Here is a 222,146-nt window from a genome sequence, read left to right as displayed (position 1 = left end):
CCGAGGGACGCCGAGAGCGGTCTGCCCTCGAGGCGTGCCTGCAGATCCGCGAAGGCAGCCTCGTACCCACCGAGGACGGTGGACCACAGGAACGCGTCCTCGCCGGAGGTCCTCAGCTTCTCCAGCTGCCGACGCAGCGTCGTCCGGGCCACGTTCAGCGGAAGGCCGATCACCACCGAGTTGACCGAGCGCGCGGCGTTCACCAAGGCGTCCAGCGGCGCTCCGTCGGAGAGCTCGCCGACACCTCGGGTGCCATCGGCAACCACCTCGACCATCACCCACGTACTGCGCCGCGAAGCCCGGTACGACCAGACTTCCGCCGAGTCGACGTCACCCATAGCGCAGCTCGAGCAGTCCGGGGACGAACTCCGCCGGTGCCGCGTAGATCCGATCGAGGATCACGCTGGCCGCGGAAACCGCTACGCCATCTGTGCCGAACGCGCTCAGTCGCACCACTGAATCGACATCGACCGGCCGCTTGTCCAGCAGGTACGCGCGGGCTCCCCGCTGGACGGACCGAAGGTACTCCGGCGCATCAACCACGCCGCCGCTGACGACGACCACCTCGGGGTCGAGCATGTCGATCAACGTGCCGGCCGCGACACCCACCAGCTCCGCCCTCGCGACCAACAGAGCGTCCGCACGAGCATCGCCGTCCCTGGCGGCCTGGACGAGACGCTCCAGCGTCCCTCGCATCCCGATCAGACCTTCCTTGCGGGCCCGTGCGAGTACGGCGAGATCACTGGCCGCCACGTGCAGACAGTCTCGCCGCCCGCAGGAACAGACCTCGTCGGCCGTCACGCCCACCGAGAGGTGATCGACGGTTCCCGCGGCCGCGCAGTAGCCCGGGAACACCCGGCCCCCGAGCATGAAACCGGCACCGACGACGTTCCCCACGAACAAACCGATCAGATCGTCCACACCCTGCGCGCCACCGAACCAGCGCTCGGCCATGGCCAACGCCCGGAAGCTGGAGTCGATCTCCGTAGGCATCCCCAGACCGCCCGCCAGCGCATCCCGCAGCGGGGCGTCCCGCCACCGCAGTACTCGATGGTCACGCACCACACCGGCTTCACGATCGACCCAGCCGCCGGTGCTCGCCCCGACACCCAGAATCCTGCCCGGGGTCCGCGACGTCAGCTCCTGGATCCCTTCGACCGCCTGGGCGACAAGCGGTTCGAAGCCGCGCCGACGATGCGGGAGACGCACCTCGGCCAGCAACGCACCGCGCAGATCCAGCAGGCACACGGTGGTGCGGCGCAGTCCGAAATGTACGCCGACCACGCGATAGGCCCGGTCGTCGACGACCATCGGGGTTCGCGGCCGGCCGAGCGCGCCCTGACCGGATTCGGCCGGCAACTCACGCAGCAGACCTGCCTCGGACAGGAGCCCGGTGAGCTTCGTCATCGTGCCCGTCGCCATGCCGGTGAGCCCGGACAGCTCCGACCGCGCGATCGGACCGTGCTGCATCACCGCACGCAGGATCGCCGAGTAGTTCTGCTGCCGGACGTCGAACGGCTGCGCCGACCGCAGCCGCCGGCCCTGGCAGGCAGTGCTCACTTGAGGCTCACTTGAGCGCGGCCTGAGCGTCCGCGAAGAACTTGGTCACCGCCTGAGCCACCGTGCTCTTGCCGAAGCCGACGACCTGGTTCGCGTTCGGCAGCGAGGTCTGCAGCAGCTTGCTCGCACCGGGCGGGTACATCTGCAGGGCAGCCGGGCCCTTCGACGCGACCAGCGCATAGTTCTCGAGCACCAGCTTGTTCAGGCCCGTCGCGGACTTCGCGATCGTGGCGCGAATGTCCTCGGGGATCGGGACACCACGAGCCAGTCCCATCGCGGTGGCCGCCTCCGGCTTGCTGGTGAGGAACTTGAGCATCGACACGGCGCCCTCGATGTTCTTCGACTTGGGCGAGATCGCGAACCAGCCGGCCGGAATGATGTTCGTGCCGGGCTGGGAGCCCGCACCACCGGACGGGAACGTGCCGAGACTCAACGTGTCCTTCGTCAGACTCTGCATCGACGGCAGGCCCCGCGACGTCGCCGTACCGGTGTACGCCGCCTTGCCGACTGTCACCGGGTCGTTCTGGAACCCGGTCGCAGCAGCTGTCAAGGCCATCGGTACGGCGGCTCCGTTGCCCCGCAGGTCCTGCCAGAGCTGCAGCCAGGCCGCCATGTCGTCCTGACTGAACCCGAGCGAGCCGGCGTCACCGAACAGCGTCTTGCCGCGACCGCGCAGGAAGGATTCGAGGGCGATCGGGCTGCCGCCCTGATCCGCCGTACCGGCCAGCTTGTGACCGCTCTTGCCCCAGACCTCCGCCATCGTGGCCTTGTACTCGTCGAGCGTCCAGTCGGGGCTGGGCGCTGCCAGACCGAGGCCCTTGAGCTTCGTCGTGTTGACGATGACGGCCGGCTGGGTCGCGGCGCCGAGCAGGGCGAAGTAGTACTTGCCGTCCGCCTTGATCGTTGTCGACACGTAGTCCGGCATCGAGTCGAGACCGAGATCGTCCTTGTACTGGTCCAACGGCTGCACCGCACCGCGCTTGACGTACTCCATCAGATACGGCAGGTGGATCTGGAACACGTCCGGTGGGTTGCCGCCGGCAACTCGGGTGGCGAGCTTGTCGTAGTACCCCGAGAACCCGGAGTACTGCGGGTTGACCTTCGCCGCACCCTCGCTCTTCTGGTAGACGTCGAGGGCCTCGATGAGCTTCTTGTTCTGGTCGCCCTCGCCCCAGAACATCACCTCCAGCGCCGCGCTGGAACCGCCGCCGCTCGACGAGGAGCCACCGAGGCCGCGGGAGCAGGAGGAGACGGCGGCGACTCCGGCCGCCGCGGCGCCCAGCTGCAGGAAGGTGCGCCGGGACAGGTGTGTGCGGGTCATGATGTGGCCTTCGCTTTCGATGAGCCGGCGCGGACCAGGGCCGCGGCGTCGGGAAGTACGTCGGCCACCTCGTCCGCGAGGAGCTTGGCCAGCGACGCCGCCGTCGGTGCTCCCTCGGCCGTGGCCGCGATGTTGTGCTGCTCCCAGGGGTCGGCAGCCAGGTCGTACAGCTCGGCCTCGTCGTGAGACCGGAAGATGTAGCGATGATCCGCGGTGCGGACGGACAGGTTCAGACTGTCTCTCGGGTACTGCCAATCTCTTGCATGGAACGGATCACCGTTCCCACCGGGACGACCGTCGTGCAGCATCGTCTCAGCGGTCACATAGTCGCGCGTCGGTGCGGCAGAGTCGGTGCCGAGCATCGCCGCGAACGAACGCCCGTCATGTGATTCGTGCCAGGGCACCCCGGCGACCTCGGTCAAGGTCGGTCCGATGTCGCACAGCGACACGAAGTTGGCGTTGCGGCTCTGCCGGCCGTCCGGGTGACGGACGATCAACGGCACCCGGAGGTCTTCCTCGTAGTGCAGCCAGTGGCCCTTCTCCATCAGCCGGTGGGCGCCCATGAGGTCGCCGTGGTCGGACGTGAAGACGACGACCGTCCGGTCCCATTCGCCTGCGTCCTCCAGGTACTGGCGGATCCGGCCGAACTGGCTGTCGACGAGTGCGCACAGCCCGAGGTAGTGGCTGGTGACCTCGATCCAGTCCTGCTCGGTGAGGCCCTCGAAGTCGCGGGCGAAGTGCGACTCCCGCACCTCGCGCGGCTTGGTCGCCGTACCCGTCGACCAGCTCTCGGGGAGCCGGACTTGGTTGCGATCGATGAGTTTGTCGTACGGGCTCGGGACGAGCATCGGGAAGTGCGGGGCGTTGAACGAGCACACGGCCAGCCACGGCTTGTCCGCGGGACGCTGATCGAGCCCGGCCAGGAAGCGGTCGCACTGCCAGTTCTCGAGGAACGACTCCAGTGGGACGCTCGATGTCGCGTACGGCCGCTCGGCCAGCGCCTCGAGGTCGGGTGCGGTGAGGTTCTCGATGTGGTCCGGGTCGAACGCGTACCCCCGTTCGCCCGCCCAGGAGCGGTACTCCTCGATGTACCGGCCACGATCCTGACCACGCAGTACGGCGGGAATCGCACTGCTGTCCGCCCACCCCATCCGGTCCGGCGTCGTACCGGGAACGTGCCACTTGCCGTTGTAGTGCGTGTGATAGCCCGCGGTGGCGAACGCCTGCGCGACCCCCGCCGTACGCAACTGCGGTTCGATCGGCCGCCAGTTCCCCAGTACGCCGTGGTGCCGCGGCATCAGGCCGGTCCACAGACTCGTCCGCGCCGGGCAGCACAACGGGAACGGCGTGTAGCACGCGTCGAAGACGGTCGACTCCCCCGCCAGCTCGTCCAGGTACGGCGTCCGCGCCGCGGGGTTGCCGGTCCAGCCCATCGTGTTCCAGCTCTGCTCGTCAGCCATGACGACCAGCACATTCAGACGGTCGGTCACACGTCTCACCTTGTCGGGGGTCAGCGGCTTTACTTCCAGCTGAAGTTAATTCCCCGCACCGCCCCTGTCAACCACTCGGCCGAGGGGTTGACAGGGGCGCGAGAGCCCATTAACTTCAACCGGAAGGAAAGCGCTGCCACCTCCTGTTTGTTGCCCCGAACAACAAGATGGTCAGCGTGAGAGCAGCTTGGCGACCCTTGGCAAGACCTGGTCGACCGGGCCGCTGAGGCCGCATTCCATGGCCAGCCAGCCGGTGTAGCCGACGGCTTCCAGGGCTTGCAGAGTTTCTGGCCAGTCGTAGTGGCCGGCACCGGGCTCCAGGCGGTTGCTGTCGCCGAGCTGGACGTGGCCGATCAGCGAACCGGCCTGCCTGATCGACTCGCCGACGCGGGCTTCCTCGATGGACATGTGGAAGGTGTCCGCCGTGATCATGACACCGGGCGATCCGACCTCCTCTACCACCGAGACCGCATCGGCCAGCTGGTTGATCACGAAGTCCTCGAACCGGTTCAACGGTTCCAGGTAGACCTTCGCATCCACGGACTCGGCATGCTCACCCACTTCACGCAGAGCCTCGACCAGCGCCGCCCGGGAGTCCTCCACCGAGCGCGGCGGGACGAACGGCGGCAACCGTCGAGAGAACAGACCGAAGGCGTGCGGCGAGACGATGCCGGTGCCGCCCGCCGCCACGATCGTGCTCAACTGGAGCTTGAGCTGCTCGATCGCATCGCGGCGACGGTCGGCATCGAAGTCTCCGATGAAGTGGTCCATGTGGACGACCGCGGTCGGCATCAGTACGCCGGCGTCGCGGGCCCGTCGCAGTTCGTCGATCCGCGCTCCGAAGATCCCGTCGCCACGGGCGGACAGTTCGATCCCGTCGAAGCCGACCGTCCGCACGAAGGCGAACTTCTCCTCCAACGTTTCGCCGGGCAGCGTCAGCTCCGCGGCCGCGAGTCGGAAGCTCATGCGGTCACCTCCTGGTCGAAGCTGAGCACGACCTGCAGCGCATCCTGCGGACGTTCATCGAGCATCTGGAAGGCCTCCGCGGCTTGAGCAATCGGCACGGTGTGGGTGATCAGGTCGGTCACGTTCAGCCGCTTGTCCGAGGCGAGCTGGATCGCGGTCCTCGCCAGTCGGTCGTAGTTCCAGCGATGCTGCAAGGCCGGCGCGACACCCGAGATCTGCGAGCCGATCAGCGACACGCGGTTGTGATGGAACTCCTCCCCCAGCCGCAAGCCCGCACCCTCGCCTTGCATGAAGCCGGCGACGCAGACCCGGGAGCTGTACGCGACCGACCGCACCGCCTCGTGCAGGGCGTGGTAGCTGCCCGACACCTCCAGGCACACATCGGCGCCGCGGCCTTCGGTCAGGTCACGGATCCGTTCGGCGATCCCGCCGTCAGCGGGATCGAGCACACCATCGGCGCCGAGGTCCAGCGCCAGTTGACGGCGGGCAGGGAGCCCGTCGACCGCGATCACCCGGCCGCCGTTCAGCCGGGCCAGCTGAGCGGCCAGTTGCCCGGGTACGCCGAGGCCGAAGACCGCGACCGTCTCGCCGATGTGGATGTCGGCGTCCAGCACCAGGTTCAGCGCGATCCCACCGATCTGGCTGAAGATTCCGACCCGCGGATCAACGCCGGCGGCCAGGATCCGCTGCGCTGCCCAGTCCGCCTTCTTGACCGTCTGACTGCGATGTCCCCAGGTCCCCCAGACCACGTCTCCGACGTTGACGCCGTCAGCCGCGGCGCCGAGCGAGACGACCTCGCCGACCTCCTCGTACCCCCAACCGTCGACGGGGTAGCTGATCGATGTGTCGCCCTCGACGAAGAGCCGGGAGTCGTCGTTCCACCGCTTGTTCAGATACGGGTTGCTGCCGCGGTACGCCGTCAGTTCGGTGCCCGCGGAGATGCCGGAGTACAACGTACGAATCAGGACCTCGTCCGGTTGCGGGGTGCGCTCGATATCGGGCACGACCTCCGCGACGCGAGGTGAGCTGAATCTGACCAGGGATGGCATAGGTCTCCTTCGGAACTGCGTTGTGCGGTGAGTCAGCCCTTGACGGCGCCGGACATGAATCCCTGCGTGACTTGGCGTTGGAGGACGACGAAGATCACGATCACCGGGACGATGGTGATCAAGGTGCCGGCCGCCAGTGGCCCGATGTCCATCGAGCGGCCGCCGGTGAAGTTGTACAGACCGGCCGTGAGGGGCCGGTACTTCCCGCTGGGCAGGTAGAGCAACGGCACCAGGAAGTTGTTCCAGTTGCTCAGGAACGTGAAGACCGCCAGCGCGGCGGCACCCGAGCTCACCATCGGCACCATCACCTGCGCGAAGATGCGGCTCTCGGAGGCGCCGTCGATGCGCGCCGCCTGCTCCGGTTCTTCGGGCAGATCGGAGAAGAAGGCCCGCATGAAGAACGTTCCGAACGACAGGTTGGTCGAGATCAGCACGAGGTTGGCGCCGACCAGGCTGTCCAGCAGACCCATCGACCGGAGCTGGAAGTACAGCGGGATCATGTAGGTGAAGAAGGGCACCAGCAGCCCGAGTACGACGAGATAGAAGACGACCGTCCGTCCCGGGAAAGGCAATCGGGCGAAGGCGTAGCCGGCCATCGTCGAGATCACGATCACCACCGCCGTACTGGGCACAGTCAGCAGCACGCTGTCCAGCAGATAGCTGCTGAACCGCCCGACGGTCCAGGCCGAGCGCAGATTCTCCAGCGAGAACGTGGAGAACAATCCGAACGGATCGCTACGCACGTCCTGCGGTGTCTTGAGTGCCGTGGAGACGATCAACAGCACCGGGAACAGGGTCAGCGCCGCCATCGCGATCAGGGCCAGGTGGCGGACGGCGAGATCCGTGGACCGGCGGACCGCGTGCCGGCGGAACTCCAACTGCTCGCTGGATCGAGTGCGGCGGGAGACGGCGACAGGCAGATCGGCCATCAGGCCCCCAGCCCTTGCAGCGAGAGCCGTCGCTGAAGACGGTTCAGCATGATGGTGAACGGCACCGCCAGGACCGTGATCAGCAGCGCCAGCACAGTGCCGTAGCTGATCCGGTTGAGCTGGAACGCGCTCGAGTACGCGTATGTCCCGAGCACCTCGGTGGCATCGGCCGGTCCACCGCCGGTCATGATGAAGATGATGTCGAAGACGCTGAACCCACCGACCAGCGTCAAGGTCAGAACCATCAGGAAGACCGGCATGATCTGCGGCAACAGGATGTGCCACAGCCGCTGGCCGGCGTTCGCGCCGTCGATCCGGGCGGCGTCGACGAGTTCCACGTCGACGTTGCGCAGCGCGGACAGGATGATCATGATGACGAAGCCGCAGGTCGCCCAGATCGCAGTGGCGAGCACGGCGAAGATCGCGGTGTCCGGATCCCCGAGCCAGCCGCGGCTCCAGCCTCCGAGACCGACGGCCCCGAGCACCCGGTTGATCCAGCCGTTGACCGGGTCGTAGATCCAGCCCCAAACGATGCCGATCGCCACCCCAGGCAGCATGAACGGCAGGAAGAACAGCAGCCGGTACGCCGCTCCACCGCCGCGACTGGACCAGATCAGGACGGCCACCAGCAGCCCGATGACCATCGGCACGGCGGTGCCGATCCCGATCCAGATCGCGTTGTTCCCCAGCGCGTGCCAGGTCGCGGAGTCGGTGAACATCTCGGTGAAGTTGCTCAGCCCGACGAACGGCGGTGTCGGATCGAGGCCGTCGAAGTCGACCACCGAGTAGTAGAGCGCGTTGACCATCGGGAACACGAAGAACACCGCCGTGATCACCGCCACCGGCAGCGCGAGCAGGATGCCGAGTCGCGCCTGGGCCCTGCGGGTGACCGCAGGAACGTTGCTGACGGCACCCATCCTATTTCGCCGACTTCTCGTACGCCGTCTGCAGCTGGGCGGCGACCTTCGCCGGATCGGACTGGTCGCTGAGGATGCCCTGGATGCCTTTCCACATGGCGTTGTTGAAGACGTCAGTGGTCAGAACGTCGATGTTGTACCCGAAGTCACCGGTGCCGTCGGCGATCTTGGCCGAGTCGTCCAGGACCTGCTTGAACAACGGCGACGCCTTCATGCCGGCGGTGTCGATGGGATAGGCAGGGATGTCCTGCAGCTTCTCGGCGGCCCAGCGGCCGTGTTCGGCGGTGAGCAGATAGTCCAGGAACTTGATCGACGCGTCCGCCTTCTTGGTCGACGCGGAGACGAACGTGCCCGCTCCGAGACCGCCGCTGAAGATGCCCGGTCCGTCCTGGGCCGGGAACGGAATGAAGCCGACGTCGAACTTGGCGTTCCGCTCGATGTCCAGGGCCAGCCAGCTGCCGGTCGGGTCCATGGCAGCCTTGCCGGAGTAGAACAGGGCGTTCGCGTTGTCGTAGCTGACCGCGGCCGGTGACGGAGTCAGCAGACCTTTGTCGTTCCACTGCTTCCAGACCGCCAGCGAGTCCACCACCGGCTGGGTGTTCCACGACGTACGGCCGTTGAGCAGGTCGTCCATGCCCTTCGATCCGACCGCGCTGGACAGCGACATGCTGAGCAAATGGCCGCCCTGCCAGCCTTCCTTGTCGCTGACGGCGAAGGGGACGACGTTGTTCTGCTTGAGCTTCTCGGCCGCGGCGGTCAGGTCGGCGAGGTTCTGCGGTTGGGCGATCCCGTGCTTCGCGAACAGCGTCTTGTTGTAGAAGATGCCGACTTCCTCGATCTGGCTCGGCACCCCGACGATCTTGCCGTCGAAGGTGACGCGCTTCTTGGCGAAGTCGTAGATCGGCCACTTGTGCTCGGCGTAGGCACTGGTCAGGTCGTACACCAGTCCTGCCTTGGCCAGTGCGCCGGCGAAGCCCGGTCCGGTGTCGTATCCGAAGACGTCGGGACCCTCGCCGGAGCGCAGCTGGGTCTGCAGGACGGTCCGGACGTTCTCGCTCGGAATGACGTCGAGCTTCACCGTGATGCCCTGGTTCTTCGACTCGAACGTCTTCAGGTCGGACTTGATCAACTCCAGATCCGCCGGATCCTCCGGCTGCCCGATCATGTACCGGATCTCCTGCTGGCTGCCGGTCTCCTGCTCGACGGTTCCGGACCCGGCGCCCCCAGCGCCGCCGGTGCAGGCCGCGCTGGCGAAGAGTGCTCCGGTGGTCAGCATGATCGAGGCGACGTACGCGATCTTCTTCACGAGCCCACTTCCCTGTTGGCGGCTGCACTGCATCGGAAGCGTTTCTAACGTTAGAAGTTCTAACGTTAGAAGTATGCTGACCGGGCTCGTGGGCTCTGTCAAGATGTGGCTGAGGTAGTCGAAGGGACAACGATGACGCCTGAGAACGGCCTACCGGGTCGTCCGGCCCGGCTGAAGGACGTCGCGGAGCTGGCCGGGGTGTCGTTGAAGACCGTGACCAACGTGGTCCACGAGCGGCGGCACGTGAAGGCCGAGACCCGGGCCCGGGTCAAGGCCGCCATCGCCGAACTGGGCTACACCCCGTCACTGGTCGGCCGGCAACTGCAGAGCGGCCGCAGCAACATCGTCGCCCTCGCCGTACCGCGGATCGACGAGCCGTACCTGGGCGCGTTGGCGCACGCCTTGATCATGGCTGGGGAACGGCACGGGTACGCCGTCTTCACCGACGAGACCGGGCGCAGCGACGAGCACGAACTGCGCGCCGCCGGCGGATATCCCGGCCACAGCATCGACGGGGTGATCTACAGCCCGCTGGCGGTGGATCCGCGGCGGATGGCGGACATGAGCCGGTTCACTCCGATGGTGCTGCTCGGTGAGCACCTCAGTGAGGGCACCGCGGACTACGTCGCTATCGACAACGAGCAGTCCGCCCGGGATGTCGTCCGGCATCTGGCCGACGGCGGCCGGCGGCGGATCGCCTACGTCGGTGGCAATCCGTCCCGGCCGTCGAGCGTCGGCCAGTTACGACTCGAGGGCTACCGCGCCGCGGTGCGGGAGCTGGACCTGGAGAGCCGCGACGACTGGTTGCTCCGCTGCGACCGCTACAGCCGGGAGTCGGGTTCGGCGGTGGCCGAGCAGCTACTGCCCCGGATCGGCGAGATCGACGCGTTGGTCTGCGCCAGCGACCTGCTGGCGATCGGCGCCATCCGGACCTTCATCGAGCACCAGGTCCGGGTGCCCGAGGACGTGGCCGTGATCGGCTGGGACAACATCATCGACGGACGCTACCTGTCCCCCAGTCTGAGCAGTGTTGCCACCGACCTGGATCTCCTTGCGGACAAGACATTCGAGGCCTTGATCAGCAGGATCGAGGGCAACCGGGACCCGGCCCGCGTCTACACCGTCCCGCACGACATCATCGTCCGCGAGTCGAGCCGGCCAACGAGTGCAACAACCGAACCGGCCTGAGGATGTTGGTGTTATCTGCTGTAGTTCTTGCCGATGGGTCTGCCGGGGATGGGCTTGGCGATGAGGGCGACCGGGACGAACATGCCGAAGTGGCCGATGGCCATGGTGAGGATCCAGAGCTCCTCGTCGTCGTACAGGGCGGATGCTTTGGCGAACAGTTCGTCGGGGACGCGTTCGCCGAACGGGTTCGGGGTGAGAACGGCCTCGATGAGCTCCAGTGCGACCCGTTCCGCGTCGGTGAAGAAGGGGGCGTCCTGCCAGGTCGCGACGGCGGTGATGCGCTGGTCGGTTTCCCCGGCCTTGCGCAGGTTGTCGGTCATCGCGACGGAGTGGTAGGTGCTGCCAACGATCTGCGCGCCGCGGAGCAGCATCAGGTTGATGGTGGCCTGCGGAACCGGCCCGTTCCGTACGGCGCTGCGCGCTGCCCCGGAGAGTTTTGCCAGCTCGGGGAACAGCTTGGTGAGGTCGGGCAGGCGCGACTGGATGCTGTCCTGCTCCGTCGTGACGGCGGTGGTGATCGGCGTGGACATGTGAGGTCTTCCTTCCGGTGTTCGGGATGGTGTCTCACCCGGTCCGACAAGGCACGCGCCGGGAATGTGAGGCGACGTCACATTCGGGGGCGCTGATTTGTCGGAGTGGTGAGGACAGACGCAACCGAAGGAGCCGGCGACACCATGACCATCGACCGACCCGATCAGAGTCTGAGCGCGATCATGAGCGAACGGCGTCAGCTGATCAACGTCGCGTACAGGCTCCTCGGCTCGCTCGCCGAAGCCGAGGACGCCGTGCAGGAGACCTACGCCCGCTGGTACGCCTTGTCCCCCCAGCAGCAACAGGCCATCGACTCGCCCGGCGCCTGGCTGACCAAGGTCGCGAGCCGCATCTGCCTCAACGTGCTCAACTCGGCACGAGCCCGTCGGGAGAACTACGTCGGCGAGTGGATCCCCGAGCCCCTGCCCGCACCTGCGGAAGGCACCACCACCGACCCGGCCGACCGCATCACCCTCGACGAGTCGATCGGCATGGCCTTCCTCGTCGTACTCGAAGCGATGACGCCGGCCGAGCGCGTCGCCTTCATCCTGCACGACGTCTTCCGCTACCCGTTCGCCGAAGTCGCCGACATCGTCGGCCGTACGCCGGTGGCCTGCCGGCAACTGGCCTCGTCGGCCCGTCGGCGGATCCGGACCTCGCAGGCACCGCCACCCCCGACCGCCGAGCAGGCCGCGATCGTCAGGAACTTCAAGCAGGCCTGGGAAGCCAAGGACATCAACGCCCTCGTCGGCCTCCTCGACCCCGATGTCACCGCAACCGGCGACGGCGGCGGACTCGCCACCACCGTGCGCCGCCCGTTCGAAGGCGCCGGGCAGCTCGCGCGCGGCCTTGTCGAGCTCGCCGACAGGCACGGCGGCCTCACGATCCTGGAGCGTACGGTCAACGGCCAGCCCGGCCTGGTCGCCGAGCAGGACGGCGTGATCGTGACCGTGTACGCGTTTGACATCGCAGCCGACCGGATCACGCACATCTGGGCCGTGCGCAACCCCGAGAAGCTCCGGCCGTGGACGCTGCGGTAGCGGAGTCGGTCAGGAGCGGCGGTTCTTCAGTGGGACTGAGTCGACAGTGACCGGAGCGTGCACCGGGCCGCCGAGCCGGGCGGTCAGCGCGTGCGCCATCCGGAGCAGCGACTCGGCGGCCTGCTTGCCTCGGTGCTGGTCCACCGCCGCTTTGACCCAGACATGCCGGAGCCGGGCTGCCCTCGCGGGCAGCCCGGCTCCGGTGGTGGGGATCAGCCGATCCGGACCGGCTCTCGGTCCTCGGTTTGCTGTGGCTTCTGCTGGGTGTCGCCGTGACCCGGCCACCAGGCGCGGTGACCGATCAGCGCGGTCAGCGCCGGGGTGAAGAACATCGCCATGACGAACGCCGCGATCGCGATGCCGACCGAGATGGCGAAGCCCATCTGCGCCAGCGTCGAGTTGCCTGCCAGCATCATCGAGGCGAAGGTGCCCGCCAGGATGACGCCCGCCGCGGCGATGGTCGGCCCGGTGTGGTGCAGGGCCAGGGCGGCGGCTTCCCTCGGATTGCGGCCCTCACGCGCCTCTTCCCGCAATCGGGCCACCATCAGGATGTTGTAGTCGGTGCCTAGGGCAACCACGAAGAGGTACATGATCACCGGCAGGGTGAAGATGAGCCCGCTCTCGCCCCGCAGATGCTGGAACACCATGACGGTCGCACCCAACGTGGCCCCGAAGCCCAGGAACACCGACGCCATCAGGTACCACGGCGCCACCAGACTGCGCAGCAGGAGCGCCAGCACGATCATGATCAGGACTGCCGCCAACGGGAACACGACCTTGTAGTCGTGATTCATCGCATCCTGGAAGTCGACGAACACCGAGGTCAGACCGCCGACCACCGCGGTGGTCCCGGGTGGTGCGGCCTCGTGGACCGCCGTACGGAGCGGTCCCCGGACAGTCTCGATCGCCTGGTCCGATTCGGGCGCGGTCTGCAGCGTGACCTGGAAGTGGGCGACCGATTTGTCCTGCGACAGCGTGGGTTCCGAGACCTCGCCGACTCCGTCGACTCGGGTCAGCTCGCTGCGATAGGTGTCGAGCTGGGTCTTGCTGAGCGGGTTCGGTGACTGCAGCAGCACGTCCGACGGCTGGGTGACGCCGGCGGGCAGGCCCTTGAGCAGTTCCTTGCTGTACGTCGTGGACTCGGAGGTGTCGGAGGTCGAGCCCGAGGTGAGATCGAACGTCGGGTTGAAACCGATGGCGAACACACCCAGCACGATCAACAGACCACCGGAGGCCGCGGCGAACACCGCCGGACGACGACCGAGCCCGCGACCGAGCCTGGCGAACGAGGCTCCCTTCGGCTCGACGCGCCAGGCCTTCGACGGCCAGAACACCTTCGTGCCCAGCAGCGAGACGATCGCCGGCACCAAGGTGAGCCCGGCCAGCAGTGCCACCGCCACCGCGATCGCCAGCGCCGGTCCGAGCGAGCGAAACAGGCCGAGGGTCGACAGCGTGAGTGCCATGAAGGCGATGATCACCGCGCCGGCGGCAGAGGTGATCGCCTCACCGACCCGGGTGACGGCGCTGACCATCGCGGTCTTCGGATCCTCCCCGGCCCGCAGCCGTTCGCGGTAGCGGAACATCAGGAACAGGATGTAGTCGGTACCAACCCCGAACAGCACCACCAGCAGGATCGGACTGACCGAGGGGTCGATCTTCAGATCGAACGCCGTGCTCACCATGGCGATCAGGCCGTTGACGACCGAGGAGATCGCCCCGATGACCACGACCGGCAGCAGCGCGATCACCGGACTGCGGAAGATCACCAGCAACAGCAACAGAATCAGCGCCACGGTGGCGATCCCGACGATGGCCAGGCCCTTGGTCGAGGACTCCTGCGCGTCGAGGGCCTGCGCGGCCGAACCGGTGACGCCGGCCTTCAGGTCGGTGCCGTTGACCTTGTCCTGCAACGCCGTACGCAGCGCCTTGACCGCGTCGCTCTGCCTGGTGTCGCTGGGGTTCGTGACCTTCGTCATCTGCACCGCGGCGATCTGGATGAGCCGGTTGTCCGGCGGTGGGACCGCTTGGATCCCGGTGACGTCCTTCAGCTGTGCCTGGTTCAGCTGCCCGGTGACGGATTCGACCGTTGCCGCGTCGGCCGCGGTCAGCGGCGCGCCGTCGGATCGTTCGAACACCACGATCGCGGCGGGCGCGGCGGCGTTGGGGAAGGCCTTCTCCTGCAGCTTGGCTGCCTGGATCGACTCGTAGTGCGACGGCAGGAAGGCGGATTGGTCCGTGGTCGAGTTCAGTGCCGGGGCCGTCGCGACGACCCCGATGATGATCACCACCCAGGCGCCGATCGTCCGCCAGGGATGGCGAACGACCAGCGAGCCCAGTCGTGCGAACATGACAGATCCTTTCAGGAATTTGTTGCGTGCAAGGGCGCATGGTTTGTTGCCACGACGATCGCCGACCGTCCTGACACGCGGCTGACACGCCGCAGACACCGTCCGGGGCGGTGCGAGTCAGCTGATCTTGCGCCGGTACAGCGCGACCGCGAAGGCGTAGGCGGCGACCAGGAGGCCGACGCACCAAGCAAGGGCGATCCAGATGTCGGAGCCGACCGGTTGCTCGGCGAACAGCGCGCGGATCGTGTTGACGATGGACGTCACCGGCTGGTTCTCGGCGAAGGCGCGCACCGGGCCGGGCATGGTCTCGGTGGGCACGAACGCCGAACTGAGGAACGGCAGGAAGATGAGCGGGTACGAGAACGCGCTCGCGCCGTCCACCGACTTGGCGGACAGGCCCGCGACCACGGCGAGCCAGGTCACCGCGAGGGTGAAGAGGATCAGGATCCCGGCCACCGCAAGCCAGGCCGCGACTCCCGCTCCGGTGCGGAAGCCCATGATGAGGGCGACGCCCACAACGATCACGAGTGAGATCAGGTTGGCGACCACCGAGGTCAGCACATGGCCCCACAACACGCCCGACCGCGCGATCGGCAGGGACTGGAAACGCTCGAAGATCCCGCCCTGCAGATCCGTGAAGAGCCGGAATGCGGTGTAGGCAACGCCGGACGCGATCGTGATGAGCAGGATGCCGGGCAGGAGGTGGTTCACGTACGACGTCGACCCGGTGTCGATCGCGCCGCCGAACACGTAGACGAACAGCAGCATCATCGCGATCGGCATGAGTGCGGTGGTGATGATGGTGTCCGGGCTGCGGGTGATGTGACGAAGGGATCGCCCGGTGAGTACGGCGGTGTCGCCGAAGAGATGCGTGGCCATGGTTGTCCTTACTTGTCCGTGCCGACCAGGGTGAGGAAAACGTCCTCGAGGGTCGGCTGCTTCTCGACGTACTCGACCTTGGCCGGCGGGAGGAGTCGCCTCAGTTCGGCGAGGGTGCCGTTGACGATGATGTGCCCCTGGTGGAGGATCGCGATCCGGTCGGCGAGCTTCTCGGCCTCGTCCAGGTACTGGGTGGTGAGCAGCACTGTCGTTCCGTGCTCGGCGAGTTCCTTGACGCTGTTCCACACCTCGATCCGCGCCTGCGGGTCGAGCCCGGTGGTCGGCTCGTCGAGGAAGATGACCTGCGGATTCCCGATCAGGCTCATCGCGATGTCGAGGCGGCGACGCATGCCGCCCGAGTACGTCGCAACCCGCCGCCCGCCCGCCTCGGTCAGCGAGAACCGGGCGAGCAGATCGTCCGCGATCGCGCCCGGGTCGTCGAGGTGCCGCAACCTGGCGATCAGCACGAGATTCTCCCGCCCGCTGAGGATCTCGTCGACGGCGGCGAACTGACCCGTCAGGCTGAACGACTCCCGCACCTTGTCCGGTTGGGTCGCGACGTCGAAGCCGTTCACCGTGGCCGTCCCCGCGTCGGCCTTGAGCAGCGTGGACAGGATCCGCACGACCGTCGTCTTGCCCGCCCCGTTCGAGCCGAGCAGGGCGAAGATGCTGCCCCGCTGCACGTCGAAGTCCACGCCGCGCAATACCTTCAGTTCCTTGTACGACTTCTCCAGGCCCTGCACCTGGATGACGGACCGGGTCGTCATCAAACGGGCCTCTCGTCTTCTCCGGCAGCGTCTGCGATGGCTTTGTTCAGCCGGTTCTGCTCGCGGATTCGCCACTGCCCGTCCGGGTAGTTCTGGACGAAGGTCTCGACGAACTCCACCGGGTCCTCCCCGACAATGTCGCGGATCGGTGTCCCGGCCGCCGCGCTCTGCTCGAACAGGTCGATGAGGTCCTCGTACATCGTGGTCAAACCGGCCTCGCCGCGCCCGAAGTACATCAAGTACCGCTCGATGGCCTCGACCGCCGTGCGATAGTTCGCGGGAAGCCGGCGCTTGCGCGCCTTGTACTGCCGCCATCGCTTCTTCTCGTCGAGAGGTCCGGTGACCTTCTCGATCCATCGTGCAGCCATTTCCTACCGACCTCCTTCGCGGAGCTGTTCGAGCCGTTCGGAGAGGAAGCTCCATGTCCTCCAGAACTCGTCGAGATATTCCTGACCCTGAGCGTTGAGGGAATACACCTTGCGCGGCGGGCCCTTTTCCGACGGGACCTTCTCCACGTCGACGAGACCCCGTCGCTCGAACCTGACCAGCAGGGCGTAGATGGTGCCCTCGGCGATGTCGGTGAAGCCCTGCTCCCGCAACCACGCGGTGATCTCGTAGCCGTACGCGGGCCGCCCGAGCAGCATCGCGAGCACGATCCCCTCCAGCGTGCCCTTCAGCATCTCCGTCATCTGTTTGACCACGGCTCACCTCCTCGTACTACTCAGTGCTGCTGACTACCAGTAGATAGTAGCACTGAATAGTGCGGACACAACTGTGCCCCCGGAGTCACCCGGGGGCACAGAGTCAGCTGTCGCGGGAGACCATCAGCCAGCTGACTTGAATGTCTGGGGCGCGAGTCGGCGCGATGGAGACGGTGATGTTGCCGTCGGCACCGACCGCGATCCCGCTGTACGACGCCGCCGTACCGGTGCCTGTGAAGAGACGCTGCTGGTCGACGACCGAACCGTTGACCGTGACCTCGGCGGCGCGGTTCGCCCACGGCCACGGATCGAAGTACCCGGCGTGGACCGTGTACGTCCCCGGCTCCAGGCCACCGAAGGTGTAGACGAGCGCCTCGTGATCCTTGGCGTAGCGCAACGTGCTGTACAGGTCCCCACTCCCCGCGGGTGCGCTCGACCCGGTGTAACCCCAGGTCGTCCCGGTGACGGGATCGACTCCCAATGGTTGCTCGGGGCCCGAATTCAGCAGGGCACCTTCACTGGCGGCGGTCTGCATCAGCGTCTGCCAGTCCGCCGTCGCGGCACCGCCCGCGTTGACGGCGTACCGAACGTTGTGCGGGACGACCATGACGGACCGCGTGAACGTACGCCCGTCCGACAGAGCTCCGCGGAGGCTCGCCGGCCCCGGCTGCGCGATGGTCGACGCATCCCACGTGACCGCGACCTGCTGTGAGCCCGCCGCCGTCTTCACACTGACCGCGGCCGGCAACGTGCTCGTGTCGTTCAGCCAGACGTGATCCGGCAGCGCCGTCTCGACAGTCCAGCGCTGGTACGGCGCCAGGTCGTGCAATGTCCACTCCTGGTCGGGGCCGATCGACAGGCTGCCGCCCTCGCCGAAGCTCATCGGCATCCAGATGTACGGCGCGTTGGCCAGGTCATCCGGAGTCCACCGGTCACCCATGAAGGCGTACTTGTTCCGCGCCGGATCGACCGGGATCACCGACGTACTCTGCGACCGATACGTATCCGCCGCGCCTGCCCCACTGATCGGGCTGCCCTTGTCGGTCCACTGGCCGAGAACGCTCGTCGCGGTGGCATAGCGCGCCGGGTTCGGATCCCATCCCGTAGCACCGGAGGTGATCAGGTAATAGGTGCCCTCGGACTTGAACATCGCCGGCGCCTCCCGCTGGTTGCACGCGAGCGTCCGCACGAAGTCCTTCCCCTGCACGGCCTTCTCGGGCGGCGCGGACAGGTACGTGTACGACTTGTTCAGCTTCGAGATGTACATCGTCCGGTTCTCCTCGGAGGAGTAGACGATGTACGCCGTCCCGTCGTCGTCGACGAACAGGTTCATGTCCCGGGCCATGCCGCCGGCCGGGTCGAAGGCGGACCCGGTCCCACACCACGGCACCGAGTCGCTCGGCACGCGGTTCAGCCGGTACGAGTCGATCCACCGGAACGGCCCGGTCGGCGAATCCGCGATCGCCACCCCAGCCTCGGCCCGCGCGTACGTCGACGTACCGGTCGGGGACGACGGTCCGTCGGAGTGCACCCACATGATCCACTGGCCGGTCGCCTTGTTGTGGATCACCTTCGGCCGCTCGAGGATCGACGGTCTGGCCCAGCCGTCGGTGCGGACGCTGTTGGTGGACAGGTCGCGCCAGACGATCTCCTTCTGGGCGGCGGTGTAGTGCTTGTACAGCTTCGCGAAGTACTTGTCGTTCGTGAACTGGTCCGGTGAACTCATCGCCCGCAGAGCGAGGCCCTCGTCCTTCCAGTTGTACAAGTCGTACGACGCGTAGACGTGGACTCCGGGTGAGTCGAAGTACCCGTTGCTGCGATCCTCGCCGTACCAGTACCAGATCCGCCGGCCCTGGTCGTCGGTCGACGGCACCACCTGGCCGCCATGTGCCTGGATCACCTGGCCCGTCGTGTCGAGCCATTCGGCGCCGGGGCGGAACGAGTTGTAGGTCGTGGGTGCGGGTGGGGCCGGGGCGGCGATCGCGGCCGGGGCCAGCAGGGTGAGCGTTGCGCTCAGGACGGCGAGTCTGATCAGTCTCATCCGGGGTCCTTACGTCGGGGCGGACGGGCAGTAAGGATGTTTACGTCAACACGGCTGGAGACATCGATTACAGCCCCGCCGGGAGGGTGCCGTCAAGGGCTGCCGAGCTGGCTTGTGGTGCGTTCCACGATGATCGCTGCCGCGTACCGCGTCGTACCCGGCGGTTCGACGTCTGCCCAGTCGCCGGTGTACTTCCGGGCGATCGCCTGCTCCAGCGCGAGATCCGGGTCGGCGATCAACTCCTCGACCCGCCCCCGCAGTTCCAGGTAGTACGTCGGCCGGGCCGGGTCCACGATCACGACCGAGATCCGCGGGTCACGTTGCAGGTTGCGCAACTTCTGGCGGCCCTCCACCAGGCTGATCCGCACGCGCTCGCCGTCCCAGAGGAACCACAGCGGCGTCACCTGCGGCTCACCCCGCTTACCGATCGTCCCAACGAACGCGACTGTTGCCGATGACAACAGTTCCTCGAACTCGGCCGGAATCTCCACTCTCGCCTCCTGATGTACGTCGATCCGTGGTCCGACAAGACTGGCATCGCGTTGTCACGTGCGTCGAGCCTGTCCGTGGTCTGGACGAGCATGGTCGCATGACACCTTCGTGCACTTCCTCGGCAACGACCTCAAGCCCTTGCTGCACGCCTGAGGCGCCCGATCAAAGCGGCGGCGCCGAGCAATGCCGGTACGGCGATCGCCACCGGCACAACACCACCGGTGTCGAGGGTCTGGCGTGGTGAGACGGTGACGTGGACCGGCGGTCCGGCGACGAGAGCTCCGTTTTGCGGGATCAGTACGACGTACACCGCGAAGTGACCGGGATTGACGGCCTGGAACTCCCAGTCCAGCTGGGTCTCCCGGCCGGCCGGGACCGGCTGGGTGACGTCCTGCGTCCAGTCCTCCAGATCGACGTACACGCCGTCGAGGCTGACCACGTTGAGATGCGCGATGGCCGGACCGGACTCGCTGACGACCGACTCCACAGTGAGGGTCTGGCCGATCTGCGTGGTCAGTTGGTCCTGATTCATCGTGATCGTCGGGTTGGCCATCACCACGGTGGCGATCAGGCTGAGCAGGTTCATCGCAGCCCCGCAGTCAGCCGGACGAGTCGAGGGCCGGCCGCGATCAGGACCGCGACAACGACCAGTGCGACCACGACCGGCGCGACCAGGTAGCTGAGGTCGTTGGTCCAGCCACGGCGGCCGACAAGGATCTGGGAGATGTAGTGCAGGGCGGACCCGATCGGGTTGATCCGGGTCAGCACCTCGCCGAATCCGGTCCTCGGCAGCGCGGGCAGTTGGGTCGGCGCGAACAGCACGAGCAACAGGAGCAGGCCGCACGCCAGGCTCGTCTTGTTGGAGTTCGTCAAGCCGCTGAAGAGCATTCCGATGCCGCCGAGCCCGATCGCGACCAGCGTCCCGACGACCAGGGCGAGGAGCGCTGCCTGGCCTGCGCCTGCCACCCCGCGGCCGAGCACCCACAGATAAGGGAGCGTGACGGCCAGGCAGGCCAGCCACATCGTCGATGCGGCCGCGAGCTTGCCGACGACGATCGCACGCCGGGACACGGGCGTGAGCAGGAGTGCCTCGAACGTGCCGCGTTCGCGCTCGCCGCTGATCGCATCCGCACTGACCACGACCGTGAGCAGGACCCCGACCGCCAGCCCGACCTGGACCGTGAGGTTGACCGCCTCGCGTTGCTCGAGGAAGTTCATGGCCCGATTGGTCGCGGCCAGGTAGGTCATCGCGCTGAGCAGGATGCTGAACCCGAACACCAGCACCGGTCCGCGGCCGCCGATCCAGAGGTCTCGGCCCTCCTGCTCGGCAACCACTGTCCACCTAGTCATGACCGCTCTCCCCGGTCAGGTCGAGGAACGCGGCACTCAGGCTGCCCGCTCCTGCGACGATTCCGGCGATCGGTCCCGCCGCCCGAAGCCTGCCGTGGTCGAGAATGAGCACGCTGCCGCAGACCTGCTCGACCTCGGTGAGCGTGTGTGTCGACAGCACCACCGTCACACCGCGTCGATCGGCGATGTCCGCGATGGTGCTCAGAATCTCGCGCTGACCGGCCGGGTCCAGCCCGAGCGTCGGCTCGTCCAGGAACACGACCGCAGGGTCGTTGACCAACGCGCGGGCGATCCCGAGCCGTTGCTTCATACCCCGGCTGTACGTCGAGATCGGTGCACCCGCTCGATCGCCGAGACCGACGTCGGTCAGCAATCGGCCGGCCACCTCGCGTGCATCGTGGCGACTCGATCCGAACAGCCGCGCTGCGTAGCGGAGGTACTCCGCGCCGGTCTGCCGCGCCGGATAGCCGGCGCTCTCCGGCAGAACGCCGATGCGCTGCCTGATCCGGTGCGGCTGATCGCTGGGTACGCCGGCGACGCTGAAGGTCCCGCCGGTCGGCTCGAGGATCGTTGTGAGCAGGCGGATCGTGGTCGTCTTCCCGGCGCCGTTGGGGCCGAGCAGTCCGATCACCTCGCCCGCGTCCGCGGCGAAGGTGAGTCCGTCGAGGGCGTTGCGCGCGCCGTACCGCTTGCTGAGGCCGATCGCCTCGATGGTCGCCATGGGCCGACGGTAGGTCCGCACGGCTGAATCCCCGCTGAACGGTGCATTCAGCCGGGATTCAGCCAGAATGGAGGAGGATCGCCTGGAGGTGGGTGATGCGCGCGCTGGTGGTGGAGGACGAACTCCGGCTGGCCACGGGTCTGCGGGCCGGCCTGGAGGCAGAGGGGTACGCCGTCGACGTCGCGCTGACCGGGACCGACGGACTGTGGCTCGCCCGCGAGTACGGGTACGACGTCGTCCTGCTGGATCTGATGCTGCCGGAGCTCGACGGGTTCGAGATCTGTGCGACGCTGCGGGCCGAGCAGGTGTGGACGCCGATCCTGATGCTGACGGCACGGGATGCGGACACCGACCAGATCCGTGCCCTGGACACCGGCGCGGACGACTATCTCACCAAGCCCTTCTCGTACGCCGTCCTGATCGCCAGGCTCCGTGCCCTGGTACGGCGAGGTGCGGCGGAACGACCGTGCGTGCTGGAAGCCGGTCACCTGCGGCTGGATCCCGCAGCCCGGAGAGCTTGGGCCGGTGGGGCCGAGCTGGTGCTGACCGCGCGGGAGCTGTCGTTGCTGGAGTTCCTTGTTCGGCGGCATGGTCAGGTGGTGTCGAAGCGAACGATCCTCGACCACGTCTGGGACTACGACTTCGACGGCGACCCGAACATCATCGAGGTCTACATCCGGCGACTCCGCACCAAGCTCGGGCAGGACTCGATCACGACCCTGCGCGGAGCCGGCTACCGACTTGCCGATTGACGATGGGGAGGTCACGCCATGCGGCTGCGGGTGACAATCACAGCGGTGTTGGTGCTCGGCCTCGCGCTCGTCGCAGGCGCCCTGGTGCTCGTCGCCTTGCTCGGCTCGGTGCTCACCGACCAGGTGTGCCAGGACGCGCGGGATCGAGTTGCGCAGCTGAGCTCGGCGACCGGCACAGACCGGCCACAGTCGACGAACAGCGAACTGATCCAGTGGACCGTAGTACAGGGCGGTGGCGAGACGATCGCTTCTCCGCCTGCCGACGGCTGCGTCTCGGTCGAACCTCCCGGTTATCCCGAGGACTTCGTCTTCGCCGCGGCACCGCTCGCCACCGGTGGTGACGTGATCGTGGGTAAGCCCCTGGTGGATGTGCTGGACTCGACCCGGTTCGTACGTCGCGTCCTCCTGGTCGGTGTGCCGTTGATGATGCTGATCGTCGGCGGTGTGACCTGGGTGGTGACAGGGCGGATCCTGGCGCCGGTCACGGCGATCCGGCGTGAGGTCGACGAGATCACCGCGACCGAGCTCCACCGCCGGGTCCCCGCCACACGCACCGACGAGATCGGCCGACTGGCCAGGACGATGAACCGGATGCTCGATCGCCTGCAGCGGTCGCAGGAGAGCCGGCTGCGGTTCGTCTCCGATGCCTCGCACGAGTTGCGGTCCCCGATCGCGGCGATCCGCCAGCACGCCGAGGTCGCCCGGGCGCACCCCGGGCGCACGACCGTCACCGAGCTGGCGACGACAGTCCTCGACGAAGACGTGCGGATGCAAGGCCTGGTCGACGATCTGCTGTTACTGGCCCGCTCCGACGAGGACCACACGGAACCTCCGAACACCCCGGTCGATCTCGACGACCTCGTCCTCGCCGAGGCGCAGCGGTTGCGATCGGCAACAAGCCTGGCGATCGACACAGCCGGCGTGTCCGGCGGTCAGGTCCGCGGCGACGAGGTGGCGCTGGCCCGGATGATCCACAACCTCGCCGACAACGCCGCGCGGCACGCCCGGAGCAGGATCGCGTTCACCCTCACGGAGTCCGCCACCACCGTCGTCCTCGCCATCAGCGACGACGGTCCCGGCGTCCCCACAGCCGACCGAACCCGCGTCTTCGACCGGTTCGTCCGGCTGAACCCAGCCCGCTCCCGCGACGCCGGCGGCACCGGCCTCGGTCTGGCGATCGTTGCCACCATCATCGAACGCCACCACGGCACGATCACGATCCGCACCGCCGACACCGGAGGCGCCACCCTCGAAGCCAAGCTTCCACAGGCCGACCACACCTGAGGCCGCTCAACGGTCGCGTGGGGCACCGGGGACGACCAGGCCTGACTCGTAGGCGGCGATCACGGCCTGGGTGCGATCGCGTGCGCCGAGCTTGCTGAGCAACCGGCTGACGTGGGTCTTGACGGTCTCGTCGCTGACCACCAGCCGGGTCGCGATCTCAGGGTTGGACAGACCCCCGGCGATGAGTTGGAGCACCTCGATCTCGCGCGGTGTGAGGTGGCCGAGAGACACCGCCGGGTCGCCGGCCGGACGACGCCGGGCGAACTCCGCGATCAACCGGCGTGTCACGGTGGGCGCGAGCAGACCACCGCCGGACGCGATCACCCGGACCGCGTCGAAGAGGCGTTCCGCGGTCACGTCCTTGAGCAGGAAGCCGCTGGCTCCGGCGGCCAGAGCGTCGTACACGTGCTCGTCCAGGTCGAACGTGGTCAGCATCAGGATCCGCGGACCTGCCGTGGGACCGGAGTCGGTGACGATGCGACGGGTCGCCTCGATACCGTCCAGGACCGGCATCCGGACATCCATCAGCACGACGTCCAACGCCTGGTCGCGACACAACCGGACCGCCTCGGAGCCGTCGGCAGCGGTGCCCGCGACGACGAAGTCCGGCTGGGTACCGAGGAGCGTGCCGAATCCGGCGCGGATGACCTCCTGATCGTCGACGACGGCGATCCGTGTCGGTGTCGTCATGGCGCGTCCAGCGGGATCGGAAGGACAGCCTCGACCACGAAACCGCCGCCCACGGACCGGCCGAAGGTCAGGGAACCGCCCATCATCGCGGCGCGCTCGCGCATGCCCACCAGCCCGTGCCCACCGGTGCCGTCGGGGTCGAGGGCCGGGCCTGGACCGCTGTCGCGGATCCGCACCCGCAGTGCCTCGTCGGTGTAGTCCAACTCCACGTCCGCGGCCGCGCCCGGTGCGTGCCGGCGTGCGTTGGTCAGCGCCTCCTGGACGATGCGGAACGCCGTCAGCTGGACCCCCGGATCGAGCGGGACGACACCGCCGCGCACGATCAGGCGAGTGCTGGCGCCGGACGACGCGCGCGCTTCGTCGACGAGTGCGTTCAGCTGTTCCAGACCGGGCTGCGGTGCCCGCACGGCCCGAGTGCCGGTGTCAGCGTCTTCGCGCAGTACGCCGAGCAGCCGGCGCATCTCGGTGAGAGCGGACCGCGCGGTGTCGCCGATCGCGATCAGCCGTTGCGCGCCCTCCGGCGGCAAGCCCGGTGTGGACAGCCGGGCGGTCTCGGCCTGGACTGCGATGATCGAGATGTGGTGCGCGACGACGTCGTGCAGTTCGCGGGCGATCCGGGCTCGCTCACCCCTTGCGGCGTAGTCATGCAGGGTCTCCGCGGTCTCGCGCTCGGCCGCCGCTGCGGCCACCGCCGTACCGCGTTCCCGTACGGCGGTGCCGAGCAGGACCGCGGCCGTCATCAGGACCAACACCACAGTCGAGTCCACCCGCGGCTCACCGAGCGCGAGCACCACGAACGGCAGCAGCAGCGGGAACGCCACCAGACGCGATCTGCTCCGCGCCAGCCGGTACGCAGCGATCATCCCGGCCAGCACCGCCGCGACGTACGGCGTCTCGGGGCTGGCGAGCAACACGCTGTTCGCCAGCGTGACTGCCAGCGCTGCGGGAATCGGGTGGGCCGGCAGGAATGCGAGCGGCACCGTCGCACAGAGCCCGAGGAGCAGCGCCGTCCCTTGGTCCATGCCGCTCCGGTCGCCGCGGCCCGCAGACTCCATGACCGCGAGCAGTGCGAGCAGGACCGCCACGACGACGTACGCATCGCGGGTGTCGGCGATCCTGCGGACGGCAACGAACGCCCGGTCGCCCAGCTCACGGACCTGGCTCACAGACTCATTGTCCGCCCGGTCCGTCACCCCGGTCGTCCCCCACGCGAGGGACGACCAGAGCGCTCAGGAGCGTGACGAAATCTGCCGGGCCGAGCCGTAGCGTCTCAGCCATGGAGTCCACCACGATCGAGGTTCGCGAGCTGTCCAAGACGTACGGCGCCACCGTCGCCGTGGACGGTCTGTCGTTCACTGTCCGGCCCGGGCAGGTGACCGGGTTCGTCGGACCGAACGGAGCCGGAAAGTCGACCACGATGCGGGTGATTCTCGGGCTCGACGCGCCGGACGACGGCGACGCACTGGTCGGCGGTCGCCGCTACCGGGATCTCGCATCGCCGCTGCGCGAGGTCGGCGCGCTGCTCGACGCGGCTGCGATCCATCCGGGCCGGAAGGCACGCGATCACCTGCTCTGGATGGCGCAGTACAACGGCCTGCCGGCGCGGCGCGTCGACGAGGTCCTCGAGCAGGTGGGCCTCACGCAAGCGGCACGGCGCCGAGCCGGCGGGTTCTCGCTGGGCATGCGGCAGCGGCTCGGGATCGCCGGGGCACTGCTCGGGGATCCGCCGGTGCTGTTGTTCGACGAGCCCGTGAACGGGCTGGACCCCGAGGGCATCGTCTGGATCCGCGGTCTGCTGCGGTCGCTGGCGGCCGAGGGCCGGGCGGTGCTGGTGTCCAGCCACCTGATGGGTGAGCTCGAAGACAGCGCGGACCATCTGATCGTGATCGGCCGCGGCCGGCTGATCGCAGATACCACCGTGGCGGAGCTGGTCTCCGCAGCATCGGCGGACAGAGTCGTACTCCGCACTTCGCACCGGACCCAGGCGATGACGGTGCTGGCGACGGCCGGCGCCACGGTCGCCGCGACCGACCACGATCGAGTGACCGTGACCGGGCTCACGTCAGAGCACGTCATCCAGCTGCTGAACCAGCACGGGCTGACGTTCACCGAGGTCGCCGCGCATCGGGCGTCGCTGGAAGAGGCCTACATGGACCTCACCCGCGACGTGGTCGAGTTCGCCGCGCACGGCCGGCCACGGGAGGCGTGAACGATGACAAGCTTCCTGCGCGTGCTGCGCGGAGAGTGGACGAAGTTCCGCTCTGTGCGCAGCACCGCGCTGTGCCTGCTCGCGGCGGTCGCAGTCACCGTGCTGCTGGAACTCCTGGGCACGTCGGCCGGCTCGACCGACGCCAACGAGCAGCCGCGGTACTCCGACCAGGCCTACTTCGTGCACAAGCCCTTGGCCGGCGACGGATCGGTGGTCGCCAGGGTCGTCAGCCAGCAGAGCAGCCACGAATGGGCCAAGGCCGGCCTCCTGGTGAAGGCTGGGATCACACCGGGATCGCCGTACGCCGCTGTGCTTGTCACACCTGACCATGGCGTGCGGATGCAGGCGATGTTCGACACAGATCTGGCCGGTCCGCCCGACCGGGCGCCGCAGTGGCTCAAGCTGACCCGGGTCGGCAGTTCGATCACCGGGTACGCATCTGCCAACGGCCAGGACTGGCACGAGGTCGGGACGCTGACCGTGGCGCTGCCGCGCGACGTCGAGATCGGCCTGTTCGTCGCGTCGCCGCCGGTGTACGTGTCCACCCGAACGGGCAGCGGAATGTCGATCGGGATCAGGAACACCGTGGGCGCGGCGATCTTCGACGATGTCAGGGTGACCGGTGCACTGGCAGGGGGCCGGGACTGGATCGGTCAGAACATCTCGACGTTGCCGTCGAAGGAGACCGGTGGAGTTCCGATCGGTGACCTGAGCCGGTCCGGCGACACGTTCAACGTCACCGGGTCCGGCGACATCTCCGGGTACGGCATCGCGAGCTGGCATTCGCCGGGCGACGACGATGTGGTGCTGCTCAGCCTCTTCGGCGTACGCGTCGGAGTGATCGCGGTGATCGCCCTCGGCGTGCTGTTCATGACAGCGGAGTACCGGACCGGGCTGATCCGCACCACGTTCATCGCCGGACCCCGGCGCGGCCAGGTTCTCGCTGCGAAGGCCATCGTGCTCGGCGGCACGGTGTTCGTGGCCGGACTGATCGCCAGTGTCGCGTCGTTCCTGATCGCGCAACCTGGGCTGCACTCGGGTGGCTACAACCCACCGGCATACCCGCATGTGTCGCTGCTGGACGGCGAGAGTCTGCGTGCGGTCGTCGGAACCGCCGTCTTCCTCACCCTGATCGCGCTCTTCAGCCTCGGCATCGCCGTACTCCGGCGACGTACTGTCGGCGCGATCGTGTTCGTCGTCGCACTCGTGGTGGTGCCGCAACTCGTCGTACCGGTGATCTCACCCGATGCCGACATCTGGGCCACCCGGCTGACCCCGATCGCCGGCCTGGCCGTGCAGCAGACGGTCGACGCGGGCCAGGTGATCGGTCCATGGGCGGGTCTGGGCGTACTCTGCGGGTACGCCGTCATTGCACTCGGCCTGGCCCGCTGGCAACTCGGCCGCCGGGACGCCTGATGGCCACCGGACGGGGGCTGCTTGCCGGACGGGCGCTGCGGGCAGAGTGGACGAAGCTGCGCACGATGCCGGCCACCGGCTGGACGCTTGCCGCGATGATGTTGTCGACGGCAGCCATCGGGGCCTTGGTGACCTGGGACCTCACACCGCCGGACTGCGCGCGCTCCGACCCCAGTTGCGACTTCGATCTCACCAAGCTGAGCCTGTCCGGGGTCTACCTCGGACAGGCGGCCGTGATCGTGATGGCAGCGCTCGCGGTCACCACCGAGTACGAGACTGCGATGATCCGGACCACGCTTGCGTCCTGCCCGCGCCGGTTCGTCGTCCTCGCCGCGAAGGCCGTGGTCGTCACCTCCGCGGTCGTCGGGGCCGCCACGATCAGTGTGCTGATATCGCTGCTGGCCGGCCGCGAATTCCTGGCCGGCAACGGGTTCACCACGACCGCGGGCTACCGGCCCCTCTCGCTCGGAGATGGACCGACCCTGCGCGCGTACGGCGGAACCGTGCTGTATCTCGGCCTTGTCGCGCTGCTCAGCCTCGGCGTCGCCTTCGTCGTCCGCCATACCGGCGGCACGGTGTCGATTCTCTTCGTCCTGCTCTACGTCGCGCCGATCATGTCGATCGCCGTTACCGACCCCCGCTGGAAGGAATGGATCGAGAAGGCGTCACCGATGACCGCGGGCCTGTCGATCCAGGCCACGCTGCGGCTGGACGCCCAATCGATCGCTCCCTGGGCAGGTCTCGGTGTCCTCACGTTGTACGCCGTCGGCGCGCTCGCCACCGCCCTGGTGCTCTTCCGCCTCCGCGACGCCTAGCCCCGGACTATCCCCGAGCGGCGGCGATGACGGAAGTGGATCATCGCCCGGTGCAGTGTGCGGTTGATCGGTCCAGGAAGCGGCCGCTCCCATTCGCCAACTGTCTCGACCACCTCTCCGCCGGTGCCCAGCTTCCACCGCAGCAGCCCGTACGCGGCGTCATCTGGATCCAGCGAAGCCGACACACCGCGCATGTCGTACCGCTCGGCGCCGAGCTTCTGGGCGTCGGTCATCATTTTCCACTGCAGGATGTGGCTCGGCCTGACGTCGCGGCGGTGATCGGCCGATCCGCCGGCCTGGTACCAGACGCGCCTGCCGACGACGTTCATGGTGTGGGCGGCAAGTACTTCGTCCCGCCAGGTCGACAGATACAACCGCATCTGACCTGGCACCTCGCCGTTCATCACCCGGTACTGGCGTTGGTAGTACGCCAACGACCGGCCCGAACGGAACCCGTTGCGTCGTTCCGTGGTGCTCAAGAGCTCATAGAACGTGGGCAGGTCGCGCTCGGCCCCGAGTCGTACGTCGACGCCCGACCTCATCGCCTTGCGGATGTTGCGCTGCCACTCCTTGCTGAAGCCGGCCACGAGATCGCGACCCGCGATCGGGACCTGGAACAGATACCGGGGCTGTGCATCGCCGGCCGACTCCTGCTCGCCGCATCGGCGCCATCCCAGGGTTCTCAGGCGATCGGCGATCGCCGACCCGACCGGCTCCACCACATCAGGCAGGACATGGTCGACCCGGCGGCCAGGTGCGACCGCCGACCTCAAGGTGGCCGCCTGCCAACGCCGCAAGGCCTTCGGCGGCCCCAACCTGACCGCAAAAGCCTCCCGTCGCTCGAGATAGTCGAGCAGGGGATCGAGCCATCGTTCCAGCCAAGGATCCGCCCAATCGATATCCGGGCCCTCAGGCAGGTACGCATACCACCGGGACAGGCCCGGCACCTGGCGAAACAGCACCAGCGTCGTACCGACGACCCGTCCGTCGCCGTCCCGCCAAGCCAGTAGCTCTGATGCCCAACCGGTCTTCACCTGAGCCCAGGACGGGATCTGCAGAAAGCTTCTGTCGTCGTGGAGACCGGATACCGCTTGATAGTGCAGCGGCTCGATCTCACCGACCGTCAGTTGGTCCTGACGAATCGCAACATCGGTGCGCACACGTCTCACCCCGCCCGCAATCGGCTGTCATGTCGTCGCGTCACCCTGTAAGACGCCTCGACAGCCGCGAAAGGTCACACCGCCAACGCCGGTGACCCGACCTCACCTGCAGGCGTCGGTGACCTGAATCCCTTGGCGATCAGCCAGATCGGCATGGCCACGAACTCGAACAACCCGCCCGGAATCAGGAGCACAAGCCCTGCTCCGTCGTTCATGTCGAGAACACCGAGAAGGTCGAGGGGTACTCCGAGCAGGAGACAGGAGTAGCCGACGATCCCGAGCACCGCGATCGCCCGAGGGACGATCCTGGAGACGAACAGCAGGTAGGTAAGGATCAGACCGCCGATACCCGTTGGGATGTACACCCAGAGCAGGTGATTGGGAACAACCTCCAGTTGTGTCAACAGATAGATCCCGCACACAGCGGAAACGGTGAACTCGATGACCCTCATCACCGGGTACCAGATCGCAAGCCTCTGATTGACGTCCTTCAGAACCTGGTACATCAGCAGGCCGATCCCCACGACGGCGATCCCGGAACACATCATCAGTACGACGCTGACCGTCAGTGGCGCGCGGTCGGTGTCGCCGTTCTCGAACGCGTCGATCAACGACGTACCGACCATGGCGGTGACCATCTGGACCAGGAACAAAATGCCGACGGCGACCGCGATTCCCCTTCTTGACATGACTCTCCCTCGATCGAGCATGAGCAAGGAGATGCGATATCGCCCCCGATTACGGTCTCCCCCGGATATGACGTCCGCTCCCCAGCCCCTCCCCCGGCAGACGTCCTCCCTCACAGTGCGCCTCCACAGATCGGTTGTCCACCTCCACTACCGGACCCACGGCTGACCAATCATCATGCGACGCCGATTGAGCGTTTTGATCATTATTGTGCGCGAATAGATTGTTGCCTTGACGGAATGTGTTCGCCAGATTACGTTTCAGACCTCATCGCGCATATTTGCGCTGCGTCGGCTTTCACTCCTGAGGGGTTTTGGCATGACCGATATGAAGCGGCGAACCGTGCTGAAAATCGCATTGGGAGGCGCAGGTCTGGCCGCTCTCCCGGCGGCGACTGCGGCTGCGGCAGAGGCGAAGCGCGACCCCAGAGTCGTGGGCGTCGGCGACACTTCTATCACTGTTGAGTTCGATGACCAGTTGCACAGCAGAGTCGCACTGAACGGCTCGCAGCTGACGCAGTTCGACGCCGGCGAGGCGTTGCTCCTCGGCGAAACAGCCATCGACACCTTCGCCTACCGCGAACACCGGACGCGAAAGACCTGGCATTCCCGCCATGGCGCAGGTGTGCAGGTGACCATCGAGGGTGACTCCAAGGAAGGTGTACGGAAGACCGTCGAGCTCACCTGCTATCAGCGATTGAGCGGTATGGCCGTGATGCAGGTGACCTACACGAACCTGTCCGGCACGTCGTTCGACATCACCGGCTGGCGGAACGGAGCCCACGAACTTCTGCAATCGCCAGGCGGCTTCTACACCTTCTCCGGCTCCACTCACGAGGACCGGCGCGACTGGGTGCAACCGGTGTCCGACGACTTCTCCCAGCAGAACTCCCTCGGCATGGATGCCTCCGACTACGGCGGTGGCACCCCGATGGCGACAATCTGGCGTCGCAGCGGCGGCCTCTCGGTAGGGCACGTCGAGCCGGAGGCCCGGATTCTGCGGATGCCCGTCCGCAAGTCCGAGCACGGAGCAAGCATCGCCATCGAGGGCGACACCCCGCGCACCCTGAAGCCCGGACAACGGCTGACCACCGACACCACCTTCGTGACGGTCCATCCCAGCGATCACTTCGTTCCGCTGCAGCGGTATCGCGACTACATGGGCGACCTCGGTCTGCGGGCGCCGAAGGTCGCAAAGTCGGCGTACGCTCCGGTCTGGTGTGCCTGGGGATACGAGCGGAACTTCACGGTCGAGCAGGTGCTCGGGACGTTGCCGAAGGTCCGCGACGTCGGGTTCAAGTGGGCCGGGCTGGACGACGGTTGGCAGACCAACGAGGGCGACTGGGACATCAACCTGGCGAAGTTCGCCGGCGGCGACGCGGACATGCGGGCGTTCACCCGGGACATCCGTGACGCCGGCCTGCTGCCCCGGCTGTGGTGGGCGCCGCTGGCTGCGGATCCCGAGAGCAACCTGTTCAAGGAACACCCCGACATGCTGCTGCTCGACCGCGAGGGCAACAAACAACAGGTGACCTGGTGGGACGCCTGGACCCTGTGCCCGGCGTACCAGCCGGTGGTCGACTACTTCGCCGGGCAGGCGCGGAAGTTCATCGGTGACTGGGGTTACGAAGGACTCAAGATCGACGGGCAGCATCTGAACGGCGTCACGCCCTGCTACAACCCCGCTCACGGGCACGCCCGGCCGGAGGAGTCGACCGAGGGACTGGCGCAGTTCTGGAAGGCGATCCACGACGCCGCCCACGCCGAGAATCGCAACGCGGTCGTCGAACTCTGCCCGTGCGGTACGGCGTTCGCCTTCCACAACCTGCCGTACGTCGACCAGTACCCGGGCTCGGACCCGACGTCGTCGTACCAGGTCCGGACCAAGGGCAAGTCGATGAAGGCGCTGATGGGGCAGGGCAGCAGCTACGCCGGTGACCACGTCGAACTGAGTGACGGAGGCAACGACTTCGCCTCCAGCTACGGCGTCGGCGCAGTCCTGTCGACGAAGTTCACGTACCCGAGCGACCCGCCGGGGACGAAGCCGGGGCGGGAGAAGGTGCTGACCCCGGAGAAGGAGGCGCTCTGGCGCAAGTGGGTCGACCTGTACGAGAAGAACATGCTGCCCACCGGCGAGTACCGTGGTGAGCTGTACGACGTCGGGTTCGACCTGCCGGAGTCGCACGTCATCGCCAAGAACTCCACGCTGCACTACGCCTTCTACACGGACCAATGGGATGGAGACGTGGAGCTGCGAGGTCTGGGCAAGGGCGAGTACACAGTGACCGATCCCTTCAACGGAACGTCCCTGGGCACCGTCGACTCACGGCACAACACTGTCAGGCTGACGTTCGAGAAGTTCCAGCTCGTCGTTGCCGAGCGCCACTGATCCCGGTCAGACCGCGGTCACCTGTACGCCGGCTCGTTGCAGAGCTTCGAGCTGGCCGGGCTGAGCGCCGCGATCGGTGACGACATCGTTGACGCCGGACAGCATGCTGATCCGGGCGAAGGTGACGCGACCGAGCTTGGAGCTGTCCGCGATCACAACACTGCGGTAGGCCCGCCGCAGGAACGCGAGGTCGGTCTGCGCTTCCATCTCGTCGTACGTCGTACAGCCTTCCTCCGGCGTGAGGCCGTCCACGCCGATGAACGCGATGTCGAGGTGGTAGTTCGCGAGCATCGCCTCGGCGGCCGGGCCGACCAGCTCGTAGGACGAGCGCGCGATCCCACCGATCAGCACGAGCCGGACGCCCGCGTGACCGACGAGCTCGGAGGCGATGTTGATCGCGTTCGTCACCACGGTGATTCCGCGCCGTTGCGCCAGGGCGCGGGACAACTCGAGGGCGGTAGTGCCGCCGGTCATGCCGACCACAGCGCCCTCCTCCACGAATGAGGCAGCGGCTCGGCCGATGGCTCGCTTCTCCGCCTGCCGCAGCGCCGCCTTGACCCGGGTCGGTACTTCGTCACCGGACTCGTTGGACATCGCTCCGCCGTGCGTCCGCACCAGCAACTGGTCGCGGCTCAGCGTCTGCAGGTCCCGGCGGATGGTCGCGCCCGAGACTCCGAGCGCCCTGGCCAGCGCGGCGACGTCCACGCTGCCGTGCTCGCCGACCTGATCGAGGATCGCACTCAACCGCTCTGACTTCCGCACAACGGGCACTGTACAAGATGCACACCTTTTGAGCACTTGCGCATTATTCTGCGCAAGTAATCGAATGCCTTGACCGGTTGTTTTCTTTTCAGCTACGTTCGCATCAAATTCGCGCGATCGGATGCGCGAGTGCGCAGTGTCTCTCACTCGTACGCCGGCCGCTTCGGCCAGGGCCGAGATCACAACGGAGAATCCATGCTGAGGAGCAGACGTCGGATGGGTACAGCGCGGTGGAGCGCAGGACTGATGGCAGGCGTCACGAGCCTCGCCCTCGTGCTTGCGGGCTGCGGCGGGTCGGGGTCGACGGACAAGCAGAGCAGTGGCGGTTCGACCCAGACCAGCGGAGTGACGATCACCGTCGCGCTCGCCTCGGACCCGCCGCCGAAGGCCGCCCTGGCCGCGTTCACCAAGGACACCGGCATCACGGTCAACTGGGTGAACATCGACTGGGACAGCCTGCAGAGCAAGATCTCGGCCGCCGCGACCGCGAAGACCTACTTCGCCGACGCCACCAACGTGGATTGGTCCCGGGTCGGTCAGCTCGGCAAGCTCAAGTGGTTCTACCCGATGGACACCTACGTCGACACCAAGGCGATGGAGGCCGACGTACCGCAACTCGCGTCGTTCACCGTCGACGGTCATGTGGTCGGCGTCCCGTACGACGCCTCCTTCATGGTGACGACCGTGAACACGGAGATGTTCCAGAAGGCGGGCGCGAATCCGGCGCCGAAGACGATGGACGAGTACACCGACGCGCTCAAGACGATCAAGGCCAAGGGTGTCGCCGAGCATCCGCTGAACATCCCGTTCGCGGCCGCCGAGGGGTTGTCGACGTACTGGTACGAGACCACCGGTGCCTTCGGTGGGACGGTGCTCGACAAGGACGGCAAGCCGCAGTTCACCAGCCCCGACTCGCCCGGCTACAAGGCGGCTCAGTGGATGGTGGACGCGCTGAAGACCGGTCTCGTCCCGCCCGGCAACATCAACGTCACCGACTCGCAGGGACAGCAGAACCTGATGGCCAAGGGGCAGGTGGCCAGCACCTTCTCCGACTACTCCGGCAACGTCGGCACGCTGTACAACATCAAGGCGTCCTCGTCGGTCGTCGGCAAGGTGAAGTACCTGCCGACCCCAGGCGCCTCGGGTCCCGCGGCGAACCTCAGCAACCCGGACGGTGTCGGCATCCCCAAGGAGGCCAAGTACCCGAACGCCGCGGCCAAGTTCATCGAGTGGTTCACGGCCACCGAGCAGCAGGCCGACTTCGCCGGCGTGAACGGTCCGGAGAAGACCTTCGCGACGTACCCGATCCCGTCGCACCTGTCCGCGGTCCAGCAGATGGTTGCCAAGGGCAATCTGGTCGGCGGTAAGGATCTCGAGCCGATGCTGAAGGGCTCCAAGCCGGTCTTCGAGGGTGGCGCACCCTCGTGGTACCCGAAGTTCTCGAACGCGGTCTACACCAACCTGCACGCCGCCGCGACCGGCTCGATGTCGGTCGAGCAGGCGATGAAGACGATCGGTGACACGGCGAACCAGTTGGCATCCGGGTCGTGACGGTGAGCTCTTCGACCACCGAACCGCTGGCGGCCGAGGGGACAGCACCGCGTCCCCCGGCCGGGCCGACCAGCGTGGCACCGGTACGCCGTTCCCGGATCGACCTGCTCCCATACCTGCTGGTCGCGCCGGTGATGATCTTCATCGCCTGCCTGGCCCTCGTGCCGGCCGTGTTCACCGTGGTGCAGTCGTTCTTCAAGGTCGACGCACTCGATCCACCCACGCGGTTCGACGGATTCGGCAACTTCACCCGGCTCTGGCACGCCCCTGCCGTCATCGGCAGCATCGGCAACACCGCGCTCTACGTCGTGATCGGCGTGACCCTGTCCACCCTGATCGGCATCGGCGCCGCTGTCGTCCTGCAGAAGCCGTTCCGTGGCCGCAGCCTGGTGATCGCCATCTTGATCCTGCCGTGGGCCATGCCCGGGGTGGTCGAGGGCATCCTCTGGACCGGGATCTTCGATCCCAACGCGGGTTTGATCAACAGCGTGCTGTCCTCACTCCATCTCAGCGACGGCAACGCCGTACTGCTCGGTCAGAACCGGTTGCTCACGATCGCCCTGATCGAACTGGTCCAGGTCTGGCAGATCGCGCCACTCTCGGTCCTGCTGATCCTGGCCGTCCTGCAACTCATCCCGGGCGAGCTGTACGAGGCAGCCCAGATCGACGGCTGTACGTCGTGGTCGGCGTTCCGGCGGATCACGCTGCCACTGGCCCGGCCGGGCATCGCGGTCACCATGGTGCAGGCGGTGATTGCCACGCTCAACGTCTTCGATCAGCCGTACGTCCTGAACGGTGCGGCGAACACCGCGGCCTCGGTCACCATGCAGACGTACTTCATCAGCTTCCAGGATCTCGACTTCGGTCAGGGGTACGCATTGTCCCTGCTCATCACCATCGTCACGCTGCTGATCTCGCTGGTCGTGGTCCGCCTGGTCTACCGGAGGGTCGAGCTGTGAAACGACGGACCGGCGCCCGCGGTCTCGGGGTCGCGGCGATTCTGATCTGGTCCCTGGTGCCGATCTACTGGGCGATCAAGACCAGCCTGCAGACCGAGGCAGACGCACGGGCCAAGCCCGCGCACTACCTGCCGACGAACGCCACTTTGGACAACTATGCGACGCTGCTGACCGGTGACAGCGACGTCCCGGCGCAGATCCGGCGGTCCGCGGTGAACATCGTCGTCGAGTGCGGCGCGGCAACCATCGTGACCGTGCTGCTCGCGACGCTTGCCGGGTACGCGTTCGCGCGGATGCGGTTCCGCGGCCGGAACGTCTTGTTCTACGCGGTTCTGGCGACGATGGCGTTCCCGGCGTACACGACGTTGATCCCGCTGTACCGGATCATGAGCACGTTCGGGCTGGTGAACACCTACACCGGCATCGTGCTGGTCTACGTCTCCGGCTTCCTGCCGCTGGCGACCTGGATCCTGCACAACTACTTCGCCAGTCTGCCGGTCGGGATCGAGGAGGCCGGGCTGGTCGACGGTGCCCGCCGGCTCCAAGTGCTGTGGCACCTGTTGCTGCCGCTGGCGCGACCGGGCATCATCTCCACCGCTCTGATCACCTTCCTGTTCGCCTGGGGGCAGTTCCTCTTCCCACTGGTGCTGTCGAGTGATCTGTCCACTCAGCCGCTGACCGTCGTCATCGCTTCTCTCCAGGGCCGGCACGTGGTGCCGTCGACGCTGCTGAACGCGGCCGGCGTACTGGCGATCATCGTCCCCGCACTACTGGCGCTGGCCTTCAACCGCTACATCGTCAACGGCCTGCTGGCCGGGAGCACCAAGTGACATCCGGCGTGATCGATCCATGTTCCTGAAGGAGAAGTCCTTGACCGAGAAGTCCTTCGTCCTGATCGGCGCGGGCAGCACCGTGTTCACCCCCGGCCTGATGACCGATCTCGCCTCGTCCCGGACGTTCGATGGCTGGACGGTCCACCTGGTCGACCTGAACGGCGAAGCCGCCGAAACCATGGCCAGAGTGGGTCGCCGGATCGCCGCCGAACGGGGCGCCGAGCTCGAGTTCGTCCCACACGTCGATCGCCGGGAAGCCTTGCCGGGCGCGCGATTCGTCACCACGACGATCGCGGTCGGAGCCGCCGCCGGCTGGCGCGCCGACATCGAGGTGCCGGCCCGCTACGGCATCGCTCAGACCGTGGGCGACAGCGTCGGGCCTGGCGGCGTACTGCGGGCGCTCCGGCACGTGCCCGAATTGGTGGCCATAGCAACCGACGTTGCAGACCTGGCGCCCGAGGCCCAGCTGATCAACTACTCGAATCCGCTGACCGCCAACGTCCGGGCAGTCACCCTCCAGACCGGCGTCAAGGCCGTCGGCCTGTGCCACGGGACCATGCACACGCTGTCCAAGCTGGCCGCCGATCTCGACATCCCGCGTGACGAGGTGAACGCCGTTTTCGCGGGGCTCAACCATCTGTGCTGGCTGCTCGACGTACGCAGGGGCACCGAGGATCTGTACCCGCTGCTGCGCCGGCGTGTGGCGGAGCGCGCCGGCGGCGTGGACGCGCCCTCCACTCGGGAGGAAGGTGTCCATCTGCCGGTCTCGGCGGATCTGCTGCGGACGTTCGGGCTCTATCCGGCACCAGGTGATCGGCACGTCTCCGAGTTCTTCGGTTGGTACCTGCGGGCCGAGGACGGTCGCCCGGCCGACGAGACTCGGCTGCCTTGGGGATTGCAGGGTGGCCGGGACGCGACGATGGAGTACATCGGCGAGAAGGACGACCTCTGGGAACTCTTGCATGCCCAAGCCGACGGGAAGGCGCCCTTGCCGCGGACCGACAACCAGGAGGCCGAGCGGCTGGTGGCGATCGCCGAGGCCATTGTCAGCGGCAACGAACACGTCGAGCTGGCGGTGAACCTTCCGAACGAGGGCAAGATCCCCAACCTGCCGCCGACCGCCGTCGTCGAGGTGCCGGCCGTGGTCGGCGCCGCGGGGATCACCGGGCTTGGCGTCGGAGCATTGCCGGAAGGGATCGCCGCCGTACTCACCGCACGGGCTCAGCAGCAGGAGATCACCGTTCGTGCCGCCCTGACCGGCGACCGAGCGCTCGCGCTGCAGGCGCTGGCACTCGATCCGCTCGTCGGCCGGCTCGACGTCGCGACCGGAATCCTGGACGACGCGATCAAGGCACATGGGCCGCTGCTGGATCGATTCGCGGAGACGGAGCCGGCCAGATGACCGGGGCACCGATCACCGCGGACGGGCTGGCCTCCCTCACCACCTATCGCGAAGTCGTTCAGCAGCCAGCGGTTTGGCGCGAGGCCGCCGAGACTCTGGCCGCCAGGTCGGACGAGGTCGCCGCGTTTCTCGAGCCACTGTTTGCGCTGCCCGACCTGCGCATCGTGCTGACTGGCGCTGGGACGTCGGCGTTCGCCGGGGAGGTGCTGGCCCCCGCGCTGGCGCGAACCCTTCGACGCCGGGTCGATGCGGTGGCGACGACCGATATCGTCTCGAATCCGCGGGAGATGTTCGCCGAGGACGTGCCCACGCTCCTGGTCTCGTTCGCTCGCTCCGGCGACAGCCCGGAGAGTGTCGCGGCCACCCAGTTGGCCACGACGTGCCTGACATCTGTGCATCAGCTGGTCATCACCTGCAACCCTCAGGGCCAGCTGGCCCGCGAGCACAGCGGCTCCAAGTCCTCGCTGGTCCTGTTGATGCCATCGGCAACCAACGATCGCGGCTTCGCGATGACATCGAGTTTCACTTCGATGCTGTTGACCGCCTGGCTCGCGTTGGCGCCGGACCAGGATCCGCGGCTCGCCGAGCGGCTGGCCGCAGCGGCCGAGCAGGTTCTCGGCCGCCCGGACGAGCTGGCTCGGTTGACCGGTCGCCCCTACGACCGGGTCGTCTACCTCGGCAGCGGTTCGCTGGGCGGATTGGCCAGGGAATCGGCGTTGAAGCTGCTCGAACTCACCGCGGGCAAGGTGATCAGCTACTACGACACACCACTCGGGTTCCGGCACGGGCCGAAGGCAGTCCTCAAGGACGGGACCCTTGCTGTCGTCTACCTGTCCAACGATGCCTACACCCAGCAGTACGACCACGACATCGTCGAGGAACTCCGTGCGGCCATCGGAGCCGAGAACGTGCTGGCCGTCAGCGCGCAGGCCGATGATGCAGAGTGTTGGCAGATCGACGGGGTGGCCGACGTGGACGACGCGGTACTGGCGCTGCCGTTCGTGGTCATCGCTCAATTGCTCGCGTTGCGATTCTCCGTGGCGCTCGGTCGAACGCCGGACAATCCGTTCCCCGACGGCGAGGTCAATCGCGTCGTTCAGGGCGTGACCATCCACCCACTGCAGCCGTGACGATCTTCCTGGGCGTCGACGGCGGTGGTTCGGGTACGGCGCTGTGCCTGGTGACCGGTGATGGCGAAGTCCTGGCCACCGCCGACGCGCCGAGTTGCTACTACCTCGACTCGGCCGAAGGCGAAGACGTCTCGCTGGTGGAGCGCGTACTGACCGAGGCGGTTGCCGGAATCTGCGCGAGTGCCGGGATCCAGCCGGCCGCAATCACGTCGGCGTTCTTCGGACTGCCGGCGTACGGCGAGGTGAGCGGCGACGTACCGCTGCTGGACGCGGCCCCGCGGACCGCTCTCGGACATGATCGCTACAGCTGTGGCAACGACATGGTCTGCGCCTGGGCCGGTTCGCTCGGGCTTGCCGACGGCATCAACGTGATCAGTGGTACCGGGTCGATGACCTACGGCCGGTACGGCGACAGCGGAGTCCGCGTCGGTGGTTGGGGCGAACTGTTCGGCGACGAGGGCTCGGGCTACTGGATCGGTGTCCAAGGTCTGCGCGCGTTCTCGCAGATGAGTGACGGCAGGCTGCCGCCCGGACCGCTGCTCGGCGTACTGCGGGAGGAGCTCGACCTGGCGTCCGATCTCGATCTGCTCGACATCGTGCTCAATCGCTGGCGCGGAAGCCGGCGGGCCGTGGCGGCACTGTCCCGACCGATCGTCCAGGCTGCCCGGCTGGGTGATGCGGCGGCCGGACGAATCGTTGGTGACGCAGCGGCTGAACTCGTGCGGCTGGTGGACACCACGCGCTCGCGCCTGGGCTTCGCCCCGGCGGAGACGGTCTCGGTTTCCTACTCAGGCGGCGTACTCACGGCGCCCGAGGTGCTCCAGCCGTTCACGACCGCACTGGCCGCGCGGAGCGAGACCTACGACCTGCGTACGCCGCTGTTCTCCCCCGTGGTCGGCGCGGCACTCTACGCGGCAGCCCAAGCCGGAGAGTCGTTGAACGAGCACGCGCTGAACCTGCTCAGTTGACTGCCGGTACGACGAATCCTCCCGGGCGGATCGGGTACCAGGAGGTCAGAGGTGCCTGGGCTTCTCGGGGGTCTGGTTGCTTCGAGGTCTGGGACCGTTCAGCCACGCAGCGGGCCCGGACCGTTCCAATTCACGCCGCGAACAGCCTTCAAACGCTCGAATATGTATGTTTTCGATACGATGTAGTCCACAATCGGAGCTAAGGGACGGTCGACTTCGTTTGCACGGTTGAGCCCCCCACACAGCTCCCGTTTTCCCGGGGCCGGCCGTCTCGTGAATCTCTCGTCAGCCGAGAACGACGGCGGCGAGGTCGCGCGCGGCGCGGCCAGGATGGTGACCGTCCTGGGTGGCCCCCACCACCAGGGTCCCCTCGATCAGCAGATGTAGTTGCTCTGCAGCGCTTTCTGGGCGGGCATGACCCAGGGCCTCGAGTTCCCGCACGAGGAGTGCGCGAAGGCTCCGCCGGAAGGCGTCGGTCTCCGCATGGGCCGGATGACCGGGGTCCGCGAACGAAAGGTCGGTCGCGAAGTACCGGCAGCCTCGGAAATCCGGGGTCGCGACGAGTTCGTCGAGCCGATCGAAGAGCCCGAGCAGCCGGGCTCGCGGTTCGGTGGCGCCGGCCAACGCGTCCTCGTACCAGGCAAGGTCCTCCTCGGCGGCGCGACCAAGAACCGCCGCGATCAAGCCGTCCTTGTCGCCGAAGTGTTCGTAGAGCGACCTGCGGGCGACGTTCGCCTCCTTGAGCAGCGCATCCACTCCGACCGAGGCGCCTTGTGAGTAGAAGAGTTGCTGCCCTGCCGCGAGAAGTCGTTCCCGGGGTCCTGGCGAGGTCCTGGGAGTCATCTGCCGATCCTGACCCTCTCCTTGACGATAGACCATTCAGTCTACTACGGTCAGAAGTAGACCAACTGTTCTACTTTCCAGGAGGATGAGATGACCGACACCGCTGAGACCGTTGACCGCTTCAACGCCGCGTTTCGGCAGCGCGACAAGGACGCACTCGCCACCCTCGTCCATGACGACTGCGTGATGGTCGCGGCCCAGCCCGCTCCCGACGGCGCCGCGTTTGTCGGGAAGGACGCGTGCGTGGCGTTCTGGGCCGAGCTGATGGACGACGAGTCGACCACTTTCGAAGTCCAGCACGTGTTCTCGGCCGGAGACTGGGCGGCAGTGCGGTGGCGCTACCGCTTCGGGCCCACCGACACGGAATCCGTTCTCGGCGTGAACGTGACGCGGGTGAGCGACGGCCGCGTCATCGAGCAACTCGGGTACACCAAGACGCCAGGTGGGCTCCCACTTCCGGACTGAGACCTCGACCTCGACAGCCTGCCGAGTCCACGCAGCTCGACTCGGCGGGCTCAGCCCACTTCGTGCCCCCATCAACCATCGAACCGCCACTGTGATGGTTGCTCGGTGCTCAAGGTCGAAGGCTCAAGGTCGAAAGGCGAGGCGTCGCCCGCCGGGCCGACATCGCACAGCGCACCGATCATCGGAAACTGTTCGTCGCTGGGTGGACTTTTGTTTCCGAAGATCGCGATGGTCGGGTTGGTAGCGGTCGGCGCAGGCGGGCTGCCGGCCCGCCGAGATCTGCGGGCCATCACAATGAGCGGCAACGAGGTCGCTTCAGTCGCCAGATGTCCTGGGCCGAGCCATTGTGATGTCCTGGCGATCCGCGACCAGCCGTGGCCACGCCGCGCCGTACGACGCAACTCCACCACCCGCCCCCCGACCTCGGGACTGGTACGCCGAGGCGTCGTGTGCGGCCGCGATGACCGATCCCGCAGGCCCATCTCACCCTCAGCCGCGCCCGTCAAGGGACGGTGCCGTCGGTGGGCCTTGGATACTGTCCTCGACGGGCCCCGACCGAGGAGATCAGATGAACACCCGACCACCACTGCCGCCGTTCACCGAGGAGACCGCGATCCAGAAGGTCCGGGCCGCGGAGAACGCCTGGAATCTGCGCAATCCCGAGGCCGTGTCGCTCGCCTACACGACCGATACGAGGTGGCGAAACCGGGACGTCTTCGTCAACGGACGTGACGAAGTGGTCGGGTTCCTGACGCAGAAGTGGGAGCGCGAGCTCGACTACCGCCTGATCAAGGAACTCTGGGCGTATACCGGCAACCGGATCGCGGTTCGCTTCGTGTACGAGTGCCACAACGCCGACGGGCAGTGGTTCCGCAGCCACGGCAACGAGAACTGGGAGTTCGACGAGTTCGGGCTGATGCGAATACGCCGGGCCAGCATCAACGACCAGTCCATCAACGAGTCCGACCGGCTCTTCCACTGGGACGCTCCCGGACCTCGTCCCGACGACCACCCCGGCCTGACCGAGCTGGGACTCTAGCCCCGATCATCGCCGCAGGCGCCGCCGGCGATGGGCGGTGATGATCCAGGCGCGGGAGTCGAACCAGACGCCGTCTGGGGTCTGGTGGGCGGCGAGGTCGGCGAGGAGGCGTTGGCGGGCGTGTTCGGCCTGGGTTGGGTCCAGGCCCGCAACGAGATCCTGGGTCATCCGGAGACTGCTCGCGGCTTCGTAGGCGGTCTCGGCGTCTCTGCCGTAGTACACAGGTTCGCGTACGTCGGTGACTTGAATGCCGGTGAATCCCGCGCCGGTCAGGATGCGTTGCGCGGTCCCCGGGTCGGCGAGGGAGAACGCGCCACCGGCGACGGGCTCGTTGCGTTGCTCACCGCGGAACACGGCGTACCACTCCTGGTGTTTGCTGTCCTGCCAGACCAGCTGCACGAGCCGCGAGCCCGGACGCAGTGCGCGGGCGATATTGGTGAACGCGACCTCGAGGTCGGCGAAGAACATCGTGCCGAACCGGCTAATCCCTAACGAGAAACGATCCGATGAAAAGGCGTGGTCCTGGACGTCGGCCTGCTCGAAGGAGACGTTCTGCAGGCCTTCCTGTTCGGCCAGCTCGCGAGCAGTCGCCACCATCTGGGCGGAGATGTCCACGCCGACCGCGGAGGCCGCCCGCCTGGCGGCGTCCCGGGTCGTCAGCCCAGTACCGCAGCCGATGTCGAGCACGTGATCATCGGGGCCGACGTTCGCGGCCGCCTGCAATCGCTCGTGATAGCGACGGAGCTCGGCGTCGTAGTCGAACGGTTGATCCATGCGTACGACGCTAGGCCGCCTACCTGCATGGTGAAAAGCGATAGTTCTCGATCGATTTCATCGCGAAGCCCGATCCACGCGGGTATCTTCAGGTCATGGCCGAGGTTGAGTTGCGGCATCTGGCCACCATGGCCGCCGTCGCGGATGAGGGATCGTTCGGGCGTGCGGCGGTGCGACTCGGGTACACGCAATCGACGGTGAGCCAGCACATCGCGACGCTGGAGAAGGCCGTCGGCGGTTCGGTGTTCGACCGGCCCGGCGGGCCGAAGCCGGTGCGGATCACGCCGCTCGGCACCGTCGTGTTGTCCCACGGTCGGGACCTGTTGGAGCGGACCGACGACCTGGCCGCCGCGGTCGACCGGTTCAAGGCCGGCGAAGGCCGTATCGACATCGGCACCTTCCAGAGCGTCTCGAACGTGCTCCTGCCGCACGTCATCCGCCGGTTGCGCGAGGAGCTCCCCCGCTGTGACATCCGGTTGATCGAGGACGAGTCCGATCCACCACCCGTCGGCACGGTGGACCTGATGTTCCACGACCGCCGAGTCCCCGGCGAGATCGAACATCTCAAGCTGCTCGACGATCCCTATGTCCTGGTGGCTCCACGCGGAGCGTTCCCCGACGGACCGGTCCGAGTCACCAGTCTCGACCGTGCACCGATGGTGGCGTGGCCACCCACCTGCGACCAGCGCGAGGTCGAGGCGATGTTCGCCCGCAACGACGTCCGGCCGCAGATCGTGTTCCGTGCCGTCGGCAACGAAGCCGTACTGGCGATGGTCCGGTCCGGACTGGGCTCCGCCGTACTCCCCTGGCTGGTCCTGACCGGCGCCGAGGTCGCCGACCCGGAACTCTCCATCCACGACCTGCACCCCGCGCCCTCACCCCGCGAGATCTACCTCCTCTGGCAAACCGGCCGCACCCAATCCCCCCTCACCAAACGAGCCATCGACATCACAGTCGAAGTCGCAGCCCAATGGAAGGCCCACGACCGCGGATCGGCCACCGCCGGTCGGTAGCTGGAAGGCTGCGACCAGAGTGGCGGCGCCGGGATCGCGGCGCCGCCGTTGCCTAGGGCTACTTTCCGGTGGTGTAGCGGATGACGTCGTTGCGCAGTACGTCGCCTGAGACCTTGACGATGCGCAGCGTGTGGTCACCGTTCTTCAGGCCGGTTTGGGTGAAGGCCGGGCGGGCGGTGACGCGTGCATCGTTGGCGAGGTTCACTCGGCGTACGAGCTTGCCGTCGAGGTAGACGTCGGCATCGCCCTGGTCCGGGGCGAGTGCGGTGAGCCATTCGACGCCGGTGCCGCGGAACGCGAAGTCGATCGCCGCGCCGTTCGCGGTGGCGTAGTGCACGTCGTCGTGGTGGTCGCCGCGGAACCGGAAGTCGAGCACCGTACTGCCGACGGGCTGGGCCGCGAGGTACTGCTTGCTGATCGTCACGGCCGTTCCGTCGGCGGTGTAATCGGTCCCCCTGACGAGGTCCTTGCCGCCCTTCGCGATCCCGTCCAGTTCGGCGGAGTCGCGCCCGATCTGGACACTGACATCGGCCTGCGCGGACGGGTTCTTGTCGAACGCCGCCGTGTCCGGGTTCAGCAGGCTCTCCTGCCGCACGTTCAGCTTGTCGAGCAGCATGAACTGTCCGGACTTCTTCACACCACGGATCGTGTGCGTTCCGTTCGGCAGATCCGAGATGCTGTACACGACCTGCTGCGCACCGCGCCCGTCGGCCGGATCGCGATGAGTGTCGACCGTCGCCTCGAGCGCACCGTCGATGTAGATCTCGACATCGCCCTGCGACTCGTGCGTCTCCGTCACGTAGTCCACCCCGGTGCCGACGAAGCTGTATGTGAACGCGTCGCCGTTGGCCTCGGTGTACTGCACGTCGTCCTGATAGTCACCGAGCCCGCGACCCGTACTCCGGCTCCACGAACCCGTGTAGACGATCTCCGGGTTGTCGTTGTTCACCGAGATCGTCCGCACGCCGGCATCGGTTGACGTCGCGGCCGCGCCGGCCTTCGCCGCCGACGAGTCGGTCACCGCGACCGTGAGCGGCTCGGAGACCGCCGGTACCTCGAAGTTGCCGTTGCGCTGCCAGGTTCCGTCGTACGACACCCGCAGATCGTCGTCGTTGACGCTGACCTTCGAGTTCTTCTGCGGCGTGACGGTGAACAACCGGGTCCCATGCGGCGGCACGGTCGCAGCGGTGTAGCCGGACGCGAACTGGCCCAGGTCCTTCTTCGCCCACAGGTCACGCACCTGCGCGGACCCGTCCAGTCCGAGGTCCGCCCAGTTCACCGTCATGTCGGCCTCGGTGGTCCCAAGGTTGAACAGGGCAACGGTGTACGAGCCGTCCGCGTTGAGCGAGTACCACGTCTGCCGGTTGGTCTTGGTGGACACCGGTTGGGCCGGCCGCCCGGCCTGGTTGACCGCGATCACCTCGTGGTTGGTCAGCAGTTCGAGGCCGTACGAATCGAGCTTGGTCATGTCGTTGCCGATGTAGAACGGGGCCGCAGACACTGCCCACAGCGTCGCCGCCGTACGCCGCTCGTCTTTCGTCAGCCCGTCCATCGTGCCGTTGCCCACGTCCAGGGAGTCAAGGTCGTTCCACCCACCCGGTCCGCCATGGCGCCACCAGTCGGCGAGCTTCGGGAACAGTCGCGCGATGTTCTGCCACGTCGTGAGTGCCTCACCAGGGCAGTAGCACTCGACGTCCCAGTCGATCCGCCACCCGTTCGCGTACTGCTTCCAGTAGTCCGCGTAGTTGATGTCGAGAGCCCAGGACAGCTCGAGCCAGATGCCGTGGCGGGCGAGGGCCTGCGACCAGGCCTTGACCTCGTCGCGTGCGTCCATGGACAGATCGCTGACCCCTGAGCCCGGCGTCACGCTGTCGAACTTCAGGAAGTTGACGCCCCAACTGGCGTAGAGATCGGCGATGGAGTTGATGTAGGCCTGCGCGCACGGCTTCGCGACGTCGATCCGGTAGCCGAAGCCCCAGTAGTCGCCCTTCTGCAGCGGTTGGACCGCCAGGTCTCCCGTCGTACATCCGGGGGCGCCATACACCGGAAGGTTGGCGTCCAGCATCGCCTTCGAGATGCCGGGGATGCCGTAGAGCCCGATCTTCTGGCCGTTCGCGTGGACGTGGTCGATCACTGCCTGCAGGCCGTCGGGGTACAGCGTCTTGCTCGGCACCGGCCGGCCGTAGTCGTCGATGCCGCCGTTCCAGCCCGCGTCGATGTTGATGTACTCGTACCCGTACGGCTGCAGCTTCTGGTGCATCGCATCCGACTGCGCCTCGATCTGGTCGGCGGTGATCCAGCTGCCGCCTTTCGGCGAGTACACCTGCATGCTGTAACTGCTCCAGCCCATGTAGGGCTTCCGCGCCTGCTCACCCGCCGGCGGGTACGTCGTACTGGCCGCGGTGACCGTCTGCAGCGGAGTTGCGCCGGCGGAAGACGCCGCGGTCAGGCCGACCGGGAGGAGAGCGGCGACGGCGAGCGCCACGAGTGGTCCTCGGATCGCCTTGTTTCGAAGGAATCTGGTCATGAGCGGCTGACCTCTCTGCGGGTCCCCGAAGAAGCGATCGGATAGGATATCTGAACCCTGATGCCTTTTACTTACTCTTGTCAAGTATGTGAGCGCGGGGAAATGCTCCCGCCATCGGTCAGGTCGCTGCGACGGTGATCAGGACCTTGCCGACTGCTCCACTCTCGACGGCTGCGTGGGCGGCGGCGGTGTCTTCGAGGTGGTAGCGGTGCAGCGGGAGGCCGGCCTGCTCTCCGGCGCGGTAGGCCCCGTCCTCGATGGCGTGGTTGATGTCTTCCGCGGCGGCAGTGATCCGGTCCCAGCCGAGCGTGTAGAGCAGGACGAACTGGTAGCGGGTGTTGAGGCCCATGTTCCGCCGTACGTCGAGCTCGAACGGCGCACCGCCGTCGTTGGCGTAGATCGAGATCGTCCCGCGCGGACGCAGTACTGCGAGGTCGAGCTCGGCGTTGGCGCCCGCCGCGACCTCGACGACGAGGTCGACACCGTCGGGAGCGATCCGCCTGACCACCTCGGCCGCGTCCGCCTTCGTGTAGTCGACGACGTGGTGTGCCCCGGCCGCCGTCGCGAGCGTGGCCTTCGACTCCCGGCTGACTGTCGAGATCACGGTCGCGCCGGACCAGCGGGCGAGCTGGATCGCGGCGTTGCCCACCGCACCGGCTCCCCCGGCGACCAGGATGGTCCGGCCGGACAGCGCGTCTGGCCGGAGCCGGCCCGCGCCGCCATCGCCGACCGTCAGCGCACGGTGTGCGGTGATGGCCGGGATGCCGGTACTCGCGCCGAGCTCGAAGTCCGCGTTCGCAGGCAGGGGGAAGACGCGGCCGGCGGGCACGACAGTGAACTCCTGGGCCGTGCCGCTGCCTGGACGGCCGTCGCCGGCCAGAGTGACCCAGACACGGTCGCCCACGCTGAGACCGTCCACACCACCGCCCACCGCGTCGATCACGCCCGCGCCGTCGTGGTTGGGCACCGTGGCCTCGTCCGGTCCACCGCCGTACGAGCCGCTCCGCGACTTCCAGTCCGTCGGATTCACGCCCGACACCACCACCCGGATCCGCACCTCACCGTCACCCGGCTCGGCGACCGGCCTCTCCCCGAGCTCGAGAACCGACGGATCTCCGGAACGCGCGTACGTGATAGCTCTCATGCCTTGCATCCTCCTCCCGTACGACGGCAGCAGCTAACCGCCCGCCAGATCCAGGAGGTGATGGCCGGTCCCTGCTCGTCTTCGCCGTCGCCTAGGACATCGTGTGGAACGTGATCGGTGTGTCGTCAGTGCCGATCAGCGTGAGGAGCCGAGCGCCTTCGAGCTCGACCGCCTCCTGCTCATCGGTGGTCAGTGAGCGGTGCGGCGTGATCCGCAGGCTCGGTTCCTTGCCACGGTGGTGACGCCAGTCGGCCTGGTAGTCGCCGTCGATGAGGAGCGTGCCCATCGCAGCGCCGTTGCCCGGCGGCAGCGGGATCGACCGTCCGGACGGATTGACCCGCCGGCGATCCGCGTGCGAGAGCAGCAGATTGTCGTACTCCGGCAGGAACCGCACCGGCGCCGGCGTTTCCGGATCAGGCAGCGTCCCGTCCGGTACGTCGTACAGCTCCCGCCCGTCGTCGTCGGCGTACACACGCAGCTCGAGCCGATCCACGACCTCCCGCAGCTTGGTCAGCCCGGACCAGGTCTGTACGTCGGCCACACTCGCGGGACCGAACGCCGCCAGATACCGCAGTACGAGCGAGTCGATCGGACCACCGGTCACCGGCGACCGGCCGAGCCAGCTCTCGATCGTCTGCAGGGCAGCGGGGCCGCTCTCGCTCCAGATCCCGCGGGGAGTGACGTGGACCGTGCCGGTCAGGTAGCTGACGGCGTACGCCATCGCCGTGGCGTCCCAGTCCGGCCAGCGCTCACCGAGCACCTCGCGCAGCCGGCTGCGGGTGTACGGCTCCCGGCTCAGCAGCTCAGTGCCGTAGGCAACAACCGCGTCGACATCGGCCCCGGCCAGTTGCTTGCCGAAGGCACCCCGCAGCCCTCGATCCGCGACCGGATGCACGAGCCGCCACAGCGACAGGCAGTCCTCGGCGGTGACGAGATGAATCGTTGCTCGCATCAACGAGGAACGCACGAGCCGGCGCGACCTCAGCAGCGCGGACAGCTCCTCCGGGTCGAAGCTCTCGAGCCTCGACCACAGCGCGACGTACGGCGCCAACGGCGCCTGGGCCTGGAGCCCCACCAACCGCTCGATCAGCTCGGTCGCCGGCCCGCTCCCCCGGTCCAGCAACTGCTGACGCTGGAGCAACGCCCGATTCAGGGCACGACGGCTGAGCACCGAACGCGGCACTGTTGCACTCATCGCCCCAGCGTACGGAAGAACGACTCAGTAGCCGGCGTTGCCGCCCGACGAGGACGCCTGGGTGGTGATCTTCTGGCCGTTCGTGGCGTCCACCCACCAGGTGCCGTCCACGCCCTGGCCGTTCACATCGCCGGCCTTGGAGTCGTTGGCGAAGTGGTAGAGCGGCCATCCGGCCAGCGTCACCTGCTTGGTGCCGTCGGTACGGGCCACCGTGCCCACCAGCGAGGGGTCGACCCCGCTGACCTGCGGCTTACCGGTGCCTGCGAGGAACGGCGGCCACAGCGCGGCGCAGCCGGTGTAGCAGTTGGACTTGGACGGCTTGGCGGTGTCCAGGTCGTACACGTACAGCGTGCGGCCGGTGCCGTCGACAACGATCTTCCCGAAGTTCCCGGCGGTGGCCGTGGACACCTTGGCCGGAGCGTTGGAGGCCGGCGCCGACGCGGCGGGCGTGCTCTGCGGTGCGGGCGAGCCGGCACTCGAGCCATTGCTGCAGGCTGTCAGGGCGGACAGCCCGAGCACCGCCGTACCGGCGAAGAGGGCAATGCGCTTCATTTCAGGTTTCTCCTTGCGCTGTTGATCATTCGACACTCCTCACACGGTCGGATCGAACGGACGGGTTCAGAGCGCGGAGCAGGTCTGCGGCTGGCACCCAGCACGCCTTCCTGCTAGCCGGTAGAGGGGATGCCCGCAGGCCCTGACGACTCGGACGCCGGTTTCCCAGCAGGCTGGAACGGTCGGAACACCGCCAGATCCGAAGGGTCAGCCCATGAACGCCGTCGCGGACCTCGCCGAAGTCGTCACGGAGTCCGTGACCGCACCGTCGGGACGGCTCGTCGCAGGGCGGTACCGGCTTCGGTCGCTGCTGGGACGCGGGGCCATGGGACGGGTCTGGCTGGCCGAGGACGAGCTGTTGTGCCGGCCGGTCGCACTCAAGCAGCACCTGGCGAACGACACCGGTTCGGTGGAAGCGGCCAGGGCAGCGCGGGCCAGGTCGCTCAACGAGGCGCGGACCGCGGCCCGGGTCAGTCATGACGGGGTGGTCAGGATCCTCGATCTCGTCCGCGAAGGCAGCCTCCCCTGGATCGTGATGGAGCCGCTGTCCGGGCAGACTCTGGCCCAGGTGATCGCGACCGAAGGACCCCTGCCGATCGACCGGGTGATCCGCCTCGCCCTGCGCCTGCTCGACGTACTGCGGAGTGTCCATGCGGCCGGCATCGTTCACCGCGACGTCAAACCGGGGAACGTGCAGCTGTGTGCCGACGGCCGGGTGGTGCTGACCGACTTCGGCGTCGCCTGCATGCGCGACGAGGACTTCGACTGCCCGCAGGGTTTGGTCGCCGGCAGTCCGGCGTTCATGTCCCCGGAGCAGCTCCGGGGCGACGAGCCCGCACCCCCGTCCGACCTGTTCTCACTCGGCGCGACGCTGTACGCCGCCGTCGAGGGCAGAACGCCGTTCGACCAGGGCGGCCTGTTGGCGACGCTGACCGCGGTCGCGGAGAATCCGCCCGGCCCCTGGCTGCGGGCCGGCCGGCTGCACCCCGTCATCGCCGGCATGCTGGCCAAGGACCCGGCCGAACGTCTCACGACCGGCGCTGCCCGGGCTGCCCTCCTCGACCTCGCGCTAATCTGAGTCCAGGCGGCGTAGGGAGTGGAGATGAGCCGGACCCGAGTGGCGATCGCGGATGACGACGTCCTGCTCCGGGAAGGGCTCGCGAGCCTGCTGGAGCGCTCGGGATTCGAGGTCGTCGGCCAGGCCGGCAACGGCCCGGGACTGCTGGCGCTCGTCCGGCAACACCTCCCGGAGCTGGTCATCATCGACATCCGGATGCCACCTGGCCACTCGACCGAGGGTCTGGAGGTGGCGCAGGCCATCCGGCAGGAGCGCCCTCAGACCGCCATCCTGCTGCTCTCGGCCCACGTCGAGGTCGAGCACGCGATGCAGATCCTCGGCAGTGGACAAGGAGTCGGCTACCTCCTCAAGAGCCGCGTCACGGACGTGGACGAGTTCGTCGAGACCCTGGAAAGGGTCGCCCGGGGTGGCTCCGTGGTGGACCCGGCGCTGGTGAAGGAGCTCGTCGACTCTCGCCACCGGCAGGACCCGCTCGCGGTGCTCACCGAGCGCGAACGCGAAGTACTGGCGCTGGTGGCCGAGGGCCGGTCGAACGCCGGTGTCGCCCGGCAGCTGTGGGTCACTGAAGGCACCGTGGAGAAGCACGTCCGCAGCATCCTCACCAAGCTCCAGCTGCCCGAGGCCGATGACGACCACCGCCGTGTCCTGGCGGTGCTCACGTACCTCGAGGGCCGCTGACCCCAGACAGCGCCCGGCGCAAGATTGCAGGCAGCCGGTAGGTGGGTCGGCCGCTGGCGCTGAGGTCCGATCCTCGCTCGCCCGGAAGGGTTGAAGTACGGCCAGAACGCGCGTGCCCAGCGCGGACGCCGTCACCCCCGAGGAGCGTCATGTCGAACGTCCGCCTGGCCACTACGACCGCGGCCGCCGAAGCCGGACAGCGGTTCCGTGTTCTCGTCCTGCTGGCCCTGGTCGTCCTGCTCGACCAGACGACCAAGCGCTGGGCCTGGCAGCACGTCGACGGCTCGATCATCAATCGGGGCAGCGACATGCTCGCCGGCCCGCGGATCGGCCACTGGTACGCCGACCCGTCCACGGGCGCGCTCCTGGACCTCGCCGGTCTCGGCTTGCTGATCACGGCGTACGTCGTACTGGTACGGCGCCGGCGCCCGACGATCATCCTCGTTTCCGCGGCCCTGGCGATCGGCGGATGGGGCAGCAACCAGCTCGACCGGGTCGGCCTGCACTCCTGGACCGCTCCGGGCAGCGTCCGCGGCGCGGTCGACTTCATTGCTCTCAGCCACTACCGCATCAACCTCGCGGACGTCCTCATCGCCGCCGCGACACTCGTCCTGGGAGCCTCGCTAAGCTACCGATCCGGTACCGCGATCTACCGTCGCCTCCGGAGGCGCCGCAAGACGTCGGTCCAGCCACGGACCGTGACCGGATCGATGTCCAGAGGTGCAGCTAGCCGGAATGCCACCGGTCCCCTTCGCTGAAATGGTGGAACCATGGTTCGCTGCATCATCGTCGACGACAGCGCGCGCTTCCTCGAGGCCGCGCGGGCGGTGCTGGAGTACGACGGCATCCAGGTGGTGGGGACCGCCTCGACCAGCGCGGACGCACTCGAGCTGGTGGCGCGGCTGCGGCCCGACGTGACGCTGGTCGACATCGACCTCGGTGCCGAGAGCGGACTGCGACTGGCCGCCCGGTTGGCCGAGCAGGCCAACGGGTCGCCGGGACCGTTGATCATGATCTCGGCGCATTCCGAGGAGGACTACGCTGACCTGATCGCGGCGAGCCCGGCGATCGGGTTCCTGTCGAAGACCGCATTGTCCGGTGCCGCCGTCCGCGCGACGCTCGGCGATGCCGGAGGGCCCTCGACACGGTGAGCACCGCGAGGCCCCGGGAGCACGGCGACCAGCCGGAGGGACTGATGAGGGGTCTCGGCCTGAGCGTCCGGATCATCACCGCCAGCGTTCTGCTCGCCGTGATCATCGCCGCAGCCTTCGCCGTACTGCTCTCCTCGGTCACCGAACTGCGCAGCCTGGAGCGACGGGCGCAACAGTCCGAGGACGTGCTGGTCGCCGCGAACCGGCTGGAGCGGCTCATCGTCGAGATGGAGGACGGCCAGCGCGGGTTCCTGCTGACCGGATCCGAGCAGTTCCTGCAGCCGTGGGTGGAAGGCCGCGCGCAGTTCGCGCAGCAGGCCGCCGACCTGGAGAACCTCGTCGCCGACAACGCCGAACAGCACGAGCGGGCCGAGGCCCTCACCCGAGCCGGGACGTCGTACCTGAACGACTACTCCGTACCGCTCGTCGCCGCCGCCAGGCGGGATCGGGCGTCGATCGACGTCCTGCCGGCGACCACAGAGGGCAGGCAACGGGTCGACGCGATGCGGGCGCAGTTCGATCAACTGCTGGACGCCGAGAAGCAACTGGCGATGACGCGCCAGGACAGTGCGCGCGACGCGGCCGGCCGCGCGATGTTCGCCGCAGCCGCGGGCCTGACCGGATCGGTCCTGCTGGTGGCGCTGTTCACCTGGTATCTGAACCGGAGCATCCTTCACCCGGTACGCCGTACCGCCGCCATGGCCGAGCGACTCGCGGCCGGCGATCTCGGAGCCAGAGTGTCCGACCACGGTGTCGGCGAGATGGGCGTGCTGCAGCGGACCTTCAACGCCATGGCCGCGGCCGTGGAGCAGGCACAGCGGGATCTGGCCGGTTCGCGCGCACGCATCGTCGCGGCTGCCGATCGCGCCCGTCAGCGGATCGAACGCGACCTGCACGACGGCACGCAGCAGCGCCTGGTGGCGCTGGCGCTCCAGCTCCGGGCGGGCGAGGCGGCGGTGCCGCCCGACCACCCGGAAGTCCGCGCCCAGCTCGCCAACGCCGCCCGCGAGCTCACCAACGCGACTGACGAACTGCGGGAGCTGTCCCGGGGAATTCACCCGGCGATCCTGACCGAGGGCGGCCTCGGTCCTGCTCTCAAGGCGCTCGCTCGCCGCAGCCCCGTGCCGTCTGAGCTCACAGTGGACATCCCTGCCCGGCTCCCCGAGGCGGTGGAGGTCTGCGCGTACTACGTGGCGTCGGAAGCGCTGGCCAACACGGTCAAACACGCCGACGCATCGGCGCTGTGGATCGACGCCCGGGTCAGCGAGGGTCGCCTGCACCTGTCGGTCCGCGACGACGGCATCGGTGGTGCGATGCCTGATCAAGGAACGGGGCTGATCGGGCTGGCCGACCGGGTCGAGGCGCTAGGTGGCACGATCTCGGTGGACAGCCCGGCCGGTGTGGGTACCACGCTGCTGGTGGACCTTCCGCTCGAATCCGGCACCGAGACTCAGCCGACCTGGTCGCGTCCCGACAACCGGATCCGTCCATGATTCCGTCCCTGCTCAGCTAGCCCGCGTCCGGCGTACGACCGCGTCGAATCCGGCGGCCAGCAGCAGTACGGCGCCCGTGACGATCCACTCGTAGCCGGCCGAGTTCGCGCCCTGGATCAGGTCGCTCATGCCGTTGATGATGACCGCGACGACCAGTCCGCCGAGGACCGCGTCGATGACCCGGCCGTGCCCACCGAACAGCGACGTACCGCCGATGACCGCGGCACCGACGGCCAGCAACAGGGTGTTGCCGGCTCCGGCGTTCGACTGGACCGACTGCAGCAGCGAGGCCGCGACGACCCCGGAGACGGCCGCCATGCCGGAACAGATGGCGAACACCGAGATCCGGATCCGGGACACCACGATGCCCGCGCGCCGCGACGCCTCCTCATTGCCGCCGACGGCGTACAGATGCCGGCCGTACGGCGTACGACTGAGGATGAAGTGCCAGCCGGCGAACAGGATCACCAGCAGCACGACGACCCACGGCATGCCCTGCGCCTTGTTGCTGAAGAACGCGTTGGCGGACAGGTTGCGGTTGATCCCCATCTCGTACGTGAACGCCGCACCGAGCGCGGCCAGGACGACCACCTTCGCCGCGATCACGGTGAACGGCGGCCGGGACAGCCCCGAGCGTTGGCGTCCGAGTGCGTCGTTGACCTTGACAGCGGCGTACCCGATCACGAAGAACGCCCAGAGGACCCAGCCCAGCCACAACGGCACGAAGCTGTTCTCCAGCTTGATGATCGGCGAGTCGGCGGGCAGCGTCACCGCCCCCTGGCCGCCGATCAGAATCAGCGTGACGCCCTGGAACGCGAGGAACGTCGCCAGCGTGATGACGAACGACGGTACGCCGACCCGGGCGCGCAGCCAGCCGATCCCGAGACCGATGAGGACGCCCACACCCAGCCCGATCAGGAGTCCGAGCCACCAGGGCGCACCGTGCCGGATCATCAGCACGGCCATGATCGCCGAACACAGTCCGCCGGTCGTGCCGGCGGACAGGTCGATCTCGCCGAGCAGCAGGACGAAGACCAGGCCCATCGCCATCACGATGATCGGCGCCGCCTGGATCACGAGTGCTTCGATGTTGTAGGCACTCAGGAAGCCCTGGTGCACCACGGCGAACACGACGGTGATCACGATCAGGCCGACCATCGCGGGGATGGAGCCCAGCTCGCCGCCGCGGACGCGGCCGAGATAGTCGCGGATGTACGCACTCAATGCGCCGAATCCCTCGACCGGCTCCGCGCTGTCCGGCTTGACGAGGTGATCTGTCTGGGCGCTCATATCGCCGCTCCGGTCGACTCTTCGCGGGACAGTCCCAGGTCGCCCGAACGGCCGGCGGTGATCAGCTCGACCACCTGCGTCTGGGTCACGTCCTCGCGCCTGACCTGCGCCGCCATCCGGCCCAGGAAGAGGACGCCGATCGAGTCGGCGACCTCCATCACGTCGTTCATGTTGTGCGACACCAGAATCACTGCCACGCCCTGCTCGGCGAGCCGGCGGACCAGGCCGAGCACCTGCTCGGTCTGCGCGACGCCGAGCGCCGCCGTCGGCTCGTCCAGGATGACGATCTTCGACTGCCAGAGCACCGACTTGGCGATCGCCACCGTCTGCCGTTGGCCGCCGGACAGGCTCGCCACCCGCTGCCGTACCGACCGGACGGTCCGTACCGACAACGAGTTCAACGCCTGTCGCGCCAGCTTCTCCATCGAGTTCTCGTCGAGCGTGTGCAGGCCGGTGACCTTCTCGCGGCCGAGGAACATGTTCTGGACGATGTCGAGGTTGTCGGCCAGCGCCAGGTCCTGGTACACGATCTCGACGCCGAACTGCGCGGCGTCCCGCGGGCCGGTGACGACCTGCGGCGTACCGTCGAAGACCAGTTCTCCCGCGTCGATGCGATGGATGCCACCGATGCACTTGATCAGGGTCGACTTGCCCGCGCCGTTGTCGCCGACAAGGGCGGTCACCTCACCGCTGAGCGCGGTGAGGTTGACCGATGACAACACGTGGACCGGTCCGAAGGACTTGTCGACGCCACGCAGTTCCAAGGTGGGTACGCCGGCCATTACGGGGTCTTGATGCCGTTGGCCGCGCACAGCTGGACCAGCGCGGGGGTGGGGCAGACGGCCGCGGCCGTCACGTAGCCGTCGGTCACCGGCTTGGCCACGTTCGCCTTGGTGATGACGGTCGGGTCGGCCAGGTATGCCGGGACGGCGCGACCGCTCGTCGGGTCCTTGACCGTGGTCGGCGCGGTCGGCTTCTGGCCGGCCAGGATCTGACCCGCCAGCTTGATCGCCACGTCCGCCTCACCGGCGACGGGCTTGTAGATGGTGAAGGCCTGCGTTCCCGCCATCACGTTGTCGAGACCGCCGGCGGTGGAGTCCTGCCCGGACACCGCGACCTTGCCGGCGAGACCTTGGGACTTCAGCACGTTGATGACCGACTGCGCCATGGTGTCGTTGGCAACCATGACCGCGTTGATGTCGGGGTGCTGGCCGAGCATCGTGGTGAACACGGTCTGCGCAGTGGCGGCATCCCAGTTACCAGTCTGGTCGGCGAGCTTCTTCCAGCCCGGCTGCTTCGACAGGACCGAGTTGTAGCCCTGCGCGAACTGCGTGGCGTTGTTGTCGGTCGGCGCACCGTCGATCTCGACGTAGTTGACCGCGCTCTTGTCCTTGACCTGCGGGGCCTGGGTCAGCGCCGTGCCCTGGTCCTCGCCGACCTTCACATTGTCGTAGGAAACGTAGTACGACGCTGTGCCACCGGCGGTGAGCCGGTCGTAGTCGATCGTGACGACGTTGTGCTGCTGGGCGAGAGCCTCGATCGCCTTGCCGGAGCCCGAGTCCAGGTTCACGACCAGGAGCACGCCGACGCCGGCGTTGATCAGAGCCTGCGCCTGCGACTGCTGCGTGGTCGCGCTGCCGTTGGCGTTGTCGATGAAACAGGTGAGCTTGTTGGCCGCACACTGCGACTTCAGCTCGTTCGGGTCCGCCGAGACCCAGCGCGGCGAGGACGCCGTGTCGGGCAGCAGGATGCCGACCTTCGTGTTCGCGGGCGGGGCACCGCCGGTCGAGGAGGTCTTGTTGTTTCCACAGGCGACCAGCCCGGCCGTCATCGCGGTTGCGACTCCGGTCACGGCCACGACGGTGCGGAGTGTTCTACGCATGTCCCAGGGAGCCTTCATACTGGCAACACTCCGCCCGGGCGCCCGACACATCATCCCGGCAAGCGCCCTACCTACCTTCCAGCTAGCCGCACTCCCCGCGCTCCCGCTAACTGCAACAAGACCAGTCCCTGGGGTGGTCACCAGGGACTACCACAGGGGCGACGGGACGGCAGCCGCGCGATGTTCTTGTCATGACTACTTCGCAGCTCACCGCAGCACCCTTGGCGAACACGCACCGTGTGCAACTCCGTGACCTGGCGGACGCCGCTCGGCTGACTGCCGCCGTACCGACCGACCTCATCAGCCGGCTCGCGGCCGCGCCCGGCCTGGTCCGCCCGGGCATCGCGCACTGGGACATGAAGACCCGGCTCCCCCTGCACCCGCTCTCCATCGAGAACGCGTACGGCGACGCGCGGTTGCTGCGCGATCTCGCCGTGCCCGGTGCGACGTACGCCCACCAGCTGAACGTGGACGTCGTCGTCGGCGCCGAGACCGGCGGCATCCCGCTTGCGGCCGCCGTCGCGCTCGCCGCCGATCTGCCGTTCGCGTTCGTCCGCAAGCCCGGCTACGTCGGGCACGAAGACAACGAGCCACGCGTCCGCGGCGCCTCCGTCGCCGGCAAGCGCGTCCTGCTCGTCGACGACGCCATCTCCCAGGGCACCGCCCTGGAAGCCTTCGCCAACCAGCTACGACTCGAGGGCGCGATCCTCGTCGGCGCCTTCACCCTGGTCGACATGCGCGACGTCGCCGACTCCGTGACACCGACCGCGCTGACCCTGCCGATCGCGTCCGTCGCGACGTACCTCCAGGTCCTCGACAGCACGACCGACCTCGGCATCCTCCAGCCGGCCATCCACGACCTCGCCGTCGACGCCCTCATCAACCACTGGCCCGACCAAGATCCCCGCTGGTCCCTCCTCGCCGCCTGACTCCGGCCGCACTTGCCGGCAGCAACAGTCAGAGTCGGTACGGTATGGGGATGTTCGAGCTCGGCACCGATGGTCCTCGGTCGATCCTGGTCGGAGTCGACGGGACGGAGACGTCTCTGCGGGCCGGGTCGTACGCCGCCGGGCTGGCCAGGCGCCAAGGCGCGCAGGTGATCGTCCTATTCGTCCACGTCCCGGCCGGAGGCGGCCTGCTGAACCCGCAGCTGATGGAACTGCAGCGCCAATCCCAGGTCAGCGTCGTCGACGAACTGCGGGAAGAGGCGCACCGCAACGCGGCAGCCCTCGGTCTGCACGTCACCTTCCACGAACGCCACGGCAACCCCTACCTCGAACTCGTCCGCCTCGCCGACGAACTCCGCGTCGACGCAGTAGTCGTTGGCGCCTCCATGCAAGCCGGCCACCGCCTCATCGGATCCCTGGCCACCCGTCTCGTCCGAGACGCCCGCTGGCCCGTAACCGTCGTCCCGTAAAGCCGAGCCGCCCGCGAGTCTTAGGGTGGGGGCATGGTGCAAGAGGCTGACGGGTATCGGCTCCGGCCGGCGACCGGCGAAGACGACGCCTTTGTGTATGAGTTGCATCGGGCGGCCATGGGTGAGGTCGTCGAGGCTACGTGGGGGCCTTGGGACGAGACGGTGCAGCGCGGGTTGCATGAGCGGTCGTTCGCGCCTGATCGGCTGCGGATCGTACTGGTCGACGAGGTGGAGGCCGGTGTCGTCGACGCCGGGTTTGACGCGCCGACCGTCTTCTCCATCGGGCGGATCGAGATTCTGCCGCGGTTCCAGGGGGCCGGGCTCGGGTCGCGGATTCTGCGGGACCTGCTCGCGGCGGCTCGGGGGCGCGGAGCCGCCGCGGCAGAACTCCATGTTCTGAAGGCGAATCGGGCCAGAGCTCTCTACGAGCGGCTCGGATTCGTCGTCATCGCGGATGAGGATCCGAAGGTCCGGATGCGACTGGAGTTGTCAGACGCTGGTGACGCGGCAGCAGGGCGCTGACCACCGCGATGGCCGCGCCGAGCGCGGCGGCGACGAGGAAGACCAGGTCATAACCGTCAGCGAGGGACGCCGGCCGGCCGGCGGCGGTCGTGAGCGCCGCAAGACCAATCGATCCACCCACCTGACTGGCGGTGTTCGCGAGGCCGCCGACGATCCCGGCGTCGCTCTCGGGCACGTCAGCGGTCACCGCGGCCATCAGCGTCGGGAAGGTCAGCCCGATGCCGGCCGCGACGAGCAGCGTCGGCCACAGGATGCCCGTGAGATAGCCGGTGTCGGCACCCGCCTGCGCAAGCCACCCGAACCCGGCCAGGAAGAACGCGCTGCCGGCCAGGATCAAGCGGCGTACGCCGGTCCGCGGTAACAGAGCCGAAGCCAGTCGCGCGACCACGACGAACGTGACGGCCGCCGGCGTTTGGCCGAGCCCGGACCGCAGTGCGCTGTAGCCGAGGACGTTCTGCAGGAACAGCGATGTGAAGTACCACATCGCGATCGCGATCCCACCGAACAGCAACAGCATGCCGTTGCCGACAGCAACCTTCCGGAGACGGAACAACCGGAGCGGCATCATCGGCCGGGTGGCGACGCGTGCCTCCACCAGCGTGAAGACGGCGAGCAGCAACAGACCTGCCACGATCGGTACGACGACCGGCACCGACGTCCAGCCATGATCGGCGCTCTGCATGACGCCGTAGATGAGAGCGGCCAGCCCCGCCGTGCCAGTGACGGCGCCGGTGAGGTCGAGCGATTCCCGTCGGCCGCTGCGTACGCCGGCGAGCGACGTCATCGCCACGACGATCAGCACCACGCCGATCGGGACGTTGATCAGGAAGACCCATCGCCACGACAGGCCGGTCGTCAGCGCGCCGCCCGCGACCGCGCCCGCCATCCCACCCACACCACCAGACGCGGACCATGCGCCGAACGCTCGCGCACGTGCGTGTTCCTCGGTGAAGTGAGTGTTGATCACGGCCAGCGTCGCCGGCGCGAGCATGGCGGCTCCCATGCCCTGCACAATGCGGGCCGCGACGAGGACCGCGGGGTCTGCGGCCAGACCGCCGACCAGGCTTGCTGCGGAGAACAGCAACAACCCGGCTGCCAGCATCCGCCGGTGGCCGAACAGGTCGGCGGCGCGGCCGCCGAGCAGCATGAAGCCGGCGAACGTCAGCAGGTAGCCGTTCACGACCCAGGCCAGGCCGGTGGAGCTGAAGCCGAGGTCTCGCTGGATCGAGGGCAGGGCGACGTTCACGATGGACGCGTCGAGGATCACCATGAACTGGCTGGCACACGCCAGCGCCAGGATCATCCACGCGGATCTCCTGACTGCGGGCTGCATTTCTACTGCGGGTTGCATATCGAGACCTTCCCGGGTGTTGGTATCAGTCAGGCGAGCGTTGGGTAGTCGGGGTGGTCGCCGCCGTAGAACGTGGTGTGGTCCGGCGTGTTGTAGGGGCCGCCGGCCACGAGGCGGTCGGGCAGATCGGGGTTGGCCAGGAACAGCGCCCCGAAGGCGATCAGGTCGGCGGTGCCGTCCTCGATCAGGTCAAGGGCATCCGGACCGGTGAGCTCGGGAAAGGTCTGCGGGTTGAGGATGAACGTGCCGGCCCACTCCTTGCGCAGCCGGTAGGTCAGGTCGCGGTCCGGGCCTTCCATCAGATGCAGGTAGCTCAGCCCGAGCGGGGCCAGCCGTCCGAGCAGAGCGCCGTACGTCTCGTAGGGATCGACCTCGACGATGTCGTTGTTCGGCACACCGGGTGAGATCCGAAGCCCGACGTTCTCGGCGCCGACCGCGTCCGCCACGGCGGATGCCAGTTCCACAGGGAAGCGGATCCGTCGCTCGGCCACGCCACCCCAGCCATCGGTACGGCGGTTCGCGTTGGGCGCGAGGAACTGGTGGATCAGGTATCCGTTGCCGCCGTGCAGTTCCACACCGTCGAATCCGGCGGCCATCGCACTGCGGGCCGCAGCAACGAAATCGCCGATGGTGCGGGAGATGTCGGTCTCGGTCAGCTCCTTCGGCGTGACGAAGTCCTGGGGCCCTTCGTGGGTGAAGACCTGTCCGCGCGGGGCCGTTGCGGACGGGGCGACCGGGCGCAGGCCGTCCGGAAGCAGACTGGGGTGGCCGATGCGGCCGGTGTGCAGGAGTTGCGCGTAGATCACGCCGCCCGCGCGGTGCACGGCGTCTGTCACTGTTCGCCACGCTGCGACCTGCTCAGCGCTGTGCAGTCCCGGCGTATTCGGGTACCCCTGGCCGACCGGCGAAGGCTGGGTGCCCTCGGTGACGATCAGGCCGGCTCCCGCGCGTTGCGCGTAGTACTCCGCGGTCAGCGCTGTTGGACTCGCTCCGGGCCCGTACGCGCGACTGCGGGTCATCGGGGACATCACGATGCGATTCGCCAGGCGCTTGCCACCCAGGTCGTACGGGTCGAAGGCCATCGACATGGTCGGACTCCCGTTCTCGAGGGAGGTCGCCGCCCTCCGCGGCAACCAATACCTGTTCGAACAGGTAATCTTCTCAAGGCATTTCCGTCAACCATGTGACCTGCATCACTTGACCGCCTGACTTCGCAGGCCAGACACCCCGACGGTCGCTTGAACCACGTCCGGTACAGTGACAACTGATTGAACAGCTAAATGACCCGGTGAGAGGCCGATGAATCCTTCAGAGCAGACACCGCTGCCGTCGATGCCGGCCCAGCCGCTGACCAACGCGATCGTCCGAGTGGCACGGTTGCACCGGATGATCGCCGGGCACCTGCTGCGCCCGCTCGGCCTGCGCCTCGGTCAGGAACTGGTCATGATGCAACTGTGGGAGCGCGGCCCGCAGAGCCAGACGGAACTGGTCCGCGTCCTCGGTTCCGACTCCGCGACCATGACCCGCACCGTGCGGCGGCTGGAGAACGCCGGCTTCGTGCGTATCCGGCCCAGCACCACCGACAAGCGCGCCACGATCGTCGAGGCCACCCCCGCCAGCCAGTCCGTACGGCGCGAGGTCGAACGCATCTGGGCCCACCTGGAAGAGAGCGCCACCGGCGACCTCACCTCCGCCGAGCAAGCCGATGCGCTGGCAATCCTCCAACGCATCGAAGACAGCCTCACCCGCGCCGCCGCCCCACCCGCCTAGTGCCCCGCCAGACCAGGGACTCGGCCCGTGTCTTCCCCTGGTGTGACCGGACGGCGGCGGCGCGACCTTGGAGGAGTACAGAGGCACGGTCTAGGAGGCAACCTCATGAAGCTCTTCCGCGGATGGCAAGGCGCCGAGGCGGCGGCTGACCGCGCCTCTGCGCCGTCCGGACCGGACAACGGCCCGGTCATCGTGCTGGTCGACGAGCACACCACCGACGTGGAGGCGCTGGAATGGGCCGCGGCCGAGGCGGCGGCACGGGGATCAGGGTTGCGGATCGTGTACGCGTTCCGCTTTCCCTGTCTGCTCGACCCGGTCGGCAATCCGACCGTGGACCTGCAGGCTCGTGAATCGGCCGAGGACGTCGTCACAGTGGCCGTCCGCCGCGCCCGCCGGATCGCACCGGACCTGCGCATCAGGACCCACGTCTTCCCGGGCAGGCAAGTCACCGCCTTGGTCACCGAGGCCCGCGAGGGCGACAGAGCACTCGTTGTTCTCGGGCACGGTCGCCGGTCCAGGCTCGAAAGGACGCTGACGCGCCGGTTGACCCGCGGTACGACGGCCTCCCTCGCGGTGATCGGACTCTCGAAGCACGGCGCGGTCGGGCCGTCCGCGGGCCGGGTCGTCGTCGGTGTCGACGACAACGGTGGTCCACCGGCTGTGCTCGGGTTCGCGTTCCGCGCCGCGCGGCGCCGGGGCACCGGCCTGACGGTCGTGCACGCCGCCGCATCGAGCCGGCGCAGGTCAGTCGAAGACGCGGTGCAGATCTGGCGAATGGCCTATCCGGAGGTCGACGTCCAGTGGGACTTCACCCGTGGACCGATCGACAGTGCCGTCCTGGCCGAGTCGCCGGCGGCCGCGCTGACAGTGCTCGGTGCGGACCGTCACGGTTGGCTCCGCCGGGTGGTGCGCGGCTCCGCGTCGTACAACGTCCTGCGGCTCGCCCGCGGTCCGGTCGTGATGGTCGGAACCGTCTGAGCGCCACCGTTGCGCCGGATCGGTCCCGGGTGCGAGCCTGACCTCTCGCGTGCTCGGCACCGAGACCGTGTTCTCGGCCGGGGCCGACACCGGTCGGCTCGTCATCGTCGCCCGCCCCGGCGTGATGATCGCGCTGCGGGACCATCCCGAAGGCGCGGGCGAGAGCTTCGATCCGGTTCACGTCGGGCTGGATCACCTCGCGTTCCAGGTTCCGTCGCAGGCGGAGCTGGAGTCCTGGCACCGCAGCCTCGAGGCCCAGGGGGTGACCTGCTCGACCATCGAGGCCAGTCCGTTCGGCCTGCATCTGAACCTCAAGGATCCCGACAAGATCGCCATCGAGCTGTTCGTCTCGCAGCCGTCCTGAGCCCCGGCGTCATGCCCGGGCGTCGTGCGGGATGCCTGCCGCGGCGTACGCGTCGGCCTCGTCGAGGGTCTCGTGCCGGAGCAGTTGCTCGGCGATGCCCTCAAGCCGATCGCGGTTGTCGCGCAGCAGCCGCCTGGCCTCCTGATAGCACTCGTCGATCAGGCGTCGTACCTCTTCGTCGACGGTGTTCAGCAGCGACTCGGACGCGACGGCCCGCGGGTCGCCATCGACCGGGAGCACCGACACCGGTCCGACGGCCGCCGACATACCCCACCGGCCGACCATCGAACGGGCGATCTGGGTGGCGCTCTCCAGATCGCTCTCGGCACCAGTGGTGACAACGCCGAGGATCTCCTGCTCGGCCGCCATCCCGCCGAGGGCTCCGATGATGCGACCGCGCAGGTACTCCGCGTCGTAGCCGTACCGATCCATGTCCGGGGTCGACAGCGTCACCCCGAGCGCGCGGCCGCGGGGAATGATCGACACCTTGCGGACCGGGTCCGCGCCCACCTGAATCATGCCGAGCAGCGCATGTCCGCCCTCGTGGTACGCCGTACGGCGTCGCTCCTCCTCCGGCATCACGACGTTGCGAGCGGTACCCAGCTGGATCTTCTCCAGCGCGTCGGTCAGGTCGCGGCGGCTGATCTCCGACCGGCCATCGCGGGCAGTAGCCAGAGCGGCCTCGTTCAACAGGTTGGCCAGGTCGGCCCCGGTCATTCCCGGCGTCGACTTGGACACCGCGGTGAAGTCGACGTCCGCGGCGAACGGCTTGCCCCGTGCGTGCACCCGCAGAATCGCCTCGCGGCCCTTCCGATCCGGGGCATGGACGGTGATCGTCCGGTCGAACCGCCCCGCTCGCAGCAGCGCCGCATCCAGTACGTCGGCCCGGTTCGTGGCCGCCAGCACGACCACACCCTCGGTCCCGGAGAAGCCGTCCATCTCGGTGAGGATCTGGTTCAGCGTCTGCTCACCCTCATCGTGACCACCGAACGAGCGCGCGCCGCCCCGGGCCCGGCCGATCGTGTCGATCTCGTCGATGAAGATGATCGCCGGCGCGACCTTCCGGGCCTCGCTGAACAACTGGCGGACCCGGCTCGCCCCGACCCCGACGATCGCCTCGATGAACTCCGAGGCGGCGGCCGAGAAGAACGGCACCCCGGCCTCGCCCGCGGTGGCCCGAGCGAGCAGTGTCTTCCCCGTCCCCGGTGCGCCCGAGAGCAGCACGCCCTTGGGCGCCCGGGCACCGAGCCGGCGGTACTTGTCCGGGTCCTTCAGGTAGTCGACGATCTCGGAGATCTCGTCCTCGACCTCGTCGATCCCGGCGACGTCGGCGAAGGTGGTCCGCACGGTCTGCGGGTCGACCGGCTTCTTCTGCCCGCCACCGAGCAGACCGCTCAACCCTCCCCCGGCCGCGCGTTGCTGACGCCGGAACAGCCAGATGTAGAACCCGACCAGCAGCAGGATCGGAGCGAACGAGATCAGGAGGTTCCACAGTGCCCCGCGCTGCTGGACCACCGGTGTGGCCTTCACCGTGGTGCCGGCCTTCTGCAAGGCACCGTACAGATCGTCGTTGGCGAACGTCGGCCGCTCGGTGGTGAACTTCGTGTACTTCGAGTCGCTCTTGCCCGGCACCGGGGCCTCGTTCTTGAGTTGACCTTGGATGGTGTCACCCCGGGCGAAGATCTCGGAGACGTTGCCCTTCTGCACCTGCGCCGAGAACTCCGTGTAGGAGACCGTCTCCGCGCTGCCCGACATCTGGTCCTGCATCGTGGTCAGCAGGAACAGCACCAGGTAGCCGCCGACGATCCACGCCACCCAGCGCAGCCAGCGCGGCCGTCGCGGCTTGTCCCCCCGCTTGCCCGGCGGGAGCCCCTCCGTGCGCCAGGGCTGGTCCGCGGGCCGCTGCGAACCGTTGGATCGCTCATCCTGATCCGACGGGGGCTGCTCACGCGGTCGCTTGTCCTGGTCGCTCATGGTCGGCTCCGTTGTCTCGGCTTGCCTCCATCATCGGGCCGGGCAACCCCCATCGCGCTAGTGCAGGTCCAGGGACTCTCCCTGGTGCGACCCGGTCGTCCGGTGAGCGAGCGTGGAGGACAGCACCTGTCGAGGGAGGGAACCGAAACTATGACAACCGAGTACGACGTGATCGTCGTGGGCGGCGGATCACCTGGCGAACACACCGCGGGCGCCCTGGCCGAGGGCGGCCTGCGGGTCGCCGTCGTCGAACGTGAACTGGTCGGCGGTGAGTGCTCCTACTACGCCTGCATCCCGTCCAAGTCGTTGCTCCGTCCGGGCGAGGCCGTGCAGGGCGCGCGGGACGCCGGTGCCACCGCGGAGGTGGATGTCGAGGCGGTGTTCGCCTGGCGCGACTTCATGGTGTCGGACTACTCCGACGCCGGTCAGGAGCAGTGGCTGGCCAAGAACGGTATCGACCTGCTCCGCGGCTCCGGCCGCCTTGCGGGACCGGGTGTCGTCGAGGTTGACGGCGTACGCCACACGGCCGGCAACGTCGTACTCGCCAACGGCGCGGATGCGGTGATCCCACCGATCCCAGGACTTCGTGAACTCGACGGTGTCTGGACGAGCCGCGAGGCAACCAGCATGAAGGCAATCCCCCGCCACCTGCTCATCATCGGTGGCGGCCCGGTCGGCACTGAGATGGGTCAGATCGTACGACGCCTCGGCGGTGGGGTGACGCTGATCGACCAGAGCCGGCACCTGCTGTACCGGGAGCCCGCGGCGCTGGGCGAAGCGCTCGGCGAGTCACTCCGCCGCGAGGGGATCGACCTCGCCCTCGGGGTCGAGATCACCGGTGCCCGGCGCGACGGCGACGACTACGTGCTGAGTCTCAGTGACGGCCGGGAGTTGCGCGGCGACAAGCTCCTTGTGGCCACAGGCCGTCGCCCGCGCGTGGAAGGGATCGGACTGGAGACCTTCGGCATCACACCCGACCGTCGCGGTGTTCCGGTCGACTCCCGGCTTCGCGCCGGTGAGCGGCTGTGGGCTGTCGGCGACATCACCGGCCTGTGGCCGCTGACCCACGTCGGCAAGTACCAGGGTGAGGTCGTTGCCGCCAACATCCTCGGCGAGCCACGCGAGGCGAACTACGACGCGGTCCCCCGGGTCGTCTACACCGACCCACAGGCCGCATCGGTCGGAGCGATCGAGGCGCCGTACAGCGGGACGGCCGCACTCTCCGGCGTCGCCAAGACAGCCACGTACACCCACGCGTACGCCGAGTCGAACGGCTTCCTCACCTTGCTCAGCGATGGGGAGAAACTGACCGGCGCGTACGCCCTCGGGCCCGAGGCTGGCGAATGGCTGCAACAGGCCTCTCTCGCGATCCGGGCCGCCGTACCCCTCGACGTACTGCGCGACGTGATCCAGCCCTTCCCGACCTTCTCCGAGATCTACGTCGAAGCCCTCAAGGCCTTGCGCGTATAACTCACCGGTCGTTGGCTGCGCCTACTGTCGCCTCGGTGGTGACGGCGAGGGCGCAGCCGTGGTGCGGGGCCGGCGGAGCGAGGCGGGGAGCCGTGGCCCGGTCGTTCGACACGAAGACAGCGACCAGTACGGCGGCGAACGCGCAGACACCGGCAAGGACGAGCATCGCCGGGCGGTAGCCATCGGTGAGCGAGTCGGCGAGGCTGCTGCCCGCCGTCGCACCGATCAGGAGTGGCACGAGGGCGATCATGGCCAGTGCGCCGACCCGGGCGGCCGCGTCGTTGATCGCGGAGGCTTCGCCGAGATCGGCATCGCTGACGGCCGCGAGAACCGCCGCCGTCAGAGGCGCGACCATCACGCCCTGGCCGACGCCCAGCACCAGCGCGGCAGGGAGGATCGTGCCGGCATAGCTGGAACCGGGAGCCGCTTGGGCCAGCAGGACGTTCGCGCCCGCAATGATGAGGATCCCCGCGAACATCAGCCACCGCGGCCCGAGACGAGACACGAGCGCACCGCTGAACGGCGACAGGAGCAGGAACACGATCGACGCCGGGATCAGCGCCGCCCCCGCCTGCGCGGCCGTGTATCCGAGACTGAGTTGGCAGTTCACCACGAACAGGTAGCCGCCCGCGGCCAGAGCGCCGTACACGAGGACGGTGACGACGTTGATCGCGTCGAACTGACGCGACTCGAACAGCGAGAGCCGCAGCAGCGGCGCGCGCCGGCGGTTCTCGACCGGCAGCAACGCGATCAGCGCCACGGCGCCGATCAGACCCGGGACCAGCACGCGCGCGCTCGACCAACCTGCACTGGGCCCCTCCGTCAACGCGTAGATCACGCCGCCCAGCCCGATGACTCCGAGCACCGCACCGATCACGTCGACCGACAGCGCCGGCCGCTCACGGGTCGTCTCGGGCACATGCCGCAGTACGACGAACACGGCCACGAACAACGGCAGTGGGAGCAGGAACACCCAGCGCCATGAGGCGTTGTCGATCAGCCAACCGCCGCCGTACGGACCGATGGTGCTCAGGGCTGTAGACAGGCCCGCCCAGATCCCGATGCCTTTCGCGCGATCCGCGACGCGCAGTGTGCCGTTCAGCAAGGCCAGGCTGATCGGTACGACGAGAGCGGCGCCGATGCCCTGGACAGCCCGGGCACCGATCAGCCACCCGATCGATTGAGCAGCGGCGCAGAGGAACGACGCCCCGAGCATGACGAGCAGGCCGACCACGAGCACGCGTCGCCGGCCGAACCGATCGGCCAGTGCACCGGCGAGGAGCAGCAGCGACGCGACAGCCAGGAGATAGGCCGTCAGTGTCCACTGCACCGATGCGACACCGGCGCCGAAGTGCTTGCCGATCGCCGGCACTGCGACGTTCACGACGTACGCGTCGTACCACGCGATCCCCGACGCGAGCACGGTCGCCGCGACGATCGCGACCCCGGCCCGGCTGCGCAGTGGGACGAGGAGATCGGATTTAGGCATGGTCGGCTCCCGGGGTGGCGGCGGTGTTCACGTCCGACCTTCCTCCACGTCGCACGTAGGTCGCACCAGTGAGTCACCCTGGTGCGACGGAATCGTCGCGGCGCGAGGATCGTTTGTACACGCAGACACACATCCAGGAGGCACAGATGAGCACCACCCAGGACTCGACCGGAGTTGCGAGCGCCAACGGGCGCCCCGGGAAGGTTCCTTTCAAGTTCGAGGCCACCGTCATCCCGGTGACCGACGTCGACGCCGCGAAGGCCTTCTATGCGAACCTCGGCTGGCGCGAAGACGCGGACTTCGCGTTCGACAACGGCTTCCGGGTCGTCCAGTTCACCCCGCCTGGGTCACCGGCCTCGGTCCAGTTCGGCGCCGGCATCACCTCGGCCACACCGGGCTCGGCCCAGGGTCTGTACCTGATCGTGTCCGACATCCAGGCGGCGCGTGACGAGCTCGCCGGCCACGGTGTCGAGGTGAGCGAGGTGTTCCACCCCGGCGCGCCGGGCGCCCAGTTCCACACCGACGGCAGCGATCGCGTCGGCGGGCGGGCGGAGGAGGGCGCCAGCTACAGCTCATTCGCGACGTTCAGCGACCCGGACGGCAACGGCTGGCTGCTGCAGGAGATCACCAGCCGGCTCCCCGGCCGGATCGAGTCCGACGAGACCTCGTTCGCATCCGTCGACGACCTGCGCGACGCGCTGGTCCGGGCGGCGACGGCCCACGGCGAGCACGAGAAGCGCAACGGCGGCGAGTTCGATGTGAACTGGCCGGCCTGGTACGCCGAGTACATGGTCGCCGAACAGTCCGGCGCCGAGCTCCCGGAATGAAGCAAACGGGACGACAGAGCACGCTGGTGTCCTGAGTCGGAGGTTCGACTCAGGAGACCAGGTCGTCTCCTGTGTGTTCGCCCCGCGGTTATGCTCCCGGCATGACTGGCGAGGTCCAGCAGTTGTGCGCGGTGCTCGATGGGTTGCGGGCCGGCGTACTGAAGAAGCTGGCCGGGCTCAGTGAGGCGGACGCGCGGCGCAGTACGGTCGATTCCGGCACCAACATCGCGGGCCTGATCCAGCACCTGACCTTCGTCGAGTCGCTGTGGTTCGAGGAGGTCGTGGCCGGGCGTAAGCCGACCCGCGGGAAGCGGTCGATGCAGGTCGACCCCACGGTCTCGCTGAAGGACCTTCGCGCCGACTATCGCGCTGCCTGCCAGACCAGCAACGAGATCATCGCCGCGATCGGCGACGCGGACGCACCGGTCACCCGCAACGGCAAGACCCACGACCTGCGCTGGGCGATCCTGTCCGTCATCGGCGAGACCTCACGGCACGCCGGCCACGCCGACATCATCCGCGAACAGATCGACGGCACCACCGGCCGCTGACTCCCGGTCCGTGGTCTGAATCCGAGGTCCGGCGTTCGGTAATCGGGGCGCCGTTGCTTTCCGTGGCCGGCGACCACACAGTTGAAAAATGGACAGGTCCGAAGAGGATCGCGCGATCGCCGAGGCGGTCGCGCGCCTGCGCAAGCAGTTCCCTGATGTCCCGGCGGACGATGTCGCGGCCGCGGTCGAGGCCGTCCGGCCCGAGTTCGAACCCAACCCGATCCGGGATTTCGTGCCGCTGTTCGTGGAGCGTGGCGCGAAGGACAGACTCCGGGGCCGGGTGCCCAGCTGACGCCGCCCACTCCATCACGATTCGGACCGACCGCTTGCACGGCCGGTCCACCTCTGGTGCCCTGATCACTCGACCACCCCGCCGATGAGGAGGCAGCGGTGAGTGACGACAGGCCAGACGGAGTGATCGTGGCCCTGGACCAGGCGAACACGGCCTTGCGTCACGCCGTGGACGCGGGACGCACCCGAGGCGCCGACCGGCGATCACCACAGGTGTGGAACGACGAACTCCACGAACTCCGGACGCTTCTCGCCACTGCGGCGCTGATGATCCGCACCGTCGACCTGACCGAACTGATCGGCCACGTGAGTTCGACGGACGACGACCTGAAGCCCGGCCAGGTCCTGCTCGAGGCCGACTCGCAGCTCCAGGCAGCGCAGGACGACCTGAGCCGCGCCGCCGCTGCCCTGACGACGGCCCGCCAGAAAATCGCCGGCCTCCGCTGAGGTCGGTCGATGGTTAACTGTGGCGATGGATGACGCTCAGTACGGCCCGCATCGGTTCTCGGGTGGTGGCGAGGAGACGGATGCCTTCCGCGGTGCGACGTTCCGGGTCGCGGATCTTCGCGAGGCCCGCTTCACCGACTGCGATCTGTCCGGGGTGAAGATCGTCGACGGCTGCCTGGTCGACGTCGACATCTCCGGGTACGTCGAGCGGCTGCTCGTCAACGGAGTCGACGTGACCGAGTACGTCGACGCCGAACTCGACCGCCGGCATCCCGAGCGCGTCCAGCTCCGCGAGATCCAGGACGCCGACGGCTTCCGGGCGATGTGGGACACGATCGAGAAGCTCTGGTCCGACGCCATCGCGCGCGCCGGGCGCCTGCCCGAAGCCGCCCGGAACGAACGCGTCGACGGCGAATGGTCCTTCGCCGAAACCCTGCGCCACCTCGTCTTCATCGTCGACGCCTGGCTCAGTCGCACGGTCCTCGACCAGGAACGCCCGTACCACCCGCTCGGCGTCGTCCAGTCGTGGTACGCCGATCAGGATGCGGTTGCCCTAGGCATCGACCTCCGGGCGGCTCCGGCGTACGACGAGGTCCTCCGGGTCCTCGCCGACCGGATGGCCCTGGTACGCCGTACCGTCGACGCCCTCACCAACGCCGACCTCGGCCGGACCAGCAACCGCAACCCGGCTCCCGGCTACCCCGACGAACCCTTCGCGGTCGCCGAATGCCTCGCCGTACTGATGGAAGAAGCCTGCGAACACTACCGCTTCGCAACCCGCGACCTCACGACACTCGAAGCCCGGTCGGGTCGTAGCGGCGGCGGAGGGTGAAGGCTTTGGGGGATGGCCCCCAGCGGCGCAGGTAGTCGAGGCGGGCCAGGGCGTCCTCGACGGTCGGGTGCTCGCCGGCCGGCAGCCACCAGAGTGCCGTCGACGGCTGCTGGACCTTCTCGAACCAGCGGCTCCGCTTCAGCACGAGGCGGCCGTGCGCGCTGCGATAGACGAACGCATGCAGGTCCTCGTACGACGACCACACCGACAGGTTCACCACATCCCGCACGCCACCGGGGCCGTGGGTCAGCACATGCCCCTCGGCCGCCGGGAGTCGCCAGACGAAGCCCGGGCTCTGGTCCGCCAACCGGTTGACCGGATCCAGCGCCGCGACGAATTCACCGACGAGAGGCGAGCCGGCCTCCGCACGCATCCTCGCGACATTCACCTGAGCAAGGTCGAACTCCACCAGATCCCTTCCGCCGACCGGTTCACCGATCATGCCAGCGGAAGTCGCAGATCACCGCTCGGTGGTCAGACGGGAAGATGATCAACCACCGAGGACCGTTGACTTGTGCGGCCGGTTGTGGGGTTCGGGCGGCTTCTGGGCGCCGGTCGGCTCGTGGTGTTCCGGGGACTTCGGGGCCGGGCACACCGGTCCGCGACGAATCGGTCCCCCGCCGAGTCTTCGGCTCTTCCACTGCTTCTCGTCGTAGTCGTAGTACGTGTCGACACCACCGACGGTCATCATTCCTCCAGCCACAACCCGAATCCCACTTCGGCTGCTGACTGCTCAACAGGCCCACCCGGGGGCAAGCTTGCCACCATGCCGGCATACCGCACTAGTCCCCTGTGGCACTCAACCGGATTACGGACTCCGCTCGGTCGTCGGAGTCTTACTTCGGCAACGTGCGGGTGTCGACCAGGCGCTGGGCCACGTCGCGGAGCTTGGTGTTGGTGTCCTGGGAGTAGCGCTTGAGGATCGCGAACGCGCGATCACCGTCCACGCCGTACCGCTCCATCAGGATGCCCATCGCCTGCCCGACCAGCTTGCGCGCGTCGACCGCCTGAGCCAGGCTCGCCTCCTTGCGCGCGGTCGCCACCGCTACCGACGCGTGCCTGGCCAGGATGTGCGCGACCGCCTCGTCGTCAGCGTCGAACGCATCCGGGGTCGTGCTGTACAACCCCAGTACGCCGACTGTGCCGGCCGCTGTGGTCAGGGGAACGTCCAGAACGCTCCGGACACCCAGCGACAGCACCTTCGCCGCCCAGTCCGGCCATCGCCCGTCCGTCGCGGTGTCTCGCACCAGCAGAGTGCTGTGCTCACGCATCGACACCACCAGCGGACCTTCGCGACTCGCCATCTGCCACTGGTAGATCTCCCCGACCACCGGGTCCGTCACCGCCGGAACCTCAGGCTGACCGCGGGCGGCCAGCGCAACGCCGGCGTGCGAACAGCCCAGCGCCTGCAGCGCAAACTCCACGACCGCCTGCACCGTCTCCTCGACCCCCGCCGAGTCATGCAGTTCCAGCGCCAGGCGGGCGAACACATCGGCCACCGCGTCCGTGTCCGGGGCGATCCCCGATCGGGCAGGTCCCCGGTCGAGGACGCCGGCTTCCGCCGCGTCTTCCACCTCACCGCGTTCCATGGTCCTTATTTTGCCCCGAGGTCCCACCCTCAGGCCAAGACCACAACAACACCATTCGACGTTCGATCACGCGCTGTCACTCTTTGAAGGCGTCCTTCGCCTTCTCGCCGGCCTGCTTCAGGTCGGCCTTCGTCTTCTCCGCCTGCCCCTCCGCCTGCAGATCGCGGTTGTCGGTCGCGTCCCCGGTCTTCTCCTTGACCTTGCCCTTGGCCGCCTCGGCCGCGTTCTTCATCTTGTCTCCAACACCCATCGGACTCTCCTCCTCCAGGATCTGGTCTTTGTCGCGCTCCGGGTGCCCCGGATCCGGCGATCCATGCGCATCCGGCCGGCGATCACAGGATGTAGCGGTCACCCGGCCGGATGATGCGCAGCCAGCGGGAGCCGTGCGGATCCACGTCGAGGCAAACGACACCGTCTTCCTCGACGTCCGTGGTGCCGTCGCGCAGGAGGTCGACCGCTCGTACGCCGACACCCGCGCCGGCCACCGCCAAGGTCACCCGAGCCGGTTCCATCCCGAAGTTGTGGAGGGCAACGATCGTCCCGCCCTCATGGTCGGATCGATGCGCGAAGACCGACGGCGACTGATGCTCGAGGACGGTGCATTGCCCCCAGGACAGCTCAGGACACTCCCGATACCGCCGGATCAGCAGCCGCAGCCAATTCAGCAACGAGTCCGGATCACGCCGCTGCGCCGCCACGTTGACGTGCTCAGGACCAAACTCCCCCTCGGTCACCGGAGCGGCCAGGGCAGAAGGGTCCGCGGTCGAGAAGCCGCCGTTCACGCCGGCCGTCCACTGCATCGGTGTGCGTACGGCGTTCCGCCCTTCCGCAGCGAGGTTCTCCCCCATACCGATCTCCTCGCCGTAGAACAACACCGGCGTACCAGGCAAGGAGAACAGCAGGCTGTACACCATCTTCAGCCGAGCAAGGTCGTTGCCCAGCATCGGCGGCAGTCGCCGGCGCAGACCGCGGCCGTACAGCTGCATGTCCTCGGCCGGGCCGAAGGCGTCGAAGACCGCCTGGCGTTCGTCGTCGGACAGCTTGTCCAGCGTGAGTTCGTCGTGGTTGCGGACGAACGTGCCCCACTGCGCCTCCTCCGGCGGATCCGGTCGCGATCGCAACGCCTGTACCAGCTCGGCCGGATCGTTGCGCGCCAGGGACAGGTAGAGCCGCTGCATCCCGATGAAGTCGAAACACATGGTCAGCTCGTCGCCGTCCTCGTCGCCGAAGAAGCGCCGTACGTCGTCATAGGCCAGGTTGACCTCGCCGAGCAGCATCGACTGACCGCGCCGCCGATCCAGGAACGCCCGCAGATCTCGCAGATAGTCGTGCGGATCCGGCAGACCGGACGCATCGAGTGCGCCGGCGGTGTCGAGCAGGAACGGTACGGCGTCGACCCGGAACCCGGACATCCCCAGCTGCGACCAGAACCCGATCACTCGCTCGATCTCCTCACGCACCTCCGCGTTGGCGATGTCGAGGTCCGGCTGGTGCTTGTAGAACCTGTGCAGGTAGTACTGACCGGCCTGTTCGTCGTACTGCCAGAGACTGTCCTCCTGGTCCGGGAAGACGATGCCCTGGTCCGCATCCGGCGGCGGTTCGTCCCGCCAGACGTACCAGCCCCGGTACGGCGATTGCCGCGAAGCTCGCGCGCTCTGGAACCACGGATGCTGGTCGGAGGTGTGATTGACGACCAGATCGGCGATCACCCGGATCCCGCGGTCCTGCGCGAGCGTGATCAGCTCGACCAGATCGCCGTGCGACCCCAGTCGGGGATCGACCCCGTAGAAGTCGGTGATGTCGTACCCGTCGTCGCGGTCCGGCGTCGGATAGAACGGCATCAGCCACAGGCAGGTGACACCGAGCTCGGCCAGATGATCGATCCGCTGACTCACGCCCTGCAGATCACCGCGCCCGTCGCCGTCGGTGTCGAAGAACGTCTCGACATCGAGGCAGTACACCACCGCGTTCTTCCACCAGAGGTCAGCAGTCTCCGTCAGCCGCATGCCTTCCCGTGCCCCGGCCCAAACCCCGTGCATCCGGTCCGGCGATCGGGGTACCGGTCGGGCCGAGTCCGGATCGAGTCGAGGAGGCGGAAGGCGTGACGGAGCAGGTCGTGGTGGTGACGGGCGCGAGTGGTGGAATCGGTCGCGCAAGTGCGATCGCGTTCGCCCGGCGGGGCGCCAAGGTCGCGTTGCTGGCACGGGGCGAGGAAGGTCTCGACGGCGCGGCTCGCGACGTGGAGGCGGCCGGCGGGACGGCGCTCGCCATCCCGGTCGACGTCGCGGAGTACGAGCAGGTCGAGGCGGCCGCCCAGCGCGTCGAGGACGAACTCGGGCCGATCGATGTCTGGGCCAACGTCGCGTTCACCTCGGTGTTCGCGCCGTTCACGCAGATCGAACCGAAGGAGTTCAAGCGGGCGACCGAGGTGACGTACCTCGGCTATGTCTACGGCACCCGCGCCGCGCTGGACCGGATGAAGCCGCGTGACCGTGGGGCGATCGTGCAGGTCGGGTCCGCGTTGGCGTACCGCGGTATCCCGCTGCAATCGGCGTACTGCGGTGCGAAGCACGCGATCCAGGGATTCCACGACTCGTTGCGGTGCGAACTGCTGCACGACAAGTCCAACGTGCACGTCACGATGGTGCAGATGCCCGCGGTGAACACCCCGCAGTTCTCCTGGGTCCTGTCGAAGCTGCCCAAACATCCGCAGCCGGTGCCGCCGATCTTCCAGCCCGAGGTCGCCGCCGACGCGGTGGTGTTCGCCGCGGACCACCCGCAGCGCCGCGAGTACTGGGTCGGTACGCCGACCGTCGCAACGCTGATCGCGAACAAGTTCGCCGCCGGCCTGCTGGACCGTTACCTGGCCCGCACCGGCTACAAGTCCCAGCAGACCGACTCGGTCTCCGACCCTGATCAATCCGCGAACCTCTGGCACCCGGCCGACCAGAAGGACGGCCACGACTACGGCACGCACGGCGTCTTCGACGACCGCTCGACCTCACGCAGCTACCAACTCTGGGCGTCCCAGCACCGCGGTCTGGTCACCACCGCGCTCGCCACCTGCACAGCAGCCGCGACCGCCGTCCTCACCGCTCGCCACTCCCGAAACCGCTGACGAGCTCACTCGGTACCGTCGAGGTCGATCGCGTTGCCGGCCACCGTGATCTCACGCGTGATGTTGCCCGGCTGCACGTACAGAGTCAGACTGGCTTCGCGAAGGCCACCGGCGGACGGCCGGAACTCCACCCGCACCGAGCACCCGGTCCCCGGCTTCAACCTCCCGTCGCACCGCTTGGTGATCACGAAGTCGTCAGCGTGAGCTCCGCTCATCTCCCCGGTGGCAATCTCGACCGTCTTGGTCCCGGCGTTCGCGACGCCGATCTGCTTGCAGACCTTCACCTCGCCCACGGCGATCTCCGGGCACTCCCGCCGGTCCGGCAGCTCGATCCCGGCGCCGGCCTGCGAAGGCTCCGGCGGCTCAGGCGAGGAAGGCGGTTCCGACGGTTCAGGTACTGGCGTGGGTCTCGTCGCCTGGCCGGCTTGCGGAGGCGTCGGCGCCGGGCCCCGTTTGGTGGACACGAAGGTGCCGGCGCGGTCCGAGGTCAGTGATCCGTCGCCCGCGATCGCCTCGGGCAGGGTGAACCCACCGAGGCTGATCACGAAAGCGATGGCGGTCACTGACGCGATGCCGACGGTACGGATCAAGCCTGGTCCCCGCGTGGTGAACATCGCCACCAGCAACGGGCTCAGCGCGGCGCCGATGACGGTCGCGATCCGCCCCGCGCCCAGCGCCGGAATGATCGCCGCGCACACGACGGACGACAGGACGCCGAAGAAGAGCGACGTACCGCTGAACGCGTTCGTCTCTCTGAGCTGCCGTCTGATGCGATGGTTCTGCTGCGTTCCCATGTCCGTCTCCCCCCGGAAGTGGCCATGCCAACCGGAGGCAGAACCGCCGGATCTGATACCACCGCGCGGACAGGAATCCGCATGTATCCGGGCGCGACCTCGCGACTCTGGTTCGGGAGGGGAAGAGAACGAACCGGAGGGATCCAGTGACCACCACAGCACGTCCTGCCACTGCACGTCCTGGCACTGCACGTCCTGGCATTGCGCGGCCGCGGAACAAGGCCGCGATGAAGCCGATGACCCGGCGGATGATCGGCGCGATCAACTTCGCCGAGGCGATCATCACGCTGATCGGTCTGATCGCGGCGTACGGCATCGCCGAGCGGCTCGTGGCCGACCAGGAGATCACCGGGCCGTCCGGCATCGCGACCCGGACCGTGCACTGGTGGGGCCCGGACTTCACGACCACGTTGAACATGTCGCTGCTGATCGTCGGCGCGGCGGCGGGCGCCGTCGGCAGCGTCATCCATCAGAGCATGGTCTTCGCCCAGCGTGCCGGTCTGGAGACGCTGGAGCGAGGGTTCGTCTGGTGGTACCTGCTGCGTCCGGTCTGGTCGGCTCTGCTGGGCTCGGTGGTCGTCGTCGCCGTCAACACCGGCCTGATCAGCATCGGCGACGACACGACCTCATCGGCCGGCGTGACAGTGCTCATGATGACGGGCTGCCTGGCCGGTCTGTTCACCGATCAGGCGATGGTGCGGCTGCGTCCGCTGCTGGGCGTCACTCCGCCCGAGGACTCCCAGGTCCCGGACGAAGAGACGACCCCGAACGACGACCAGCGCTGACCACCAGGCAACCAACGACCCCGAGGCAACCGACTACTCCGGCAGCAGCACGGCTCCGACACCGGGTTGTGCTGCCTGCCGGGCCTCGGCGATGAGTGCGGCCGCCGCGTCCCGCCCATTCTCGCCGGTTCGCGACATCCGCGCCGCGATCAGCCCGGCGACGAGCGGCGTACTGAACGACGTACCACTCCACCTCGCCATGCCGTGGAAGACCTCGGTCCGCAGCGGTTTCCCGGCAACCACGTGCGGCGGCTCGCGATACGTGTACGTACCGACCGGAAACGCGTTGATCAAATCCTGACCGGGCGCGTAGACATCCACCCAGCCGCCGAAGTTACTGAAGCCGGCCCGTCCTCGCCAGTGTGTGCCCAGCGCTCCGACCGACACCGTGTACGGCGCCGCGGCCGGCCAGAACGCCTTCCGGTCGTCGTCGTTGCCCGCAGCAACTACCATGACGACACCCTTGTGATGGCGGAGACGCTCCGCGAAGACCGCGAAGGTGTGCAGGCCGCCCGCGTCGTACGTGTAGGTTCCTGCCGACATGCTGATGATATCGGGGTCGTCCTTCTCGATGATCTCGTCCAGTGTCTTGACCAGCTTGGACTCCAGCACCACCCCGCCGGGACCGAAGCCCCTCCGGACCAGGACCTCCGCGCGCGGGGCGACCGACCTGATGACTCCCGCGATGAACGTTCCGTGCCCGGCGTAGTCGTTCAGCTGCGAGCCCTTGATGCCCTTGTCACGATCTCCCTTGACCCCCTTCAGCCAGTCGCTGCGCTTCCTCGCCTTCCTGTCGAAGCCCGTGTCGACGACGACCACCTTCACCCCTTCGCCGGCGCAGCGATCCGCCGTGTACCCGGGATAGGGTGCGCTGCCGCCCGGCACCGGCTCAGGTTCGACGGCCGGGCAGCCGGCACCGTTGCCCCGGTTGGGGGAGATGGAGACGAGATGATTCGGTGCCGCCGCACCTGGCCCGAGTCCGGTGACGAAGACGATGCGCCTGACAGTCCCCGGTGGCCGGTAGCCTTCCGCAGGCCGGTCGCCGTGTTCTGGTTCAGCGCCTTCCGCCGGCCTTTCCACATCCCCTGAATCGTCGGCGTCGTCCGCCGGCCTTTCCACATCCCCCGAATCGTCGGCGTCGTCCGCCGGCCTTTCCACATCCCCCGAATCGTCAGCGCCTTCCGCCGGCCTTTCCACGTCCCCCGAATCGTCGGCGTCGTCCGCCGGACGATTGATCGCCACCTCGCCACCGGTGTGGATGAGCTTCAGGACGGCGAGCGTGTCCAGCTCCGGATTGAGCTCACGGCTCAGACGGACCAGGCGGAGACCTGCGATCACTGGTTCCGTTTCGGGTTCGCGTTCCTCGTCGGGCAGCAGGTACAGCTTCTTGAGAATGCGGCGAACATGCTGGAAATGCTCCTCCCGCACCAGAATCGTGCCGGCCTCGAAGAAGAAGTCGACACCGGATTTCGTGCCCGCACCCTTCCCCTGCCGCAGTTCCCCGCGATACCGGCTGAGAACCAGAGCGCGCTGGGCGTGCTGTGGTGATTCAGGAACGTCCTCGGCTCGCACTGGCGGTGCTTCCTCAGTGCGACCTTCCGGACTCGTTGCGTCGTCTTGTGACATGACCCCTCCCGATTACGCAGTGAGTTTCTTAGACTCCTTGAATGTCAGCCGGTGACCGTCACGACGATCCCGACCGACTCCTGCCGCTGGCGGTGTCGCGCCCGTCCGAGGCCCTGGCGGCAGCCGCCATGGTGCTGGCGGAAACTCCCGACCCGCGGACCGCATCGATCGCTCGTCAGGCGCGGGCGATCGTCCTGCGCGACTCCGGCCACCAGACCGAAGCGGTCACCGAACTCCGCCGCGCGTTGCGCCTGGCCAAGAGCTCCGCCGAGCCCGAACGCATCGCGGACGTCCAAGCGACCCTCGGCCTCACGCTCGGCCTCGGAGGCAAGCACGTCGAAGCGCTCACCCTGCTGGAACAGGCGATCGCGAACACCAAGGGCGCTGCCGCGGGAAGGGCCTTGACCCGACGTGGATACCTGCTCCGAGTCCTCGGACGGTACGACGAAGCGCTCTCCGACCTCCGCCAAGCCGTCATGCTCCTGCATCGCGGTGGCGACCAGGTCTGGGAGGCTCGCGCACGCACCCACCGATTCCTGGTGTACGCCGCCCTGGGACAGGCTGCCCATGCCGACCGGGACCTGGTGGTGGCCGAGCAACTGTCGGCTGCCAACGGCCAGGAACTCGAATCGGCCATGCTCGTGCACAACCGCGCCGACGTGGCGTTCCAGGCAGGCGACCTGCCCGCGGCGCTGGGCTTCCTCGACGAGGCCGCGGCGCGTTACACGGCATTGCAGACGCAGTGGCCGAGTCTGGCGATCGACCGCTGCGCCGTACTGCTCGCCGCCGGCCTCGCAACCGAAGCTGTCGCCACGACCGAACAGGTCCTGCGCGACCATCTGCGTCGCGATCCGGGCGGGACCGGCACCGCCGAACTGCTGTTCGCCGTGGCACAAGCCGCACAGGCCGCCGGACGACCAGCTCTCGCCGAGGAACGCGCTGTACAAGCCGGTCGGCTGTTCCGCCAGCAGGGCCGGAAGGGCTGGCTTGCGCGGACGACGTACCTCACGCTCCAGGCACAGTACGACGCCGGTCAGCGTGGTGATCGGCTCTGCGCCGAGGCCCAGCGGCTGGCCGATCAGCTCGATGAGTTCAGCTCCCCGGACGCACTCTCGGCGCACCTTCTGGCCGGCCGCCTCGCTGCAGACCAGGGACGCGGGGCCGACGCCGAACGGCATCTCGCCCTCGCAGCGCGCTTCCGTCACCGCGGTCCGACGTTCGGGCATGCGGCCGGCTGGCTGGCCCACGCGCTGCGGGCCGAGGGACGTGGCGACACTGCTGCGACCCTCATCGCGTGCCGGCACGGTCTCGATGCCGCGGCCGATCACCAACGCTCCTTGGCCGCACCAGAGTTGCGTGCCCACGCTGCGACGTACGGCGTCGAGCTCGCTGCCCTGGCGCAGCGTCACGCCGTACGACGGAACGACGCGCGGATGCTGTTGCGCTGGAGCGAGCAATGGCGCGCCGGTGCGCTCGCGTTGCCGCCGGTCCGCCCTCCCGACGATCCCGAACTGGCGGCTGAGCTCACCGCGCTGCGCAACGTGGCTCGACGCGTCGAGGCCGCTCAGCGGGCGGACGAGGACACCGATCGACTCCAGCTCGAACGGAACCGCCTCGAGTCCTCCATCCGGGCCCGAACCAGGCGGCTCGGCAACAGTTCGGGCACCACGACCGATCCGCGTCGCCGTGATGACGCGGCGGACCTCGGCACGCTGATCGACGGTCTGGGCGAACATTGCCTCGTCGAGATCACTGCGCTCGACGGCGTACTCCATGCGATCACGGTCGCCGGCCGACGAGTACGCATGTATCCGATCGGCCCGGTCGAGGTCGCCGTCCGGGAGCTCGATCTCGCACTGTTCATGCTGCGCCGGCTCGCGCACGGTCGCGCGCACTCCGGAGCTGTCGAACGCATAGACGCGGTCGGTCTCCGGCTGCAACAGGTCCTGCTGGGACCGGCTGCCGCGGATCTCGGCGACGGACCCGTCCTGATCGTGCCGCCGGCGGCTCTGCATGCGGTGCCCTGGGCGATGTTGCCGACGTTGAGACCGGTCCCGGTCGTCGTCGCGCCGTCGGCGTCGATGTGGTTGCGGGCCGGGCGCCTGCACCCGCCGCGAGAACGCCGCGTCACTCTCGTCGCAGGACCTGGTCTCCGCAGCGGTGACGACGAACTGCGGCAGATCAGAGGCAACTATCCGACTGCCGACGTCCTCGCCGACGGGCAGGCCACTGCCGACAAGACCTTGGCCGCGTTGGACGGCGCCTGGACCGCACACATCGCGGCCCACGGACGCTTGCGCCGCGACAACCCGTTGTTCTCCGCGTTCGCTCTCGACGACGGGCCACTGACTCTCTACGACCTCGGCAGACTCCGCCGCGCGCCGCTGCGACTGGTCCTGTCCAGTTGCGAGTCCGGCGTTGCGGCTCCGATCGGTGCGGACGAGCTCCTCGGCGCTGTGTCCGCGCTCGTTCCGCTCGGTACGGCGAGCCTGCTGGCCAGCGTCGTACCGGTCAACGACAACGCCACCGCTGGGTTGATGGTCGATTTCCACCAGCACTTGCGCGCCGGGGACTCCTTCGGCGTCGCCCTCCAGAAGGCCCGGGCCGGCGTCGGCGACGACCCGATCGCGGTCGCGACTGCCCTGTCCTTCGTGGCTCTGGGCCGCTGACGCGGTCACAGGTTGATCCACGAGGTGATCACCGGGCTGCCGTCGACCGACCGGCACCGGATCCGCACCGGTCCGCTCCGCCTCTGATCGACCAGGAAACGTCCGAGGTCATCCAGCGGCAAGGTCTCGCGGCGGCCATCGCCGTACTCGAGCTCGCAGCCCTCCGGCGACGCACCGATGACTTGCCCGATGACAGTCAGCTCACCGTCGTCCGGCACGATCTCCAGCTCGACCCGGACACCTCCGCCTTCGAACGACAGCAGGCGGTCCGAGGCCTCTGTACGCCGTACCGCGTCGTACTCCGGGGTCGACCCGGCGGAGTCTGCGATCAGCTCGGCCAACTGCCCGTCGAGGTCGTGCAGGCCGATCGCTTCGTGCGCGGCGGCGGTGATGTCGCCGGGCATCGGGTCGGCCTCTGCTGCGACTCGCTTCAACCACGCCAGCAGTGCGTCGTCATCATGGTCGGCGTTCATCTCACTGATCACCGCCAGGCTCCGCGGCCGTGGACTCGAACGGATACGGGTCGGCCGCCATGATCTCGCGCAGCGCCGCGAGACAACGCTTACGGGTCGGGCCGATGCTCCCCACGGGCATGTCCAGCGCCGACGCCACCTCGGTGTAGCTGGGCGGCGGATCAGTCATCAACACCCGCAGCAAGGTCTGGCAACGCGGCTTCATCGAGCGGAACGCCCGCCACAACGCGGCATCCTGCTCTCTTCGCAGCAGAGCGTCGTCGAACGGATCGGCGTGGTCCGGCAGATCGTCGAAGATCTCCAGCACCACCACCTTGGACCGGCGCCGCAACGCCGCCAGGCATTCGTGCCGCATTGTGGTGGCCAGCCAGCTTCCGATGCTCTCGGGCTGCCGAACGGTGTCGACACGCTCCACAAGCCGGAGCCAGGTGGTCTGGATGGCGTCCGCCGCATCGTCCTGGCTCAGCCGCATTCCGCGGGCGATATGCCACAGAAGATTGGTATAGCGATCCGTCAGTGTCCGCCAGGCGACCGGGTCGGCGGAACGCACCAAAGCGACGAGCGCCTGATTGTCGGCATGCCGTTGCTGGTCCATCGCCCGCCCCCCACGGCATTCTCGCCGAGGTGGGCGACGCAGTCCACAGCCCGCACGCCTTTCGCGGTTCCTGCCGCGCGCCGGGAGTAAATGGGTGGTGAAAGTACCTGCCGCCATCTCCGCCTCCTTCCGATCGACGTGATGCCGACAAGAGCCCGGGACCCGGATTCTGATACCGAAAGGTATTTACCGAGCCGGCCGATTCTCTGACCTCAGAACGCACTGCGTAGGGAGGAGAAATGACTACACCGAACGAGAATCCCGGCCGCGAGAGCTGGTGGACCCGCCTCGGCACCTTGGGCCAGACTCTGACGGCCCTGATCGGGCTGCTCGCCGCCCTGATCCCGATCCTCGCGAAGACCGGGCTTCCCGGTCAGGACGGTGACGTCACCAAGGCCGACGCGATCGTGACGACCGCGCCGTACGTGCCGCCGTCCACGTCGCCGCCCACGTCGCCGAACGCACCGCCGACCCGGACGACGACACCGCCCGAACAGCCCGATCCGATCAATCTCACCGTCTCCGACCAGCTCACCGAAGGAGCGCTGGAAGAGGTCATCGTCATCAGCCTCGAAGGAACGCTGGTCGCCACCCTGCACGCCACCAGTGCACAGCCCGTGGTGAGCCAGCGGGTCACCGCAACGAAGCCGGGAAACTACAGCTACGTGGTCGACGCCGCCATGACGGTGTACGACGAGATCGGCGACGTACAGGTCATCGAGGCCACCGGCCGCGGCAGCGTGATGATCGACGAAGGAACCCGCCTCGACGTCTACGTCCACCAGGAAACCAACGGCCTCAGCCTGTCCCTGCAGTCAGCCGCCCCCTGACGGGCATGCTGGACTTTCCGGGGTGGGCGCAGTTCCCTTGGAGGGTGGATCGGGTCGATCGGGGGTTGCATCGGCGGCACGAGGAGTTCCTCGAGGGTGGGGAGCGGCACGTGCGGGGGCTTGTCGCGGCCTCCTGGGGGCGGTCCATCGCGGCAGGGCTGGATTCCGGGACGGCGGCGCCGTTCGCGTTCCGGGCCGACGAGTTGGCGGCGTACCGGGCCGAGCATCCACTCGCCGCGGTCTTCCCGATGCTGTACGACGTACTGGGCCGGGCCGCCGAGGACAGTGACAGCGTGATGGCGATCGGTGACAGTGACGGACGGCTGTTGTGGGTGTGCGGACGTCCGGATGTACTCCGCGCCGCGGACGGCATCCACTTCAGCGAAGGCGCGTGGTGGGCCGAACGACAGGTCGGCACCAACGCCCTCGGTACGTCGCTGGAGGTCGCCGGACCGGTCCAGATCCGGTCGGCGGAACACTTCACACTCCTGGTCCAACCGTGGTCGTGCGCCGCCGCCCCCATCTACGACCCGGAGACGCATCGAGTGCTCGGCGTCGTGGACGTCACGGGCGGCGCCGATGCCAGCTCACCCCAGTCGCTGGCCCTGGTACGCGCCGCCGCCCGCATGGCCGAGGCCGAGCTCGGCCGGCTGACGATCCTTCGCAGAATCACCGGTGACTCGGGCCATCGAGTGCACATCTCCGCCCTGGGCCGACCGGACGCCGAGGTACGCGTGGATGACCGCGACCTGCGGCTCAGCAGACGGCACAGCGACATCCTCGTTCTGCTGGCCGAGCACCCTGAGGGCCTCAGCGCGGAGGAGTTGTCGGACGCGCTCTACGGCGCAGCGGATCACCGGTCCTCGCTGCGAGGCGAGGTCACCCGGCTCCGCGCGCTCCTCGGCGCCGACATCGTCGAGTCCCGTCCCTACCGGCTGCGCCGGGACATCGCCGCCGACTGGCTCGAGACCGCCAACGACCTCGATTCCCACCTGCTGTCGTCAGCGCTGCGGCGGTACGTCGGCCCGTTGCTGCCGCAGTCCGACGCCCCCGGTGTCGTTGCCTCCCGCAACCGTCTCGAGAACCGGATCCGGGCCGCCGTACTGCAGACCCAGGACGTCGACCTGGTCGTGGCATGGACCCGTTCGTACGCCGGGGTCAACGACCTGGCCGCGTGGGAACGCCAACTGACCTTGCTGTCGCCGACCTCTCCGCTGTGGCCGGCGGCCCAGTCCGAGGTACGGCGCCTCCGTACCGACTACGGCCTGAACGCGGCGGGGACCGAGGGCTGACCACCCCCGATCCCCGGCGAACGTCAGAAGACGCGGATCGCGATCTCGGCCGGTGCGGACAGCAGACCGTCGATCTCGTCGTCCAGCTTGACCAGGGTGACCGAGGCACCGGCCATGTCGAGTGACGTGCAGTACTCCCCGACGTAGTTGCGCCGTACGTTGATGCCCTGGTCGGTGAGCACCTGGTGGGCGCGGCCGTAGAGCAGGTACAGCTCGCTGATCGGCGTTCCACCGAGGCCGTTGATCATCAGCGCGACGTTGTCGCCGGACTCGTACGGCAGGTCGGACCGGACCGCCTCGAGCATTTGATCGATGATCTCGTTGGCCGACGCGAGCTTCTCACGACTACGCCCCGGCTCGCCGTGAATACCGACGCCCATCTCCATCTCGTCGGCGCCGAGGTCGAAGAGCGGGGAGCCCTTGGCCGGCGGCGTACAGGCCGTGAGCGCCATTCCCATCGTCCGGGTGACCGAGTTGACCTTCTCGCCGATCCGGACCAGCTCGTCCAGGTCCGCGCCTTGTTCGGACGCCGCGCCGACCGCCTTCATCACGAAGAAGTTGCCGGCCACCCCGCGCCGGCCGACCGTGTACGTCGAGTCCTTGACCGAGACGTCGTCGTCGATGATCAGCGTGCGGACATTCAGACCATCGGCCGCACTCATCTCCTGCGACATGTCGAAGGCCATCCGGTCACCGGTGTAGTTGTTCACCAGTAGCAGCACGCCCTTCTGCGACGCGAGCAGCTTGGTGGTCTCGTACACGTACTCCATCGGCGGCGCCGCGAACACGTCACCCGGACAGGCGGCGTCGAGCATGCCCTTGCCGACCGTCATCACGTGGGCCGGCTCGTGCCCGGACCCCGATCCCTGGACGATCGACACCTTGTCGTCGCGCGGCGCGTCGGTCCGCATGATCAGGTTGTACTCCGGGACGTACTTCAAGGTCTCCGGGTTGGCCAGCGCGATCCCCTGCAGCATCTCCGGCACGTAGTTCTTCGGATCGTTGACGAACTTCTTCATCGGGACTCCCTCCCCTTCCAGTTCTTCGCGATCTGCTCCATGAGTACGGCGACGGCGGTGGCCCCGGCGTCGACCGATCCACGGCTGCGCTCGCCGGTATAGGCGGCGCGGCCGCGCTTCGCGACCATGTCCACCGTGGCGTCGGCGGCTGACCGGGCGGCCACCGCGGCCCGGTCGACGATCTCGTCACTGCTCGCCCCCGCGGCGAGCGCCTCCTCGATGGCGTCGGTCATCGGGACCAGCGCGTCGAGCAGCGTCTTCTCCCCCAACTCGGCCCCGCCGCGCGCCATGATGCCCGCGACCGCGGACCGCAACATCGCCACGACGGTCGCGCCGTCCAGGGAGGTCGCCGTACCGGCGGTCATCCCCGCGCGCAGGAACCCGGTCCCCCAGATCGGGCCGGACGTCCCGCCGATCCGCGACGTCACCAGCATCCCGACCTTCTTCAGGAAGGTGCCGATGTCGGTCCGGTCCATTTCGGCGTACTGCGCCTGCAGCTTCTCGAAGCCGCGGGCCAGCGAGTACCCGAAGTCCCCGTCGCCGACCACCGAGTCCAGGTCGCCGAAGTACTTCTCGTTGGCGAGGCAGGTGTCGATGATCGTCGTCATGACGACGTCGACCTCGTTCCAGCTGTCCGTCATGTCTGCCCTCCTTGGGTTTCTTCGTGCGGTGGCCGGCCGGCCAGGCGGGAGAGCTCGGTGAGGCTGAGCGCATCGACCGGTTCGATGTCCCAGGGATCCGCGAGAACCTCGAGCCGCTCACCGCCCGGGTCGCCCAGACTGGTGACAACGAGCGCCGCCCCGGTGAAGTCCTCGTCGCGGGTGTAGCCGCTGACGGTCACGACGGTGGCCAGCCCGGCGCCGCCGGCGGCGAGCAGTCCGTTGTGCGAGTCCTCGACGACCAGGGTTTCGGCCGGATCCAGCCCGAGCTCCTTGACGGTCAGCTCGTAGACGGCCGGATCGGGCTTCTTCCGCGGTACGACGTCGCCCGCGAACACCGGGATGGTCGCCGCCACCTCGGCACCAACAGCTCCGGCAAGAACGGCGCGAACTGACGGCTCAGCCGACGTCGACGCCACCGCAACTGTCCACCTGGCCGCCAGTGCGTCCATGATGATCCGTCGTACGCCGGGACGCGGTGGGATGACCCCAGCGGCGACCAAGTCGGTGAACGCCTTCGTCTTGGCCCGGTGCCACGTCGCCACAACCTCGGCACGCTCCTCGGGCGTCGCAGGCGACCCCGCCGCGCGCCACACCTCGGGGTCGTCCAGCACGGTGGCCAGACGCTCCTTGCCGCCGCCGATCCGCAGCAGCCGGCCGTACTGTTCGACCGACCATCGCACCGGCAGCCCGAACTGTTCGAACGTCGCGTTGAACGCCGGCAAGTGCCCGTCGCGTTCGGTATCACCCAGTACGCCGTCGCAGTCGAAGATGATCGCGGTCATGCCCGGCCGCCGCTGCCGAAGATCTCGATGTGCTCGGCGGCCATGGACTTCACGGCCGCGTGGATGTGGGTGAACAACGACGGCGGGTCCCATTTGTTCGTGGCCCGCGCCTGCTCGAGGTGCTCCAGCGACGACGTCATGTAGGCGACCTTGAGAGCCGTCGAGATGTTCACCTTCGAGCAGCCCCGGCCGATCAGGTCCTGGAACTGCTCACGGCTCAGCCCCGAGCCACCGTGCAGCGCCATCGGGATCCCGGTCGCCGCCACGAGGTCGGTGATCCGCTGGTAGTCCAGGTCCGGTAGAGAATGGTAGATGCCGTGGGCGTTGCCGATCGCCGGGGCGAAGACGTCGACCCCGGTGGTCTCCACGAACCGCGTGGCGATCTCGAGGGACTGACGCGCCGACTCGGTGTCCGATCCCACTCCGTCCTCGACGCCGGTGATGCCCTCGATCTCGCCCTCGACATGAGCGCCGTACGTCCTGGCCTCGGCAACGACCTCGACGGTCTGGCGCTGGTTCTCCTCGACCGGGAGTGCCGACGCGTCGAACAGCACGGAGTTCCAGCCGGCCGCGAGGCACGAGCTGATCACCGCGCGGTCCGGGCAGTGGTCGAGATGCAGCGACACCGGCACGGGCACCGGGGCGACAGTCGCGTCGAACATCGCCTTGACGACGTCGCGGCCGACCGATTTCACGGTCTTCACCGACGTCTGGACGATGAGCGGCGAGCGCAGCTCCACGGCGGCGTCGACGACGGCACGCAGGCTCAGCTCGTCCACCACGTTGATCGCGGGAACGGCGTACCCCTTGGCCAGAGCCTCGTCGACGAGTTCCTTCAGGGGCGCGACGGGCATGATCCCTCCTCTCCGCGGCAACGCCACCGCTCCCTGCCAGCCTGCCTCGCCGAACGCTGCAGAAGTGCTGCACGCCTAGGCGTAGGTACTGCGCTTGAGGCGGAGCTGGGCGATCAGGCTGGCGAGAGCGAGGACAACAGTCAGGGCCGTGTACGACGTGACCGCGGGAACCTCACCGATGGGGCCTGCCAGCTGGCCTGCGACGACCACGGGAATGCCGAGCGCGAGGTAGGACACCAGGTAGATCCCGGCGACGACGCCGGCGCGCTGGTGTGGGGGCGCGAGCGGGAAGATCAGCTGGAGGGCGGCCGTGAACGCCGCGCCGAAGCCGACACCGGCGATGGCTTGCCCGATGATCATGACGGCCAGGCTTCCGGCCAGGACACCGGTGATGATGCCGATGGCCCCGACGATCGATGCGTAGATCCCCCACGTCATCGCCCGCCGCGAGTCGACGCGGGCGAACGCCAGCCCGACCACAGCGGACGCGGCCGGCGCGACGAACCCCGCGAAGCCGTTGAGAAGCCCACTGTTCAAGTGGAAGACGCTGCGCACCATGCTCGGCGCGAGCCCGCCCGACAGACCCGCGAGCATCCAGACCGCGGCGACCACGGGCGCGGCCGCGGCGAACTCCCGGCGGGTCGCCGGCGGAAAGGCGATGCGTGGGACCAGCGAATGCAACGCCCCGGGGACCCGGGTGACGGTCTCCGGCGACAGGATCACCACGATCGTTCCTAGGATCGTCACGATGGTCAGTACGACGAAGATGATCGAGTTCGCCGCCGGCGTGAGCTGGACCGCGAGACCGGCCAGCAAGGAGCCGAAGCCAAGACCTCCGGTCAGTCCGACACTGCCCAGGATCGTGCCCAGCCGTTTCCGGTTCGGCGCCGCGAGTTCCACCAGCGCTGCGGTGAAGGCGGCCGTCGCCGCACCACTGGCGACGCCTTGGATGATCCGGCCGGCGATCACCCAGCCCACACTCGAAGCGGCGAGAAAGGTGAGGTTCGAGGCGATCTGGATGACCAGGGCACCGATCAGCACCGGACGCCGGCCGATGTGGTCAGACAGCGAACCAACGGTCAGTACGGCGGCGAGAAAGCCGACCGCATAGACCGCGAACGCCAACGCCAGCAGGGACGGCGCGAAATCCCACCGCTCCTTGTAGAACACCAGCAACGGGGTCAGCGCCCCGGCCGCGAGATACAGCGCGGTGAAGGTGATCGCCGCGCCTGCCATGGCGAGGCCGGCAGGGATGGTCGGCCGCCGGCGGACAACAGGCCGCTCGGCCACCACGTGAGAGGATGACATCGGAAACTCCTTGTAAAGGACGAGGTATGGCGATCACGTTCGAAGGGGTGCTGGCCGATCGGAGCACCTGGACACTCGAGAACTGCTCGATCGCGATGACGATGGATCTGATCGGCACCCGGTCGTCGATGGTGATCCTGCGCGAGGCCTTCTACGGCACCACGAGGTTCGACGACTTCACCCGGCGTACGCGGCTGACCGACGCGATCGTGGCGGCCAGGCTCAAGGACCTGACCGAGATCGGCCTGTTCAGCCGGCGGCCGTATCGCGAGCCGGGCCAGCGGACCCGCTCCGAGTACCTGCTGACGGACAAAGGCCGGGACCTGTTGCCTGCGGTCTTCGCGCTCATGCAGTGGGGCAACAAGTACGTGCAGGACGAGGAAGGCGGGCCGCTGAGCCTGGTCGAGCGAGGCACCGGCGAGCCGGTGATCATCGGCCCGCGGACCGCGTCCGGCAAGAACCTCGAGCTCGAGGACCTCGCGATCGTCGCGAACGGCGACTGGGCCGACCCACGGGACGGCTGACGATCAGTCGGTGATGACGACGACGCCGCTCGGCTCGCGCAGTGCCTGCACCGTGCGCTCCGCGGCCCGGTCGATGTGGACCCGCGGCTCCGCGGGCACCTGCTTCTCGTTGTACGTGCCCGGCCCGTAGAACTGTCCATAGCTCAGGACGACGCCGCCCTCGGCGAGGACCGATCGCTCCAGCTCCGCGACCGCCAGGGCATCGGGGCCGTCATGTAGCTGCCAGGCGACGGTCTGGGCCAGGATCTTCGGCGACCCGGCCCGCCGCGCGGCCTCGATCAGGTTCTGGTTGCCCTCGGTCCGGATCCTGGCGTTCAGCTCCGCATGCGCGCCGATCCGCGTCGCATCGTCCGGCAGGTCGGTCAGCTCGTTCAGGATCACGTCCGGCTTGAAGTCACCCACCGCCTGGATCAGCGCGTCGCGATCGAACACGTCGCACAGGATCGACTCGGCCCCGAGTCCCTTCACCAGTTCGGTCTTCGCGACCGATCGCGTCATCCCCCCGACCACATGTCCGTCGGCCACCAGCCGCGGAATCAGCGCCCGCCCGATCACACCCGACGCCCCGGCAAGAAAGATCCTCATCGCTCCAGCTCCCATCCGTTGTTGTTCTGGATGTTTTATATCCAGAATCTGTTCTTGACTTTAGAAGCTGACTATCGGATCGTCAAGTCAGGTGGTGTGTGACAGGGCTAACGCTTCTGGTCGGCCATGACCTGACCTTGGAGGGTCATCGCAGCACGAACCCGGTGCCGAGCGGATCGCGCGGATCCAGCGTGAACGTGGCCTGGGCGGTCTCGTACGCGGCGCCGGTCACTTCGGTGACGACGGCCTGATGACCGTCGGCCTGGACGTGCTCGACAACCCGGCCGAGGAACGTCGTACCCACGATCGAGTCGTGCTTGAGGGTGTGGCCGATCGGCAGCCGGCCGTCCTCGGCCAGAAGCGCGATGCGTGCGGAAGTGCCGGAACCACAGGGCGAGCGATCCAGTTCACCGTCCGCGAAGATCGTGACGTTGCGCTGGTGCGGACCGCCCTCGGTCCCGCCGAGGTCGTCGTACAGGATCGTGCCGTAGATGCCGTCCAGGCGGCTGTCGGTCGGATGCCGCGCCAAGTGTGTGTCGTTCAGCGCCCACTTGATCTCGCGCCCGACAGAGATCAGGTCGGTGCTGTTCTTCGGCCTCACCTCGAGGCCGACCGAGGATGCGTCGACGGATGCGTAGAGGGCGCCGCCGTAGCTGATGTCCGCCCGGACCTTGCCGCGGCCGATCGCGACTTCGATGCCCCGGGCAACGACGTACGCCGGGACGTTGCGGAACGAGACCTGCTCGACTTCACCGCCCACGCAACTGACGCGGGCCAGGACGCGGCCCGAGGGTACGTCGATCACCACCTCGGTGTCGCCGTCCGGCGCGGCGGGGATCTGCCCGGTCCGGACAGCCCACGCGCCGAGCGCGATGGTGCCGTGACCGCACGCCGTCGAGTAGCCGTCCTTGTGCCAGAACACGACGCCGAGGTCGGCACCGTCGTCATCGGGCGGCACCAGGAATCCGCCGTACATATCGGCATGTCCCCGCGGCTCGTTCACCAGAAGTTGCCGCACCGCGTCGACCTCAGGCGACGTCTGCGCGTACGCGCGGCGTTCCAGAATCGTCTGTCCCGGCAGGTCGGGAAGGCCGCCGGTCACGATCCGGAACGGCTCGCCGGCCGTGTGGTAATCGGTCACGCTGACTCGCATCCCAGCTCCCAACCACCCGGTGGCATGTGCCACAGATTTTACTGATCGAGGTCAGCGGGACTTCCAGTTGTCGGCGAGTGCGCGACGTTCGTCGGCGGGGATGGTGGTCCAGCGGACTCCGCGGATTGCGCCCTCGACGGCAAGGACCGCGTGGGTGCAGTCGTGGAAGCCGCGGGCCTCCAGCCGACGGCCGACCTCGAGCGAGCCGAGTTCGCTCAGTTGATCGACGGTCTCGAGTCCGAGTGCTTGCAGTTCTCCGGCCAGGACGGGGCCGATGTTCGGCGCCGAGGTCAGGTCGCTCATGCCCATTTCTCCAACCTACGACGACGGGTCGGGTGGTCGACCCTTCGGCGGGCAGGATGTGGTGGGTTCGCGACGGAAGGGATGCGTGGATGAAGGGCAAGTGGGCTGGGCTGCTGGCCTTGCTTGGTGCTGCGTGGATGTTGTTCCTGTTCTTCAACTCCGCCGATGTGAAGTACTCCGGGTTCGACGGCGACCAGGTGCGCGTCAAGTGCCCGGCGCTGGGCCGCCTCAGCTCCGATACGCAGGACCTGGACGAGCCGCTCACTGAGGACGAGTCCGACGCGTTCTCGGCGTACATGGACAAGGTTCGCGCGTCCGACGAGCCCCCGGAATATCAGCAGAAGCGGGAGGTCGATGCGCGGCAGACCATCCTCGCCGACTGCCAGCAGGCCCGCACCGACCGCGTCGCCCTCCTCATCCTGGTCACCTTCGCGACCGGCCTCCTCACCTTCGCGCAGGTCCTGCGCTCCCACCGCAAACCAGTCGACGAGTGACGCCGCGGCGGCCGACAGCGGCTAGTGCGCCATGGTGACGAGGCCACGGCTGGCCTGGCTGCGGCTCACGGCGTGGCTGGTCGATTGGCTGTGCATTCTGGTACTGGCGTTGGCCCTGGTTCCGATCGGGTTGGCGGTGCGCGGGCTCGAGCTGCCGGTCTGGGCGCTCAACCTCGGCTCGTTTCTGCTGCTGGTTCTGCCCGCCACACTGTGGCTGGCCTGGCGGGAGTCGGCGCGTGGGGCTACGCCCGGCAAGCGGCTGCGCGGGCTGATGGTGGTGTCGGCTCGGACTGGCCGGCGAGTGTCGTTCGGGCGGGCGCTGGCGCGGAACGTTCTGAAGGTGACCGTGCCGTGGGAGCTCGGCCACACGGTCGCCTATGGGTTCGCCACCGAGGCCGAGCCCGGCGGTTGGCTGATCGTCGTGAGCATCGTGCTGTACGCCGTTGTCCTCGTCTGGATCGCAGGGTTGTTCGCCCGCGTATCGCCGTACGACGCGATGGCCGGCACTCGCGTGATCCTAATGCCTAATAGTCTATCTACTAGTTAGATTGATCGCTTGTGATTCGCTGACCTAATGCTTAGACTGCCAGCATGTCCGTTATGCCGACGATCGATGCGATGCAGGATGCCGGGTTCCCGATGGGTGGGGAGCCGCTCGCGGCGCTCGACCTCGTGGATACGGCGATCCTGGTCGTCGACCCGCCACGCGACCTGCTGTCGGAGCGGCCCGACGCCTGGTGGGAGCTGCAGTCGGACCGGCTCCCGACCGGTCCCCGCCCACCCGAGGCCGCGGTACTGCGCCTTCGGTCCGCGATCCGCGACCTCTTCGACGCACACCTCGAAGGCCGCGCGCCGCAGGCGACCTCAGTAGCCGACGTCAACGCGTACGCCGCCGCGGTCCCGACGAGCCGACAACTCAAGCTGGGGCCTGACGGATCGGTGGCGGAGACGCGGTGGCACACCGAGCTCGGCGGGAACGCGATCCTTGCTGCGCTCGCCCGCGAGGCGATCGATCTGCTGTCGGACGCCGATCGGCTGGCAACGCTGCGGCGATGCGCGTCGTCGTCGTGCTCGATGCTGTTCCTGGCGGAGAACAAGCGCCGGATCTGGTGCTCGAGCGCCGGCTGCGGGAACCGCGCCCGCGCTGCACGGCACTACCACAAGACCCACCGGGGATCCGGAGACGCACGATGACCGCCGCACCGAACACACCGACGCCGACTACTGGATTCCACGAGGGCGAGCTGGCTGTGCAGGCGCGAGCCGGACTGCGGGACGCAGCATCGCGCCTGGAAGGCATGCTCGCACCGGTGTCGCTGACAGGCGGCCGGGCCGCGATCCTGGCGTTGCAGTCCTTCGCGGTTCTCGTCGCGCGCGACGAGCGGCACCGGCTGTGGGCTTCCCCGTTGGTCGCCCAGCCAGGGTTTCTCGCGGGTCAGGGCCAACTGTTGCTGGTGAAGACCAAGCCCGCACCGGCGGACGCATTGCACAATCTCGCGCCGGACCAGTCAGGCGGCGTACTGGCGATCGACCTCGAGCGTCGCCGGCGAGTCAGAGTCAACGGCTGGATCACGGACGTGGCCGAGAACGGTCTCACCCTCGATGTCCACGAGGCGTTCGGCAACTGCCCGTCGTACATCCAGCCGCGACAGATCACGCAGGGCCCGTCGCGGCCGGTCAGCCCGGCGCATTCAGCGTTGACTGCGCGCGGCCAACTGACGGACGAAGCGCGCCGGATCATCACGACTGCGGACACGTTCTTCCTGGGGACGGAACACCCCACCCGTGGAGCGGACGCCTCGCACAAGGGCGGCTCCCCCGGATTCGTGCAGGTCGACGGCGCCGACGTGATCTGGCCCGACTACGCCGGCAACAACATGTTCAACAGCATGGGGAACCTCGCCGTCGATCCCACGGCTGCGCTGCTGTTCATCGACTTCGAGAGCGGCGACGTACTCCAGCTCACCGGGAGAGCAACTCTAGAGTGGAACTCTAACGATGCTACGGGCAATGACTTCGCCACTGGTCGCTCGGTCCGTTTCCACGCAGCCGCCGGTGTGCTGTGGCCGTCCGCCATCACCCAGCAGATTGCTTGACCGATTCGATCAGCGCGTACGACGTCTTGGCCGCGGCCTCCGGATCGCCGTCGCGGATCGCCGCCAGCAACGTGAAGTGGGCATCGCGGACCTTGGTGTCCTCGGGGATCGTGGCGGTCTGGTGGATCGAGTCGGTCAGCACTTCGGCAAGAGCGTCGTACAGACGGAGCAACAGCGGGTTGCCGCTGGCTTCCACCACACCTCGATGAAAGCCCGCGTCGGCGGCGACGTAACCGGCCAGATCGCCGGCTTCATGCGCCGCGCTGCGTGCCTCGAGTGCCGCGTCCAGCCCGGCGGCTCCATCGGGCAGCTCGGCGGCCAGCCGCGCGGCCGCGGCCTCGATGCCGGCCCGCGCATCGAGGACATGCGTCAGCGACGCCGACAACTCGTCGCGGACAAGAACACCGCTGATCTCATTGGTCGCGCGCACGTACGTGCCGTCGCCGACCCGCGGCTCCAACAGACCGGTCAGGCTCAGCGACCGCAACGCCTCGCGCACGGTTCCCCGGCTGACCCCCAGCTCGACGGCGAGCTGGTTCTCGCCGGGAATCCTGCCGCCCACCGGCCACGTGCCGGACTCGATCAGCCCCCGGAACTGCTCGGAGACCTGCAGCACCAGCGGCACCTGACGCACTGGTCCACTCAGTGACACCTCGACAACCTCCGTTCTCCGCCCAGGCTACAGTGTAAATGTAGGACATCTAGTCAGGAGTGAGGATGTGCTGAAACCGCCGGCCGAGCCGCCGATCGGACGACGGGCCGCCCTGCTGACCGCGACCGTCTTCCTGGTGGCCCTGTGCCTGCGTCCGGCGCTCACCGCGGTCGGCCCGGTGCTGCCGCAGATCGGTGCCGACGAGCAACTCGGGGAGGGAGCGCTCGGCATGCTCGGCACGCTGCCGCTCATCGCCTTCGGACTGGCCTCGCCTCTCATTCATCGACTTTCCCGGCGCCACGGGATGGAGCGGGCCGTGTTCGTCTCGCTGCTCGTCCTCGCCGTCGCCAGCGTCGCCCGGTCCTACACGGGACTGCCCGGACTGTGGCTCGGCACGATCGTGGTCGGTGCCGCGATCGCAGTCGGCAACGTCCTGGTCCCCGTCATCCTCAAGCGCGACTACGCGGGCAACGTGTCGCGCGCGACCGGGGTGTACACGGCCTTCATCACCGGCGGCGCCGCGATAGCTTCGGTCTCGGCCGTGCCGATCGCGGACGCGGCCGACTGGCGGCTCGCGCTGGCAGTCTGGGGAGGTCTTGCCGCGGTCGTCGCCGTGATCTGGCTGCCGCGGCAGTCCGCGTCCGTGCCGATGCCGCCGCCGGACCCCGACGACGGCGCTCCCCCGGTAAGTGTCTGGCGGCAGCCGATGGCCTGGCTGATCACCGCGTTCATGGGTCTGCAGTCGACGAGCTTCTACCTCCTCGTCAACTGGCTGCCCACCATCGAGATCTCGACCGGTGTCTCGGAGCGGACCGCCGGCGTCCATCTGTTTCTCTTCCAGTGCTTCGGCCTCGTCGGCGGCCTGGCGATTCCCCGGCTGCTGAAGCATCCGACCGATCAACGCGCCGGCACGATCACCGCCAGCGTTCCGATCCTCGTTGCCCTGCTCGGAATCCTGCTGGCGCCAGGTCTGATCGTCGTCTGGGTCGTCCTCGCCGGGCTGGGCCAGGGCGCCGCCCTGGTCGCCGCACTCTCCCTCATCAGCATTCGCGGCCGCAGCCACCACGAGGCGACCCAGTTGTCCGGTATGGCGCAGGCCGTCGGCTATCTCCTCGCGGCCACCGGCCCTGTCATCGCCGGCCTCCTCGCCGAACGCACCGGCAACTGGGACGCAACGCTCATCCTGTTCGCGACCCTGGCCGCCGTACAGATCGTCATCGGCATCGTCGTCGGCCGCGACACCCGTACGGCGTGACGCTCGAAGGCCCGGGTCATGCACCCGGGCCTTCGAGTCCGTCGGTCAGCGCACGGGGACCAGGTCGAGGACGGTCTGGTCGACCGAGTTGCCCGCCGTGTCCGTGATCGCGGCACGGACCGACAGGGCGTGCCCCGGCAGCAACGACCACGGAGCGATCATCGTCCGGTAGCCGTCCTTGGTCCGGAGCAGCGGCGCCGGCGTCCAGTGCTTACCGCGGTCCGACGAGATCCACAGCCGGGCCGACTTGACCGGTGCGGTCGTGGCACGGTCCTGGGCTCCGACTCGCAGATCGAACACCATCGGCCGCCCAGCGGGCGCGCTGCCGTCCAGAGAAACGTACGGGTCGTAGTCGAGCCTCAGCATCGACGGCCGGATCGGGTTCGCCCACTCCGCCGGTGGGGTGGCCGTGAACTCCCAGGTCGTCTTCGCCTCCGTGGAGCTCGGGAGCTGATCCGTCTTCCAGCTGTGCTCCACTCGATAACGCGCCGTACCGCTGGGGACCTGGAAGAAGCCCGACGTGTTCTTCTGCTCTCCGAGCTTGACGCCGTTGCGATAGAGCGCGAGCCGTACGTCGTCGATCAGCGCGGTGTCGAGAACACCCAGGTGGCCGGGATCAGCCACGCCGACCTGGAGGTTGAAGTCCCCGTTGAAGATCTCGCCGATGTTCAGCTGCGGATGCATCGCCGTACCGAAGACCGAGCGCGCCTTCTCGCCGGGCTTGTAGGTCCGCTCCGGATTGTCGCAGACACCGGCGGTACCGGTGGCCGGTGAATCCAGACACTGCCACCACTGGATCCCCGGGCCCGCGGACAGCATCTCCACGCGGTGGGAGGGCGTCTTGACGGTCTGCCAGAGCTCTCCGCCGAAGGTGGTCACCGAGCTTCGGACTCCGCGCCCGAGGCCCGACGTACCGCTTCCCCAGACGCCGCCGAAGGTCGTGTCGACCCGGGCCATCGCGCGGACGGCCTTGCGGTCGAGGTTCTTCGCCAACGGCACGGTGAACCGGTTCGCGCTCTGGTAGACCTGGTACAGATCCGGAGCGTCGTTGCCCGCCTTCTTGGTCGAGTCCAGCCGCCAGCGGGTGACGGCTTCGACGATCCCGTCCTTGGTTGCGCCGGTCGGTTGCACGTACACCTTGCCGGCGGCGATGTCCGCGACCGGCGGGTACATCTCCTCCGCCTGCCACTTCGCCGGATCCGACGCGCGCAGGGCGGTGACTCCGGCCTCGGTCGCCTTGGTCGACTGTCCCTCGACCACGGGCACGTTCAGGCGCACCGTCTTCCGGGCGTCCAACGTGAAGTCGGTGTCCTTCGCGACCGTGAAGTCCGTACCGCCGGTCATCGCGACGGTGTCGCCGGTGGTCACGAAGGTCCACATGCTCCACTCGCCGGGCGAGATCCGGCGGGTACTGCGGCCCTGATCGTCGAGCGTGAACTGGACGAAGTCCCCGTTGTTGCCGTTGAACCCGTTCACCCACCCGCCGGACACGGCCTGGCCGTCGCGGTCGAGCACCTGGACGGAGACGTCGTACGCCGGCGGCTCGTCGTAGGCGTTCAGGGCGAGGCGCAGGAGTTCCTTGCCGTCGGCACCGAGCAGGTCGATCGAGCCTTGCCACATGGCGTCGGCGACGGTCGCCGGGTCCAGGGTGACGGTCAGGCTCGCCGTACCGCCGGCCGGAACCGTCAGCGTGGCCGGGGACACGACGACGGCTGCGTCGGGTGCCGTTGTGGTGTTGCCCGACAGCACCTCGTGGTCGGCGGCCGTGACTGCCAGCGGCTCGCTGCCCGGATTGGTCAGCGTGACGGTGCGGGTCTGCCGGGCGTCATCGGGGTGGCGGATCGCGCCGAAGTCGACGACGCCGACGTCAGCGGACAGGCTGTTCGAGGTCGCGGTGGCCAGGTTCAGCCGCCCGCTGCCGGACCACGAGGTGTACGTACCGGTGTCGTCCACGGCGCTGCTCAGGCGTGCCTTGAGCTGCTGCCAGGTCAGTTCGGGGTGCTGCTGGAGCAGCAGGGCCGCCGATCCGGTCACCTGTGGCGTCGCTTGAGACGTCCCGGAGTACGCGACATACAGGTCGCCGTCGCGGGCACCGGCCCGGGCGCCCAGGATGTTCACGCCCGGTGCGGACACCTCTGGCTTCTGCACGTACGACCAGGTCGGGCCCTCGCTCGAGAACTGCGCCTTGTGGTCGGTGGCGTCGACCGCACCGACGGTGAGGGCGGACGCGGCGGTCCCCGGCGACTCGATCGAGAACGGGGTTGGGAGGAACGACCCGCTGTTGCCGGCAGCAACTACGAACAGAGCGCCGGTCTTGTCGGTCAGCCGGTTGACCGCGTCGGCCATCAGGTCGTCGCCGAAGCGCGGCGCCCAACCGCCGAGGCTGACGTTCACCAGGTCCGGGTGCTGGTCGGCCGCCCACTCCAGTCCGGCGATGACGCCGGACTCGGAGCCCTCGTTCGCGGCGTTGAGGACCTTGCTGGAGACCAGTTCGACGCCGGACGCGACACCCTGCCGGGCGCCGTCCGATCCCGCGCCGTTCCCGGCGACGAGCGAAGCCACATGCGTCCCGTGACCGAGGTCGTCCTGGGGGCCTTCGCCGGTGAAGTCGGCGGTGGCCGTCACCTTCCCGGACAGGGCCGGGTGATCCGCATCGATGCCCGAGTCCACGATCGCGACCTTGACGCCACGCCCGTCGAGTCCGCGGTCCCAGGCGGCCGGTGCCTTGATCTGGTCCAGGTAGCCGTCCCGCGGCGCGGCCTCGACCGCTGTCGTCGACTCGCCGTGCACGGCCGCATCCAGCCAGATCTTGGCCGGCCCGGCCGCCCTCGCCGTGGTCAGCGATGCACCGAACGTCGTCGTACGGGACTTCTCGATCCGGCCGGCCGTCGCATCCACACTGGCCAGTTCGCGGGTCGCGGTGAACCCGTTGCTCGCCATCGTGCGCTCACCAGCACCCTGGCGCACAATCACCGGCAGGTCCGCGCGGTGCGCGTCGTCGTACTTCATCTCGACCAGACCGCTCACGTCGAACAGCGCAGGATCGAGTACGTCGGGCACCAGCGTCGCGACGTCGTGCGGTACGACGCTGATCCGGCCGTGGTCGTTGCGAACGGAGAACCCGTTGGTCCCGCTCTTTCCGTCACGAGAGCGGACGTTGACGCGCGGCGTCCCGCTCTTGTCCGGGGTCAGCGTGACGCGGTCACCGGTCAGCAGCGTGACCGTGGCCGGGCCGGACAGCGCTGGGGCGGCTGGGGCGGCTCCGGGCGGTGGCGGTTTGGCGGCGGACGCGAGGCCCGGAACGGTCACCGCGGACAGCAGCAGCGCGCCGGTGAGCAGCAGCGCCGTCCGGGTCGGAAGTGGTTTCGACAAGGCCACGAGGGCTCCATCCTTGCTCCAGGCACCGATCTGGTGCGTCCTGATGCACCTGTCGTATCCGATCTCTCACCGCTCCGGCCACGGACCAGGGTGACAAGTCCCGGACATGACGGAAACCGGTCAAGCCGTCGGACGGCCGGGCTGGGCGTCGATCCAGGCGCGGAGGCGGCGGGAGTGGCGGGCCATCAGGTCGGGCTGGGCGAGGGTGGAGGCCAGGACAGCGGCGCCTTCGTAGGCGGCGACCAGGTCGATGGCCAGGTCGCGAGCATCGCGGCGTACCAACTGCTGGAACTGTCGCTCGGCCCAGTTGATGAGGAGCTCCATCAGGTGGGTGGCGAGAGGGTTCGTGCCGTCGGGCCGCTTGGAGAGCTCGGTGGCCAGGGTGCCGTAGGGGCAGCCGTAGAGAGCAGTCTCATCGGCGCGGTCGGCGAGCATCTCGACGAGGGCCTTGAGTCGCGTCTTCGGGGTGCGGTGGCGGGCCTCCAGCTCGGCGAGTATCGCTTCCAGTTGCTCCGCGCGGGTCTGGACGACGGCGCCGACGATGTCCTCCTTCGTCTTGAAGTAGTAGTACACGTTCCCCAGCGGTACGTCGGCCGCCTCCGCGATGTGCGCCAGCGTCGTCGGCGCCACTCCCTGGCGGTACACCATCTCCGCCGCGGCGGCCACCAACCGCTCTCTTTTCCCCGGTCGCGTCTGGCTCATGGACCCGAGTATAAGAAACTGTCGGAGGCGAGTTCTAGGTTAGTTACCTAACTAACTCGCCGGTCCGCCAGGGACCGGTCCGATCGAAGGAGACAACCATGCAACGCACCGCCGTCAACCCGTGGAACTGGTCCGTCGGCCTGGGCTTCGACCAGGCCCAGCTCGTGGAGAACCGCCGCCGTGAGCTCATCTGCAGTGCCCAGGATTCCGTCGACGCCAACGGCAACGCGCAGCATCCGGGTGACATGGCAGCCCAGCTCCGGCTTGCGCTCGACAACCTCGAAGCGGTCCTGGCCGGTGCCGAAATGACAGTGGCCAACGTGGTCCGGCTCAACATCTACACCACCGACGTCGGCGAACTACTCCAGCAGTTCGGCGCCCTGGCCGAGCGGTTCGCCGACACCCCCGACCGCTTCGCCAGCACGGTCCTTGGCGTCGCGACCCTCGCCGGCCCGGACCTCCTGGTCGCCCTGGAGGCCACCGCCATGGACTAGCGCGAGAGGTCCAGAAGTTCCAGTACGCCGTTGACGTGCGCCTCGGCCTGGGCCCGTGAGGGCGGAGCGTCCAGGCCGAGGAGGCGGCGCCGGTGGGGCTCGCCGAGGAGGAGGGTGAAGATCTCCTCGGGGCACGGGACGAGGTCGCTCAAGGCGGCGACATAGCGCTGCGGGCCTGCCGCGTAGAACCCTGTGGCCAGATCCGGGAACTGATGCGCCTCGGCGATCACCATCCGGTGCAGGCCGACGGCGACGTCCGAGTGCAGGGTGATGACGAGGCGGACGGCCAGCGCCTCGAGGGCGCTCGCACCAGGCGTCCGGACCTGTCGGTCGACCGGCGCGGCCTCAGGCAGGACTTCGCGGTTCAACCGGGCGACCGCGGCGGTGAAGACCTCGGTCTTGTCGCCGACGTAGGCGTAGATCGTCCGCTTGGTGACCTTCGCCTCCGACGCCAGCCGGTCCAGCGAGACACCGCCGTACCCATGCTGGAGGAACAGCCGGACGGCCGCGTCCAGGATCTCCTCCCGCCGCTGCTCGCGTTCGGACTCGGTCGGCCGTCCACGTTTGCGCGGACCACCGTCGGCAGCTCTGGTCATGGCGCTATCCTCCTTCATGACAGAATGACACGATCCAGTATCATTATCCTCGTGAGGAGAGCCGACACGATGTCCGCACCGCCCGACCTGCTGGGCCACTACCGGCAGATGCTGCTGATCCGGCGCTTCGAGGAGCGGGCCGCCCGGGCCTACACCGAAGCCAAGATCGGCGGCTACTGCCACCTGAACCTCGGCGAGGAGGCGACGGTCGTCGGGTTGATGAGTGCACTCGACCCGAGCGACTACGTCTTCACGAACTACCGCGAGCATGGCTATGCCATCGCGCGCGGCATCGACCCCGGCCGCGTCATGGCCGAGCTCTACGGCCGGAGCGACGGCGTGTCCAAGGGCTGGGGCGGCTCCATGCACCTGTTCGACGCCCAGGCCCGGCTTCTCGGCGGGTACGGAATCGTCGGCGGCCAGTTGCCGCTGGCAACCGGGGCGGCGCTGGCGATCGCCTACCGCGGCGGCCCGGAGGTGGTGATGTGTCACCTGGGCGACGGTACGACGAACATCGGCGCGTTCCACGAATCGCTGAACCTGGCCGCGCTGTGGAAACTCCCCATCGTGTTCGCGGTGGTGAACAACCAGCTCGGTATGGGCACCACCGTCGAGATGTCCTCTGCCGAACCCGAGCTGCACAAGCGTGCCGCGGCGTACCGGATGTACGGCGAACGCGTCGACGGCAACGATGTCGTCGCCGTACGGGATGCCGCCGTCCGTGCGGTCGCGATGGCGCGTGAAGGGCGGCCGGTGCTGCTGGAGGCTGTCAGCGGGCGGCTGCGTGGGCATTCGGTGGTCGATCCGGCGGCGTACCGCTCGAAGGACGAGGTGGCTGCGCTCAGGGCCGCGGATCCCGTGCTCGCGTTGGGCGATCAGTTGCGTGATGCCGGGACATTGAGCGCCGAGGAGCAGGAGCAGTTGGAGCAGTCTGTCGCGGAGGAGGTCGGTGCGGCGGTCGCGTTCGCGGATGCCAGTGCACCACCGGATGTGAAGACGTTGTTCGACTACAACTACGCGACGCCGGTGCCGAACGATCTCAAACGACTGCCAGGGCAGCCTCTCTTCGCGGTGGCCGGCGCATGACCGTGATGTCCTACCGGCAGGCGATCAACGAGACCCTGCGCGCCGAGATGCAGCGCGACGACCGCGTCTTCCTGATCGGCGAGGAGATCGGCGTCTTCGAGGGGTCGTACAAGATCACCGCTGGGTTGCTCGCGGAGTTCGGCGAACGACGGGTGCGGGACACACCGATCTCGGAGGAGGGGTTCACCGGCGCCGCGATCGGTGCGGCGATGCTCGGCCTGCGGCCTGTGGTCGAGTTGATGACGATCAACTTCTCGTTGCTCGCGCTCGACCAGATCGTCAACCATGCGGCGAAGATCCACGGCATGTTCGGTGGTCAGCGCAGTGTTCCGATGGTGATCCGGACGCCCGGTGGTGGCGGCCAGCAACTTGGCGCCACGCACTCGCAGAACGTCGAGCTGTACTACGCCTTCGTGCCGGGATTGAAAGTCGTTGCCCCGAGCAACCCGGCTGATGCCAAGGCGCTGCTGCTCGCGGCGATCCGCGATGACGATCCGGTGCTGTTTCTGGAGAATCTCTCGCTGTACAACACGAGGGGCGACGTACCGGACGACGACGTACCGGCCGAGATCGGGCGTGCGGCGGTGACCAGACCCGGCAGTGACATCACGGTGATCGGTTACTCGCGGATGGCGTCGCTCGGTCTGGCCGTGGCGGAGGAGCTGGCTGCTCGGGAGGGGATCGATGCCGAGGTCATCGATCTGCGCAGTCTGCGTCCGCTGGATCGGGAGACGATCGTCCGGTCGGTCCGTAAGACGCACGCGGCGGTGGTGCTGGAGGACGACTGGCTGACGTACGGGATCGGCGCGGAGATCGCGGCGACGATCTCGGACGGTGCGTTCGACCAGCTTGACGCACCGGTACGCCGGGTTGCGATGGCCGAAGTACCGCTTCCGTACGCCAAGAGCCTGGAGAGCGCCGCCCTGCCCTCGGCGGGCGATGTCGAGACGGCGATCAGACAGACCCTGGCCGCGGTCGGCCGGCTGCGCTGAAAGGAGACACCATGAGCACGATTTTGATGCCACGTTTGTCGGACACGATGGAGACCGGCGTCGTCGTCACCTGGCACAAGCAGACCGGCGACATGGTCGAGGCCGGCGAGATCCTGGCCGACATCGAAACCGACAAGGCCGTGATGGAGTACGAGGCCTACGAGTCCGGCGTCCTCGGCCGGATCCTGGTCGCCGAGGGCGAAGAAGCCGCCATCGGCCAACCGATCGCAGTCCTCGGCGACGAAGACCCCGAAGACGACGCGGCCACGCCGGACGAGGCTGCGGCGTCCCGATCGTCCGCGCCGGACGCGCAGTCAAGCCCCGTCGCGGATGCGGCACAGTCCTTCGTCGCGGTGCCAGTCTCGGGGCCGGCGATCGAGCGGATGCCCGCTTCTCCCTTGGCGCGGCGGGATGCTGTGGAGCTCGGGGTGGATCTGACGCAGGTTGCCGGGACCGGGCCTGGTGGGCGGATCATCCGCGCGGATGTCCGCGCCGCCGCCGAGACACTCCAGCCGACCGAGACAGCCGAGTCGGCACCAGCCGTCTCCCAGGACGTGAACCCTGGCGAGGAGGTCCCGCTCAGCTTGCTGCGCAGGACGAGCGGAAAGCGCCTGGCCGACAGCGCCCGGACCGCACCGCACTTCTACCTGACCGCGAGCGCCGACCTCGAGAACCTCGTCGACCTGCGGTTCGAGCTCAACGCACAACTGACGGAGGCCGGACGGCAGAAGGTCAGCATCAACGACCTCGTCATCCGGGCCTGTGCACTGACGCTGCGCCAGCACCCGGACGTCAACTCGTCCCTCTCCGGCGACAATCTCCTACGCCATCACGACATCAACATCGGTGTAGCAGTCGCGATCTACGACGGGCTTCTGGTCCCCGTCATTCGCAACGCCGACCACAAGTCGGTCGGCGTGATCGCCGAGGAGTCCGCGTCCCTCGCCGTACGAGCGAGAGAACGCCAACTGACGACCGACGAGATGGCCGGCGGAACGTTCACCATCAGCAACCTCGGGATGTACGGCGTCGAGCAGTTCACCGCCATCATCAATCCCCCGCAGGCCGCGATCCTCGCGGTCGGCGCCTCCCGCCGGGAGGCAGTTGTCCTCGACGACGGATCCCTCGCCGCCCGCACCAGGATGCGCTACACCCTCTCCGCCGACCACCGAATCCTCAACGGCGCGGACGGAGCCCGCTTCCTCGCCGACCTCACCAAACTCCTGGAGAACCCCTGGCTCATCATCGCCTGAGACGCGTGTCCCCACCCCTCGCCGCCTGTGATGTACGGATCGACAGGTAGTGCACCTGCGAGACGCCGTACACAGAACGTCCGCACGCTCAACTGCACTACCTGTCGACCCGACACCTCCTGTGCAGCTGCACGCCTCAACGCGTCAGACGACCCGCTAGCGCACGTTGAGGATGTATTCGGTGAGGTTTGGGTGGGGTGGGAAGGCCGTTCGGGTCTGCCGGCCGGTGGGGTGCCAGCCGAGCTTCTCGTAGAAGCGGCGGGCCCGAGTGTTCTCGGTGAAGACCCGCAGCCGCAGAGTCCCGAGCGTGGAGGGAAAGGTGGCGAGCAAAGCATCGTGCAGGTACGTCGCCAGCCCTGAGCCCCAGGTATCGACGGCGGTGCCGAAGTGGAAGACCTCGTCATCCCGGCGGGCCGCGAATCCGGTGATCCGGTCGTCCTGATCACACGAGACGTAGACCGCGATCGACGGATCGGCGAGCTCGACCGCCCAGCGGTCCAGGATGTCGGCGCGTGGGAACGGATGCGTCTCCTGCGGGAAGATGTGACCCAGTCCTTCTACCGCGCCGCGTTCCTGGAGCGTCACCAGCTCGGGCAGATCGGACTCGTGTGCCTTGCGGAAGACCCAATCCATACCGTTAGTGTCCCGGGCCGATGCCGGCGGTGCTTTCGCGGACCACCAAGGTGAAGGGTGCTCGGAGGCGGACCGGGTCTTGACCCGGCTGCTGGTCGCGGAGGGCCTGCAGGGACAGCCGGGCGATGGCGACGCGGTCCGGTGCGACGGTGGTCAGTGTCGGGAGGGTGGCGAGGTCGTACGGAATGTCGTCGAAGCCGACGACGGCGACCTGCTGTGGCACCTTCAGCCCGCGCAGCACCAGGGCCCGGATCGCGCCCATCGCCAACCAGTCGGTGCCCGCGAAGATCGCGTCCGGAGCGGGATTGCCGGCGTCGAGCCAGCGGCCGAGAGTCAGCTCGGCGTCCTCACCGCGGACGCCTCCGGCCGGGAGCACGATGTCCTCGTCGACGCCGATACCCGCCGCCACCAGGGCATCGCGATAGCCGTTGGTCCGTCCGTCCGCTACTCCCGGCCCGGGCACCAGCGCCATCACCCGGCGCCGCCCCATCGCCAGCAGATGCTCGGTCGCCACGCGCCCAGCCTCACGGTTGTCGATCCCGACGTGGTCGGCGCGGTGGTCCTCACCGGCCTTCTCGCCCAGCAGCACCAGCGGCAGCGCGGGATCACGCCGCTGCACATCCTCCGGACTCAGGCTCAGCGGGCTCATGATGATCCCGTCGAGACGGGCCGGATGCCGGTCGGTGAGCAGGCCGAGCTCGGCCTCGCGGCGGCCGCCGGTCTGGTGGAATTGCACGATCCAGCCGAAGGTCTCCGCCTCGTCCAGCATCCGCGCCGCGAGCGAGGCGAAGTACGGGCGATCGAGCTGGGGCACCGCGAACGCGATCACCCCGCTGCGGCCCTGGGCCAGGTTCCGGGCGGCGATGTTCGGCCGGTAGCCGAGCTTGTCGATCGCGGCGAGGACCCGCAGCCGGGTCGCCTCGCGGACGTGTTCCGACCCGTTGACGACGTTCGACACCGTCTTCATCGACACACCGGCCGCCTCGGCGACGTCGATCAAACGAGGCCTCATGGGTGGTAACGATCTCACTTCAAGCCGGTGTGTGCCATTCCGGCCAGGATCCGCCGCTGGAACACCACGAACACCACCACGACCGGGACCAGAGTGACCACACTCATCGCGAACAGCGCTCCCCACTCCGAGCTGCCGGTGGCGTCGAGGAACCCGCGCAAAGCCACCGGAACCGTCAGTTTGGTCCGCGTCGACAGGTAGATCAGCTGGCTGAAGAAGTTGTTCCAGGTCCAGATGAAGGAGAAGATCGCGGTCGTCACCAGCGCCGGGGTCAGCAGCGGCAGGATGATCCGCCGGTAGATGCCCCACGCCCCGCACCCGTCGATCCGGGCGGCGTCGTCCAGCTCGACCGGGATCGACCGGATGAACTGCACCATCAGGAACACGAAGAACGCGTCGGTGGCCAGGAAGCTCGGCACGATCATCGGCCAGAACGTGTCGATCCAGTTGAGGTTGCGGAAGATCGAGTACTGCGCGATCAGCGTGACGTGACCGGGCAGCATGATCGTGGCCAGCATCAGCGCGAACAGCGTCTTGCGCCCGATGAACTTGAGCCGCGCGAAGGCGTACGCCGTGAGCGAGCAGGTCAGCACGTTCCCGATCACGACCGCGGTGCAGATGATCAGCGAGTTGGCGAGGTACACCCCGAAGTTGACGCCGGTCGAGTGCCAGCCCAGCGCATAGTTGCCCAGCGTCGGGTGCTCGGGCACCAGGCCGGCGTCCTTGAAGATCTCGGTGTTCGGCCGCAGCGACGCGGTGATCATCCACAGCAGTGGATACAGCATGATCAGCGCGCCGATGGTCAGACCGGCGTGTGCGAAGACACGGCGAGTTCTCATCGGCGGACCCCTTCGTCTCCGTAGAACACCCAGGTGCGACCGAGGACGAAGTTCAGCCCGGTGAACACCGCGATGATCAGCAGCAGGACCCAGGCCATCGCGGCGGCGTACCCCATCCGGAAGTTGCCGAACGCCTGCTGGTACAGGTACAGCGTGTAGAACAGCGTCGAGTCCGACGGCCCGCCCTTGCCGCCGCTGATGATGTACGCCGGGGTGAACGCCTGGAACGCACCGATGATCTGCAGCACCAGGTTGAAGAACACGACCGGTGACAGCAGCGGCAGCGTGACCCGCCAGAACCGCTGCCACCTGTTCGCACCGTCCATCTCGGCCGCCTCCATCACGTCCTCCGGGATCTGCCGCAGCCCGGCCAGGAAGATGATCATGGGAGCGCCGAACTGCCACACCCGCAGCACGATCAGCGTCCACAGCGCCGTACCCGGCTCGGAGATCCAGCCATGTCCTTCGATGCCGAACAGGCCGAGCACGTGGTTGAGCAGACCGTCACTGCCGAAGATCTGCTGCCAGAGCAGGGCGATCGCGACACTGCCGCCGAGCAGGCTCGGCACGTAGTACAGGGCACGGTAGACGGCGAGACCACGCAAACCACGGTTGAGCAGTACGGCGATCGCGAGGGCGAAGGTCATCTCCAGCGGCACCGACACCGCGACGTACAGGAACGTCACCCGAAGCGAGTGCAGGTAGCGGGCGTCGTGGAACAGCGCCGTGTAGTTGTGCAGTCCGGTCCAAGCCGGGGTGTTGAACAGCGCATAGTCGGTGAACGAGTAATACAGCGACAACACCATCGGGCCGACGGTCAGACCGAGTACGCCGATCAGCCAGGGCAACAGGAACAGGTAGCCCGGGACGCTTTGGCGCAGACGCGTTCCGAACGAGTCGGCAGCGGATCGGCTCACTGGCCGAGCGTCTTCCCCGCCAGCTCGACGAACTCACCCGCGCCGGACGCGGGCGTGGCCTTGCCGAAACCGATGTTCTCGGCGATGCGACCGAAGCCGGTGAGCAGCTCGCCGTACCCCTTCGGCCAGGGCGGAGGCGTCGGACCGACCTTGCCTGCGATGTCCTCCACATACGCGATGGCCCGGGCGCCGGCGGAGTCGGCGTCGGCCGAGACCACGTCGCGCGCCTTCTTCGACGGCGGTACGCCGAGCAGGATGCCGATGGTCTTGATCGCGGTCTCGTCGTTGAGCAGGAACCCGATCAGCTTGGCGGCGTCCTCGGGGTGCTTGCTCGCGGCCGAGATGCACCACAGGTCGAGCGCCTTGATGAACTGACCCTTGAGGTCGCCGGCCTTGTCCTGGGGCACCGGCAAGACGGTCAAGGGGCTCTTGACCAGCGGCTGGTAGAACGTGACCTGCTGCACCCAGCCGAACTGCAGCGGGGCCTTGCCTGTCGCCACCAGGGACTTCTCGATCGCGATCGTCTCGCCGCTGACGTTCTGCGGCGGGGCTGCCTTCGCCTTCCGCAGGTCCGCCCAGTACTGGAACCACTCCTGGATCGTGTCCTTGCTGGTCGCCAGCTTCGAACCGTCCTCGGAGAACGCCCCGGTCCCGTGCTGACGGGCGAACACCTCGAACAACTGGAAGTTGCCGGCCTGGTCGCTGGACCCGAACGCGCCCTGCACCGATCCCGCATAGTCCTTCGCGAACTCGGCGAACGCGTCCCACGTCCACCCCTGCTTGGGGACGCTGCCGCCGGCCTTCTTCACGGCGGCCTCGTCGACGTACATGGCATAGCTGATCGAGCTCTGGCCGATCCCGAAGTTCTTGCCGTCCGCGGTGCCGCTCCCGGCCACGTCCGGGTCCAGTCCGGAGGTGTCGATGCCGAGCGATCCCAGGTCCTTCAGGGCACCGCGACCGGCGTAGTCGCTGAAGTAGCTCATCGACATCCGCAGTACGTCGGGCGCGTTGTTGCCCGAGGTCTGCGTGGCCAGCTTGTCCCAGTAGTCGTCGAAGGGCGCGCTCTCCGGGGCGAAGTCGGCGCCACCGTTGGACTTCCACGCGTTCAGTGCCTTGTTGATCGCCTTGGTCACGGGGTCGGGCCCGTACCACGCGACCCGCATCGGTCCCGGCTTCGCTGAGCAGCCGGGCAGCATGGTGGCGGCGGCCGTGGCGGCACCGAGACCCAGCAGGGTACGGCGGCTGAAGGTGGACGGATTCATGTCAGTTCTCCCTGCTCGTCGGCGTGGTGGAGTGGGCCCAGCGCCAGTTGTGTTCGAGGCGAAGCGGGACATAGGCGCCGGTCGGCAGGTCGTCGGTGAGTCGTGCCTGCCAGCGGGCCAGTTGGTGCAGCAGCCGGGCGCGGACCGCCAGGTGCTGCTCGTTCTCGAAGAGGTTGTGCAGCTCGGCCGGATCGGCGTCGAGGTCGTACAGCTCGCCGGCGAGATCGGCGTGGACGATGAGCTTCCATCGGCCGCTGCGCAGCATGCGAGCGGAGCCGGACTGGGTGACCGTGTTGAGTTCGTCGAACGTCGGGCCGTCGTACGAGAAGTGCAGCGGTGGGCGGTCAGTGACGTCGCGGGCGCGTCCGCCGAATCCCTGCTCGGCGATGATGCTGCCGAACTCGGCCTCCGGCGCCTCCTCGCCGTGGGCGAGCGGCAGCAGGCTCCGGCCCTGGACGCCCTCCGGCAGAGGCTGACCGACTGCCTCACAGATGGTCGGCAGAATGTCGACAATCGACACCGGCTCGTCGCGCCGCTGAGCCGCGACACCGTCCCCCGCGACGATCAACGGGATCCGCATCAGGAACTCGGACAGCCCGGCGCCCTTGCGCTGCAGGCCGTACTCGCCGACGTAGTCGCCGTGGTCGGCCAGCACGATCGTCAACCGCGGACGCGTCCGCTTGGCGAGACCCTCGTGCAGCCGCTGGATCTGGTCGTCCAGCAGTCGCAGCATCCCGAGGTAGTTGGCGGCGTACCGACGCCATCCCCCGTCGTACCCGGGCCGCTTCTCCTCTTGGAGCCGGCGCAGCCACGCGTAGCTGCCGCCCTTGGCCTCGGCGCCTTCCGGGCCGGTGATCCGGTCGGGGACATTTTCGGGCGCGACCATCGAGAAGTACGGCTCCGGCACCTGGTACGGGTTGTGCGGCTCGGGATACGACACCCAGAAGAGCCCGGGCTTGTCCGGATCGGCCTCGTCCACGGCGGCCAGTGCGTCAGTGGTGATCCGGTAGGGCAGTTGGCAGCGCAGCTCGTACGGCGTGGGCTCCTCGGAGACACCGTGGTCGAGTCGCTCGAGCCACCTGTCGAAGGCCTTCTCCTGCTCGTCGCGCTCCGGACCGCGGGTGTGGAAGTAGGGACCGTTGTAGGTGTCGAAGTCGCCGGCGCCTCGCGGCATGTGGGGCTTGCCGGCGAAGTGCAGTTGGTACTCCGCCGCCCGCAGTACATCGACGAGGTCGCCGGCGAACCGGGCGTGGGCCGGTGTGCTGTTCTGCCGGACCTGGTGGGCGCTGGGAAAGCGTCCGGTCAGCAGGCTGGTGCGGGCCGGGACGCAGGCGGGCGCCGAGGTGTAGGCCTGGGTGAAGTCGGTTCCGGCGGCCGCCAGCCGGTCGACGAAGGGCATGGTGTCGACCGGGTAGCCGCTCCGGCAGGTGAATCCGGCGCGTTGCTGGTCGGTCATCACGATGACGATGTCGGGACGCATTCCCTGGTCTCTCCTGGCGGGTCGGCGGCAGGTTGTACAGCGCTGTAATACAGCGCTGCAAAGATTGGCGTACACCGCCTGCCCGCGTCAAGGGCCGACCGCGGTGGCCACGATTCGGTAAGGAGGTTGCTTAACCGGTCGGCGCGATGGTCGACTAGGCGCGTGACGGCAACGGAAGGCCCGGTCTCGGGAGTACAGCAGGATGCCGGGTTGTCGTACCGGACCCTGATCTGGCTTGCGGTGGCGACGTTCTCGATGGGGATCGACGGCTACGTGCTGGCCGGCTTGCTGCCCGCCATCGCCAGCGATCTGGAGGTGAGCGCGGCAGCCGCGGGGCAGTTGGTCTCGGTGTTCGCACTGACCTCGGCGCTCGCGGCTCCGGTGCTCGGGACTGTCACCAGCCGATGGGAGCGTCGTACGACGATCGCGCTGTCTCTGGCTGTGTTCGTGCTCGGCAACCTGGTGGTCGGTCTCGCGCCCAACTACGCGACCGCGCTCGGCGGCCGCGTGATGGCTGCGCTCGGTGCGGCGCTGCTCAACGCCGCCGTGACCGGGTACGTGATCGCGCTCGCGCCACCGCAGCACCGCGGCAAGGCGCTCTCGTTCGTGCTCGGTGGCTGGATGACCGCGACCGCGCTCGGTGTACCGGTCGGTTTGGCGCTCGGCCAGACCAGCTGGCGATTGCCGATGCTCCTGGTCGCGGTGGTCGGCACGATCGCGTTGGCCGGAATCATGCTCAAGCTCCCGCGCTTGCACCTCCCGGCCGGGACGCTGGCCGAGCGTCTGCGTCCGCTCGGCCAGCCGCGGCTGTTGGCAGGGCTGCTCGTCACGACCGGCATCCTGTGCAGCAGCTACACCTGCTTCACCTACGCCACGCTGATCTTCGCTTCGACCTTCCGGCTCGACTGGGTGATCATCGTGGTCATGTTCGGGTACGGCGTGGCCAGCATGCTCGGCAACGCGGTCACCGGCCGGCTGACCGACCGCTTCACGCCGCTGCGCGTCCTCACCGTCGTGTTGATCGGACTGCTCCTGAACTCGGTGCTGGGGATGCTGACCTTCCTGACCGTGCCGCTCGCGGTGACCGCGGTCACTGGCCTGGTGTGGTTCTTCGCCGCTGGCGTCGGCAACGGCGGAGCCGCCGTACCTCAGCAGGCACGGCTCGCGGCCCTCGCCCCGAACTCGGCTGCCATCGTGATGGCCTTGAACGGCAGCGCCATCTCGCTCGGTTCCGCTCTCGGCAGCGGCCTCGGCGGCGTCTCGCTGGCCGCCGGCACCTCGCCGTACGGCCTCCTCGGCATCGCAGCCGTCATCCTGGCGATCACGCTCACCCTCCACCTGCTCGTCGCGAGGGCCCGGGCCTAGCCATCAGGACTCGTCGGTGCCGGCGGTGTTCAGGCGGTGCATCGTCTGCTCGTCGAGGTGGAGGTCCACGGCCGCGAGCTGCTCGTCCAGCTGGGCGACCGTTCCGGCCGCACTGACCGGGATCACCGCCGGGTCGCTCTGCATCATCCAGGCGAGGACGACCTGGTTCGCGGTGGCGCCGGTCTCGGCTGCGACCTGGTTCAGGACCTCGAGGCGGACGGCGCTCGTGGGGTGGTCGTAGCCGCGTTCGAACGGCCGGTCACTGCGGGTGTAGGCGCCGCGCAGCAAGGGCTTGTAGCCCAGCAGGGTGAACTCCGGCTCCGACTTCGCATAGTCGATCAGCTCGGGCGTGACCACATCGAACCCGGTCCGCTCAGGCCGCGGCCACAGGTAGGTGTGAAGTTGCTGAACGCAACTGTACGCCGGAACGCCGGCGGTCCGGGCGAGCTCGCGGGCACGCTCGATCCGCCACACCGGGGTGTTGCTGCACCCGATGGCGCCGACCACGCCCTCCTTGACCAGGGCCCCGAACTCACCGACCGTGTCGGCCAGATCCGGCTCGCGGTCGTCCCAGTGGGCGTAGTACAGGTCGATGCGGTCGACGCCGAGACGTTCGAGGCTGCCCTGCACCGCACGACGAACCGCCTTGCCGGACAGGCCCTCCCAGTTCTCCATCGCCGGATCGCCGGGCGCCTTCGTGGCGTGTGCGCCGGCCTTGGTGGCGACGACGACCTGGTCCCGCACCCCACGGCTGCGGATCCACCGGCCGATCACGACCTCGCTCTCGCCACCGAGACCGCCGTCGGCCCACTGGCCGTAGCTGTTGGCCGTGTCGATGAACGTCCCACCGGCTTCGAAGAACCGGTCCAGCAGCGCGAACGCCGTCGTCTCGTCCGTCTCGGTCCCGAACGGGATCGTCCCGAGGCAGAACTCGCTGACCTCCACCCGACCGTCGCGGTCACCCAGCCACCGTGTGCGCATCACAACTCCTGTACGAGGCGGGTCCTTCCCACCATCGGCGCCCAACGTACGGCGGGATCGGCCGGAATCCGCGGCCAATCAGCGGGCGGATTCGCGGACCAATGCGCACGTCCGGGCCAACGATCCGATCGCCGCATCGACATCGCCGTCGGCCAGATTGCCGTAGCCGAGCACGATTCCGCTCGAGTCGCCGCCGGCCCGGACCTGGTACTGGCTCAGCGCGACCAGCCGGATCCCGGTACGTCGTGCCGCCGCCACCACCGGACCTGCGGCGAGCTCGTCCGGCAGCCGGGCGATCAGGTGCAGCCCGGCTGCCGCTCCGTCGATCGACCAGCCCGGCAAGTCCCGGCGTACCGCCGCGACGACTTGCTCACGCCGGCTCTGATAGCGCCGGCGCAGTGCCCGCAACTGACGGTCGTAGGCACCCGCGCGCAGCAGTTCCGCGAAGGTGGCCTGGTCGAACGTCGACGGACCCGGACCGATCGATCGGGTCAGCGCCTTCCGCCACGGGCCGCGAACGACGTACCAGCCGAGGCCGATGGCCGGGGACAACGTCTTGCTGACGGAGCCGAGCAGGACGACCTGCTCGGGCGCCATGCCCTGCAGCGTGGTCAACGGATTGCGGTCGTACCGGAACTCGGCGTCGTAGTCGTCCTCGAGGATCAGCCCGTTCGTACGCCGGGCCCACTCGATCAGCTCGAGCCGCCGGCCCGGCGAGAGTACGACGCCGGTCGGGAACTGATGGGCGGAAGTCACCACCACGGCCCGCAGGTCCTGCTGCTGCGTGAGTACGTCGACGCGGAGACCTTCGGAGTCGACGGGTACCGGCACAGCCTGTACGCCGGTCGCCTCGATCACGTCGCGAAGCCGGGTCCAGCCCGGATCCTCGATCCCGATGCGGTCGACACCGGCGGCCCGCAGATCCACACAGAGCTGGGCGACGGCGGCACGCACCCCACTGCGGATCACCACATCGCCCGCTGCGGCGACAGCTCCCCGGCTGCGTTGCAGATAGTCGGCCAGCAACTCGCGCAAGGGCAGGTACCCGGCCGCATCCGGATGGCCGAGGTCGGCGGTCGGCAACGCGCGCGCCGCCTCGCGCGCTGCCTCGCCCCAGCGGGTGCGCGGGAACGCACGCAGATCGGGAATGCCCGGCGTCAGGTCGAAGCGGTAGGTGCTGCCCCGGTCGACCTCACCTGTCCTCCGGACGGCTCCCGTCGTACGACCTGACCAGCTGACCCAGGTCCCCGAGCCGACCCGCGTGGACAGATAGCCTTCGGCGACAAGCTGGCCGTACGCCTGCGTGACAGCCCACCGGGAACATCCGAGCTGTTCGGCCAGTTCACGACTCGGCGGCAACACCGAGTCGTGAATCAGACGCCCCGACCTGATCGCGCCGCGAAGGCCGCGCTCCAGCTGCCGGTGCAGCGGGCCTTCCCCGTCCAGCACCAACGCCGTCGTCCAGGCTGTCCGGGTCGTCACCGACGTCAGCGGTTGAAGCCTGAGAGCAGGTTGTACGGGTACACCGACGGCTTCTCGCTGACTTCGGTCAGGCGGGCGAGTTGCTCTGCGTCGAGCGACCAGCCGGCCGCACCGACGTTGTCGGTGTAGTGCTCGAGGGTGCGCGGACCGATGATCGGTGCGGTGACAGGCTCGGTCTGGATGAGCCAGCGCAGCGCGACCTGCGCGACGCTGCGACCGGTGTCCGCCGCGATGGCATGCAACGCGTCCAGGACGTTCCAGGTGCGGTCGTTGTCGTAGTAGTCCCAGGCCTCGTAGAGCCCTTGCTTGGCAGCCTCCGCGACCCGGGTCCCCTCCGGTGGCGCCTCCATGCCCCGGTGGAACCGGCCGGCCAACCAGCCCGCACGCAGCGGACTCCACGGCATCACACCAAGTCCCTCGTTGCGGCAGATGGCGAGCAGTTCCCACTCGGCTTCGCGGTCGAGCAGGTTGTACAGCGGCTGCAGTGCGCTGTACCCGTTGATCCCGGCCTGCTTCGCCACGTCCACAGCCTTCTGGAGCTGCCAGCCGGTGACGTTGCTGGCGCCCAGGTACCGAACCTTGCCCGACGACACCAGTACGTCGAGCGTGGCCAGCGTCTCCTCGATCGGTGTCGCCGTGTCCCACACGTGGGTGTAGTACAGGTCGATGTAGTCGGTGCCCAGCCGGCGCAGGCTGGCGTCCACCCCGGCAAGGATGTGCTTGCGGCTGAGGCCGTCGTCGTTCGGGCCGTCGCCCATGCTGCCGTAGACCTTGGTGGCGATCACCAGTGAGTCGCGGTCGCGGCCCTTGAGCCAGCGGCCGAGCACGGCCTCCGACTCACCGGCGTTGTACACGTCGGCGGTGTCGATGAACGTGCCACCGGCCTCGACGAACTCGTCCAGGATGCGCACGCTGGTCTGCTCGTCCGCCGGGCCACCGAAGTGCATGGCGCCCAGGCACACCTCGCTGACCTTCAGGCCGGTCCGGCCCAGATTGCGGTACTCCATCGTCCTGTCCCTTCGTTGCAGCAGCCGGATCCGCTATCCGTGATCGACGCTGACCACGATCTTGCCGACCTGGCTGTTGGATTCCATATGCTCGTGGGCCCGTACGACCTGCTCGAGCGGGAACACTCGATCGACCACCGGGCGGAATGTGCCCGCCAGCAGGCCCGACGAAACAAAAGCCGTTGCCCGGAGCAACCGCTGCGGATCGCGGGTGATCTCGTGCACCGTGTAGGTGCGCAGATTCAGCGCCGGCATGCCCAGGTCGAACCCCGGGTACGGCGTCGGTTGCCCGCTCTGCGCGCCCCAGAGGAACAACGTACCGCCGGATGCGACCACGCGCGCGAGATTTACGACCTCCGGGCCGGCCACCGCGTCGAACACGTACTCCGCGCCGCGGCCCGCGGTCAGGTCGAGAACGCGCCCGGCCACGTCCTCCTCGTCCGAGACGATCACCTCGGCCGCGCCCTCGTCGAGCAGTCTCTGCCGCTTGGCGCGGGTCCGCGTGACGACCAACGGCGTGGCGCCGACGCGGTTCGCGGTCTGGATCGCCGCGAGACCGACGCTGCTGGACGCCGCGTTGAGGACGACGGTCTCCCCCGCACGCAATCCGGCGATCTCGACCATCGCGCCGTACGCCGTGAGGTACGGCATCCACACGGCCGCGCCGGCGAGGGCATCGATGCCGTCAGGTCGATTCACCAACGCACTCGCGGGGACGATCGCCTGCTCGGCGTACACGCCGTAGTCGTTCTGCGAGAAGGCCGGGATCACGCTGATGGCCTGGCCGGGCGCGAATCCGGTGACGTCCGGGCCGATCGCCTCGATCACGCCTGCTGCCTCGGCACCGAGCCGGGACGGGAACTGCTTCACCGGCTCGATGTACTGGTCCCGGCGGAACAGCACCTCGGCCCGGTTGATCCCGATCGCGTCCACCCGGACCCGCACCTCACCGGGACCCGGCTCGCCCGGATCGACGTCGTCCAGCCGCAGCACCTCCGGCCCACCGGCCTGGTGGAACCGCACCGTCCTCGCCATGCCACTACCTCCCGCTCGGATAAGTTTGATCACCGTCAAACTTGGCGATGATCATACTATTGACCTCATGGGACGTACGCCGCAGCACCCGGAGGTCTCCGATTTCGACGTCCAGCGGGTGCTGGAAGCCTTGGTCGACCCGGTCCGGCGCAGCATCGTCACGCAGCTCGACGCGCTCGGCGCGGACATCAAGTGCGGCGGCTTCGACGTACCGGTCGGCAAGGCGACGGCCACCCACCACTTCGGAGTCCTGCGCGAGGCCGGCCTGATCCGCCAGTACTACGTCGGCACCCTGCGGATGAATTCGCTCCGCCGCGCCGACCTGGACCAGGCCTTCCCCGGCCTGCTCGACGCGATCCTGGCCGCCCAGAAGCAGCCGGCCTGACCGGCTCGTCACAACCACCCCGCGCGGGCGGCGTACAGCCCGGCCTGGAATCTCGTGTCGGCGCCCAGGGTCGACATCAGCGTGGCGATCCGCCGTCTGGTGGTGCGATGGCTCCAGCCGAGGTGGTGCGCGATGGCCTCGTCCTTCAGCCCACTGGCCAGCAGCGCCAGGACCCGCCGGTCGTTCTCGCTCGGTTCGGCGACGCCGTCCTGCTCGATCGAGCGCAGCCGCCCGGCCGCGGTCAGCGGCGTCGCCTCCGCCCAGAGCTGGTCGAAGACGAAGAGCAGGACGTCGAGCAGACTGCACGGGTGCACCACGATCGCGCCGGCGATGTCCCGCTGCGCGATCGACTGCGGGATGAAGGCGACCTTGCGATCGAAGGTGGCCAGCTTCAACGGCAGCTCCGAGGTGACCCGGGCCTGCTCGCCGGCGGCGACGTACCGCAGGATCGCGGTCACCGCGTTCGGCGACTGTTCCAGCGCGGCCCGGGCGTAGATCGCCCGGCAGGTCACCCCTCTGGCCAGCACCTCGAACTCCGCGTCGTTCGTGACCGGCCCCGCGTCACCGGCGTACGGCGGGGTGTCGAGCACCTGCACCTCCTCCATCGCCCCGCGCTGCAGCTGATCGAAGCGGCTCAGGACCGTGTCGGCCCCGGTGACCACCTCGATCAGCTCGGTCGGCGCGGCATTGCCGCCGGAGCGGAACTCCGGGACCCAGGACGCGGCCAGCGCCCGGATCCGCTCGAGCTCGGATTCCTGCCGGCGCACCAGTGCCTCGATCGCCGCATCCGGTGCCACCGGCAACAATCGCGGCGTCGGCAACGGAGACCGGCTGACCAGTCCCGACTGCTCGAGCACGGTCACCGCGCGGCGCACCCGGCCGGCCGGCGAACCGATCCGGTCCGCCAGCCCGGTCACCGTGAGTCCCGGTGAGCGCAGCAGGATCCGGTAGGCCCGCTCCTCGAACTCCCCGACGCCGAGGATGGCCAGGTTCGCCGCCGCATCCGTCCATGGTGATTGCACGTTCCGGCGCCTACCCGCCCGGCAGGACCGAGCACGGTCCTGCCTTGGCCAGCCGGAGGTCTCCGGTCGTCGTCTGCTGCGGTCGTACCTTGACGACGCCCGCCGCCGGCAGCCAGCCGGGCGCGGCTGCAGTCACCTGGACGTGCCCGTCCGCCATCAGCCAGTACGAGTACCGTCCGCCCTCGTCCGCGACCAGATGCACCGCGTCATGCCTCGTGCCGATCGTCACGGCTGCTCCTGGCAGGGCGGCCGTCTGACCGGTACACCGATCCTTGCCGGTGACGGTCCCGGTGATCCGGCCCCAGTCGGGCGGCGCGACCGCATCCATCGTCACGGTCAGCGGTGCGTTCCGGAACGGGGTGTCCTCCATCAGCAGCAGCCGTGCGCTCACTTCGCGCGGCTGGCTCGTTGCGGGGGTCCCGGCGTCGAGAGTGACCCGGATCCGTGTCGACTGCCCCGGTGTGAGGGTGCCGGCCGGCTTGTCGGCCCTCAGCCACGGCACATCCCGGCCACCGGACGCGCACTGGTCGTTGCCGGTGAGCTGCTCGACGTACGGCTTGGCGCCGAGGATCCCCTCCGCTCCGCCCACCTTGAAGAATCCGCAGGCGCCGGCGACCCGGGTCACCGCGAACTGGGAGTTCGGCAACGACCTCCAGCTGTCCGAGGCCGGGCTGTAGGCGAAGCCCAGGTTGCTTCGATAGCCGGCCACCATCCCACCCGAGAGCAGGAGCTCACCGTTGGCCGCGGAGTACGCGGCACCCCAGACCGTTGTCGGCAGATCGCTCAGCCGCAGCCAGCGGTTGGTCACCGGGTTGTAGCTGTACGCCGTCCGGAGCGCATGATCGACGCCCCCGTTGTCCCCTCCGGCGCAGTAGATGCGCTCACCGATGGCACCACAGTGCTGCCAGGACACCGGTTCCGGATAGTCCGCCGCTCGCGTCCAGCGCTTCGAAACCGGGTCGTAGACCATCACACCGCGGCTTCCGTGCGCGTCGTCGGCGTTCGTGCGCCCACCGATGACGTAGAGCTTGCCGCCCAGGACGGCGGATGCGGCCGCGGCCGTGCCGATCGGGGCGTCCGGTCCGGACGACCACTTGTCGGTGGCGGGGTCGTAAACCGTCAGCCGTGCGGCCGGGGCACCTCCGCGCGGCCAGCCACCCACGACGTACAGCTTGTCGCCGACGAACCCACCGGCAGGTCGCTCCAGCGCATCGGTGGTCCGCGCGATCTCCTGCCAGGTCTTGGCCTTCAGGTCGTAGACGTAATTGCGTTGCTCGGTGTGGTTCTGGTCGGCGACGCCGCCGACCTTGTACAGCGTCCCGTCGTGGTACGCCGCCAGGGCATCGAAATCGCCCTCCGGCAGGTTGGTCTCCTGCTGCCAGGGCGCGATCTTCGCACCCGTCGTCCGCGACGCCGCCGCTTGACTGGCTGCCTGCAACGGACCGCCGTCGTCCAGACTCAGGTACCGCCGCTCCGCAACGGTGGAGACGGCTGCCGCCTTCGTCTCCGGCTTGTCCTCGAACGGCGTCAGTTCGTACGTCGCCCGGCCGGTGCCGACGTTCTTCACCGTCAGCTCGATCGTCCGCCGGTCGCCGATCCGCACCGACTGGGTGAGGTCCTTCGCCGTCACCTTCAGTTCGGCCATGCCGAGCGCGAAGTCGGCCTGGACCACCTTGTCCGGCCGGACGTCGACAGTCCGCGTCCTGGCCTCGTACTGCCCGGCGTCGTACTGCGCGCTGAACTGCTGCCGACCGGCCGGCGCGAACATCCAGTAGAAGCCGTCGCCGAGGCTCGGGTCGGCCGGTGTCGGCCCTGCAGTCGCGACATCGGCCGGACGGGAGAGATTCCGCACGGTCGCATCGTCGACGGCCCGGCCGAATCTGTCATCCGTCACGTTGCCGAGGACGAGACCGCCGGCCACCGGAGCGCACCTGGTCGTCCCGATCACCACGTCGTCGATCTGCAGCCAGCCGTTGCCGGAGACCTCGGTGCTGTACCGAAACCGGGCCCGGACCTTCTCGTGCCCGGCGGCCGCGGGGACCGGCACCTGGACAGGCCGTGGACCCCGCAGGCTCCCGTTCTGGTGCCAGACGTTGGTCCAGGTCGCACCGTCGTCGACGGACAGGTCGACCTCGACCGCGGCCCGGGTGCCGAGCACATCCGTCCGGAACGCGATCACCGGCTGGTCCTGCGAGCTCAGGTCGACACTGGGCGAGCTCAGCCGCGAGTCCTCCAGCCGCTTCCCCGAGCCACTGTCGATGCTCGCGAAGCCACCGGACCCGCCGGTCAGGTTCGTGCGCTGTCCCGGGTCGTCGAACTCCCAGCCGTCGCCGATCACCGTCTCCTGCGTCCAGCCGGCCGGGATCGACGTACCGTCGAACGATTCGGCGAGCCCCTGGTGCTCGCTTTGGTAGCCGGGCGCCGTACAAGGAGCCGCGATCACAGGTACGGCGAAGTCCACCGACTGGTCACCCTGGACGAGGACCTTGCGGGTCAACGCCTGGTAGCCGGCCGCATCCGGATCCAGCTCGACGCGGTACGTCGACCCCACCGGCAACTGGATGCGGTACGAACCGTCCACCGGTGACGTGTGGATCGGCGCGAGCGGCGTACCGGCGACGGTGAGAGCGGCGTACAGCGGCCAGCCGTGGCCGGAGCCGTCGGTCACCTTCCCGCGAACCGTTGCCATCGGCACCTGGGTCAGCGCGGCATCGCGCACCGTCCGCTGATCCTTCGTCACCACTACGTCGTCCGCGGTCGCGTTCTCGAAGCCGAAGGCCGAGACCGCCAGGCGATACGTGCCGGCACTGACCCGGACCTCGAAGGTGCCGTCGGCTGCGGTCTTCGTGCGTCGCTCGTACTCCGCGGCGGTGGCGACCACTGTCGCGTCGGCCACGGGCTTCCCGGCATTGTCGGTGATCCGTCCGGCCAGCGTCCCGGTGTCGCCCCGCGGCGAGGCCTCGACCGCGGCAAAGGCGTTCAGGCGGCCCTCTCCGAAGGTGTTGTTCCGTTGGACGGTACCGCCGCAGGACAGGTCACCGGTGTCGACAGCAGTCTGGTTCAGCAGCTCACGGGTGCCGTCGATATCCCCGATCAGGGACGGCGCGGCGGACCACATCAGAGCGACCGTGCCAGAGACGTGTGGTGAGGCCATCGACGTACCCGTGCCGGTGCCGAAGGCGCCGCCCGGAACCGACGAACCGATGGCGACACCAGGGGCGGCGATGTCCGGCTTCACCCGGCCGGACACCCCCGGACCACGGCCGGAGAAGTCGCCGATCGCGCCGGCCTCGTCGTACCCGCCGACCGCGTACGTCGAGCCGCCGTCCGCCGGCGAGGCGGCGGTGTCACATCCGGCCCGGCCGTCGTTGCCGTTCGAGAAGACCGCGAAGATACCCGAGGCGTTCCACGCCGCGATCACGTCGTCGTAGAAGGGATCCTCGACGCCGCGGTTGTCGTCCCCCCACGAGTTGTTGAGGACGTTCGGCCGCAGGTCGGCGCGCGGGTTGGCGCCGGACAGGTCGGTCGGCGCGAGCATCCACTGGCCGGAGGCGAGCAGGGCGCCGAGGGAGCACCCCCGCTCCTCGTCCTCGCAACCCTTCGCGGCGATCCACCGCGCGTCCGGTGCGACGCCGATCTTCCCGCGCGGCCCGTCACCGCCGACCATCGTGCCCATCGTGTGGGTGCCGTGCCAGATGTTGTCGCAGGGCGCCGCCGACGGGCAGATCTGGGACGGGTCGAACCAGTTGTAGTCGTGGTCGAAGACCCCGGGGCTCAGCGTGCCGCGGTAGGAGTCGACCAGCGCCGGGTGATCGAACTGGACACCGGTGTCGATGCTGCCGACGACGATGCCCTGGCCACGATCGTCCAGCTCCGACCAGACCTTGTCCGCCTGGATGTCCGCGAGGCCCCACTCGACCGCTGCCGCGGTCGCCGCCTTCGGCTCGGTGCCCGGCGCCGGTTCGGTCAGGTCGTAGGCCGGAGCCTCCTGCAGTCCCACCACCTCGGGCCGGGCCGCGAGCGACTGCGCCAGCGCCGCGGATCCGCCCTTCACCAAGATGGCGTCGGTGATCCAGAACGGCGTGTAGTCGTTGCCAGCGGCATCGAGCGTCGCACGGGCGTCGCGCTGCCCTCTGGCCGCGGACTGTTGCAACTGCTGGACGACGTACTCGCCGCGCTCCTTCCAGTCCTTGATCGTGGCCGCCTTGCTCAGGTCGGCACGGTCGGCGAACCGGACCATGAAGTCGCTCGTCTTTCCGGCGACCAGCCCCGACCGCAGGCTGGACGACACCTTGTCCTGCCAGGGCACCGGAGGCGGTGGCGCGGCCGACGCCGCCGTCCCGGCCGGCAGCATCAGCAGCCCGGCCAGGACGGCCAGCACGACGCCGAGCACGGTCCGGCGTCGTCCGGATCCAGAGACCACAGGGTGCATGCGGAACCCTCCCCAGGATGGTGTGCACCGGGATCCTCACCGTCTCGGCACAACGTCCAGCAGTGTTGTCAGGGCTGCGTGGGGCTGTCCAGCATGCTCCGTGGCCTGATCTGGCCACGGCCAGAACTGGCCGCGGCCGGCTACGAATTCCAGCGGCGGACAGCGATCGAGGTCAGCACACTGGTCGGCACAGCAATCAGCACGGCCCACGCCAACCGGTTCACCTGGCCGGCCTTGCAGGTTTCCACCGCGGTCGGATCGAGGACACCGCGAACGGGAATGGCACCACCCGTCCGCAACACCGACTTGCATTCGGTCAGCCGTCCGCCGCCGTTGCTGGGCCAGCTGGTCTTGCTGCCCGAGGCAGGTGCGCCCAGCAACAGCCACAGAACGGCGGCGATGCCGGCAACCGACAGGACCCACACAATCGCTCGTTTCATGGCCACGACCCTAGGTGAGACCGGCGGTCAACTCGCACACGTTCCCTTGCCTGCGGCAACCGTTGCTCACGACCGGGCGGCGATGGCCCGCAGGCCCTCGACCAGCGGGATGGTGGGGCGGCCGATCAGCTTGTGCAGCTCACCGGTCGCGTCCGCTGACACACCATCGGAGACGTCCGCGTCCAGCTGGACCAGGAAACTGACGGTCTGCTCGTCGACACCGTTGGCTCGCAGCGCCTCGGCGTGCTCCTCGGACGAAAGGTCCTGGTAGACAACGGGCTTGCCACTCACTTCCGCGATAGCGGCCGCCAGCTCGGGATAGGCCCACGCCGTGTCGCCGGCCAGCTCGTAGGCCACGTTGTCGTGGCCGTCGGTGCTCAGCACGACCGCGGTCGCCTCGGCGTAGTCGAGGTGATCGGCGCTGGCCACCCGGCCCTCGTGCACGCTGCCGATCATTACTCCGGTCTCGGGCGCCGAGGTCAGGAACGGGACGTAGTTCTCGTGGTACGAGTTCATCCGCAGCATCGTGTAGGTCAGGCCGGACTCGCGGATCAGCTGCTCGGTGGCCTTGTGCTCGGTCACGATGAACGTCGGGCTGGTGTCGGCATGCGCGGCGCTCGTGTAGACGATCCGGGACACACCGGCCTCCTGGGCGGCACGGATCACGTTCTCGTGCTGGACCATCCGCTTGCCGAACTCGTTCCCCGAGATCAGCAGCGCAACGTCGACACCGTCGAGGGCGGCGTCGACCGCCGCACGGTCGTCGTGGTCGGCGATCCGGACCTGGACCTTCTTCGCCTCCAGTGCGGCCGCCTTGGCCGGGTTCCTGGCGATGGCGACGATGCGCTCGGCCGGGACGCGGGCGAGCAGTTGGTCGACGACCAGGGTACCGAGGGCGCCGGTCGCGCCGGTGACAGCGATGAGATCGGACATGAAGGGTTTCCTCACCTGACGGCCGATGCCTGGACGCATCGAGCTTGTTCGTAGTACGAACTGTATTAGTTCGTACTACGAACTGCAACCCTCAATCCAGAAATTCAGGCTTGCTCCATGAAGACCACCGGGACCTCGTTGTCCAGGACGACGCGGCCGAGCAGACCGGCGAGCGTGTCGCGCTCCGCCGCATTCAGGCCGTCCGGCAACCGGTCGATCCGCCGGCACGTCTCGGCGTAGAACTCTTCCGCGACATCCTGTCCGCGCGGGGTGAGCGCGACGCGCACGGCCCTGGTGTCACGCGGATCCGGCTCGCGGCGTACCAGTCCGTTGCGCTCGGTGCGGTCGACGAGTCCGGTCATGCTGGACTTGGCGAGCCCCAGCATCTGACCCAACTCGCCCATCCCGAAAGGCTGGGCCATCAGGACGCAGAGCAGTTGCCCCTGCTGCGGGGTGAGGCCGCGTTCACGACTCGCCTCGGCGTACACCGCATTCACCAGGAACGCCGACCGGACGAGTCCGGCCACCACTCCGATCTTGCCGTCCTCATTCTTCGCCACGCTGCCAAGATAGCATTCACGCCCACAGAAGTTCGTGACACGAACCATCACCCATCAACCTCGACCGCCGTCATTGCGCTTCGTCGTCCGTGACGACGACACGACGGAGCAACTCGGTGAGCGTCCGCCGCTCGCTTGCCGTGAGTACGGCGAGATGCCGCGCTTCGGACTCTTTCGCGATCTGCACCAGCTCGGTCGCGAGCGTCGTACCCGACTTGGCGAGACGGACCTGCTGACGCCGGCGGTCCCCCGGGTCGCGCTCGCGGGTGACGTACCCGCCGCGTTCGAGGTCGTCGAGATACCCGACCAGGTGGCTGCGGTTGAGGCGCAGGCGGTCCGCGAGCTCGTGCTGCGCCGACGGCCCGAGGTCGAGCAGGCCCGCCAGTACGGCGAAGTGCGGAAGACGAAGGCTCTGCTCGGCCAGCGCGTCGACCAGGGTGCGATGACTGATCCGCGAGACGTGCCCCGCGAGGTACGACGGCAACGCCAGCAAAGCCGGTTACGACTTCGGGGCGACCGTGACCGAGTCGGGTTTGTTCCTGCTGCCGATGGCGGTCACGATGCTGGTCGCCGCGGCAGCGCCTGGCAGAACTCATAAGGTGAGGCCATGGAGCTGAGTGAGGTCGCGCGGGCGTTGATCGATGGGGACAATCCGGCCGTGCTGGCCACTGTGGGGGTGGACGGGACTCCGCAGTCGTCGGTGGTGTGGGTCGGCCGAGACGGTGACGACGTACTGATCTCGACGGAGGCGGGGCGAGCGAAGACCCGGAACGTGCAGCGGCATCCGCGGGCGAGTGTGCTTGTCATCGACAAGGACGAGCCGCAGCGGTACGTCGAGATCCGTGGCAACGCGACTGTGTCGGACGATGTCGACCGCAAGCTGGCGGTGCAGCTTGCCGAGACGTACGAAGGCGAAGGCGCCGGTCAGGAGTACGTCGATCTGCCGCCCGAGCGGGTCCGCCTCGTCATCCGCATCACCGCGGAGAGGGTCCACGTCCGCAGCTGACTCAGTCCCAGCCTTGACGGCCGGCTTGCAGACCGGCCTGGAAACGGCTGGTGGCGCCGAGCTGATCCTGGACCTGGGCGATCCGCCGCCGCAGGGTTCGGCCGCTGATGCGTAGCTGACGTGCGATCGCTTCGTCCTTCATCCCGCTGGCCAGCAAGTTGATCAGGTTGGTGACTGGATCGGCATTGGCTGACTCGGTCAGACGTAGCGGTGTGGCCTGCCCCCACAGCTGGTCGAACAGGACCTGGAGTGCACTGGTCAGCGCCGAGTCGGTGACCACCACGGCCCGCGCCTGCCCAGGACGTGACGGCCCGTCGCCCGCGAGCGGCAGGATCGCCGTCGTCCCGTCGACGATCAGCAGCTTCACCGGCACCTGCGGAAGCACCCTGGCCTGCTCGCCCCGCTCGGCCATCGACGTCAACCGCGCGACCCAGCCGGGATGGTCCAGCACCTCGGCCGCATAGATCGCCCGGAACCTGACCCCGCGCTCGAGCAGCGCCAGCTCGGCACTCGACACCTGATGGCTGCCGTCCGCGACGTACGGCGGGGTGTCGGTGCCGACCGCCTGCACGGTTGCCCCACGCAACATGTCGTCGATGCGCGCCTCGATCGCGTCCCGCCCGACGGCGATCTCGATCAGGCGGCTCGGCTCGGCCTGCAACTGCCCGGCGCTGAACTCGCGCGCCAGCTGGTCGGTCATCGCCGCCACGCCGTCCAGCGCCGCCCGGCGTTCCCGCACCAGCATGCCGAGCCCGGACCGCGGATCGACCGGCGCCGGCGCAGCCTCCGAGCCGCTGCGGACCAGCCCCGCCTCGGCCAGCCGGGCGACGGCCTCCTCGACCGTTGCCAGCGGCATCTCCACAGACTCACTGAGCTGCTGCACCGGTACGCCGGGATCCCGCAGCAACTGCCGGTACACCTGTGCGTCCTCCGCGGACAGCCCCACCGCTTCCCAATCAGCCACGGGCTGAGCCTAGGCGCGGCCTGATTGGCCGGTTTGGGCGGATGGCCGGATTCGGCGCCGCAGGGATCGCGCCAGGGCTTAGCGTGTGCCAGGAAACAGTCGTCGTCCGAGGAGTGAACAGTGCGTCTGCATGCCGGTCGTTCCGCGATGGCCCTGATCGGGGCACTTGTCACCGCACTTCTCGTCGGCTCCGGAGCGACCGCGCAAGCAGCCGGGACCGAGCAACCGGCCGTGACCGATCCAGCCTTCGCGCCCCAGTCGATGGTCTGGCCCACCCCGACCGACGGCTACCTGCTCGGCGGCGACGACTGCGGTACGACGCCCTGCCCGGCCGAGGTGAAGGCCACCCACGACGGCGGCAAGACCTGGACCACCGTCGGACATACCCACAACGAGCTGGCCCGCAGCGGCGAGCCCGGCATCACCGGCCTGCAGTTCCTGGACCGCAAGAACGGGTGGGCCTACGACCCGTACCTCGAGAACACCACAGACGGCGGCCGGACCTGGACCAAGGTCGCTGTACCCGGCGACGACGCGAGAGTGGTTCAATTCCTCGCCTCGGCCGACGGGACGTACGTCGTCACCAGTGGCTGCCCGATCGGTAGCGGGGTCTGCGACGACCGCCCGCTCAAGGTCTGGCGTGCGCCGGCCGGGAAGACGACCGGCTGGCAGCGGATCGACGTACCGGTCGCGGCGGGCGACCACACCTGGCTCGCGGCGAACGGCTCGACGGTCTACCTGCTGGCCTCTGCCGGCGCCGGTGTGGCCGGACGGCTGACCACCCTGCGGCAGGGCACGGTCCGAGCGACCGGCCCGGTCGCCTGCGCGGACCAGGAGGAGGCGACGATCACCGGCTTCACCTCCAATGGAGCCGACCGCGTGTTCGTGCTGTGCATGGCGTTCTACGGCCAAGGCCACTCGGTGAAGACGCTGATGTCCTCCGGTGACGGCGGCAGGACCTTCCGGTACGACGAACTTCCCGGTGATCGTGGCCTGGCCGACGAGGTCACCGTCGCGCCCGACGGCGCGGTGATGGTGCCGACCATCACCGCCAGCCAGGTGTACAACCGCCCGGCCCTGTCGAAGTCGTGGCGGCTCGACACCACCTGGCTCGAGAACGGCGGTGAGGTCCTGCACAGCCTGGTCTTCCAGAACCCGACCACCGCCTGGATGATCGAGGCCCAGGCGATCTACGGCCAGCAGTCCCGGCTCTGGGTGACCCGCGACGCCGGGCAGACCTGGCAGCAGGCCGAGGCGCCGGGTGCCACGACGAGCAAGTCGGCGACGAGCAAGGACGTCCAGGAGATGCCGAAGGTCGAGGCGAGCTGCGACCAGAAGGTGGCGCCGGGGACGTTCAGGTGCTTCGCGCAACGACGTACGGACCTGGGCTTCCGCTCGCGCTCGGTGACCGAGACGCCGGCCGGCTACAGTCCCGCCGACCTCGCAGCGGCGTACAGGTTGCCGTCCAGTGCGGGCAGCGGACAGCGGGTCTACATCGTCGACGCGTACGACAGCCCGACGGCGGAGTCCGACCTCGCCGTCTACCGGCAGCAGTACGGGCTGCCGCCGTGTACGACCGCGAACGGCTGCTTCCAGAAGCTCAACCAGGACGGCCGGCCGAGCCCGCTTCCGGCGCCGTCGCGCTCGTGGGCCGGTGAGATCTCGCTCGATCTCGACATGGTGTCCGCGGTCTGCCCGCAGTGCGGGATCACGCTGATCGAGGCGAACTCACCGACCGAGGACATGCTGACCGCGGTCAAGGCTGCGGGCGACCTGGGCGCGAAGTTCGTGTCGCTGAGCTGGGGCGGATCCGAGATGGGCAACCTCGTCGACCTCGACCGGAAGTACTTCCTCCCCCGCGGCGTCGTCTACGCGGCCTCGACCGGTGACTACGACTACGACGCGGGTACGTCGTACCCGGCCAGCTCGGCCGCGACGACCGCCGTCGGCGGTACGACGCTGACCAAGGACGACTCGGCCCGTGGCTGGACCGAGACGGTGTGGAACAGTTTCCCCGGATTCGGTACCGGCTCGGGCTGCTCGGCCGAGGTGGCGAAGCCCAGCTGGCAGTCGGTCATCCCAGCCGCGGTGTGCCCGAAGCGCGCGGTCGCGGACGTGTCCGCCGTCGCCGACCCCGCGACCGGCGTCGCGGTTTACCAGACCACCGGCGGTGAAGGCTGGGCCGTGTATGGCGGAACCAGTGCAGCGGCCCCGATCATCGCCGCGATGTACGCGCTGGCCGGCGACCCCGCGCCGGCGTCGTACCCGGCCAGCTACCCGTACGGCCGGACCGGCAGCCTCAACGACGTTGTCCAGGGCAACAACGGCGAGTGCACCCCGGCTCCGCTGTGCACCGCGCAGGCCGGCTGGGACGGCCCGACCGGCCTCGGTACGCCGATCGGCACGCAGGCGCTCACGTCACCGACGAAGTCGAACCGGATCACCCTGAACGCACCGACACAGCAGTTCAGCGCCGTCGGCGACCTCGTTCTGCTCCCGGTCCGGGCGTCCGACTCCGGCCACCGGCTGGTCCGCTTCGGCTCGACCGATCTGCCGGCTGGTCTCCGCCTCGACGCCACCACCGGCACCATCTACGGCCGACCGACGCAGCCGCAGACCCACTCGGTGACGGTGACCGCGACCGACTCGACCGGTGCCCGCGGCAACACCGTGATCAACTGGGTGGTCAGCACCCGCGACGGTTCGCGCGGCGTGGCCAACGGCGACTTCACGGCCGGAACCGGAGGCTGGTCGCAGACCGCGGACGTGATCCGCGCGGACGGTCAGTACGCCGACGCCGGTCTGGGCTACGCATGGCTCGGTGGTTACGGCACGACGCACACGGACTCGCTGAGCCAGCGCATCACCGTACCGATCATCGGCGGGCCCAGTCTGCGGTTCGCCCTGCGGGTCGACAGCGACGACACCTCGAACCACGACGCGCTCCGCCTGACCGTCGATGGACATCCGGTCCGCACTTACACGGCTGCGCAAAGCGGTCCGAAGTACGTCGGACAGTCCGTGGACCTCACGCCCTACCGCGGCCGGACCGTGACGCTGCAGTGGACCAGCACCGAGGACGACGCCAAAGCGACGAGCTTCCTGGTCGACGGCGTCAGCGTCTCGCCCTGACGAGTTGTCCCCAGGCGTGTACCCGTACTGGTCCGGCCTGCTGACGCAGGCGGGCCGATGACCGGCTACCGTCGCGTGAGCATCGTCGTCCTCGCTAGGAAGGGTCGCCCGTGACTGATTACCAGGAAGACAATCGCGGTCGGTTTCACTTCAGTCCTCGGCGTGGGTGGATGAACGATCCGAACGGGATGCTGCACTACCGCGGCAGCTATCACTTCTACTTCCAGCACGCGCCGAACAGCCTCGTGTGGGACACGATGCACTGGGGCCACGCGACCAGTCCCGACATGGTCCACTGGGAGCAGCAGCCGATCGCGCTCGATCCTGCCGTGCACCCCGGCGAGCTGTGGTCGGGCGGCGGAGTGGTCGACGTACGGAACACGTCCGGGCTGAAGGACGGGGACCACGATCCGATCGCGGTCTTCACCGGGACGCAGGGTGTCCGGATGTTCTACAGCCTCGACGGCGGCATGACGTTCACGGCGTACGACGAGGGCCGGGTGATCGCGCAGCCGAGCGGTCACGAGAGCCGGGACCCGAAGGTCGTCTGGCACGAGCCGAGCCAGACCTGGGCGATGGTGGTCTGGTCCGACGACAACGGCAACGGCGCGGACTTCTTCGCGTCACCCGACCTGCGCACCTGGGAGCGGACGGACCGGTACGTCGCCGACTGGCTGTTCGAGTGCCCGGACTTCACGCCGATGATGCTGGACGGCGTCGTGACCTGGGTCCTGCGCGACGGCCGCGGATCGTACGTCGTCGGCGACTTCGACGGGCGCGAGTTCCGGACGGACTGGACGGAGCCGTGCACGCTCACCGTGAACCCCTGCGGTGCGGGTGGTCACTACTACGCGGCCCAGTCGTTCGACAACATGCCGGACGGCCGGGTGGTGACGATGGCTTGGCAGGGCCTCAATCGCGGCTCGGTCTGGACCGGCAACGCGAGCTTCCCGGTGCAGCAGCGGTTGGTCGCGACTCCGGGCGGTCCTCGCGTGTTCAGCCTGCCGGTCGACGAGATCGCGACGCTGCGCACGTCGACTACGTCGTACGACGCTCAGCTCGTCACGCCGGGAGCCCCGCTCCTGACCGATGTGGACGCCACGAGTTACGAGCTCGAAGCAACCTTCGACGTGTCCGGTGCCGTGGATGGTTCGTTCGCCTTCCGGCTGCGGACAGGTGCCGACGGGTCGTCCGCTCGTGAGATCACGTACGACGGCGCCGGAACGCTGGACGGAGTGCCGCTGTCGCCGGCCGCCGACGGCATCCTCACCGTCCGTCTCCTGGTCGACCGCGGCCAACTCGCGATCTTCGCCGCCGCCGGCGCGTACTACGCCTGCTACAACGTCGACTTCGACACGACCTCGACGGGTAACGGGTTGCAGTTGACCACCACTGCTCCGCTGAAGCTGACGTCGCTCACTCTCCACCACCTGTCCTCCATCTGGCCCACCCCCGGGTGATAACTGGCGTATTACGTACAGTTGCGCGGGTGAGGATTTCGCATGTCGTGTGGGACTGGAACGGCACTCTGCTCGACGACAACAACGCCGTACTGGCCGCGGTCAATGCGGTCTGCGTCGAGTTCGGCCGGGCGGATCTGACCTGGCCTGAGTGGCAGGCGGTCTACGCACGGCCGATGCGGGTCTCGTACGAGCAGATCCTCCAGCGCCCCCTCGACAACGAGGAGTGGGCGCGGGTCGACAAGCTCTACCACGAGCGGTACGACGCGCTGCTGCACACGTGCGGCCTGGCAGCGGGAGTCCCCGACGAGCTACGGCTGTGGGGCGAGAGTGGGCGGACCCAGTCGTTGCTGTCGATGTGGTTCCACGCGCGGCTGACACCGACGATCGACCAGTTCGGGCTGACGCAGTACTTCAGTCGGGTCGACGGTCTGGTCGGCGACGTCGGTGGCGGTTCGAAGGCCGAGAGTCTGATCCGCCATCTGGAGGCTCAGCACCTGGACCCGGCCGACGTCGTCCTGATCGGCGATGTCGTCGACGACGCCAACGCCGCCGCGGCTGCCGGCACCCAGTGCGTCCTCGTCACCACCGGTGCGATGACCCGGACCGCGTTGGAGACCACCGGCCTCCCGGTCACCAGCTCCGTCACCGAGGCCCTGCGCCTGATCGAGTCCTGAGCGTCAGAGCCCGACTGCGCCGTCGAGCTGCTCGCGGAGGAGGTCAGCGTGGCCGTTGTGCCGCGCGTACTCCTCGAGCAGGTGCATCAACACCCAGCGGAGTGAGACCGGACCCTCACCGGGCTCGTCTCCGATGACGTCGAGATCCGGTGCCGCCTCGACGAACTTGTTCGCGAACGCGACCTCGGCCCGCCACGCATCCCAGGCCTGATCAACCATCGCCGCGTCCGCACCCGTGACGTCGAAGGCGTCCGGTACGTCGAACACCGGCGGGGCTTCTTCCCCTGCCATCACTCGGCGGAACCAGAACCGTTCAGTCTCGGCCGCGTGCCGCACCAGCCCGAGCAGCGACAACCCCGAACGCTGTACCGCGCGCTCTCCCAACTGCTCCGGCTTCAGATCGGCGCATTTGAGTTCGAGCGTCTCCCGATGCCACTGCAGGAACGCGATCACCGTGACACGTTCATCCGCACGTGGCGGACGTTTGCTCCGCGAATTCACCACTCCCGGATCCTACGTCCTGGCTACTATCTGGCCATGCGTGATGGGGTTCGGATGTTGTTGGTGGCTACGCCGTCGTTCCGGTCGATGGTGTTCTCGGACGAGAGCGTCGCGCGGCTGGAGAAGCTCGGTGAGCTTGTGCGGCTTGATGATCCCGGTGACGCCGAGGCGCTGGTGGGCGCGTTGCCCGGGACCGACGTACTGATTCCCTCGTGGGGTGCTACGCCGCTGACTGCTGAGGTGCTCGCGCACGCGTCGCGCTTGCGGTTGATCGCGTACAGCGCGTCGTCGGTGAAGCACTTCGTCACGGACGAGGTGTTTCGGCGCGGCATCCGGCTCACGCAGGCCGGGCAGGCGATGGCGCGGCCGGTTGCCGAGGTCTCGCTGGCGTTCACCCTCACGATGCTGCACCGGATCCATCGGTTCGACCGCGCGATGCACAGTGGCGCGGCGTGGGTGGGCGCGATCGACGCGCCTCCGCAGCACGGCATCACCGGCTCCCGGATCGGGGTCGTCGGCGCCTCCCGGACCGGCGTCGAGTACATCGCGATGGTCGTTGCCCTCGGCGCCGATGTCGTTGTCTACGACCCGTATCTGAGCGACGAGCGCGCGACAGAGCTCGGCGTACGGCGGATGGACCTGGACGAACTGCTGCGGACCAGCCGGGTGGTTGCTCTGCACGCGCCGACGCTGCCCGAGACGCGCCAGATGATCGGGACACGCGAGCTGGCGCTGATGCCCGACGGCTCGGCGCTGGTCAACACCGCACGCTCCTGGCTGGTCGACTCGGATGCGTTGCTCGCCGAGCTACGGACCGGCCGGATCGAAACGGCCCTGGACGTGTTCGACGAGGAACCGTTGCCGCTGGACAGCCCGCTCAGAGGGCTCCCGAATGTCGTACTCACCCCGCACCGGGCCGCGGGCACGGTCGAGTGCTACCTCGAGATGGGCACGATCGTGGTGTCCGAGATCGAGCGGTACGTCGCCGGATCCCCGTTGCGGTACGAACTCACCGAAGCTGCCCTCGCCCGGATGGCCTAAGAGGGCGTCTCCCAGCGCGCGAGCACGTCGTCGGCCACCTCGTCGATCGTGCGCCCCGCTGTCCCGACGGAGTAGTCGCTGACGTCGTGAGCGGCGAGCTGGGCGGATAGCTCGGCTGCACGGGCAGCCAACTTGGCGACGTCGGCGCCACTCTCTCGACCGCGGCCGAGAATCCGCTGCGCCAGCTCATCGTCCGGCGCCTCCAGCCGGCAGATGATCACCGCTCCGCCCGTGGCCATCTCCAGCAGCTTCCGGTCGCCTTGGTCCTCCACGACCCCCGCGATGATCAGTCGACGGCTGCCGGCGGCGCGGTAGTTCGACCACACCGCCGCCAGATTCGTCGCCTTCAGCCGCGCTTGATGCGGGTCGTCCTCCGGAGCCGGCCAGGCCGCACCCATCAGATCGAGATCCACGAACGCCGGATCCTGCCCGAGGTCGGTGCACCGATCGAAGACCCGCCAGCCGACCGTCGTCTTCCCGACCCCGGGCGGACCCGAGAGCACCAGCGCAGACACCAGGGTCATCCGCAGACCGTTGCGGTGCCGACAGCCAGAGCCTGGCTGTGGAGGTGGTCGAAGTGGTGCTCGATCGAGCCGGTCGTCGTTGCTACCAGCAAGGAGATGTCGCAGGCCAGGCCGGTGTGCCGGAAGTGGTCGACGCGGACCAACTCGGTGAGCAGACCCGTGGTCAGCTCGTCGAGCTCCTGACGTACGGCGTCCAGATCCGGCCCGGACGTAGGAGCGGACGAGGGATCGGCGGCCCACTTGGCGAGCAGTCCGCGCTGCACGACCTTGCTGGCCTCGATCTGCGCCCGGAAGAAGTCGGCCGTCGAGTCCGGGTCGATCCCCAGCTGTACGGCGGACTCCCGGACCGAATCGATGATCTGCTGCTCCCTGACCGGGTCCTCGACCGGCTTCCCACTGAAGTACTTCGACGCGGCCACCTCGTCGCCCACCTCGATCCGGCGGATGACCAACTCGGTCAGGCCGTCGAGGCGCACCGGAGTCTTGTGAAGCCCGGCCGCCTGCGTCGATCCCTGAACCGGCACCGTGGCAGCCGGCGCCGCGAAGGCCGGCGCTCCGGCCTGCGTCAGTCCGACCACCCCGGCCACGATCACGCCGCTGATCACCCTGCGAAGCACGTCTCCACACCCTTTCCCCGAGCACGCCGACCCGACCGCCGGCGCGCCTCCTCGATGTCGGTCGCTGACGTTACCCGGGGTGCGGTCCAGGGCATCCCGAGTGGCCAATTGTCGCCAACAGCGGCCCATCCGAGCGGTGGTCGTCGCCGAACCAGGGGCATGGGTACCTCGCGAGGTCGGCAGGCAGCAGGCGCGGTTGGCGGAGTCGTCGCGGCCGGCGCCGCCTTGTCGTTCGGGTACCTGGTGGCCGCTGTCACCGGCGGTCCGTGGCCGGTCGACGCCGTCGGCGTGCAGATCATCGACTGGTCCCCCGGCCCGGTCAAAGACTTCGCCGTCCGAGAACTCGGCACCGCGGATCGTCCCCTCCTCCGAGCCGGCATCTGCGTAGTCCTCGCGTTGGTAGCCGCAGCGGCCGGCGCCATCGGCGCTGGAGGATGGGGTGGGAACCCCCGGCGACTACCGCCTCCGAACCGGTCGGACGGTCGGGACCGACGGGCACAGGCGGTGGCGGTTGGGATCGCCGCGGGACTTGGGGTCGTTGGGGTCGTGTTCGCGGCGTTCGGGCGTTCGGCTGCGGCCGGCGTCGTGGATCGGTTGCTGCCGGCAATTGTCACGTTGGTGGTGGCGGTGCTGGCCATGGCGCTGGTTGTTCGGTCGCCACGACCGAAGACCGAGGCGGAGCAGCCGGAGGGGTTCGATCGGCGGCGGTTCCTGGTGACCGTGGCTGGGTTGGCTGTGGCCGGGGCGGCGGCGTGGTCCACGACGAGGGTCGCGTCGTTCGGCCCCGGCGATGCGGTGCGCGCCAAGTTCCGCGTGCCGACACCGGCCGATGCGGCGGGTCCACTCCCGGTCGGCGTCCAGGCCGACGTACCTGGGGTATCGCGGTTCGTGACGCCGAACGCGAAGTTCTACCGGGTCGACACGCTGCTCCAGGTCCCGCGGATCGACCCGGATGACTGGGAGCTGCGGATCCACGGCATGGTGAACCAAGAACTCCGGCTCTCGCTCGGCGACCTGGTCGAACGCCGGCTGATCGAGCGCGACATCACGCTGACCTGCGTGTCCAACGAGGTCGGCGGCCCGTACGTCAGCACCGCGCGCTGGATCGGCATACCGATCGCCGACATCCTCGCCGAGGCCGGTGTCCGGAGCGGCGCCGACGCGGTGAAGTCGACCAGCATCGACGGATTGACCATCGGTACGCCGCTCAGCGCGCTCACCGACGGACGGGACGCGATCTTCGCGGTCGCGATGAACGGCGAACCGCTCCCGTTCGAGCACGGGTTCCCGGTGCGGATGGTGGTGCCGGGTCTGTACGGCTACGTGTCGGCGACCAAGTGGATCGTGGACTTCGAGGTCACCCGGTTCCAGGACTTCAGTGCCTACTGGACCGACCGCGGCTGGTCCGTGGAGGCACCAGTCAAGACCGCGTCGCGGATCGACGTACCCAAAGGGTTCGCCACCATCAAGGCGGGACCGGCGGTCGCTGCCGGCGTCGCGTGGGCGCAGCAACGCGGCATCCGCAAGGTCGAGGTGCAGGTCGACAGCGGCCCGTGGCAGGAGGCGACGCTCGCGGCCGAGGACACCATCGACACCTGGCGGCAATGGACCTTCCGCTGGGACGCGACGCCCGGCAACCACAAGCTCACCGTCCGGGCGACCGACGGCGACGGCGACCTGCAGACAGCGCAGCGGGCCGCACCGCGTCCGAACGGTTCCAGCGGCCTGCACAACACGGTCGTGATGGTCGAGTAATTCCCACCCATCCGGGGCCGCAGCGGCACCGAAGTACCGCTGTCAGTGTCCCCTTCGAGAAAGCGAACCCGTCATGCCCAAGTACCTCGTCCGCGCCGGTCTCGCCGCGTCCGCACTGGCTCTCGTCCTCGCGACGGCAGCGTGTGGAAGCAGCGACGACAACAACAGTTCCGCCGCCTCCTCAGCGAGCACCCCGTCGGCCAGCAAGTCGATGGACAGCAGCTCGGCCGGCCTGGTCGGCCCCGGCTGCGCCGACTACGCGAAGGCGAACCCGAGCGGTGCCGGCTCGATCGACGGCATGGCCGCCGCCCCGGTCGCGACCGCCGCGTCCGGAAACCCGCTGCTGACCACCCTGGTCTCAGCCGTGTCCGGGAAGCTCAACGCGAAGGTCGATCTGGTCTCGACCCTCAACGGCGGCGAGTTCACGGTGTTCGCGCCGGTCGACGACGCGTTCAAGAAGATCCCGGCGGCGACCGTCAACACGCTCAAGACGAACGACGCCCTGCTCACCAAGATCCTCACCTACCACGTGGTACCCGGGCAGCTCGACCCGTCCGCGGTGGTGGGCACGCACGCCACCGTCGAGAAGCAGGACGTCACAGTCACCGGCTCCGGCGACAGCCTCAAGGTCAACAACGCGTCCGTCATCTGTGGTGGGGTGAAGACGGCCAACGCTACGGTGTATCTGATCGATTCTGTCCTGATGCCACCTGCGAACTGACCGTGACCGAACCGACTGCACTGCCCTGGCCGGCCGGGCCGCACACGCGGCCCGGCGAGGTCAGCGACGGCGATCTCCTGGCCCGTGCCGCCGGCGGCGACACGGCAGCCTTCAGCGCGCTGTACGACCGGGTCACGCCCTGGGTGTTCGGCCTGGTACGGCGGATCCTTCGCAACCCGGCCCAGTCGGAGGAGGTCACCCAGGAAGTGATGATCGACGTCTGGCGGACGGCCACCCGGTTCGACCCGCACCGCGGCTCCGCGCACGCGTGGATCCTGACGATCGCGCACCGCCGTGCCGTCGACCGGGTCCGGTCCGAGCAGGCGGCCGCCGACCGCACCGAGCTGATCGGTGCGCGATCGGCCGAGGTCGACTTCGACCAGGTCGCCGACACCGTCACCACCCGGCTCGAGTCCGAGCAGGTACGGCGCTGCCTGGACACATTGACCGACCTGCAACGCGAGTCGATCACCCTGGCCTACTACAACGGCTACACCTATCCCGAAGTCGCGCAGCGGCTCGATGCCAAGCTGCCGACCATCAAGGCGAGAATGCGCGACGGCCTGATCCGTCTCCGCGACTGCCTCGGAACCACAAAGGGGCGTACGTCATGACCGAATCCGACGTGCACACTCTGACCGGCCCCTACGTCCTCGACGCGCTGCCGGAGGACGAGCGGACCTTGTTCGAGGCGCATCTGGCCGGCTGCACCTTCTGCGCCACCGAGGTCGCCGAGCTCCGCGAGGCCGCGGTCAAGCTCGCCACCCAGGTCGCGGCCCCGCCGCCGCCCTCGCTCAAGCCGAATGTCCTGGCCGCGATCGACCACGTCCGCCAGGTACCTCCAGTGGTCGCCGGACACCGCGGCGTACCTGCGCCTAAGCGGTTCACCCGTCGTTCCGTCCTCACACTCGCCGCGGCCGCGCTCGCCGTCGCCGGTGTCGGCGGAGTCGCCGTCGACCAGTACCGCGAGAAGACCGACGCGGTCCAGGCCAACGACCAGATCGCCGCCGTACTCTCCCAGCCCGATGCGCGAACCGTCCGAGGGCCGGTCGCCGGTGGCGGTCACGCCACCATCGTCATGTCTCCCAGCGCGGACGAGGCGGTCGTCGTACTGAACGACCTGCCCAGGCTGCGCGCGGGCCGGACCTGGCAGCTGTGGATGATCGACCCGTCGAAGACGGCCCATTCGGTCGGCCTCGCCGCCGGCGACACCACCCGAGTGCTCGACGGCTCGGTCACGGGAATGATCGCTTTCGGCCTCACGAACGAGCCCACCGGCGGCTCCGCGAAGCCGTCCCAGCCGGCCGCGGCGACGATCCCGATGACCTGACGGCGGGTACTGTCGCCGCATGGACGAGGCTTCGGCTGAGGTGCAGGGTCTCACCGTCTGCCAACTCGAGGTCTTCTCGGTCCAGGACAGCCGGCGGACGCTGGTGGCCACCGGTCAGCAGACGCTCATCCAGGTCGCGGCCCGGCCCCAACGCTGAGCGACGCTCGGAAATTCCTTCTCATCGGACCGATGAGTCCGGCGGTCGCGCGCGGTCTACCCAGGTGACAGCAATCTCCTGGAGGACTTGTGCGGACGACGACTCAACAACGATGGGTGCTGGGGCTGGCCTCGATCGGCTCGGTCATGGTGGCCCTTGATGTCCTGGTGGTGGCGGCCGCGCTGACCACCATCCGGGCGGATCTCGGCGCCACGGCCGAGCAGCTCGAGTGGACAGTGAACGCGTACGGCCTGAGTTTCGCGATGCTTCTGATGACCGCCGCGGCGATCGGTGACCGCTGGGGCCGTCGGCGTACCTATGCCGGCGGCCTGGTGTTGTTCACGCTGGCATCGGTGGCCTGTGCGTTGGCCACCTCGCTGCCGTGGCTGATCGCGGCGCGCGCCCTCCAAGGCGTCGGCGCGGCCGTGGTGATGCCGCTGGCGATGGGGCTGCTCGGTGCGGCGTTCCCGCCCGAACGGCGCGGCTGGGCGACCGGCGTGTTCAGCGGAGTGACCGGCCTCGCGGTACTCGGCGGCCCGATGATCGGCGGCGCGGTGACCGAGGGCCTGGCCTGGCAGTGGATCTTCTGGATCAACGTCCCGGTCGGCCTGATCGCGATCCCGCTGGTACTGCGGAACATCCCGGAGAGCAAGGGCCCGATCCGGCGACTCGACCTGGCCGGCGCCGTGCTGGTCAGCCTCGCGGTCCTCGGTCTGGTCTGGGGTGTGGTCCACGGTCAGGGCTCGGGCTGGTCGAGTGCCGAGGTGCTCGGGTCGTTCGCGGGCGGCGTCGTACTGCTCGCCGCCTTCGCCGTCCGGGAGAACCGGACGGAGCACCCGATGGTGCCGCTGACGTTCTTCCGCAATCGAACCTTCAGCGCGGCGAACTCGGCCGGCTTCTTCCTCAGCGCCGCCCTGTTCAGCGCGGTGTTCTTCCTCTCGCAGTACATGCAGGTCGTGCTCGGCTCCGGGCCGTTCATGGCCGGGCTGAAGCTGCTGCCCTGGACTGCCACGCTCTTCATCGTCGGCCCGATCGCGGGTCGCCTGGTGGACCGCGTCGGTGAGCGGCCTCTGGTCGTGATCGGCCTTGGTCTGCAGGCCCTGGGAATGCTCTGGGTCAGCCAGATCAGCAGGGGTTCGGTGCAGTACTACGAACTGGTCGTACCGCTCGTGATCACCGGCTGCGGCGTCTCGCTGGCGATGCCGGCCACGCAGAACGCCAGTGTCGGATCGCTGCCGCGTGAATCGGTCGGAATCGCGGCAGGCATCTACAGCATGACCCGTCAGCTCGGTGGCGCCGCCGGTGTCGCCGTCCTCGGGTCCGTGTTCGCATCCGCCGGTGGGTACGCCGGTCACGGCTTCACCCGTGCCCTGGCGGGCTGCGGCGTACTGTCGTTGCTCGGGGCACTCTCGGGCCTCGGCATCACCGCCCGCCGGCGGACCGACGGACCGGTCGTGCCCAGGGCCATGGAGGAGGTGGGATGAACCTCGAGGAGGAGTTCGCGCAGCATCGGGCCGAACTGGTCGCACACTGCTACCGGATGCTCGGCTCGCTGCACGATGCCGAGGACGCGGTGCAGGAGACGTACCTGCGGGCCTGGCGCGGACACGCGGACTTCGAGGGCCGTTCGACGGTCCGGACCTGGCTCTACCGGATCGCGACCAACGTGTGCCTCAACCTCCTCCAGCACAGCAGCCGCCGGGTGGTGCCGTCCGCGCTCGGTGCCCCCGGCAACGACCCCGACGAGCTGCATCCGTACGCGCTCGAGGTGACCTGGCTCGAACCGTTCCCCGACCTACTGCTCGGGGCCGACCCGGCCACCGTGGTCGGCGACCGGGAGAGCCTGCGGCTGGCGATGGTCGCCGCGATGCAGCACCTCCCGCCGCGGCAGCGCGCCGTACTGATCCTGCGCGAGGTGCTGACCTGGCCGGCGGCCGAGGTCGCGACACTGCTCGACACCACCACGGCCGCCGTCAACAGTTCGCTCCAGCGCGCCCGGGCCGAACTGGCCCGGCTCCGGCCGATCGAGGAGGACCTCAGCGAGCCGGACGAGCCGCTCCGGCGCGCGCTGCTCGATCAGTTCGCCGCGGCCATGGAGAACAAGGATCTGGTCGCGCTGGAAGCGCTGTTCACGGCGGACGCCCGGTGGGAGATGCCGCCGATCCCGACCTGGTTCAGCGGACGGAACGACGTACTGCGGCTGCTGGACTCGAAGCTGCGGGCCGGTCCGGATCGCCGGATCCTGCTCGAGACGTCGGCGAACGGGCAGCCCGCGTTCGCGCTCTACATCCGGGGTCGCGACGGGCTCTATCACGCGCATTCGATCAAGGTCCTGACCCTCACCAAGGCCGGTATCGCGGCCGTTCTCGCCTTCCACCAGCCCGCGCTGTTCGGCGCGTTCGGGCTGTCCATCATCCGCTGACACGGAGACAACGATGACTTTGGCAACCACTCTCCGGGCGCTGCACGTGCCCGGCACACCTGTCGTCCTGCCCAACGCCTGGGACGCGGCCGCGGCCCGGATGGTCGAGGCGGCAGGCTTCCCGGCCGTCGCGACCAGCAGTTTCGCCACCGCGACGATCCTCGGGTACGACGACGGCGAACACGTCCCGGTCGAGGACGTCCTGGCCGCGACGACCCGGATCGCGCGGTCGATCGCGGTGCCGCTGACGGTCGACTTCGAGCGTGGCTACCGGCTCGCCCCGGCCGAACTCGTCGAACGGTTCACCGCGACCGGTGCCGTCGGCCTCAACCTCGAGGACTCCGATCCCGCCACCGGCGCGATGATCGATCCGGCCGAACAGGCGGACTTCCTGGCCGCGATCCGGGCCGGAGCCGGCACCGAACTGGTGATCAACGCCCGGATCGACGCGTTCGTGCGCCGCGCCGGTTCACCCGAGGAGCAGTTGCGGACCGCCCTCGACCGCGCCGCCCGCTACCTCACCGCCGGCGCCGACTGTGTCTACCTGATCGGGGTCGGCGACCTCGACCTGATCGCCACGCTGACCAAGCAGATCGCCGGCCCGGTGAACGTCGGCTACGGCCAGGGTGCCAACTCCCTGGCCGACTACACCGCGGCCGGTGTCGCCCGCATCAGCTTCGGCCCCATGCTCCAGCGCCACCTGTACAGCAAGCTGTCCGACTCGGTGCTCCCCGCGCTCGTCGCCGACCGGAATCCGTTTTCCGACGACACTCCGTGATCAGGTGTGTGGAATCCGGGCGATCGGGTACGGCGGGATTTAGGTAGTGCCGGCAACCATCGACAGAACGGGGAAAGACGATGGGCATGTTCGACAACCTGAAGGACCAGGCGACCGAGGCCGTCGACGAGCACGGCGACAAGGTCAGCGAGGGCCTGGACAAGGCCGGCGAGTTCGCCAACGAGAAGACCGGTGGCGAGTACGGCGAGAAGATCGACCAGGGCACCGACTTCGCCAGGGACCGGCTGGACGGACTCGACGGTCAGAACGACGACATGCCGGACAACGAGTCCTGAGCACTCCGACTCGAGCAAAGGCCGAGCGGCCGCGGACCGACGTCCGCGGCCGCTCGCGGCTGCCTGCGGTTGCTCCGTAGCCTGCTGTCAGTGCCAGATGACGGCTTCGATCTCGCGGCGACGTTCGGAGAAGAGATCGTGATCGGCGGCCTCGCGGAGCAGGGCGCGGAGATCGGTCTCGAAAGCCGGCCGCTCGGCGCCGAACAGAGCAGGTGTCGAGCCGGAGAGGGAGAACACGGCGGCGACGAGGTCATCGACGGTGCGCTCCTCGACCTCGTCGCCACCGACGATGATTCGGGTCGGGCCGTCGTACCCGGCGGTGCGCATGATGTCCTCCTCGCCGCCACGGGTGCCGGTGGGTAGCAGGCTCTGCCCGGCGCGGCGGACAGGACCCAGGTAGCGGGTGACCAGCGCATCGATACCGTCCCACGGCGGGCGCGGGTGCGGGAGTTCGTCGTCGCCTTCGACGCCGCGATGCGTGGTGGCACCGACATGGACCCAGGCTCCACCTGGCTCCAGCACGTCGCGCATCCGCTCGGCGACGAGTGCCTGCTTCATCCAGTGGAACGACTGCGCGAACGTGACCACCCGGAAGCTGCCCAGCTCCGGCGAGATCTCCTCGGCCAGGAGCTTCCGCCACCGGATGTTGGTGATCCCGGCTCGCTCGGCGCGACCGGCCGCCACCGCGACCATGTCACCGTCCGCGTCGACACCGATGGCCTCTTCGAACAGCGGCGCGAACAACAGGGTCAGCGGTCCCGGGCCGCACCCCACATCGAGCAACCGGCCGCTGCCGTCGAGCCCGAGCTCGTCGCGCACCGCGTCCGCAAGCCCAACGGGGTAAGCCATCCGGCCGACCGCGTAGTGCTCGGCACTACCGGCGTACAGGCTCTCGTCCCAGGTCCAGTTCCACTCGCCGGTGTCCACCGCTCGAGACTAATCGAGGAGTGGTGACCACGCGACTGTGATTCGCTGGAGCGATGGGCTCAGGTCGTGTGAATCGGCACCGGGCGAACGCCCAGCGAGCGGACCGAGTCGTCGAGCAGCTGGTTGCCTCGGGCATCGATGGTGCAGCGCGCCGGGTCCGGGTTGCCGGACGGCACGTCCTTGACGCCGACGACGAGGTCGTCGACGAGGTTGGCCGGGAGCTGGTTCAGGTAGGTTGCCGCGGCCGCCACGCATTCGTCCGGTGTCGGTCGGCGGGTGCTTCCGGTGGCGACGTACTCTCGCGAATGCAGTTGTGAGCAGTTCACCGCACTCTGGGTCCGGCGGTCGAAGCAGCGCCGCCAGCCGGCCGCAGTCCCCTGCTGCAGGACGTTCTGAGCCGATCCCATCTGATCGTCAGCCGTCTGCACGGCGCAGCCTCCGCCCGGCGCCGTGACACCTCGAGCCGTGACGACGTCGATCGCCGGCGAACCACCCAGGAACCGTACGACCGTCGCCTGATCGCAGTTCGTTGCTCCCAGCAACTCCTCGAACCGATGCTTCTCCCGGCAGTCGACTGGTTGCCGCGAAGCAGCCCAGCACCGAGGCCCGGCAGGAGTCGTCGCCGCCGGACTGCTCGTCTGTCCGGTGCCGGCCGACGATCCTGCTCCGGCCGAGGACGGAGCGATGCTCGGGGCGGCCGGAGTCGGCGGCGGCTCCGACACCGGGACGTTGCCAAGGATCATCACGACAATCGTCAACGCGTAGCACCCGGCGGCACCGATCGCCGGGATCAGACGCATCCGCCTGTGACGCGACCACATCCTGTAGGCCAGCAGCACAGCACCTGCTCCCAGCACGATCAGCACGACGGCGGTGACCTGTGCCCAAATCGCGTTGGTGCCGTCGATCACCGACGGCACCCCGAGCGCAACCGGCAGGCCGGCCGACGCGACGAAGGGCCAGAGCTTCGTCGCGTCGCCGGAGGTGGGCTGCGTGTTCAGGACAGCACCATGTTCATCAGCACCGCCTCCACCTCACCGCTCCCGCAGCCGTCGGAGTCCTTCAGCGACAAGATGATCTTGAGCGCGTTCACCTTCTGTACCGGCAGGTCGAAGGCCGCGATCTGGTTCAGCTTCACGGTCTTCTGGTCGATGTACTGACTGTTGCCATCGACGCGAACCTGCAGGATCTGCTCCGAGCTCTCGGACGAGTTGCTCTCGCCGAACTCGAGCTTGATCTTGCTGAAGTTGTTCGCCAGCCGAAGCTCGAGAACCTGGCCGTACGAGTCTCCGCAACCGTTGAGGACGCCGCCGATCCCCGTCGCCTGTTTGCGGTCAGCGACGTCGTACCGGCCGTCGCGCCAACCGTCCGGGGACTTGAAGATGCTGCTCAGCGTCAGCGGGCGGTTGGCAGCCTCCGGCGGCAGCACAGCCGGCTTCTCGCTGTCTTCAGGTTCGCTCGGTTCCTCACTCGGCGGATCAACGGACGGTGTGTCCGTCGGGATTGTTTCGGTTGGTGTGGTCTCGGTTGAGGTCGGGCTTTCGGTGGGTGCCGGTGCGGTGGTCTGGGCTGCGACCGCACCGGTGTCCGGCGAGTCGTCGCCGCAGCCGGTCGCGGCCAGGCCGAGGAGCAGCACCGTAGCCAGGATGCGCAGCTTCATGGCCGCCTCCGGAATGCGTCGGATCCGGCGGACTCGGTCATCCTGGGCAGGACGCCGACCGCGTACGCGATCGCCAGCAGGATCCCCACCGGCAGGAACAACAGGCCGAAGACGAGACCGCTGACCCAGTAGGCGCGGTTCCGGTCGGCTTCGACCCAGGCGTACGACGGGCGTCGTACGGCATCGATCACCGCGGCGATGGTGATCAGGTAGCACACAACGATGAGTGCGGTCAGCATCGGCGTCACACCGTCCGCGGGTAGGCGGTCGCGGGCTTGGCCTGCCAGGACGTCGGCATCGCGTAGACCGCGAACTTCTTCGGTTGCGGCCGGGCGAGCTCGGGTGACTCGGCGAGTTGCCGGAAGCCGGCGAGTTCGTCGTCGGTCAGCGTCTCGTGCGTCGTGCGGTACCGCACAGCGCGCAGCATGATCGCGCGGGCGACTGCGCCCGAGTCGGTCTCCTTGGGCAGATTCAGGTCGACCACGAGCAGCCTGGACGGATCCGCCGTACCGTCGCGAACGACGAGCCGCAGTACCTCCTCGTCGAGCCAGCTCTGCTTCGGGCTGAAGCCGACCGAGATCAGCCACGGGTAGCGGATATGCCCGACCAGCGCGGTGCCACGGCTGCGGCGCGCCGCTCTGAGCTTGCTGACCGCGTTGAGCATCAGCGCTGTACCGGGAGTGCCGACCCAGCCGCCGCCCTTGTCGTACTTCGAACACAGCAGGATCACTCGTGCGTCGGTGATGACCACCTCGGCCCGGATCTCCCGCACCTCGACGACGGTCCGGGCCTTTCCGCCACCAACGTCCCGCACTGCAATCGCCCGCGCCACCAACTGCTGCGCCGAATCCCCGTCCAGCAACTCCTGGTTGACCTTCCCACCCCCATCCAGCCCAGGAAACATCGTCTCGTCCCCCGCCTCCCCCACGCCCCTGACACAGAGCACATCAAACGTCATACATCCCCCCTCATCAGTAGTAGTTCACCCACCCGCCTCAGAAGTTGAGGCCGAGTGGATGGCCGCAGGTGTCCGCGATGGCGATGGTCGCGTTGCGGAGCTCGTTCAGGGTCGTGGACTTGCTCTTCGAGATCTTCTTGATCCCGTCCGCCGACGCCTGCACCGCGGTCGATCCGTCGTACCGCGCCGCCGTGCCGGCCAACTCACCCGCCGCCCGGAACACCCCGTTGTCGCTGAACACACCCCGGTACAACTCGTTGCTGACGGCGTCGAAATCTGTGCAGAGCTCGTCCTTGGTCGCCGGGCCATGGGCGGCACACCCGCTCAGGACCGACAGCACCGCCGCCGTCCCCACCATCCATCGACTGCCGATCTTGTGCCGATTCATCTCTCCCCCTCGCAGCTGTGACTCGGCTGCCGTTCCCCGCACCGACGGTACGGGCCGGCGGGTACGGCGAGGGACCTCCGAACGGAGGTCATTCCCGCTTGAGGTTCGGTCGCTCTGTGTTGTTGACGGTCGCGATTCGGGCGGGCAAGGTATTGCTGCGGCAGGGAACCGCATGGGGGGATGTTGATCGACACAAACAGGCTTCTCGCTGATGCGAGGGCCTCGGTTTCACGCGCGCCAGTGCCTGAGGATCTGGCCTTGGAACGCGGCGCTCCTGATCGCGCACTGGACCGCTTCGCGGCCGTCTACGGCCTCGCCCTGCGGCTCGGCACCGTCGGCCTCGGCGCCATCGCGGCTGTCTTGAGTCTCGCGCCACCGGTCGCACCGCGCTGGCTCGTGCCGGTCCTCGGTGGACTCGCCGTGTGGTGCCTGCTCTTCCTGTCGGTGGTGGTCCGGCACGGACTGACGCACCGCCTGGTCGTTGCCGACAGCCTCATCGTCTGCGCGATCCTCCTACTACAAGGCCATCTGGTCTCAGCCGCCGAGCTTCCGAACAGCTCTGCCTGGCTGCTGCCGATCGCCACCGCCGCGGTCCTGCTGGCTCAACTACGGCTCCGGCCGGCCGTCGGCGTGCCGATCGGCATACTCATCAGCGCCGCCCACACCCTGGGTCAGACACTTGCGACAGACTTCCAGCCGTCGATGCTCATCGGCGCCGGAATCCTGGTGATCCAGACCGGACTGGCGGCAGCCACAGTCCAGCTCGTACGTCGTGCCGGACGCGCCGCCGAGCTCGAGTGTGAGCGCCAAGCCCTGCAGGATCGGGAGGCGCAAGTGGCAGCGGCCCGGCGCGCCGACGAGCGCGAACACTTCCGCCAGCTGCACGACACCGCGCTCGCGACGTTGACGATGGTCGGCTCCGGCTCGGTCCGATCGGGCTCTGCGATCCTGCATGCCCGCGCCGCATCAGACGCCGCGGCACTGCGTGCACTGTCCGCCGGGCCGTCCCGGTCCGATCGGCAGGAGCGGCTCGACGACAGGCTGCGCTCCGTCATCGAGACCGAAGCCGCCGACTTGGACGTTGCCGCTGCGCTGCCCGTGGTGTCCGTCCGCGCCGACGTCGCCGTCGCCATCTCGGCGTGCGTCGGCGAGGCGCTGCGGAACGTCGTACGGCACTCCGGAGTCGACTCCGCCAGTGTCGGAGTCTCGGTCGACCGGGCGGGACGGCTGCGCGTCGACATCCGCGATCGCGGCCGCGGCTTCGACGTACGGGCGATCGGCGCCCACAGCCGCGGTGTGCGGGAGTCGATCCTGGGGCGGATGGCGGACGTCGGCGGAGTGGCCGAGGTCTTGTCGATGCCGGCCGGCGGTACCCGGGTCGTCCTGCGGTGGGGTGACGGTGACCGGCGAGGGTGATCAAGCGGCGAGGATCCGGTCCGGCCTCGCCCGCGCACTGGACATCAGCGTCGTGGTCATCGTCGGCGTCTGGCATGTCGTCTACGTCCTGCCGTCACTCGTCCTCAGCGCCGGGCTCTACCGCGCGGCCGGCGCGGAGCTCGTCGCCTGGGCGCTGCTCGCGGCTCTGTTGGTGCACGGCTCGATCAGGCTGCTGACCGGCCGACCGGCCTTCGCTCACTGGTGGCGGTCGGCGGCGGCGGTGATCGCCGCGGGCGCGCTCGCGGTCTCGATGGTTCCCGGCGACCAGATCACCGGCGCCCCGAACTGGGCCTTCGGTGACGTCGTGCTGATCGGTGTGCTGCTGATGCTGCGCGAGCGGCTGATCGCGTTCGGCGTGGTCTTCCTCGCGAACATCCTGCTGAACCTGTCGGTCCTGCTGCTCACCGACCATCACATCGACCTGACCGTCATCGCGCGCTTCCTGGTGATCGCCTGCGCGGGCGGCATACTGGTCCCGTCGGCGGTGCTGCTCGCGGCGCGCGCGCTCGACGACGCGGCCGCGGTGGCGGGATTCGCGACGGCGCAGCGAGCCGAGTCGAGCGCGGACCGCGAGGTCGCCGACGCACTCCACGAAGCTCGCAGAGACCGCTACGAGTCGCTCCGCGGCCAGGTCGCGCCGCTGCTCGACGGCCTCGCGGACGGGTCGCTCGACCCGGATTCTCCCGACGTACAGCGCCGCTGCGCGATCGAGGCAGCCCGGCTCCGGCGGCTGTTCGCTGAGTCCGACGACGTACCGGATCCGTTGCTGCACGAGGTGCGCGCCTGCGTGAACGTCGCCGAGCGCCGCGGCGTACTGGTCGAGCTCGCGACGGCCGGCCCGTTGCCGGAGCTCCCACTCGAGGCCCGCCGCATCCTCACCGAGCCGGCGATCGAAGCACTCGTCGCGTCGAGCACCTGGGCCCGCGTCACGGTGTACGGCGGCCCGGGCGAAGTGATCGTATCGGCGGTCGGCGACCAGGCCGGACGACCGGATCCCGTGTGGCTGGAGGCCAGATGGCAGCATCAGTGACGGTGGCCGTGGTCGACGATCACCCGGTGGTGATCGAAGGCGTCCGGACCTGGATCGGCCAGGACGCGGCTGCTCGGGTCCGGATCGTCTCGGCCGGACCGGACCTCGACGCGGCGGTCAACGGCGCCGGTCGGCACGCGGACGTGATCCTGCTCGATCTCGAGCTCGAGGGGCGGCTGATGATCGACGCGATCGCCGGACTCGCCGACGGCGGACGCCGTGTCATCGTGTTCTCCCAGCACTCCGGCGAGGAGATGGTGCGCGCCGCCCTCGACGCCGGAGCCATTGCCTACGTCACCAAGCAGGAGGGGCCACGCCACCTGGTCGACGCCATCGTTGCGACCGGGCACGATCGGCCCGCCGTACCTCCGGCGATGGCCGGTGTGATGGTCGCCGATCAGCGACCCCGGCTCGCGCCGCAGGAACGGACGGCGTTGCTGCTCTGGTTCCAGAGCCGGTCGAAGGCCGCGGTGGCCGAGCGGATGGGAATCCGCGAGACGACGGTGAAGCAGTACATCGACCGAGCACGGATCAAGTACGGGCAGGTCGGTCGGCACGCGGCAGGCAAGGCGGCCTTGCTCGCCCGCGCCATCGAAGACGGCCTGGTCCGCCCGGACGAGATCGATGACCTCTAGCCCACCAGGCTCCGCAGGCCGGCGAGCTTGCCGGGGAACTCGGTGAGCAGCTTCGTGACGGCCTGCTCGGGGTCGGTCATCCAGCGGGCGGCCGGGATGTCCCCGAGGCAGACCAGGACATGCTCGAACAGGACGTGGAGGTCGTGGCGGGACTCGCTCAGGAAGAGGTCTTGACCGGGCCAACTCACGTCGCCACCTGCAGCTGTGTACGCCGTCAGGATGCTCGTGATCGGCTCTTGCCGACCGGCCGCGAAGATGTAGGCGACGCGGGCGGCCTCCAGGGCAGCGCTGTCGACGCGGACACTGTCCCAGTCGACCAGGACCGGACCATCCTCGGTGATCAAGAGGTTGTGGGTCTTGAAGTCGCCATGGGTCACGACACAGTCCGGCGCGAGCTCGCAGACGTTCTGGATGCGGTCGGTCAGGTCGAGGATCAGAGGCAGCCGGTCCCACGCCAGGTCCGCCCACTCCTTGCCGCGCTCCTGCGCCGCCGTGAACCACTTCTCCCAGTCGGCGCGCGGGCGGAGCGCCGTACGCCACCAGTCCGGTAAGCCGGACGCGCCCAGCGGTTGCAACTGGTGGACCGTGGCCATGGTGCGGCCGAGCCACTCGGTGATGTCGTCGTCGGGGGCCGGCGGGCGATTCTCGATCCAGCGGTAGACGCGGAAGAGACGCTCGTTGATGCGGGTGATCCAGCCGAGCACAGGATCGACCGGGGCGATCGGCTCGGCCTGGTCGACCCCCGCGGCCAGCGCCCGGTTCTCGAACGCCATCGCCACTGCGAGCTGATCGGTCAGACCGCCGGGCGTGAACTGAGCGGTCGAGGACCAGTACCCCTTCACGAAGTAGCTGCCGGTCACAGTCTCGAGCCGCCACGTGTCGGTGTCGCCGCGTCGTACCAGGATCAGCTCGCCGACTGGCTCCCCCAGTGCGAAGGCTTCGCCGATCACGTCAGCGGTCGGTGCGTACATGTCCTCACCAACGTCTCCGGTCGACCCATCGTGCCCGGACGGCGGGCCGAGTGCGACTGGCTGACTGCGGCCGGTGAACGATGGGTTGCCGCGACAGAAAACTGTCCAGGAGTACTTCGATCCGGGCGGGTTGGCGTCGTAGGCTGCGTGGCAGCGCACCGTCTGGGCGCCGCAGGGGGGAACTGCTATGAGTGAGTTTTGCCTGCCTTCGGGCGTGGGGAAGCTATGAATCCGCTGGGGCGGATGCTGGTGTGGATCTCCGGCGCATCGGCCGGACTCGGGGCGGCGTTGGCAGCGACGATTCCGTTCGAGGCGGATCTGATCGACATCTCCCGGCGCGGCGGGACGCCGGGTGCGTTTCACGTGGCGGTGGATCTGGCCGATCCGGCGTCCTGGCCGGTGGTGGCCGACGATTTCGATCGGCGGCTGTCCAGGTTCGACGGGGACACGGTGGTGTTCATCCACAACGCCGGCACGCTGGCCCCGCTGGGGCCGGCCGGCCGGGTCGACACCGAGGAGTACACGCGCAACGTGCTGCTCAACTCAGCCTCGGCGCAGGTCCTCGGCCAGGCGTTCCTGCAGGCGGTCGCCGAGAAGCCGTACAACCAGCACCTGATCATGGTGTCCTCGGGCGCGGCCAAGCACCCGCACGAAGGCGAGTCGAGCTACTGCGCCGGCAAGGCCGCGATCGACCAATGGGTGCGAACGGTCGGGCTGGAGCAGGACCGCCGAAGTCCGGGCTGCCGGGTGATCTCGGTGTCACCCGGCGCCGTCGACACCGCTATGCAGGCCGAGCTGCGAGCCACCACCGAAGAGCAGGTGCCGGACGCCCGGCGCTTCCGCGAACTGGATGCACAGGGCCTACTCGCCAAACCGGAGGACGTCGCCCGGTCCATCTGGTCGCTGCTCGACCGCGATCTACCCAACGGCACCGTGCTCCATATCAGCGACGTCACCTGACGACTGCACCGAGCGGGCCAGCCGGTGCACCTGGGGACGGGTCGCCGGGTACAACTCGCCGTACGTCTGGAAGAGGGTGGCATAGACGGACGCCGTCGACGGATCTGGCTGGATCGTGTGATCCAGCCGGGCCCAGTCCGTCTCCGGTGGCACGAGACCGACCCCGATCGCCGCGAGCAGTGCATCGCCGTACGACGCTCCGATCGTCTCTGTGGGCACCTGCTGGACCAGACCACTCACATCACTCACGATCTGCGTCCACAGTCCGCCCTGCGTGCCGCCACCGACCGCGACGATGCGGGTCGGCCGCCCAGCCGCTTCCTCGAAGGACTCCACGATCTGCCGCACACCACAAGCGATTCCCTCGTACGCCGCCCGCAGTAGATGGCCACGCCGGTGGCGCAGAGTCAGTCCGGCGATCACGCCACGCGCGAGCGGGTCGTAGATCGGTGTCCGCTCCCCGCTGAAGTACGGCAACATCACCAAGCCCTCGCTCCCCGCGGGAACCGCGGCGGCCTCGGCGACCAGCGTCTCGAACGGCACGCCACCGGTCAGGTCCTGCAGCCAGGTGGTGATTGTGCCGGACGTCGCCATCCCCGCAGCCAGTGTGTGGGTTGACTGCTCGACCCCAGAGGTCGTCCAGAGCCCGCGCACACTCGTCGGCGCAGTCAACACCTGCACGAAGAACATGGTGGAGCCGTACATCAGCATCAGGTCGCCAGGACGTCGTACGCCGACGCTGAAGGCCTCTGCCCACGCGTCGACTGTGCCTGCGACGACCGGAGTCCCTTCGGCGAGTCCAGTCGCCGCAGCCGCGGCCGCATGGACCACTCCGACCTGGTCCGAGGGCCACACCAAGCGCGGCAGTGCCAGACCTGGCAGCACCTGCTCAACCCAGTCGGTCGCCCAGTCCTGCGTGTGGATGTCGTAGAAGGGGTCGCACTGGCTGGCGGTGTGGTGGTCGAGCACCCACTCACCGGTCAGCCGAGCCACGACGTACGTGTGCGCGCTGAACCACCGGTCCTGTGGTCGCCACGCCTCGCCGGCCTCCCGGCGCAACCACACCAACTTCGGACCGATCGCCTGGCTGGACAGGTCCTTGCCACAGCGTCGCAGGATCGCGTCCGCGCCGAGCTGTGTGGTGATCTGGTCGATCTCCACCGTCGCGCGGGTGTCGACGCCGTACAGGACGGCCGGCCTTCGCGGGCGGAGTTGCTCATCGGTCTGGACGACGCATGGTCCGAGGCCGGAGACGCAGACGGCCTCGATCCGGTCGTCCGGATGCGTCGAGGTCAGCTCGCTCAGCACCTCCGCGACGTCACCCCACCAGTCGCGTTCGGCGTCCATCTCGGCCCAGCCCGGCCGCGGCAGATCCGGGGCGTGGTCTCGTCGCGCGACGGCTCGTACCGTCCCGTCGATGGTGGTCAGGACGGCCTTGGTACTGCCGGTGCCGATGTCGACTCCGATGACGAGGTTCACGCCTCCACCCTGCGTCGCTCCGGCGCCACGGTGCAAGACGGTACCTGGCGACCACCGGCCGACTCTGATCTTGTTGGCTCCATGAGTTCAGTGGAACTGGATGCCCGGGGCATCCGCATCGACGGCGAACCGCGGGTCGTGCTGTGTGCGTCCCTCTTCTACTTCCGGCTGCCCCGGGAGCAGTGGCGGGCGCGACTCGACCAGGTCCGGGCCTCGGGGTACACCTGCATCGACGTGTACCTGCCGTGGAACTTCCACGAGCTCGCGCCCGGCCGGTGGTCGTTCGAGGGCCGGCGTGATGTCGCTGCCTTCCTGGACCTCGCCCAGGAGGCCGGGCTGCACGTGATCGCCCGGCCCGGGCCGTACATCTGCTCGGAGTGGGACGGCGGCGCGCTCCCGGCCTGGCTCGGGCTCGACCCGTCGCTGCGGATCCGCGACAACCAGCCCGGCTTCCTGGCCGCCGTGACGGCCTGGTTCGACCAGGTGCTGCCGATCCTGGCCGCTCGCCAGCACGGCGCTGGTGGCTCCGTGATCATGGTTCAGCTGGAGAACGAGTTGGACTTCTTCGACTGCGACGACCGGCCCGGGTACATCACCGCGCTGCGGAACCAGGCGGTTGCCCACGGCATCACCGTGCCGCTGATCGCCTGCGCCGGCCAGGGTGACCTGTTCGGTGCCACTGGCAACGTCGCGGACGTCGTACCGGCGTGCAACTTCTACCCGAACGACGACTCGCCGGACATCGAGGCTGAGGTACGCCGGTACGCGGACCTGCTCTCGGATCGCGCGCTGCCGTTGCTGATCACCGAGACAAACCGGCGGCATCGGACCCTGCGGCGGCTGCTGGCCAGTGGTGCGTCGCTGCTCGCGCCGTACCTGCAGGCATCGGGCTGGGACTTCGGCTACACCCCGTCGAGCGGGAACTGGGGTAAGCCGGGCAACTTCATGAGCCATGGCTACGACTTCGGCGGGTACGTGTCGTCGACTGGAGTGGAGCGGCCCGAGTACGCCGAGGCGCAGTTGCTCGGGCGTGTGATCGATGCACTGGGATCGCGGCTGGCGCTGGCGACACCCGGGGCGCCCGTTGAGGTGACGACCGACTTCCCGACCAGCTCGGCACCGGCGGCGTTGGACCTGGATGGCGGTGGACAGGTGGTCGCCGTACCGAATCTCGGCCGCAGCGATGGGCGAGCGCTGGTCAACGGGGTATCGGTGGCGGTCGCGGCGGACTCTTGTCCGTTGATGCTGATCGACGTCCCGCTGGGAGACACGATGTTGACCTTGGCGTCGGCGGATGTGGTGGAGCTGGCGAACGACGGCCTGGTGTTCTGCTCGGCGGTACCGGTGACTGTTGTCATTGGCAACAGCCCGGTGGAGATCGCGGTCGGGTCGACCGAGCTCGTCGACGGCGTCAGCGTCACCGTGCAGCCGCGAGCTGCCGTGGTGCCTCCTGAGAATCCTTCGTCGCAAGAGGTTTCCGCTGTGCGACGACGGACCACGGCAGCACCGGAGACACCAGCGGGCAAGCACGAGCTGGCGCCGACGCTGGAGTCGCTCGGCGTCTATCGCGGGCGGGGGATCTACACCGCCACGGCCGCGCTGACCAACGAACTGCTGCTCGTGGGTGCGGCCGACATTGTCGACCTGTCGATCGGCGGCCGGCTTCATACGTTCGCAGGATTCGGCGCGACCCGGCGGATCGACGTTCGCGGGCTCACGGGCGAGATCCGTGCCACCGTGGAGATCTGGGGTCACGCGAACTTCGACGACGCCCGCTTGCCGGCACTCCGGCTCGGCGCGCTGCGTGGTCTGGGCAGTCTCTGGACGGTCGTCGGAACCGAGGACATCTCGGCGTTGTGGACGGTCGAGGGCCACTGGGCGGGCGACCCTGCGCCGACGCGAGTACTCACTGGGTGGAGCAGCACTCGTGTGGGTACGCCGGTCACCTACACGCGACGCATCTCCGCCGAGACCACGACCGCTCTGCACCTGCACGGCGCCCACGTGCCGGTCGACGTGTCCGTGGACAACGGTGAGCCGATCACGGTCCACGCCGAGAATCCTTGGATGCTGCTGCGGGCCGGGACCAAGCAGATCTCCGTCACCGTGCCGCATGACCCGAGCGGTGGGCGTCTCCGCGCCGAGCTGCTCAGTCTGGAGCCGGTGACGGGCTGGACGTGTGCTGTGCAGGACGACGAGTTGCTGACTGCCTTTGCCGGTCGCGGTGGGCCGGGGCAGGACGTCGTACTGCCGCTGGCTGTGCGGCTGGGTGAGGAGGCGTGGCTCGAGGTGGATCTGCCGGCCTCCGAGACCGGCTATCTGCTCCGCCCGGAAGGTGTGCAGGTGCGGGTGACCGCGTGGTCGTCCGGCGAGTGCATCGGGCGGGTGTGGACAGGCGAACGCCCGGCCTTCGCCGGCGGAGATCCTGACGTGCTGTGGATCCCGCCGCGTTGGGCCGGGCTCACGCTGCTCGTGACCGGAGTGGCCGGTCCAGCTGATCCGGAACTGCGCCGTCTCAGGCTCGACTCGGCAACCTAGGCAGCCTTGGCGAATTGGGTGGTGTAGAGCTCGGAGTAGAGGCCGCCCGCAGCCAGGAGTTGGTCGTGGGTGCCGCGTTCGCGGATCCGGCCCTCGTCCAGGACGAGGATGACGTCGGCGTTGCGGATCGTCGACAGCCGGTGCGCGATCACCAGCGACGTACGCCCGACCAGCGCGTTGGCGAGCGCGGCCTGGACCGCAGCCTCGGACTCGGAGTCGAGGTGGGCCGTCGCCTCGTCGAGGATGACGATCGACGGAGACTTGAGGAGCAGCCGGGCGATCGCGAGACGCTGGCGTTCACCACCGGACAACCGGTAGCCACGGTCGCCGACCACGGTGTCGAGGCCGTCGGGCAGGCTGTTCACCAGGGTCGCGATCTGGGCGGCCTCGAGTGCCGTCTGCAGCTCCGCCTCGGTTGCCTCCGGGCGGGCGAGCAAGAGGTTGGCGCGGATCGTGTCGTGGTACATGTGCGAGTCCTGGGTCACCACGCCGATGACGGATCGCAGTGAGCTCTGGGTCACCTCGCGGACGTCCCGCCCACCGACCAGGATGGCGCCGTCGGTCACGTCGTACATCCGGGACACCAGGGACGAGAGCGTGGTCTTGCCGGCGCCGGACGGACCGACAACGGCGACCATCTGGCCGGGTTCGACGGTGAAGCTGACGTCCTTCAGGACCTCTTCGCCGGTCTCGGCGGACAGCGTTGCGACCGACTCCAGCGAGGCGAGCGACACCTCCGCGGCCGACGGGTAGTGGAACGAGACGTGGTCGAACTCGATCGACGGTTCGACCGTCGGCGGCAGTTCCTTCGCATCCTTGCGGTCGGCAACCATCGGCGGGAGGTCGAGCACCTCGAGGACGCGCTCGAAGCTGACCAGCGTGGTCATGACGTCGACCTGGAGATTGGAGAGTGCGGTCAGCGGGCCGTACAGCCGGGTGAGGTAGGCGGTCAGCGCAACGACAGTGCCGATCCCGAGCGCCCCTTCGACCGCGAAGACCCCGCCGACGCCGTACACCAGGGCGACCGCAAGGGCCGCGACCAGGGTGAGCGAGACGCGGAAGACTCCGGCGTACATCGAGGTGGTGACGCCGATGTCGCGCACCCGCGCGGCCTTGCCGGCGAAGTCACGGGACGAGTCCTGCGTCCGGCCGAACACCTTGGCCAGTACGGCGCCCGCGACGTTGAAGCGCTCGGTCATCGTCTGGGCCATGGTCGCGTTCAGCCGGTAGGTCTCGGCGGTCGCCTCGCGCAACCGGCCGGCGATCAGCCGTGCGGGCAGCACGAACAGCGGCAGCAGGACGAGGGCGAGCAGAGTGATCTGCCACGACATGACGAACATGGCGCCGAGCACGAGAACGACGCTCAGCACGTTGCTGACCACGTTCGACAGAGTTGAGGTGAACGCCTGCTGGGCGCCGAGGACGTCGCCGTTCAGGCGCTGGATCAGCGCACCGGTCTGGGTGCGGCTGAAGAAGGCGACCGGCATCTGCTGGACGTGATCGAACACGGCAGTGCGCAGGTCGTAGACGAGTCCTTCGCCGATCCGGGACGAGAACCAGCGCTCCGCCAGCGTGATCGCGCTGTTGGCGATGGCGAGCAGCGCAACCACGAGGGACAGCCACACCACCACCTGGGCATCGCCCGGGACGATGCCGCGGTCGATGATCGCGCGGAAGAGCAAGGGGGTGACGGCGCCGGTACCGGCGTCGAAGGCGACGAGGACGAGGAACACGGCCAGAAAGCCGCGGTAGGGACGGGCGAACGTCATGATGCGGCGCAGGGTGCCCGCAGTGAGCTTGTGGTGGCGGACGGAGGAGTCCTTCAGCAGCGATCGCATGGCGCGACCGCCGCCGGCTCCCGCGCCCGGAAGTCCGGAGATCTGTGACATCTGAGCCTTTCGGTCGGGGACGACATATACTGAGGCTAACTCACTATGAGCTAAACTCACAAGTCCCCTACATCCCGGCTCACCACTAGGCTCAGTTCGTGCACGCACCGGAAGACACCGCTGAACAGATCGCGGCCCTGCTCGAGGGCATCGTTCGCCGTCAGCGCCGCGCGACCAAGGACGGCGTGGGTGAGAGCGTCACCCACGGCCAGTTCCGGGTGCTGCGCACCCTCGACCAATCCGATCAGGCCCTCCGCCTGAGCGAGCTGGCGACCCGGCTCGGCATCGTCCCGCGCTCCGCGACCTCCGTCGTCGACGACCTGGAGGCCGCCCACCTGGTCGCCCGCCACCCGGACCCGGGCGATCGCCGCGCCACCCTGGTCACCCTCACCCCCGCCGGCACCGAGGTCCTCACCACGATCCGCCGCACCCGCCGCGACGCCATGGTCACCCTCGTCGCCCGCCTCACCCCAGAAGAACAATCCACCCTCCACCAACTCCTCACCCGCCTCGCCCAGGACTGACCACCTACTCGTGGGAAGCGCCGAGGTGGGTCAGGACGGCGAGGACCCGGCGGTTGTCGTCCTGGGTCTCGGGGAGGGAGAGTTTGGTGAAGAGGTGGCGGACGTGGGCTTCGACGGTGCGTTCGCTGAGGTACAGGCGTTTGGCGATGCCGGTGTTGGTGAGGCCTTCGGCCATCAGTTCTAGGACCTCGCGTTCGCGGTCGGTCAGCGCGGTGAGCGGATCGCCCTCACGGCGGCGGGCGATCAGGCCGGCGACGACCTGGGGGTCGAGGGCTGAGCCGCCTCGGGCCACCCGTTCCGCCGCGGCGAGGAACTCCCCGACGTCGAGCACGCGGTCCTTGAGCAGGTACCCGAACCCGCCGAGGGACACGAGCTCGACCACGTGCGCCGTCTCGATGTGCTGAGACAGCAGCAGTACGCCGATCTCCGGGTGCGCGGCCTTCAGCTCCTGCGCCGCCCGGGCACCTTCGTCGCTGAACGTCGGGGGCATCCGGATGTCCGCCACGACAAGATCCGGCCGGTACGACGTCACCGTGGCAAGCAACCGGTCCGCGTCTCCGAGGGTCTCCACCACCTGGTGACCACCGTCGACGAAGAGCATCGCCAGCCCTTCCCGGAGCAGGACCTGGTCCTCCGCGATCACGACCCGCATGGCAGTTCCGCGACGAGGGTCGTACCGGCGCCCGACCGGCTCTGGATGCGGAAGGTGCCACCAAGAGCGGCGACTCGATCGGCCAGACCGGTGAGTCCGGTACCGTCCCGGGCCGCTGCGCCGCCGCAGCCGTCGTCGTCGACCGTCACGACCAAGTGGTCGCCGTCGCGACAGGCCCTCAGGGCCACGCGAGTCGCCTCGGCGTGTTTGACCGCGTTGGTGAGACCTTCACAGCAGATGAAGTAGGCGGCTGCCTCGACACCGGCATCGAGTCGCTCGGCGGGCACCTCCACGATCACGGGCAAAGGCGCCCGGCGTGCGAGGTCTTGACACGCAGGCCGCAGGCCGGAGTCGAGCTGCGTTGGCGGCAGACCGCGGGCGAGCTCGCGCAGCTCGTCGATCGCGACGCTCACCTCCGCGACCGCGCCGTCGAGGGTCGACCCGGCCGCCGCCGGCGACGACCCGAGCTGATGTTGCGCGTGCCGGAGTGCGAGACCGATGGACACCAGCCGCTGTTGAGCACCGTCGTGCAGATCGCGTTCGATCCGGCGGCGCTCGGCGTGGCCGGCGGCAACTATCCGCGCCCGCGACGCCTTCACCTCGGTCAGCTGCAGCCGCAGTTCGGCGCGCAGCCGAGCGATCTCGACGGCCAGCCCACTGTCTTCGACGACCCGGCGGAGCAGCTCCGGCCCGAGGCCGGCGGGACTGTCGTGCAGTACGACGCCGATCCGCTGATCGCCACGCTCGAGGATGATCCTGGCCCGGCCGTCCTCGACATCGCGGTCGGCACCGTCCAGGTCGACGTACCGCCGGCTCTCCGGCAGGAAGACGAACAGGTCGAGGCCGGGATCGGCGAGGATCTCGCGCAGCACGGTCCGCACCTCCTCTGGCGCCCGGCGGCCGGACCGGACGGCGTCGAGGAAGTCCGCCATCCGGTGCAGGGCGTCGTACCGGGACCGGTTGAAGCGGCGGTCGACCAGGTCCTGGAGGCGTCCGCGCAACGGCCGGAACAGCATCGCGCACACGACCGTCGCCGTCGCCGTGGCCCAGGCCGAACCGCGGCCCAGCAAGGTGCCGAGGGCAACGATCACCACCAGGTACGTCGCAGCCAGCAGAACCGTGAGTACGACGTACGCGACCGTTCGGCTGATGAACAGATCGATGTCGTAGAGGCGGTAGCGCAGGATCGCCGCCCCGGCGGCAAGCGGCAGCGCGGACAGCACCAGCGCGGCGAGGACTCCGGCCAACGGGGTGACGTACCAGAGCACGAACGTGATCGGCAGGACGATGCCGGCCACGCCCGCGGCCAGCGCGAACCATTTGAGCTGCTGGCGTTCCGTACCGCTGGAACGCCGGAAGCGAACCGCCAGCGATCCGGCCGCTGCGAGCAGCGAGCCGATGAAGAGTGGCATTCCGACGGCAAGGAAGACGCCGGTCGGCAACGAGTCGGTCGCCCACGGGTTGCGGCCGGTGGCGAAATCACGGCCGCGGTCCGGGCTCAGCGACCAGCCGAGCCCACTGAGCACGAGACCGGCCGCCCCGAGCCATGCGACGTAACGCCAGCGCGGACTCAGCAGCCGGCCGGTCGGGAACAGCAGGAAGGTGAGTGTCCAGCCGTATCCGCTGGGCAACCAGTTGATCGCGGCGATCCCGTCGCCGATGGCCCCACCCGGCCAGCCCTCGGCCGCGGCCCGCAAACCCCAGCCCTGGGCGAGATCCGCCGCGACCGCGTTCAGCAGACCGAATCCGCAGAACAGCCAGCCGATCGGGTTCTCCGGCCGGCGCCGGGCGATGACCGCGCCGACACCGACGGTGGTGAGGCCGAACACGGCGTACACGAGCGTGTCGTAGACGGGTTCGAGGCGCCAGGACAGGACGACCGCGGTGATCTCCACGATCACGGTCGTACCGAACAGCAGCGCCGGCAACAGCCGGCCGCGCCGGGCACCCACGCCACCATCGTGGCAGCGCACGGCGGTCCCGCCAACAGTGCTGGCACTGACGCGGATCCGCGCAGCGGCTCGCGTACTGGCGCCGATGCGCGGGAGGCAGGTCGATTCCTAGCGTCGAAGCATCGGAACTCCTTCGAGAGGTGGGAATCATGGACAAGTCAGTGATCCGCCCGTTCGCGGCGGCAGGGCTGGCCGGTGCCGTCCTGACGACGGTGGCCGGCATCGCGGTGGAGGCAGTCATCAAGCCCACGTCCGACGTACCGGACACCATGTGGAGCTACCCCTGGTGGAGCGACGCGCTGGCGCCGGTATCGATCGTGTACGCCGGGTTCCACCTGCTGGTGCTGCTCGGAATGATCGCAGTCGCCCGGAGCGTCAGCCGGCGCGCGGCACGGACCGGAACGACGCTGGCGGTGATCGGAACCTTCGTTCTGCTCCTGGCGGAGTTGGCGTCGATCCCGTTCGCGGACCAGCGCGCCGACGACACCGGGCCGCAGATCGTCGGAGGGACGTTCGCCTTCGGCGCGGTACTGACCGCGGTCGGCCTGACTGTCGCCGGGGTGTCCATCCTGCGATCGGGGCTGTGGGACGGATGGCGGCGGTACGTCGCCCTGGCCGCCGGAGTCTGGTCCTTCGTCCTGATCGGCCTGACCATGACCAGTGCTCTGGCCGCCGCGGTCGCGATCTACGGCGTCACGCTGAGCCTGCTGTTCTTCGCGGTCTACACCACGCCAACGCAGCCGGGCGACCGTCCCAGCCGCCTCCGCGCGCACGTCGAGCAGTAGCCGACCGGAAGCTGCGTGGATTGAGGACTTTGCTCAATCCACGCGGCGTGCGTCGTCCGTCCTGCTTGGCTGAACGCATGCGTACACCGACAACATCGCCGGCTGAAGCCGCGCGATTGATTCGTGCGGACCAGCGGTTGTTACTGGATCGGATCGACGGACTGAGCGAGGCCGAACTGCGGGCGCCGTACCGAGTGACTGCCGGGCCGCTCGGACACTTCTGCGATTCACTGCACGACCTGACCGCACACGTTCTGATGTGGGACGAGATCAACCTCGCCGTGCTCTGCGACGCCAAGGCCGGGCGGCTGCACTGGAGCCTCGACCGGCGGTGGGAGACGGCGGAGATCGGCAGCGCCCTCAACGTCGGCGGCGTCGAGGCTGGCCGGCACATCCCCTCCGACCTGCTCCTGCACCGCTTCCACAGCGTCGGCGCGGCGCTCCTCGCCGAGATCGAGCAGTACGACGAGGCCTCGTGGGCGGATCCTTCGACTGGCGGTGGGTTCGGCGGCGGTATCGGTGCTTTGGCCGAGTATGTCTGCACCACCCCGGACGGTTTCCTCTTCGCGCATGCGGCTCGTCACCTCACCCCGGCGGCGGTGCCGGCGTGAGTACCATTGCCGAGGGCATCGAGATCGTGGATCTGCCCGCATTCAAAGCCGAGACCGACGCACTGCTCGAGCGCTTCGCTGCCGAACCGGCCGGTCCCGAGCTCGATCCGTACCAGGCGCTGCTGCTCGATCGGCAGGAGCTCCCCGACCCAGAGCTGGCCGGCGAGCGAGACCAACGCACCAGTGCCGACGACGTCACCATCGACCTTCCCGGGCGCACACTGCAAGCGCGGATCTATCGCTTCGCGGCCGGGCCGAGGCCCGTGCTGTTGTGGTTGCACGGCGGCGGGTTCATCGGCGGCGACCTGCGTGACATCGAGTACGCGACCTCCGGGATCGCTGCCGCAGGCAACGTCATCGTTGTTTCACTCAACTATCGCCTCGCACCCGAAGATCCTTTCCCTGCAGGGCTCCACGACGTCCGCGACACCTTGGGCTGGTTGCGCGATCACACCGCCGACCTCAACGGTGACGGCCGGATCGCGGTCGGCGGTCAGAGCGCGGGCGCCGCGCTTGCCGCTGGTGCTTGCCTGCTTGCACGGGACGACGGCCAGCCACTCCCCGACCGGCAGATCCTGTGCTACCCCAGCCTCGACCACGACCAGGACACCGAGTCGGTGCGCCTCTTCGACGGCACGTTCCTCAGCATCGCCGCCGACCGGTGGTCCGCACAGCAGTACTTCCCGGACGGCGAGTTGCCGGCGACCGCCGTACCGCTGCGTGCTGAAACGCTGGCAGGCTTACCGCCCGCGCTCCTGCTCGGGGCAGGGTGTGATCCGCTCCGGGACGACGCCCGTAACTATGCGACTCGTCTCGCCCAGGACGGCGTACCCAACCGGTTGGTCGAGTATGCCGACACCATGCATGCGTTCCTGAACTTCCCCGCCGTACTGTCCGCCGGCCGACACGCGGTGGAGCTCATCGGAGCCGACCTGCGGACGGCGTTCAGTGCACGCCGTTCATGAGCCGCCGGATCGGCTTCACCGCGCCGAGCATCACCACGACCGCGGCATAGAACAGGGTTCGTTCCGAACCGAACACCCGGTCCGCGAGCCAGGCCCCGAGGATCGTGGACAGGTAGACGAGACCGCCGTACGCACCGACGATGCTGGTGGCGGTCGTCTCGCTGATACCGAGTCCGCCCTGGTCGGCGGGGTAGTACAGGTAGATGAGCAGGATGCCCTGGATGCCGTAGAACGAGAACCGCTCCCACAGTTCGACCCCGCTCCCCCAGGTCTGCGGTCAGTGCTCGGCGCGATGCGTGAAGAACCTGGCCGGATCGCCGGCCGCGCGCGGACCGGAAGCGAGCCAGGCGGCGAACGCCTCGGGCTGCCGTCGCTCGAGCTCGTCCAGATACGCCCGGCGGACGTCGGCCACCCCGAGTCGCAGCTCGCGCCCGGTCGAACTCTGCAGTTGCTTGAAGCTCCGCCGCCATGCCAGGCAGAGCTCTTCGTCGGTCAGGTCGCGCACCGTGGGCTGTACGACATCCAGCTGCACGATCGTTGCCTCGTCGATCGACTCTACTTCGGGATACCGCCCCGTTTCCGGTTCCCGCGCCAGTTTCGGCATCGGCCAGATTCGTACGACGATCGGCGGCGATGTGGCGACCAGGAGTGCTAGCAGGACCAGCGTCTCGGCTCCCACTGCCGCGGCGTACCCGCAGATGGCCAGGACCAACAGCCCACCGAGCCCGGCCCAGCGTGGCGCCGCGCGGATCAGCTCCGCGGCCGGCAACTCGCGCGCCAGCCCGAAGCTGACATAGACCGCGCCGACCGTCATGGTCGAGATCAGTAAGGCGGCCAGATTGGTCGCCGGTGACACGAAGACAAGTGACGCGATGACGCCGATGGCGGCCAGCAGCCCTGCGGCTGCCCGCCAGATCTGGCTGTACCGCAGCCCGACACGCTCCAGCATGTGCTCCTGGTGCCCATCACGCCGTGCTTCCAACCGGCCCCGGCGGCGTGACGTTGCGCAGTGCTTCGATGAACGCCGCGGTGGCCGGCGGGTCCGGCGGATCGCCGTACGTCGCGAGGTAGATCCGGCGTACGACGGGCAGCTCGGTGGCGTGTACGCCCTCGGCGAGATGTGACCGCAACGCCATACCCGGCATGGTCGTGACCCCGAGCCCGGCGGCGACGAACGCCTGCTCCACGACGATGTCGTCGCTGGTGTAGGCGATCCGTGGCGTGAACCCCGCCTCGGCGCAGTGGCCGAGAAGCTCCCGCCGGCAGTTCACGCAGCCCGCGATCCAGGCCGAGTCCCGGTGGTCGGCGAGCGTCTCCCCGCTCCGGCTGCTGAGCAGGTACACCGGGTCGTCGAGGAGGTAGGTGTAGCGGATGCCGTCGTCCGGCGTGGCCTCGTCGTACCGGAAGACGATCGCGAGGTCGATCACCCCCTCGCGCAGCTGCTGGTGCGCGACGACGGGGTGCGCGTCGGCGAGCTCGAGTTCGATGTTCGGGTACCGGCGGCCGATCTCGGCCGCGGCCGGTGGAACGAGCACGCTGAGCGCCGAACTGAACGAGCCCACCCGGACCCGGCCGGTCTGCAGTCCGATCCGTTCGGCCAGTTCGGCGTCGGCGGCGTCGACCCGACCGATGATCTCCGCGGCGCGACGGGCGAGCAGCTCGCCTTCGGGCGTGAGGCGGATGCCCCGGCCGGCCTTCTGGACCAGCTTCGCGCCGGTCGCGGCCTCCAGCCGGGAGAGGTGATGACTGACAGTGGGCTGGGTGTAGTGCAGCGCCTCGGCCGCCGCGGTGACCGAACCGTGCGCGGCGACCGCGGCCAGCACGCGCAGCCGGACGAGATCGAGCATAGATCGATCGTATCTATGATTCCGGGCTCGCATTGGCATTGGACGCATACTTCCCGTCCCGGCAGGGTGGTGCGTAGTCGAAAGGAGATCACCATGACCGGCACAGTTGTCTGGCACATGACCATGTCCCTCGACGGTTTCATCGGAGACCGCGACGACAACCTCGACTGGAGTTTCGGCGGGACCGAGCCGTCCGAACTGGCGGCCGAGGTGATCGCCACCACCGGCGCGTTCCTGTGCGGCGGGCGCCGCATCGACCGCGTCGGCGAGAACCGGCCGTACGGCGGTGCGTGGAGCGGAGCGGTCCTGGTCTACACGCGCAAGGACCCGGCGACCAATCCGATCCCGGAGTTCACCTACGTGTCCGGCGACATCCGCGACGTGGTCGCCGACGGCCTGAAGGCGGCGAACGGCAAGAACCTGGTGGTCACCGGCGGAACCGTTCCACGCCTGAGCCTGGACGCCGGCCTCGTCGACCAGATCGTCCTCCACATCGTCCCCGTCCTCCTCGGCGAAGGCGTGCGCTTCTACGACAGCCCCGGCGTCGAGCCCACCAAGCTCGAGGTCCTCACCGAGGAACGCATGAACTTCCGCTTCAAGGTCCTCAAGTAGTGGCCGCACGAGTCGTCGTCCTCGACGCCATGGGCGTTCTGTACCGGCACGGGAACGTGGTGAGCGGCGTACTGATCCCTTACCTTCGCGACCTCGGGTGCACGGCGAGCGAGGACGAGATCCGCCGGCTGTACCGGCGCTGCACACTCGGAGAGTTGCCGACGGAGGAGTTCTGGGCGGCGCTCGGTGTCGGACACACGGCCTCCGATATCGAGTACTGCGGCCGCCATCAGTTGACCGTCGGCACGGTCGACACGCTGCGGTCGCTCCGTACAGCCGACGTGACTGTGCTGGTGCTGACCAACGACGCCGGGCCGTGGTCCGCCCACTTGCGCAGGCGTTTCGGGCTCGAGCCGTACGTCGACCACTGGTTCGTCAGCTCCGAGATCGGTGCCCGCAAACCCTCGCCTGCGGCGTACGACGCCGTGCTCGCACATCCGGGGGTCGAAGCGGGGAGTACGGTTCTGGTCGACGATCGGCCGACCAACCTCGCGGCCGCCTCCGCCGCCGGCTTCCGTCCTGTGCTGTTCCACAGCGAGGACACCGCCGCCAACCCGGTCCCGGACCTCGAGGTCACGAGTGCCCGGAGCATGGCGGACCTGCTCGACGTCCTGCTTGCTGCGACTCACACTCCGGCGGTCTGATCCGTTCCATCCCTATGACCGACAAATATGCACAGCGAGTGGCCAAGGCGGACTGGGACGCGGTGACCGCCGGGGTGAACGATCTCGGGTGTGCGTTGCTGCCGCGGCTGCTGACGCCCGCGGAGGCGACCGGGATCGCGCGACTGTACGACGACGTACAGCGGTTCCGGGCCACGATCGACATGGCGCGGCATCGGTTCGGCGAGGGGCAGTACCGGTACTTCGACCGGCCGTTCCCCGAGGCGGTGGAGGCGTTGCGGCAGGCGCTGTATCCGCGGTTGTTGCCGATAGCAAGGGATTGGTACGGCAAGCTCGGGCGGGACGCGGAGTGGCCGGACACGTTGGACGAGTGGCTCGAGATGTGCCACCAGGCCGGGCAGACGCGGCCGACGCCGATCCTGCTGCGCTACGGCCCGGGCGACTGGAACGCGCTGCACCGCGACCTGTACGGCGACAAGGTCTTCCCGCTGCAGGTCGTGATCAACCTCAACGACCCAGGCGTCGACCACACCGGCGGCGAGTTCCTCCTGGTCGAGCAACGCCCGCGCGCCCAATCCCGCGGTACGGCGACCCTCATCCCCCAAGGCCACGGCCTCGTTTTCACCACCCGAGACCGCCCGGTCGCCTCAACTCGAGGCTGGTCCGCCTCCCCCGTCCGCCACGGCGTGTCCCCCATCCACACCGGCCACCGCCACACCCTCGGCCTCGTCTTCCACGACGCGACCTGAGCCCACCCGTGTGGGTGCTTCCGGGGTCGAGTAGAGGATTTCGCGGGCTTGCTCCGCGGCTCGGGCGATGCTTTCGCCGACGAAGTCGACGAAGCGGGCGATGTTCTCGAGGCGGCCGGCAGCGGGGGTGCCTGAGCCGAGGACGCTGACGCCCTGCCGTGCGGTCTCGGCGAGCCGGGCGTGAGAGCGGGCGCTGGCGATCATCGACTGGTACCAGACGTCGGCGTCGACGACGTACCGCTCGCGGCGGCGTTCGTCGCGTTCCCGGCGGATCAGCCCCTGACTCTCCAGGAACGCGCTCGCCTTGGAGACCGATGCCGGGCTGACCTGGAGACGCTGGGCGAGCTCGGACGCGGTGAGGCTGCCCTCGTCCGCGATGGTGAGGGCCGTCAGCACCCGCGACATCATCTTCGGCAGGCCGGATTGCATGACGAGAGTGGTGAACGCCTCCTCGTACTCACGCACCGCCTCGGCATCACGTCCGTGGCCCTGCGGAGGCGCCTGCTGCCCGCGTGGAGCGGTCTGCCTGCGCTGGTGGGCGCGGCGTTCGGTGGCGCGGTGGGCCAGGTCGGCACGGTAGGCGGTCGGACCGCCGTTTCGCATCACCTCACGCGTGATCGTCGAGGTCGGGCGGTCGAGACGCCTGGCGATCTCCGCGTAGGCGAGCCCGTCGGCCAGCCCCAGCGCGATCTGCTGGCGGTGTTGCTGGGTGAGCCTGCCTCCCGGCATCGCGATCTCCCTCCAGGTTTCGCTGACGCCGAAACAATAGCGTTCACTCTCCTTCCAATGCAACGATCTAGGCATTTGAGCGTTGCATTAAAACCACAACTGTTGCAACGAAATTCGTGTTCTGACCTGCGCGGATGTCGATTCTGCGCAACGATTGCGTTGCCAGATCCTCAAACGCAACGTAGCGTTTCCGGTGTCAGAAACCACTGGTCCAGGAGGACAGCACGATGCAGAAGTTCGACACCCCCACAACGATCTCCACCGTCCTCGACATCCCGGCAGGACGCCTTCAGTTCATCGCCGCCGACCGTTCCGACACCACGGTCGACGTCCGGCCGTCGAACGCCTCGAAGAGCCGCGACGTGAAGCTCGCGGAGCAGACCACGGTCGAGTACGCCGACGGCGTACTGCGGATCGAGGCCCCGACGACCACCCAGATCCTCGGCAGCTCCGGGTCCATCGAGGTGACCGTCCAGCTCCCCGCGGGCTCCGGCATCGAGGCCAAGGCGGCCAGCGCCGAGTTCCGCGGCGTCGGACGCCTCGGCGACGTCGCCTACGACAGCTCGCACGGCGCGATCAAGATCGACGAGGCCGCGAGCCTCCGCCTGGCCACCCAAGCCGGTGACGTCTCGGTCGGCCGTCTGAACGGCTCCGCCGAGATCACCACCGCGAAGGGCGACATCACGATCGCCGAGGCAGTGCGCGGCGACGTCGTACTACGCACCCAGGTCGGCAACGTGTCGGTCGGTACCGCCGCCGGAGTCTCCGCCTCGCTGGACGCCGGCACCACCGTCGGCCGGATCCAGAACTCGCTCAAGAACACCGGCGACGCGACCGACCTGACCATCCACGCCACCACCACCCAGGGCGACATCACCGCCCACAGCCTCTGAAGCGCACCGATCACCGACAAGGAACCCAGAGAATGACCACCACGCAGGACTACCAAGCCGCCGAGCAGCTCCTCCGCCGACCCGCCCGCCCCGGCGAGCTCGTCGTCGGCGACAAGGTCAGGCCGCAGTGGATCGACGGAGGCGCCCGGTTCTGGTACGCCGTGAGCACCGGCGCCGGCAAGCGGTTCGTCCTGGTCGACCCGCCGGCGGGCACTCGCGAACCGGCCTTCGACCACGCTCGCATCGCCGCCGCGCTGACCGCCGCCTCCGGGCAAGAGGTCGACCCTGAGTCCCTTCCGTTCATGGGCATCGCACTCGCAGGAAACGCCGTCGAGTTCGACGCGTTCGGCGAGTACTGGCGCTGCAGCCTGGACACCTACACCTGCGAGCGGGCGGAGTTCACGCCGCCGGGCAACCCGCTGGAGGTCCCATCGCCGGACAACAAGGTCGCGGTTTCCCGGAGGGGGCACGACCTGTGGGCGCGCTCGCTGTCCGACGGGCGCGAGTGGGCGCTGACCACCGACGGCGAGCCCGACTACCAGTACGGCGCCGGCCCGGCCAGCACCGGCAACAGCACCCTGCTGCGCAAGATCGGTCTGCCGTACATGCCGCCTGCGGTGGCCTGGTCGCCGGACTCGACGAAGGTGTTGGCGCACCGGACCGATGAGCGCAACGTCCGGCAGACCCACCTCGTGGAGGCCAGGCCCGCCGACGGCAGCGCACCGGTCCTGCACACCCAGCGGTACGCGTACCCCGGCGACGAGCACATGCCGCAGGCCGAGCTGGTCGTACTGGACCCTGCCGAGGGCACCGTGGTCCGCGCACAGACCGCGCCGCTCCTGATGCCGCAGGTGTCGCCGATCATGGCCAAGTGGGCGTGGTGGGCTCCGAACGGCTCGGCGGTGTACTACCTCGACCGGCCCCGCGACCTGCGCACGCTCACTCTGTACCGGCTGGACCCGACCACCGGCGAGGTCACCACTGTGGTCAGCGAGACCGGGGACAGCAGGGTCGAACCCAACCAGTGGCTGTTCGAGCCACCGATCGTGCAGGTGCTGGCCGACGAGGTGCTGTGGTACTCGCAGCGAGACGGCTGGGGCCACCTGTACCGGTTCGACCTGCACACCGGCGAACTGCTGGGGCAGGTCACCTCCGGGCACTGGGCGGTGCGGCAGATCCTGCGCGTCGACGAGGCCGAGCGCGTGGTGTACTTCGTTGCGTCCGGGCTGGTTGACGACGATCCGTACCGGCGTACGGTGTGCCGCGTCGGTCTGGATGGCACCGGCTTCGCCAAGGTCACCGACGACGAGCTGGACCACGTCGTCACGCCGGTGGCCAACCCGGCGTACTTCATTGACTCCGCGTCCACCGTTGACGTCGCACCAGTGTCGCGCGTCGTCGACTGGACCGGGCGGGTGGTGGTCGAGCTGGAGCGCGCCGATATCGGCAAGCTCATCGCCACCGGCTGGACGGCGCCCGAACGGTTCCGCGTGAAGGCGGCCGACGGAGTGACGGACATCTACGGCGTGCTGTACCAGCCGCGGGGATTCGATCACGCGCAGCGGTATCCGGTGGTGGACACCCTCTATCCGGGCCCGCAGGTCAACCGGGTCGCGCCGGGCTTCGACCCCGGTGGGATGGGCCTCGACGCGGAACCGCTCGCGGCGCTCGGCTTCGTGGTGATCGCGCTGGACGGCCGCGGCACTCCTGGGCGGAGCAAGTCCTTCCACGATGCCTCGTACGGTCACGTGGCCGACGCGGGCTCGCTGGCCGACCATGTCGCGGCGCTGCAGCAGTTGGCCGAGACCCGGCCGTGGATGGACCTGGACCGAGTGGGCGTGTTCGGTCACTCCGGGGGCGGGTTCGCGGCTGCGCGGGCGATGCTGGACTTCCCCGAGGTGTACAAGGCCGGCGTCGCCATGTCCGGCTCGCACGACCTCCGCTACTTCAACCTGGGCTTCGCGGAGACGTACGACGGAGCCGACAACCCCGACGCTTGGGCTGCTGCCTCGAACGTGGACATCGCGGACCGGTTGGCCGGCAAGCTCCTGCTCATCCACGGCGAGATGGACGACCAGGTCCACCCGCACCACACGCTGCGACTGGCCGACCGACTCGTTGCCGCAGACAAGGACTTCGAACTGCTCGTCGTCCCCGGGGCCGAGCACACCCTGATCGACTGCCTCGCCTACGTCCGCAAGCGCTCCTGGGACTTCCTGGTCCGCGAACTGACCGGCACCCAACCCCCCACCTACCGCCCCACCCCCATAACCCTCAGCCCAGAACTACTGGCCGACCTCTTCGCCTGAGCGTTCCGGTCGACGGGAGGGGTGTCTGGGCATCCCTCCCGGGTTCAGGCCGGGGCGAATTCTTCTGTGTCTACTCGGGTTCCGCGCTCGTAGGAGGCTATGGCGGTTTGGGCCAGTTGGAGGGCTCGGCGGCCGGCGGTGGCGGGGATGGGGGGTGGGGCGCCGGTCTGGAGGGCGGTGATGATGTGGTCGACGTGACGGTCGAAGGTGGAGTGGAACGAGCGGGCCTCGTCGTTGAAGTAGCCCGCTTCCCACACACTGCTCGTCTCGTCCCCGGCCCGGGACAGCGCGAGACGCCGTACCGTGTCGTGGATCGTGAGACGGCCCGCGGTGCCGTTGATCTCGATCAGCTGGCTGTCCGGATAGGCGTACGACGAGTCGTAGCTGCCGAGAATGGTGCCGACGGCATCGTTCTCGAACCCGAGCGCCAACGCCACCGTGCTGTACGCCCCGTACGTCTTGCGAGTCATCTGCGCGGCGATCGACCGGATCGGCCCACCGAGATGCTCGAGCATGTCGAACCCGTGGCACTGCGTCTCGATCAGGTTCGCGTGCGGCGACTCCCCGTAGTTCGCCTCGCCGCCGAACCGCCAGGTGAGAAAGAGCAGTTCGCCGAGTACGCCGTCCTGGATCGCCCGCTGCGCGCGGACGACGGGCTCGGCGTACCGGTGGTTGAAGTTGATCCCGAAGAAGATCCCGCGGTCCTCGGCCCGCCGCAGGAGCTCGTCGGCCTCGGCCAGGTCGAACACCAGCGGCTTCTCGACCAGCAGGTTCGCGCCCGCGTCGATCAGCGCGAGTGTCGGCTCGAAATGCCCCTCGTTGGGCAGGCAGACCGTGACCAGGTCCGGCCGCGTCTCCTTGACCATCGCGCCGAGATCCGTGTACGGCGCCGTCTGGTACTCCGCCGCCCGTTCGGCCGCACTCGACGGGGTCCGCGCCGCGATCGCGACCAGCTCACAGTCGCTCCGGCCGGAGAAGATCCGGGCGTGCTGCCGGCCCCAGCCCCCGGCACCGACCACCGCAACGCGCACCGTCATCCGATCTCCTGGGTGATGACGACCTTGCCGGTCTGACCGGAGAAGAACAGCTCGAACGCGTTGCTCAACTCGCTCACGGGCAGACGATGGGTGATGACCTTGCCGATGTAGTCCGTCTGCGCTCGGAGGAGTTCGAGGTTCTCGGGAAGTTCGTCGTACCGGAAGTACTCGCTCCCCATGACCGCTCGCTCGGGCGCGATCAGATCGCGCGACACGTCGAGCGACAACCCCTCGCCGTGACCGACACAGATCAGTCCGCCCCGGCGGCTGCTCGCGGCGAGTGCGAGCTCGCGCGCCGCCTGCCGACCGGACGAGTCGAAGCTCATGTCGGCGCCCGCGGCGATGATGCCGTCCCGGTCGTCCGCCGCGAAGCTGACCGCACCGAGGCTCTCGGCGAACGTGCGCCGCCAGTTGCTGACGTCGGAGACGAACACCGGGAAGTCGGTGCCGAACCGGACCTTCGCCATCACCAGCAGGCCGAGACCGATCGGGCCGGCTCCCGCGACGAAGATGCTCTCGATGTCGGGGCGGATCCGCTGGGCCCGGCCGAGCGCGTGCGAACTGGTACCCATCACGTCGAGCAGCATGGTCGCGGTCGCCAGGTCGAGCTCGTCGCCGATCGGGAAGAAGTTGCTCTCGTGCACGACGGCGTACGGGCCGTAGCCGCCGTCGGTGTTCTGGCCGACGTCGCCGCGCTTGGCGAAGCACTGGTTGGTCGCGCCGACCCGGCAGCTGCGGCACTCGCCGCAGAAGTCCATCAGGTAGACGACGCCCCGGGTGCCCGGCGCGGTCGTCGTCCCGGGACCGGCGTCGGCGACGATGCCGGCGGCCTCGTGGCCGGGGACGATCGGGCTGCCGTCGTAGTACTCGTGCCGGTCGGTGCCACAGATGGCGTTCGCGGCGATCCGCAGCCGCAACTCACCGGCACCCGGTTCGCGGTACTCGTGGTCGGTCCACTCGATCTTCGCGTCACCCCGGAACCGGGGGACGACGGCGGGGACGGGCATGCCGGACTCCATTCCTCAGTAGTCAGCCGGCAAGGGACTCGCAGATGTCCCAGGCGGATTGGCGAAGAAGCGCGGCGGTGTCCGCGTCGAGACCCTTCACCGGTACGTCGACGCCCACCGGGTCCTCGTTCAGCAGGGCGATGAGAAACACGCAGGCCGCGAGGTAGCTCCCGGCGAGCGCGGGGTGACTGTTGTCCGCGTCGTGCAGGGCGGGTTCGTCGTGGGTGCTGAGGAAGCGTTCCCACACCATGCCGACCGGGACGAGGGTCGCACCGAGCTCCACCGCACTTCCGGCGTACGCCGAAGTCAGCGCCTCCTGCGCTTCGGGAGCGTTCCGCCGGGCCCACGTCAGGTAGAGCGCGGTCCGCGCACCGGCTTCCTTGATCGCCGCGTCGAAGTCCCGCACGCTGTCCCGCATCCGCGCCGGACTCTTGACCGGCAACGTGCTCTGCTCCTGCAGTACGACGGTGTCGAACGACCCACCGGCGATCGCCTCGAGCGCCTTTCCGGCGTTCAGATGCTGCCGCAACGACGCACCACCGGCGGAGATCAGTTTGTGCTGGATATCGATCCCCCGCGCCCCGGCCAGGCCCTTGAGCAGTCCGGGCAGGTTGTTCCGCGACGTGAAGCTGTTCCCCACGAACAAGATGCGCACGAGAGGGACGCTACTACGCTGGGGCGATGGCTGAGCTGCGGATCGTGTCGGTGAGTGACGATGACACGTTGCTGGACTGGCAGCGGGTGCACAACGAGATCATCCCGACGGCGCCGCTGTCGGTCGACGACGTGCGGGGCCGGGTGACGCGACACGTGCTCGAGGTCGCGTACGACGGCGATCTGCTGGTGGGCAACTCGACTGTGCGACCACCGTCGGAGGAGACGGCTGCCGCGACTGTGATCGCCCGAGTACTCCCGGCGTACCGGCGGCGTGGGTTCGGCGAGGCGATCTATCAGCGCTGCCTCGAGCGCGCCCGTGAGCTGGGTAGTGACGGCATCGAGACGCACATCCTGGCCAGCAACGAGGACGGGCTGCGGTTCGCCAAGGCGCACGGATTCGTCGAAGTGGAGACGTACCTGCTGCCCGGCGACACTATTCCGTTCGTCGAACTACGACTCGATGAGTGAGGATGCGATCGTGCGCTTCTCGATCAACATTCCGAACTTCGGCGACTTCGCCGACGCCCACACGGTCGCGCGGGTGGCCGCCGCGGCCGAGGAGGCCGGCTGGGACGGACTCTTCCTCTGGGACCACGTCGTCCACAGCAAGGAACGGCGGAAAGGCCAGCCCTTCGGGGACCCGTGGATGCTGCTGACCGCGGCCGCGCTGGCGACGTCGCGGATCAAGCTCGGTCCGCTGGTGACGCCGATCGCGCGGCGACGGCCCGAACAGCTGGCGCGGCAGGTCGCGACGCTCGACGGGATGAGCGGCGGCCGAGTCATCTTCGGCGCCGGCCTCGGCGGGCCGATCGACGACGAGTTCGGCAGCTTCGGCGACGAGACCGATCCGAAGGTGCTGGCCGCGCGACTCGACGAGGGACTCGACGTACTCGCCCGGTACTGGTCCGGCGAGACTGTGAACCACCAGGGCGAGCACTACCGGGTCGATGACGTCACGTTGCTCCCGGCAACGGTTCAGACGCCGCGGCCGCCGGTCTGGCTCGCCGGGTACTGGCCGCGCAAGGCTCCGATGCGCCGCGCCGCCCGCTGGGACGGCGCCGTACCGCTGTTCCGCAGCGCCAACCACGGCGAGGCTCCGCCGGTCGAGGAGGTGCGCGAGCTGATGGCGTTTCTCCGCGACCAGGGCGCCGGCGCGACCACGCCGTACGACGTCATCGTCGGCGGGATCAGCCCGGCGGACCCGGCGCGGTCCCGCGCGCTGATCGAGCCGCTGGCCGAGGCCGGTGCGACCTGGTGGGACGAGCGCCAGCTCCTCGGCGGCACCGACTTCTACCGTCTGGACCCGGTCCTGCGCCGCATCGAGCAGGGTCCGCCCAGCCTGGGCTGACTGCGAGAAGGGCGCTAAACCTATCCTGGCTGGTATGAGCGAGGAACATCCGTCCTGTTGTGCGCCGTCCCGCCCGGTGGTGGGGATCTCGGCGCCGCCTCCCGTACCGGCCGCCGAGCCCGGGCGGCATGAGGTCGAGCAGGTGGCGCTGGCGGGTGGCGAGTTCGCGATGGGTGACGGGACCGGCGACGGCAACGCCGGCGATGGCGAGGTGCCTGTCCACCAGGTGCAGCTCCAGCCGTTCAGCATCGATGCGACGAGCGTGACCAACCAGGACTTCGAGCGCTTCGTCGAGGCGACCGGGTACCGGACGGAAGCCGAGACGTTCGGCTTCTCGGCGGTGTTCCATCTGGCCTTGAAGACCGAGCCGGCGGAGTTCATGGGTCCGGCCTCGGGTACGCCGTGGTGGGCTGGGGTGCGCGGCGCCGACTGGCGTCATCCGGGTGGGTCGTTGTCGGATCTGGACGGGCTCGACGACCACCCGGTCGTCCATGTGAGCTGGAACGACGCGGTCGCGTACTGCTCGTGGGCCGGGCGGCGGCTGCCGTCGGAGGCCGAGTGGGAGTACGCGTCCCGCGGCGGGCTCGAGGGTGCCCGGTACCCGTGGGGCGATGAGCTGATCGGGCCTGACGGCGAGTGGCGCTGCAACATCTGGCAGGGCGTGTTCCCGGAACGCAACGATCTCGAGGACGGCTACCTGACGACCGCGCCGGTCCGCACCTTCACGCCGAACGGCTACGGCCTGTGGCAGACGGTCGGGAACGTGTGGGAATGGTGCGCGGACTGGTTCGGCCCGCGGTACTACAAGTTCACCCCGGGCGAGGACCCGCGCGGCCCATCCCTCGGTGCCGCCCGGGTGATGCGCGGCGGCTCGTACCTGTGCCACGACTCGTACTGCAACCGCTACCGCAACTCGGCCCGCTCGTCGAACACCCCGGAGTCGTCGATGGGCAACGCCGGCTTCCGCACCGTCGCGCTCACCCCGCCGGCCTAGTCGGCCAGTTGCTCGTCGGGCGCCAGCTGCTCTTCGGGCGCCGGTTGCCGGAGGCCCGGAGTACTGGCCGCCACCGCCGCGACCGCGACGACACAGAGAATGGCGCCGGACGCGAGCGAGGCCACCGGTGACGTCAACTGGGCGACCACACCGCCGCGGAGGTTGCCCAGGTCCGGTCCCGCCTGACCGACTATTTGTTCCGCCGCGGTGACGCGACCGAGCAGTTCGTTCGGCGTGTGCAACTGGATGATCGTGCTGCGCGAGACGACAGACACCGTGTCGGCGGCACCGGCCACGGCGAGGAAGACCAACGCGAGCCAGGCCGTCGGCGCGAACGCGAACAGCAGAAGGGCGATCCCCCAGGCGGCGGAGGCGACCAGCATCACCACGCCGTGCCGCGGCAGCCGGGTGAACACACCGGACAGTACCGATGCCGCCACGCCGCCGACCGCGATCGCGGTCAGGAACAACCCGAGCGTCCGCGGATCGTTGCCGAACCGCTCCGCGTTGATCACCGGGAACAGGCTGACCGGCATCGCGAGAACCGTGGCCGCGAGATCAGTGATCAACGCTCCACGGATCACCGGCGTCGACACCAGGAACGCCAACCCGTCCCGCACACCCCGCAACCCCGCCCGCGCCACCGCCTCGACCCGCAGTCTCGGCAGACCGAGTACGCCGTACAACGCGGCGATGAAGCTGAGACAGTCGATCAGGTAGCAGGCCCCGGTCCCCCAGGCACTCACCACGAGACCGCCCACTGCGGGCCCGATCAACATCGGCCCCTGGAAGGCGATCCGGTTCAGCGCGATGCCACTGGAGAGCAACTCGCGCGGCAGCAACTGTGGCAGCACGGTCCGCGCCGCCGGCCCGCTCGCGGCCCCGAACGCCGCTTGCGCGGCCACCAGCCCGAGCAGTACGCCGACAGGCACCGAACCGATGATCAACTGACTCGCCATCAGGCCCGCCGTGACGAGCTGCCCAGTGGTGGTGATCAGGTAGAACCGCCGCCGCTCGAACCGGTCGACCGCCGCACCGGCCAACAGCCCGAGCAGGATCAACGGCAGGGCCTTCGACAACCCCACCGCACCGGTCCATGCCGCACTCGAGGTCTCGTCCCACACCTGGAACATCACCGCGACGAAGGCCAACTGCCCGCCGAAGGCGGACAGCATCTGCCCGGCCCAGAGCCGCCGGAACGCCGGCGAGACCCGCAGCGGGCGCAGGTCGATGAACGCCCGCATCATCGCTTCGGCGAGGGATCGCCCTCGAGTCCCTGCAGCTTCTCCGCGATCCGGTCGTGGAAGCTCTTCCGCGCCAGCGCCTCCTCGACGTCACGGACCACCTGCGTCATCGGATACGGGATCTCCGTCTCCAGTTCGGTGATCGCCGCCTCCGTCGCCCGCCACTCGGCCGCGAGCAGCTCGACGATTGCCTTGGACTTGGCGGTCAGCGTGACCTTCTTGCTGCGAGCGTCGGTCCCCGGCACGGTTCGCACCAGACCCGCGGTGCGCATCGCGGACACCTTCTGACTGAGGGCCGAATGCGTACGGCCGACCGACTCGGCCAGCTCGGTGATCGTCATCGGCCCCTTGGCCTGCAGCCGCAGCAGCTCCATCACGTAGGTCGGCTTCAGGCCCTTGATCTGCCGCTCGGTGTAGATGCGCGCGATCTCGGCATCCATCCGGGCCTGCAACTGGTACAGGCCACGCCACTGACTCTGTTCGGTCGGATCGTCCATGCCCTACATCGTAACAGCACTTATATAAGCTCTGTCAGATCCGGCCCGGCGGCTCGCCCTGCGGATCCAGACGACGGCGAGCACCGCGGCGGCGAGGCTGATGCCCGCGAGCGCCGCGAAGCCGTAGTGCGTGCTGGTGCGGTCCGTGATCGCGGACGTGACCAGCATGACGACGACCGTCGTGGCCAGACCGTAGCCGTTGGCGACACCGAACGCGCGCCCGACCTGGGACTCGTCCACCGACGTCATCAGCAGCAGACGCGTCGCGATCCTGGCCTGGCCGAACACGAACGCGCCGACGAGCACGAGTCCCATCAGCGCACCAACACCGAACAGCGGCTGCAGCACAAGCAACGCGTTGCACCCGACGAACCCGATCAGCGCGACCCGCAGATCACCCAGCCGTACGGCGGAACGCCGGTAGGCCATCGCGGCGAGTAGGAACCCGGCACCCCCGAGGGCGTCCACGACACCGACCACAGCCGCACCGCGATGCCACTCACCGACAATCAGGACGGGCAGCAGCGCGTTGAACACCGTCACCACCACCAGCCCCTGACCGTAGAGCAATGCCAGCGCTCCGACCGGCAACCTGACCACCACTCGCTTGGTCACCGACGGCGTCTCGACCACCGTCCCGGTCCGCCGGCGACGGGCGCCGACGGCAACAACAAGCAGCGCCGAGGCAACGAACGTGATCCCGTTGAACACGAACAGCGGTGTGGAACCGAAGTACTGCAAGGCGAATCCGCCGACCGATGCCGACAGCAACATCCCGCTCTGCAACGCGATCTCGTAGTGCCCGTTGAAGCGGCGCAACTCCGGCGCCGGCACTCGCTCCCGCACCAGCGCGGCGCTCACCGGCATGAACAGCGCGGCCACCACGGCCAGCGCGAAGTTGCTCGCGTACACGACGGCCTGCTGCGGCGCGCCGACGGCCAGCCCGATCGGCAGACCCAGCGCCGCGACCGCGCTGACGACGTCGCAACCGATCCACAGCAACCGCCGGTCGAGCCGATCCGCCAGCCGGCCGAAGTACGGCGACAACACCGCCTGCGGCACGGCGACGGCGATGAACAGCCAGCCGACGTCGAGCATCGACCCCTGCGCCCGGACGAGCAGCAGCGCGGCGCCGATCAGTTGGATGTTGTTCCCCAGGGAAGTGATGAAGGCTGCGGGCAGCAGCAGTCTGTGCGATCTGATCACCCGCCCGACGCTGCCACCAATCACTGACAAGCGATGTCAGCCTTGTTTTTCGATACCGCAGTAGCGAAAATGGAGAAATGGTGAGAGGACGACCGAGGGATGCCGGCGTCGAGGCACGCGTGCTCGAGGCCGCCATGGCCGAGATGCGAGCCGGTGGGTACGACGGCCTATCGGTCGACCGGGTCGCGGACCGGGCCGGCGTGGCGAAGACGACGCTCTACCGCCGCTGGCCGTCCAAGGCCGAACTGGTGATCGCGATGATCACCGGCCTACGCGCTGCCGTGCCGTTCGAGCCGAGCGGCGACCCGCGCCGCGATCTCACCGAGCTGGTGACGGGCATCGCCACGACGCTGAGCGCCGTACCGACGACCCTGATCGCCGATCTGGCCGCGGCCGCGGCTCGGGAGCCGCGGGTCGGTGAGAGTGTCCGTGCCCTGTGGGGTGAGCGGCACGCGGCTGTCACCGCGGTCATCGGGCAGGCCCAGGCGGACGGTCTAGTCCCCGGGCACGCCTCTCCCGCCGTACTGGTCGACCAGTTGGTCGGGCCGCTGTACTACCGGCTCCTCGTCACGGGTGAGCCGATCGATTCCGCCTACGTGAGGGAGCTGGTCCACAGCACCCTCGGACCTGATCCGGAGAAGTCATGAAGAAGCGCCGTAAGATCCTGGTTGCCCTCGGCACCCTTGTCGTCCTGTTCGCCGGGTACACCGTCTACACGATCGTCCGGCCGTTCGTGCTGCACACCGAGCTCGACATCGCCGCGCCACCGGAGCAGGTCTGGAAGGTGCTCGCGGACCGGCAGGCGTACCCGGAGTGGAACCCGTTCATCGTGTCCTCCACCGGTGACCTGACGGCCGGCGGGACCATCACCAACGTCCTGCGCGACACCGACGGCAAGGAGCTCACCTTCTCGCCCAAGCTGCTCGTGGTCGAGCCGGGCAAGGAACTGCGCTGGATCGGCAAGGTCGGCTTCGGCGGCATCTTCGACGGTGAGCACTCGTTCCGCCTCGAGGCGCTGCCCGACGGCCACACCCGGCTGATCCAGCAGGAGACGTTCCGCGGCGCGGCCGTCCCCTTCACCCGCTCCATGCTCTCCGGCACCATCGAGCCCCAGTTCGTCGCGATGAACCACGCGCTGGCCGCCCGCGCGACCCGATCCTGATCCATGCACCATTCGCATCAACAGTGTGGAAAAGATTCATTGGACCGATGGAGCGATCCTTGGTTGGGTCGGTGTCATGGATATGCGCACGTTGGGACGAGTAGGGATCGAGGTCAGCCCGGTCGGTTTCGGGTGCTGGGCGATCGGCGGTCCGTTCAGCAATCCGGCCGGCGAGCCGCTGGGCTGGGGTGAGGTCGACGACCAGGAGTCGGTGCGCGCGATCCGGCGGGCGATCGACCTCGGCGTGACGTTCTTCGACACCGCCGATGTGTACGGCGCGGGTCACAGCGAGCGCGTGCTCGGCAAGGCTCTCGAGGGGCGGCGCGGCGAGGTCGTGATCGCGACCAAGTGGGGCAACACCTTCGACGAGTCGACGCGAGTCATGCACCATCAGGACGGCTCGGTCGAGTACCTGCACAAGGCTGTCCGGGCGTCGCTCGACCGGCTCGGCACCGACCACATCGACTTGTACCAGTTGCACTTCGACACCACCGACGAGATCGCGCTGCCGTTGCGGGAGGCGTGCGAGGAACTGGTCCGCGAAGGACTGATCCGCAGCTACGCCTGGAGCACTGACACGCTGCACAGCGCGGAGCTCTTCGCCGAGGGCGAGCACTGCTCGGCGGTGCAGCACGAGGCGAGTGTCCTGCACGATGCGTCGGACTTCTTCGCGCTCTGCGAACGGGCCGATCTCGCCAGCATCAACCGGACGCCATTGGGCATGGGCATCCTCGGCCGCCGCGCCGCGGACCGGCCGGCCACGGGCGCGGACATCCGCACGTTGCCGCCGTCGTGGCTGCGCTTCTTCGACAAGGGCGGCGTACCGGCTCCGGAATGGTGGGACAAGGTGTCGGCGATCCGGGACCTACTGGAGAGCGACGGCCGGACGCTGGCGCAGGGTGCGCTCGCGTGGCTGTGGGCGCGGAGCCCGCGGACCGTCCCGATTCCCGGCTTCCGCACCGTCGCGCAGGCCGAGGAGAACGCGGCCGCGATGTCGTTCGGTCCGCTTCGCGACGAGCAACTGGCCGACATCGAGAAGTTGCTGACGGAGTGAGCTGATCCGCTGGGTAGGACGTGCCCTCGTCTTGCCCAGCGGGCCGTTTATCGATATACCTCCTGTAGCGACAGGAGGTACATGTGCTGCTAGGTGATGGGTTTGGTGGTGCCGCGCCGGATCAGGTGCGCCGGCACGATCAGTTCCTGCGGGTCGCGGGTCGGGCCGCCGTTGAGCTGGGCGAGCAGCAGCGCGGTGATCGCGTCGGCCATCTCCTCGTGCCCGGGGTTGACGGTCGACAACGACGGGACCAGGTACGGCGCTTCGTCGATGTCGTCGAAGCCGACTACCTGGACGTCGTCCGGCACCCGCAGTCCGGCGTCGGCCAGCGCGCGCAAGGCGCCGATCGCGACGAGATCGGTGAGTGCGAAGACGGCATCGAAGCCGATCCCCCGCTCGAGCAGTCGCCGGACCTCGTCGTACCCGTCCTGGAGGCGGAATTGGCATCGAACGGTCAAGTCCGGATCCATCGGTACGCCGGCCTGGGTGTGCGCGAGCGCATAGCCCTCGGCACGCAGGGACGGCATGTTCGCCGAACCGGCCGGATCGCCACCGAGCATCGCGACGCGGCGGGCACCGGTGGCGAGCAGGTGCGCGGTCGCCTGCCGGGCCCCGTCGACGTTGTCCATCATCACGTGGTCGAACCCCGACGGCAGCGCCCGCTCGCCGATCATCACCACTGGCGCGTCGGTGCGGATCTGGGCCAGTTCGGCCGGGTCGATGTCGACCACACTGAGGATCAGGCCGTCGTACATCCGGAGCCGGGAGAACGCGACCGCATCCATCTCGCCCTCGCGGCTGGCGCCGGTCCGTTCCATCACGATCCGCAGGCCCTGCGCCTCGAAGCGATCCGCGAGCCGGCCCGCCAGTTGACCGAAGTACGGGCGCTCGAGTTCCGGAACCGCGAGGCCGACCACGCCGGTGCGGCCGGCGCGCAGGTGCCGGGCGGCCAGATTGACCTGGTAGCCGAGCTCGTTGATCGAGGCCAGGACCCGCTCCCGGGTCGCGGCACCGACCCGCGGCCGGCCGTTGATCACGTTCGAGACCGTCATCGTGGACACCCCCGCGGACCGCGCCACGTCGGCCATCGTCACCACGGTGGATGCCTTCTTCATGGCGACAACTGTAAGAGACCAAGGAGCTGAGTCATGTCGACTGCATCAGCAGCGCGCGTCGTGATCGATCTCGACGTCCCCGGTCCGGCCATCAGCCGGCACCTGTACGGGCACTTCGCGGAGCATCTCGGCCGCTGCATCTACGGTGGCTTCTACGTCGGCGAGGACTCGGACCTGCCGAACGAGGGCGGCATCCGGCTGGACGTCGTCGAGGCGCTGCGAGCGCTGGACATCCCCAACCTGCGCTGGCCGGGCGGCTGTTTCGCGGACGAGTACCACTGGAAGGACGGCATCGGGCCGAAGGCAGACCGTCCGTCGATGATCAACACCCATTGGGGAAATGTTGAAGAGAGCAACCACTTCGGCACCCACGAGTTCATGGCGCTGTGCGAGCTGCTCGGTGCCGATGCGTACGTGAACGGCAACGTCGGGAGCGGGACCGTCCAGGAGATGAGTGAGTGGGTCGAGTACCTCACCCGCGACGGTGACAGCCCGATGGTCAGGCAGCGCAAGGCCAACGGCCGCGACGAGCCGTGGAAGGTTCCGTTCTGGGGTATCGGCAACGAGGCCTGGGGATGCGGCGGCAACCAGCGCGCCGAGGCGTACGCCGATCTCGCCCGCCGCTACGCCACGTTCTGCCGCGACCATGGCGACAACAAGCTCTACCGGATCGCGGCGGGTGCCTCCAACGACGACCTGGCCTGGACCGAGGCGTTGATGAAGGCGGTGAGCTGCCTCGGCTGTGGTCGCACGCCGCGAAACATCTTCCAGGCCGTCTCGATCCATTACTACACGGTCGCCGGGACCTGGGACAGCAAGGGCAGCGCGACCGAGTTCGATGCCGAGGACTACTACCGCACGATCATCAAGGCGCAGGACATCGAGCGGGTCATCCGCGGCCACAAGGCGGTGATGGACGCCTACGACCCCGACCGGGCGATCGGCCTGGTACTGGACGAGTGGGGCACCTGGTGGGACGTCGAGCCGGGCACGAATCCCGGATTCCTGTACCAGCAGAACGCGATGCGCGATGCGCTGGTCGCGAGCCTGCACTTCGACGTGTTCCACCGGCACGCCGATCGGTTGACGATGGCAAACATCGCGCAGACCGTGAACGTGTTGCAGGCGATGCTGCTCACCGACGACGAGGGTGGTCTGGTCCGCACCCCGACGTACCACGTGTTCGAGATGAACAAGGGTCACCAGGATGCGGTGTCGGTCCCGGTCCATGTGGTCGAGCGGCCGGCGCCGTACGAGCTGGACGGGAAGACGATGGAGCTGCTGTCGGTGTCGGCAAGTGTCAAGGACGGGCAGGCACTGATCTCGGTCAGCAACCTGGATCCCGTTGCGCCGCTGGACGTCGTACTGGATCTGCGGGGTGGCGAGATCCGGAACCCGGCAGGACGGTTGCTCACGGCATCGAAACCGCAGGACCACAACACGCCGAGTGACCCGCAGGCGGTGGCTCCGGCTCCGCTCAGAGTGGAACCGGAGCCCCGCGGCCTGCGGGTCACCCTGCCGCCGCACTCGTTCGCGACGATCAGCTCGGCTTTGTGACCGGGATCTGGAACTCGTGCACCCAGTTCGCCGGGTTCTCCGGGTCGAACTGGAGCGTGACCTCGCGGGCGTAGCCATGGCTGCGGTACCCGTTGTCCTCGATCCAGCGGGCCAGCGTCTGGGTGCTGCGTTCAGCGTCCATCATGTCGCCCTGGTGCACGATGGTCGCGGCCTGTACGAGCTCGGGGAGTTCCACGATCTGGACGTCGGCGCCGGTGGCGCCGGCGTCGACGGGGACGGCCGCATGGACCAGGATCTTCTCGTTCTCGGCGTCCTCGTAGTACGCGACCGGCGAACCGCACGGGTTGACACCGGCCGCACAGAGGCGCTCGAACAGCTGGCCGAACAAGGGCTGGAGGACGGGACCGATGTCCGCACCGTCGTAGCTCGGCAACATGGCGGACAGTTCGGCGACCTGGGTCGCTGGGATGTGTTTCAGGACAACGTCGTCGGTAGGCATGTGACCTTCCTTCTCGATCAGGCGGAGCCTCGCCTCGACACTGACGAGTTGCGACGTACCGCGCGCCAGGTCGGCCTCCAGTTGCGCCTGGCGCAGCCGCAGCATGCCGCGGAGTTCCTCGGCGCTCAGCTTGGCGTCGACGATCTCCTGGACCTGCTGGAGGCTGAACCCGAGATCCTTCAGTGCGATGATCCGGTTCAGCCGGCTGAACTGGTCGGCCGAGTAGTAGCGATACCCGCTGACCGCATCGACCACGGCCGGCCGGAGCAACCCGATCGCGTCGTAGTGCCGAAGCATCCGGGGCGATACCTGCCCGAATGCCGCGAAGTCTCCGATGGTGAACATGCCCCCACCTTCCGGCTTGACACAGTGTGAAGGTCAACCCTGCCGTGCGATCTGGGTACGCCGGTAGCGCCCGGGCGTGACACCGGTGGCCTCCCGGAAGGCCCGGGTGAAGGCCGACTCGGAGTGGTAACCGACCCGGCCGGCGACGGCGGCGACCGTCAGCTCGGGGTCGGTCAGCAGGTCGGCGGCCACCATCATCCGCAGGCTGACGACGAACGCAGCGACCGTCGTCCGCGTGTGCTTGCCGAAGTGCCGGACGAAAGTTGCCCTGGACATCGAGGCGGTCGCGGCGAGGCGGTCGAGCGTCCAGTCGGCGCCGGGATCGTCGAGGACGGCAGCGATGGCGGTGGCGATCCGCCGGTCGGCGACGGCGGTCCAGGGCGCGACGCCGGGCAGGTCACCGCGACGCAGCATCATGGCGAGCAGCGCGGCACACACTGCGTCGACGACGGCCGCCGTACCCGCGCCGTCGGCGAGCGCTTCCGCCCGCAGCAGTGCGGCGAGGGTCCGGACGGACTCGTCGGCGGCGTCGAACGAGACGACCAACGGGTCCGGCAGGCTCCGGAGCAGCAGTACGCCGGAACCCGACCCGACCGAGTAGTGACCGCAGAAGATGTCCGTCACCGCCTGCCCGGACGGACTGTGGATCGTGTCGAAGGCGGTGCCGGGAGTCTCGACCGAGGAGCGGACCGGGCCCGGCCCGGCCGTTCGGATCAGATGCGGCGGGCGGCCGGCCAGCAGCACGGCGTCACCAGCGCGCAGCGGAACCTGCCGGTCCGGCAACTCCAGGACGCACTCGCCGCCCAGGACGAAGTGGAAGGCCGCCTCGGCATCGCCGTACGCGGGGACCTTCATCTCGGTCGCACCGGCCAGCAGGCAGCGTTTGTCCACGCTCGCCCGGAGCCGGGCGAGCCCGATCACATAACTGATGGCATCCATGAGACATCTGCGCAGAAAAGTGAGCTGAAAACGGCTGTTCTGTCTCAAGACTACACGTGAGACTCAAGCTATGACTGCTGCTGTGGAGAACACCCTGTGGGCCGATGTCGTCGTGATCGGATTCGGCAAGGGCGGCAAGGTCGCCGCCGCCGCGCTCGGTCGGGCCGGCCGCCGGGTGATCCTGATCGAACGCTCGGACCAGATGTACGGCGGGACGTGCCCGAACGTCGGCTGCGTTCCGACCAAGGCGCTGGTGCACCACTCCGGCCGGCGCCGGCCGGACGACTCGCCGCAGGAATGGTTCGAGCACGCGATCGGCGAGGTGCAGGCGCTCACCTCCACGTTCCGGGCCGGGAACTACGATGCGCTCAACGGCGCCGAGTGGATCACCGTACTGACCGGCACGGCCCACTTCGTCGACGCGCATACCGTTGCTGTCAGCAACGGATCCGGCGAGGTCCGGGTGGTCGGCGAGACGATCCTGGTGAACACCGGTTCGGAGCCGGTCATCCCGGGTATCCCCGGTCTGCGCGAGAGCCCGCGGACCGTGACGAACGTGGACCTGATCCACACCACCCACCTGCCCGGCCGGCTGGCTGTGATCGGCGGTGGCTACCTGGGCATCGAGTTCGCGTCGATCTACCGGCGGTTCGGGACCGCGGTGACCGTGCTCGAGGCATCTCCGCGCATCCTGGGCCGGGAAGACGACGACATCGCGGCCGCCGCCGCCGAGATTCTGGCCGGTGACGGCGTGGAGGTGGTCACCGGAGCCGAAGTGCTCGAGATCCGCGGTGAGGACACGGTCGTCTACCGCAAGGACGGCCGTGAGCACAGCCTCACGGTGGACGCGATCCTGGCGGCGACCGGCCGTACGCCGGCGACCGCCGAACTGCGGCTCGAGAACGCCGGTGTGAAGACGACGGAAGGCGGTGCGATCGAGGTCGACGAGCACCTTCGGACCAGCCAGTCGCACATCTTCGCACTGGGCGACGTCAACGGTGGACCGCAGTTCACCTACATCTCACTCGACGACAGCCGGATCGTGCTCGACCAACTCCTCGGCTCCGGGCAACGGTCCACTGCCGATCGGATCGCCGTACCGCAGACGTTGTTCATGTCCCCGCCGCTGGCGACCGTCGGGCTGACCGAGAAGGCGGCTCGTGCTGCCGGTCATCGGGTCAGGATCGGGATGCAGCGGGTGGCCGACATCGTGGCGATGCCGCGCGCGTACATCGTCGAGGAGACGCGCGGGGTGATGAAGTTCGTCATCGACGCGGCGTCCGACGAGATTCTCGGTGCGGCCCTGCTCAGCGTCGACGCGCAGGAGTTGATCAACACCGTCGCGCTGGCGATGCGGCACCGGATCACCGCGACCGAACTGCGCGAGTCGATCTACACCCACCCGTCCTCGACCGAGGCCTTCAACGACGTCCTCGGCACGATCGTCCGCAGCTGACGCCGGCAGGAGGTCAGGAGATGACGCGGGCGCGGCGGTCGCGGACGGCGGCGACCGCGAAGCCGGCCAGCAGGACGGCGATGCCGCCTGAGCCGAAGCCGATGACCAGGTCGCTGCGGGACTTGAGCCGCGCGTCGCACTGCATCGGCGTGACCCCACTGCCCGGCTGGAAGACCGAACCGCAGTTGGAGCCGTCCACGTGGACCGGACGGACGGCGAAAACGACCCCGGCGATCAGCAGGACCACACCTACCGCGCCGAGTACCTTGCTCAGCACTGCCCGTCTCGCGGTGTGCAGGGAACAGCCGTACGGTCCGACCATGCCTGCCTGGTCAGATCCCGCATACGGCGCTCACACTCCCTGGGCGTTCGGTAAGATTTGATCAAACCTAACGCAGCTAGCCGTCCAGCCTGAAGTCCGGACCCCGCCCCCGGATCAATCTTCACTTAGTTCTAACGCTCAACAGGCCGGTCCGGTTCAACCGGGCAGAACGGCCACCAGCGACCCCACGGCACGGCCGTGCGCGACGTCGGACAGCGCTCGGTCGACCGCGCCGAACGGGACCTCGGTGGTGTGTGCACGGACCGGCAGCCGCGAGACCAGACGGAACATCTCCTCACCATCGCGACGGGTGTTGGACGTGACGCTGCGTAGATCGCGCTCGTGGAAGAGATACCGCTCGTAGTTGAGCACCGGTACGTCGCTGAGATAGATCCCAGCGACCGCGACAGTGCCTCCCGGTTTGAGCGCTTCGAGGGCGTACGGCACCACGTCACCGGCCGGGGCGAACACGATGGCCGAGTCCAGCGGGACAGGCGGTCGGTCAGTGGTGTCGCCGGCGAACACGGCGCCCAGCGAGCGGGCGAGCTCCTTGTTCTGCGACCCACGAGTCATCACGTACAGCTCGGCGCCCTGCGCGATCGCGAGCTGCGCGGTGAGGTGGGCGCTGGACCCGAACCCGTAGATCCCGAGGCGGCCACCGGGCGGCAGGTTCGCCCGCAGCAAGGAGCGGTAACCGATGATCCCCGCGCAGAGGAACGGCGCCAGCTCCACCGCCGGGCGATCCGCCGGTAGCGCGTAGGCGTAGTCCTGCGGGACGACGGCGTACTCGGCGAAGCCGCCGTCCGCGTCCCAGCCCGTGTACGACGACCGCGGGCACAGGTTCTCCGAACCCGACCGGCAGAACTCGCACGATCCGCACGTACGCCGCAGCCAGGCGATCCCGGCACGGTCGCCGACGGCGAATCGGTCGGCACCGGTGCCGCGATCGACCACAGCGCCGACGACCTGGTGGCCCGGCACGACTCCCGGTCTGCGCGGCTCGAGGTCGCCTTCACACAGATGCAGGTCGGTCCGGCAGATGCCGCATACCTCGACCCGGATCAGCACCTCCCCCGGTCCAGGTACGGGGACGGTACGACGTACTCGCTGCAACGGACCCTGATCGATCGGCCCGGGCCGGTCGACTGCCCACACATCCATGAGATCGCCCATACTCCGACGATCTCAGACGCCCTTCAGTTGGGCATGGTGAACTCGACCTTCTGCGTGGACGGCTTGCCGGAATGGTGCGCGGTCGCGATCGTGATCCGGCGCATGATCGTGGAGAACGCCTCCCAGTCGGGCGCACAGTAACCGGTGCCGATCGGGAACCACAGCGCGGTGTCGTGACCGATCGACGTCGCCACCCCGGCCTCGACGGCCTTCGCCGCCTCCGGACCCATCGCGGCCCGGCCGTCCTGACCGATCACCAGCCCGACCGGATCGGCGACACCGGTGAATCGTGGCAGCAGGCAAGCATCCGCGGAACCGCCGACCCCCAGCATGAACATCGAGACCACCTCGAACCGCTCCGCCAGTTCGCGAACCGCCGGGAAGAGGGCCTCGGGCAACGGCGTCTCCATGCCCTGGTAGCCGATCGCGATCGTTGCCGTCTCCTCCAATCCGGCCGGACGGACGTCGACGTCGATCACCCCGCTGGCCGGGCCTTCACCTGCCACCGTCAGCAGAGTGCTGCGCGGCGCCCAGCGGCGGCAGAAGCGGGTGACCTCCCGGGCGTCCCAGGGCTGACTGACAGGTTCCTCGGTCCCCCAACCTGCAGGTGGCCCGCCGGCCAACTCGCGGAACAAGAACTCCGTGGCACCACCAACGACCGCCGACTCGACAGCGGCGTGCCGGACTCGCGCGACGATCTGCAGGTTCGCATGGATATCGTCCGGCGGCGCCAGCCAGTGCTGACTCGGCCGGGGCTTGCCCACCTCCCCGGCCGGCACGAACAGTTCGCCGTCCCAAGTCAGCGGTACGCCGGTCAGACCGTCATACGGACTGTCCGCTTGGACCACCCATCGCGAGCCGCCGGCCAGGAGTTGGGTCCGGACCGCGTGGGTCACGCGCGAGGTGGGAGGGGTGACGAACTGCAGTTCGCGGTTGGCCTTCTCGGCTGCCAGCGCAGCGTCGAGGAGCCAGGTCGACAGGCCGACGACCGCTCGGTCCTGCATGAGCACGACAGCCTTCTCGGTGACCAGGTCGGCGCCGGCGATGTAGTCGAGGAATCCGCTCATCGGTCGTCCTCCCGTCGGTCGCCGCGGGCCGCTACAACCGCGTTGGCCAGCGAGAGGTCGCTCGGGGCGAACGAGAACACATTGCCATTGGCAACCAGGAAGAGGCGGTTCGCGGTGCCGGGTGGCGTGAACACGATCCACTCCTCGGCGTGTGACATGTGCCAGCCCTGCAGGGCCTCCGGCGTCCAGGTGTCCGGCGCGACCGAGTGCTGCGCCAGCCAGGCCGCCAGTACTGTCCTCGCTTCTGCCAATGCGTTCGACATCAGAGGTCTCCTGTTCTGCCGGTCCCGGTTACCACGTGGACTCCGGGTCCGCGGACGAGCCGCCTTCCCAATCGCCGTTCGGCTCGCGGATGGTGAACTCCAGCCGGTTCAGCTCGGTCTGGTACACGTGTGGCCATGGTTCGTCGATCGCGTCCGGCGCCGGTTGCGTGTCGATCGCGCGGATGTCTCCGTTGCGGTCGACGTACGCCGCGAACCAGTGGCCGCCGCCGTCGGCCCACCCGATGCAGATCGCCGCGACCGTGCCGGGCGGGCGGCCGCGGAGTCCGTCCTCGACCGACTGGTACGCCCTGCGGGTGAAATCGGTCAGGTCCGCGGCCGAGTTCGGATGCCCGGGCAGCGGCTGGAAGTCCATCCGGTGCCCCGGACCGCGGACGCCCATCCACTCGTAGCTGTCGTCGTAGTCGCCGGGAATCGGCGTACCCGGCGTGCCCTGATGAGGCGAGGGAGCCCTCCGGAAGTCACCGTCGGCCAGCCGGACCGCCCGGCCCTGGAGCAGGTCGACGGTGGCCCGCATCACGGCCGAGCGGTTGAACATGAACTCGACCCACTGCTTGTCATAGTTCGGATTGAGCAGGTTCTTCCACCGCGGCACGGTGTGCAACGGGACAGGGCCGGCCGCGTTCGTCAGGTTCTGCTGGTGGACCTGACCGGGGTCGTACGGGTTGTAGCGGGCGCGGTCGCGATCACCTCGGTGCACGCCGGGTTCGCCGTACGCCGGTGGTGGCTGAAGGTCGAGTTCCTGCTCCCACTGGTGTTCCTTCGAACCGAACTTGTCGAAGATCGGATCGCCCGGCTGCACCCGAGCCCGCGGCGGACGCCCACGCTCCTGCGGGACGTCGTACGAGATCCGCTGCGGGTCGACCATGTCCTTCCACTGCGGACTGTAGGTGCCGATGTTGCTCGGATCAGGCTCCTGACTGGTACGACTCGAGGGCTGGTTCGGCACCGGATCGGTGCCATCGACCTCGCCCGGCTGATTCCGGTAAAGGTCAGCCTCGCGCCGCCGCCAAGCATCCGCCCCACCCTGATCCTCACGCCCAGCGCCAGCCCGCTGCCCCGGCTGGCCTTGCGTGGGGTGCTGCCCGTGGCCGGGGTGCGTGGGCTGCCCGTGGCCGGGCTGCTGCCCATGCCTTGAGTGCCCGGGCGCTTGTCCCGGCGCATCGGAATCGTCGGAACCCCTGCCTCTTCCGGGCTGGTCGGGCGCATCCGTACGACGCCCCCACGGATTCGGACTACTCGCCCGCGGAACCCGTTGCGTCACCTCCGGATCCGGAGCCCCGTCCTGCTCCCGCACCCGCTCGCGCGGAACCCGCTGAGTCGCCTCCGAATCCGACGCACCCCCGCGCTCCGGCAACCGCTCAGGTGCACCGCGGTCCGGATCCGGTCCACCACCACGCTCACCCAGCTCCTCCAGGCCCCGGTCCTGGGCCGGGGCGCCGTCGTACTGCCGCATCTGTTCGCGCGGGATGCGCTGGGTCGCGTCCGGGTCGGGTGTGTGGGGGTGGTCTGTGGGGTCGGGGTCTTCGATTCGGTGGGTGGGGTTGGGAGGCGGGAGGTGGTCGAGGTGCGGGTGCGGTACGGCGGGGAAGTGGTCGACGTCGACCATGTGGATCACGATCTCGCGACGTACGCGCGGCTTACCGTCGGCGGTCAGGAACCGCTGGTCGAAAGAGACGTTCTCGCTGATCCCGACGGTCCGGTAGCGGACGTTGCGCGGCTGGATGTACTCGGACTCGGAGTTCCGCAGCCCGCTCAACTTCCCGCTCGGAGCGCCCTTGCGCGTCTGCACCTCGAGGACGACCCCGGTCCGGTTGTTCTCGTGCGCGAAGTCCGACGCGACCGCCGGGTCCGTCGACGTGAACTGGAACCCCTCGAAGTCGGTGTTCTCACCGACCTTGAACGTCTCCCGCACCCAGTTCATCAACTCGCTGTGCGGCAGATGCCGCGGCAGCCGCATGCCCCGCCACACCGTCCGTGGATCCACGGCGTCGGTTGCACTCTTCACCACCGTGTCGACGTCCTCCGCCACCTGGATCGCTTCCTCGGTCAGACCGCTGTTCCCGTCGGTGTTCATTACCCGGCGCAGATCGCTCAGGTCGTGCCCGGAATACAACGCCCGGTTCACCGCCCCGAACGTGCTCTGCGTCATCAGCTTGACCGACTCGTGGAACCTCTGCGGAACGGTCCGTCCGAACTCCTCCGCCTCGTGCGCGGTCCGCGAGAGTACGTCGGGATCCGCCGTACGCCGCGCATCGCCCGGCGCGAAGCCGTAGTCCTCCGGAGTACGCCGTACGTCCGGAACATCGACGTGAGGAGTGTCCGAGACGACCTCACCGAAGTCCTGCGGCGTACGACGTACGTCCGGGGTGTCGACGTGACGAACGTCGGGGACGACCTCGGCGAAGAGGTGGATCTTGCCGTCGTGCGGGAAGACGCGGGTGAACTTGATCGTCAGACCGCGGCCCAGGACGAGTTCGCGCTCGCCCTCGCCGTGGGCCGAATGGTGGCCGGTGTACAGCGCCGGCGTGCCCTTCGGGACCTTCAGGTGCATGATCCCGGGCCGGCTGGACGGGATCGCCTCACCCAGCGACGTCGAGAGGAACGACGGGTCGCGGAATGTCTTGTTCACCAGTTGGTCGATCGGCCCGTCGAAGTGGTCGATGTCGGTGACGCGGCGGACCACCACATCCTCCGGGACCCGGCGGCCGTTCAGTACGTCGTCGAACTCGTCGATCAGCGGATCGAGCTCGGGACGGTGCTCGACGCCGCGCAAGTGGTCGCCGACCTGCTTGTACGACCCGTGCACGTTGTCGCCACCACGGGTGAATCGCTCGACCACGTCCGCCTTCCGCGGGTCGAGGTCGCGGGCGTACTCACCCCAGTGCCGCCGTCCCCACGCCGTGGCCTCCGCCTCGGACGCGAAGGTCCGCGCACCACGCGAGATCTCGGCAGTCGCCTGCGCCATCCGCCCACCCGAATCCAGCCGATCCCACTCAGGATCCACCGGCCGCTGATCATCCGGATGCCGCACCGGCCCAGCGTCGTCGTCCGGCACATGCGCCGGCCCATCCTCTCCCCGCAACCGCCGCGAAATCAGATCGTCCCCGTCGCCATCCCCATGCTTGCCCTCAGCAACCTTCTCGGGACGCTCTGGTCCGCTCTTCCGGACGGGCTCGTGGTTACTGCTGTACTGCGCATTCGGGTGATCCAGTCCCTCACCTTCGACGCGATGGCCTTCAACGCGATCTCCACCAACCCGGTCACCACTCACGCGCGCGGGATCAAGCTCATCCGCAATAGACCGCTCACCCGACCGAGCAGGACGCTCACCAGGCCCCTGCCGGTCCCCTGAGGTTGGCGTCGGGCGCTCACCCAGAGTCGGGCGGTCGCCTGGGGTTGGGCGGGTGGAGGTGGGGTCGGCGCGGCGGCCCGCGTCGCCTGGGGTGCCGGGGGTGTGGGGTGGGATGAGCGGCTGGATCGGGGCGACGACGGGGTCGGCGTCGCGGTGGGTCGGGGTCGGGGTTGGTTCGTTGGGGCGGGTCGGAGTGGGTTCGTTCGCGTCCGGGCCGGTCCGGGTGGGGTGGGGTTCCGGTCCCGTGCGCGTCGGATGAGGCTCGGGGCCTTCCGGGTGCTTGTTGGGGTCGGGGAGTTCGGTGTGGTCCGGCTTGTCGGGGCGGGTTGGCTGGTGCTGGGTGGGGTCGTCGTCGTCCCGCTTGGTACGGCGGTCCGTTGGCTCGGGGCGACCGGGTTCACCGGTGCTGCCGTCACCCGGACGCGTCGTGTGACCCGGCTCGCCAGTGCTCCCAGGCGTGTGCGTGCTCCCCGGAAGACCCGAGCTGCCAGGAGTGCCAGTGCTGCCAGGTGTTCCGGCGCTGCCGGGCGTACCAGGAGTACCCGATGTGCCAACGGTGCCAGGCGTATCGGGAGTACCCGACGTGCCTACAGTGCCCGGCGTACCGGGAGTCCCCGAAGTACCGACAGTGCCCGGCGTACCGGGAGTACCCGACGTGCCGGCAGTGCCAGGCGTACCGGGAGTTCCTGGGCTGGCGAGGTTGCCTGGGGTGTTGGGGATGATCGGGGTGTTGGGGATGATCGGCGGGACTGTGGTTCCGGGGTCGATCGGGTCGCCGGGACGGGTGTAGCCGGGGTCCACCGTGTTGCGCGGACCCGTGGTGCTTCCGGGCGTCGTACTGCCCGGCGTCGTAATGCCCGCGGTCGTACTGCCCGGCGTGGTGCTGGCCGGCGTGGTGCTGCCCGGCGTGGAGCCGGGGGTGTTGACCGTCTGACCGGGCGCGTCGATGGTGCTGCCAGGAACGTCGATCGAGTCGCCGGGGGTGTGTACGGAGTCGCCGGGCACGTGCACCGAATCCGCCGGACCGTGCCCCGCACCGACGGGAACGGACTCGCGCGGGAGGTCGACGCCGGACGGGACGTCGACCTTCGGACCGCGGGTGAGGGGTACGCCGCGTTCCAGGCGGACTGATTCGCCGAGGAGAGGGATGTGGGAGTAGCCCTTCAGGACGGCGCCGACACCCGGGACCTTCAGGCCACCCTCGATCACCGTGCTGCGGAGCTTGTTCCGCAGGTTGAGGAAGTTGTCGGCGGTGTGCGCGGCGACCCGGACCGGCGGGACCTTGTCGGCCAGCTTGCCCAGCTTGCCCAGCTTCGAGGCGACGCCGGCCAGCTTGCCCGGGCCGATCGGGATCAGGCCGACGGCGCCCATGATCGACGCGGCCTGGTTGCCGTTCGACCAGTCGTCGCCGATGGTGTCGATCGTGTCGTCCCAGCGCTGGTCGAGATCCTCGCTCATGCCCTCGGGCAGCAACTCCCCGACGCCGGGAACCTTGTTGGCCAGCATCATGATGTCGTCGGCGACGCCCTCCCAGGCGTCGAACATCTGGTGCATGTCCGACGGCGCGTGCCCGAACAGCTTCTCGAAGTTGTCCTTCCCCCAGTCCCAGCCGGACTCGCGCAGGGCCCACTGAAGTCCGAGGAGTGTGGTCAGGCCGTCGACGACACCTAGCGCGACGTCGGCGACATCCACGATCCACGGCGCGTCGTACACCTCCGGTGTACCCCACGGCGGCGGCTCCGGATCCGTTTCGACGCGGAACACGCGGCCCTGGCCGGGAACTTTGCGATCGAGCGTTTCCGGCCACCAGCCGAGGCCGCCGATCAGTGCCTCGATCTTGTTCGCGGCGACGACCTGGATGTCCATCATCTGCTGCAGCAGTTTGGCGGTGCCCTCGTGGTAGGAGTTCTCCTCCTGGACCCAGTTCTCCCAGCCCTGCCAGTCGTCGCCGTTCGCCTCGGCCTGCTGGCACTTCACGATGAAACCGCGGGCCCGTTCGATCAGGTCCTGCAGCCGGTCGTAGGGCTCCTTCATGTCGTAGCCGAACTGCTCGATGATCCCGCCCATCGCCTCGACATCGCTGCCGAAGTCGTAGGCGAGGATGTACGCCGGCCGCAGCGAGGTGATCAGCGTCTCCGCCTCGGGGGCCTGGTAGCAGGTGGACAGCCCTTCGAACGAGCTGTTCACGTCGTACCCGGTGGACCTGATCTGGCCGCCGACCTTCTTCAGTTCGGCGCCGGTGAAGGCCAGGACGTCGGGACTGGTACCGGGGAAGAAGTCCGGCACTCCGTCGGGATTGAACACTGCCGCCTCACTCGATGTTGTGGCGCTGGCGGGAGGCCTTCTCCGCGTTCGCCCGGGACTCGGCGGCGCGGCGCTTGCCCGGTGCGTCGGTGGCGTTCCGCTGCGCGTTCAGGGCCATCTCTTCCTGGCCGTTCACGTACGCGATGGTGGCGTCCTTGGCCCCGGTGAGGGAGGCGTTGGTCTGATCGACGATGTCCTGCCAGGCGTCCTGGTAGAACGCCAGTACGTCGGCAACCGCCTGACCGACGAGTGTCGCCTGAGCCTGCCGGACCGACCGTTCCGCGTAGTCGGCGTAGCCCTTCGCCACCGCCTCGTACCCGGATGCCTTCTCGCCGGTGGTCTGCAGCACGTTCGCGACCGCGTCGACGTTGATGTCCCAGTCCATGCGTGACCCCTCGTGTCAGCCCGCCTGCTGTCGGATCGACGCTAGGAGCGGGCCGGGGCCACCGACCTTTCAAAACGCTTTCAAGCCACCCGGCGCAGCGCTCGTTCCCGCCGCTCGGCGACCTTGGAGCCGGAATCCCGCCGAGCCATCCGGCGCAGTACGACGGGTGCGACCAGCAACCCGGCGACGGCCCACACCCCGAGTACGCCGACTGTCTCCAGGTGACGCCAGGAGTCGCTGATCTCGACCACGACTGTGCTGTCCGGGAGCAACGCGGACCGCATACCGAGTCCCATCCAGTAGATCGGGAACACCTGCCCGATCGACTCCAGCCAGCCGGGCAAGGCAGTGATCGGATAGAAGATGCCGGAGATCGCGATCAGACCGAGCACCGGCAACTGGAGCAGCCCCTGCGACCGCGCGGTGGTGAACACGGATCCGAGGACCGCGCCGATCGGCAGCGTCGCGACCATCCCGAGCACCAGCACCCAGAGCAGCGTGAACCAACCACCGAAGGATCCGAGCGCGAGCCCGTCGACAATCAGCAACCCCGGGATGAGCAGGATCGCCAGGTCGGCGAGCAGCCCGCCGGCCACCGAGACGACCTTGCCGACGAGGTAGCCGAGCATGCCGTTCGGGGTCGCCTTGGCGCGCAGCAGCGTGCCATCCTCGCGATCCGCAGTGAGCTGCTGGCTCATGCTGACCATCCCCATCGCCGCGTTCATCCCGAGGATGCTCGGCAGTGCGAACGTACCGAGCAGCAATCCGGTCGAGCCGAAGTCCCGATGCCGCAGGAAGAACAGTGTCACCAGCATCAGCACCGGCCAGAGGAAGTGACTGAACAACTCGGGCCCGTTGGTGAACGACTGCCGCAACTCGATTCGTCCACGCTGCCACCCGGCCCGGACCGCGGCCGTCCGAGGGCTCACAACGCCACCTCCTGTCCGCGGACGAGCGCGAGATATGTGTCCTCGAGCGACGCCCGTCGTACTTCGAGATCGCGGACGGAGGCGCCGTACTGCGTGAAGAGGTCGCGAACGAAGCCGGTCGAATCGGGCGTGGTCTTGCGGAAGCGTTGTCCGTCGATGCTCCACCGGACCTCGTCTTCGCCCGCGATCAGCGCGGTCAGCTCGCCGGTGGTGCCGGCCGCGACGATCCGGCCGCCGGTCAGGATCAGGATCCGGTGCGCCAGTTTGCTCGCCTCGTCGAGGTCGTGCGTGGTGAGCAGAATCGTCGTCTCGTGCTCGGCCGCGAGACGCCGGACCAGGTCATGGAACTCGTACCGCGCCTCCGGGTCGAAGCCAGCCGTCGGCTCATCCAGAAACAGCACCTCCGGCCGTCCGACGATCCCGATCGCGACGTCGAGCCGGCGCCGCTGACCGCCGGACAAGGTCTTGATCTTCTGCTCCGCCTGCGTACCGAGGCCGACTGCGGCGAGCAGCTCATCGGTGTCCCACGGACGGCCGATCCTGGTGGTGGCGTACGGCGCGTAGTACGCGCCGAGGTGGTGCAACAGCTCACGGACCCGCCAGTTCCCGTGGTCGCGCCACGACTGCAGCACGATGCCGAGCCGCGACCGCCAACGCTCGTCGCCGGCGGCCGGGTCGACACCGAGCACCTCGACAGTCCCGGCCGAGCGCAGCCGGAAGCCCTCCAGGATCTCGATCGTGGTGCTCTTGCCCGCACCGTTCGGGCCGAGCAGGGCGACGACCTCGCCGTGCTGGGCCCGGAACGAAACGTCGTGCAGAACCTCGGTGTCGCCGTAGCGCATCCGCAGCCCGTCGACCGCCAGAACCATCGCCCATCTCCTTCAGGAATTCCTGAAAGCTACGTCGACCCACACCGGCGTACAACGCGATCCCTAGTCGGCTGGCTGAAAACCTCAAGGAAATATGGCAGTCTGTGCAATGAGGCTGCCGCAGAACGCAACCTCGATCAGAGCAGCGTTGCAATGAGCTGACGTCGAACGCACCATGGAGGACCGATGCCCGGAGGCAGACTGACCCACGGCGACCGGCGCGAGATCGCGGCCGGCCTGGCGGCAGGACTCGGGTACGCCGAGATCGCGCGGCAACTGGACCGCCCGACGTCGACCGTCAGTCGCGAGGTCGCCCGCAACGGCGGCGCCCGCGGCTACCGAGCCGACCACGCGCACTACTCCACCGCGTCCCGAGCCCGCCGCCGCCAGGACAACGGAACCAATCACGCCGAGCTCCAGCCGGATGGCGACCAGCAGATGCGAGACTTCGTCGAACGGTTCGCCACGATGATGGTCGAAGGCGGCCTACCGAGGATGGCATCGCGCGTCCTGGCCCAGCTCTACACGGCCGACTCCCGCAGCCTGACCGCCGCCGACCTCGTCCGCGAACTACGCGTCAGCCCGGCGTCGATCTCCACCGCGGTCGGCTACCTCGAACAGGTCGGCATGGTGCATCGCGAACCCGACCCCGAGCGCCGCCTGCAGCATTACGTCATCGCCGACGACGTCTGGCTGCAGGCGTGGAAGGTGAGTGCGCGCACCAACCTGAACTGGGCCGAGACCGCCACCGAAGGCGCCGCGCTGCTCGGCCCCGACTCCCCGGCCGGCGAACGCCTGACGCACATGGCCGACTTCTTCCACCGGCTCGGCGAGGACATGTCCGGCGGCCCGACGTTCGACCTCATCGACGACGCCCTGACCGCACTTGCCGCCCTGCTGCATGCCTGTCGCCCACTGACCGTCGACCGACTCGCCGCTGCACTCGACTGGCCGCCGGAACGTCTCACCGAGGCGCTGGGCAACGCGACCAAGTACGCCGAATACACCGACCCGGTCGTCCTGGACCAACCCACGCCCGGCACCTACCAGGCGATCCCCACACCCGGCCGCCTCACCGCGAGCCAGCGCGCCGCGGTCGCAGCAAGGCCCGCAGCAGCGGACGCGTGATCAACCCGTCGGCCAGTCCCAGCTCAACGAGATCGTCGAAGATCCGCTGATCGGCCGCCGCCGCGCGGATCCCCGCGTCGAGCACGTGTCCCGACCGACTGAGCTGCGCCGTCAGCGCGGTGTGCCGGAGGTGGCGCCCGAGGAGTCGACCGGCTTCCCGGCGGTACGTCGTACCCGCGTCGGCAGTGCCGAACCTCAGGGCCTCGGCGACCGCACGACCCGCGAGCAGCCCGGTCGCGACCGCGTAGTAGATGCCCTCGCCCGTCATCGGGTTGATCAGCCCGGCCGCGTCACCGGCGAGCATCACCGGACCCGGCTGCGGGCGCCACGACCGGCCCGCCAAGGGCAGGTGATGACCCCACCATGACGTTCCCTCCTCGGTTGCCCCCGGCAACAGTTTCTCCAGCTGGGCGGTCAGGTCCGCGCGGGTCGGCCGCGGTCGTGCGGGGGTGAGCTGCTCGCCGTACCCGACGTTCGACCACCCGTCGCCACGATCGAAAGACCAGGCGTACGACGGCTGCCGCCCCGGACCGTAGGCGATCACCTGACTGGCTGCCCGCCCGGCCGGTGTCGGCGCATACCCCCGGATCGCCAGCGCCACCGGCCCCGGCGCCACCCCGAGCTCCCGCCGTACGACGGAGTGGGCGCCATCCGCGCCGACGACGAAGCGGCCATGCAACTCACCGTCGACGGTGATCGACGCGCCGTTGCGCTGCAGCCCCCGCACCCGCCGGCGGACAAGCTGCGCACCGGCCGCCTGCGCCGCCTCCGCCAGACGCTGGTCGAACACGGTCCGCGGCACCACCCAGTTCGGCCGGGCCATGATCCGGTCGACCCCGACGTCTCCCTTGGTCAGGACAAACCGTCCGACCGGGGTCCAGTCGTCGAGAAGCCCGGTCACGCCGACATCGGCCAACAGATCGAGTACGTGCGGCGCGATGCCGTCCCCGCACGCCTTGTCCCGCGGGAAGTCATGCCGGTCGAGCATCAGCACCGACAGACTGGGATCAGCCGCGAGCGCCCCCAGCGCGGCCGACGCTCCCGCCGGTCCGGCTCCGACGATCACCAGATCCCACACAGGCACCTCCCGAGAAGCCCCCCCCCAGTGTGTCAGCCCGGGCGATCTCCCCGACCGCCGCGTCGGTCAGGTGCCCGGGCGTCTGCCCGGTTTGTTCGTACGGCGGGACACCGTGCGCCGTGGAGGCGGGGTGAGCCGGTCGGCGTGACCGCTGGAGATCGGTGCGGAGGAGACCGGGCGGGCCTCGTCGAGGTCGACCACACGCGGCGGTGGTGGGACGAAGACCTCAATGGTCTCCTCGTCGTCAGGCGGAGGAGGGGGTGGCGGTGCATGCACAGGCTTGGCGCGAGCGGCCGACTCCTTACTCACCCGGGGCGCCGCCACCGCAACCGCAGCGATCGGGATCCGGACCGGGCGACGGCGCCGCAACTTGGTCCGCATCTCGATGCCCAGCGCATCGATCAGCTTGTGAGTGGCAACGATCGACAAGGCCACCGCGAGCACCGTGCCGCCGGCGAACAGCACCGACTGCCCACCGGCTCGCCAGTTCGACGGATCGGTCCGGCGCATCGCTGCGAGCATCGCGACCAGGATCGAGTTGGTGATGCCTAGGGCAACAGCAAGGCCGACGGTCCGCAGCAGGACACGTCGTTCCAGCCCGACGTCGTCGGCCGCGGCCACCAGCCCGGCGATCAACCCGGCCAGCACCGGCACCGTATAGACCAGCGCGAGTGTCAGTCCGGGGCTCGCGACCAGATAGAAGACGTCGAAGACCAATGCCGTCCCGGTCAGTGCGGCCGCGAAGCAGATCACCATCGGCGGGTACGCGCGCACGATGGCGACCGCATCCGCGGGCACCGTTCGAATCATCCGGAACGCCAAGACCAACGACTCCATCCCCTTGCTCTCCCCCATTGTGCAGTCACTCCGCACCCTGGGTAACAACCAACGACAGGCGAGTCGAACCAGGCCGGTGGAACGAACGACTGACAGCCGCCGAGTTGAGTCTGTTGCGGGCCCCAGCTGCAAGGGTCGGCGGAGCTCCAGCTGGCGCGCCCGACCGGCGGCACCTGGTGGCTGTATTGCCACCAGGGCACGCCGATCTGAGGTTGCCGCTGGCAAAGAGCTAGGCAGCGGCAGGGAGCGGGGTGAGTTTACCGCGCAGGTCGTCGAGGATCTTGCGCAGGACCCGGGACACCTGCATCTGGCTGACGCCGATGTCGCGGCCGATCTCGGACTGGGTCCAGCCCTCGACGAACCGCAACTGCAGGATCCGCCGCTCGCGCTCGCCGAGATCCGAAAGAACCGGCTGCAGCATCTCGACCGCTTCCAGTTGGTCGATGCTGCCGTCCTCTTCATCCGCGACGACGTCGGCCAGAGTCAGCTCCGCGTCCGCGTCGGCAGGCCGATCCAGCGACAGCACATTGAAACAGCCCTTCGCGGCCAGCGCCTGCTCGACCTCGTCGACCTCGACCGCGAGGTGTTCGGCGATCTCGGCTGGCGTCGGCTCCCGGTTGAGCTTCTGCTCGAGCAACGGAAGCTTGGCAGCGATCGTGCCTTGCATCTCTTGTAGCCGGCGCGGGATCCGTACGGTCCAGGCACAGTCGCGGAAGTACCGCTTCACCTCGCCCCGGATGGTCGGGACCGCGAACCCGATGAACGGTGTGTCCGCGTCGAGCCGGTAGTGATGGGCGGCTTTCACCAACCCCAGATACGCGACCTGCTCCAGGTCGTCGGCCTCGGCGCCGCGGCCGCGAAACCGGCGCGCGATCCCCTGGGCCATTGCGAGGTTGAGTTCGACGACCTCTTCGAGCAGCCGCTGCCGCTCGACTTCGTCGGTGCTGGCGTCCCGGCGTTCCATCAGGTTCCGGGTGGCCGCCTCCCGGGCGGCCCGGTCAACAGCAGTGGTGCTCGTCATGGGTATGACCTCGCGACTGTCGTCACGGCGTGGCACTTCGCTGAACCACGGTCATGCCTGCGAGAACCCGGTACCCCACCGACCGCGATCGCATGCATACATGCGAAAGGCGCGCATCCCGTGGGATGCGCGCCTTCGTCTCGCAGTGACCGGTCAGGCCTTCTTGGCCAGGCCTGCCATCAGGATCCGCTGGTACGGCTCCAGGTCCTCCACGGCCGGCACGTCTCCGTCGGGGTCCTCCGGGAACCACCGGGCCAGGAAGTCGACGCCCGGCGGCACGAGCGGCATCCCGAGGAAGTGCTGCTCGATCCGCTCCGGGGTCCGGATCCACCCGTTGCCGAGGCTCTCCAGGCCGGCCCGCTCCATCCCCTTCTGCAGCGGCTCACCGGTGTCGACGAAGTCGGTGATGAACAGGTAGCTGCCGGGGGCGAGCGTGTCCATGATGGTGCGCACCCACTCGTCGGGCTTCTCGTCATCGTGGAAGTGCATGTGGATGCCGACGATCATCAGCGCCATCGGACGGCTGAAGTCCAGGTGCGTCTTGATTTCCTCGTTGCCCAGGATGCCCTGCGGATCACGCAGGTCGGCGGTGACCACGATCGTGCTGTTGTTGGTCGCCAGCAACGCGCGGCCGTGCGCCAGCACGATCGGGTCGTTGTCGACGTACGCGACCCGCGCGTTCGGATTGATCTCCTGGGCCGCCTCGTGGGTGTTCTTCTGCGTCGGTAGGCCGCTGCCGATGTCGAGGAACTGGTCGATCCCCGCCTCGCGGACGAGGTAGTGAACGCCCTTGACCAGGGCCTCGCGGTTCTCGATCGCGCAACGACCGGCGTCCGGAACGTACTTCAGGTACAGAGCCGCGCCTTCGCGGTCGGCAGCGAAGTTGTCCTTGCCACCGAGCAGAGCGTCGTAGACGCGAGCGATGGTCGGTTGGGAAGTGTCGAAGCCCGGATTCGAATCCGGACCGTCGGGAGTCGCCATCGGCGCAGCCTTCGTGTCGGGGGAATTGTGCTTGCCATCGTAGGACAGGTGCGGACCTGCCGGAACGCCGGATCGGCGCTGCGCCCGTCTTGATCCGGAAATCGCCCCGACTCCTTGATTCGTCAATAAGAGAAGGCTTTTCGGATCACGCCTACGTCCGGACAAACCCAGCCACCCGGCGCCACGTCCACCTCGGGGCCGGGCCGCACCGAGGCGCACACATCAGTCGGCGCTCACCACTACTACTGCGCCTACTGCTGAGCCACTGCCACTCAGTACTACTGCGCCACCACCAGTCACTTCCGCTACGCCACCGCCCCGGCGCGACATTCGGTCACCGATCGCGACCGAAACAGGGTCCCAACGGGTGTTTGACGGCGACACGATCACAGGACGTAAGGGGGCGGACACCCGAGCACGGACGGTGTACGATGCAAATGCAAGGCCAAATGCACGTGCATATGCCAAGGACGTACGGAAGGTGCAGCTGATGACTGCTGTCTACAACGGCATGCCCGGCGACGCGAACAGCGAGCTGATCTGGCGGAAGAGCCAGCGGAGTGGCCCGAACGGCAACTGCGTAGAGGTGGCGAAGCTCCAGGGTGGTGGGGTGGCGATGCGGAACTCGCGCCACACCGATGGCCCGGCGCTGGTGTTCACGAAGGCCGAGATCGAGGCATTCCTCGGCGGCGTTCACGACGGTGAGTTCGACGACCTCGTCTAACCGTCACACGGAAGCAGAGGCCCCTTCGCCAGGCGAGTGACGAAGGGGCCTCTTCCTGTTTGCGGAGAGTCCGCGTACGACGCTGTGCGGCGATCCGAGCCGCCTTCGCGCGTCGACGTAATCCAAAGAGCCCTCGATCCGCACAAGCGGCGTACGACCTCAGAGAACGACGAAAGCCGGCCCCTCGGTGAGGAGCCGGCCTTCGGTGCTGTTCGGGGCGGTGGGCCTACTGAACGGTGAGCGGCCAGAGCTGCTCGCTGCGCGGCAGCTCGGAGGCCGCGCCGCCGGCCGCATTGTCAACGGTGATTCGCAATCCGGTGAACTTCGGCGTCATCACGCGCTGGTACCGCGAGGCGCGGTCCGGCTCCGCGGTGTACTCGGCGATCAGGTGGTCGCCCAGCCAGATCCGCACCATCTTCCGTCCTCCTGCTGCTCGCTCGGTGTTCATGGGGCCAGGCTCACGATCGGGTCGCCGTCGAGATGGCGCACGCCGCGCAGCCAGCCCTCGAAGGCCCAGCGCTGTTGCTCAGGGCAACGCGCGACCAGTGCCTGGATCTCCCGCTCCGTCAGCTCGTCGGGCGCGCGGCCACCGGCGATGTCGGCGGTGTACTCGGCTGCCTCACTGTCGTCGTCGTTCATCGACTCGGGTTCCCCAACCAGTCATGCCAACGGGGGGGCCGTTGGCGGCCTGTAGGACCGGCCTGCTACATCACGCGAGGTCACGATTCGCGAGATCCAGCTCACCTTCTGTGCATGAATCAATCATGGCGTCGGCACGCTGCGAATGCAAGCGCCCGATGCACGTGCATCCGCACGTTTTCCGATTCGATACCCAAATCGGCCCTTCGCCCGCCTGTCGGCACCTCGATCAGCACGTTTCGAACGGCGTTCGTCGACGATTCGGCGCCACTTTTGTCCTGACAAAGTTCTCGTTGGTCATCAGACAGGCGCTACTCTGCGTGATGGGATCCGCCGGATCGGCGGGCCTTATGTAAGAACTCCGGCAGATTGCCTCGCCAGCGTGCGATGATGTGCACCTGCGGGCGAGTTGTCGCTGGTGAGAGCTGCTGGGGCGTGGAGGTGGGTGTGACAAAGTCGGGCGCACACAGCGGACCGACCGCGCTTCGAATCATCCTCGGAGCGCATCTGCGGCGGATGCGGGACGCAGCGGGGATCAGCCGGTCTGACGCCGGGTGGGAGATCCGGTCGTCGGAGTCGAAGGTCAGCCGGATGGAGCTGGGCCGCGTCGGCTTCAAGGAACGCGACGTCAGCGACCTCCTCAGTCTCTACGGGTTGGACGACAGCGAGGAGCGCGAGCGGCTGCTGGCACTGGCCCGCGATGCGAACAACCCGGGCTGGTGGCACCGGTTCGGCGATGTGCTGCCCAGCTGGTTCCACTCCTACCTCGACCTCGAAGCCGTCGCCCAGCTGATCCGTAGTTACGAGCTCCAGTTCGTGCCAGGCCTGCTGCAGACGCCGGAGTACGTGCGTGCCGTCGTGCAGCTCGGCCGCGGCCTGATTCCCGCCGAGGAGATCGAGCGCCGCGTCTCGCTGCGGGTGAACCGTCAGCAGGTCCTCACCCGGCCCGACCCGGTGCGTTTGTGGGCCGTCATCGACGAGTCCGTGCTGCGCCGGCCGATCGGCGGGAAGAAGGCGATGCAGGCGCAGCTGGAGTATCTGCTCGAGGCGAGCTACATGCCGAACGTCACGCTGCAGGTGGTGGAGTTCGGCTCAGGCGGCCACCCCGCGACCGGTGGCGCGTACAGCATCCTCCGGTTCCCGGAGCAGGACCTGCCGGACATCGTCTACATCGAGCACCTGACCAGTGCGCTGTACCTGGACAAGCCCGAGGATCTCGACACCTACACGGGCACGATGGAAGCCCTGTGCGTCGCGGCTCCGCCGCCGAACCAGACCCGCGACATCCTGGCCAAGGCGCTCAAGGAGTACGACGCCTGACGCTCCGGTGACCGGTGCCCTCAGGAGTTGTCCGACAGCCAGGTGAGCAGCGATCTGGTCGCCTTCCAGTCCGCGCGGATCAGCGCCGCCAGCTCCGGCGTGTGGATGACCGGCTCGAACCCGTAGGACTTGCTGACCGTCAGGGACTTGTGCCGGAGCAGGTCGATCCGGGGGTGCTCCGGGTCGTAGCCGCGCGGGCTCGTCTTCAGCTTGTCGCCGCCGACCGTCCAACCGGTCGCGGTCAGTTTGGCCAGCAGCTTCTCGAGCTGCTTGCCGCGCCGGTCGTCGTCGATCGCGGCCCGGACCCGGGCCAGCCGTTCCGAGCTCGCCTCGTAGAAGCCGGCCGCGACCCGCACACCCGGCGCCGCCACCTGGATGTACCAGCCGGTCGACGGAGCCACGTCGATGAACGCACCTTGGTGCGTCTTGTACGGCGACTTGTCCCGCGCGAACCGGACATCGCGATACGGCCGGAACAGCTTCGCCGGACCGAACTCCGGCTCGAGCTCCGCGAGCAAGGCGGTCATCGGCGCTTTCACCGACTCCTCGTAGACCTGCTTGTGCGCCGTCCAGTAGGTCTTGCTGTTGTCCATCTCGAGGTCGTCGTAGAAGTCCAGCGCCGCCGCCGGGAAACCGGTGAAACTCATGCGGTAAACATAGTTCGGCTCAACCCAGCGACCGGAAGAAGGCCCGGATGTCGGCCACCAGGACGTCCGGCTGTTCGAGCGCGGCGAAGTGGCCGCCGTGCGGATGACTGGTCCAGCGGACCACGTTGTCGGTGCGGGCGACCTTGTGCCGGAGCGGGATGAAGTTGTCGTACGCCAGGTCGAGCAGGGCGGTCGGGGTGGTGGACGGCTCGGCCGGCTGACCCCAGTACGGCGCGTGGGCCCGTTCGTAGTAGATCCGGCCGGACGATCCCGCCGTACGGGTGAGCCAGTAGAGCATCACGTTGGTCAGCAGGAGGTCGCGGTCGATCGTGCTGGCGGGGTCGGACCACGCCTCGAACTTCTCCACGATCCACGCCAGCTGCCCCACCGGTGAGTCGGTCAGCGCGTAGGCGACCGTCTGCGGTCGCGTCATCTGCAGGTCGGCGTACCCCTGCAGTTCCTTCGTCCAGTGCTGGAAGCGTCGCCACGACGCCCAGGTGCGTTCGCGCTCGGCGGCGTCGAGCGGCTCCAGTTCCGCCGGCGTCGGCTCGGAGGTCGCTCCGCCTCCGGGGATGAGATTGAGGTGTACGCCGATCACCTCGTCGGCGTGGATCCGCCCGAGCTCCCGCGAGATCCCGCCACCCCAGTCGCCACCCTGTACGCCGTACCGGTCGTAGCCGAGCCGGGACATCAGGGCCGACCACGCGTCGGCGACCCGGAGCAGTTCCCAGCCGGTCTCCCGGGTCGGACCGGACAGCCCGAAGCCCGGGATGCTCGGGATGACCAGGTGGAACGCGTCCGCGGGGTCACCGCCGTACGCGCGCGGGTTGGACAACGGCCCGGCGATCTCGGTGAACTCGACGATCGAACCTGGCCAGCCGTGGGTGATGATCAGCGGTGTCGCGTCCGGCTCCGGGGAGCGGAGGTGGGCGAAGTGCACGTTCGCGCCGTCGATCGTGGTGGTGTACTGCGGCCACTCGTTGAGTCGCGCCTCGGCCCGGCGCCAGTCGTACTCATGCCGCCAGTACTCGACCAGTTCCTGCAGATGAGCCAGCGGTACGCCGTACTCCCAGCCGGTGCCAGGTAACTGGTCCGGCCACCGGACCAGGTCCAGCCGAGCGCGCAGATCCGCCAGTTCGGTCTCCGGCACATCCAACCGGAATGCTTCGACAGTCACTGCCGCAGTCTGCCGCGACCATCTGCTGCCTGCACCTGAATTCAGGCGTTCACCTTGGCGCGGACGACCCTGGCGAGGACAACCCGGACCGTGACCGCCGCGATCAGGCACAGCACGCCGGCGCTGAGCACGATCGTGACCAGGGTGCCCGCGCTGTTCAGGGCACCGTCGCACGCCATCGGAGTGACCCCACCGGCCGGCTGGAAGGCCGAACCGCAGTCCGTGCCACCGGCCGAGACCGACCGGAAGCCGAGCGCCAGCCCGCCGAGGACCAGCACGGTCCCGGCGATGGCGAGAATCTTGTTCAGTGTCGTCACGACGACCCCGGCACAGTTGGTTTCGGGCACGCCGACGGCGTACCCCGTGAGCCCCGTTGCACTTCGTTCACTCCTGACCTCGACTGACCACCCGCACCGAACTTACGGTCCGGCGCCGGATGATCCACACCCGTGCGGCCCGTCAGGACTGATTCTTCACAGAGTCCTTACTCAGGACATGACCGCCCGTGACCACGCTCTCAACCGGACTGTGGCCCCGGTCACGCGCCCGGGCCTAACCGGTTCAGCCGAGGCGTTCCTGCAGGTGAACGGTGATCTCGTCGCCCGGTTCCTTGCCCAGCCGGTCCCGCAGGTCGCCCTTGACCGGCAGCTTGTGGGTGCCGTCGCCGAGCGCCATGAACGAGCTCTCGAACGGGTGGCCGTCCATCGTGCCGCGGACCTTGACCAGCCCGCGGGTGCCGAAGTACTCCGCCGAGCCGGGCATCTGCAGGTAGGTCCAGCCGCCCTTGGCCGGGCTCTTCTGCAGCGGTGCGGTGAAGGTCTTGTCCAGCTTCTGGGTCTTGCCGCTCATGGTGAGCTCCTCTCTACACCTTGAGGTAGAGGCCGGTGGACCGGTTTCGACATGGTCTCCCGAACTATTCTGAGTTTCGTGCAGATCACCATCCGCCACGCGGGGCGGGACGAAGTACCGGCGGTGCTGGCGCTGCTCGACGGGGCGACCGAGTGGCTGGTCGCCCAGGGACGGACGGATCAGTGGGGCACGGAGGCGCATTCGACCAATCCGCGCCGGGTCGCGCAGATCACCGGGTTCGCCGACGACGGGCTGTGGGTGGCCGAGGCGGACGGCCGGGTGGTCGGGGCGCTCGCGGTCGGGCCGGCGATGTCGTACGTGCCAACTGTGGACGAGCCGGAGCTGTACGTCCGGCTGTTGGTGACGGATCGGGCCTTCGCGGGTCGTGGCATCGGTGCCGAACTGCTCGACCACGCGCGGATGCTGGCGCGGGAGGCCGGTGTCGGGTTGATCCGGGTGGACTGCTTCGCGGGCGGGGACGGCGCACTGGTTCGGTACTACGAGAAGCAGGGATTCGTCCGGGACGTGGAGTTCTCCGTACCGGTCAATGACTGGGAATGGCCGGGTCAGGTCCTGACCCAGCGGCTGTGACCGAGCGGTGCACGGTGCCGTGGGCGTCGCTGCAGTGGGCGTCGCGGTCGTTGCCGGAGGCATGGTCTACCTGCAGGGTCGAGTGCGTCAGCTGATGACGCTCGGCCAGTAGCGCCTCGACCTTGACCCGGATCTGGTGGCAGTCGAGCCCTTGGGCGACCAGGATGTGCGCGGACGCGGCCGGCTCACCGGACGTGATTTCCCAAACGTGCAGGTCGTGGACCTCGACCACACCTTCGACCGCGCACAACTCCGCGCCGAGGGCCTGTGGGTCGATCCGGGCCGGCGCGGCCTCGAGGAAGATCCGGCCCGAGTCGCGGACCAGCGAGATGCCCGCCTTCAGCATCAGCGTGGCTACTACCAGCGCGGCGATCGCGTCGGCGCGGGCGAAGCCGGTGAGCAGGACGACGAGACCCGCGATGGCCGTCGCGATGAACGCGAAGAGGTCGTTGAGGATGTGCTGGAACGCACCCTCGACGTTCAGGCTGGAGCGGTTCGCCTTGCTGATCAGGTAGGCGGCCAGCAGGTTGACCACGATGCCGACGACGCCGGTGATCAGGACCAGCCCGCCCTTCACCTCGGGCGGATCGATCATCCGGCTGACCGCTTCATAAACGAAGTACGCCGCCAGCAGGAGCAGCGTGATCCCGTTCGCCTGGGCGGACAGGATCTCGACCCGCTTGAAGCCGTACGTGAACCCACCGGCCGGCGGACGGGCGGCGAGCCGGATCGCGATCAGCGCGAGCACGATCGCGATCGCGTCGGTGAGCATGTGCGCCGCGTCGGTGATCAGGGCCAGCGATCCGGCCGCGAGCCCGACCAGGACCTCGGCCACCATGAAGCCGACGATCAGCGCGAGCGCGCCGCTGAGCAGCTTCCGGTCCGCTTCTGTGCTTACACCGTGCCCGTGGCCGTGGCCGTGTGCTTCGGCCGTCATGCGCCGGACCTCTCCGGGTGGATCGCGTCGGTGTGTTCGGTGTGCGCGACGGCGAGGTCGACCAGCATCCGCACGTGTGCGTCGTCCAGGCGGTAGTACGCCATCCGGCCGTCCCGCCGTACGGCGACCACGCGGTGGGCGCGCAGCAGCCGGAGCGCGTGCGAGGTCGCGGACTCGCTCAGCCCGGTCACCGCGGCGAGGTCGCAGACGCACAGTTCGCCGTCGAGCAGCGCGACCAGCAGCTTCAGCCGGCGCGGATCGCCGAGCAGGCTGAAGACATCGGCGGTGTCGACGATGTCGTCCTCCCCCGGCATCCTGGCATTGACGCTCGCCACCCGCTCCGGGTCGACGACCCGGACGGTGCAGGCGTCGATCGCCGCGCTGCCCTGCACATCTGCAGAACTCTTCATACGTCGACAATAGGGTCGCCCCCGGGCGCCCGCAAGCTACAGCGTCTCCCCCAGCCATCGCAGCTGCCGCATCCGCTGCACCTGAGCGCCGCCCTCATGGCCGTTGAACGGCCAGACGTCGATCTCCGCCGGGCCGCGGTAGTGGTTGTACGCCGCGAACACCGTCGACGGCGGGCAGACCGCGTCCATCAACGCGACCGAGTACCGCGCCGGAGCCGTCGCCCGAGCCGCGAGGTTCACCCCGTCGAAGTAGTCGAGTACGCCGAACACGTCCTCGGGCGGCACCCGCCGACGGGCGAGGTAGTCGGCGATCTCGCCGTACCCGGTCTTGGCCACCATCTCGGCCGCCCGCCGGAAGTGCGTCAGGAACGGTACGTCGATCAACGCCGCGGCGACGTCCGTCCGCAGCCCGGCCACTGCCTGCGCGATCCCGCCCCCTTGACTGCCGCCGGCGACGACCATCCGGGCCGGGTCGGCGATCGGGTGACTCCGCGCCGCGTCCACCGCGCGGACCGCGTCGGTGAACACGCGCCGGTAGTAGTAGGAGTCCCGGTCGACGAGTCCGCGGGTGAGGAATCCGGGCACCTGCGGGTTCGCCCCTGGATCGGGATCGGCGGTGTCGGTCCCCTGGCCCCGCGTGTCCATCACGAGTACGGCGTACCCGGCGGCCGGGTACACGAGCCAGTCGATCGGCCAGTTCCGCCCACCCTGGTAGCCGAGGTACTGCACCACCGTCGGCAGCGGTCCGGCCACGTCACGCGGCGCCAGGAACCACCCCGCGATCCGATGCCCACCGAACCCGGTGAACCGGATGTCCCACACATCCACGGTCGACAGCCCGGCGTCGTACCGGACGAACGCCGGCTCGAGCGGATCGGTCTCGGCCTTGGCCAAGGTGTCCCGCCAGAACAGGTCGAAGTCGGCCGGCTCACTGCGCTCGGGGCGATACTCGCGCAACTCCGGCAGTGGCTTGTCGAACAAGGGCATAGCTGTCCTCCTTTCGTTACCCGGCGACCCGGGTGAAGTCGACGGGGAGCGGCCGGAGGTCGAGCTCGACCTGATGCTCCGCGGTGAACCCGAGCAGGTCGCGAGCCCGGGACAGGTCCATCGGTACCGCGCGTCCGAGCAGTGCCCGCCGGACCGGGACCGTCGGGTGGTACCGCGCCAGCAGTTCGTCGGTCGGGTACGGCGCCAACGTCTGCGGGGCGGCAACCAGTACGGCGTGGAACCCGGACACCGGCGCGGTGATGGCCAACCGCAAGGCCCGGGCGGCGTCGCGGAGATCGAGGTACGCCCAGAGCTCGGCTGATCCGTAGAGCGGGTCGGCCGTGGTCGCCGCGAGCCGATCGCGCCGACGCCTGTCGTCGGCGACGAACGGCAGGCGCAGCGCGACCACCGTCAGACCGTGTCGCCGCGTCATCATCACCGCGGTCGCCTCGTCGACCTGCTTGGACAGCCCGTACGGGTCCTCGATCTGCACCGGCAGGTTCTCGTCCACCGGCAGGTACGCCGGGTGCCGGATCCCGGCCGCGAACGGCAACCCGGTGATCGAGTAGCTGCTGCTCAGCGCGACCCGCCGTATCCCTCGCCGGCCGGCCGCCTCCAGCACGACGAAGGTCGCACGGGTGTTGCCGCCGAAGACCTCGAACGGCGTACCGTGACCCGGCGAGGCCAGTCCGGCCAGGTGGATCACCGCATCCGCATCGGCCATCGCCTCGTCGACCGCGGCCGGGTCGCGGGCGTCCCCGATCACCATCCGATCGGCCGGCAGTCCGTCCGGCTCGATCCGGTCCAATGCGGTTACAAAGATGCCTTGGGCAACCAGATCGCCGACGACGGCATGACCGATCATGCCGCTCGCCCCCGTCACGAGCACCCGGGTCACCGTCACGCGTTCTCCTTCGAGGTTGATGGTCAGCCCTTGATCCCGCCGGCCAGACCGGCCCCGCGGAGGAAGTAGCGCTGGAAGAGCAGGAAGATGATGATCGGCAGCACCACCGAGATCAGCAGTCCGGCCATGAACAGGTTGATCTGCACGTTGTCGCGGATCGACGGCAGCATCACCGACAACGGCTGCTTGGTCCGGTCCGGCAGGACCAGCTTCGGCCAGAGGTACTCGCGCCAGGCGGCGATGATCGACAGCAGCGACACCACGCCGATGATCGGCCCGGACAGCGGCAGCACCAGCGAGGTGAACATCCGGAAGTTGCCGACGCCATCGATCCTGGCCGCCTCGAACAGTTCGGCCGGCAGTTGCGCGAAGAACCGTCCGGTGATGATCACGTTGAACGCACTCGCACCGGCCGGCAGCCAGATCGCCCAGTAGGTGTTGATCAACGTCCCGCCGACGATCGGCACGTCGATCACTGTCAGGTAGAGCGGCACCAGCGAGATGACACCGGGGATGAACAGCGTTGCCAGCAGGGCGCCGTCGATGATCTTGGCGTACCTCGGCCGCAGGATCGCCAGCGCATAGCCGCCGGTCGTTGCCACCAGCACCGACACCGCCCAGTTGCCGAGGGCGATCCAGACCGTGTTGATCAGCGCGGGACCGACCCGGAGGCGGGACCAGGCCGTCTCGATGTTCTGCCACTGCGGGTGCCCGGACCACAGACCGAGTGGGTTCGACGCGAGGTCGTGAGGCTGCGAGATGGCCGCTTTGGCCAGCCACAGGATCGGCCCGAGGCCGGCCAGTGCGAGCAGGACCAGGATCAGCACCTGACCGCTGCCGAACGTCCAGCGTACGAGCGGACGGCGCCGGTCCGCCGCGGAGATCAGACCGCGGTCCTCGCCCCGGGCGCTCATGTCGTGCTCCAGCGCCGTGTCAGCCGGAAGTACAGCAGCGACAGCAGGCCGAGGAAGATCGCCAGCAGGACCGACAACGCCGTCGCCTCGCCGTAGTCGCCGTTGATGAAGGCGTAGTTGTACAGCAGCAGCAGGATCGTCGTCGTCGCGTTCGCCGGCCCGCCACCGGTGAACAGGAACGGCTCGGTGAACACCTGGAAGGTCCCGATGATCTGCAGCAGCAACGTGATCAGCAGGATCGTCCGCAACTGTGGCAAGGTCACGTGCACCACCCGCCGCCAGATCGAGGCCCCGTCGATCTCCGCCGCCTCGTAGAGATCCGCGCGTACGCCGGACAAGGCGGCCAGGTAGATGATCATCGTCGCCCCGGCGTTGGCCCAGGTGGCCTCCAGCACGATGCTGGGCATGGCCCAGTGGGCGTCCTGCAACCACTGGAACGGACCGAGACCGATGCCCCGGGCCAGCGTGTTGAACAGGCCCTCGTCGCTCGCGTCGTAGAACACCCGCCAGAGCAGGATCGCCACCACCGGCGGAAGCACCACCGGCAGGTAGGCGAGCACCGAGAACAACGCCCGGCCGCGACGCAGTTCGCGAACGAAGACCGCGAGTGCGAGCGGCGCGGGATAGCCGAACACCAACGCCAGCAGTGCGAACCAGGCAGTGTTGCGGACAGCGGTGAACAGCAGCGGGTCGGCGAGGACCTTACGGAAGTTGTCGAAGCCGACCCACTCCGCCGGAGTGATCAGGTTCGTCTGCTGGAACGCGAGGACCAGGCCCCGGGCGATCGGCCACCAGGAGAACAACCCGAAGACCAGCAACGTCGGGATCAGGAACACCAAGGTACTGATCCCGCCGTGCCGGACCCACTTCGTCGTACGTCCTCTCACGGGTTGGTCAGCAGCCCGTCGACTGTCTTCGACGAGTCGCCGAGCAGCTTGCCGATGTCGGTGTCCTTCTTGGTCAGCACGGTCTGTACGACGGAGTCGAGGCTCGCGTACACCTTCTGCCCGGCCACCGGCGGCTCGATCATCAGCTTCAGCGAAGCCGCCTTGCTCGTGTACGGCGTGAAGTTCGCCTGGACCGTGTTCACGTACGGCTTGATCCAGGCGTTGTACTGCTGTTGCGACGCGTCGTCGAACAGCCACAGCATCGGCAGCCCGACGGAGTACTGCTTGTCCGCGTTCGCGGTCTTCGCGTCCGTGACGGCATGGTCTTGGTCGGTGAACTTCTCCAGCCAGAAGAACTCCGCCCACTTCACCGCGGCCTCGACCTGCGCCTTCGACGCCTTCGGGTTGAACATCTGTACGGCGCCACCGGTCAGCGTGCCGCCGTCCGGCGAGTCCAGCGGCAGCGGCGCGACGCCGATGTCCTCACCCTTGCCGCCCATCGTCGTGACCTCGTCGCGGTAGTCGCCCGGCGCACCGATGTACATTCCGACCTTGCCGCCGGCGAACTCCTGCTGCAGCTGCTTCTGGTTGAACAGGAAGTTGCTGCCCATCGAGTTGTCGGTCCAGCGCATCTCCTGCAGGGCGGTCAGCGCGTTCTTCATCGGTGCGTCGTTGAAGGCGGCCGAGGCCTTGCCGCCATCCACCTTCTCGATCGTCCCGCCGTACGTGTAGGTCATCGCGGTGAGGACCCAGCCGCCGGTGTTGCCGGTGGTCATCATCGAGTAGCCGGCCTTGCCGGTCTTGTCCGCGATCGCCTTCGCGTCCGTCCGCACCTCGGCCCAGGTGGCCGGCGGCTTGTCCGGGTCGAGCCCGGCCTGCTTGAACAGCGCGCGGTTGTAGTTGAGGCTCATCGTGTACGCCTGCACCGGCAACCCGAAGATCTTGCCGCTGGAGTCCTGGACCGTCTTCAGCACCTCAGGGTTGATCTTGCTGCCGATGGGTGACGCCTTCACCACGTCGGTGATCTCGGCGAGTTGCTTGCGTTCGATCAGACCCTGCACGTCGGTGTACGGGATCGCGACCACGGTCGGCAGCGTCCCCGCGGCCAGGTCGGCCTGGAAGGTCTGAACGTCGTACCCGTACTCCGAGCCCTCGATCTTGATGTTCGGGTTCGCCTTCTCGAACTCGGCGACCCGGTCTGTCCACGTCTTCAGTGCGGCGGCCTGGTCGGGCGTCGGCTTCTGCCCGACCGTGATCGTGACCGTGCCGTCGCCGCTGTCTGCAGCGCTCCCGGATCCCGATGACGAGCAGGCGGTGGCCGCGAGGCAGGTGGTGATCACCAGCGCGGCGACCGTTCCCGCCCTCCGTCGTGTGGTCTGCACAGTTACTCCTTCTGCTAGCTGGTGAACGTTCCAGGGAGGAACAAGGTGGTGGTCTTGCCGGTGACGATGCCGCTCGCCCACTGCAGCGCCCCGGCCCGCCCGGTGCCGTCGTTCTCGTTCAGGGCAAGGGACATCGCGATCGGGCCGGCCGGCGCGGTCTGGAACCCGAGCGCCGCCCACGGCACCTTCACCCGGTACGACGTGACGCCGTCGGCGCGCGTGATCGCGGCGGTGGCGCCCGGTGTGGTTCCCGCCGGACTGCCGTCCGAGGTGCCGAAGCTGTAGACGGCCGGTCCGGTCGGCAGGAGGGCGGCGCCGATCTCGGTGGCGGTCGCGTTCTCGCCGGGCAGCCCGTTGCTGATCGCGAACTGCAGGCCGTCACCCCGCCACAGGTTCGGCGCGGTCTCGGTCTGCGCGAACACGTCGTCGGTGACGGCCGCGTTGACGGTCAGCCCGGTGGCGTCGTACTGGAAATTGGCCGAGCCGGACAGGTCGGCGGCGCCACCCCACGGGCGGGTGAACGCGAGCCAACTGGCGTCGGTCGCCAGGTTGATCGAGCTGGCCGGAGTCGTTGCCGAGGGCACGATCGGATCGAACGCGGTAGTGCCCTTGGCGGAGACCTTGTTGCCGTCGGACGTGGTGAGGTCGACGGTGTAGGCGTATGCCTTCCAGGGCACCAGTCCGGTGACCGGGATGCTGATCGTTGCCTTCTGCCCCGGTTCTATCGACTGGCCGGCGCCGGCTGTTCCGTGCTGGCCGGCGATCGTCCAGGTCAGGTCCTGGATCGTGGCGGACGAGCTCGCCCTGGTGTTGGTCAGTTCGACGCCGAGGCCGGCTGGTGCAGCTTGGGTGAGCTGCGGCACGACGCGGATCTTGGTCGCCGGCTCGACAGTGGTCCAGGCAACCAAGCGGGCAGTGGTTCTCCCGAGCCGGGAGACTGTCGCGACGACGTGCCGCGGTCCGAGCGTGTCGCTTGCCGGGACCGCGATGGTGACCTGGGTGTCCCGGCCCGGAAACACCAGGACCCCCTTCGTCTGGCCAGCCACCGTCACGGCGGCCGGGCCGGCGTTGTACGGCGTGCCCTTGATCGTCACCGTGACCGCGGTCGGCTCCTGCGAGTTGGACGGATCCGCGGCCGCAACCTTCGCCTGTGGCGACGCCGTGACGGCAACGCCGGTTGCAGAGCCCTTCACGAAGACCGGGTCCTGGTCGACCGTCATCGTCACCACGCCTTGCGTCGGGGTCAGCGTGGTCTTGTGGCCGTACATGTCGGTGACCTGGAGCGGGCTGGTGGTGCTGAGCTCCACCGATGAGGAGCCGGTGCCGGTCGACCACAGCACGCGGGTGGTCGACGTACCCGAACCGAAGCGGTACGAGTAGAGCGGGGCGGCCAGGGTGTCGCGGCCGCTGTAGGCGAGGCCGGTGAGTGCGCGGATCGTGGTCGCCTTGGCGACCAGGCCCGGCTTCGGCGCCATCCCGGCGATCGGTCCGGCCGGTGCTTGCAGGAGGCCGAAGGTGCTCTCCTTGTCGTCCAGGTTTGTGCCGTCGTTGAGGGCGTCGTACCAGTAGAACTGGCTGACACCGTTCGCGATCATGATCGTGTCGTTGCGGATCGACTTGCGGGCCTGGTCGAGCATCGAGCCACCGGAGCTGGCGGCGGTCGGGTAGCCCTCCTCGCTGATCCAGAGCGGCTTGCCGGCGCCGCCGTGCGCGTTCGCCGCGGTGCGCAGGTTCTGGATCTGGGTGTCCAGGTCGCCCTCCGGGCCGGGGAACGTGTAGATGTGCGCGTTGATCGAGTCCATGTACGCCAGACCGCCGAGCGAGAGCAACTGGTCGCGGAACGAGGTGTCGCCCTTGTTCGGGCCGACGTCGACGATCACGTTCGCGTTCGGGTTGTCCGCGTGGGTCTGCTGGTACGCCGCCTTGATCAGCTGCAGGAAGCACGCGCCGGTGATGCCACAGGCGCTGTCGTTGAAGCCGGGCTGGTAGTACTCGTTGTAGGTCTCGATGTCGTTCGTGGTGCCGGCGAAGTGCTTCAGCCAGAAGCTCTGGTACCGGCCGAACCCGGCCAGACCGGCCGTGGTGCTCGGGGTGTGCCCGCCGTCGTACAGCGCGTTGCGGTAGCCGGTCACCAGCAGCGGGATGATGCCGTTCGCCTTCGCGTCCGCGACCATCGCGTCGTACTGCGGCTCGACGGTGTAGTTGCCGGGTGAGCCGGACTCCACGTGGGTCCACTCGAGGCTGTCGCGGATGTGTGAGAAGCCGGCCAGGGCGAGGGTGCGGATGAGGGCGCCACTGAGGTTGTAGTAGTGGTTCATGTGGGTGTTCACGCCCCACTTGCCTTGGGGGGACTGGATTCCGGCCGGCAGCGGTGGGATGACGGCGAGCGTCGTACCGACCACCGTCTGGCCGGCCGTGAGGCGGAGGTTGTAGAAGCCGGGACCGAGGGCCGCCACGTTGACGGAGCCGGTCGTCGTGTTGCCTGAGGCAACGGGGAGGTACTGGTCGTCGGTGATGCTCCAGGCCACCGACGACGCGGTCGAGGTGAGCGTCACGCTGCCCGATCCCTGGGGGAACACCAAGCTCTGGTTGGTGACGGTGATACCAGTCGTGTCCGCGAACGAGATGCTGACAGACGAGACGCAGACCGAGCTGATCACACCACCAGGTGCGCTCGCCATCAGCCGGATGTCGGCGCCGTTCGCGCGGTTCTGGAAGTTGACGTCGGACATCCGGAACTGGGTGGTCGCCCACGCGCCGGTGCCGGGGAAGGTGAACCAGGGCAGCGGTGTGAAGGCCGAACTGACGCTGTCGTACTGCGCGCTCAGTTGCTGGCCCGGGGTGTCGAAGTAATTGACCGTGAGCACCGCGTCGGTGGCGCCGGCGGGGATCCGGGCCGCGTCGATGTTCAGGTAGATGTACTGGTCCTTCAGATCGTTGCTGGCCTGCCAGCACGGCACCCCGAGCCGGCTCGACGCCGCGTGCTCCGGGGTCTTGTCCGGGTCACCGGGCCAGGCGGTGATCCCATCGGCGGCGACCGGGTTGGTGAAGACGATCCCGGGATCACTCGCCGCCTGCGCGGGTGATCCCAGCTGAACGGCGGCCAGCACTCCGGCGGCGACCACCGCGAGCACCTTCCGAACCGAACCGTGCATGGGGCGGCCCCTTCGCGAGTTCACATACATGAACAAAGTCTGTAATGTTGAACGACGACGAAAAAGTAGGCGGCCTGCCGGGATGTGTCAACGGTTCGTGCCGCACGGGACTCCCCGGGCGACGTGAATGGCGTACGTCCAGCGCTCAGGCGCTGGGCAGTCGACGCAAGGTTCCGCCGATCTCCTCGGCATGCTGGTGGAGCGCCTCGACCACGTCTCGCTGGTGGGCATCGGTGAACCGCGACAGCGGGATCGAGCAGCTGAGTCCGTACGCCGCCGGGCGGCCGAACGGTATCGCCACCGCGATGCTCCCCAGGCCCAGGGCGTCCTGCTCCCGCTCGGCGGCCCAGCGCCGTACGCGGACGTCCTGGAGCTCGCGCGCGAGCGCCTGCCGGTCGGCGATCGTGTGCTGAGTTTCCGCCGCGAGTTCGGTCGGGACTCGCGCCTCGACTTCCTCGGGCGAGAGCTGTGCGAGCAGCACTTGTCCCATTGCGCTCGAATGTGCGGGCACCCGGCGACCGACCCAGGACCCGCTGCGGAGGATGTGCATCGACTCGCGACTGGCCAGATAGACCACGTCGGCGCCGTCGAGCCGGGCGAGATGAACGGTCTCGTTGAGGTACGCACGCAGCGCGGCAAGGTGTGCAGTCGCGACTTGGTTGACGACGTCGCGGTCGAGGAACGCGGTCCCGACGAGGAGCGCGCGGACTCCGATGCCGTACGCCGTACCGCGCTCGTCGGACTCGACCCAGCCGGCACCGACCAGCGTCCGGAGCAGCATGTGGATGCTGGACTTCGGGTAACCGAGCCGGCTGGCCAGCTCAGTCAGCGTCAGCCGCCCGGGGGCCTGGGCCAGCGCCTCCAGCAGCTCCACGGTCCGAGCCGCCGACTTCACGGCCGGCGGTCTGTCAGCGTCGCTCACGTGTTCGGTATATCAGACGGAGTTCGCATCCGTGAACCTCGGAAGCTCTTAGGCCAGACCGAGGCGATAGGCGTAGGCGACGGCTTGGGCGCGGTCGCGGAGGTTGGCCTTGGCGAAGAGGTGATTGATGTGGGTCTTGACCGTGGCCTCGCTGACGACCAACTGTCGGGCGATCTCCGTGTTCGACAGTCCGTCCGCGATCAGGCGCAGTACCTCGATCTCGCGGGGAGTGAGGCCCGAGCCGGCGAGGACGGCGGGCTTCGGGGTGGCGGCGCCTTCGATCAGGCGGCGCTGGACCTCGGCGTCGAGGATGGACTGCCCGGCCGCGGCCGCCTGCAAGGCCCGCCCGATCGACTCGGCGTCCGCGTCCTTGGTGAGGAACCCTCGCGCACCGGCCCGCAACGCGGACAGCACCGAGTCGTCGTCGCTGTAGGTCGTGAGTACGACGACCTCCGTTTCGGGGTGGTCCGCGCGGACCCGCCTGGTCGCCTCCACGCCGTCGCACTTCGGCATGCGCAGGTCGACGAGCAGGACGTCGGGGTTGTGCTCGGCAACCAATCGCACGGCTTCCTCGCCGTCGGACGCGGCCGCGACCACGTCGATCCCTGGCAGCAGCTTGAGCAACGTGACCAGGCCGTCGCGGACCACAGTCTGATCGTCGGCGACCACGACGCGCACTGCACTCATACCGGAATCCTCAGTTCTACCCGCCAGCCCTCGGACGTCGGACCGGCCTCGACCGATCCACCGACGAGGTCGGCCCGTTCCTTCATCCCGAGCAGACCATAGCCGCCGGGCGTCGGCTGCGCCGGACGCTTCCCCGGCCTGTCCTCGACGGTCAGCCGGACATCATCGCCGTACCGGAGCCGTACGTCGACCGGCGCGCCCGGCGCGTGCTTGCGGGTGTTCGCCAGCGCCTCCTGCAGCGTCCGGTACAGGGTGCTCATCACATCGGCGGACAACTCCCGCGCCTCCCCCTCCACTTCGAAGTCCGCCGCTGCCCCACTCTCCAACCGGTACGACGTGACCAGATCGCCGAACGCCCGTACGTCGGGAACCGCGTCCTCACGCAGCGCAGCAACCGCACGTCTCGCCTCGGCCAGACCTTCCACCGCCAGCCCCTGTGCCCGCGTCACCTGCTCGATCGCCTCGGGCGACGCGCCGTCCCGGATCAGCATCAACCGCGCCCCTTGCAGGCTCAACGACAGGCCGGCCAGCGAATGCGCCAGTACGTCGTGCACGTCGCGGGCGATCCGGGCGCGTTCGGCCAGGGCGGCGGCACGGCCGTGTTCCTCGATCACGGCCTGTTTCCGGGCCAGCGAGACTTCGAGGTCCTCGAGCTGGGACTCCCGGTTCCGGCGGTTGATCGAGGCCAGCACCAGGGCCACCAACCCGAACGCCGGCCCGACTGCCCCGGCCACCGAACCGCTCGTGACGTACAGCGGCACCGAGGCGCCCACCACACCGATGACGACCACCGCGATCTCGCGCGGCCCGGCCCGGTGATAGCGAACTGCCGCTCTGGACACCCAGAACGGCAGCACGATCAGGGGACTCTGCGGCAGCGCGAACCACAGCAGCGATCCGGCGACCGCGAACACCAGCAGCCCGTAGGTGGCCTTGCCCAGCGGCTCGCCGTGCCGCAGACCGAAGAGCGAGAAGTTGCTGATGACAACAAGTAGGGCGAGGACGAGGATCACCGGGTACGGCAGCCGGTGCGGGTCCGGCACACCGCCCGCGAAGACCAGCGTGCCGATCGTCAGTACGCCCGGGATCGCACGGATCAGGAGACCAGGCGCGGTGGCGGCCCGCACCCGGCTCCTGAGCGTCGACGTCATACCGTCATCATGCCCGTTCGACCGCGAGCGGGATGTGCATGCTCAGCGCCCGGCGGTAGATCATCGCGTTCTGTGCGGCGATGGTGAGACCGATGGTCAGGGCGAGCGTCGCGTGGTTCAGCGTGCCGTGCGGCCAGATCGCCGGCGCGGCGAACGCGGCACCGACCCGGATCCCGAGCGTCACGATCCAGAGCGCGAGCGTGGCGCCCGTCCCCTTCTGGTACAGCCCGTCCTCGCGCCGGGTGAGGTGCAGACTCGCACCGCGGGACAGTCCGAGCCCGACCAGTACGACGCAGTCCAGCACCAGGAAGGCGATCTCGCCGGTCGACGCCGTACCGAGCGCCGATGGCAGCGGCAGCAAGCCGATGATCAGCAGGATCGCCGGCATCACCATCAGCGACCGCTGCGTGACCAGCGACCCGGTGATCTGCCGGCCGACGACCCGGAACAGCACCCACAGCCCTACCAAGATCCCCACCACTACTCCGGCCGACATCTCTCAGTTCCTTTCCGAGGAGGTTGTTCGTTGCTGGTGACAACACTCCTCGGATCCGGCCCCCGGAACGTCAGCCCCCAGTTCGCCCCCAGGTGGAACCACACCTCAACCCCAGGGTTGACCCCGCCCAGCCCCCGTCCGATGGGTTGACCCACGAGACGGTGGGTTGGCCAACGGCACGCAGTTGGCCAACCCACCGACGGCTGGGTCAGCCCACCAGATGGGGCCGGTGTCGGGCCAGGTTGACCCCGCCCAGCCCCCGTCCGATGGGTTGACCCACGAGACGGTGGGTTGGCCAACGG

At 68.5% G+C, this 222,146-nt stretch carries 225 protein-coding genes (1 of these 225 running past the window's edge); 91 read left to right on the top strand and 134 right to left on the bottom strand.

The annotated features are described in order from the left end of the window. The 9 genes from ACIBG5_RS32005 to ACIBG5_RS31965 form a co-directional block, all read right to left on the bottom strand. Positions 1-338, bottom strand: the 5' end (the start) of a protein-coding gene (locus ACIBG5_RS32005; protein WP_396395237.1) for an enolase C-terminal domain-like protein. It extends 742 nt beyond the left edge of the window; the window shows 338 of its 1,080 coding nt (coding positions 1-338); it begins with the start codon at positions 336-338; the stop codon falls past the left edge of the window. Then, positions 331-1,560: an ROK family protein gene (locus tag ACIBG5_RS32000; RefSeq protein WP_396395236.1), complete on the bottom strand. Its 1,230-nt coding sequence runs from the start codon at positions 1,558-1,560 to the stop codon at positions 331-333. Before ACIBG5_RS32000 ends, ACIBG5_RS32005 begins: the two co-directional genes overlap by 8 nt. 7 nt (positions 1,561-1,567) lie before the next feature. Next, positions 1,568-2,881, bottom strand: a complete 1,314-nt coding sequence (locus ACIBG5_RS31995) for an ABC transporter substrate-binding protein (RefSeq protein ID WP_396395235.1) — start codon at positions 2,879-2,881, stop codon at positions 1,568-1,570. Continuing rightward, the gene (locus tag ACIBG5_RS31990) at positions 2,878-4,371 is read right to left on the bottom strand and encodes a sulfatase-like hydrolase/transferase (protein ID WP_396395234.1); all 1,494 of its coding nucleotides are present in this window, start codon (positions 4,369-4,371) and stop codon (positions 2,878-2,880) included. The genes ACIBG5_RS31995 and ACIBG5_RS31990 overlap by 4 nt, the downstream gene beginning before the upstream one ends. Before the next feature lie 171 nt (positions 4,372-4,542). Then, a complete protein-coding gene (locus ACIBG5_RS31985) occupies positions 4,543-5,337 on the bottom strand; it encodes a sugar phosphate isomerase/epimerase family protein (protein WP_396395233.1) in 795 nt (264 codons plus the stop codon). Beyond that, positions 5,334-6,386, bottom strand: coding sequence for a zinc-binding dehydrogenase (locus ACIBG5_RS31980; RefSeq protein ID WP_396395232.1), 1,053 nt, complete (start codon positions 6,384-6,386; stop codon positions 5,334-5,336). The genes ACIBG5_RS31985 and ACIBG5_RS31980 overlap by 4 nt, the downstream gene beginning before the upstream one ends. A 32-nt stretch (positions 6,387-6,418) precedes the next feature. Next, entirely contained in the window at positions 6,419-7,315 is an 897-nt protein-coding gene (locus tag ACIBG5_RS31975; RefSeq protein ID WP_396395231.1) for a carbohydrate ABC transporter permease, read from the bottom strand. Then, complete coding sequence (locus ACIBG5_RS31970) at positions 7,315-8,232, bottom strand: carbohydrate ABC transporter permease (protein ID WP_396395230.1); 918 nt, start codon at positions 8,230-8,232, stop codon at positions 7,315-7,317. Before ACIBG5_RS31970 ends, ACIBG5_RS31975 begins: the two co-directional genes overlap by 1 nt. Before the next feature lies 1 nt (position 8,233). Next, a complete protein-coding gene (locus ACIBG5_RS31965) occupies positions 8,234-9,538 on the bottom strand; it encodes an ABC transporter substrate-binding protein (RefSeq protein WP_396395229.1) in 1,305 nt (434 codons plus the stop codon). 132 nt (positions 9,539-9,670) lie between these two features. Here ACIBG5_RS31965 and ACIBG5_RS31960 point away from each other — a divergent pair, with 132 nt between their 5' ends. Next, entirely contained in the window at positions 9,671-10,726 is a 1,056-nt protein-coding gene (locus ACIBG5_RS31960; RefSeq protein WP_396395228.1) for a LacI family DNA-binding transcriptional regulator, read from the top strand. An 11-nt stretch (positions 10,727-10,737) separates the two neighbouring features. Here ACIBG5_RS31960 and ACIBG5_RS31955 read toward each other — a convergent pair whose 3' ends face one another. Continuing rightward, a complete protein-coding gene (locus ACIBG5_RS31955; RefSeq protein WP_396395226.1) occupies positions 10,738-11,256 on the bottom strand; it encodes a carboxymuconolactone decarboxylase family protein in 519 nt (172 codons plus the stop codon). 144 nt (positions 11,257-11,400) lie between these two features. Between ACIBG5_RS31955 and sigJ the strand changes: the two genes are divergently transcribed. Continuing rightward, complete coding sequence (sigJ, locus tag ACIBG5_RS31950) at positions 11,401-12,297, top strand: RNA polymerase sigma factor SigJ (protein WP_396395225.1); 897 nt, start codon at positions 11,401-11,403, stop codon at positions 12,295-12,297. 9 nt (positions 12,298-12,306) lie between these two features. On the opposite strand, the gene ACIBG5_RS31945 is transcribed toward sigJ, so the two are convergent. The 11 genes from ACIBG5_RS31945 to ACIBG5_RS31895 form a co-directional block, all read right to left on the bottom strand. Further along, positions 12,307-12,441 (bottom strand): hypothetical protein, encoded by a 135-nt coding sequence (locus tag ACIBG5_RS31945; protein ID WP_396395224.1) that lies wholly within the window; start codon positions 12,439-12,441, stop codon positions 12,307-12,309. Between the two features lie 68 nt (positions 12,442-12,509). Continuing rightward, positions 12,510-14,645, bottom strand: coding sequence for an MMPL family transporter (locus ACIBG5_RS31940; RefSeq protein WP_396395223.1), 2,136 nt, complete (start codon positions 14,643-14,645; stop codon positions 12,510-12,512). A gap of 117 nt (positions 14,646-14,762) precedes the next feature. Continuing rightward, the gene (locus ACIBG5_RS31935) at positions 14,763-15,524 is read right to left on the bottom strand and encodes an ABC transporter permease (protein ID WP_396395222.1); all 762 of its coding nucleotides are present in this window, start codon (positions 15,522-15,524) and stop codon (positions 14,763-14,765) included. An 8-nt stretch (positions 15,525-15,532) separates the two neighbouring features. Beyond that, positions 15,533-16,291 carry an ABC transporter ATP-binding protein gene (locus tag ACIBG5_RS31930; RefSeq protein WP_396395221.1) on the bottom strand — a complete coding sequence of 253 codons (759 nt, stop codon included), beginning with the start codon at positions 16,289-16,291 and terminating at the stop codon, positions 15,533-15,535. Then, positions 16,291-16,659 carry a DUF1048 domain-containing protein gene (locus ACIBG5_RS31925; RefSeq protein WP_396395219.1) on the bottom strand — a complete coding sequence of 123 codons (369 nt, stop codon included), beginning with the start codon at positions 16,657-16,659 and terminating at the stop codon, positions 16,291-16,293. The genes ACIBG5_RS31930 and ACIBG5_RS31925 overlap by 1 nt, the downstream gene beginning before the upstream one ends. Positions 16,660-16,662: 3 nt before the next feature. Continuing rightward, entirely contained in the window at positions 16,663-16,980 is a 318-nt protein-coding gene (locus ACIBG5_RS31920; protein ID WP_202873292.1) for a PadR family transcriptional regulator, read from the bottom strand. A gap of 115 nt (positions 16,981-17,095) precedes the next feature. Further along, positions 17,096-19,033 carry a glycoside hydrolase family 43 protein gene (locus ACIBG5_RS31915; protein ID WP_396395218.1) on the bottom strand — a complete coding sequence of 646 codons (1,938 nt, stop codon included), beginning with the start codon at positions 19,031-19,033 and terminating at the stop codon, positions 17,096-17,098. A gap of 92 nt (positions 19,034-19,125) precedes the next feature. After that, positions 19,126-19,524, bottom strand: coding sequence for a PPOX class F420-dependent oxidoreductase (locus ACIBG5_RS31910; RefSeq protein ID WP_360440988.1), 399 nt, complete (start codon positions 19,522-19,524; stop codon positions 19,126-19,128). A gap of 131 nt (positions 19,525-19,655) precedes the next feature. Next, positions 19,656-20,111 (bottom strand): hypothetical protein, encoded by a 456-nt coding sequence (locus ACIBG5_RS31905; RefSeq protein ID WP_396395217.1) that lies wholly within the window; start codon positions 20,109-20,111, stop codon positions 19,656-19,658. After that, positions 20,108-20,875, bottom strand: a complete 768-nt coding sequence (locus tag ACIBG5_RS31900) for an ABC transporter permease (RefSeq protein ID WP_396395216.1) — start codon at positions 20,873-20,875, stop codon at positions 20,108-20,110. Before ACIBG5_RS31900 ends, ACIBG5_RS31905 begins: the two co-directional genes overlap by 4 nt. Next, positions 20,868-21,596, bottom strand: coding sequence for an ABC transporter ATP-binding protein (locus tag ACIBG5_RS31895; RefSeq protein ID WP_396395215.1), 729 nt, complete (start codon positions 21,594-21,596; stop codon positions 20,868-20,870). The genes ACIBG5_RS31900 and ACIBG5_RS31895 overlap by 8 nt, the downstream gene beginning before the upstream one ends. A 95-nt stretch (positions 21,597-21,691) precedes the next feature. Between ACIBG5_RS31895 and ACIBG5_RS31890 the strand changes: the two genes are divergently transcribed. Then, positions 21,692-22,348 (top strand): response regulator transcription factor, encoded by a 657-nt coding sequence (locus ACIBG5_RS31890; protein WP_396395214.1) that lies wholly within the window; start codon positions 21,692-21,694, stop codon positions 22,346-22,348. A gap of 18 nt (positions 22,349-22,366) precedes the next feature. Continuing rightward, entirely contained in the window at positions 22,367-23,632 is a 1,266-nt protein-coding gene (locus ACIBG5_RS31885) for a sensor histidine kinase (RefSeq protein ID WP_396395213.1), read from the top strand. A 6-nt stretch (positions 23,633-23,638) separates the two neighbouring features. Here ACIBG5_RS31885 and ACIBG5_RS31880 read toward each other — a convergent pair whose 3' ends face one another. Then, complete coding sequence (locus ACIBG5_RS31880; RefSeq protein ID WP_396395212.1) at positions 23,639-24,322, bottom strand: response regulator; 684 nt, start codon at positions 24,320-24,322, stop codon at positions 23,639-23,641. Beyond that, entirely contained in the window at positions 24,319-25,488 is a 1,170-nt protein-coding gene (locus ACIBG5_RS31875; protein WP_396395211.1) for a sensor histidine kinase, read from the bottom strand. The genes ACIBG5_RS31880 and ACIBG5_RS31875 overlap by 4 nt, the downstream gene beginning before the upstream one ends. Before the next feature lie 110 nt (positions 25,489-25,598). Between ACIBG5_RS31875 and ACIBG5_RS31870 the strand changes: the two genes are divergently transcribed. The 3 genes from ACIBG5_RS31870 to ACIBG5_RS31860 are packed head-to-tail and all read left to right on the top strand — an operon-like array spanning position 25,599 to position 28,762. Next, the gene (locus ACIBG5_RS31870; protein WP_396395210.1) at positions 25,599-26,531 is read left to right on the top strand and encodes an ABC transporter ATP-binding protein; all 933 of its coding nucleotides are present in this window, start codon (positions 25,599-25,601) and stop codon (positions 26,529-26,531) included. Between the two features lie 3 nt (positions 26,532-26,534). Beyond that, positions 26,535-27,947 carry a hypothetical protein gene (locus tag ACIBG5_RS31865; protein WP_396395209.1) on the top strand — a complete coding sequence of 471 codons (1,413 nt, stop codon included), beginning with the start codon at positions 26,535-26,537 and terminating at the stop codon, positions 27,945-27,947. Beyond that, positions 27,947-28,762, top strand: a complete 816-nt coding sequence (locus ACIBG5_RS31860) for an ABC transporter permease (RefSeq protein WP_396395208.1) — start codon at positions 27,947-27,949, stop codon at positions 28,760-28,762. The genes ACIBG5_RS31865 and ACIBG5_RS31860 overlap by 1 nt, the downstream gene beginning before the upstream one ends. Here ACIBG5_RS31860 and ACIBG5_RS31855 read toward each other — a convergent pair. Then, on the bottom strand, positions 28,759-29,922 hold the full coding sequence (locus ACIBG5_RS31855; protein ID WP_396395207.1) for a lipid II:glycine glycyltransferase FemX: 1,164 nt from the start codon (positions 29,920-29,922) through the stop codon (positions 28,759-28,761). The genes ACIBG5_RS31860 and ACIBG5_RS31855 overlap by 4 nt on opposite strands. A 74-nt stretch (positions 29,923-29,996) precedes the next feature. Continuing rightward, positions 29,997-30,725, bottom strand: a complete 729-nt coding sequence (locus ACIBG5_RS31850) for a DUF4386 domain-containing protein (protein WP_396395206.1) — start codon at positions 30,723-30,725, stop codon at positions 29,997-29,999. A gap of 202 nt (positions 30,726-30,927) precedes the next feature. Here ACIBG5_RS31850 and ACIBG5_RS31845 point away from each other — a divergent pair, with 202 nt between their 5' ends. Next, positions 30,928-32,997 (top strand): glycoside hydrolase family 36 protein, encoded by a 2,070-nt coding sequence (locus ACIBG5_RS31845; RefSeq protein WP_396395205.1) that lies wholly within the window; start codon positions 30,928-30,930, stop codon positions 32,995-32,997. Between the two features lie 6 nt (positions 32,998-33,003). Here ACIBG5_RS31845 and ACIBG5_RS31840 read toward each other — a convergent pair whose 3' ends face one another. Continuing rightward, positions 33,004-33,759, bottom strand: a complete 756-nt coding sequence (locus ACIBG5_RS31840; RefSeq protein ID WP_360440946.1) for a DeoR/GlpR family DNA-binding transcription regulator — start codon at positions 33,757-33,759, stop codon at positions 33,004-33,006. A gap of 216 nt (positions 33,760-33,975) precedes the next feature. Between ACIBG5_RS31840 and ACIBG5_RS31835 the strand changes: the two genes are divergently transcribed. The 6 genes from ACIBG5_RS31835 to ACIBG5_RS31810 are packed head-to-tail and all read left to right on the top strand — an operon-like array spanning position 33,976 to position 40,602. Continuing rightward, positions 33,976-35,310 (top strand): ABC transporter substrate-binding protein, encoded by a 1,335-nt coding sequence (locus ACIBG5_RS31835; RefSeq protein ID WP_396395204.1) that lies wholly within the window; start codon positions 33,976-33,978, stop codon positions 35,308-35,310. Positions 35,311-35,312: 2 nt separating this feature from the next. Then, positions 35,313-36,269, top strand: a complete 957-nt coding sequence (locus ACIBG5_RS31830; protein WP_396395203.1) for a carbohydrate ABC transporter permease — start codon at positions 35,313-35,315, stop codon at positions 36,267-36,269. Continuing rightward, positions 36,266-37,099, top strand: a complete 834-nt coding sequence (locus ACIBG5_RS31825) for a carbohydrate ABC transporter permease (protein WP_360440937.1) — start codon at positions 36,266-36,268, stop codon at positions 37,097-37,099. The genes ACIBG5_RS31830 and ACIBG5_RS31825 overlap by 4 nt, the downstream gene beginning before the upstream one ends. 40 nt (positions 37,100-37,139) lie before the next feature. After that, positions 37,140-38,504 (top strand): hypothetical protein, encoded by a 1,365-nt coding sequence (locus ACIBG5_RS31820; RefSeq protein ID WP_396395202.1) that lies wholly within the window; start codon positions 37,140-37,142, stop codon positions 38,502-38,504. Beyond that, entirely contained in the window at positions 38,501-39,634 is a 1,134-nt protein-coding gene (locus ACIBG5_RS31815; protein WP_396395201.1) for an SIS domain-containing protein, read from the top strand. Before ACIBG5_RS31820 ends, ACIBG5_RS31815 begins: the two co-directional genes overlap by 4 nt. Further along, positions 39,631-40,602, top strand: coding sequence for an N-acetylglucosamine kinase (locus tag ACIBG5_RS31810; RefSeq protein WP_396395200.1), 972 nt, complete (start codon positions 39,631-39,633; stop codon positions 40,600-40,602). The genes ACIBG5_RS31815 and ACIBG5_RS31810 overlap by 4 nt, the downstream gene beginning before the upstream one ends. Positions 40,603-40,887: 285 nt before the next feature. Here ACIBG5_RS31810 and ACIBG5_RS31805 read toward each other — a convergent pair whose 3' ends face one another. Then, positions 40,888-41,445 (bottom strand): TetR/AcrR family transcriptional regulator, encoded by a 558-nt coding sequence (locus tag ACIBG5_RS31805; protein WP_396395199.1) that lies wholly within the window; start codon positions 41,443-41,445, stop codon positions 40,888-40,890. A 90-nt stretch (positions 41,446-41,535) separates the two neighbouring features. On the opposite strand from ACIBG5_RS31805, the gene ACIBG5_RS31800 reads away from it, so the two are divergent. Then, on the top strand, positions 41,536-41,910 hold the full coding sequence (locus tag ACIBG5_RS31800; RefSeq protein ID WP_360440922.1) for a nuclear transport factor 2 family protein: 375 nt from the start codon (positions 41,536-41,538) through the stop codon (positions 41,908-41,910). Positions 41,911-41,981: 71 nt separating this feature from the next. On the opposite strand, the gene ACIBG5_RS31795 is transcribed toward ACIBG5_RS31800, so the two are convergent. Continuing rightward, a complete protein-coding gene (locus ACIBG5_RS31795) occupies positions 41,982-42,320 on the bottom strand; it encodes a hypothetical protein (protein WP_396395198.1) in 339 nt (112 codons plus the stop codon). A gap of 158 nt (positions 42,321-42,478) precedes the next feature. Between ACIBG5_RS31795 and ACIBG5_RS31790 the strand changes: the two genes are divergently transcribed. Beyond that, complete coding sequence (locus tag ACIBG5_RS31790) at positions 42,479-42,949, top strand: DUF1348 family protein (RefSeq protein ID WP_396395197.1); 471 nt, start codon at positions 42,479-42,481, stop codon at positions 42,947-42,949. Between the two features lie 6 nt (positions 42,950-42,955). Here the strand turns inward: ACIBG5_RS31790 and ACIBG5_RS31785 are convergent, their stop codons facing one another. Next, positions 42,956-43,723, bottom strand: coding sequence for a class I SAM-dependent methyltransferase (locus tag ACIBG5_RS31785; protein WP_396395196.1), 768 nt, complete (start codon positions 43,721-43,723; stop codon positions 42,956-42,958). A 95-nt stretch (positions 43,724-43,818) separates the two neighbouring features. On the opposite strand from ACIBG5_RS31785, the gene ACIBG5_RS31780 reads away from it, so the two are divergent. Beyond that, on the top strand, positions 43,819-44,736 hold the full coding sequence (locus ACIBG5_RS31780; RefSeq protein ID WP_396395195.1) for a LysR family transcriptional regulator: 918 nt from the start codon (positions 43,819-43,821) through the stop codon (positions 44,734-44,736). Positions 44,737-44,794: 58 nt separating this feature from the next. On the opposite strand, the gene ACIBG5_RS31775 is transcribed toward ACIBG5_RS31780, so the two are convergent. The 4 genes from ACIBG5_RS31775 to ACIBG5_RS31760 all read right to left on the bottom strand — a co-directional run bounded on the left by ACIBG5_RS31775 (position 44,795) and on the right by ACIBG5_RS31760 (position 50,154). After that, positions 44,795-47,263: a X2-like carbohydrate binding domain-containing protein gene (locus tag ACIBG5_RS31775; RefSeq protein ID WP_396395194.1), complete on the bottom strand. Its 2,469-nt coding sequence runs from the start codon at positions 47,261-47,263 to the stop codon at positions 44,795-44,797. Positions 47,264-47,381: 118 nt separating this feature from the next. Next, positions 47,382-48,407 carry an NADPH:quinone reductase gene (locus ACIBG5_RS31770; protein ID WP_396395193.1) on the bottom strand — a complete coding sequence of 342 codons (1,026 nt, stop codon included), beginning with the start codon at positions 48,405-48,407 and terminating at the stop codon, positions 47,382-47,384. Positions 48,408-48,498: 91 nt separating this feature from the next. Continuing rightward, positions 48,499-49,602 carry a winged helix DNA-binding domain-containing protein gene (locus ACIBG5_RS31765; RefSeq protein WP_396395192.1) on the bottom strand — a complete coding sequence of 368 codons (1,104 nt, stop codon included), beginning with the start codon at positions 49,600-49,602 and terminating at the stop codon, positions 48,499-48,501. A gap of 24 nt (positions 49,603-49,626) precedes the next feature. After that, positions 49,627-50,154, bottom strand: coding sequence for a hypothetical protein (locus ACIBG5_RS31760; RefSeq protein WP_396395191.1), 528 nt, complete (start codon positions 50,152-50,154; stop codon positions 49,627-49,629). A 214-nt stretch (positions 50,155-50,368) separates the two neighbouring features. On the opposite strand from ACIBG5_RS31760, the gene ACIBG5_RS31755 reads away from it, so the two are divergent. The 5 genes from ACIBG5_RS31755 (at position 50,369) to ACIBG5_RS31735 (ending at position 54,554) form a co-directional block, all read left to right on the top strand. Continuing rightward, complete coding sequence (locus tag ACIBG5_RS31755) at positions 50,369-51,232, top strand: serine/threonine-protein kinase (RefSeq protein WP_396395189.1); 864 nt, start codon at positions 50,369-50,371, stop codon at positions 51,230-51,232. Positions 51,233-51,256: 24 nt separating this feature from the next. Next, the gene (locus ACIBG5_RS31750) at positions 51,257-51,910 is read left to right on the top strand and encodes a response regulator transcription factor (protein ID WP_360440886.1); all 654 of its coding nucleotides are present in this window, start codon (positions 51,257-51,259) and stop codon (positions 51,908-51,910) included. A 149-nt stretch (positions 51,911-52,059) separates the two neighbouring features. Further along, entirely contained in the window at positions 52,060-52,668 is a 609-nt protein-coding gene (locus ACIBG5_RS31745) for a signal peptidase II (RefSeq protein WP_396395188.1), read from the top strand. A 12-nt stretch (positions 52,669-52,680) separates the two neighbouring features. Next, positions 52,681-53,061 (top strand): response regulator transcription factor, encoded by a 381-nt coding sequence (locus tag ACIBG5_RS31740; RefSeq protein ID WP_396395187.1) that lies wholly within the window; start codon positions 52,681-52,683, stop codon positions 53,059-53,061. A gap of 44 nt (positions 53,062-53,105) precedes the next feature. Continuing rightward, positions 53,106-54,554, top strand: coding sequence for a CHASE3 domain-containing protein (locus tag ACIBG5_RS31735; RefSeq protein WP_396395186.1), 1,449 nt, complete (start codon positions 53,106-53,108; stop codon positions 54,552-54,554). 12 nt (positions 54,555-54,566) lie between these two features. Here the strand turns inward: ACIBG5_RS31735 and ACIBG5_RS31730 are convergent, their stop codons facing one another. From ACIBG5_RS31730 to ACIBG5_RS31720, 3 genes are read right to left on the bottom strand one after another with little or no spacing between them, the layout of a single operon-like run. After that, positions 54,567-55,844, bottom strand: coding sequence for a sugar ABC transporter permease (locus ACIBG5_RS31730; RefSeq protein WP_396395185.1), 1,278 nt, complete (start codon positions 55,842-55,844; stop codon positions 54,567-54,569). Next, the gene (locus ACIBG5_RS31725) at positions 55,841-56,626 is read right to left on the bottom strand and encodes an ATP-binding cassette domain-containing protein (RefSeq protein WP_396395184.1); all 786 of its coding nucleotides are present in this window, start codon (positions 56,624-56,626) and stop codon (positions 55,841-55,843) included. The genes ACIBG5_RS31730 and ACIBG5_RS31725 overlap by 4 nt, the downstream gene beginning before the upstream one ends. Further along, positions 56,626-57,696 carry a sugar ABC transporter substrate-binding protein gene (locus ACIBG5_RS31720; RefSeq protein WP_396395183.1) on the bottom strand — a complete coding sequence of 357 codons (1,071 nt, stop codon included), beginning with the start codon at positions 57,694-57,696 and terminating at the stop codon, positions 56,626-56,628. Before ACIBG5_RS31720 ends, ACIBG5_RS31725 begins: the two co-directional genes overlap by 1 nt. 221 nt (positions 57,697-57,917) lie before the next feature. On the opposite strand from ACIBG5_RS31720, the gene ACIBG5_RS31715 reads away from it, so the two are divergent. Genes ACIBG5_RS31715 through ACIBG5_RS31705 form a run of 3 tightly spaced genes read left to right on the top strand, consistent with a single transcriptional unit; the run spans position 57,918 to position 59,665 of the window. Next, positions 57,918-58,655: a phosphoribosyltransferase family protein gene (locus ACIBG5_RS31715; RefSeq protein ID WP_396395182.1), complete on the top strand. Its 738-nt coding sequence runs from the start codon at positions 57,918-57,920 to the stop codon at positions 58,653-58,655. A 50-nt stretch (positions 58,656-58,705) separates the two neighbouring features. Next, the gene (locus ACIBG5_RS31710) at positions 58,706-59,143 is read left to right on the top strand and encodes a universal stress protein (protein ID WP_396395181.1); all 438 of its coding nucleotides are present in this window, start codon (positions 58,706-58,708) and stop codon (positions 59,141-59,143) included. A gap of 33 nt (positions 59,144-59,176) precedes the next feature. Next, positions 59,177-59,665: a GNAT family N-acetyltransferase gene (locus tag ACIBG5_RS31705; protein ID WP_396395180.1), complete on the top strand. Its 489-nt coding sequence runs from the start codon at positions 59,177-59,179 to the stop codon at positions 59,663-59,665. On the opposite strand, the gene ACIBG5_RS31700 is transcribed toward ACIBG5_RS31705, so the two are convergent. Together ACIBG5_RS31700 and ACIBG5_RS31695 are read right to left on the bottom strand one after the other, a co-directional pair. Further along, the gene (locus ACIBG5_RS31700) at positions 59,589-60,968 is read right to left on the bottom strand and encodes an MFS transporter (RefSeq protein WP_396395179.1); all 1,380 of its coding nucleotides are present in this window, start codon (positions 60,966-60,968) and stop codon (positions 59,589-59,591) included. The two genes, ACIBG5_RS31705 and ACIBG5_RS31700, sit on opposite strands and share 77 nt — an antisense overlap. Before the next feature lie 77 nt (positions 60,969-61,045). After that, complete coding sequence (locus ACIBG5_RS31695; RefSeq protein ID WP_396395178.1) at positions 61,046-62,104, bottom strand: alkene reductase; 1,059 nt, start codon at positions 62,102-62,104, stop codon at positions 61,046-61,048. A 211-nt stretch (positions 62,105-62,315) separates the two neighbouring features. Here ACIBG5_RS31695 and ACIBG5_RS31690 point away from each other — a divergent pair, with 211 nt between their 5' ends. The 3 genes from ACIBG5_RS31690 to ACIBG5_RS31680 all read left to right on the top strand — a co-directional run bounded on the left by ACIBG5_RS31690 (position 62,316) and on the right by ACIBG5_RS31680 (position 64,128). Beyond that, positions 62,316-62,786 (top strand): MarR family winged helix-turn-helix transcriptional regulator, encoded by a 471-nt coding sequence (locus ACIBG5_RS31690; RefSeq protein WP_396395177.1) that lies wholly within the window; start codon positions 62,316-62,318, stop codon positions 62,784-62,786. Between the two features lie 105 nt (positions 62,787-62,891). Beyond that, positions 62,892-63,764 (top strand): universal stress protein, encoded by an 873-nt coding sequence (locus tag ACIBG5_RS31685; protein WP_396395176.1) that lies wholly within the window; start codon positions 62,892-62,894, stop codon positions 63,762-63,764. Positions 63,765-63,813: 49 nt separating this feature from the next. Next, positions 63,814-64,128 (top strand): VOC family protein, encoded by a 315-nt coding sequence (locus ACIBG5_RS31680; RefSeq protein WP_396395175.1) that lies wholly within the window; start codon positions 63,814-63,816, stop codon positions 64,126-64,128. A gap of 9 nt (positions 64,129-64,137) precedes the next feature. On the opposite strand, the gene ftsH is transcribed toward ACIBG5_RS31680, so the two are convergent. Next, on the bottom strand, positions 64,138-66,102 hold the full coding sequence (gene ftsH, locus ACIBG5_RS31675) for an ATP-dependent zinc metalloprotease FtsH (protein WP_396395174.1): 1,965 nt from the start codon (positions 66,100-66,102) through the stop codon (positions 64,138-64,140). A 150-nt stretch (positions 66,103-66,252) separates the two neighbouring features. Here ftsH and ACIBG5_RS31670 point away from each other — a divergent pair, with 150 nt between their 5' ends. Continuing rightward, positions 66,253-67,572: a dihydrolipoyl dehydrogenase family protein gene (locus ACIBG5_RS31670; protein WP_396395173.1), complete on the top strand. Its 1,320-nt coding sequence runs from the start codon at positions 66,253-66,255 to the stop codon at positions 67,570-67,572. 1 nt (position 67,573) lies between these two features. On the opposite strand, the gene ACIBG5_RS31665 is transcribed toward ACIBG5_RS31670, so the two are convergent. After that, the gene (locus ACIBG5_RS31665; RefSeq protein WP_396395172.1) at positions 67,574-69,061 is read right to left on the bottom strand and encodes a DHA2 family efflux MFS transporter permease subunit; all 1,488 of its coding nucleotides are present in this window, start codon (positions 69,059-69,061) and stop codon (positions 67,574-67,576) included. A 146-nt stretch (positions 69,062-69,207) separates the two neighbouring features. On the opposite strand from ACIBG5_RS31665, the gene ACIBG5_RS31660 reads away from it, so the two are divergent. The 5 genes from ACIBG5_RS31660 (at position 69,208) to ACIBG5_RS31640 (ending at position 72,009) form a co-directional block, all read left to right on the top strand. Next, entirely contained in the window at positions 69,208-69,888 is a 681-nt protein-coding gene (locus ACIBG5_RS31660; RefSeq protein ID WP_396395171.1) for a VOC family protein, read from the top strand. A gap of 101 nt (positions 69,889-69,989) precedes the next feature. Next, positions 69,990-70,439 (top strand): DinB family protein, encoded by a 450-nt coding sequence (locus ACIBG5_RS31655; protein WP_396395170.1) that lies wholly within the window; start codon positions 69,990-69,992, stop codon positions 70,437-70,439. Between the two features lie 88 nt (positions 70,440-70,527). Continuing rightward, positions 70,528-70,731, top strand: a complete 204-nt coding sequence (locus tag ACIBG5_RS31650) for a three-helix bundle dimerization domain-containing protein (RefSeq protein ID WP_396395169.1) — start codon at positions 70,528-70,530, stop codon at positions 70,729-70,731. Positions 70,732-70,829: 98 nt separating this feature from the next. Beyond that, positions 70,830-71,177, top strand: coding sequence for a hypothetical protein (locus ACIBG5_RS31645; protein ID WP_396395168.1), 348 nt, complete (start codon positions 70,830-70,832; stop codon positions 71,175-71,177). Positions 71,178-71,202: 25 nt separating this feature from the next. Beyond that, positions 71,203-72,009 carry a DinB family protein gene (locus ACIBG5_RS31640; RefSeq protein ID WP_396395167.1) on the top strand — a complete coding sequence of 269 codons (807 nt, stop codon included), beginning with the start codon at positions 71,203-71,205 and terminating at the stop codon, positions 72,007-72,009. Here ACIBG5_RS31640 and ACIBG5_RS31635 read toward each other — a convergent pair. The 5 genes from ACIBG5_RS31635 to ACIBG5_RS31615 form a co-directional block, all read right to left on the bottom strand. Then, on the bottom strand, positions 71,963-72,451 hold the full coding sequence (locus tag ACIBG5_RS31635) for a DUF3291 domain-containing protein (protein ID WP_396395166.1): 489 nt from the start codon (positions 72,449-72,451) through the stop codon (positions 71,963-71,965). The two genes, ACIBG5_RS31640 and ACIBG5_RS31635, sit on opposite strands and share 47 nt — an antisense overlap. A 48-nt stretch (positions 72,452-72,499) precedes the next feature. Beyond that, on the bottom strand, positions 72,500-72,697 hold the full coding sequence (locus tag ACIBG5_RS31630; RefSeq protein ID WP_396395165.1) for a hypothetical protein: 198 nt from the start codon (positions 72,695-72,697) through the stop codon (positions 72,500-72,502). A 148-nt stretch (positions 72,698-72,845) separates the two neighbouring features. Further along, positions 72,846-73,598 (bottom strand): GAF and ANTAR domain-containing protein, encoded by a 753-nt coding sequence (locus tag ACIBG5_RS31625; RefSeq protein ID WP_396395164.1) that lies wholly within the window; start codon positions 73,596-73,598, stop codon positions 72,846-72,848. A gap of 76 nt (positions 73,599-73,674) precedes the next feature. Beyond that, complete coding sequence (locus ACIBG5_RS31620; RefSeq protein WP_396395163.1) at positions 73,675-73,848, bottom strand: CsbD family protein; 174 nt, start codon at positions 73,846-73,848, stop codon at positions 73,675-73,677. 82 nt (positions 73,849-73,930) lie between these two features. Further along, complete coding sequence (locus tag ACIBG5_RS31615; RefSeq protein ID WP_396395162.1) at positions 73,931-75,604, bottom strand: alpha-amylase family protein; 1,674 nt, start codon at positions 75,602-75,604, stop codon at positions 73,931-73,933. Positions 75,605-75,699: 95 nt separating this feature from the next. On the opposite strand from ACIBG5_RS31615, the gene ACIBG5_RS31610 reads away from it, so the two are divergent. Beyond that, the gene (locus ACIBG5_RS31610; protein ID WP_396395161.1) at positions 75,700-76,716 is read left to right on the top strand and encodes an SDR family oxidoreductase; all 1,017 of its coding nucleotides are present in this window, start codon (positions 75,700-75,702) and stop codon (positions 76,714-76,716) included. A gap of 5 nt (positions 76,717-76,721) precedes the next feature. Here the strand turns inward: ACIBG5_RS31610 and ACIBG5_RS31605 are convergent, their stop codons facing one another. After that, the gene (locus ACIBG5_RS31605) at positions 76,722-77,510 is read right to left on the bottom strand and encodes a hypothetical protein (RefSeq protein WP_396395160.1); all 789 of its coding nucleotides are present in this window, start codon (positions 77,508-77,510) and stop codon (positions 76,722-76,724) included. A gap of 227 nt (positions 77,511-77,737) precedes the next feature. Here ACIBG5_RS31605 and ACIBG5_RS31600 point away from each other — a divergent pair, with 227 nt between their 5' ends. After that, positions 77,738-78,295, top strand: a complete 558-nt coding sequence (locus tag ACIBG5_RS31600; RefSeq protein ID WP_396395159.1) for a hypothetical protein — start codon at positions 77,738-77,740, stop codon at positions 78,293-78,295. 33 nt (positions 78,296-78,328) lie between these two features. Here the strand turns inward: ACIBG5_RS31600 and ACIBG5_RS31595 are convergent, their stop codons facing one another. Then, a complete protein-coding gene (locus ACIBG5_RS31595; protein WP_396395157.1) occupies positions 78,329-79,867 on the bottom strand; it encodes a S8 family serine peptidase in 1,539 nt (512 codons plus the stop codon). Positions 79,868-79,962: 95 nt separating this feature from the next. On the opposite strand from ACIBG5_RS31595, the gene ACIBG5_RS31590 reads away from it, so the two are divergent. Then, positions 79,963-82,590, top strand: coding sequence for a CHAT domain-containing protein (locus tag ACIBG5_RS31590; protein ID WP_396395156.1), 2,628 nt, complete (start codon positions 79,963-79,965; stop codon positions 82,588-82,590). A 5-nt stretch (positions 82,591-82,595) separates the two neighbouring features. Here ACIBG5_RS31590 and ACIBG5_RS31585 read toward each other — a convergent pair whose 3' ends face one another. Both ACIBG5_RS31585 and ACIBG5_RS31580 read right to left on the bottom strand, forming a co-directional pair. Then, positions 82,596-83,075, bottom strand: coding sequence for a hypothetical protein (locus ACIBG5_RS31585; RefSeq protein ID WP_396395155.1), 480 nt, complete (start codon positions 83,073-83,075; stop codon positions 82,596-82,598). Then, complete coding sequence (locus ACIBG5_RS31580) at positions 83,065-83,658, bottom strand: RNA polymerase sigma factor (RefSeq protein ID WP_396395154.1); 594 nt, start codon at positions 83,656-83,658, stop codon at positions 83,065-83,067. The genes ACIBG5_RS31585 and ACIBG5_RS31580 overlap by 11 nt, the downstream gene beginning before the upstream one ends. A gap of 239 nt (positions 83,659-83,897) precedes the next feature. On the opposite strand from ACIBG5_RS31580, the gene ACIBG5_RS31575 reads away from it, so the two are divergent. After that, the gene (locus tag ACIBG5_RS31575) at positions 83,898-84,488 is read left to right on the top strand and encodes a hypothetical protein (protein WP_396395153.1); all 591 of its coding nucleotides are present in this window, start codon (positions 83,898-83,900) and stop codon (positions 84,486-84,488) included. A gap of 44 nt (positions 84,489-84,532) precedes the next feature. Continuing rightward, positions 84,533-85,780, top strand: coding sequence for a GAF domain-containing protein (locus ACIBG5_RS31570; protein WP_396395152.1), 1,248 nt, complete (start codon positions 84,533-84,535; stop codon positions 85,778-85,780). A 23-nt stretch (positions 85,781-85,803) separates the two neighbouring features. Here ACIBG5_RS31570 and dhaK read toward each other — a convergent pair whose 3' ends face one another. The 5 genes from dhaK to ACIBG5_RS31545 form a co-directional block, all read right to left on the bottom strand. Next, entirely contained in the window at positions 85,804-86,799 is a 996-nt protein-coding gene (gene dhaK / locus ACIBG5_RS31565; protein WP_396395151.1) for a dihydroxyacetone kinase subunit DhaK, read from the bottom strand. After that, a complete protein-coding gene (dhaL, locus tag ACIBG5_RS31560; protein WP_396395150.1) occupies positions 86,796-87,440 on the bottom strand; it encodes a dihydroxyacetone kinase subunit DhaL in 645 nt (214 codons plus the stop codon). The genes dhaK and dhaL overlap by 4 nt, the downstream gene beginning before the upstream one ends. Further along, positions 87,437-88,243, bottom strand: coding sequence for an HAD-IA family hydrolase (locus ACIBG5_RS31555; protein ID WP_396395149.1), 807 nt, complete (start codon positions 88,241-88,243; stop codon positions 87,437-87,439). The genes dhaL and ACIBG5_RS31555 overlap by 4 nt, the downstream gene beginning before the upstream one ends. Continuing rightward, positions 88,240-89,097: a ketose-bisphosphate aldolase gene (locus ACIBG5_RS31550; RefSeq protein ID WP_396395148.1), complete on the bottom strand. Its 858-nt coding sequence runs from the start codon at positions 89,095-89,097 to the stop codon at positions 88,240-88,242. The genes ACIBG5_RS31555 and ACIBG5_RS31550 overlap by 4 nt, the downstream gene beginning before the upstream one ends. Before the next feature lie 75 nt (positions 89,098-89,172). Beyond that, the gene (locus ACIBG5_RS31545) at positions 89,173-90,405 is read right to left on the bottom strand and encodes an MFS transporter (RefSeq protein ID WP_396395147.1); all 1,233 of its coding nucleotides are present in this window, start codon (positions 90,403-90,405) and stop codon (positions 89,173-89,175) included. A gap of 26 nt (positions 90,406-90,431) precedes the next feature. Between ACIBG5_RS31545 and ACIBG5_RS31540 the strand changes: the two genes are divergently transcribed. After that, on the top strand, positions 90,432-90,929 hold the full coding sequence (locus ACIBG5_RS31540; protein WP_396395146.1) for a winged helix-turn-helix transcriptional regulator: 498 nt from the start codon (positions 90,432-90,434) through the stop codon (positions 90,927-90,929). Positions 90,930-90,932: 3 nt separating this feature from the next. Here the strand turns inward: ACIBG5_RS31540 and ACIBG5_RS31535 are convergent, their stop codons facing one another. From ACIBG5_RS31535 to ACIBG5_RS31525, 3 genes are all read right to left on the bottom strand, one after another. After that, entirely contained in the window at positions 90,933-91,514 is a 582-nt protein-coding gene (locus ACIBG5_RS31535; protein WP_396395145.1) for an NAD-dependent epimerase/dehydratase family protein, read from the bottom strand. A gap of 145 nt (positions 91,515-91,659) precedes the next feature. Beyond that, positions 91,660-92,667 carry a proline racemase family protein gene (locus tag ACIBG5_RS31530; protein WP_396395144.1) on the bottom strand — a complete coding sequence of 336 codons (1,008 nt, stop codon included), beginning with the start codon at positions 92,665-92,667 and terminating at the stop codon, positions 91,660-91,662. Positions 92,668-92,718: 51 nt separating this feature from the next. Continuing rightward, a complete protein-coding gene (locus ACIBG5_RS31525) occupies positions 92,719-92,970 on the bottom strand; it encodes a TfoX/Sxy family DNA transformation protein (protein WP_360452311.1) in 252 nt (83 codons plus the stop codon). An 89-nt stretch (positions 92,971-93,059) separates the two neighbouring features. On the opposite strand from ACIBG5_RS31525, the gene ACIBG5_RS31520 reads away from it, so the two are divergent. Genes ACIBG5_RS31520 through ACIBG5_RS31505 form a run of 4 tightly spaced genes read left to right on the top strand, consistent with a single transcriptional unit; the run spans position 93,060 to position 95,560 of the window. Further along, positions 93,060-93,464 carry a hypothetical protein gene (locus tag ACIBG5_RS31520; protein ID WP_396395142.1) on the top strand — a complete coding sequence of 135 codons (405 nt, stop codon included), beginning with the start codon at positions 93,060-93,062 and terminating at the stop codon, positions 93,462-93,464. A 34-nt stretch (positions 93,465-93,498) separates the two neighbouring features. Then, the gene (locus tag ACIBG5_RS31515; RefSeq protein ID WP_396395141.1) at positions 93,499-94,011 is read left to right on the top strand and encodes an RDD family protein; all 513 of its coding nucleotides are present in this window, start codon (positions 93,499-93,501) and stop codon (positions 94,009-94,011) included. Positions 94,012-94,055: 44 nt separating this feature from the next. Then, a complete protein-coding gene (locus ACIBG5_RS31510) occupies positions 94,056-94,658 on the top strand; it encodes a CGNR zinc finger domain-containing protein (protein ID WP_396395140.1) in 603 nt (200 codons plus the stop codon). After that, positions 94,655-95,560, top strand: a complete 906-nt coding sequence (locus ACIBG5_RS31505) for a pyridoxamine 5'-phosphate oxidase family protein (protein ID WP_396395139.1) — start codon at positions 94,655-94,657, stop codon at positions 95,558-95,560. The genes ACIBG5_RS31510 and ACIBG5_RS31505 overlap by 4 nt, the downstream gene beginning before the upstream one ends. Here ACIBG5_RS31505 and ACIBG5_RS31500 read toward each other — a convergent pair. Continuing rightward, positions 95,541-96,212, bottom strand: a complete 672-nt coding sequence (locus ACIBG5_RS31500; RefSeq protein ID WP_396395138.1) for a FadR/GntR family transcriptional regulator — start codon at positions 96,210-96,212, stop codon at positions 95,541-95,543. The genes ACIBG5_RS31505 and ACIBG5_RS31500 overlap by 20 nt on opposite strands. A 67-nt stretch (positions 96,213-96,279) precedes the next feature. Between ACIBG5_RS31500 and ACIBG5_RS31495 the strand changes: the two genes are divergently transcribed. Further along, complete coding sequence (locus tag ACIBG5_RS31495) at positions 96,280-97,467, top strand: CynX/NimT family MFS transporter (protein ID WP_396395137.1); 1,188 nt, start codon at positions 96,280-96,282, stop codon at positions 97,465-97,467. Positions 97,468-97,512: 45 nt separating this feature from the next. Here ACIBG5_RS31495 and ACIBG5_RS31490 read toward each other — a convergent pair whose 3' ends face one another. Together ACIBG5_RS31490 and ACIBG5_RS31485 are read right to left on the bottom strand one after the other, a co-directional pair. Further along, positions 97,513-100,845 (bottom strand): S8 family serine peptidase, encoded by a 3,333-nt coding sequence (locus ACIBG5_RS31490; protein ID WP_396395136.1) that lies wholly within the window; start codon positions 100,843-100,845, stop codon positions 97,513-97,515. A 120-nt stretch (positions 100,846-100,965) separates the two neighbouring features. Continuing rightward, positions 100,966-101,547, bottom strand: coding sequence for a TetR/AcrR family transcriptional regulator (locus ACIBG5_RS31485; protein ID WP_396395135.1), 582 nt, complete (start codon positions 101,545-101,547; stop codon positions 100,966-100,968). A 98-nt stretch (positions 101,548-101,645) separates the two neighbouring features. Here ACIBG5_RS31485 and ACIBG5_RS31480 point away from each other — a divergent pair, with 98 nt between their 5' ends. Further along, positions 101,646-102,041 carry a RidA family protein gene (locus tag ACIBG5_RS31480; protein WP_396395134.1) on the top strand — a complete coding sequence of 132 codons (396 nt, stop codon included), beginning with the start codon at positions 101,646-101,648 and terminating at the stop codon, positions 102,039-102,041. Here the strand turns inward: ACIBG5_RS31480 and ACIBG5_RS31475 are convergent. Beyond that, complete coding sequence (locus ACIBG5_RS31475; protein ID WP_396395133.1) at positions 102,038-102,637, bottom strand: TetR/AcrR family transcriptional regulator; 600 nt, start codon at positions 102,635-102,637, stop codon at positions 102,038-102,040. The two genes, ACIBG5_RS31480 and ACIBG5_RS31475, sit on opposite strands and share 4 nt — an antisense overlap. 51 nt (positions 102,638-102,688) lie before the next feature. On the opposite strand from ACIBG5_RS31475, the gene pdhA reads away from it, so the two are divergent. Genes pdhA through ACIBG5_RS31460 form a run of 3 tightly spaced genes read left to right on the top strand, consistent with a single transcriptional unit; the run spans position 102,689 to position 105,968 of the window. Next, positions 102,689-103,723, top strand: a complete 1,035-nt coding sequence (gene pdhA, locus ACIBG5_RS31470; protein ID WP_396395132.1) for a pyruvate dehydrogenase (acetyl-transferring) E1 component subunit alpha — start codon at positions 102,689-102,691, stop codon at positions 103,721-103,723. After that, the gene (locus ACIBG5_RS31465; RefSeq protein ID WP_360452337.1) at positions 103,720-104,715 is read left to right on the top strand and encodes an alpha-ketoacid dehydrogenase subunit beta; all 996 of its coding nucleotides are present in this window, start codon (positions 103,720-103,722) and stop codon (positions 104,713-104,715) included. The genes pdhA and ACIBG5_RS31465 overlap by 4 nt, the downstream gene beginning before the upstream one ends. 11 nt (positions 104,716-104,726) lie before the next feature. Next, on the top strand, positions 104,727-105,968 hold the full coding sequence (locus ACIBG5_RS31460) for a dihydrolipoamide acetyltransferase family protein (RefSeq protein ID WP_396395130.1): 1,242 nt from the start codon (positions 104,727-104,729) through the stop codon (positions 105,966-105,968). 156 nt (positions 105,969-106,124) lie between these two features. Here the strand turns inward: ACIBG5_RS31460 and ACIBG5_RS31455 are convergent, their stop codons facing one another. From ACIBG5_RS31455 to ACIBG5_RS31430, 6 genes are read right to left on the bottom strand one after another with little or no spacing between them, the layout of a single operon-like run. Then, positions 106,125-106,601 (bottom strand): GNAT family N-acetyltransferase, encoded by a 477-nt coding sequence (locus tag ACIBG5_RS31455; RefSeq protein ID WP_396395129.1) that lies wholly within the window; start codon positions 106,599-106,601, stop codon positions 106,125-106,127. A gap of 4 nt (positions 106,602-106,605) precedes the next feature. Next, complete coding sequence (locus ACIBG5_RS31450) at positions 106,606-107,613, bottom strand: LacI family DNA-binding transcriptional regulator (protein ID WP_396395128.1); 1,008 nt, start codon at positions 107,611-107,613, stop codon at positions 106,606-106,608. A gap of 14 nt (positions 107,614-107,627) precedes the next feature. Continuing rightward, positions 107,628-108,452: a carbohydrate ABC transporter permease gene (locus ACIBG5_RS31445; RefSeq protein WP_396395127.1), complete on the bottom strand. Its 825-nt coding sequence runs from the start codon at positions 108,450-108,452 to the stop codon at positions 107,628-107,630. Further along, positions 108,449-109,369, bottom strand: coding sequence for a carbohydrate ABC transporter permease (locus ACIBG5_RS31440; protein WP_396395126.1), 921 nt, complete (start codon positions 109,367-109,369; stop codon positions 108,449-108,451). Before ACIBG5_RS31440 ends, ACIBG5_RS31445 begins: the two co-directional genes overlap by 4 nt. Continuing rightward, entirely contained in the window at positions 109,366-110,631 is a 1,266-nt protein-coding gene (locus ACIBG5_RS31435) for an extracellular solute-binding protein (RefSeq protein ID WP_396395125.1), read from the bottom strand. The genes ACIBG5_RS31440 and ACIBG5_RS31435 overlap by 4 nt, the downstream gene beginning before the upstream one ends. A 1-nt stretch (position 110,632) precedes the next feature. Continuing rightward, positions 110,633-112,111 (bottom strand): sulfatase-like hydrolase/transferase, encoded by a 1,479-nt coding sequence (locus tag ACIBG5_RS31430; protein ID WP_396395124.1) that lies wholly within the window; start codon positions 112,109-112,111, stop codon positions 110,633-110,635. Between the two features lie 162 nt (positions 112,112-112,273). Between ACIBG5_RS31430 and ACIBG5_RS31425 the strand changes: the two genes are divergently transcribed. Beyond that, positions 112,274-113,476 carry an MFS transporter gene (locus tag ACIBG5_RS31425; protein WP_396395123.1) on the top strand — a complete coding sequence of 401 codons (1,203 nt, stop codon included), beginning with the start codon at positions 112,274-112,276 and terminating at the stop codon, positions 113,474-113,476. A gap of 3 nt (positions 113,477-113,479) precedes the next feature. Here ACIBG5_RS31425 and ACIBG5_RS31420 read toward each other — a convergent pair whose 3' ends face one another. The 4 genes from ACIBG5_RS31420 to ACIBG5_RS31405 all read right to left on the bottom strand — a co-directional run bounded on the left by ACIBG5_RS31420 (position 113,480) and on the right by ACIBG5_RS31405 (position 117,981). Next, positions 113,480-114,457, bottom strand: a complete 978-nt coding sequence (locus ACIBG5_RS31420) for an aldo/keto reductase (protein ID WP_396395122.1) — start codon at positions 114,455-114,457, stop codon at positions 113,480-113,482. A 78-nt stretch (positions 114,458-114,535) separates the two neighbouring features. After that, a complete protein-coding gene (locus ACIBG5_RS31415) occupies positions 114,536-115,939 on the bottom strand; it encodes a PLP-dependent aminotransferase family protein (protein WP_396395121.1) in 1,404 nt (467 codons plus the stop codon). Positions 115,940-115,944: 5 nt separating this feature from the next. Further along, entirely contained in the window at positions 115,945-116,946 is a 1,002-nt protein-coding gene (locus ACIBG5_RS31410) for an aldo/keto reductase (protein ID WP_396395120.1), read from the bottom strand. Positions 116,947-116,979: 33 nt separating this feature from the next. Further along, the gene (locus tag ACIBG5_RS31405) at positions 116,980-117,981 is read right to left on the bottom strand and encodes a zinc-dependent alcohol dehydrogenase family protein (RefSeq protein ID WP_396395119.1); all 1,002 of its coding nucleotides are present in this window, start codon (positions 117,979-117,981) and stop codon (positions 116,980-116,982) included. Positions 117,982-118,048: 67 nt separating this feature from the next. Here ACIBG5_RS31405 and ACIBG5_RS31400 point away from each other — a divergent pair, with 67 nt between their 5' ends. Further along, complete coding sequence (locus ACIBG5_RS31400; protein WP_396395117.1) at positions 118,049-118,366, top strand: ArsR/SmtB family transcription factor; 318 nt, start codon at positions 118,049-118,051, stop codon at positions 118,364-118,366. Positions 118,367-118,374: 8 nt separating this feature from the next. Here the strand turns inward: ACIBG5_RS31400 and ACIBG5_RS31395 are convergent, their stop codons facing one another. The 6 genes from ACIBG5_RS31395 to ACIBG5_RS31370 all read right to left on the bottom strand — a co-directional run bounded on the left by ACIBG5_RS31395 (position 118,375) and on the right by ACIBG5_RS31370 (position 126,246). Then, positions 118,375-119,388 carry a winged helix-turn-helix transcriptional regulator gene (locus tag ACIBG5_RS31395; RefSeq protein ID WP_396395116.1) on the bottom strand — a complete coding sequence of 338 codons (1,014 nt, stop codon included), beginning with the start codon at positions 119,386-119,388 and terminating at the stop codon, positions 118,375-118,377. 10 nt (positions 119,389-119,398) lie between these two features. Further along, positions 119,399-123,820 carry a S8 family serine peptidase gene (locus ACIBG5_RS31390; RefSeq protein WP_396395115.1) on the bottom strand — a complete coding sequence of 1,474 codons (4,422 nt, stop codon included), beginning with the start codon at positions 123,818-123,820 and terminating at the stop codon, positions 119,399-119,401. Between the two features lie 140 nt (positions 123,821-123,960). Next, positions 123,961-124,260, bottom strand: a complete 300-nt coding sequence (locus ACIBG5_RS31385; RefSeq protein ID WP_396395114.1) for a hypothetical protein — start codon at positions 124,258-124,260, stop codon at positions 123,961-123,963. A 66-nt stretch (positions 124,261-124,326) separates the two neighbouring features. Beyond that, positions 124,327-125,193: an SDR family oxidoreductase gene (locus tag ACIBG5_RS31380; RefSeq protein ID WP_396395113.1), complete on the bottom strand. Its 867-nt coding sequence runs from the start codon at positions 125,191-125,193 to the stop codon at positions 124,327-124,329. 104 nt (positions 125,194-125,297) lie between these two features. After that, positions 125,298-125,753 (bottom strand): MarR family transcriptional regulator, encoded by a 456-nt coding sequence (locus ACIBG5_RS31375; RefSeq protein ID WP_360452371.1) that lies wholly within the window; start codon positions 125,751-125,753, stop codon positions 125,298-125,300. Between the two features lie 70 nt (positions 125,754-125,823). Beyond that, positions 125,824-126,246 (bottom strand): MarR family winged helix-turn-helix transcriptional regulator, encoded by a 423-nt coding sequence (locus ACIBG5_RS31370; protein ID WP_396395112.1) that lies wholly within the window; start codon positions 126,244-126,246, stop codon positions 125,824-125,826. Positions 126,247-126,360: 114 nt separating this feature from the next. Here ACIBG5_RS31370 and ACIBG5_RS31365 point away from each other — a divergent pair, with 114 nt between their 5' ends. Next, positions 126,361-126,759 carry a PPOX class F420-dependent oxidoreductase gene (locus ACIBG5_RS31365; RefSeq protein ID WP_396395111.1) on the top strand — a complete coding sequence of 133 codons (399 nt, stop codon included), beginning with the start codon at positions 126,361-126,363 and terminating at the stop codon, positions 126,757-126,759. A gap of 1 nt (position 126,760) precedes the next feature. Here the strand turns inward: ACIBG5_RS31365 and ACIBG5_RS31360 are convergent, their stop codons facing one another. Continuing rightward, positions 126,761-127,723: a helix-turn-helix domain-containing protein gene (locus ACIBG5_RS31360; RefSeq protein ID WP_396395109.1), complete on the bottom strand. Its 963-nt coding sequence runs from the start codon at positions 127,721-127,723 to the stop codon at positions 126,761-126,763. 120 nt (positions 127,724-127,843) lie between these two features. Between ACIBG5_RS31360 and ACIBG5_RS31355 the strand changes: the two genes are divergently transcribed. The 3 genes from ACIBG5_RS31355 to ACIBG5_RS31345 all read left to right on the top strand — a co-directional run bounded on the left by ACIBG5_RS31355 (position 127,844) and on the right by ACIBG5_RS31345 (position 132,992). Then, positions 127,844-130,855, top strand: coding sequence for a putative Ig domain-containing protein (locus ACIBG5_RS31355; RefSeq protein ID WP_396395108.1), 3,012 nt, complete (start codon positions 127,844-127,846; stop codon positions 130,853-130,855). Positions 130,856-130,965: 110 nt separating this feature from the next. After that, a complete protein-coding gene (locus ACIBG5_RS31350; protein WP_396395107.1) occupies positions 130,966-132,315 on the top strand; it encodes a GH32 C-terminal domain-containing protein in 1,350 nt (449 codons plus the stop codon). A 29-nt stretch (positions 132,316-132,344) separates the two neighbouring features. Beyond that, positions 132,345-132,992, top strand: a complete 648-nt coding sequence (locus ACIBG5_RS31345) for an HAD family hydrolase (RefSeq protein WP_396395106.1) — start codon at positions 132,345-132,347, stop codon at positions 132,990-132,992. A gap of 3 nt (positions 132,993-132,995) precedes the next feature. On the opposite strand, the gene ACIBG5_RS31340 is transcribed toward ACIBG5_RS31345, so the two are convergent. After that, positions 132,996-133,445 carry a DinB family protein gene (locus ACIBG5_RS31340; RefSeq protein ID WP_396395105.1) on the bottom strand — a complete coding sequence of 150 codons (450 nt, stop codon included), beginning with the start codon at positions 133,443-133,445 and terminating at the stop codon, positions 132,996-132,998. Positions 133,446-133,529: 84 nt separating this feature from the next. Here ACIBG5_RS31340 and ACIBG5_RS31335 point away from each other — a divergent pair, with 84 nt between their 5' ends. After that, complete coding sequence (locus tag ACIBG5_RS31335) at positions 133,530-134,534, top strand: hydroxyacid dehydrogenase (RefSeq protein ID WP_396395104.1); 1,005 nt, start codon at positions 133,530-133,532, stop codon at positions 134,532-134,534. On the opposite strand, the gene ACIBG5_RS31330 is transcribed toward ACIBG5_RS31335, so the two are convergent. After that, positions 134,531-135,058, bottom strand: coding sequence for an AAA family ATPase (locus tag ACIBG5_RS31330; protein WP_396395103.1), 528 nt, complete (start codon positions 135,056-135,058; stop codon positions 134,531-134,533). The two genes, ACIBG5_RS31335 and ACIBG5_RS31330, sit on opposite strands and share 4 nt — an antisense overlap. Continuing rightward, the gene (gene aroQ, locus ACIBG5_RS31325) at positions 135,055-135,675 is read right to left on the bottom strand and encodes a gamma subclass chorismate mutase AroQ (RefSeq protein ID WP_396395102.1); all 621 of its coding nucleotides are present in this window, start codon (positions 135,673-135,675) and stop codon (positions 135,055-135,057) included. The genes ACIBG5_RS31330 and aroQ overlap by 4 nt, the downstream gene beginning before the upstream one ends. Positions 135,676-135,834: 159 nt before the next feature. On the opposite strand from aroQ, the gene ACIBG5_RS31320 reads away from it, so the two are divergent. The 9 genes from ACIBG5_RS31320 (at position 135,835) to ACIBG5_RS31280 (ending at position 143,134) form a co-directional block, all read left to right on the top strand. Next, positions 135,835-137,430: a molybdopterin-dependent oxidoreductase gene (locus tag ACIBG5_RS31320; RefSeq protein WP_396395101.1), complete on the top strand. Its 1,596-nt coding sequence runs from the start codon at positions 135,835-135,837 to the stop codon at positions 137,428-137,430. Between the two features lie 73 nt (positions 137,431-137,503). Next, on the top strand, positions 137,504-138,151 hold the full coding sequence (locus tag ACIBG5_RS31315) for a fasciclin domain-containing protein (protein WP_396395100.1): 648 nt from the start codon (positions 137,504-137,506) through the stop codon (positions 138,149-138,151). 2 nt (positions 138,152-138,153) lie between these two features. Then, positions 138,154-138,765 (top strand): sigma-70 family RNA polymerase sigma factor, encoded by a 612-nt coding sequence (locus ACIBG5_RS31310; RefSeq protein ID WP_360452395.1) that lies wholly within the window; start codon positions 138,154-138,156, stop codon positions 138,763-138,765. Then, the gene (locus ACIBG5_RS31305; protein WP_396395099.1) at positions 138,762-139,481 is read left to right on the top strand and encodes an anti-sigma factor domain-containing protein; all 720 of its coding nucleotides are present in this window, start codon (positions 138,762-138,764) and stop codon (positions 139,479-139,481) included. Before ACIBG5_RS31310 ends, ACIBG5_RS31305 begins: the two co-directional genes overlap by 4 nt. Positions 139,482-139,500: 19 nt before the next feature. Further along, complete coding sequence (locus ACIBG5_RS31300; protein ID WP_396395098.1) at positions 139,501-139,638, top strand: hypothetical protein; 138 nt, start codon at positions 139,501-139,503, stop codon at positions 139,636-139,638. A gap of 89 nt (positions 139,639-139,727) precedes the next feature. After that, entirely contained in the window at positions 139,728-141,122 is a 1,395-nt protein-coding gene (locus ACIBG5_RS31295; RefSeq protein WP_396395097.1) for a DHA2 family efflux MFS transporter permease subunit, read from the top strand. Then, a complete protein-coding gene (locus ACIBG5_RS31290; protein ID WP_396395096.1) occupies positions 141,119-142,060 on the top strand; it encodes a sigma-70 family RNA polymerase sigma factor in 942 nt (313 codons plus the stop codon). Before ACIBG5_RS31295 ends, ACIBG5_RS31290 begins: the two co-directional genes overlap by 4 nt. A gap of 13 nt (positions 142,061-142,073) precedes the next feature. Further along, positions 142,074-142,838 carry an isocitrate lyase/phosphoenolpyruvate mutase family protein gene (locus ACIBG5_RS31285; RefSeq protein WP_396395095.1) on the top strand — a complete coding sequence of 255 codons (765 nt, stop codon included), beginning with the start codon at positions 142,074-142,076 and terminating at the stop codon, positions 142,836-142,838. Positions 142,839-142,924: 86 nt separating this feature from the next. After that, positions 142,925-143,134 carry an antitoxin gene (locus ACIBG5_RS31280; protein WP_396395094.1) on the top strand — a complete coding sequence of 70 codons (210 nt, stop codon included), beginning with the start codon at positions 142,925-142,927 and terminating at the stop codon, positions 143,132-143,134. An 87-nt stretch (positions 143,135-143,221) separates the two neighbouring features. On the opposite strand, the gene ACIBG5_RS31275 is transcribed toward ACIBG5_RS31280, so the two are convergent. The 6 genes from ACIBG5_RS31275 to ACIBG5_RS31250 form a co-directional block, all read right to left on the bottom strand. After that, positions 143,222-144,061: a class I SAM-dependent methyltransferase gene (locus ACIBG5_RS31275; protein ID WP_396395093.1), complete on the bottom strand. Its 840-nt coding sequence runs from the start codon at positions 144,059-144,061 to the stop codon at positions 143,222-143,224. 59 nt (positions 144,062-144,120) lie between these two features. Further along, entirely contained in the window at positions 144,121-144,972 is an 852-nt protein-coding gene (locus tag ACIBG5_RS31270; protein ID WP_396395092.1) for a hypothetical protein, read from the bottom strand. Positions 144,973-145,058: 86 nt separating this feature from the next. Continuing rightward, positions 145,059-145,721 carry a hypothetical protein gene (locus tag ACIBG5_RS31265; RefSeq protein WP_396395091.1) on the bottom strand — a complete coding sequence of 221 codons (663 nt, stop codon included), beginning with the start codon at positions 145,719-145,721 and terminating at the stop codon, positions 145,059-145,061. Then, positions 145,718-145,960, bottom strand: a complete 243-nt coding sequence (locus ACIBG5_RS31260) for a hypothetical protein (RefSeq protein ID WP_360452415.1) — start codon at positions 145,958-145,960, stop codon at positions 145,718-145,720. The genes ACIBG5_RS31265 and ACIBG5_RS31260 overlap by 4 nt, the downstream gene beginning before the upstream one ends. 5 nt (positions 145,961-145,965) lie before the next feature. Then, positions 145,966-146,679, bottom strand: a complete 714-nt coding sequence (locus tag ACIBG5_RS31255; protein WP_396395090.1) for a hypothetical protein — start codon at positions 146,677-146,679, stop codon at positions 145,966-145,968. A 37-nt stretch (positions 146,680-146,716) separates the two neighbouring features. Continuing rightward, complete coding sequence (locus ACIBG5_RS31250; protein WP_396395089.1) at positions 146,717-147,067, bottom strand: hypothetical protein; 351 nt, start codon at positions 147,065-147,067, stop codon at positions 146,717-146,719. Positions 147,068-147,325: 258 nt separating this feature from the next. On the opposite strand from ACIBG5_RS31250, the gene ACIBG5_RS31245 reads away from it, so the two are divergent. From ACIBG5_RS31245 to ACIBG5_RS31235, 3 genes are read left to right on the top strand one after another with little or no spacing between them, the layout of a single operon-like run. Beyond that, positions 147,326-148,483, top strand: coding sequence for a sensor histidine kinase (locus tag ACIBG5_RS31245; RefSeq protein ID WP_396395088.1), 1,158 nt, complete (start codon positions 147,326-147,328; stop codon positions 148,481-148,483). Then, complete coding sequence (locus tag ACIBG5_RS31240; protein WP_396395087.1) at positions 148,467-149,534, top strand: hypothetical protein; 1,068 nt, start codon at positions 148,467-148,469, stop codon at positions 149,532-149,534. The genes ACIBG5_RS31245 and ACIBG5_RS31240 overlap by 17 nt, the downstream gene beginning before the upstream one ends. Next, the gene (locus ACIBG5_RS31235; protein WP_396395086.1) at positions 149,519-150,169 is read left to right on the top strand and encodes a response regulator; all 651 of its coding nucleotides are present in this window, start codon (positions 149,519-149,521) and stop codon (positions 150,167-150,169) included. The genes ACIBG5_RS31240 and ACIBG5_RS31235 overlap by 16 nt, the downstream gene beginning before the upstream one ends. On the opposite strand, the gene ACIBG5_RS31230 is transcribed toward ACIBG5_RS31235, so the two are convergent. Then, positions 150,166-151,140 carry a phosphotransferase gene (locus ACIBG5_RS31230; protein ID WP_396395085.1) on the bottom strand — a complete coding sequence of 325 codons (975 nt, stop codon included), beginning with the start codon at positions 151,138-151,140 and terminating at the stop codon, positions 150,166-150,168. The genes ACIBG5_RS31235 and ACIBG5_RS31230 overlap by 4 nt on opposite strands. Before the next feature lie 225 nt (positions 151,141-151,365). On the opposite strand from ACIBG5_RS31230, the gene ACIBG5_RS31225 reads away from it, so the two are divergent. Next, the gene (locus tag ACIBG5_RS31225; protein ID WP_396395084.1) at positions 151,366-152,100 is read left to right on the top strand and encodes an SDR family NAD(P)-dependent oxidoreductase; all 735 of its coding nucleotides are present in this window, start codon (positions 151,366-151,368) and stop codon (positions 152,098-152,100) included. On the opposite strand, the gene ACIBG5_RS31220 is transcribed toward ACIBG5_RS31225, so the two are convergent. Beyond that, on the bottom strand, positions 152,059-153,579 hold the full coding sequence (locus ACIBG5_RS31220) for an FGGY-family carbohydrate kinase (RefSeq protein ID WP_396395083.1): 1,521 nt from the start codon (positions 153,577-153,579) through the stop codon (positions 152,059-152,061). The two genes, ACIBG5_RS31225 and ACIBG5_RS31220, sit on opposite strands and share 42 nt — an antisense overlap. An 81-nt stretch (positions 153,580-153,660) precedes the next feature. Between ACIBG5_RS31220 and ACIBG5_RS31215 the strand changes: the two genes are divergently transcribed. Next, the gene (locus tag ACIBG5_RS31215) at positions 153,661-156,117 is read left to right on the top strand and encodes a beta-galactosidase (RefSeq protein WP_396395082.1); all 2,457 of its coding nucleotides are present in this window, start codon (positions 153,661-153,663) and stop codon (positions 156,115-156,117) included. Here the strand turns inward: ACIBG5_RS31215 and ACIBG5_RS31210 are convergent. Next, positions 156,114-157,955 (bottom strand): ABC transporter ATP-binding protein, encoded by a 1,842-nt coding sequence (locus ACIBG5_RS31210; protein WP_396395080.1) that lies wholly within the window; start codon positions 157,953-157,955, stop codon positions 156,114-156,116. The two genes, ACIBG5_RS31215 and ACIBG5_RS31210, sit on opposite strands and share 4 nt — an antisense overlap. Before the next feature lie 149 nt (positions 157,956-158,104). Between ACIBG5_RS31210 and ACIBG5_RS31205 the strand changes: the two genes are divergently transcribed. Further along, on the top strand, positions 158,105-158,530 hold the full coding sequence (locus ACIBG5_RS31205; protein ID WP_396395077.1) for a MarR family winged helix-turn-helix transcriptional regulator: 426 nt from the start codon (positions 158,105-158,107) through the stop codon (positions 158,528-158,530). 4 nt (positions 158,531-158,534) lie between these two features. On the opposite strand, the gene ACIBG5_RS31200 is transcribed toward ACIBG5_RS31205, so the two are convergent. Together ACIBG5_RS31200 and ACIBG5_RS31195 are read right to left on the bottom strand one after the other, a co-directional pair. Continuing rightward, on the bottom strand, positions 158,535-159,182 hold the full coding sequence (locus tag ACIBG5_RS31200; RefSeq protein ID WP_396395076.1) for a response regulator transcription factor: 648 nt from the start codon (positions 159,180-159,182) through the stop codon (positions 158,535-158,537). Beyond that, the gene (locus ACIBG5_RS31195) at positions 159,170-161,134 is read right to left on the bottom strand and encodes a histidine kinase (protein ID WP_396395075.1); all 1,965 of its coding nucleotides are present in this window, start codon (positions 161,132-161,134) and stop codon (positions 159,170-159,172) included. The genes ACIBG5_RS31200 and ACIBG5_RS31195 overlap by 13 nt, the downstream gene beginning before the upstream one ends. Positions 161,135-161,283: 149 nt before the next feature. Here ACIBG5_RS31195 and ACIBG5_RS31190 point away from each other — a divergent pair, with 149 nt between their 5' ends. The 3 genes from ACIBG5_RS31190 to ACIBG5_RS31180 all read left to right on the top strand — a co-directional run bounded on the left by ACIBG5_RS31190 (position 161,284) and on the right by ACIBG5_RS31180 (position 163,495). After that, positions 161,284-161,919 carry a hypothetical protein gene (locus ACIBG5_RS31190; RefSeq protein ID WP_396395074.1) on the top strand — a complete coding sequence of 212 codons (636 nt, stop codon included), beginning with the start codon at positions 161,284-161,286 and terminating at the stop codon, positions 161,917-161,919. A gap of 77 nt (positions 161,920-161,996) precedes the next feature. Next, the gene (locus tag ACIBG5_RS31185) at positions 161,997-162,530 is read left to right on the top strand and encodes a hypothetical protein (protein WP_396395073.1); all 534 of its coding nucleotides are present in this window, start codon (positions 161,997-161,999) and stop codon (positions 162,528-162,530) included. Then, on the top strand, positions 162,527-163,495 hold the full coding sequence (locus tag ACIBG5_RS31180) for an alpha/beta hydrolase fold domain-containing protein (RefSeq protein WP_396395072.1): 969 nt from the start codon (positions 162,527-162,529) through the stop codon (positions 163,493-163,495). The genes ACIBG5_RS31185 and ACIBG5_RS31180 overlap by 4 nt, the downstream gene beginning before the upstream one ends. Positions 163,496-163,772: 277 nt before the next feature. Here ACIBG5_RS31180 and ACIBG5_RS31175 read toward each other — a convergent pair whose 3' ends face one another. Beyond that, positions 163,773-164,444, bottom strand: a complete 672-nt coding sequence (locus tag ACIBG5_RS31175; RefSeq protein ID WP_396395071.1) for a hypothetical protein — start codon at positions 164,442-164,444, stop codon at positions 163,773-163,775. Positions 164,445-164,460: 16 nt separating this feature from the next. Further along, positions 164,461-165,342, bottom strand: coding sequence for a LysR family transcriptional regulator (locus tag ACIBG5_RS31170; RefSeq protein ID WP_396395070.1), 882 nt, complete (start codon positions 165,340-165,342; stop codon positions 164,461-164,463). Positions 165,343-165,435: 93 nt separating this feature from the next. On the opposite strand from ACIBG5_RS31170, the gene ACIBG5_RS31165 reads away from it, so the two are divergent. From ACIBG5_RS31165 to ACIBG5_RS31155, 3 genes are read left to right on the top strand one after another with little or no spacing between them, the layout of a single operon-like run. Next, positions 165,436-165,954 carry a dihydrofolate reductase family protein gene (locus tag ACIBG5_RS31165; RefSeq protein WP_396395069.1) on the top strand — a complete coding sequence of 173 codons (519 nt, stop codon included), beginning with the start codon at positions 165,436-165,438 and terminating at the stop codon, positions 165,952-165,954. Further along, a complete protein-coding gene (locus tag ACIBG5_RS31160; protein WP_396395068.1) occupies positions 165,954-166,598 on the top strand; it encodes an HAD family hydrolase in 645 nt (214 codons plus the stop codon). The genes ACIBG5_RS31165 and ACIBG5_RS31160 overlap by 1 nt, the downstream gene beginning before the upstream one ends. 14 nt (positions 166,599-166,612) lie before the next feature. Then, positions 166,613-167,326 (top strand): 2OG-Fe(II) oxygenase, encoded by a 714-nt coding sequence (locus ACIBG5_RS31155; protein ID WP_360452452.1) that lies wholly within the window; start codon positions 166,613-166,615, stop codon positions 167,324-167,326. Here ACIBG5_RS31155 and ACIBG5_RS31150 read toward each other — a convergent pair. Then, on the bottom strand, positions 167,225-168,055 hold the full coding sequence (locus tag ACIBG5_RS31150) for a helix-turn-helix domain-containing protein (RefSeq protein WP_396395067.1): 831 nt from the start codon (positions 168,053-168,055) through the stop codon (positions 167,225-167,227). The two genes, ACIBG5_RS31155 and ACIBG5_RS31150, sit on opposite strands and share 102 nt — an antisense overlap. Before the next feature lie 227 nt (positions 168,056-168,282). Between ACIBG5_RS31150 and ACIBG5_RS31145 the strand changes: the two genes are divergently transcribed. After that, the gene (locus ACIBG5_RS31145) at positions 168,283-168,948 is read left to right on the top strand and encodes a hypothetical protein (protein ID WP_396395066.1); all 666 of its coding nucleotides are present in this window, start codon (positions 168,283-168,285) and stop codon (positions 168,946-168,948) included. Positions 168,949-168,980: 32 nt separating this feature from the next. After that, entirely contained in the window at positions 168,981-171,257 is a 2,277-nt protein-coding gene (locus tag ACIBG5_RS31140) for a DPP IV N-terminal domain-containing protein (RefSeq protein ID WP_396395065.1), read from the top strand. Between the two features lie 44 nt (positions 171,258-171,301). Here the strand turns inward: ACIBG5_RS31140 and ACIBG5_RS31135 are convergent, their stop codons facing one another. From ACIBG5_RS31135 to ACIBG5_RS31125, 3 genes are read right to left on the bottom strand one after another with little or no spacing between them, the layout of a single operon-like run. Beyond that, the gene (locus tag ACIBG5_RS31135) at positions 171,302-172,294 is read right to left on the bottom strand and encodes a Gfo/Idh/MocA family protein (RefSeq protein ID WP_396395063.1); all 993 of its coding nucleotides are present in this window, start codon (positions 172,292-172,294) and stop codon (positions 171,302-171,304) included. Then, positions 172,291-173,301 (bottom strand): alcohol dehydrogenase catalytic domain-containing protein, encoded by a 1,011-nt coding sequence (locus ACIBG5_RS31130; RefSeq protein WP_396395062.1) that lies wholly within the window; start codon positions 173,299-173,301, stop codon positions 172,291-172,293. Before ACIBG5_RS31130 ends, ACIBG5_RS31135 begins: the two co-directional genes overlap by 4 nt. A gap of 22 nt (positions 173,302-173,323) precedes the next feature. Continuing rightward, complete coding sequence (locus tag ACIBG5_RS31125; protein WP_396395061.1) at positions 173,324-173,956, bottom strand: hypothetical protein; 633 nt, start codon at positions 173,954-173,956, stop codon at positions 173,324-173,326. A gap of 26 nt (positions 173,957-173,982) precedes the next feature. On the opposite strand from ACIBG5_RS31125, the gene ACIBG5_RS31120 reads away from it, so the two are divergent. Genes ACIBG5_RS31120 through ACIBG5_RS31110 form a run of 3 tightly spaced genes read left to right on the top strand, consistent with a single transcriptional unit; the run spans position 173,983 to position 176,300 of the window. After that, a complete protein-coding gene (locus tag ACIBG5_RS31120) occupies positions 173,983-174,426 on the top strand; it encodes a GNAT family N-acetyltransferase (protein ID WP_396395060.1) in 444 nt (147 codons plus the stop codon). Then, positions 174,419-175,306, top strand: coding sequence for an LLM class flavin-dependent oxidoreductase (locus tag ACIBG5_RS31115; protein ID WP_396395059.1), 888 nt, complete (start codon positions 174,419-174,421; stop codon positions 175,304-175,306). Before ACIBG5_RS31120 ends, ACIBG5_RS31115 begins: the two co-directional genes overlap by 8 nt. 34 nt (positions 175,307-175,340) lie before the next feature. Further along, complete coding sequence (locus ACIBG5_RS31110) at positions 175,341-176,300, top strand: formylglycine-generating enzyme family protein (RefSeq protein ID WP_396395058.1); 960 nt, start codon at positions 175,341-175,343, stop codon at positions 176,298-176,300. On the opposite strand, the gene ACIBG5_RS31105 is transcribed toward ACIBG5_RS31110, so the two are convergent. From ACIBG5_RS31105 to ACIBG5_RS31095, 3 genes are read right to left on the bottom strand one after another with little or no spacing between them, the layout of a single operon-like run. Continuing rightward, a complete protein-coding gene (locus tag ACIBG5_RS31105) occupies positions 176,297-177,547 on the bottom strand; it encodes an MFS transporter (protein WP_396395057.1) in 1,251 nt (416 codons plus the stop codon). The genes ACIBG5_RS31110 and ACIBG5_RS31105 overlap by 4 nt on opposite strands. Beyond that, positions 177,544-178,041: a MarR family winged helix-turn-helix transcriptional regulator gene (locus ACIBG5_RS31100; protein WP_396395056.1), complete on the bottom strand. Its 498-nt coding sequence runs from the start codon at positions 178,039-178,041 to the stop codon at positions 177,544-177,546. Before ACIBG5_RS31100 ends, ACIBG5_RS31105 begins: the two co-directional genes overlap by 4 nt. Positions 178,042-178,044: 3 nt before the next feature. Then, complete coding sequence (locus ACIBG5_RS31095) at positions 178,045-179,247, bottom strand: MFS transporter (RefSeq protein WP_396395055.1); 1,203 nt, start codon at positions 179,245-179,247, stop codon at positions 178,045-178,047. 77 nt (positions 179,248-179,324) lie between these two features. Here ACIBG5_RS31095 and ACIBG5_RS31090 point away from each other — a divergent pair, with 77 nt between their 5' ends. The 3 genes from ACIBG5_RS31090 to ACIBG5_RS31080 all read left to right on the top strand — a co-directional run bounded on the left by ACIBG5_RS31090 (position 179,325) and on the right by ACIBG5_RS31080 (position 181,463). Then, entirely contained in the window at positions 179,325-179,894 is a 570-nt protein-coding gene (locus ACIBG5_RS31090; protein WP_360456962.1) for a TetR/AcrR family transcriptional regulator, read from the top strand. Beyond that, the gene (locus ACIBG5_RS31085) at positions 179,891-180,409 is read left to right on the top strand and encodes an SRPBCC family protein (RefSeq protein WP_396395054.1); all 519 of its coding nucleotides are present in this window, start codon (positions 179,891-179,893) and stop codon (positions 180,407-180,409) included. Before ACIBG5_RS31090 ends, ACIBG5_RS31085 begins: the two co-directional genes overlap by 4 nt. A 76-nt stretch (positions 180,410-180,485) precedes the next feature. Continuing rightward, positions 180,486-181,463 (top strand): aldo/keto reductase, encoded by a 978-nt coding sequence (locus ACIBG5_RS31080; RefSeq protein WP_396395053.1) that lies wholly within the window; start codon positions 180,486-180,488, stop codon positions 181,461-181,463. Between the two features lie 89 nt (positions 181,464-181,552). Here ACIBG5_RS31080 and ACIBG5_RS31075 read toward each other — a convergent pair whose 3' ends face one another. Further along, positions 181,553-182,578, bottom strand: a complete 1,026-nt coding sequence (locus ACIBG5_RS31075) for a LacI family DNA-binding transcriptional regulator (RefSeq protein WP_396395051.1) — start codon at positions 182,576-182,578, stop codon at positions 181,553-181,555. Positions 182,579-182,611: 33 nt separating this feature from the next. On the opposite strand from ACIBG5_RS31075, the gene ACIBG5_RS31070 reads away from it, so the two are divergent. After that, entirely contained in the window at positions 182,612-184,135 is a 1,524-nt protein-coding gene (locus ACIBG5_RS31070) for an alpha-N-arabinofuranosidase (RefSeq protein ID WP_396395050.1), read from the top strand. Here the strand turns inward: ACIBG5_RS31070 and ACIBG5_RS31065 are convergent. Both ACIBG5_RS31065 and ACIBG5_RS31060 read right to left on the bottom strand, forming a co-directional pair. Continuing rightward, positions 184,119-184,940, bottom strand: a complete 822-nt coding sequence (locus ACIBG5_RS31065) for a MerR family transcriptional regulator (protein WP_396395049.1) — start codon at positions 184,938-184,940, stop codon at positions 184,119-184,121. The genes ACIBG5_RS31070 and ACIBG5_RS31065 overlap by 17 nt on opposite strands. Positions 184,941-184,973: 33 nt before the next feature. Beyond that, complete coding sequence (locus tag ACIBG5_RS31060; RefSeq protein ID WP_396395048.1) at positions 184,974-185,879, bottom strand: AraC family transcriptional regulator; 906 nt, start codon at positions 185,877-185,879, stop codon at positions 184,974-184,976. Positions 185,880-185,949: 70 nt separating this feature from the next. Between ACIBG5_RS31060 and ACIBG5_RS31055 the strand changes: the two genes are divergently transcribed. Beyond that, positions 185,950-187,335 carry an FAD-dependent oxidoreductase gene (locus ACIBG5_RS31055; RefSeq protein WP_396395047.1) on the top strand — a complete coding sequence of 462 codons (1,386 nt, stop codon included), beginning with the start codon at positions 185,950-185,952 and terminating at the stop codon, positions 187,333-187,335. A gap of 13 nt (positions 187,336-187,348) precedes the next feature. Here ACIBG5_RS31055 and ACIBG5_RS31050 read toward each other — a convergent pair whose 3' ends face one another. The 8 genes from ACIBG5_RS31050 to ACIBG5_RS31015 all read right to left on the bottom strand — a co-directional run bounded on the left by ACIBG5_RS31050 (position 187,349) and on the right by ACIBG5_RS31015 (position 198,020). Continuing rightward, entirely contained in the window at positions 187,349-187,612 is a 264-nt protein-coding gene (locus tag ACIBG5_RS31050; protein WP_396395046.1) for a hypothetical protein, read from the bottom strand. 201 nt (positions 187,613-187,813) lie between these two features. Next, positions 187,814-188,830, bottom strand: coding sequence for a zinc-dependent alcohol dehydrogenase family protein (locus ACIBG5_RS31045; protein WP_396395045.1), 1,017 nt, complete (start codon positions 188,828-188,830; stop codon positions 187,814-187,816). 23 nt (positions 188,831-188,853) lie between these two features. Next, positions 188,854-189,897, bottom strand: a complete 1,044-nt coding sequence (locus tag ACIBG5_RS31040) for a DUF6177 family protein (RefSeq protein WP_396395044.1) — start codon at positions 189,895-189,897, stop codon at positions 188,854-188,856. Beyond that, entirely contained in the window at positions 189,894-190,160 is a 267-nt protein-coding gene (locus tag ACIBG5_RS31035) for a hypothetical protein (RefSeq protein WP_396395043.1), read from the bottom strand. The genes ACIBG5_RS31040 and ACIBG5_RS31035 overlap by 4 nt, the downstream gene beginning before the upstream one ends. A 28-nt stretch (positions 190,161-190,188) precedes the next feature. Beyond that, positions 190,189-195,837 carry an ADP-ribosyltransferase gene (locus ACIBG5_RS31030; protein ID WP_396395042.1) on the bottom strand — a complete coding sequence of 1,883 codons (5,649 nt, stop codon included), beginning with the start codon at positions 195,835-195,837 and terminating at the stop codon, positions 190,189-190,191. A gap of 7 nt (positions 195,838-195,844) precedes the next feature. Further along, positions 195,845-196,222 carry a DUF6507 family protein gene (locus ACIBG5_RS31025; RefSeq protein ID WP_360456925.1) on the bottom strand — a complete coding sequence of 126 codons (378 nt, stop codon included), beginning with the start codon at positions 196,220-196,222 and terminating at the stop codon, positions 195,845-195,847. An 80-nt stretch (positions 196,223-196,302) separates the two neighbouring features. Continuing rightward, complete coding sequence (locus ACIBG5_RS31020) at positions 196,303-197,151, bottom strand: ABC transporter permease (RefSeq protein WP_396395041.1); 849 nt, start codon at positions 197,149-197,151, stop codon at positions 196,303-196,305. Further along, positions 197,148-198,020 carry an ATP-binding cassette domain-containing protein gene (locus tag ACIBG5_RS31015; protein WP_396395040.1) on the bottom strand — a complete coding sequence of 291 codons (873 nt, stop codon included), beginning with the start codon at positions 198,018-198,020 and terminating at the stop codon, positions 197,148-197,150. The genes ACIBG5_RS31020 and ACIBG5_RS31015 overlap by 4 nt, the downstream gene beginning before the upstream one ends. Positions 198,021-198,206: 186 nt before the next feature. Here ACIBG5_RS31015 and ACIBG5_RS31010 point away from each other — a divergent pair, with 186 nt between their 5' ends. Beyond that, positions 198,207-199,148, top strand: a complete 942-nt coding sequence (locus ACIBG5_RS31010) for a MarR family transcriptional regulator (RefSeq protein ID WP_396395039.1) — start codon at positions 198,207-198,209, stop codon at positions 199,146-199,148. Here ACIBG5_RS31010 and ACIBG5_RS31005 read toward each other — a convergent pair. From ACIBG5_RS31005 to ACIBG5_RS30990, 4 genes are all read right to left on the bottom strand, one after another. After that, complete coding sequence (locus tag ACIBG5_RS31005) at positions 199,093-200,226, bottom strand: NAD(P)/FAD-dependent oxidoreductase (RefSeq protein ID WP_396395038.1); 1,134 nt, start codon at positions 200,224-200,226, stop codon at positions 199,093-199,095. The two genes, ACIBG5_RS31010 and ACIBG5_RS31005, sit on opposite strands and share 56 nt — an antisense overlap. 66 nt (positions 200,227-200,292) lie before the next feature. Then, positions 200,293-201,063: a hypothetical protein gene (locus ACIBG5_RS31000; RefSeq protein ID WP_396395037.1), complete on the bottom strand. Its 771-nt coding sequence runs from the start codon at positions 201,061-201,063 to the stop codon at positions 200,293-200,295. A 229-nt stretch (positions 201,064-201,292) separates the two neighbouring features. Next, on the bottom strand, positions 201,293-202,084 hold the full coding sequence (locus ACIBG5_RS30995; RefSeq protein ID WP_396395036.1) for a SigB/SigF/SigG family RNA polymerase sigma factor: 792 nt from the start codon (positions 202,082-202,084) through the stop codon (positions 201,293-201,295). A 153-nt stretch (positions 202,085-202,237) separates the two neighbouring features. Beyond that, positions 202,238-203,065 (bottom strand): SAM-dependent methyltransferase, encoded by an 828-nt coding sequence (locus ACIBG5_RS30990; RefSeq protein ID WP_396395035.1) that lies wholly within the window; start codon positions 203,063-203,065, stop codon positions 202,238-202,240. Between the two features lie 490 nt (positions 203,066-203,555). On the opposite strand from ACIBG5_RS30990, the gene ACIBG5_RS30985 reads away from it, so the two are divergent. Further along, the gene (locus tag ACIBG5_RS30985) at positions 203,556-203,789 is read left to right on the top strand and encodes a DUF397 domain-containing protein (RefSeq protein ID WP_360456902.1); all 234 of its coding nucleotides are present in this window, start codon (positions 203,556-203,558) and stop codon (positions 203,787-203,789) included. A 226-nt stretch (positions 203,790-204,015) separates the two neighbouring features. Here ACIBG5_RS30985 and ACIBG5_RS30980 read toward each other — a convergent pair whose 3' ends face one another. Both ACIBG5_RS30980 and ACIBG5_RS30975 read right to left on the bottom strand, forming a co-directional pair. Beyond that, positions 204,016-204,237, bottom strand: a complete 222-nt coding sequence (locus tag ACIBG5_RS30980; protein ID WP_238163377.1) for a hypothetical protein — start codon at positions 204,235-204,237, stop codon at positions 204,016-204,018. After that, the gene (locus ACIBG5_RS30975; protein WP_396395034.1) at positions 204,234-204,428 is read right to left on the bottom strand and encodes a hypothetical protein; all 195 of its coding nucleotides are present in this window, start codon (positions 204,426-204,428) and stop codon (positions 204,234-204,236) included. Before ACIBG5_RS30975 ends, ACIBG5_RS30980 begins: the two co-directional genes overlap by 4 nt. A gap of 447 nt (positions 204,429-204,875) precedes the next feature. Between ACIBG5_RS30975 and ACIBG5_RS30970 the strand changes: the two genes are divergently transcribed. Next, positions 204,876-205,748 (top strand): helix-turn-helix domain-containing protein, encoded by an 873-nt coding sequence (locus ACIBG5_RS30970; RefSeq protein ID WP_396395033.1) that lies wholly within the window; start codon positions 204,876-204,878, stop codon positions 205,746-205,748. A gap of 20 nt (positions 205,749-205,768) precedes the next feature. On the opposite strand, the gene ACIBG5_RS30965 is transcribed toward ACIBG5_RS30970, so the two are convergent. The 4 genes from ACIBG5_RS30965 to ACIBG5_RS30950 all read right to left on the bottom strand — a co-directional run bounded on the left by ACIBG5_RS30965 (position 205,769) and on the right by ACIBG5_RS30950 (position 208,421). After that, entirely contained in the window at positions 205,769-206,395 is a 627-nt protein-coding gene (locus ACIBG5_RS30965) for a DUF2461 domain-containing protein (protein WP_396395032.1), read from the bottom strand. Positions 206,396-206,414: 19 nt separating this feature from the next. After that, positions 206,415-207,572, bottom strand: coding sequence for an epoxide hydrolase family protein (locus ACIBG5_RS30960; protein ID WP_396395031.1), 1,158 nt, complete (start codon positions 207,570-207,572; stop codon positions 206,415-206,417). Between the two features lie 41 nt (positions 207,573-207,613). After that, the gene (locus tag ACIBG5_RS30955; RefSeq protein ID WP_393387748.1) at positions 207,614-207,919 is read right to left on the bottom strand and encodes a hypothetical protein; all 306 of its coding nucleotides are present in this window, start codon (positions 207,917-207,919) and stop codon (positions 207,614-207,616) included. 214 nt (positions 207,920-208,133) lie between these two features. Continuing rightward, complete coding sequence (locus tag ACIBG5_RS30950) at positions 208,134-208,421, bottom strand: DUF1905 domain-containing protein (protein WP_360456888.1); 288 nt, start codon at positions 208,419-208,421, stop codon at positions 208,134-208,136. A 78-nt stretch (positions 208,422-208,499) separates the two neighbouring features. Here ACIBG5_RS30950 and ACIBG5_RS30945 point away from each other — a divergent pair, with 78 nt between their 5' ends. After that, on the top strand, positions 208,500-209,012 hold the full coding sequence (locus ACIBG5_RS30945) for a GNAT family N-acetyltransferase (RefSeq protein WP_396395030.1): 513 nt from the start codon (positions 208,500-208,502) through the stop codon (positions 209,010-209,012). Here the strand turns inward: ACIBG5_RS30945 and ACIBG5_RS30940 are convergent. From ACIBG5_RS30940 to ACIBG5_RS30885, 12 genes are all read right to left on the bottom strand, one after another. Next, complete coding sequence (locus tag ACIBG5_RS30940; RefSeq protein WP_396395029.1) at positions 208,966-209,949, bottom strand: cation diffusion facilitator family transporter; 984 nt, start codon at positions 209,947-209,949, stop codon at positions 208,966-208,968. The genes ACIBG5_RS30945 and ACIBG5_RS30940 overlap by 47 nt on opposite strands. After that, positions 209,946-210,359 (bottom strand): ArsR/SmtB family transcription factor, encoded by a 414-nt coding sequence (locus ACIBG5_RS30935; protein WP_396395028.1) that lies wholly within the window; start codon positions 210,357-210,359, stop codon positions 209,946-209,948. The genes ACIBG5_RS30940 and ACIBG5_RS30935 overlap by 4 nt, the downstream gene beginning before the upstream one ends. Positions 210,360-210,395: 36 nt before the next feature. Continuing rightward, the gene (locus ACIBG5_RS30930) at positions 210,396-211,346 is read right to left on the bottom strand and encodes an acetylxylan esterase (protein ID WP_396395027.1); all 951 of its coding nucleotides are present in this window, start codon (positions 211,344-211,346) and stop codon (positions 210,396-210,398) included. Positions 211,347-211,362: 16 nt separating this feature from the next. Then, the gene (locus tag ACIBG5_RS30925; RefSeq protein ID WP_396395026.1) at positions 211,363-212,250 is read right to left on the bottom strand and encodes an NAD-dependent epimerase/dehydratase family protein; all 888 of its coding nucleotides are present in this window, start codon (positions 212,248-212,250) and stop codon (positions 211,363-211,365) included. 23 nt (positions 212,251-212,273) lie between these two features. After that, on the bottom strand, positions 212,274-213,164 hold the full coding sequence (locus ACIBG5_RS30920; protein WP_396395025.1) for a carbohydrate ABC transporter permease: 891 nt from the start codon (positions 213,162-213,164) through the stop codon (positions 212,274-212,276). After that, positions 213,161-214,051: a sugar ABC transporter permease gene (locus ACIBG5_RS30915; RefSeq protein WP_360456867.1), complete on the bottom strand. Its 891-nt coding sequence runs from the start codon at positions 214,049-214,051 to the stop codon at positions 213,161-213,163. The genes ACIBG5_RS30920 and ACIBG5_RS30915 overlap by 4 nt, the downstream gene beginning before the upstream one ends. Then, positions 214,048-215,433, bottom strand: coding sequence for an extracellular solute-binding protein (locus tag ACIBG5_RS30910; RefSeq protein WP_396395024.1), 1,386 nt, complete (start codon positions 215,431-215,433; stop codon positions 214,048-214,050). The genes ACIBG5_RS30915 and ACIBG5_RS30910 overlap by 4 nt, the downstream gene beginning before the upstream one ends. A gap of 14 nt (positions 215,434-215,447) precedes the next feature. Then, a complete protein-coding gene (locus ACIBG5_RS30905; RefSeq protein ID WP_396395023.1) occupies positions 215,448-218,588 on the bottom strand; it encodes a sugar-binding protein in 3,141 nt (1,046 codons plus the stop codon). 145 nt (positions 218,589-218,733) lie between these two features. Next, complete coding sequence (locus tag ACIBG5_RS30900; protein ID WP_396395022.1) at positions 218,734-219,510, bottom strand: IclR family transcriptional regulator; 777 nt, start codon at positions 219,508-219,510, stop codon at positions 218,734-218,736. A gap of 48 nt (positions 219,511-219,558) precedes the next feature. Beyond that, entirely contained in the window at positions 219,559-220,197 is a 639-nt protein-coding gene (locus tag ACIBG5_RS30895) for a response regulator (RefSeq protein ID WP_396395021.1), read from the bottom strand. Next, positions 220,194-221,348, bottom strand: a complete 1,155-nt coding sequence (locus tag ACIBG5_RS30890; protein WP_396395020.1) for a sensor histidine kinase — start codon at positions 221,346-221,348, stop codon at positions 220,194-220,196. The genes ACIBG5_RS30895 and ACIBG5_RS30890 overlap by 4 nt, the downstream gene beginning before the upstream one ends. 7 nt (positions 221,349-221,355) lie before the next feature. Continuing rightward, on the bottom strand, positions 221,356-221,826 hold the full coding sequence (locus ACIBG5_RS30885) for a hypothetical protein (RefSeq protein WP_396395019.1): 471 nt from the start codon (positions 221,824-221,826) through the stop codon (positions 221,356-221,358). Positions 221,827-222,146 lie beyond the last annotated feature (320 nt).

The organism is Kribbella sp. NPDC050241 (assembly GCF_044459685.1).
In the GTDB taxonomy this organism is placed as follows: Bacteria; Actinomycetota; Actinomycetes; order Propionibacteriales; family Kribbellaceae; genus Kribbella.
The sequence above is the reverse complement of the archived record's forward strand: the minus strand, read 5'-3'. Positions and strand labels throughout refer to the sequence as shown.

Excerpts from the sequence above, each read along its gene's own strand:
- ACIBG5_RS31995 (WP_396395235.1), bottom strand. The coding sequence starts at position 2,881 with ATGACCCGCACACACCTGTCCCGGCGCACCTTCCTGCAGCTGGGCGCC.
- ACIBG5_RS31985 (WP_396395233.1), bottom strand. The coding sequence starts at position 5,337 with ATGAGCTTCCGACTCGCGGCCGCGGAGCTGACGCTGCCCGGCGAAACG.
- ACIBG5_RS31980 (WP_396395232.1), bottom strand. The coding sequence starts at position 6,386 with ATGCCATCCCTGGTCAGATTCAGCTCACCTCGCGTCGCGGAGGTCGTG.
- ACIBG5_RS31975 (WP_396395231.1), bottom strand. The coding sequence starts at position 7,315 with ATGGCCGATCTGCCTGTCGCCGTCTCCCGCCGCACTCGATCCAGCGAG.
- ACIBG5_RS31970 (WP_396395230.1), bottom strand. The coding sequence starts at position 8,232 with ATGGGTGCCGTCAGCAACGTTCCTGCGGTCACCCGCAGGGCCCAGGCG.
- ACIBG5_RS31960 (WP_396395228.1), top strand. The coding sequence starts at position 9,671 with ATGACGCCTGAGAACGGCCTACCGGGTCGTCCGGCCCGGCTGAAGGAC.
- ACIBG5_RS31955 (WP_396395226.1), bottom strand. The coding sequence starts at position 11,256 with ATGTCCACGCCGATCACCACCGCCGTCACGACGGAGCAGGACAGCATC.
- sigJ (WP_396395225.1), top strand. The coding sequence starts at position 11,401 with ATGACCATCGACCGACCCGATCAGAGTCTGAGCGCGATCATGAGCGAA.
- ACIBG5_RS31940 (WP_396395223.1), bottom strand. The coding sequence starts at position 14,645 with ATGTTCGCACGACTGGGCTCGCTGGTCGTTCGCCATCCCTGGCGGACG.
- ACIBG5_RS31935 (WP_396395222.1), bottom strand. The coding sequence starts at position 15,524 with ATGGCCACGCATCTCTTCGGCGACACCGCCGTACTCACCGGGCGATCC.
- ACIBG5_RS31930 (WP_396395221.1), bottom strand. The coding sequence starts at position 16,291 with ATGACGACCCGGTCCGTCATCCAGGTGCAGGGCCTGGAGAAGTCGTAC.
- ACIBG5_RS31925 (WP_396395219.1), bottom strand. The coding sequence starts at position 16,659 with ATGGCTGCACGATGGATCGAGAAGGTCACCGGACCTCTCGACGAGAAG.
- ACIBG5_RS31920 (WP_202873292.1), bottom strand. The coding sequence starts at position 16,980 with ATGACGGAGATGCTGAAGGGCACGCTGGAGGGGATCGTGCTCGCGATG.
- ACIBG5_RS31915 (WP_396395218.1), bottom strand. The coding sequence starts at position 19,033 with ATGAGACTGATCAGACTCGCCGTCCTGAGCGCAACGCTCACCCTGCTG.
- ACIBG5_RS31905 (WP_396395217.1), bottom strand. The coding sequence starts at position 20,111 with ATGAACCTGCTCAGCCTGATCGCCACCGTGGTGATGGCCAACCCGACG.
- ACIBG5_RS31900 (WP_396395216.1), bottom strand. The coding sequence starts at position 20,875 with ATGACTAGGTGGACAGTGGTTGCCGAGCAGGAGGGCCGAGACCTCTGG.
- ACIBG5_RS31895 (WP_396395215.1), bottom strand. The coding sequence starts at position 21,596 with ATGGCGACCATCGAGGCGATCGGCCTCAGCAAGCGGTACGGCGCGCGC.
- ACIBG5_RS31890 (WP_396395214.1), top strand. The coding sequence starts at position 21,692 with ATGCGCGCGCTGGTGGTGGAGGACGAACTCCGGCTGGCCACGGGTCTG.
- ACIBG5_RS31885 (WP_396395213.1), top strand. The coding sequence starts at position 22,367 with ATGCGGCTGCGGGTGACAATCACAGCGGTGTTGGTGCTCGGCCTCGCG.
- ACIBG5_RS31880 (WP_396395212.1), bottom strand. The coding sequence starts at position 24,322 with ATGACGACACCGACACGGATCGCCGTCGTCGACGATCAGGAGGTCATC.
- ACIBG5_RS31870 (WP_396395210.1), top strand. The coding sequence starts at position 25,599 with ATGGAGTCCACCACGATCGAGGTTCGCGAGCTGTCCAAGACGTACGGC.
- ACIBG5_RS31865 (WP_396395209.1), top strand. The coding sequence starts at position 26,535 with ATGACAAGCTTCCTGCGCGTGCTGCGCGGAGAGTGGACGAAGTTCCGC.
- ACIBG5_RS31860 (WP_396395208.1), top strand. The coding sequence starts at position 27,947 with ATGGCCACCGGACGGGGGCTGCTTGCCGGACGGGCGCTGCGGGCAGAG.
- ACIBG5_RS31845 (WP_396395205.1), top strand. The coding sequence starts at position 30,928 with ATGACCGATATGAAGCGGCGAACCGTGCTGAAAATCGCATTGGGAGGC.
- ACIBG5_RS31835 (WP_396395204.1), top strand. The coding sequence starts at position 33,976 with ATGGGTACAGCGCGGTGGAGCGCAGGACTGATGGCAGGCGTCACGAGC.
- ACIBG5_RS31815 (WP_396395201.1), top strand. The coding sequence starts at position 38,501 with ATGACCGGGGCACCGATCACCGCGGACGGGCTGGCCTCCCTCACCACC.
- ACIBG5_RS31805 (WP_396395199.1), bottom strand. The coding sequence starts at position 41,445 with ATGACTCCCAGGACCTCGCCAGGACCCCGGGAACGACTTCTCGCGGCA.
- ACIBG5_RS31800 (WP_360440922.1), top strand. The coding sequence starts at position 41,536 with ATGACCGACACCGCTGAGACCGTTGACCGCTTCAACGCCGCGTTTCGG.
- ACIBG5_RS31790 (WP_396395197.1), top strand. The coding sequence starts at position 42,479 with ATGAACACCCGACCACCACTGCCGCCGTTCACCGAGGAGACCGCGATC.
- ACIBG5_RS31785 (WP_396395196.1), bottom strand. The coding sequence starts at position 43,723 with ATGGATCAACCGTTCGACTACGACGCCGAGCTCCGTCGCTATCACGAG.
- ACIBG5_RS31780 (WP_396395195.1), top strand. The coding sequence starts at position 43,819 with ATGGCCGAGGTTGAGTTGCGGCATCTGGCCACCATGGCCGCCGTCGCG.
- ACIBG5_RS31775 (WP_396395194.1), bottom strand. The coding sequence starts at position 47,263 with ATGACCAGATTCCTTCGAAACAAGGCGATCCGAGGACCACTCGTGGCG.
- ACIBG5_RS31770 (WP_396395193.1), bottom strand. The coding sequence starts at position 48,407 with ATGAGAGCTATCACGTACGCGCGTTCCGGAGATCCGTCGGTTCTCGAG.
- ACIBG5_RS31765 (WP_396395192.1), bottom strand. The coding sequence starts at position 49,602 with ATGAGTGCAACAGTGCCGCGTTCGGTGCTCAGCCGTCGTGCCCTGAAT.
- ACIBG5_RS31760 (WP_396395191.1), bottom strand. The coding sequence starts at position 50,154 with ATGAAGCGCATTGCCCTCTTCGCCGGTACGGCGGTGCTCGGGCTGTCC.
- ACIBG5_RS31755 (WP_396395189.1), top strand. The coding sequence starts at position 50,369 with ATGAACGCCGTCGCGGACCTCGCCGAAGTCGTCACGGAGTCCGTGACC.
- ACIBG5_RS31750 (WP_360440886.1), top strand. The coding sequence starts at position 51,257 with ATGAGCCGGACCCGAGTGGCGATCGCGGATGACGACGTCCTGCTCCGG.
- ACIBG5_RS31745 (WP_396395188.1), top strand. The coding sequence starts at position 52,060 with ATGTCGAACGTCCGCCTGGCCACTACGACCGCGGCCGCCGAAGCCGGA.
- ACIBG5_RS31740 (WP_396395187.1), top strand. The coding sequence starts at position 52,681 with ATGGTTCGCTGCATCATCGTCGACGACAGCGCGCGCTTCCTCGAGGCC.
- ACIBG5_RS31735 (WP_396395186.1), top strand. The coding sequence starts at position 53,106 with ATGAGGGGTCTCGGCCTGAGCGTCCGGATCATCACCGCCAGCGTTCTG.
- ACIBG5_RS31730 (WP_396395185.1), bottom strand. The coding sequence starts at position 55,844 with ATGAGCGCCCAGACAGATCACCTCGTCAAGCCGGACAGCGCGGAGCCG.
- ACIBG5_RS31725 (WP_396395184.1), bottom strand. The coding sequence starts at position 56,626 with ATGGCCGGCGTACCCACCTTGGAACTGCGTGGCGTCGACAAGTCCTTC.
- ACIBG5_RS31715 (WP_396395182.1), top strand. The coding sequence starts at position 57,918 with ATGACTACTTCGCAGCTCACCGCAGCACCCTTGGCGAACACGCACCGT.
- ACIBG5_RS31710 (WP_396395181.1), top strand. The coding sequence starts at position 58,706 with ATGTTCGAGCTCGGCACCGATGGTCCTCGGTCGATCCTGGTCGGAGTC.
- ACIBG5_RS31705 (WP_396395180.1), top strand. The coding sequence starts at position 59,177 with ATGGTGCAAGAGGCTGACGGGTATCGGCTCCGGCCGGCGACCGGCGAA.
- ACIBG5_RS31700 (WP_396395179.1), bottom strand. The coding sequence starts at position 60,968 with ATGATCCTGGCGCTGGCGTGTGCCAGCCAGTTCATGGTGATCCTCGAC.
- ACIBG5_RS31695 (WP_396395178.1), bottom strand. The coding sequence starts at position 62,104 with ATGTCGATGGCCTTCGACCCGTACGACCTGGGTGGCAAGCGCCTGGCG.
- ACIBG5_RS31690 (WP_396395177.1), top strand. The coding sequence starts at position 62,316 with ATGAATCCTTCAGAGCAGACACCGCTGCCGTCGATGCCGGCCCAGCCG.
- ACIBG5_RS31685 (WP_396395176.1), top strand. The coding sequence starts at position 62,892 with ATGAAGCTCTTCCGCGGATGGCAAGGCGCCGAGGCGGCGGCTGACCGC.
- ftsH (WP_396395174.1), bottom strand. The coding sequence starts at position 66,102 with ATGAGCGACCAGGACAAGCGACCGCGTGAGCAGCCCCCGTCGGATCAG.
- ACIBG5_RS31670 (WP_396395173.1), top strand. The coding sequence starts at position 66,253 with ATGACAACCGAGTACGACGTGATCGTCGTGGGCGGCGGATCACCTGGC.
- ACIBG5_RS31665 (WP_396395172.1), bottom strand. The coding sequence starts at position 69,061 with ATGCCTAAATCCGATCTCCTCGTCCCACTGCGCAGCCGGGCCGGGGTC.
- ACIBG5_RS31660 (WP_396395171.1), top strand. The coding sequence starts at position 69,208 with ATGAGCACCACCCAGGACTCGACCGGAGTTGCGAGCGCCAACGGGCGC.
- ACIBG5_RS31655 (WP_396395170.1), top strand. The coding sequence starts at position 69,990 with ATGACTGGCGAGGTCCAGCAGTTGTGCGCGGTGCTCGATGGGTTGCGG.
- ACIBG5_RS31650 (WP_396395169.1), top strand. The coding sequence starts at position 70,528 with ATGGACAGGTCCGAAGAGGATCGCGCGATCGCCGAGGCGGTCGCGCGC.
- ACIBG5_RS31640 (WP_396395167.1), top strand. The coding sequence starts at position 71,203 with ATGGATGACGCTCAGTACGGCCCGCATCGGTTCTCGGGTGGTGGCGAG.
- ACIBG5_RS31635 (WP_396395166.1), bottom strand. The coding sequence starts at position 72,451 with ATGATCGGTGAACCGGTCGGCGGAAGGGATCTGGTGGAGTTCGACCTT.
- ACIBG5_RS31630 (WP_396395165.1), bottom strand. The coding sequence starts at position 72,697 with ATGACCGTCGGTGGTGTCGACACGTACTACGACTACGACGAGAAGCAG.
- ACIBG5_RS31625 (WP_396395164.1), bottom strand. The coding sequence starts at position 73,598 with ATGGAACGCGGTGAGGTGGAAGACGCGGCGGAAGCCGGCGTCCTCGAC.
- ACIBG5_RS31620 (WP_396395163.1), bottom strand. The coding sequence starts at position 73,848 with ATGGGTGTTGGAGACAAGATGAAGAACGCGGCCGAGGCGGCCAAGGGC.
- ACIBG5_RS31615 (WP_396395162.1), bottom strand. The coding sequence starts at position 75,604 with ATGCGGCTGACGGAGACTGCTGACCTCTGGTGGAAGAACGCGGTGGTG.
- ACIBG5_RS31605 (WP_396395160.1), bottom strand. The coding sequence starts at position 77,510 with ATGGGAACGCAGCAGAACCATCGCATCAGACGGCAGCTCAGAGAGACG.
- ACIBG5_RS31600 (WP_396395159.1), top strand. The coding sequence starts at position 77,738 with ATGAAGCCGATGACCCGGCGGATGATCGGCGCGATCAACTTCGCCGAG.
- ACIBG5_RS31590 (WP_396395156.1), top strand. The coding sequence starts at position 79,963 with ATGTCAGCCGGTGACCGTCACGACGATCCCGACCGACTCCTGCCGCTG.
- ACIBG5_RS31580 (WP_396395154.1), bottom strand. The coding sequence starts at position 83,658 with ATGGACCAGCAACGGCATGCCGACAATCAGGCGCTCGTCGCTTTGGTG.
- ACIBG5_RS31575 (WP_396395153.1), top strand. The coding sequence starts at position 83,898 with ATGACTACACCGAACGAGAATCCCGGCCGCGAGAGCTGGTGGACCCGC.
- dhaK (WP_396395151.1), bottom strand. The coding sequence starts at position 86,799 with ATGAAGAAGTTCGTCAACGATCCGAAGAACTACGTGCCGGAGATGCTG.
- dhaL (WP_396395150.1), bottom strand. The coding sequence starts at position 87,440 with ATGACGGACAGCTGGAACGAGGTCGACGTCGTCATGACGACGATCATC.
- ACIBG5_RS31555 (WP_396395149.1), bottom strand. The coding sequence starts at position 88,243 with ATGACCGCGATCATCTTCGACTGCGACGGCGTACTGGGTGATACCGAA.
- ACIBG5_RS31550 (WP_396395148.1), bottom strand. The coding sequence starts at position 89,097 with ATGCCCGTCGCGCCCCTGAAGGAACTCGTCGACGAGGCTCTGGCCAAG.
- ACIBG5_RS31545 (WP_396395147.1), bottom strand. The coding sequence starts at position 90,405 with ATGTCATCCTCTCACGTGGTGGCCGAGCGGCCTGTTGTCCGCCGGCGG.
- ACIBG5_RS31540 (WP_396395146.1), top strand. The coding sequence starts at position 90,432 with ATGGCGATCACGTTCGAAGGGGTGCTGGCCGATCGGAGCACCTGGACA.
- ACIBG5_RS31535 (WP_396395145.1), bottom strand. The coding sequence starts at position 91,514 with ATGAGGATCTTTCTTGCCGGGGCGTCGGGTGTGATCGGGCGGGCGCTG.
- ACIBG5_RS31530 (WP_396395144.1), bottom strand. The coding sequence starts at position 92,667 with ATGCGAGTCAGCGTGACCGATTACCACACGGCCGGCGAGCCGTTCCGG.
- ACIBG5_RS31525 (WP_360452311.1), bottom strand. The coding sequence starts at position 92,970 with ATGAGCGACCTGACCTCGGCGCCGAACATCGGCCCCGTCCTGGCCGGA.
- ACIBG5_RS31520 (WP_396395142.1), top strand. The coding sequence starts at position 93,060 with ATGAAGGGCAAGTGGGCTGGGCTGCTGGCCTTGCTTGGTGCTGCGTGG.
- ACIBG5_RS31510 (WP_396395140.1), top strand. The coding sequence starts at position 94,056 with ATGTCCGTTATGCCGACGATCGATGCGATGCAGGATGCCGGGTTCCCG.
- ACIBG5_RS31505 (WP_396395139.1), top strand. The coding sequence starts at position 94,655 with ATGACCGCCGCACCGAACACACCGACGCCGACTACTGGATTCCACGAG.
- ACIBG5_RS31485 (WP_396395135.1), bottom strand. The coding sequence starts at position 101,547 with ATGAGCCAGACGCGACCGGGGAAAAGAGAGCGGTTGGTGGCCGCCGCG.
- ACIBG5_RS31480 (WP_396395134.1), top strand. The coding sequence starts at position 101,646 with ATGCAACGCACCGCCGTCAACCCGTGGAACTGGTCCGTCGGCCTGGGC.
- ACIBG5_RS31475 (WP_396395133.1), bottom strand. The coding sequence starts at position 102,637 with ATGACCAGAGCTGCCGACGGTGGTCCGCGCAAACGTGGACGGCCGACC.
- ACIBG5_RS31465 (WP_360452337.1), top strand. The coding sequence starts at position 103,720 with ATGACCGTGATGTCCTACCGGCAGGCGATCAACGAGACCCTGCGCGCC.
- ACIBG5_RS31460 (WP_396395130.1), top strand. The coding sequence starts at position 104,727 with ATGAGCACGATTTTGATGCCACGTTTGTCGGACACGATGGAGACCGGC.
- ACIBG5_RS31455 (WP_396395129.1), bottom strand. The coding sequence starts at position 106,601 with ATGGATTGGGTCTTCCGCAAGGCACACGAGTCCGATCTGCCCGAGCTG.
- ACIBG5_RS31450 (WP_396395128.1), bottom strand. The coding sequence starts at position 107,613 with ATGAGGCCTCGTTTGATCGACGTCGCCGAGGCGGCCGGTGTGTCGATG.
- ACIBG5_RS31445 (WP_396395127.1), bottom strand. The coding sequence starts at position 108,452 with ATGAGAACTCGCCGTGTCTTCGCACACGCCGGTCTGACCATCGGCGCG.
- ACIBG5_RS31435 (WP_396395125.1), bottom strand. The coding sequence starts at position 110,631 with ATGAATCCGTCCACCTTCAGCCGCCGTACCCTGCTGGGTCTCGGTGCC.
- ACIBG5_RS31430 (WP_396395124.1), bottom strand. The coding sequence starts at position 112,111 with ATGCGTCCCGACATCGTCATCGTGATGACCGACCAGCAACGCGCCGGA.
- ACIBG5_RS31420 (WP_396395122.1), bottom strand. The coding sequence starts at position 114,457 with ATGCGCACACGGTGGCTGGGTGACCGCGACGGTCGGGTGGAGGTCAGC.
- ACIBG5_RS31410 (WP_396395120.1), bottom strand. The coding sequence starts at position 116,946 with ATGGAGTACCGCAATCTGGGCCGGACCGGCCTGAAGGTCAGCGAGGTG.
- ACIBG5_RS31405 (WP_396395119.1), bottom strand. The coding sequence starts at position 117,981 with ATGGCGAGGACGGTGCGGTTCCACCAGGCCGGTGGGCCGGAGGTGCTG.
- ACIBG5_RS31400 (WP_396395117.1), top strand. The coding sequence starts at position 118,049 with ATGGGACGTACGCCGCAGCACCCGGAGGTCTCCGATTTCGACGTCCAG.
- ACIBG5_RS31390 (WP_396395115.1), bottom strand. The coding sequence starts at position 123,820 with ATGCACCCTGTGGTCTCTGGATCCGGACGACGCCGGACCGTGCTCGGC.
- ACIBG5_RS31385 (WP_396395114.1), bottom strand. The coding sequence starts at position 124,260 with ATGAAACGAGCGATTGTGTGGGTCCTGTCGGTTGCCGGCATCGCCGCC.
- ACIBG5_RS31380 (WP_396395113.1), bottom strand. The coding sequence starts at position 125,193 with ATGTCCGATCTCATCGCTGTCACCGGCGCGACCGGCGCCCTCGGTACC.
- ACIBG5_RS31365 (WP_396395111.1), top strand. The coding sequence starts at position 126,361 with ATGGAGCTGAGTGAGGTCGCGCGGGCGTTGATCGATGGGGACAATCCG.
- ACIBG5_RS31335 (WP_396395104.1), top strand. The coding sequence starts at position 133,530 with ATGCGTGATGGGGTTCGGATGTTGTTGGTGGCTACGCCGTCGTTCCGG.
- ACIBG5_RS31330 (WP_396395103.1), bottom strand. The coding sequence starts at position 135,058 with ATGACCCTGGTGTCTGCGCTGGTGCTCTCGGGTCCGCCCGGGGTCGGG.
- ACIBG5_RS31320 (WP_396395101.1), top strand. The coding sequence starts at position 135,835 with ATGGGTACCTCGCGAGGTCGGCAGGCAGCAGGCGCGGTTGGCGGAGTC.
- ACIBG5_RS31315 (WP_396395100.1), top strand. The coding sequence starts at position 137,504 with ATGCCCAAGTACCTCGTCCGCGCCGGTCTCGCCGCGTCCGCACTGGCT.
- ACIBG5_RS31305 (WP_396395099.1), top strand. The coding sequence starts at position 138,762 with ATGACCGAATCCGACGTGCACACTCTGACCGGCCCCTACGTCCTCGAC.
- ACIBG5_RS31300 (WP_396395098.1), top strand. The coding sequence starts at position 139,501 with ATGGACGAGGCTTCGGCTGAGGTGCAGGGTCTCACCGTCTGCCAACTC.
- ACIBG5_RS31290 (WP_396395096.1), top strand. The coding sequence starts at position 141,119 with ATGAACCTCGAGGAGGAGTTCGCGCAGCATCGGGCCGAACTGGTCGCA.
- ACIBG5_RS31285 (WP_396395095.1), top strand. The coding sequence starts at position 142,074 with ATGACTTTGGCAACCACTCTCCGGGCGCTGCACGTGCCCGGCACACCT.
- ACIBG5_RS31280 (WP_396395094.1), top strand. The coding sequence starts at position 142,925 with ATGTTCGACAACCTGAAGGACCAGGCGACCGAGGCCGTCGACGAGCAC.
- ACIBG5_RS31265 (WP_396395091.1), bottom strand. The coding sequence starts at position 145,721 with ATGAAGCTGCGCATCCTGGCTACGGTGCTGCTCCTCGGCCTGGCCGCG.
- ACIBG5_RS31260 (WP_360452415.1), bottom strand. The coding sequence starts at position 145,960 with ATGCTGACCGCACTCATCGTTGTGTGCTACCTGATCACCATCGCCGCG.
- ACIBG5_RS31255 (WP_396395090.1), bottom strand. The coding sequence starts at position 146,679 with ATGACGTTTGATGTGCTCTGTGTCAGGGGCGTGGGGGAGGCGGGGGAC.
- ACIBG5_RS31250 (WP_396395089.1), bottom strand. The coding sequence starts at position 147,067 with ATGAATCGGCACAAGATCGGCAGTCGATGGATGGTGGGGACGGCGGCG.
- ACIBG5_RS31235 (WP_396395086.1), top strand. The coding sequence starts at position 149,519 with ATGGCAGCATCAGTGACGGTGGCCGTGGTCGACGATCACCCGGTGGTG.
- ACIBG5_RS31230 (WP_396395085.1), bottom strand. The coding sequence starts at position 151,140 with ATGTACGCACCGACCGCTGACGTGATCGGCGAAGCCTTCGCACTGGGG.
- ACIBG5_RS31225 (WP_396395084.1), top strand. The coding sequence starts at position 151,366 with ATGAATCCGCTGGGGCGGATGCTGGTGTGGATCTCCGGCGCATCGGCC.
- ACIBG5_RS31215 (WP_396395082.1), top strand. The coding sequence starts at position 153,661 with ATGAGTTCAGTGGAACTGGATGCCCGGGGCATCCGCATCGACGGCGAA.
- ACIBG5_RS31210 (WP_396395080.1), bottom strand. The coding sequence starts at position 157,955 with ATGCGATCGCTGCTGAAGGACTCCTCCGTCCGCCACCACAAGCTCACT.
- ACIBG5_RS31200 (WP_396395076.1), bottom strand. The coding sequence starts at position 159,182 with ATGCGGGTCGTGATCGCGGAGGACCAGGTCCTGCTCCGGGAAGGGCTG.
- ACIBG5_RS31190 (WP_396395074.1), top strand. The coding sequence starts at position 161,284 with ATGGACAAGTCAGTGATCCGCCCGTTCGCGGCGGCAGGGCTGGCCGGT.
- ACIBG5_RS31185 (WP_396395073.1), top strand. The coding sequence starts at position 161,997 with ATGCGTACACCGACAACATCGCCGGCTGAAGCCGCGCGATTGATTCGT.
- ACIBG5_RS31175 (WP_396395071.1), bottom strand. The coding sequence starts at position 164,444 with ATGCTGGAGCGTGTCGGGCTGCGGTACAGCCAGATCTGGCGGGCAGCC.
- ACIBG5_RS31170 (WP_396395070.1), bottom strand. The coding sequence starts at position 165,342 with ATGCTCGATCTCGTCCGGCTGCGCGTGCTGGCCGCGGTCGCCGCGCAC.
- ACIBG5_RS31165 (WP_396395069.1), top strand. The coding sequence starts at position 165,436 with ATGACCGGCACAGTTGTCTGGCACATGACCATGTCCCTCGACGGTTTC.
- ACIBG5_RS31155 (WP_360452452.1), top strand. The coding sequence starts at position 166,613 with ATGACCGACAAATATGCACAGCGAGTGGCCAAGGCGGACTGGGACGCG.
- ACIBG5_RS31150 (WP_396395067.1), bottom strand. The coding sequence starts at position 168,055 with ATGCCGGGAGGCAGGCTCACCCAGCAACACCGCCAGCAGATCGCGCTG.
- ACIBG5_RS31145 (WP_396395066.1), top strand. The coding sequence starts at position 168,283 with ATGCAGAAGTTCGACACCCCCACAACGATCTCCACCGTCCTCGACATC.
- ACIBG5_RS31140 (WP_396395065.1), top strand. The coding sequence starts at position 168,981 with ATGACCACCACGCAGGACTACCAAGCCGCCGAGCAGCTCCTCCGCCGA.
- ACIBG5_RS31135 (WP_396395063.1), bottom strand. The coding sequence starts at position 172,294 with ATGACGGTGCGCGTTGCGGTGGTCGGTGCCGGGGGCTGGGGCCGGCAG.
- ACIBG5_RS31130 (WP_396395062.1), bottom strand. The coding sequence starts at position 173,301 with ATGCCCGTCCCCGCCGTCGTCCCCCGGTTCCGGGGTGACGCGAAGATC.
- ACIBG5_RS31120 (WP_396395060.1), top strand. The coding sequence starts at position 173,983 with ATGGCTGAGCTGCGGATCGTGTCGGTGAGTGACGATGACACGTTGCTG.
- ACIBG5_RS31115 (WP_396395059.1), top strand. The coding sequence starts at position 174,419 with ATGAGTGAGGATGCGATCGTGCGCTTCTCGATCAACATTCCGAACTTC.
- ACIBG5_RS31110 (WP_396395058.1), top strand. The coding sequence starts at position 175,341 with ATGAGCGAGGAACATCCGTCCTGTTGTGCGCCGTCCCGCCCGGTGGTG.
- ACIBG5_RS31105 (WP_396395057.1), bottom strand. The coding sequence starts at position 177,547 with ATGATGCGGGCGTTCATCGACCTGCGCCCGCTGCGGGTCTCGCCGGCG.
- ACIBG5_RS31100 (WP_396395056.1), bottom strand. The coding sequence starts at position 178,041 with ATGGACGATCCGACCGAACAGAGTCAGTGGCGTGGCCTGTACCAGTTG.
- ACIBG5_RS31090 (WP_360456962.1), top strand. The coding sequence starts at position 179,325 with ATGGTGAGAGGACGACCGAGGGATGCCGGCGTCGAGGCACGCGTGCTC.
- ACIBG5_RS31085 (WP_396395054.1), top strand. The coding sequence starts at position 179,891 with ATGAAGAAGCGCCGTAAGATCCTGGTTGCCCTCGGCACCCTTGTCGTC.
- ACIBG5_RS31080 (WP_396395053.1), top strand. The coding sequence starts at position 180,486 with ATGGATATGCGCACGTTGGGACGAGTAGGGATCGAGGTCAGCCCGGTC.
- ACIBG5_RS31075 (WP_396395051.1), bottom strand. The coding sequence starts at position 182,578 with ATGAAGAAGGCATCCACCGTGGTGACGATGGCCGACGTGGCGCGGTCC.
- ACIBG5_RS31070 (WP_396395050.1), top strand. The coding sequence starts at position 182,612 with ATGTCGACTGCATCAGCAGCGCGCGTCGTGATCGATCTCGACGTCCCC.
- ACIBG5_RS31065 (WP_396395049.1), bottom strand. The coding sequence starts at position 184,940 with ATGTTCACCATCGGAGACTTCGCGGCATTCGGGCAGGTATCGCCCCGG.
- ACIBG5_RS31060 (WP_396395048.1), bottom strand. The coding sequence starts at position 185,879 with ATGGATGCCATCAGTTATGTGATCGGGCTCGCCCGGCTCCGGGCGAGC.
- ACIBG5_RS31055 (WP_396395047.1), top strand. The coding sequence starts at position 185,950 with ATGACTGCTGCTGTGGAGAACACCCTGTGGGCCGATGTCGTCGTGATC.
- ACIBG5_RS31045 (WP_396395045.1), bottom strand. The coding sequence starts at position 188,830 with ATGGGCGATCTCATGGATGTGTGGGCAGTCGACCGGCCCGGGCCGATC.
- ACIBG5_RS31040 (WP_396395044.1), bottom strand. The coding sequence starts at position 189,897 with ATGAGCGGATTCCTCGACTACATCGCCGGCGCCGACCTGGTCACCGAG.
- ACIBG5_RS31035 (WP_396395043.1), bottom strand. The coding sequence starts at position 190,160 with ATGTCGAACGCATTGGCAGAAGCGAGGACAGTACTGGCGGCCTGGCTG.
- ACIBG5_RS31025 (WP_360456925.1), bottom strand. The coding sequence starts at position 196,222 with ATGGACTGGGACATCAACGTCGACGCGGTCGCGAACGTGCTGCAGACC.
- ACIBG5_RS31015 (WP_396395040.1), bottom strand. The coding sequence starts at position 198,020 with ATGGTTCTGGCGGTCGACGGGCTGCGGATGCGCTACGGCGACACCGAG.
- ACIBG5_RS31010 (WP_396395039.1), top strand. The coding sequence starts at position 198,207 with ATGCCCGGAGGCAGACTGACCCACGGCGACCGGCGCGAGATCGCGGCC.
- ACIBG5_RS31000 (WP_396395037.1), bottom strand. The coding sequence starts at position 201,063 with ATGGAGTCGTTGGTCTTGGCGTTCCGGATGATTCGAACGGTGCCCGCG.
- ACIBG5_RS30995 (WP_396395036.1), bottom strand. The coding sequence starts at position 202,084 with ATGACGAGCACCACTGCTGTTGACCGGGCCGCCCGGGAGGCGGCCACC.
- ACIBG5_RS30990 (WP_396395035.1), bottom strand. The coding sequence starts at position 203,065 with ATGGCGACTCCCGACGGTCCGGATTCGAATCCGGGCTTCGACACTTCC.
- ACIBG5_RS30985 (WP_360456902.1), top strand. The coding sequence starts at position 203,556 with ATGACTGCTGTCTACAACGGCATGCCCGGCGACGCGAACAGCGAGCTG.
- ACIBG5_RS30980 (WP_238163377.1), bottom strand. The coding sequence starts at position 204,237 with ATGAACACCGAGCGAGCAGCAGGAGGACGGAAGATGGTGCGGATCTGG.
- ACIBG5_RS30975 (WP_396395034.1), bottom strand. The coding sequence starts at position 204,428 with ATGAACGACGACGACAGTGAGGCAGCCGAGTACACCGCCGACATCGCC.
- ACIBG5_RS30965 (WP_396395032.1), bottom strand. The coding sequence starts at position 206,395 with ATGAGTTTCACCGGTTTCCCGGCGGCGGCGCTGGACTTCTACGACGAC.
- ACIBG5_RS30950 (WP_360456888.1), bottom strand. The coding sequence starts at position 208,421 with ATGAGCGGCAAGACCCAGAAGCTGGACAAGACCTTCACCGCACCGCTG.
- ACIBG5_RS30940 (WP_396395029.1), bottom strand. The coding sequence starts at position 209,949 with ATGACGGCCGAAGCACACGGCCACGGCCACGGGCACGGTGTAAGCACA.
- ACIBG5_RS30935 (WP_396395028.1), bottom strand. The coding sequence starts at position 210,359 with ATGAAGAGTTCTGCAGATGTGCAGGGCAGCGCGGCGATCGACGCCTGC.
- ACIBG5_RS30930 (WP_396395027.1), bottom strand. The coding sequence starts at position 211,346 with ATGCCCTTGTTCGACAAGCCACTGCCGGAGTTGCGCGAGTATCGCCCC.
- ACIBG5_RS30920 (WP_396395025.1), bottom strand. The coding sequence starts at position 213,164 with ATGAGCGCCCGGGGCGAGGACCGCGGTCTGATCTCCGCGGCGGACCGG.
- ACIBG5_RS30905 (WP_396395023.1), bottom strand. The coding sequence starts at position 218,588 with ATGCACGGTTCGGTTCGGAAGGTGCTCGCGGTGGTCGCCGCCGGAGTG.
- ACIBG5_RS30895 (WP_396395021.1), bottom strand. The coding sequence starts at position 220,197 with ATGAGTGCAGTGCGCGTCGTGGTCGCCGACGATCAGACTGTGGTCCGC.
- ACIBG5_RS30890 (WP_396395020.1), bottom strand. The coding sequence starts at position 221,348 with ATGACGTCGACGCTCAGGAGCCGGGTGCGGGCCGCCACCGCGCCTGGT.